Source organism: Candidatus Microbacterium colombiense (assembly GCA_029203165.1).
GTDB classification, from domain to species: domain Bacteria; phylum Actinomycetota; class Actinomycetes; order Actinomycetales; family Microbacteriaceae; genus Microbacterium; species Microbacterium colombiense.
The window spans coordinates 1,134,019-1,364,704 of sequence record CP119308.1 but is presented as its reverse complement, the minus strand read 5'-3'; the positions used below and the strand labels follow the sequence as shown (position 1 = coordinate 1,364,704).

At 68.2% G+C, this 230,686-nt stretch carries 201 protein-coding genes, 3 tRNA genes and 7 pseudogenes (2 of these 211 running past the window's edge); 61 read left to right on the top strand and 150 right to left on the bottom strand.

Annotated features, from left to right (window positions below):
* From P0Y60_06600 to P0Y60_06590, 3 genes are all read right to left on the bottom strand, one after another.
* Positions 1-591, bottom strand: the 5' portion of a protein-coding gene (locus P0Y60_06600) for an iron ABC transporter permease (GenBank protein WEK62415.1). It extends 450 nt beyond the left edge of the window; only the first 591 of its 1,041 coding nucleotides appear in the window; the start codon lies at positions 589-591; its stop codon lies beyond the left edge, outside the window.
* Positions 588-1,577, bottom strand: a complete 990-nt coding sequence (locus P0Y60_06595; GenBank protein ID WEK62414.1) for an ABC transporter substrate-binding protein — start codon at positions 1,575-1,577, stop codon at positions 588-590. Before P0Y60_06595 ends, P0Y60_06600 begins: the two co-directional genes overlap by 4 nt.
* An 85-nt stretch (positions 1,578-1,662) precedes the next feature.
* Positions 1,663-2,427 carry an AraC family transcriptional regulator gene (locus P0Y60_06590; protein WEK62413.1) on the bottom strand — a complete coding sequence of 255 codons (765 nt, stop codon included), beginning with the start codon at positions 2,425-2,427 and terminating at the stop codon, positions 1,663-1,665.
* Positions 2,428-2,539: 112 nt separating this feature from the next.
* On the opposite strand from P0Y60_06590, the gene P0Y60_06585 reads away from it, so the two are divergent.
* Positions 2,540-3,109: a hypothetical protein gene (locus tag P0Y60_06585; protein WEK62412.1), complete on the top strand. Its 570-nt coding sequence runs from the start codon at positions 2,540-2,542 to the stop codon at positions 3,107-3,109.
* Positions 3,110-3,149: 40 nt separating this feature from the next.
* On the opposite strand, the gene P0Y60_06580 is transcribed toward P0Y60_06585, so the two are convergent.
* Positions 3,150-4,028, bottom strand: a complete 879-nt coding sequence (locus P0Y60_06580) for a bifunctional methylenetetrahydrofolate dehydrogenase/methenyltetrahydrofolate cyclohydrolase (protein WEK62411.1) — start codon at positions 4,026-4,028, stop codon at positions 3,150-3,152.
* A gap of 139 nt (positions 4,029-4,167) precedes the next feature.
* Positions 4,168-5,444, bottom strand: a pseudogene (locus P0Y60_06575) (serine hydroxymethyltransferase).
* A gap of 226 nt (positions 5,445-5,670) precedes the next feature.
* Between P0Y60_06575 and P0Y60_06570 the strand changes: the two are divergent.
* From P0Y60_06570 to P0Y60_06545, 6 genes are all read left to right on the top strand, one after another.
* A complete protein-coding gene (locus P0Y60_06570; protein WEK62410.1) occupies positions 5,671-7,185 on the top strand; it encodes a beta-N-acetylhexosaminidase in 1,515 nt (504 codons plus the stop codon).
* Positions 7,182-8,354, top strand: coding sequence for an amidohydrolase family protein (locus P0Y60_06565; GenBank protein WEK62409.1), 1,173 nt, complete (start codon positions 7,182-7,184; stop codon positions 8,352-8,354). Before P0Y60_06570 ends, P0Y60_06565 begins: the two co-directional genes overlap by 4 nt.
* A 465-nt stretch (positions 8,355-8,819) precedes the next feature.
* Positions 8,820-10,937 carry a sigma-70 family RNA polymerase sigma factor gene (locus P0Y60_06560; GenBank protein WEK62408.1) on the top strand — a complete coding sequence of 706 codons (2,118 nt, stop codon included), beginning with the start codon at positions 8,820-8,822 and terminating at the stop codon, positions 10,935-10,937.
* A 9-nt stretch (positions 10,938-10,946) separates the two neighbouring features.
* Positions 10,947-11,318 carry a YrdB family protein gene (locus P0Y60_06555; protein WEK62407.1) on the top strand — a complete coding sequence of 124 codons (372 nt, stop codon included), beginning with the start codon at positions 10,947-10,949 and terminating at the stop codon, positions 11,316-11,318.
* Entirely contained in the window at positions 11,315-12,679 is a 1,365-nt protein-coding gene (locus P0Y60_06550; protein ID WEK62406.1) for an FAD-linked oxidase C-terminal domain-containing protein, read from the top strand. The genes P0Y60_06555 and P0Y60_06550 overlap by 4 nt, the downstream gene beginning before the upstream one ends.
* Positions 12,672-13,073 (top strand): NUDIX domain-containing protein, encoded by a 402-nt coding sequence (locus tag P0Y60_06545; GenBank protein ID WEK62405.1) that lies wholly within the window; start codon positions 12,672-12,674, stop codon positions 13,071-13,073. Before P0Y60_06550 ends, P0Y60_06545 begins: the two co-directional genes overlap by 8 nt.
* Positions 13,074-13,095: 22 nt before the next feature.
* Here P0Y60_06545 and nagB read toward each other — a convergent pair whose 3' ends face one another.
* From nagB to P0Y60_06520, 5 genes are all read right to left on the bottom strand, one after another.
* The gene (gene nagB, locus P0Y60_06540) at positions 13,096-13,875 is read right to left on the bottom strand and encodes a glucosamine-6-phosphate deaminase (protein WEK62404.1); all 780 of its coding nucleotides are present in this window, start codon (positions 13,873-13,875) and stop codon (positions 13,096-13,098) included.
* A complete protein-coding gene (locus P0Y60_06535; protein WEK62403.1) occupies positions 13,868-14,833 on the bottom strand; it encodes an ROK family protein in 966 nt (321 codons plus the stop codon). The genes nagB and P0Y60_06535 overlap by 8 nt, the downstream gene beginning before the upstream one ends.
* 34 nt (positions 14,834-14,867) lie before the next feature.
* A complete protein-coding gene (locus P0Y60_06530; GenBank protein WEK62402.1) occupies positions 14,868-16,031 on the bottom strand; it encodes an ROK family transcriptional regulator in 1,164 nt (387 codons plus the stop codon).
* A 98-nt stretch (positions 16,032-16,129) separates the two neighbouring features.
* Positions 16,130-19,399, bottom strand: coding sequence for a family 20 glycosylhydrolase (locus P0Y60_06525; GenBank protein ID WEK62401.1), 3,270 nt, complete (start codon positions 19,397-19,399; stop codon positions 16,130-16,132).
* Positions 19,390-20,607: an amino acid deaminase gene (locus tag P0Y60_06520; protein WEK62400.1), complete on the bottom strand. Its 1,218-nt coding sequence runs from the start codon at positions 20,605-20,607 to the stop codon at positions 19,390-19,392. The genes P0Y60_06525 and P0Y60_06520 overlap by 10 nt, the downstream gene beginning before the upstream one ends.
* A 25-nt stretch (positions 20,608-20,632) precedes the next feature.
* On the opposite strand from P0Y60_06520, the gene P0Y60_06515 reads away from it, so the two are divergent.
* Positions 20,633-21,037 (top strand): RidA family protein, encoded by a 405-nt coding sequence (locus tag P0Y60_06515; GenBank protein ID WEK62399.1) that lies wholly within the window; start codon positions 20,633-20,635, stop codon positions 21,035-21,037.
* Positions 21,038-21,141: 104 nt separating this feature from the next.
* A complete protein-coding gene (locus P0Y60_06510) occupies positions 21,142-22,632 on the top strand; it encodes a L,D-transpeptidase family protein (protein ID WEK62398.1) in 1,491 nt (496 codons plus the stop codon).
* Positions 22,633-22,800: 168 nt separating this feature from the next.
* On the opposite strand, the gene P0Y60_06505 is transcribed toward P0Y60_06510, so the two are convergent.
* Positions 22,801-25,020 carry an NADP-dependent isocitrate dehydrogenase gene (locus P0Y60_06505; protein WEK62397.1) on the bottom strand — a complete coding sequence of 740 codons (2,220 nt, stop codon included), beginning with the start codon at positions 25,018-25,020 and terminating at the stop codon, positions 22,801-22,803.
* Positions 25,021-25,194: 174 nt separating this feature from the next.
* Between P0Y60_06505 and P0Y60_06500 the strand changes: the two genes are divergently transcribed.
* The 7 genes from P0Y60_06500 to P0Y60_06470 all read left to right on the top strand — a co-directional run bounded on the left by P0Y60_06500 (position 25,195) and on the right by P0Y60_06470 (position 33,912).
* Positions 25,195-25,653 carry a GNAT family N-acetyltransferase gene (locus P0Y60_06500; GenBank protein ID WEK62396.1) on the top strand — a complete coding sequence of 153 codons (459 nt, stop codon included), beginning with the start codon at positions 25,195-25,197 and terminating at the stop codon, positions 25,651-25,653.
* Positions 25,654-25,868: 215 nt separating this feature from the next.
* Positions 25,869-26,882 (top strand): LacI family DNA-binding transcriptional regulator, encoded by a 1,014-nt coding sequence (locus P0Y60_06495; GenBank protein WEK62395.1) that lies wholly within the window; start codon positions 25,869-25,871, stop codon positions 26,880-26,882.
* 140 nt (positions 26,883-27,022) lie between these two features.
* A complete protein-coding gene (locus tag P0Y60_06490; GenBank protein WEK62394.1) occupies positions 27,023-28,330 on the top strand; it encodes an extracellular solute-binding protein in 1,308 nt (435 codons plus the stop codon).
* Positions 28,331-28,392: 62 nt separating this feature from the next.
* Positions 28,393-29,355: a sugar ABC transporter permease gene (locus P0Y60_06485; GenBank protein WEK62393.1), complete on the top strand. Its 963-nt coding sequence runs from the start codon at positions 28,393-28,395 to the stop codon at positions 29,353-29,355.
* Complete coding sequence (locus tag P0Y60_06480; GenBank protein WEK62392.1) at positions 29,355-30,242, top strand: carbohydrate ABC transporter permease; 888 nt, start codon at positions 29,355-29,357, stop codon at positions 30,240-30,242. Before P0Y60_06485 ends, P0Y60_06480 begins: the two co-directional genes overlap by 1 nt.
* Positions 30,242-32,476, top strand: coding sequence for an alpha-xylosidase (gene yicI, locus P0Y60_06475; GenBank protein WEK62391.1), 2,235 nt, complete (start codon positions 30,242-30,244; stop codon positions 32,474-32,476). The genes P0Y60_06480 and yicI overlap by 1 nt, the downstream gene beginning before the upstream one ends.
* The gene (locus P0Y60_06470; protein WEK62390.1) at positions 32,473-33,912 is read left to right on the top strand and encodes a GH1 family beta-glucosidase; all 1,440 of its coding nucleotides are present in this window, start codon (positions 32,473-32,475) and stop codon (positions 33,910-33,912) included. Before yicI ends, P0Y60_06470 begins: the two co-directional genes overlap by 4 nt.
* Here P0Y60_06470 and P0Y60_06465 read toward each other — a convergent pair.
* From P0Y60_06465 to P0Y60_06430, 8 genes and pseudogenes are all read right to left on the bottom strand, one after another.
* Positions 33,909-34,718, bottom strand: a complete 810-nt coding sequence (locus tag P0Y60_06465) for a hypothetical protein (protein WEK62389.1) — start codon at positions 34,716-34,718, stop codon at positions 33,909-33,911. The genes P0Y60_06470 and P0Y60_06465 overlap by 4 nt on opposite strands.
* Positions 34,719-34,851: 133 nt before the next feature.
* Positions 34,852-36,666 carry an ABC transporter ATP-binding protein gene (locus P0Y60_06460; GenBank protein ID WEK62388.1) on the bottom strand — a complete coding sequence of 605 codons (1,815 nt, stop codon included), beginning with the start codon at positions 36,664-36,666 and terminating at the stop codon, positions 34,852-34,854.
* Positions 36,663-38,594, bottom strand: coding sequence for an ABC transporter ATP-binding protein (locus tag P0Y60_06455; GenBank protein WEK62387.1), 1,932 nt, complete (start codon positions 38,592-38,594; stop codon positions 36,663-36,665). The genes P0Y60_06460 and P0Y60_06455 overlap by 4 nt, the downstream gene beginning before the upstream one ends.
* Before the next feature lie 353 nt (positions 38,595-38,947).
* On the bottom strand, positions 38,948-39,445 hold the full coding sequence (locus P0Y60_06450; GenBank protein WEK62386.1) for a methylated-DNA--[protein]-cysteine S-methyltransferase: 498 nt from the start codon (positions 39,443-39,445) through the stop codon (positions 38,948-38,950).
* Positions 39,442-40,962 (bottom strand): Ada metal-binding domain-containing protein, encoded by a 1,521-nt coding sequence (locus tag P0Y60_06445; GenBank protein WEK62385.1) that lies wholly within the window; start codon positions 40,960-40,962, stop codon positions 39,442-39,444. Before P0Y60_06445 ends, P0Y60_06450 begins: the two co-directional genes overlap by 4 nt.
* A gap of 188 nt (positions 40,963-41,150) precedes the next feature.
* Positions 41,151-42,759, bottom strand: a pseudogene (purH, locus tag P0Y60_06440) (bifunctional phosphoribosylaminoimidazolecarboxamide formyltransferase/IMP cyclohydrolase).
* Positions 42,760-42,806: 47 nt separating this feature from the next.
* The gene (purN, locus tag P0Y60_06435; GenBank protein WEK62384.1) at positions 42,807-43,394 is read right to left on the bottom strand and encodes a phosphoribosylglycinamide formyltransferase; all 588 of its coding nucleotides are present in this window, start codon (positions 43,392-43,394) and stop codon (positions 42,807-42,809) included.
* Positions 43,395-43,464: 70 nt separating this feature from the next.
* Positions 43,465-44,856, bottom strand: a complete 1,392-nt coding sequence (locus tag P0Y60_06430; protein ID WEK62383.1) for a DUF6350 family protein — start codon at positions 44,854-44,856, stop codon at positions 43,465-43,467.
* Positions 44,857-44,949: 93 nt separating this feature from the next.
* Here P0Y60_06430 and P0Y60_06425 point away from each other — a divergent pair, with 93 nt between their 5' ends.
* Positions 44,950-46,422, top strand: a complete 1,473-nt coding sequence (locus P0Y60_06425) for an NCS2 family permease (protein WEK62382.1) — start codon at positions 44,950-44,952, stop codon at positions 46,420-46,422.
* Between the two features lie 127 nt (positions 46,423-46,549).
* On the opposite strand, the pseudogene sucD reads toward P0Y60_06425, so the two are convergent.
* Positions 46,550-47,455 (bottom strand): annotated as a pseudogene (gene sucD / locus P0Y60_06420) (succinate--CoA ligase subunit alpha).
* Positions 47,456-47,474: 19 nt separating this feature from the next.
* Positions 47,475-48,643: pseudogene (gene sucC, locus P0Y60_06415) on the bottom strand (ADP-forming succinate--CoA ligase subunit beta).
* A gap of 147 nt (positions 48,644-48,790) precedes the next feature.
* Here sucC and P0Y60_06410 point away from each other — a divergent pair.
* Both P0Y60_06410 and P0Y60_06405 read left to right on the top strand, forming a co-directional pair.
* A complete protein-coding gene (locus P0Y60_06410) occupies positions 48,791-49,462 on the top strand; it encodes a TetR family transcriptional regulator (GenBank protein ID WEK62381.1) in 672 nt (223 codons plus the stop codon).
* 117 nt (positions 49,463-49,579) lie between these two features.
* Positions 49,580-50,815: an acyl-CoA dehydrogenase family protein gene (locus tag P0Y60_06405; protein WEK62380.1), complete on the top strand. Its 1,236-nt coding sequence runs from the start codon at positions 49,580-49,582 to the stop codon at positions 50,813-50,815.
* Between the two features lie 28 nt (positions 50,816-50,843).
* Here the strand turns inward: P0Y60_06405 and P0Y60_06400 are convergent, their stop codons facing one another.
* Positions 50,844-52,118, bottom strand: a complete 1,275-nt coding sequence (locus P0Y60_06400; GenBank protein WEK62379.1) for an MFS transporter — start codon at positions 52,116-52,118, stop codon at positions 50,844-50,846.
* 51 nt (positions 52,119-52,169) lie between these two features.
* Here P0Y60_06400 and P0Y60_06395 point away from each other — a divergent pair, with 51 nt between their 5' ends.
* Entirely contained in the window at positions 52,170-52,973 is an 804-nt protein-coding gene (locus tag P0Y60_06395) for a helix-turn-helix transcriptional regulator (GenBank protein ID WEK62378.1), read from the top strand.
* 34 nt (positions 52,974-53,007) lie between these two features.
* Here the strand turns inward: P0Y60_06395 and P0Y60_06390 are convergent, their stop codons facing one another.
* The gene (locus P0Y60_06390) at positions 53,008-53,493 is read right to left on the bottom strand and encodes a hypothetical protein (GenBank protein WEK62377.1); all 486 of its coding nucleotides are present in this window, start codon (positions 53,491-53,493) and stop codon (positions 53,008-53,010) included.
* 72 nt (positions 53,494-53,565) lie between these two features.
* Here P0Y60_06390 and P0Y60_06385 point away from each other — a divergent pair, with 72 nt between their 5' ends.
* Positions 53,566-55,017 carry an NAD(P)/FAD-dependent oxidoreductase gene (locus tag P0Y60_06385; protein WEK62376.1) on the top strand — a complete coding sequence of 484 codons (1,452 nt, stop codon included), beginning with the start codon at positions 53,566-53,568 and terminating at the stop codon, positions 55,015-55,017.
* 53 nt (positions 55,018-55,070) lie between these two features.
* The gene (locus tag P0Y60_06380) at positions 55,071-56,114 is read left to right on the top strand and encodes an ATP-dependent DNA ligase (GenBank protein WEK62375.1); all 1,044 of its coding nucleotides are present in this window, start codon (positions 55,071-55,073) and stop codon (positions 56,112-56,114) included.
* Between the two features lie 9 nt (positions 56,115-56,123).
* Here the strand turns inward: P0Y60_06380 and ligD are convergent, their stop codons facing one another.
* From ligD to P0Y60_06350, 6 genes are all read right to left on the bottom strand, one after another.
* On the bottom strand, positions 56,124-57,185 hold the full coding sequence (ligD, locus tag P0Y60_06375) for a non-homologous end-joining DNA ligase (protein WEK62374.1): 1,062 nt from the start codon (positions 57,183-57,185) through the stop codon (positions 56,124-56,126).
* Positions 57,186-57,232: 47 nt separating this feature from the next.
* Positions 57,233-58,402, bottom strand: coding sequence for an SseB family protein (locus tag P0Y60_06370; GenBank protein WEK62373.1), 1,170 nt, complete (start codon positions 58,400-58,402; stop codon positions 57,233-57,235).
* A gap of 42 nt (positions 58,403-58,444) precedes the next feature.
* Positions 58,445-60,883, bottom strand: coding sequence for a 3'-5' exonuclease (locus P0Y60_06365; GenBank protein WEK62372.1), 2,439 nt, complete (start codon positions 60,881-60,883; stop codon positions 58,445-58,447).
* Positions 60,884-60,976: 93 nt separating this feature from the next.
* Positions 60,977-64,450: a lamin tail domain-containing protein gene (locus P0Y60_06360; protein ID WEK62371.1), complete on the bottom strand. Its 3,474-nt coding sequence runs from the start codon at positions 64,448-64,450 to the stop codon at positions 60,977-60,979.
* 124 nt (positions 64,451-64,574) lie between these two features.
* The gene (locus P0Y60_06355; protein ID WEK62370.1) at positions 64,575-65,591 is read right to left on the bottom strand and encodes an ABC transporter permease; all 1,017 of its coding nucleotides are present in this window, start codon (positions 65,589-65,591) and stop codon (positions 64,575-64,577) included.
* The gene (locus P0Y60_06350) at positions 65,588-66,517 is read right to left on the bottom strand and encodes an ABC transporter ATP-binding protein (protein WEK62369.1); all 930 of its coding nucleotides are present in this window, start codon (positions 66,515-66,517) and stop codon (positions 65,588-65,590) included. The genes P0Y60_06355 and P0Y60_06350 overlap by 4 nt, the downstream gene beginning before the upstream one ends.
* Positions 66,518-66,606: 89 nt before the next feature.
* Here P0Y60_06350 and P0Y60_06345 point away from each other — a divergent pair, with 89 nt between their 5' ends.
* Together P0Y60_06345 and P0Y60_06340 are read left to right on the top strand one after the other, a co-directional pair.
* Complete coding sequence (locus tag P0Y60_06345; GenBank protein ID WEK62368.1) at positions 66,607-67,005, top strand: YccF domain-containing protein; 399 nt, start codon at positions 66,607-66,609, stop codon at positions 67,003-67,005.
* Positions 67,006-67,033: 28 nt separating this feature from the next.
* Positions 67,034-67,495 carry a hemerythrin domain-containing protein gene (locus P0Y60_06340; protein WEK62367.1) on the top strand — a complete coding sequence of 154 codons (462 nt, stop codon included), beginning with the start codon at positions 67,034-67,036 and terminating at the stop codon, positions 67,493-67,495.
* A 7-nt stretch (positions 67,496-67,502) separates the two neighbouring features.
* Here P0Y60_06340 and P0Y60_06335 read toward each other — a convergent pair whose 3' ends face one another.
* The gene (locus P0Y60_06335) at positions 67,503-68,489 is read right to left on the bottom strand and encodes a glycerophosphodiester phosphodiesterase family protein (protein WEK62366.1); all 987 of its coding nucleotides are present in this window, start codon (positions 68,487-68,489) and stop codon (positions 67,503-67,505) included.
* Positions 68,490-68,579: 90 nt separating this feature from the next.
* Here P0Y60_06335 and P0Y60_06330 point away from each other — a divergent pair, with 90 nt between their 5' ends.
* Positions 68,580-69,500, top strand: coding sequence for a Bax inhibitor-1/YccA family protein (locus tag P0Y60_06330; GenBank protein ID WEK62365.1), 921 nt, complete (start codon positions 68,580-68,582; stop codon positions 69,498-69,500).
* Positions 69,501-69,583: 83 nt separating this feature from the next.
* Here the strand turns inward: P0Y60_06330 and P0Y60_06325 are convergent, their stop codons facing one another.
* Positions 69,584-70,870: an RNA polymerase sigma factor gene (locus tag P0Y60_06325; protein ID WEK62364.1), complete on the bottom strand. Its 1,287-nt coding sequence runs from the start codon at positions 70,868-70,870 to the stop codon at positions 69,584-69,586.
* A 1-nt stretch (position 70,871) separates the two neighbouring features.
* Positions 70,872-71,297, bottom strand: coding sequence for a YciI family protein (locus P0Y60_06320; protein ID WEK62363.1), 426 nt, complete (start codon positions 71,295-71,297; stop codon positions 70,872-70,874).
* Between the two features lie 130 nt (positions 71,298-71,427).
* Here P0Y60_06320 and P0Y60_06315 point away from each other — a divergent pair, with 130 nt between their 5' ends.
* A complete protein-coding gene (locus P0Y60_06315) occupies positions 71,428-72,099 on the top strand; it encodes a DNA alkylation repair protein (protein ID WEK62362.1) in 672 nt (223 codons plus the stop codon).
* 6 nt (positions 72,100-72,105) lie between these two features.
* Here the strand turns inward: P0Y60_06315 and P0Y60_06310 are convergent, their stop codons facing one another.
* The 9 genes from P0Y60_06310 to P0Y60_06270 form a co-directional block, all read right to left on the bottom strand.
* Positions 72,106-73,494, bottom strand: coding sequence for a glycosyltransferase (locus P0Y60_06310; GenBank protein ID WEK62361.1), 1,389 nt, complete (start codon positions 73,492-73,494; stop codon positions 72,106-72,108).
* An 8-nt stretch (positions 73,495-73,502) separates the two neighbouring features.
* Complete coding sequence (gene guaA / locus P0Y60_06305) at positions 73,503-75,089, bottom strand: glutamine-hydrolyzing GMP synthase (protein ID WEK62360.1); 1,587 nt, start codon at positions 75,087-75,089, stop codon at positions 73,503-73,505.
* Positions 75,086-75,556 (bottom strand): DUF3817 domain-containing protein, encoded by a 471-nt coding sequence (locus tag P0Y60_06300; protein ID WEK62359.1) that lies wholly within the window; start codon positions 75,554-75,556, stop codon positions 75,086-75,088. The genes guaA and P0Y60_06300 overlap by 4 nt, the downstream gene beginning before the upstream one ends.
* 40 nt (positions 75,557-75,596) lie before the next feature.
* Positions 75,597-76,574: a carbohydrate kinase gene (locus P0Y60_06295; GenBank protein WEK62358.1), complete on the bottom strand. Its 978-nt coding sequence runs from the start codon at positions 76,572-76,574 to the stop codon at positions 75,597-75,599.
* Entirely contained in the window at positions 76,571-77,779 is a 1,209-nt protein-coding gene (locus tag P0Y60_06290) for an ADP-dependent glucokinase/phosphofructokinase (protein ID WEK62357.1), read from the bottom strand. The genes P0Y60_06295 and P0Y60_06290 overlap by 4 nt, the downstream gene beginning before the upstream one ends.
* 34 nt (positions 77,780-77,813) lie before the next feature.
* The gene (locus P0Y60_06285; protein WEK62356.1) at positions 77,814-78,677 is read right to left on the bottom strand and encodes a ketose-bisphosphate aldolase; all 864 of its coding nucleotides are present in this window, start codon (positions 78,675-78,677) and stop codon (positions 77,814-77,816) included.
* A 49-nt stretch (positions 78,678-78,726) separates the two neighbouring features.
* Positions 78,727-79,572 (bottom strand): carbohydrate ABC transporter permease, encoded by an 846-nt coding sequence (locus tag P0Y60_06280; GenBank protein ID WEK62355.1) that lies wholly within the window; start codon positions 79,570-79,572, stop codon positions 78,727-78,729.
* A 2-nt stretch (positions 79,573-79,574) separates the two neighbouring features.
* A complete protein-coding gene (locus P0Y60_06275; GenBank protein WEK62354.1) occupies positions 79,575-80,498 on the bottom strand; it encodes a sugar ABC transporter permease in 924 nt (307 codons plus the stop codon).
* Positions 80,499-80,577: 79 nt separating this feature from the next.
* Positions 80,578-81,873, bottom strand: coding sequence for a sugar ABC transporter substrate-binding protein (locus P0Y60_06270; GenBank protein ID WEK62353.1), 1,296 nt, complete (start codon positions 81,871-81,873; stop codon positions 80,578-80,580).
* A gap of 233 nt (positions 81,874-82,106) precedes the next feature.
* On the opposite strand from P0Y60_06270, the gene P0Y60_06265 reads away from it, so the two are divergent.
* Positions 82,107-82,913 (top strand): DeoR/GlpR family DNA-binding transcription regulator, encoded by an 807-nt coding sequence (locus P0Y60_06265; protein ID WEK62352.1) that lies wholly within the window; start codon positions 82,107-82,109, stop codon positions 82,911-82,913.
* Between the two features lie 192 nt (positions 82,914-83,105).
* Here the strand turns inward: P0Y60_06265 and P0Y60_06260 are convergent, their stop codons facing one another.
* From P0Y60_06260 to P0Y60_06250, 3 genes are all read right to left on the bottom strand, one after another.
* On the bottom strand, positions 83,106-87,737 hold the full coding sequence (locus tag P0Y60_06260; GenBank protein ID WEK62351.1) for an ExeM/NucH family extracellular endonuclease: 4,632 nt from the start codon (positions 87,735-87,737) through the stop codon (positions 83,106-83,108).
* A 206-nt stretch (positions 87,738-87,943) separates the two neighbouring features.
* Entirely contained in the window at positions 87,944-88,699 is a 756-nt protein-coding gene (locus P0Y60_06255) for an SURF1 family protein (GenBank protein ID WEK62865.1), read from the bottom strand.
* Between the two features lie 58 nt (positions 88,700-88,757).
* Entirely contained in the window at positions 88,758-89,873 is a 1,116-nt protein-coding gene (locus tag P0Y60_06250) for a GuaB3 family IMP dehydrogenase-related protein (GenBank protein WEK62864.1), read from the bottom strand.
* 73 nt (positions 89,874-89,946) lie between these two features.
* Between P0Y60_06250 and P0Y60_06245 the strand changes: the two genes are divergently transcribed.
* Positions 89,947-91,035, top strand: coding sequence for an FAD-dependent oxidoreductase (locus P0Y60_06245; GenBank protein ID WEK62350.1), 1,089 nt, complete (start codon positions 89,947-89,949; stop codon positions 91,033-91,035).
* 15 nt (positions 91,036-91,050) lie between these two features.
* Here P0Y60_06245 and P0Y60_06240 read toward each other — a convergent pair whose 3' ends face one another.
* The 10 genes from P0Y60_06240 to guaB all read right to left on the bottom strand — a co-directional run bounded on the left by P0Y60_06240 (position 91,051) and on the right by guaB (position 101,437).
* On the bottom strand, positions 91,051-92,739 hold the full coding sequence (locus P0Y60_06240; GenBank protein ID WEK62349.1) for an ATP-binding cassette domain-containing protein: 1,689 nt from the start codon (positions 92,737-92,739) through the stop codon (positions 91,051-91,053).
* Between the two features lie 93 nt (positions 92,740-92,832).
* The gene (locus P0Y60_06235; protein ID WEK62348.1) at positions 92,833-94,626 is read right to left on the bottom strand and encodes an ATP-binding protein; all 1,794 of its coding nucleotides are present in this window, start codon (positions 94,624-94,626) and stop codon (positions 92,833-92,835) included.
* The gene (locus P0Y60_06230) at positions 94,623-94,970 is read right to left on the bottom strand and encodes a response regulator (protein WEK62347.1); all 348 of its coding nucleotides are present in this window, start codon (positions 94,968-94,970) and stop codon (positions 94,623-94,625) included. The genes P0Y60_06235 and P0Y60_06230 overlap by 4 nt, the downstream gene beginning before the upstream one ends.
* Positions 94,967-95,110 carry a hypothetical protein gene (locus tag P0Y60_06225; protein WEK62346.1) on the bottom strand — a complete coding sequence of 48 codons (144 nt, stop codon included), beginning with the start codon at positions 95,108-95,110 and terminating at the stop codon, positions 94,967-94,969. The genes P0Y60_06230 and P0Y60_06225 overlap by 4 nt, the downstream gene beginning before the upstream one ends.
* Entirely contained in the window at positions 95,107-96,594 is a 1,488-nt protein-coding gene (locus tag P0Y60_06220) for a glycosyltransferase (GenBank protein ID WEK62345.1), read from the bottom strand. Before P0Y60_06220 ends, P0Y60_06225 begins: the two co-directional genes overlap by 4 nt.
* Positions 96,594-97,307: a PHP domain-containing protein gene (locus tag P0Y60_06215; GenBank protein ID WEK62863.1), complete on the bottom strand. Its 714-nt coding sequence runs from the start codon at positions 97,305-97,307 to the stop codon at positions 96,594-96,596. The genes P0Y60_06220 and P0Y60_06215 overlap by 1 nt, the downstream gene beginning before the upstream one ends.
* Entirely contained in the window at positions 97,307-98,293 is a 987-nt protein-coding gene (locus tag P0Y60_06210) for an ATP-grasp domain-containing protein (GenBank protein ID WEK62344.1), read from the bottom strand. The genes P0Y60_06215 and P0Y60_06210 overlap by 1 nt, the downstream gene beginning before the upstream one ends.
* On the bottom strand, positions 98,293-99,336 hold the full coding sequence (locus P0Y60_06205; GenBank protein WEK62343.1) for a response regulator: 1,044 nt from the start codon (positions 99,334-99,336) through the stop codon (positions 98,293-98,295). The genes P0Y60_06210 and P0Y60_06205 overlap by 1 nt, the downstream gene beginning before the upstream one ends.
* 219 nt (positions 99,337-99,555) lie before the next feature.
* Positions 99,556-99,870 carry a DUF2277 domain-containing protein gene (locus tag P0Y60_06200; GenBank protein WEK62342.1) on the bottom strand — a complete coding sequence of 105 codons (315 nt, stop codon included), beginning with the start codon at positions 99,868-99,870 and terminating at the stop codon, positions 99,556-99,558.
* 64 nt (positions 99,871-99,934) lie between these two features.
* Complete coding sequence (gene guaB, locus P0Y60_06195) at positions 99,935-101,437, bottom strand: IMP dehydrogenase (GenBank protein ID WEK62341.1); 1,503 nt, start codon at positions 101,435-101,437, stop codon at positions 99,935-99,937.
* A gap of 251 nt (positions 101,438-101,688) precedes the next feature.
* On the opposite strand from guaB, the gene P0Y60_06190 reads away from it, so the two are divergent.
* The 4 genes from P0Y60_06190 to P0Y60_06175 are packed head-to-tail and all read left to right on the top strand — an operon-like array spanning position 101,689 to position 105,771.
* Positions 101,689-103,044, top strand: a complete 1,356-nt coding sequence (locus tag P0Y60_06190; protein WEK62340.1) for a branched-chain amino acid ABC transporter permease — start codon at positions 101,689-101,691, stop codon at positions 103,042-103,044.
* A 3-nt stretch (positions 103,045-103,047) separates the two neighbouring features.
* The gene (locus P0Y60_06185) at positions 103,048-104,025 is read left to right on the top strand and encodes a branched-chain amino acid ABC transporter permease (protein WEK62339.1); all 978 of its coding nucleotides are present in this window, start codon (positions 103,048-103,050) and stop codon (positions 104,023-104,025) included.
* The gene (locus tag P0Y60_06180; protein WEK62338.1) at positions 104,015-105,007 is read left to right on the top strand and encodes an ABC transporter ATP-binding protein; all 993 of its coding nucleotides are present in this window, start codon (positions 104,015-104,017) and stop codon (positions 105,005-105,007) included. The genes P0Y60_06185 and P0Y60_06180 overlap by 11 nt, the downstream gene beginning before the upstream one ends.
* On the top strand, positions 105,004-105,771 hold the full coding sequence (locus tag P0Y60_06175; GenBank protein ID WEK62337.1) for an ABC transporter ATP-binding protein: 768 nt from the start codon (positions 105,004-105,006) through the stop codon (positions 105,769-105,771). Before P0Y60_06180 ends, P0Y60_06175 begins: the two co-directional genes overlap by 4 nt.
* A gap of 294 nt (positions 105,772-106,065) precedes the next feature.
* Here P0Y60_06175 and P0Y60_06170 read toward each other — a convergent pair whose 3' ends face one another.
* The 3 genes and pseudogenes from P0Y60_06170 to groES all read right to left on the bottom strand — a co-directional run bounded on the left by P0Y60_06170 (position 106,066) and on the right by groES (position 108,870).
* A complete protein-coding gene (locus P0Y60_06170) occupies positions 106,066-107,319 on the bottom strand; it encodes an ABC transporter substrate-binding protein (protein WEK62336.1) in 1,254 nt (417 codons plus the stop codon).
* Between the two features lie 145 nt (positions 107,320-107,464).
* Positions 107,465-108,402: pseudogene (rarD, locus tag P0Y60_06165) on the bottom strand (EamA family transporter RarD).
* 172 nt (positions 108,403-108,574) lie between these two features.
* A pseudogene (gene groES / locus P0Y60_06160) lies at positions 108,575-108,870 on the bottom strand (co-chaperone GroES).
* 162 nt (positions 108,871-109,032) lie between these two features.
* Here groES and P0Y60_06155 point away from each other — a divergent pair.
* Positions 109,033-110,249 (top strand): annotated as a pseudogene (locus P0Y60_06155) (class I SAM-dependent methyltransferase).
* Between the two features lie 18 nt (positions 110,250-110,267).
* Here P0Y60_06155 and P0Y60_06150 read toward each other — a convergent pair.
* The 10 genes from P0Y60_06150 to coaA form a co-directional block, all read right to left on the bottom strand.
* Positions 110,268-111,362, bottom strand: a complete 1,095-nt coding sequence (locus tag P0Y60_06150; protein WEK62335.1) for a hypothetical protein — start codon at positions 111,360-111,362, stop codon at positions 110,268-110,270.
* A gap of 4 nt (positions 111,363-111,366) precedes the next feature.
* Positions 111,367-111,873, bottom strand: coding sequence for a hypothetical protein (locus P0Y60_06145; GenBank protein ID WEK62334.1), 507 nt, complete (start codon positions 111,871-111,873; stop codon positions 111,367-111,369).
* Entirely contained in the window at positions 111,870-112,937 is a 1,068-nt protein-coding gene (gene tsaD / locus P0Y60_06140; protein WEK62333.1) for a tRNA (adenosine(37)-N6)-threonylcarbamoyltransferase complex transferase subunit TsaD, read from the bottom strand. Before tsaD ends, P0Y60_06145 begins: the two co-directional genes overlap by 4 nt.
* Positions 112,934-113,425, bottom strand: a complete 492-nt coding sequence (gene rimI / locus P0Y60_06135) for a ribosomal protein S18-alanine N-acetyltransferase (protein WEK62332.1) — start codon at positions 113,423-113,425, stop codon at positions 112,934-112,936. The genes tsaD and rimI overlap by 4 nt, the downstream gene beginning before the upstream one ends.
* Positions 113,422-114,045: a tRNA (adenosine(37)-N6)-threonylcarbamoyltransferase complex dimerization subunit type 1 TsaB gene (gene tsaB / locus P0Y60_06130; GenBank protein WEK62331.1), complete on the bottom strand. Its 624-nt coding sequence runs from the start codon at positions 114,043-114,045 to the stop codon at positions 113,422-113,424. Before tsaB ends, rimI begins: the two co-directional genes overlap by 4 nt.
* Positions 114,046-114,065: 20 nt before the next feature.
* A complete protein-coding gene (tsaE, locus tag P0Y60_06125) occupies positions 114,066-114,551 on the bottom strand; it encodes a tRNA (adenosine(37)-N6)-threonylcarbamoyltransferase complex ATPase subunit type 1 TsaE (protein ID WEK62330.1) in 486 nt (161 codons plus the stop codon).
* Positions 114,548-115,654: an alanine racemase gene (gene alr, locus P0Y60_06120; protein WEK62329.1), complete on the bottom strand. Its 1,107-nt coding sequence runs from the start codon at positions 115,652-115,654 to the stop codon at positions 114,548-114,550. Before alr ends, tsaE begins: the two co-directional genes overlap by 4 nt.
* A complete protein-coding gene (locus P0Y60_06115; GenBank protein WEK62328.1) occupies positions 115,651-116,010 on the bottom strand; it encodes a holo-ACP synthase in 360 nt (119 codons plus the stop codon). Before P0Y60_06115 ends, alr begins: the two co-directional genes overlap by 4 nt.
* Before the next feature lie 131 nt (positions 116,011-116,141).
* The gene (gene glmS, locus P0Y60_06110; protein WEK62327.1) at positions 116,142-117,989 is read right to left on the bottom strand and encodes a glutamine--fructose-6-phosphate transaminase (isomerizing); all 1,848 of its coding nucleotides are present in this window, start codon (positions 117,987-117,989) and stop codon (positions 116,142-116,144) included.
* A 63-nt stretch (positions 117,990-118,052) separates the two neighbouring features.
* The gene (gene coaA / locus P0Y60_06105) at positions 118,053-118,997 is read right to left on the bottom strand and encodes a type I pantothenate kinase (protein ID WEK62326.1); all 945 of its coding nucleotides are present in this window, start codon (positions 118,995-118,997) and stop codon (positions 118,053-118,055) included.
* A gap of 36 nt (positions 118,998-119,033) precedes the next feature.
* On the opposite strand from coaA, the gene P0Y60_06100 reads away from it, so the two are divergent.
* From P0Y60_06100 to P0Y60_06085, 4 genes are all read left to right on the top strand, one after another.
* A complete protein-coding gene (locus P0Y60_06100) occupies positions 119,034-119,978 on the top strand; it encodes a Ppx/GppA family phosphatase (protein WEK62325.1) in 945 nt (314 codons plus the stop codon).
* Positions 119,979-120,031: 53 nt separating this feature from the next.
* The gene (locus P0Y60_06095; protein WEK62324.1) at positions 120,032-120,496 is read left to right on the top strand and encodes a VanZ family protein; all 465 of its coding nucleotides are present in this window, start codon (positions 120,032-120,034) and stop codon (positions 120,494-120,496) included.
* Positions 120,493-121,221 (top strand): low molecular weight phosphatase family protein, encoded by a 729-nt coding sequence (locus P0Y60_06090; GenBank protein ID WEK62323.1) that lies wholly within the window; start codon positions 120,493-120,495, stop codon positions 121,219-121,221. Before P0Y60_06095 ends, P0Y60_06090 begins: the two co-directional genes overlap by 4 nt.
* A gap of 106 nt (positions 121,222-121,327) precedes the next feature.
* Positions 121,328-122,782 carry a polysaccharide biosynthesis tyrosine autokinase gene (locus P0Y60_06085; protein ID WEK62322.1) on the top strand — a complete coding sequence of 485 codons (1,455 nt, stop codon included), beginning with the start codon at positions 121,328-121,330 and terminating at the stop codon, positions 122,780-122,782.
* On the opposite strand, the gene P0Y60_06080 is transcribed toward P0Y60_06085, so the two are convergent.
* Positions 122,773-123,867, bottom strand: a complete 1,095-nt coding sequence (locus tag P0Y60_06080) for a hypothetical protein (protein ID WEK62321.1) — start codon at positions 123,865-123,867, stop codon at positions 122,773-122,775. The two genes, P0Y60_06085 and P0Y60_06080, sit on opposite strands and share 10 nt — an antisense overlap.
* A gap of 552 nt (positions 123,868-124,419) precedes the next feature.
* On the opposite strand from P0Y60_06080, the gene P0Y60_06075 reads away from it, so the two are divergent.
* The 3 genes from P0Y60_06075 to P0Y60_06065 all read left to right on the top strand — a co-directional run bounded on the left by P0Y60_06075 (position 124,420) and on the right by P0Y60_06065 (position 127,110).
* Positions 124,420-125,316 carry a helix-turn-helix domain-containing protein gene (locus tag P0Y60_06075; protein WEK62320.1) on the top strand — a complete coding sequence of 299 codons (897 nt, stop codon included), beginning with the start codon at positions 124,420-124,422 and terminating at the stop codon, positions 125,314-125,316.
* A 207-nt stretch (positions 125,317-125,523) separates the two neighbouring features.
* Positions 125,524-126,024 carry a hypothetical protein gene (locus P0Y60_06070; protein ID WEK62319.1) on the top strand — a complete coding sequence of 167 codons (501 nt, stop codon included), beginning with the start codon at positions 125,524-125,526 and terminating at the stop codon, positions 126,022-126,024.
* 90 nt (positions 126,025-126,114) lie between these two features.
* A complete protein-coding gene (locus P0Y60_06065; protein ID WEK62318.1) occupies positions 126,115-127,110 on the top strand; it encodes a hypothetical protein in 996 nt (331 codons plus the stop codon).
* A 5-nt stretch (positions 127,111-127,115) separates the two neighbouring features.
* Here P0Y60_06065 and P0Y60_06060 read toward each other — a convergent pair whose 3' ends face one another.
* Complete coding sequence (locus P0Y60_06060) at positions 127,116-128,186, bottom strand: DUF418 domain-containing protein (GenBank protein ID WEK62317.1); 1,071 nt, start codon at positions 128,184-128,186, stop codon at positions 127,116-127,118.
* A gap of 18 nt (positions 128,187-128,204) precedes the next feature.
* Between P0Y60_06060 and lepB the strand changes: the two genes are divergently transcribed.
* Positions 128,205-128,915, top strand: coding sequence for a signal peptidase I (gene lepB / locus P0Y60_06055; protein WEK62316.1), 711 nt, complete (start codon positions 128,205-128,207; stop codon positions 128,913-128,915).
* Positions 128,916-128,925: 10 nt separating this feature from the next.
* Here lepB and P0Y60_06050 read toward each other — a convergent pair whose 3' ends face one another.
* The 3 genes from P0Y60_06050 to P0Y60_06040 are packed head-to-tail and all read right to left on the bottom strand — an operon-like array spanning position 128,926 to position 133,260.
* Positions 128,926-130,785, bottom strand: a complete 1,860-nt coding sequence (locus P0Y60_06050) for a DUF4012 domain-containing protein (GenBank protein ID WEK62315.1) — start codon at positions 130,783-130,785, stop codon at positions 128,926-128,928.
* 58 nt (positions 130,786-130,843) lie between these two features.
* Complete coding sequence (locus tag P0Y60_06045) at positions 130,844-132,079, bottom strand: oligosaccharide flippase family protein (GenBank protein WEK62314.1); 1,236 nt, start codon at positions 132,077-132,079, stop codon at positions 130,844-130,846.
* Positions 132,080-132,129: 50 nt separating this feature from the next.
* A complete protein-coding gene (locus P0Y60_06040) occupies positions 132,130-133,260 on the bottom strand; it encodes a hypothetical protein (protein ID WEK62313.1) in 1,131 nt (376 codons plus the stop codon).
* Between the two features lie 101 nt (positions 133,261-133,361).
* Between P0Y60_06040 and P0Y60_06035 the strand changes: the two genes are divergently transcribed.
* A complete protein-coding gene (locus P0Y60_06035) occupies positions 133,362-134,705 on the top strand; it encodes a hypothetical protein (protein ID WEK62312.1) in 1,344 nt (447 codons plus the stop codon).
* 6 nt (positions 134,706-134,711) lie between these two features.
* Here the strand turns inward: P0Y60_06035 and P0Y60_06030 are convergent, their stop codons facing one another.
* The 10 genes from P0Y60_06030 to P0Y60_05985 form a co-directional block, all read right to left on the bottom strand.
* Positions 134,712-135,620 (bottom strand): glycosyltransferase family 2 protein, encoded by a 909-nt coding sequence (locus P0Y60_06030; GenBank protein ID WEK62311.1) that lies wholly within the window; start codon positions 135,618-135,620, stop codon positions 134,712-134,714.
* Positions 135,613-136,719, bottom strand: a complete 1,107-nt coding sequence (gene wecB, locus P0Y60_06025) for a UDP-N-acetylglucosamine 2-epimerase (non-hydrolyzing) (protein WEK62310.1) — start codon at positions 136,717-136,719, stop codon at positions 135,613-135,615. The genes P0Y60_06030 and wecB overlap by 8 nt, the downstream gene beginning before the upstream one ends.
* A gap of 23 nt (positions 136,720-136,742) precedes the next feature.
* Positions 136,743-137,837, bottom strand: a complete 1,095-nt coding sequence (locus P0Y60_06020; GenBank protein ID WEK62309.1) for an NAD-dependent epimerase/dehydratase family protein — start codon at positions 137,835-137,837, stop codon at positions 136,743-136,745.
* Positions 137,834-138,883, bottom strand: a complete 1,050-nt coding sequence (locus P0Y60_06015) for a polysaccharide biosynthesis protein (GenBank protein WEK62308.1) — start codon at positions 138,881-138,883, stop codon at positions 137,834-137,836. The genes P0Y60_06020 and P0Y60_06015 overlap by 4 nt, the downstream gene beginning before the upstream one ends.
* The gene (locus P0Y60_06010; protein WEK62307.1) at positions 138,880-140,103 is read right to left on the bottom strand and encodes a glycosyltransferase family 4 protein; all 1,224 of its coding nucleotides are present in this window, start codon (positions 140,101-140,103) and stop codon (positions 138,880-138,882) included. Before P0Y60_06010 ends, P0Y60_06015 begins: the two co-directional genes overlap by 4 nt.
* Positions 140,100-140,765, bottom strand: coding sequence for a NeuD/PglB/VioB family sugar acetyltransferase (locus tag P0Y60_06005; GenBank protein ID WEK62306.1), 666 nt, complete (start codon positions 140,763-140,765; stop codon positions 140,100-140,102). Before P0Y60_06005 ends, P0Y60_06010 begins: the two co-directional genes overlap by 4 nt.
* On the bottom strand, positions 140,758-141,393 hold the full coding sequence (locus tag P0Y60_06000; protein WEK62305.1) for a sugar transferase: 636 nt from the start codon (positions 141,391-141,393) through the stop codon (positions 140,758-140,760). The genes P0Y60_06005 and P0Y60_06000 overlap by 8 nt, the downstream gene beginning before the upstream one ends.
* Positions 141,383-142,516, bottom strand: coding sequence for an aminotransferase class I/II-fold pyridoxal phosphate-dependent enzyme (locus P0Y60_05995; protein WEK62304.1), 1,134 nt, complete (start codon positions 142,514-142,516; stop codon positions 141,383-141,385). Before P0Y60_05995 ends, P0Y60_06000 begins: the two co-directional genes overlap by 11 nt.
* Entirely contained in the window at positions 142,513-144,321 is a 1,809-nt protein-coding gene (locus P0Y60_05990) for a nucleoside-diphosphate sugar epimerase/dehydratase (protein WEK62303.1), read from the bottom strand. The genes P0Y60_05995 and P0Y60_05990 overlap by 4 nt, the downstream gene beginning before the upstream one ends.
* Before the next feature lie 253 nt (positions 144,322-144,574).
* On the bottom strand, positions 144,575-145,027 hold the full coding sequence (locus tag P0Y60_05985; GenBank protein ID WEK62302.1) for a GtrA family protein: 453 nt from the start codon (positions 145,025-145,027) through the stop codon (positions 144,575-144,577).
* A 60-nt stretch (positions 145,028-145,087) separates the two neighbouring features.
* Here P0Y60_05985 and P0Y60_05980 point away from each other — a divergent pair, with 60 nt between their 5' ends.
* Positions 145,088-145,873 carry a glycosyltransferase family 2 protein gene (locus tag P0Y60_05980; protein WEK62301.1) on the top strand — a complete coding sequence of 262 codons (786 nt, stop codon included), beginning with the start codon at positions 145,088-145,090 and terminating at the stop codon, positions 145,871-145,873.
* Entirely contained in the window at positions 145,870-147,312 is a 1,443-nt protein-coding gene (locus tag P0Y60_05975) for a hypothetical protein (protein WEK62300.1), read from the top strand. Before P0Y60_05980 ends, P0Y60_05975 begins: the two co-directional genes overlap by 4 nt.
* A 103-nt stretch (positions 147,313-147,415) precedes the next feature.
* Here P0Y60_05975 and glmM read toward each other — a convergent pair whose 3' ends face one another.
* From glmM to rplM, 3 genes are read right to left on the bottom strand one after another with little or no spacing between them, the layout of a single operon-like run.
* A complete protein-coding gene (glmM, locus tag P0Y60_05970; protein WEK62299.1) occupies positions 147,416-148,774 on the bottom strand; it encodes a phosphoglucosamine mutase in 1,359 nt (452 codons plus the stop codon).
* 14 nt (positions 148,775-148,788) lie between these two features.
* Entirely contained in the window at positions 148,789-149,274 is a 486-nt protein-coding gene (gene rpsI / locus P0Y60_05965) for a 30S ribosomal protein S9 (protein WEK62298.1), read from the bottom strand.
* Between the two features lie 27 nt (positions 149,275-149,301).
* Positions 149,302-149,748, bottom strand: coding sequence for a 50S ribosomal protein L13 (rplM, locus tag P0Y60_05960; GenBank protein WEK62297.1), 447 nt, complete (start codon positions 149,746-149,748; stop codon positions 149,302-149,304).
* Between the two features lie 720 nt (positions 149,749-150,468).
* Here rplM and P0Y60_05955 point away from each other — a divergent pair.
* A complete protein-coding gene (locus P0Y60_05955) occupies positions 150,469-151,224 on the top strand; it encodes a hypothetical protein (protein WEK62296.1) in 756 nt (251 codons plus the stop codon).
* Between the two features lie 113 nt (positions 151,225-151,337).
* Here the strand turns inward: P0Y60_05955 and P0Y60_05950 are convergent, their stop codons facing one another.
* From P0Y60_05950 to P0Y60_05915, 8 genes are all read right to left on the bottom strand, one after another.
* A complete protein-coding gene (locus P0Y60_05950) occupies positions 151,338-152,006 on the bottom strand; it encodes an endonuclease/exonuclease/phosphatase family protein (GenBank protein ID WEK62295.1) in 669 nt (222 codons plus the stop codon).
* A 74-nt stretch (positions 152,007-152,080) separates the two neighbouring features.
* Positions 152,081-152,680, bottom strand: coding sequence for an ABC transporter permease subunit (locus P0Y60_05945; GenBank protein WEK62862.1), 600 nt, complete (start codon positions 152,678-152,680; stop codon positions 152,081-152,083).
* Positions 152,681-152,754: 74 nt separating this feature from the next.
* Complete coding sequence (locus P0Y60_05940; protein ID WEK62294.1) at positions 152,755-153,813, bottom strand: methionine ABC transporter ATP-binding protein; 1,059 nt, start codon at positions 153,811-153,813, stop codon at positions 152,755-152,757.
* 20 nt (positions 153,814-153,833) lie between these two features.
* Complete coding sequence (locus tag P0Y60_05935; protein WEK62293.1) at positions 153,834-154,760, bottom strand: MetQ/NlpA family ABC transporter substrate-binding protein; 927 nt, start codon at positions 154,758-154,760, stop codon at positions 153,834-153,836.
* A 124-nt stretch (positions 154,761-154,884) separates the two neighbouring features.
* A complete protein-coding gene (locus P0Y60_05930; protein WEK62292.1) occupies positions 154,885-155,778 on the bottom strand; it encodes a hypothetical protein in 894 nt (297 codons plus the stop codon).
* Positions 155,779-155,956: 178 nt separating this feature from the next.
* Positions 155,957-156,805: a tRNA pseudouridine(38-40) synthase TruA gene (gene truA / locus P0Y60_05925; protein WEK62291.1), complete on the bottom strand. Its 849-nt coding sequence runs from the start codon at positions 156,803-156,805 to the stop codon at positions 155,957-155,959.
* 29 nt (positions 156,806-156,834) lie between these two features.
* Complete coding sequence (locus P0Y60_05920) at positions 156,835-158,373, bottom strand: APC family permease (protein ID WEK62290.1); 1,539 nt, start codon at positions 158,371-158,373, stop codon at positions 156,835-156,837.
* Positions 158,374-158,413: 40 nt separating this feature from the next.
* Complete coding sequence (locus P0Y60_05915; protein WEK62289.1) at positions 158,414-158,782, bottom strand: helix-turn-helix domain-containing protein; 369 nt, start codon at positions 158,780-158,782, stop codon at positions 158,414-158,416.
* Positions 158,783-158,874: 92 nt separating this feature from the next.
* Here P0Y60_05915 and P0Y60_05910 point away from each other — a divergent pair, with 92 nt between their 5' ends.
* Positions 158,875-159,729, top strand: a complete 855-nt coding sequence (locus P0Y60_05910) for an SDR family oxidoreductase (GenBank protein WEK62288.1) — start codon at positions 158,875-158,877, stop codon at positions 159,727-159,729.
* A gap of 80 nt (positions 159,730-159,809) precedes the next feature.
* Here the strand turns inward: P0Y60_05910 and P0Y60_05905 are convergent, their stop codons facing one another.
* From P0Y60_05905 to P0Y60_05880, 6 genes are all read right to left on the bottom strand, one after another.
* Positions 159,810-160,151 carry a hypothetical protein gene (locus tag P0Y60_05905; protein ID WEK62287.1) on the bottom strand — a complete coding sequence of 114 codons (342 nt, stop codon included), beginning with the start codon at positions 160,149-160,151 and terminating at the stop codon, positions 159,810-159,812.
* A complete protein-coding gene (locus P0Y60_05900; GenBank protein ID WEK62286.1) occupies positions 160,151-160,774 on the bottom strand; it encodes a hypothetical protein in 624 nt (207 codons plus the stop codon). Before P0Y60_05900 ends, P0Y60_05905 begins: the two co-directional genes overlap by 1 nt.
* The gene (locus P0Y60_05895) at positions 160,771-161,337 is read right to left on the bottom strand and encodes a sigma-70 family RNA polymerase sigma factor (protein WEK62285.1); all 567 of its coding nucleotides are present in this window, start codon (positions 161,335-161,337) and stop codon (positions 160,771-160,773) included. The genes P0Y60_05900 and P0Y60_05895 overlap by 4 nt, the downstream gene beginning before the upstream one ends.
* Positions 161,338-161,445: 108 nt before the next feature.
* Positions 161,446-161,712, bottom strand: a complete 267-nt coding sequence (locus P0Y60_05890; GenBank protein ID WEK62284.1) for a GlsB/YeaQ/YmgE family stress response membrane protein — start codon at positions 161,710-161,712, stop codon at positions 161,446-161,448.
* A gap of 60 nt (positions 161,713-161,772) precedes the next feature.
* Positions 161,773-161,946 (bottom strand): CsbD family protein, encoded by a 174-nt coding sequence (locus P0Y60_05885; GenBank protein ID WEK62283.1) that lies wholly within the window; start codon positions 161,944-161,946, stop codon positions 161,773-161,775.
* 93 nt (positions 161,947-162,039) lie between these two features.
* Positions 162,040-162,471, bottom strand: coding sequence for an Asp23/Gls24 family envelope stress response protein (locus P0Y60_05880; protein WEK62282.1), 432 nt, complete (start codon positions 162,469-162,471; stop codon positions 162,040-162,042).
* A gap of 184 nt (positions 162,472-162,655) precedes the next feature.
* Between P0Y60_05880 and P0Y60_05875 the strand changes: the two genes are divergently transcribed.
* Positions 162,656-163,267, top strand: a complete 612-nt coding sequence (locus P0Y60_05875) for a TetR/AcrR family transcriptional regulator (GenBank protein ID WEK62281.1) — start codon at positions 162,656-162,658, stop codon at positions 163,265-163,267.
* Positions 163,268-164,956, top strand: a complete 1,689-nt coding sequence (locus P0Y60_05870) for an MDR family MFS transporter (GenBank protein WEK62280.1) — start codon at positions 163,268-163,270, stop codon at positions 164,954-164,956. It begins immediately after the preceding gene.
* Between the two features lie 171 nt (positions 164,957-165,127).
* Here the strand turns inward: P0Y60_05870 and P0Y60_05865 are convergent, their stop codons facing one another.
* From P0Y60_05865 to P0Y60_05800, 14 genes are all read right to left on the bottom strand, one after another.
* Positions 165,128-165,742, bottom strand: coding sequence for a hypothetical protein (locus tag P0Y60_05865; protein WEK62279.1), 615 nt, complete (start codon positions 165,740-165,742; stop codon positions 165,128-165,130).
* Positions 165,739-166,323, bottom strand: coding sequence for a DUF6286 domain-containing protein (locus P0Y60_05860; protein ID WEK62278.1), 585 nt, complete (start codon positions 166,321-166,323; stop codon positions 165,739-165,741). The genes P0Y60_05865 and P0Y60_05860 overlap by 4 nt, the downstream gene beginning before the upstream one ends.
* Complete coding sequence (locus P0Y60_05855; GenBank protein WEK62277.1) at positions 166,320-166,715, bottom strand: hypothetical protein; 396 nt, start codon at positions 166,713-166,715, stop codon at positions 166,320-166,322. The genes P0Y60_05860 and P0Y60_05855 overlap by 4 nt, the downstream gene beginning before the upstream one ends.
* A complete protein-coding gene (locus P0Y60_05850; protein WEK62276.1) occupies positions 166,715-166,903 on the bottom strand; it encodes a DUF2273 domain-containing protein in 189 nt (62 codons plus the stop codon). Before P0Y60_05850 ends, P0Y60_05855 begins: the two co-directional genes overlap by 1 nt.
* Positions 166,900-167,430, bottom strand: coding sequence for an Asp23/Gls24 family envelope stress response protein (locus P0Y60_05845; protein WEK62275.1), 531 nt, complete (start codon positions 167,428-167,430; stop codon positions 166,900-166,902). The genes P0Y60_05850 and P0Y60_05845 overlap by 4 nt, the downstream gene beginning before the upstream one ends.
* A gap of 131 nt (positions 167,431-167,561) precedes the next feature.
* Positions 167,562-168,035, bottom strand: a complete 474-nt coding sequence (locus P0Y60_05840) for a hypothetical protein (protein ID WEK62274.1) — start codon at positions 168,033-168,035, stop codon at positions 167,562-167,564.
* A gap of 102 nt (positions 168,036-168,137) precedes the next feature.
* Positions 168,138-168,211: transfer RNA gene (locus P0Y60_05835), tRNA-Met, on the bottom strand.
* A 34-nt stretch (positions 168,212-168,245) separates the two neighbouring features.
* Positions 168,246-168,317 (bottom strand) — tRNA-Thr (locus P0Y60_05830).
* A 67-nt stretch (positions 168,318-168,384) separates the two neighbouring features.
* A complete protein-coding gene (locus tag P0Y60_05825; protein WEK62273.1) occupies positions 168,385-169,602 on the bottom strand; it encodes a peptidoglycan DD-metalloendopeptidase family protein in 1,218 nt (405 codons plus the stop codon).
* Positions 169,603-169,723: 121 nt separating this feature from the next.
* Positions 169,724-170,536 carry an inositol monophosphatase family protein gene (locus P0Y60_05820; protein WEK62272.1) on the bottom strand — a complete coding sequence of 271 codons (813 nt, stop codon included), beginning with the start codon at positions 170,534-170,536 and terminating at the stop codon, positions 169,724-169,726.
* Positions 170,533-171,507: a hypothetical protein gene (locus P0Y60_05815; GenBank protein ID WEK62271.1), complete on the bottom strand. Its 975-nt coding sequence runs from the start codon at positions 171,505-171,507 to the stop codon at positions 170,533-170,535. The genes P0Y60_05820 and P0Y60_05815 overlap by 4 nt, the downstream gene beginning before the upstream one ends.
* 117 nt (positions 171,508-171,624) lie before the next feature.
* Entirely contained in the window at positions 171,625-172,422 is a 798-nt protein-coding gene (locus P0Y60_05810; protein ID WEK62270.1) for an enoyl-CoA hydratase/isomerase family protein, read from the bottom strand.
* A gap of 44 nt (positions 172,423-172,466) precedes the next feature.
* Complete coding sequence (locus tag P0Y60_05805) at positions 172,467-172,958, bottom strand: FBP domain-containing protein (protein ID WEK62269.1); 492 nt, start codon at positions 172,956-172,958, stop codon at positions 172,467-172,469.
* A gap of 9 nt (positions 172,959-172,967) precedes the next feature.
* Entirely contained in the window at positions 172,968-173,843 is an 876-nt protein-coding gene (locus tag P0Y60_05800) for a bile acid:sodium symporter family protein (GenBank protein WEK62268.1), read from the bottom strand.
* Between the two features lie 144 nt (positions 173,844-173,987).
* Here P0Y60_05800 and P0Y60_05795 point away from each other — a divergent pair, with 144 nt between their 5' ends.
* A complete protein-coding gene (locus P0Y60_05795) occupies positions 173,988-174,401 on the top strand; it encodes a hypothetical protein (GenBank protein WEK62267.1) in 414 nt (137 codons plus the stop codon).
* Positions 174,402-174,422: 21 nt separating this feature from the next.
* Here the strand turns inward: P0Y60_05795 and P0Y60_05790 are convergent, their stop codons facing one another.
* Positions 174,423-175,319 carry a LysR family transcriptional regulator gene (locus P0Y60_05790; protein ID WEK62266.1) on the bottom strand — a complete coding sequence of 299 codons (897 nt, stop codon included), beginning with the start codon at positions 175,317-175,319 and terminating at the stop codon, positions 174,423-174,425.
* Positions 175,320-175,390: 71 nt separating this feature from the next.
* On the opposite strand from P0Y60_05790, the gene P0Y60_05785 reads away from it, so the two are divergent.
* A complete protein-coding gene (locus P0Y60_05785) occupies positions 175,391-176,350 on the top strand; it encodes a DMT family transporter (GenBank protein ID WEK62265.1) in 960 nt (319 codons plus the stop codon).
* A gap of 80 nt (positions 176,351-176,430) precedes the next feature.
* On the opposite strand, the gene P0Y60_05780 is transcribed toward P0Y60_05785, so the two are convergent.
* Both P0Y60_05780 and P0Y60_05775 read right to left on the bottom strand, forming a co-directional pair.
* Positions 176,431-176,515 (bottom strand) — tRNA-Tyr (locus tag P0Y60_05780).
* 86 nt (positions 176,516-176,601) lie between these two features.
* Positions 176,602-177,531, bottom strand: coding sequence for a PfkB family carbohydrate kinase (locus P0Y60_05775; protein WEK62264.1), 930 nt, complete (start codon positions 177,529-177,531; stop codon positions 176,602-176,604).
* An 85-nt stretch (positions 177,532-177,616) separates the two neighbouring features.
* Here P0Y60_05775 and P0Y60_05770 point away from each other — a divergent pair, with 85 nt between their 5' ends.
* Complete coding sequence (locus P0Y60_05770) at positions 177,617-178,213, top strand: hypothetical protein (protein WEK62263.1); 597 nt, start codon at positions 177,617-177,619, stop codon at positions 178,211-178,213.
* A gap of 160 nt (positions 178,214-178,373) precedes the next feature.
* On the opposite strand, the gene rpoC is transcribed toward P0Y60_05770, so the two are convergent.
* From rpoC to P0Y60_05740, 6 genes are all read right to left on the bottom strand, one after another.
* The gene (gene rpoC, locus P0Y60_05765) at positions 178,374-182,249 is read right to left on the bottom strand and encodes a DNA-directed RNA polymerase subunit beta' (GenBank protein ID WEK62262.1); all 3,876 of its coding nucleotides are present in this window, start codon (positions 182,247-182,249) and stop codon (positions 178,374-178,376) included.
* 86 nt (positions 182,250-182,335) lie between these two features.
* Positions 182,336-185,839: a DNA-directed RNA polymerase subunit beta gene (locus tag P0Y60_05760; protein WEK62261.1), complete on the bottom strand. Its 3,504-nt coding sequence runs from the start codon at positions 185,837-185,839 to the stop codon at positions 182,336-182,338.
* 284 nt (positions 185,840-186,123) lie between these two features.
* Positions 186,124-187,788, bottom strand: coding sequence for an ABC transporter ATP-binding protein (locus tag P0Y60_05755; protein ID WEK62260.1), 1,665 nt, complete (start codon positions 187,786-187,788; stop codon positions 186,124-186,126).
* Between the two features lie 20 nt (positions 187,789-187,808).
* Complete coding sequence (locus P0Y60_05750) at positions 187,809-188,759, bottom strand: ABC transporter permease (protein ID WEK62259.1); 951 nt, start codon at positions 188,757-188,759, stop codon at positions 187,809-187,811.
* A 49-nt stretch (positions 188,760-188,808) separates the two neighbouring features.
* Positions 188,809-189,813: an ABC transporter permease gene (locus P0Y60_05745; protein ID WEK62258.1), complete on the bottom strand. Its 1,005-nt coding sequence runs from the start codon at positions 189,811-189,813 to the stop codon at positions 188,809-188,811.
* A gap of 87 nt (positions 189,814-189,900) precedes the next feature.
* The gene (locus P0Y60_05740; GenBank protein WEK62257.1) at positions 189,901-191,574 is read right to left on the bottom strand and encodes an ABC transporter substrate-binding protein; all 1,674 of its coding nucleotides are present in this window, start codon (positions 191,572-191,574) and stop codon (positions 189,901-189,903) included.
* Positions 191,575-191,745: 171 nt separating this feature from the next.
* On the opposite strand from P0Y60_05740, the gene P0Y60_05735 reads away from it, so the two are divergent.
* Positions 191,746-192,666 carry a sugar kinase gene (locus tag P0Y60_05735; protein ID WEK62256.1) on the top strand — a complete coding sequence of 307 codons (921 nt, stop codon included), beginning with the start codon at positions 191,746-191,748 and terminating at the stop codon, positions 192,664-192,666.
* A gap of 25 nt (positions 192,667-192,691) precedes the next feature.
* On the opposite strand, the gene P0Y60_05730 is transcribed toward P0Y60_05735, so the two are convergent.
* From P0Y60_05730 to P0Y60_05710, 5 genes are read right to left on the bottom strand one after another with little or no spacing between them, the layout of a single operon-like run.
* A complete protein-coding gene (locus tag P0Y60_05730) occupies positions 192,692-193,576 on the bottom strand; it encodes a MurR/RpiR family transcriptional regulator (protein ID WEK62255.1) in 885 nt (294 codons plus the stop codon).
* A gap of 14 nt (positions 193,577-193,590) precedes the next feature.
* Positions 193,591-195,102 (bottom strand): glycoside hydrolase family 3 N-terminal domain-containing protein, encoded by a 1,512-nt coding sequence (locus P0Y60_05725; protein WEK62254.1) that lies wholly within the window; start codon positions 195,100-195,102, stop codon positions 193,591-193,593.
* Complete coding sequence (locus P0Y60_05720; protein WEK62253.1) at positions 195,099-195,932, bottom strand: carbohydrate ABC transporter permease; 834 nt, start codon at positions 195,930-195,932, stop codon at positions 195,099-195,101. The genes P0Y60_05725 and P0Y60_05720 overlap by 4 nt, the downstream gene beginning before the upstream one ends.
* Entirely contained in the window at positions 195,929-196,906 is a 978-nt protein-coding gene (locus P0Y60_05715; protein ID WEK62252.1) for a sugar ABC transporter permease, read from the bottom strand. Before P0Y60_05715 ends, P0Y60_05720 begins: the two co-directional genes overlap by 4 nt.
* Positions 196,907-196,921: 15 nt before the next feature.
* Entirely contained in the window at positions 196,922-198,208 is a 1,287-nt protein-coding gene (locus P0Y60_05710) for a sugar ABC transporter substrate-binding protein (GenBank protein WEK62251.1), read from the bottom strand.
* A 146-nt stretch (positions 198,209-198,354) separates the two neighbouring features.
* On the opposite strand from P0Y60_05710, the gene P0Y60_05705 reads away from it, so the two are divergent.
* From P0Y60_05705 to P0Y60_05690, 4 genes are all read left to right on the top strand, one after another.
* The gene (locus tag P0Y60_05705; protein ID WEK62250.1) at positions 198,355-199,602 is read left to right on the top strand and encodes an LCP family protein; all 1,248 of its coding nucleotides are present in this window, start codon (positions 198,355-198,357) and stop codon (positions 199,600-199,602) included.
* Between the two features lie 30 nt (positions 199,603-199,632).
* A complete protein-coding gene (locus P0Y60_05700; protein ID WEK62249.1) occupies positions 199,633-200,499 on the top strand; it encodes a fused MFS/spermidine synthase in 867 nt (288 codons plus the stop codon).
* A 120-nt stretch (positions 200,500-200,619) separates the two neighbouring features.
* Positions 200,620-201,147 (top strand): hypothetical protein, encoded by a 528-nt coding sequence (locus P0Y60_05695; protein ID WEK62248.1) that lies wholly within the window; start codon positions 200,620-200,622, stop codon positions 201,145-201,147.
* A 65-nt stretch (positions 201,148-201,212) separates the two neighbouring features.
* Entirely contained in the window at positions 201,213-201,701 is a 489-nt protein-coding gene (locus P0Y60_05690; GenBank protein WEK62247.1) for a SprT-like domain-containing protein, read from the top strand.
* A gap of 18 nt (positions 201,702-201,719) precedes the next feature.
* Here the strand turns inward: P0Y60_05690 and P0Y60_05685 are convergent, their stop codons facing one another.
* The 11 genes from P0Y60_05685 to P0Y60_05635 all read right to left on the bottom strand — a co-directional run bounded on the left by P0Y60_05685 (position 201,720) and on the right by P0Y60_05635 (position 211,484).
* Positions 201,720-202,196 carry a DUF3054 domain-containing protein gene (locus P0Y60_05685; GenBank protein ID WEK62246.1) on the bottom strand — a complete coding sequence of 159 codons (477 nt, stop codon included), beginning with the start codon at positions 202,194-202,196 and terminating at the stop codon, positions 201,720-201,722.
* A gap of 72 nt (positions 202,197-202,268) precedes the next feature.
* Positions 202,269-202,889 (bottom strand): 2-phosphosulfolactate phosphatase, encoded by a 621-nt coding sequence (locus P0Y60_05680; GenBank protein ID WEK62245.1) that lies wholly within the window; start codon positions 202,887-202,889, stop codon positions 202,269-202,271.
* A 106-nt stretch (positions 202,890-202,995) separates the two neighbouring features.
* A complete protein-coding gene (locus P0Y60_05675; protein ID WEK62244.1) occupies positions 202,996-204,453 on the bottom strand; it encodes an ABC transporter permease in 1,458 nt (485 codons plus the stop codon).
* Positions 204,450-205,211 (bottom strand): ABC transporter ATP-binding protein, encoded by a 762-nt coding sequence (locus tag P0Y60_05670; protein WEK62243.1) that lies wholly within the window; start codon positions 205,209-205,211, stop codon positions 204,450-204,452. Before P0Y60_05670 ends, P0Y60_05675 begins: the two co-directional genes overlap by 4 nt.
* A 152-nt stretch (positions 205,212-205,363) precedes the next feature.
* Entirely contained in the window at positions 205,364-205,999 is a 636-nt protein-coding gene (locus P0Y60_05665) for a response regulator transcription factor (protein WEK62242.1), read from the bottom strand.
* On the bottom strand, positions 205,996-207,183 hold the full coding sequence (locus P0Y60_05660) for a histidine kinase (GenBank protein WEK62241.1): 1,188 nt from the start codon (positions 207,181-207,183) through the stop codon (positions 205,996-205,998). The genes P0Y60_05665 and P0Y60_05660 overlap by 4 nt, the downstream gene beginning before the upstream one ends.
* A 66-nt stretch (positions 207,184-207,249) precedes the next feature.
* Entirely contained in the window at positions 207,250-208,041 is a 792-nt protein-coding gene (locus P0Y60_05655) for a class I SAM-dependent methyltransferase (GenBank protein WEK62240.1), read from the bottom strand.
* A gap of 51 nt (positions 208,042-208,092) precedes the next feature.
* Positions 208,093-209,250, bottom strand: a complete 1,158-nt coding sequence (locus P0Y60_05650; protein WEK62239.1) for an AMP-binding protein — start codon at positions 209,248-209,250, stop codon at positions 208,093-208,095.
* A gap of 9 nt (positions 209,251-209,259) precedes the next feature.
* A complete protein-coding gene (locus P0Y60_05645; protein WEK62238.1) occupies positions 209,260-210,171 on the bottom strand; it encodes a 1,4-dihydroxy-2-naphthoyl-CoA synthase in 912 nt (303 codons plus the stop codon).
* A gap of 10 nt (positions 210,172-210,181) precedes the next feature.
* The gene (locus P0Y60_05640) at positions 210,182-211,150 is read right to left on the bottom strand and encodes a permease prefix domain 1-containing protein (GenBank protein ID WEK62237.1); all 969 of its coding nucleotides are present in this window, start codon (positions 211,148-211,150) and stop codon (positions 210,182-210,184) included.
* 1 nt (position 211,151) lies between these two features.
* Positions 211,152-211,484: a helix-turn-helix transcriptional regulator gene (locus tag P0Y60_05635; protein ID WEK62861.1), complete on the bottom strand. Its 333-nt coding sequence runs from the start codon at positions 211,482-211,484 to the stop codon at positions 211,152-211,154.
* Between the two features lie 78 nt (positions 211,485-211,562).
* Here P0Y60_05635 and P0Y60_05630 point away from each other — a divergent pair, with 78 nt between their 5' ends.
* Entirely contained in the window at positions 211,563-212,543 is a 981-nt protein-coding gene (locus P0Y60_05630; GenBank protein ID WEK62236.1) for an o-succinylbenzoate synthase, read from the top strand.
* A 3-nt stretch (positions 212,544-212,546) separates the two neighbouring features.
* Here P0Y60_05630 and P0Y60_05625 read toward each other — a convergent pair whose 3' ends face one another.
* The 3 genes from P0Y60_05625 to P0Y60_05615 are packed head-to-tail and all read right to left on the bottom strand — an operon-like array spanning position 212,547 to position 215,193.
* Positions 212,547-213,797, bottom strand: a complete 1,251-nt coding sequence (locus tag P0Y60_05625; GenBank protein ID WEK62235.1) for an MFS transporter — start codon at positions 213,795-213,797, stop codon at positions 212,547-212,549.
* Between the two features lie 25 nt (positions 213,798-213,822).
* A complete protein-coding gene (locus P0Y60_05620; protein ID WEK62234.1) occupies positions 213,823-214,530 on the bottom strand; it encodes a helix-turn-helix domain containing protein in 708 nt (235 codons plus the stop codon).
* Between the two features lie 27 nt (positions 214,531-214,557).
* A complete protein-coding gene (locus P0Y60_05615) occupies positions 214,558-215,193 on the bottom strand; it encodes an XRE family transcriptional regulator (GenBank protein WEK62233.1) in 636 nt (211 codons plus the stop codon).
* A gap of 78 nt (positions 215,194-215,271) precedes the next feature.
* Between P0Y60_05615 and P0Y60_05610 the strand changes: the two genes are divergently transcribed.
* Complete coding sequence (locus P0Y60_05610) at positions 215,272-216,555, top strand: MFS transporter (GenBank protein ID WEK62232.1); 1,284 nt, start codon at positions 215,272-215,274, stop codon at positions 216,553-216,555.
* Here P0Y60_05610 and P0Y60_05605 read toward each other — a convergent pair.
* Positions 216,552-217,175 carry a helix-turn-helix domain containing protein gene (locus P0Y60_05605; protein WEK62231.1) on the bottom strand — a complete coding sequence of 208 codons (624 nt, stop codon included), beginning with the start codon at positions 217,173-217,175 and terminating at the stop codon, positions 216,552-216,554. The two genes, P0Y60_05610 and P0Y60_05605, sit on opposite strands and share 4 nt — an antisense overlap.
* A gap of 131 nt (positions 217,176-217,306) precedes the next feature.
* Between P0Y60_05605 and P0Y60_05600 the strand changes: the two genes are divergently transcribed.
* Positions 217,307-220,090 (top strand): MMPL family transporter, encoded by a 2,784-nt coding sequence (locus P0Y60_05600; protein WEK62230.1) that lies wholly within the window; start codon positions 217,307-217,309, stop codon positions 220,088-220,090.
* Complete coding sequence (locus tag P0Y60_05595) at positions 220,087-222,051, top strand: YhgE/Pip family protein (GenBank protein ID WEK62229.1); 1,965 nt, start codon at positions 220,087-220,089, stop codon at positions 222,049-222,051. Before P0Y60_05600 ends, P0Y60_05595 begins: the two co-directional genes overlap by 4 nt.
* A gap of 129 nt (positions 222,052-222,180) precedes the next feature.
* On the opposite strand, the gene P0Y60_05590 is transcribed toward P0Y60_05595, so the two are convergent.
* The 7 genes from P0Y60_05590 to P0Y60_05560 form a co-directional block, all read right to left on the bottom strand.
* Positions 222,181-223,857, bottom strand: a complete 1,677-nt coding sequence (locus P0Y60_05590) for an alpha/beta-hydrolase family protein (GenBank protein ID WEK62228.1) — start codon at positions 223,855-223,857, stop codon at positions 222,181-222,183.
* A 7-nt stretch (positions 223,858-223,864) separates the two neighbouring features.
* A complete protein-coding gene (locus P0Y60_05585; protein ID WEK62227.1) occupies positions 223,865-224,431 on the bottom strand; it encodes a hypothetical protein in 567 nt (188 codons plus the stop codon).
* Positions 224,432-224,456: 25 nt separating this feature from the next.
* Positions 224,457-224,861, bottom strand: a complete 405-nt coding sequence (locus tag P0Y60_05580) for a PLDc N-terminal domain-containing protein (GenBank protein ID WEK62226.1) — start codon at positions 224,859-224,861, stop codon at positions 224,457-224,459.
* A gap of 68 nt (positions 224,862-224,929) precedes the next feature.
* Positions 224,930-225,199 (bottom strand): SHOCT domain-containing protein, encoded by a 270-nt coding sequence (locus P0Y60_05575; protein ID WEK62225.1) that lies wholly within the window; start codon positions 225,197-225,199, stop codon positions 224,930-224,932.
* Positions 225,196-225,612, bottom strand: a complete 417-nt coding sequence (locus P0Y60_05570; protein ID WEK62224.1) for a hypothetical protein — start codon at positions 225,610-225,612, stop codon at positions 225,196-225,198. Before P0Y60_05570 ends, P0Y60_05575 begins: the two co-directional genes overlap by 4 nt.
* 25 nt (positions 225,613-225,637) lie before the next feature.
* Positions 225,638-227,161, bottom strand: coding sequence for a leucyl aminopeptidase (locus P0Y60_05565; protein ID WEK62223.1), 1,524 nt, complete (start codon positions 227,159-227,161; stop codon positions 225,638-225,640).
* A gap of 68 nt (positions 227,162-227,229) precedes the next feature.
* Positions 227,230-228,891 carry an AbgT family transporter gene (locus P0Y60_05560; protein WEK62222.1) on the bottom strand — a complete coding sequence of 554 codons (1,662 nt, stop codon included), beginning with the start codon at positions 228,889-228,891 and terminating at the stop codon, positions 227,230-227,232.
* Positions 228,892-228,978: 87 nt separating this feature from the next.
* On the opposite strand from P0Y60_05560, the gene P0Y60_05555 reads away from it, so the two are divergent.
* Positions 228,979-230,547, top strand: coding sequence for an SLC13 family permease (locus P0Y60_05555; GenBank protein WEK62221.1), 1,569 nt, complete (start codon positions 228,979-228,981; stop codon positions 230,545-230,547).
* A 71-nt stretch (positions 230,548-230,618) separates the two neighbouring features.
* Here P0Y60_05555 and P0Y60_05550 read toward each other — a convergent pair whose 3' ends face one another.
* Positions 230,619-230,686, bottom strand: partial view of a response regulator transcription factor gene (locus tag P0Y60_05550; GenBank protein WEK62220.1) — the final stretch only. It continues 568 nt past the right edge of the window; only the last 68 of its 636 coding nucleotides appear in the window; its start codon lies off the right edge, out of view; it ends in the stop codon at positions 230,619-230,621.

Below are 230,686 nucleotides of genomic sequence, written 5' to 3'. Positions count from 1 at the left end.
GCCGCCCAGCGCCCCGGCACTCCAGAGGCGCATGGCCTGATAGGAGGCGGGGTCGATCAGGCTCAACGCGGAGGTCGCCGCCGACAGCACCGCGGCGACCGCGACGCCGGTGAGCGCCAGGCGCCCGATCGAGGCTCCACGGCCCACCCCGCCGATGAGCGCGACGACCGCGCTCGCGACGGCGGCGCCGACGAAGGCGAACCACATCGTCGAGGCGAAGTCGCCGATCCCGAACACGACGATCGCGACGGCCACGGCGAGTGACGCCCCCGCGTTCACACCGAGGAGCCCGGGTTCGGCAAGCGGGTTGCGGGTCAGCGTCTGCATGATCACGCCGGCCACCGCGAGGGCGCTCCCCGCCGCTATGCCGATGAAAGTGCGCGGCAGGCGCACGTCGCGCACGATCAGATCGGCCTCGGTGCCGGTCGGGGCGGTGAGCGCCCCCACGAGCTCGTCGAGGCTCAGCGTGTGCGGTCCCACCGCGATGCTCACCGCCACGGTCACGAGGAGCAGCAGGATGACGATCGGCAGCACGATCGCGTCGGACGGACGACGGGTGCGCCGTCGTCCGTCCGCGGCGATGACTGTCACTTCGAGAGCGGCTCGAGCACCTTGGCGGTGAGCTCGTCGATCCAGTCCTGCGCGCTGCGGTAATCGGTCACGTTCGAGGACAGTCCGTACACATGATCGTTCTTCGCGATGTCCAGCTGCTGGAACAGGCTGCTGTCGATCACATCCTGGATTGCGGGCATCGTGGTGCCGTCCGGGTTCGAGAAGGTGAGGCCGACCGTGACGCCGTCGAGCACGGTGCCGATCTGCTCCAGCGGGAAGGAGACGTAGCCGAAGCCGCCCTCATCCTCGAGCGGGATGCCGTCACCGTAGGCGAGACCCATCTCGTTCACGATCAGGTTGCCGGTCGAACCGCTCGGCAGCTGGATCGAGAACTGTCCGGCCTCGTCGCCGAGCGAGAAGTTCGCCCAGGTGTTGTCGGCGATGACGTCGGCGTACTGCTCCTTCACTTCGTCGCGACGCGCCTCGTAGGAGGCTTTCGCCTCTGCCCAGGTGTCGTGCGCGCCGAGCGCGGACGAGAGATCCTCGGTGAGCGACTGCCAGTCACCGCGCTCGTCACCGCCGACGATGACCGTCGGTGCGATCTCGCTGAGACGTTCGAAGGTGGCCTCATCGACCTCATAGGCATCGCCGACGATGACATCGGGGGTCGCCCCGGCGAGCCCTTCGAAGTTGATCTCGCCGTAGGTGCCGACCTTGGCCGCATCCGCGATGTAGGCCTGCTGGTCTGCGGTGTAGCCGTCGATCCACTGCGTGTAGTCGATGGCCGCCACGATCGGGAGGTCGAGGGACATGACCTGCCACGGGGTGTCGTACGAGATCGCCGCGACGCGCTGAGGATCGGCCGGCACCGTCACCTTCCCGTAGACCGAGTCGATGACGATGGTGTCCGCGCCGGCCGACTCGTCGGATGTGGCGGACTCCGACGCGCACGCGGTGGCGGTGAGGGCGAGCGGGACGAGGGCGGCAGATGCGAGCACGATTCGCAGGCGCGGGGAAAGACGCATTGGATTCTCCAATTAGGCAAGGGTTACCTAATTATGTCGCCTGGAATGTGCCGGTTCGATGCCCGAACTTGCGCGGATCGGTCGACTATGCGCGCGAATCGGTCACAGAACCATGACTACGCGCGAACGCGCGAGGCGACACCCCGGCGCGACGCCGGAACGCCGCGGAGAACGCGGCGAGGGATTCGAACCCGACGGCCCGCGCCGTGCGTCCGACCTCGACCCCGTTGGCGAGCATCGACATCGCGAGTCGAAGCCGCAGCTCGGCGCGCCACCGGGAGAAGGGCATGCCGGTCTCGGTCGCGAACTGCCGGGTGAAGGTGCGCACGCTCACCGAGGACTGAGCCGCCCACGCGTCGAGTGTGCGCCTGTCGCCCGGCTCGGCGACCAGCGCGTCGGTCACCACACGCAGCCACGGCGTCGTCGGGGTCGGCAGCCCCACCTCCGTGCTGCCGGAGTCGCCCAGCAGATCGAGTGCGAACGCCTCGGCACGCGCCCGCCGCAGCGGATCCGTGTAGCGCGAGAGCTGTGCGAGCACGTCGTCGAGCAGCGGAGGCACCGTCGTCACCACGACGCGCGTGCTCAGCTCCGCCCCGGCATCCGGCTCGAACCAGGTGCAGCGCATGCTGTTGCCCGGCGCCGCAGTGACCTCGTGCACGACCCCCGCCGGGATCCAGATGCTCGTACCACGCGGGGCGATGTACACGGCGTCTGGTGTGACGACCGTCACCGTGTGCGTGATGGCGGAGAGCAACTCGTGGTCGTCATGCGAGTGCGCAGGCCACCGCGCCCCGTCTGACGTCGTGAGGATGTCGACGGAGTCGAGGAGCGGATCGAGATCGATCGGCATCGCGGCTCCCGAGCGGCGGATGAGGGGTGGACCGGGCGGCTGGCGGCTCGGCGCCCTCAGTGTACGGCCTGCCCCCTCGCGGAGACGATGAGCGGTGTGGGATTCTGTTCGCATGAAGAACGGAATCGTCCGATTCGCCGCGTTGTACGTGTTCAACGTGGCCGTCCTGCTGCTCATCGGTCTGCTGTTCCCCGGCGTATCGGTCGGATGGAACGTGATCTGGGCCGCCGTGATCCTCACCCTCGCCGCGCTGTTCGTGAAGCCGACGGTCGGCGCCGCCTTCCGACGCTCTGCCGCCAAGTCGGCCGCAGAGCGCACGAAGATCGGTGAGAAGCTGCTGCAGTACGTGCTGGTCTACCTCGTCGAGCTCATCGTCTGGGTGCTCACCGTCTGGCTGAGCGGAGTGCGCGCATCCGGATTCTGGGCGTTCGTGCTGCCCCCGCTGTTCCTGCTCTTCGGCTGGATGATCTACGACCAGATCGACGATCGGCTCCGCGCCAAGGCATCGGAACTGTACGACGTCGTGCAGGGCAAGGTGCAGTCGCGCCGCACGTCCGGTCCGGCGCGGGCCGATGCCCCCGCGTCCCCCACGGCGGAAGCACCTGAGACCGCTGCCGCCCGCGCAGAGCTTCAGGACGGCCTGACTCCCGAGCAGCGTCGCATGCTCGACGAGCTCGGCTGACGCCGCCCCGGATCCGCTCCCCGCGGAGTCCTCGCTCGGATCAGGCGAGGCGCTCGGCCGCCTCCACGACGTTCGTCATGAGCAGCGCGACAGTCATCGGACCCACGCCGCCGGGGTTGGGCGAGAGGAATCCGGCGACGGCAGCCACATCCGGATGCACGTCACCGAAGACGACGCTCTTGCCGGTCTCCGGGTCGGACTCGCGCGTCACTCCGACATCGAGCACGGCGGCGCCCGGCTTCACGTCTTCGGCGCGGATCAGGTGCTTCACACCCGCCGCCGCGACGATGACATCGGCCTCACGCAGGTAGCGGGGCATGTCGACCGTGCCGGTGTGCGTGAGGGTGACCGTGGCGTTCAGGTCACGACGGGTGAGCAGCAGTCCGATGGAACGACCGATCGTCACGCCGCGCCCCACCACGACGACGTGCTTGCCCTTGAGGTCGTAGTCATTGCGCAGCAACAGCTCGATCACACCGCGCGGCGTGCATGGCAGCGGCGTGTGGATCGGGCTGTTGACGTTCAGCACGAGGCGACCGAGGTTCGTCGGGTGCAGCCCGTCGGCATCCTTCGCCGGATCGATCCGCTCGAGGATCGCGTCGGTGTCGATGTGCTTCGGCAGCGGCAACTGCACGATGTACCCGTGGCACGCCGGATCGGCGTTGAGCTCGTCGATCAGCGCCTCGACGTCGGCCTGAGTGGCATCGGCCGGCAGTTCGCGCTGGATCGAGTTCATGCCGATCGCCTCGGACTGCCGATGCTTCATGCCCACGTAGAGCTGTGACGCGGGATCAGCTCCGACGAGCACGGTGGCGATGCCCGGGGTGATTCCCTGGGCCTTCAGCGCGGCGACGCGCTCGGTCAGCTCGGCCCGGATCGCCGCCGATGCCGCCTTCCCATCGAGGATCTTCGCGGTCATGTGTTCGTCCTTCTGTCTTCTTCGCCGAGTGCACGGCCTCTGCGCGAGTGCACGGCTTCGTCACGTCGACGAGCCGTGCACCCGGCAGGATCCCGTGCACTCGCGGGGAGGATGGAGTGCGGGAGGAGGGCGGGTGTGCCTACTGCTGCAGGTCGGGGTACAGCGGGAACGCCGTGGCGAGCGCGTCGACGCGAGCGCGCAGCGCCTCGACGTCGGCGCCCGGGAGCAGCGCGAGCGCGATGATGTCGGCGACCTCGGTGAACTCGGCGTCGCCGAAGCCGCGGGTGGCGAGCGCCGGGGTGCCGATGCGCAGGCCCGAGGTGACCATCGGCGGACGCGGGTCGTTGGGCACCGCGTTGCGGTTCACCGTGATGTGGATGTCGTGCAGCAGGTCTTCGGCCTGCTTGCCGTCGATCTCCGCGTCGCGCAGGTCGACGAGCACGAGGTGCACGTCGGTGCCGCCTGAACGCACGGCGATGCCGGCGTCCTTCACGTCCTGCTGCGAGAGGCGGTCGGCGATGAGCGCCGCACCGCGCAGCACGCGCTCCTGGCGCTCCGCGAACTCCGGCGTCGACGCGAGCTTGAACGCGGTCGCCTTGGCGGCGATCACGTGCATGAGCGGGCCGCCCTGCTGACCCGGGAAGACAGCGGTGTTGATCTTCTTCGCGAGCTCGGGGTCGTTGGTGAGGATGAAGCCCGAGCGCGGGCCGCCGATCGTCTTGTGCACCGTGGAGGAGACGACGTGCGCGTGGGGCACCGGGTTCGGGTGCATGCCCGCGGCGACGAGTCCGGCGAAGTGCGCCATGTCGACCCAGAGGAGCGCACCGACCTCGTCGGCGATCGCGCGGAACGCGGCGAAGTCGAGCGTGCGAGGGTACGCCGACCAGCCCGGCGATGATGACCTTGGGCTTGTGCTCGATGGCGAGGCGACGCACCTCGTCCATGTCGATGATCGAGGTCTCGGGGTCGACGCCGTAGGCGACGATGTTGTAGAGCCGGCCGGAGAAGTTGATCTTCATGCCGTGTGTGAGGTGGCCGCCCTGGTCGAGCGAGAGACCGAGCAGCGTGTCGCCGGGGCGCGCGATGGCGTGGAGGACGGCGGCGTTCGCCGATGCGCCGGAGTGGGGCTGGACGTTCGCGAACTCGGCGCCGAAGAGGCTCTTCGCGCGCGAGATGGCGAGCTCTTCGGCGACGTCGACCTCTTCGCAGCCACCGTAGTAGCGACGGCCGGGGTAGCCCTCGGCGTACTTGTTGGTGAGCACCGAGCCCTGCGACTGCAGCACCGAGACGGGCACGAAGTTCTCGGAGGCGATCATCTCGAGGAACGTCTGCTGGCGCTTCAGCTCGCGATCGAGAACCTGCGGCGATCTCGGGATCGACCTCGGAGAGCGGGGCGTTGAAGTAACGGTCGGTCATGGACGTGCTCCTCTGACGACGGATTCGGAAGGGTTACCATCGGCCCAGGCGCGCGGTCGAATTCCGTGGTCAGTCGCTCCCCGGTGGTAGTCCACCCAGACGCCAGTCGCGACGCCTACGAGCATAGCCGATGCGTGCGGGACGCGCGGCCGGATCCCGAGCTCCCCCGCACTCTTGCAGGACTTCTGCCATTCCGCTGAGCCACGCTGACGGGTAGGTTTTGTTCATGGTCTTTGCACATCTCCTCCCTCTCGTCCCCGCCCCCGTGTCAGCCATCGCACGAGAGGGACGGATGCCGATCACCGCGACGACGCGCGTGCTCGGCTCGTCCCCCGCGGTAGATGCGTTGATCGACGCGGTCGAACGGCGCACCGGCATCCGTCTCACCGCCGCCACGGGTGAGGCACCCAGCGAGATCGAACTGCGCATCGAGAAGGACGCCTCGGGCCCGGAGGGCTATACGCTCCGTATCGGAGACCGTGCGACCATCATCGGCGCCGACGAGGCCGGCCTGTTCTACGGCGTGCAGACGCTGCTGCAGCTGCTGCGACAGGACGAAGAGGGTTGGTCGCTGCTCGGCGCCGAGATCGCCGACTCACCCCGCTTCGTGCACCGCGGTGTGATGCTCGACGTGGCGCGTCACTTCTTCGGTGTGGACGAGGTCAAGCGATTCATCGACAGCGCGAGCGCGCTCAAGCTCAACCGCCTGCACCTGCACCTCAGCGACGACCAGGGCTGGCGTGTGCACATCGACTCCTGGCCGCTGCTGACCGAGCTGTCCTCGTCGACGTCTGCGGGAGGGGATCCCGGCGGCTTCTACTCGAAGGACGACTACCGGGAGATCGTCGCCCATGCCGCGCAGCACCACATGGTCGTCATCCCCGAGATCGATCTGCCGGGGCACACGCACGCGATCGGCGTCGCCTACCCCGAGCTGGTCGAGGCCCCGGTCATGAACGACGGCCTCGTCGCCGAGTCCGCTCGTCTGGGGCAGCCGCTCCCGGTCGCCGGCGAGAGCTACCTCGGCTGGGGCGTCGGCCACTCCAGCGTGCGCATCGGCGAAGAGGCGACCTACGACTTCGTGCGCGACGTCGTGCGCGAGCTGGCCGAGATCACGCCCGGCCCGTACATCCACATCGGCGGCGACGAGTCTCTCGGAACCTCGCAGGCCGACTTCGATCACTTCGTCGAGCGCGCGACGCGGATCGTGGTCGAGGAGGGCAAGATCCCCGTCGCCTGGCATGAGGTGGGCGCAGCGGAGGACATCGCCGAAGGCACGGTCGGTCAGTACTGGGGCAAGACGGTTCCCGAGGGCACGCACGCCGAGGAGGCGGAACACTTCGTGACCCGTGGCGGGACGCTCATCATGTCGGCGGCCGACGTCACCTACCTCGACATGAAGTACTCCCCGGACTTCCCCCTCGGGCTGACCTGGGCCGCGATCATCGATGTGCGCTCGGCGTACGAATGGGAGCCGACGTCCGTTCTCGATGTGCCGGAGTCGGCCATCCTGGGCGTCGAGGCACCGCTGTGGTCGGAGACCACCCGCACGTACGGCGACGTGGAGCAGCTCGTCTTCCCCCGCGCCGCGGCGCAGGCCGAGGTCGCCTGGTCGCCGAAGGACGCTCCCGAACGCGCCTGGGATTCCTTCCGCGTCCGACTGGGGTCTCTCGCGCCGCTGTGGAAGGCTGAGGGGGTCAATTTCCACGCCGCAGACGACGTCCCCTGGAGCGATCGATGAGTGTGCTGTCCTCCGCGAGCGGATCACTGCTCATCCATTCCACGCGACTCGTCGATCGAGGTGCGGTCGTCGAGGATGCCTGGGTTCGGATCGACGACGGACGGGTGACCGCGGTGGGCACCGGGAGCGACTGGTCGCCGGCCGACGAGATCGTGGATGCCGCGGGCGTCGCGGGGCCGGGCGCGCTCCTCACCCCCGGCCTGATCGACATCCATGGCCACGGCGGCGCGGGAGCGTCGTTCGATGACGGTGCGGATGCCATCCGCACCGCTCGTCGGCTGCACCGCGCGCACGGCACCACCCGCGCAGTGGTCTCGTTGGTGACGGCGCCGCTCGACGATCTCGCCCGCACCACGGCCCTCGTCGCCGATCTGGTGGATTCCGACGAGGGCATCCTCGGATCGCACCTGGAGGGCCCGTTCCTCGATTCGGCGCACCACGGGGCCCACGAACCCTCTCTATTGAGGGCTCCCGTGGCAGCCGATGTGGCGCGTCTGCTGGATGCCGGACGCGGTACCGTCCGCCAGATCACGATCGCCCCCGAGTTGCCGGGCGGGCTCGATGCCATCCGCCAGATCGTCGATGCCGGTGCTGCCGCGGCCGTCGGCCACACGAGCGCGGATGCCGCCATCGCCGTCGCAGCGTTCGAGGCGGGGGCGTCCATCCTCACCCACGCCTTCAATGCGATGCCCGGCATCCACCACCGCGCACCCGGCCCCGTGCTCGCTGCTGCTGCCGACCACCGCGTGGTCCTCGAGGCGATCGCCGATGACGTGCACCTCGACCCTCACGTGGTCAGGCTCCTGTTCGACACCGCGCCCGGCCGGGTGGCGCTGATCACCGATGCCATGGCCGCAGCCGGCAGCGTCGACGGGCACTACGACCTCGGCGCTGTGAGCGTCACGGTGATGAACGGCATCGCTCGGGCGGATGCCACCGGCTCGATCGCCGGGTCGACCCTGACGCAGGACGTCGCACTGCAACGCGCGGTGCGCGCCGGCGTGGGATTGCCCGCAGCGATCACCGCACTGACCGAGACACCCGCGCGAGCGATCGGCGCCGATGAGGTATGCGGCACCCTGGAACCCGGGCGCATCGGCGATGCCGTGCTGTGGGATGCCGAACTGCGCGTGGTCCGCGTCTGGGTGGGAGACCGCCTCACCGAGTGAGGCGCACGCGACGCGCGACCACGCGCAACTCTGCGTTCTCCGGTCTTCTTTGGCGGGGTGGGAGGCCACCGTTCCCCAGATCGGTGGCCTCATTCCCGCTTGTGAGAGCGGGGGGCCGGGAACTCCTCCCCCGAGGCTCCCGACCCGCCCAGCTGATGCGTTTTGCCCCCGCATCAGCGCCAGAACTCCGCCCCCCGGTGGAGTTCGTATGGCTGTCTCTATGGAATGAGACGACGTCGGAGCCGGTTCATTACGCGACTTGCAGATCTTTTTCCGAGATTCTTCTCGACTCGGATCGGATCATGCTTCCGAACAGGGATTCTTCACCTGAGGCGATCGACAGGAAAATCTGACAGGGGGTGGCCTTGCTGGGAGATTCGGGTGAGAATGAGAAAGACGCGTGATGAAGGCCGCCCTCGCGCGTCTCTCTTGTGAGGGCACACCCGCGTGCCCCGAGACAGATGGATGACAGTGCACGAAGAAGAGAACCTTCCGAACGACGAGCCGATCGCTGACGCCGACCTGATTCTGCGCACCCGATCCGGTGACACCGAGGCGTTCGGCGAACTCTGGCGACGCCACTACCCGTCAGGTATGGCCGTCGCCCGCTCGGTGACCTCCTCCATCGACCCGGACGACCTCGTGCAGGAGTCCTACACACGCATCTATCAGGCCATCGTCAAGGGCGGCGGTCCCAACGGTTCCTTCCGCGCCTATCTGTTCACCAGCATCCGCAACACCGCCGCCGCATGGGGCCGATCCCGACGCGAATCGACCATCGACGAACTCGACTCCGTCGCCGATCCGGACAGCACCGACCAGGCTGCGAGCGAAGCGCTCGATCGCAGCCTGACCGCGCAGGCCTTCCGTAGCCTGCCCTCGCGGTGGCAGGAAGTGCTCTGGTACACCGAGATCGAGCAGATGAAGCCGCAGGACGTCGCTCCCCTGCTCGGCATGAAGTCCGGCGCCGTGTCCCAACTCGCGTTCCGCGCCAGGGAGGGTCTCCGCGAAGCGTGGATCCAGGCCCACCTGCGCAGCGCCGCTCCCGGCTCCGACTGCCAGTGGACGATCGAGCATCTCGGCGCCTATTCGCGCGGCAACCTGAGTGCGCGCGACTACAAGCGCCTCGAGTTGCACCTCGACGAATGCGCGCGCTGCATGATCGTCGCCGCCGAGGCGAAGGATGTCTCCAAGCGCCTCGCTCTGGTGCTGCTGCCTCTCGTGCTCGGCATCACCGGGTCCGCCGGCTACCTCGCCACACTCCAGGGCGGCGGCGCACCGATCGTCGCTCTCGCCGCGGCCCCCTCGGCGATCCCCGGCGTCGTGTTCGCCGGTGACCCCGGCACGGCGGCGGCGTCCGGCGCGGCGCACAGCGGTTTCGCGAGCGGCGGCTCCACGGCCGGCAGCTCGACGGCCGGCACCTCCGCACCCCTCGGCGGCGCTGCCGGCGGCGCTGCCGGAGGAAATTCGACGTCGGGTGCGGCAGGTTCCTCGGGAGCCGGTGCCGCAGGCGGTGCCGGAGCCACCGGCGGCCTGCTGACCGGCATGGGCGCACTCGTCGGTGTGGGTTCCGCGGCGCTCGTGGTCGCCGGTGTCGTGGCCGCAGCGACGATCATCCCCGGCCTCGCCGGGGGCGAACCGGCCGCGTCACAGCCGAGCGCCGGTGACGCCGATTCCTCGGCCATCGCCGCAGATATCGGCCCCGACTCATCGATGGCGCTCGACGCGCCGGTCGTGCTCGACGAGCCGGCCCACGAACCGAAGGACGAGCCGGCACCTCCCGTCGACGACTCCTCCGCGGAAGAGCCGTCCGGTCCCGTCGTCGCGCCGCCGACGACGCCGGTCACGCCGACGAAGCCGGTCGCCCCGGTCGACCCTGTGGACCCGGTCGACCCGGTTGATCCGACAGTTCCCGCCGGAGCTCCCGCCATCGGTGGTGCTGAGATGTGGTTCGACGACGAGACCCTCGTCACGCACTACACCGTGCAGGTCACAGGCACCGCGGCCGCGACCGTTCGCGGACAGATCGATGGGGGCGGCGGCGGTTCGGCCACGCTGGCCGCATCCACGGAGCCCGGAGCCGACCCCACCGTCGGATCCGGAACCATCGACCTCCGCCCCACGTTCGAGCAGCTGTGCGGAGACGCGGCCGTGAACTTCGCCTACGTCGCGGGCGACAAGACGGGTCAGGCCACCTCGACCACCCTGTGGGCCCTCTCGCCTCTCCCGGGGTGGATGCAGCTCGCATGCCTGTTGTTCGAAGACGGTGGCGATCCGACCGTCGTCGAGGTCTCGCTGATCGAGAATGCGGCGGATCCGCAGGCGCTCGCTTCGGAGAGCCTCGCCGATGATTCGAGCACGACCCCGGTCGAGCCCGCCGCTCCGGCCGAGCCCACAGACACGACGGAACCCGCGACGCCCGCGGAGCCGGTACCTGTCGAGCCGACGCCCGCTGCTCCGGTGACACCGCCCGCACCTCCGACCGATGACACGACGCCCGCTGAGCAGCCCGCGCCGGCCGCCGTCGCGCCCGCGACCGTCGATGCCGCGCTTCCGGCGGAGGACGCCTCGAGCGCCGAATAGACTGGATCCATGCCCCAGGATTCCGTTCCCGTACCCGGCGTCGAGCGCCCGGTCATCACGATTCTCGACGTCGTCCGCGCCATCATCCTGGTCCTCGCCATCACGTCGCTCGCCCTGTGGGGTTTCTTCACGTGGTCGCTTCCGTGGAACGTGATCCTCGGCATCGGCGCACCCGTCGTCGTGCTGCTGGTGTGGGCGCTCTTCCTCTCGCCCCGTCCGGTGCTGCACGTGCACCCGTTCCTGCGGGCCGTCGTGGAGCTGCTCATCTACGTCGGCGTCACGATCGCCTGGTGGTCGATGGGCCAGGCTCTGATCGGATCCGCCTTCGGACTGGTGGCCATCGTCGCCGGTGTGCTCAGCGGACGCCGCGCGCTCTCATGACCGTCGTGGCTCAGCTGCAGGCAGCGCTGGGTCATCTCGTCGACGTCGATGACGGCGCGCGGGAAGCTGCTCGAGCCGACCACTCCGGCCATGCCGCCGTCGGCCGCCCGCTCGCCATCGTGCACGCCGAGACGGTCGAGCACGTGCAGCAGACCCTGCGAATCGCCACCGCCACGCACACGCCTGTCGTCGTCCGCGGCGCCGGGACCGGACTCGCCGGAGCGGCCAATGCGGGCCAGGGTGAGATCGTCCTCTCGACGCGTCGCCTGAACCGGGTGCTCGAGATCCGCCCCGACGATCTGCTCGCCGTCGTCGAGCCGGGCATCCTCAACGCCGACCTCAACCGGGTGCTCGCCGAGCACGGCGTCTGGTGGGCACCCGATCCTGCGAGTCGCGAGATCTCGACGGTCGGCGGCAACATCGCCACCGGTGCCGGGGGTCTGCTCTGCGCGAAGTACGGCGTCGTGCGCGATGCCGTACTGGGCGTCGACGTCGTCCTGGCGGACGGCCGGCTCCTGCACCTCGGCCATCGCAGCGTCAAGGGAGTCACCGGTCTGGATCTGACGTCGCTGATGATCGGGTCGGAGGGCACCCTCGGCGTGATCGTGGGAGCGACGCTGAAACTGCGCCGACTCGTCGAGGGGACGGTCTGCACGATCGCCGCCACCTTCCCCGATGTGCGCCACGCCGCAGCAGCCTCGGCCGCCGTCACGGCGACCGGCGTGCAGCCCGCGATCATGGAGCTGATGGATGCCGCGAGCCTCGCCGCCGTGCACGCACTCCTCGCGCTGCCCGCACCGCCCGCCGCGGCCGCGCAGCTGACGATCCAGACCGACGGACCGTCGGCCGCGGCGGAGGCCGAGCGCATCGCCGCCGTGCTTCGCGCCCACGACGGCGTCGCCACGGTGTCGCACGATCAGGAGGAGGGTGAACGGCTGCTCGCGATCCGGCGCTCGATGCACCCCGCGATGGCGGCCCTCGGGACGACCCTGATCGAAGACGTGTCGGTGCCGCGCAGCGCGATGCCGCAGATGTTCGAGGAGATCGCGCGCATCGAGCGCGACTTCGGTCTGACGATCCCCACCGTGGCTCACGCCGGGGACGGCAACCTGCATCCGAACTTCATCTTCGAGGGTCCCGACACTCCCCCGCACATCTGGGAGGCCGCCGGCGAGCTCTTCCGCGCCGCGATCCGCCTCGGAGGCACGCTCACCGGCGAGCACGGCATCGGAGTTCTCAAGCGCCGCTGGTTGGTCGACGAGCTCGGCGAGGATCAGTGGGAGCTGCAGCGGCAGATCGTGCGGGTGTTCGACCCGCTCGGCATCCTCAACCCCGGAAAGGTCTTCTCCTCCGATGCCTGACATCCACGTGAGTGCGGCGGTGATCCTCGACGACGACGCGCGCGTGCTCGTCGTGCGCAAGGAGGGCACCACCCGGTTCATGCAGCCCGGAGGCAAGCCCGAGCCGGGCGAGACCGCGGTGGAGACGTTGATCCGCGAATTGCAGGAGGAACTCGGCCTGCTGTTGACCGCCGACGATCTGCGGCCTCTCGGCACCTTCATCTCGGCGGCCGCGAACGAGTCGGGTCACCGCGTGATCGCCGATGCCTTCGCCGCGTCGATCGATCCTCAGAGCGTCACGGTGAACGCCGAGCTGGCCGAGCTCCGCTGGATCACGCCGGCGGATGTGCCGACGCTCCCGCTCGCACCCCTGAGCCTCGAACACCTTCTTCCGCTGGCGTGGCCCGGCCGGTGACGGCGCGGGCGCTCGGCACCCCTCAGATGCCCTGCCAGGCCGGCTTGTTGGCGAAGGTGTAGCGGTAGTAGTCCGCCAGTCTCAGGCGCGAAGCCGCTGCCTCGTCGACCACGATCGTCGCGTGCGGGTGAAGCTGGATCGCAGAGCCGGGCAGGAACGCGGTGAGCGGACCCTCCACGGCGTCGGCGACCGCCTGCGCCTTGCCCCCGCCGAAAGCGAGCAGGACAAGGTGACGTGCCTTGAGGATCGTGCCGAGTCCCTGCGTGATGCAGTGGCGGGGGACGTCGTCGATCGAGTCGAAGAAGCGGGCGTTGTCCTCACGGGTCTGCTCGGTCAGGGTCTTCACCCGCGTGCGCGAGGCGAAGGACGAACCGGGTTCGTTGAATCCGATGTGGCCGTCGGTGCCGATGCCGAGGATCTGCAGATCGACGCCGCCGGCGGCCTCGATCGCGGTCTCGTAGTCGTCTCCCGCGTGCTGGATGGTCGCGTGGGCGCCGTTGGGCACGTGGATGCGCTGCGGGTCGAGTCCCAGCGGTTCGATCACCTCGCGGGTGATGACCGACCGATAGCTCTCGGGGTGCGCGGGGTCGAGGCCCACGTACTCGTCGAGAGCGAAACCACGCACCTTCGAGAGGTCGCGACCGGCGAGCTGGGCGCGCAGCGCCTGGTAGACCGGGAGCGGAGTCGACCCGGTGGCCAGGCCCAGCACCGCGTCGGCTCGCTGCGCGATGAGCTCGACGATCTCGGTGGCGACCAGCGCGCCGGCGGCCTCCGCATTCTCGACGATGACGACCTCAGCCATGGGAAACGCTCTCCTCCTGGGATACGGATGCGCCGACGAGTGCGGCGCCGAATGCGGCGGCGGGAGACCCCGCGGGAAGCATCTCGATTCTTTCATCGAGCTGCAGGGAACGCATGAAGGGCGAGGCCTCGGCGTCGAGCAGCAGCGCTCGGCGGATGCCGTTCTCGAGCCGCTCGCCGAGCGCGGTCAGACCGCCACCGATGATGACGGACTCGACGTCGGCCGACAGCACGAGCACGCGCACGGCGGCGGCAGCCCCGCGGTAGAGATCGTCGCGCAGCGCGAGGGCCTGCGCGTCGCCGGCGTCGGCCGCGTCGATGATGTCTCGCACCGGCAGGGCTCCGGGGCGGCCCCACGCCTTCGCCAGTGCGCCACCGCCGCAGAAGGTCTCCACGCAACCGCGCTGTCCGCACCCGCACAGGCGGCCGTTCGGATCGACGGAGATGTGCCCCACCTCGCCGGCCGTGCCGCGGGATCCGCGCCAGATACGCCCGTCCATCACGATGCCGGCGGCGACGCCTGTGCCGAGGTTCAGGTAGGCCATCGAGCCGGTCGCACCGCGCAGGGCTGCGGCGCCGAGGGCTGCGGCCTTGACGTCGTTCTCGACGCGGAAGGGCACCCCGATCGTCTGCTCCGCCCGGACGGCGAGATCCAGCGCGTCCACCCCGAGGTTCACGGCGTGCAGCACACGGCCGGAGTCCGCATCCACCAGACCGGGGATCCCCACGCCGACGGAGCGGATGTCGTCGATGCCGAGTCCGGACTCCTCCGCGAGCGTCGTGACGGCGAGCGCGATGCTCTGCAGCACGGCGTCCTCGCCCCAGCCGGTGGGGCGACGGATCCGCCCGACGATATCGCCCGATGGCGCGACGGCCACTGCGTCGATCTTGGTGCCCCCGACGTCCAGGCCCACACGAATCTGCCGACCCTCGAGGTCGGCGAAGTCGACACCCTTCATCGGATGCCGCTCCCGGATGCCGTCGCCGAACCGCTCACGAGACGCCCAGCTGCCCCGAGAGCACCATGACAGCGGCGCCACGCAGCACGATGTCATCCTGGTGCGTGAGGCGGATGAGGGCGTCCTCGAAGACACCCTCCAGTGTGCGCGCGTGCAGCGTCTCGATCGCGGCGTCGATGAGGATTCCGTCGAGCAGGTCGGCCGGGCCGGAGAGCACCACCTCGGAGAGATCGAGGGCGGCGACGATCGGAGCGATGGCGATGGCCATGCGTGTGCCGGAGTCGCGGAGGATCTCGTCACGGGCCGACGGATCTGCGGCGAGCGCCTCGCGGAGCCGGCTCACGCTGAGCCAGGCCTCCAGGCATCCGTCCTTGCCGCACGCGCACCGGGGTCCGCCGTCGGTTCCGACCACGACGTGCCCGATCTCGCCTGCGGCGAATCGGCTGCCCAGCAACGGCTGACTGCCGGTGATCAGGCCGGCGCCGACGCCGCGCCCGATCTTGATGAGCATGAAGTCCGCCTTGGCGTCGCCGAAGGTGTACTCGGCCAGCACCGCGGCGTTCGCGTCGTTACGGGCGAGCACGGGAAGGTCGAGATCGGCTCCGAGCTTGGCCTCGAGGGGGAAGTTCGTCCAGCCGAGGTTCGGCGAGCTCAGCACGAGTCCGTCGGGGCGCACGACACCCGGGGTGCCGATCCCGACGCCGAGCAGCGGCTGTGTGGATGCCGCGACCAGCAACCGGGCGAGTTCGAGCAGGGCGGCGTACGCGGCGTCACCGTCGGCTGCCTCGGGACGCACGACCTCGCGGCGCTCGAGCACGTCGCCGTCCAGGCTCAGGACCGCTCCGACGAACGCGCTCGGGCCCGAGAGGTCGAGTCCGATGATCTGATGGCCCACGCGGTCGATGTCGATGAGGATCGGGGGCTTGCCCGGACCGACGGTCTCCCGCACGCCCATCTCGATCACGATGCCGTCGGCGATGAACTCGGCGACCAGGTCGGAGATCGTGACCCTGGTCAGTCCGGTCTCGCGGGAGAGGTCGGCTCGACTCATCGCTCCGGCGTGGTAGAGCGTCTGCAGGACGAGCGCCCGGTTGTGCCCGCGTGCGTGCTCGGGAAGCACTTTCGAACGGGAGCGCAGGTGCCGTCCGGGGCCGAAGGCATGCGTGTTGCCACCGGCGTACTCTGACGACGGTGGCATACGCGGTTCATCCGAAACGGACATGTTTGTTAGTAGACCTTACGAACAAAAATTGTGCAAGCTTTGCCGCGTGGCGTGCGGCGAGGGTTACCGAAACGTTACATTGATTCCGGCGCCGTGTCCGGTGCCGATCCCGCTCGTTCGAGGAGCCGCGTCACGAGGCCGGCGACGATGTCCTCACGCGCCTCGATCGTGAGCGGCTTTCCCGGTACTCCCGGACGACGCTGATCGGGCGTCGGGCCATCGAGTGGACGATACCGCACCCCGGCCGCCGCCAGGCGATTCAGATGTGTGGGCAGGCGTCGCGCGAAGTCGGCGTAGTCCCCCTGCATGCCGCCCTCCCACAATCGCTCGGCGATCGCAGCCAGGCGTGGGAACGCGGCGAAGTCGAGTCGATCCCTGGTCGGCAGGTGCTCGCTCCAGATGTTCGCCTGCCCGCCGACCGCCCCCTCCTCCACGCGGAAGGAGTAGGCCCGCTCGATCGTGAGCGGCGGACCGACGCGGATCGGCTCCTCCGCCGACTCCGACTGCGGGTAGTCGAGATACACCTCGAGGTCGGGGCACGCGATCACGGGGATGCCACGGCGCAGCGCCTCCCGCATCGCTGCCGGGCCCCGCCAGGCGAGCACGCTGACCCCGTCGGGAACATCACCCTCGAGCACCTCGTCCCAGGCGAGAGCGACCCGGCCGCGACTGCGCACATGCTCCACGAAATGCGCAGTGAACCACGGCTGCACATCGTGCGGCGTCGAGAGACCCAGCTCTTGCATCCGCTCGGCCGCGGCGGGGCTCGCGGCCCACTCCGTGACCGGCACCTCGTCACCGCCGATCCCGATCCACGGCGAATCGAAGACGTCGCAGAGCGCGTCGATCGCCGCGCGCCCGAAGGCGAGCGACGCCTCGGTGGGAGCGAGCGTGCGCGGGTTCACGCCGAAGCGCTCCCACGGCCCGCTCGGGGGCTCGCTGGCATCGAGGTTGCCGAACTCCGGGTAGGCGGCGAGACCGGCCTGGATGTGTCCGGGGAGTTCGACTTCGGGCACCAGGGTGACGAACCGCTCGGCGGCGTATGCCACCAGTCCGCGCAGCTCCTCGGCCGTGTAATGACCCTCGTGGACGCCCGGTTCGACCGTCGCGAGCGGACCGTGCCCGCGCTGCGTGGCGGTGCGGTGCGCACCCACCTCGGTGAGCCGCGGATAGCCGGGCACCTCGAAGCGCCAGCCCTGATCGTCCGTGAGGTGCAGGTGCAGGATGTTCAGGTGGTGATCGGCGAGCAGGTCGATCAGTCGACGGATGTCGCCTGCGGGGCGGAAATGCCGCGCCACATCGAGCATCACGCCCCGCCACCCATACGCGGGTGTTCCCTCCCAGACCCCTGCGGGCACGACGACCTCGTCGCCCTCAGCGCCGCGGAGCTGGCGGAGCGTGGTCGCGCCGCGGAAGACCCCGGCGGCCGATGCACCCCTGACCTCGACCCGATCGGCGGTGACCTCCACGCGGAACGCCTCCGCGCTCAGCGGATCGTTCGGCGCTCCCAGTCGCTCATCGAGCACCAGATGAATGCCGGGACGCCCCGCGTCGCTGCGCACATCGGCAGAGAGACGGGCGATCGCGGGCGCGAGATCTGCCGTCGCGATGATCGGCGTCGACGGACGCCAGACGAAGCCCGGGGCGCTCGGATCGATCCGCGCGTCGGCCTTCGGGACGGTCGCACGGTGCGGCGGCGGCGGCATCCGCAGCGCCCTCCCCGGGGTCTCCCCGGTGATAGCGCCGTTCTCGAGCACCGGAACACCCGCGACCAGCACCTCGACGATGCCCGTCGGCGGCTCCAACGGGTGGTCGAACGTCGCGCCGGCGGCGATCGTCAGCGGGTCGAACAGCACCAGATCGGCGGCCGCCCCCGCGCGGATCACGCCGCGTGGCGCATCGCCGCGATCGAGCGCGAGCCGCGCGGCCGGCGTCCCGCTGAGGTGGCGGACGGCCTCCTCCAGCGTGAGTATGCCGAGCTCGCGCACGTAGTGGCCGAGATACCGCGGGAACGTTCCGCGACCGCGCGGGTGGGGACGCGAGCCGATGAGGATGCCGTCGCTGCCGGCCGTGTGACGGGCATGCCGCATGATCGCGCGCACATTGTCCTCGTCGCCGATGTGCATCAGGATGCCCGTCGCCCCGGCATCCGCGATCACGGTGTCGACCACCACGTCGACCGCGCGGCGCCCCGCGCTCGACGCGATCTCGGCGATGGTCCGACCGATCAGATGCTCGAGGGCGGGGTTCGCGGTTCCCGAGATCTGGATGGCCGTCCAGTCCGCGCGCTCACCGTGGAAGCCGTCGCATCCGATCTCCTCGAGCTCGACGCGCAGCTGTTCACGCTCGCCGTCGGTCAAGGCGGCGAGCGCGGCGACCGGGTCCCCGCCCTCGGAGAGCCTGCTCGGCAGCAGAGCGGCGAGGGTGGTGGCACCGGGCAGGTAGGGGTACGTGTCGAGCGTGACGTCCACGCCGTCGTCGATCGCCTGATCGATCACGGCGAGCAGTTCCGCCGCTCGCCCCCGATTGGGCGCGAAGTTCATGGTGGCGTGTGTCAGGTGGATCGGGCATCCCGTGCGCCGACCGATGTCGAGCGCTTCACGATAGGCGTCGAGCGCGGCAGCGCCGTAGCTGCGGGTGTGCGGGGCCCAGTATCCCCCGCGCTCGGCGACGACGCGGCACAGAGCCTCGAGCTCATCCGTGGCGGCGTACATTCCGGGCGTGTAGGTGAGTCCGCTGGACATGCCGAAGGCCCCGGCATCCATCGCAGACCCGAGCAGATCGCACATCGCGGTGATCTCGACAGAGCTCGCCGGACGATTCTCGTGACCGACGACCATCATGCGGAGGTTGCCCTGGGGCACCAGCATCGCCACATTCCCGACCGTCGCCGCATCGATCACGTCGAGCAGATCGTCCAGGGTGCGCCACGGAGCCGTGTCCGGCAGGCCGTTCCAGCCCGCGATCTGCGCCGGGATCACGGCCGCCGTCGCGTCGTCGAGAGGGGCGTACCCCAGACCGTCCTGGCCGAGCACCTCGGTGGTCACGCCCTGGAGGATCTTGGCGTCATGCGCACTGCCGCGGAGCACCGCGAGGTCGCTGTGCGCATGCATGTCGATGAAGCCGGGGGCGAGCACCAGGCCTCGCGCGTCGATCTCCACCGCGCCCTCGGGGAGCTCCAGCACGAGCAGCTCGGCAGCCGCCTGCGCGATCACGGCGACGATGCGCGCCCCTTCCACCGCCACGTCGCCGACGTATCGCTTGCCGCCTGTGCCGTCGACCACGGTCGCCGAGCGATACACGCGCACCTGGCCGATGGCCGCCTTCTCCGCGCTCAGAAGCATGTCGCCACCGCCCCGATCACGCGCGGGTCCGCGGCATCCGGATCATCGATCACGGCGACCACGCGCCACTTGTCGAAGGCGGTGCACGGATGCGAGAGCCCGAGGCGCACGACATCGCCGACCGCGACGGTGGCCTGGGGCGCCAGCTGCAGGAACGCGTGCTGGTCGTTGAGGGCCGTGATCGCTCCCGGCACCGACTGCGGGGTGGGCAGATCGAGGTCGAACGGCACATCGCGGCGTCCGGCATCCAACAGGGCCAGACCGGGCTCCGGCTGGGAGACGACGCGCGACCACGCGTGCATGGCCGACCGCAGCGGATCGGTCGCCGTCAGCGGACCGAACGGTGACATGCGCGCGTAGAAACCGTCGTCGTGGATCTGGAAGGCACCCGAGCGCAGCACCACGTCGGCGGATCCGTTCCGCCGCCCCAGCACCGCGGCTGCTCGGTCCGGGAACGCGCTGCCGCCGGCGCTGAGCACAGGGCGCAGTCCCTCGGGGTACTCCAGCAGATCGTGGAGTGCGATGAGCGTCTCGAGGTAGGCGTCCACCGCGGCGACCGACGCGTCGCTGCGATCCGGCCCGAACGGCCCTTCGTATCCCGCGACGCCGGCGAGACGCAGTCCGGAGGCATCCGTGACGGCTCGGGCGATCTGTGCGCCTTCGTCCACGGTACGCGCGCCCGTGCGCCCGTGCGCGCCGCCGAGCTCGATGAGCACATCGAGTGGTCGCGCGGCTCCCGCCATCCCCGCTGCGAGGATGCCGACCGTCGCGACCGAGTCGGCCCAGCACAGGATCCGCAGGCCAGGATCCGCCGCGAGCATGTCCCGGAAGCGCAGCGCTGCGGCCCCATCGGTGACGGCGTTCGCGATGAGGACGGTGCGTACTCCCGCGTCCACGGCCACTTCGGCCTGCCACGGCGTCGCCACCGAGATGCCCCACGCTCCGGCGTCGATGAGTCTCTGCCACAGCGCGGGGGCCATCGTGGTCTTGCCGTGGGGGGCGAGCAGCACGCCCTGGTCACGCGCCCAGTCGAGGACGGTCGACTCGTTGTGGGTCAACGCCGAGGCGTGCACGGTCAGGACCGGGGTCACCAGGTCCGAGAGGTGGAGACCGGCATCCGCGATCTCGGACAGCCGACGACCGTGCACCCGGGCCGGGAAGCCTTTCGTCCATGCGCCGACGACAGGATCCGGAATTTGTAGAGGCATCTAACAAGGCTACTAGGCTGGCCGTATGACTGCGAAGATCCGCGTTTCGACCGACGCCGCCCCCGCCCCCGCCCACACGTTCTCCCAGGGCATCCGCAAGGGCCCGATCGTCCAGGTCTCCGGCCAGGGACCGGTCGACCCCGTGACGAACGAGTATCTCTTCCCCGGCGATGTTGCCGCACAGACCACCCGCACGCTGGAGAACGTCAAGGCGATCGTCGAGGCCTCGGGCGCGACGTTCGACGACGTCGTGATGCTGCGCGTGTACCTGACCAAGCGCGAGGACTTCCCGATCATGAACGAGGCGTACGGCGCCTTCGTGACCGCTCACACGACCACCGGAGTGCTCCCCTCCCGCACGACCGTGTTCACCGGTCTCCCCCGCGAGGAGATGCTGGTCGAGATCGACGGACTCGCTGTCGTCGACTGACCCCTGTGGGGGCGTTTCGCGCCCCCACGACCGTTGCCTCCTCGTTACCTCCCATCACGTACCATTGATCGACAGGACACGTGTTATTACCGGGGGGTGAGTTCGTGACCGATCTGATCTCAGCGCCGGGCGCTGCAGCTGGAGCGCGAGGCGACGACCAGACGCCGACGTCGGTGCTGACGCCCGCCGACGCACCCACCGACTCGATGCCGCCGACCACTGGCGAGACGCCGGTGGCCTGGGCCCCGATCGAACCGAAGCCGAAGAAGCGTCGGCTCGGACTCTGGATCGGCCTCGGACTCGGCGTCGTCGCTCTCGGTGCCGGCGCGGCATCGATGATCCTCATCGCGCCCGGCACCACCGTGGCCGGCATCCCCGTGGGATGGATGACTCCTGGTGCGGCCTCGGAGGCCATCAGCTCCCACCTCGCTCAGACCGAGGTGACCCTCACCGGCGCAGGCGACGGCGTCGTGCTCAGCGGCGCAGACCTCGGCGCGTCCATCGCCGCCACCGAACTCGCCGATCAGGCGTTCGCCGCGCACCCGATGTGGAACCTGAGCACCTGGATGGGCGACCCGATCCCCGGCGAGATCACCCTCGATGCAGAGAAGGCGACCAGCGCCCTGCGCGGCGCCGTGCCCTCCAGCTATCAGGACCCGACCGATGCCGGCCTCACGTTCGATGCGGCATCCGGCAACTACGTCGTGACTCCGTCCGCCGCGGGCACGGGGATCGACGTCGGCGAGGTCACGTCGGCGTTCGCAGCAGCCGTCGCCGACGGCGCGAAGTCGCTGGAGTTCTCCGGCGCCCCGACCGAGGCTCTGCCGGCGATCTCCGACGACGACGCCGCTGCGAAAGCGGCATCCCTCAACACGATGCTCGGAACCGTCGGGTTCTACGTCGGCGACGAGCGCACCGTTCCCGTGTCCCGAGCGGGAGCCGCGAGCTGGCTGACGATCATCGACGACGACGGCACGCTCCGTGTCCAGGCCGATGCGCAGTTGATCCAGGCGACGGTCGACAATCTCGCTCCCCGCGTGGATCGCGCCCCGGTGAATGCGACCAACATCGTCGATTCCGCCGGCACCGTGCTGCGCGCCGAGCAGGCGGGAGCGAACGGTCGGGCGCTGGCCGACACCTCCGGCGTCGCCGAGCAGTTCGCCCAGCAGCTCGAGGCCGGCGACGGCGTCTTCGCGCTCGAGGTCACCCAGACCCCGTTCAAGACGGTCAACCTGTTCCGGCGCATCGAGATCAACCTGAGCTCGCAGCACGCCTACCTGTTCGAGAACGACAAGGTCGTGCGGTCCTGGGCCGTCTCCACCGGCCTTCCGGGTACCCCCACGCCGACCGGCAACTTCAAGGTCTTCGCTCACACCGCCATGCAGGACATGGGCTGCTACGAGGGCGCTCCGTACTGCACCGAGAACGTTCCGTGGATCACCTGGTTCACCACGAACATCGGCTTCCACGGCACCTACTGGCACAACAACTACGGCAACCGCATGAGCCACGGCTGCGTCAACCTGCCGATCGATCTCGCCAAGTTCGTCTACGACTGGTCGCCCGTCGGCGTCGAGGTCTCGGTCTACAACTGACCTGACCCCGCGTCCGGCATGAGTCGAGCGCAGGAGAACTCACCGGCGTCGGCCAATTCCGGCGCGATCGGCCTACGCCCGCGCGATCGCCTGCTTCCAGTACCGGCATGAGACGGCGCAGGGCAGCGAAAAGGGGGCGGATGCCGCAGCATCCGCCCCTTCTCATGTTCAGCGCAGCGCGTCGACGATCCCGTTCAGGGTCGCGGAGGGGCGCATGACGGCCTCCACCAGAGCGGCGTCCGGACGGTAGTAGCCGCCGATCTCCACCGGCTTGCCCTGCACGGCATTGAGCTCGGAGACGATCTTCTCCTCGTTCTCCGCGAGCGTGGCGGCGATGGGGGCGAAGGCCGCGGCGAGGTCGGCGTCGGCCGTCTGCGTCGCGAGCTCCTGCGCCCAGTACAGGCCCAGGTAGAAGTGGCTGCCGCGGTTGTCGATCGTGCCCAGGGCGCGACCGGGTGAGCGATCATCTTCGAGGAAGGTGCCGGTCGCCGCGTCGAGCGTCTGCGCGAGCACACGGGCCTTCTCGTTGCCCGTGCGGTCGGCGAAGTGCTCGAGGGATGCCGCCAGCGCGAAGAACTCGCCGAGCGAGTCCCAGCGCAGGTAGTTCTCCTCGACGAGCTGCTGCACGTGCTTCGGCGCAGATCCGCCGGCACCGGTCTCGAACAGTCCACCACCGGCGAGCAGCGGCACGATCGAGAGCATCTTGGCGCTCGTGCCGACCTCGAGGATCGGGAACAGGTCGGTGAGGTAGTCGCGCAGCACGTTACCCGTCACCGAGATCGTGTCGAGCCCGTGGCGCATGCGTGCCAGCGTGTAGCGCGTGGCCTCCTCGGGGGCGAGGATCGTGAGGGTGAGTCCGTGCGTGTCGAGCAGAGCGAGGCCCTGATGCACCTTGGCGATGATCTGCGCGTCGTGCGAGCGGTTCGCGTCGAGCCAGAACACGGCGGGATCGCCGGTCGCGCGCGCGCGGGTGACCGCGAGCTTGACCCAGTCCATGACCGCGATGTGCTTGGTCTGCGTCGCGCGCCAGATGTCTCCGGCACCGACCTCGTGCTCGATGAGCGCGGTGCCGTCGCTGTCGAGCACCTGCACGACACCCGCCGCGGCGATCTCGAACGTCTTGTCGTGGCTGCCGTACTCCTCGGCCGCCTGCGCCATGAGGCCGACGTTGGGCACGGTACCGATCGTGGCGGGGTCCAGCGGACCGTTCGCGATCACGTCGTCCAGCACCACCTGGTACACGCCGGCGTAGGACGAGTCGGGGATGACGGCGATCGTGTCGTCCTCTCCGCCGTCCTTGCCCCAGAGCTTGCCTCCGTTGCGGATGAGCGCAGGCATCGAGGCGTCGACGATCACGTCGCTCGGCACGTGCAGGTTGGTGATGCCCTTGTCGGAGTTGACGTAGGAGAGGCGCGGGCCCTCAGCGACGGCCTTGTCGAAGGCGGCGGCGATCTGGGCACCGTCGGCGAGTTCGCCGAGGCCGGCGAGGATCGAGCCGAGGCCGTCGTTCGGCTTCAGCCCTGCGGCCGCCAGCTGCTCGCCATACTGGGCGAACACGTCGGAGAAGAACGCCTTCACGACGTGTCCGAAGATGATCGGGTCGCTGACCTTCATCATCGTCGCCTTGAGGTGCACCGAGTAGAGCACGTCGTCGGCCTTGGCCTGTTGCAGCGTCTCGGCGAGGAACGCGTCGAGCGCGGATGCCGAGAGGAAGGTCGCGTCGATGATCTCGCGCGGAAGGACCTTGAGTCCCTCCTTCAGCACGGTGACCGTGCCGTCGGCAGCCGTGTGACGGATGCTGAGCACGTCGTCGTGGGCCGCGACCCACGACTTCTCGTTCGACTTGAAGTCATCGTGACCGAGCGTCGCGACGCGGGTCTTCGATCCCTCGGCGAACGCCTTGTTGCGATGTGGGTGCTTCTTGGCGTAGTTCTTCACCGCGAGCGGGGCGCGGCGGTCGCTGTTGCCCTCGCGCAGCACCGGGTTGACGGCGGAGCCCTTGATGCGGTCGTAGCGCGCGCGCACGTCCTTCTCGTCGAGCGAGGACGGGTCGTCGGGGAAGTTCGGGATGTCGTAGCCCTGCTGCTGGAGCTCGGCGATCGCCGCCTTCAGCTGAGGGATGGATGCCGAGATGTTCGGCAGCTTGATGATGTTCGCCTCGGGCAGCGTCGCCAGGCCGCCGAGCTCGGCGAGCGCGTCGCCGACCTGCTGTTCGGGCGTGAGCTTCTGCGGGAATGCGGCGAGGATGCGGCCGGCCAGCGAGATGTCGCGGGTCTCGAATCCGATGCCCGCCTGGCCGCTGTAGGCCTGGATGATCGGCAGGAACGAGGCGGTGGCGAGCGCCGGTGCCTCGTCTGTGTAGGTGTAGATGATGGCGTCGTCGGTCACCGGGAGGTTCTCCGCTCTTGAGGTCGATTTGTCTCGATACCAAGATACCTGAGCGGCTCTCCCCCCGCGTTCCGAGGGGAGTTCGGCGCCTCGGAACACGACTTCGAGATGTCGTGCGGGGGAATGTTCGACCGGATGCGTGTGCGTCCGCGCGCGAGGGGTTAGCCTGGGGGCATGTCCGAACTGCGCATGGTCGAACTCTCCGCTGCGACGATCGTCGCCGTGAACAACCTGTCGCTCAAGCCCGGGCAGGAGCAGTTCCTCGCTCCGGTCTCGTACGGCATCGCGGCCACCGTCATCAACCCGCAGACCTCCTGGCAACGCGTCGTCCTCGATGGCGACCAGGTCGTGGGGTTCGTCAGTGCGAACTTCGACGACGACGCACCGGAGGAGCATTTCCGCTCGGTGCTGTGGCGCATCAACGTCGACGCCGAGGGCCAGGGCCGCGGCGTCGGCCGCTTCGCTGTGGAGAGCCTCCTCGATGAGGCGCGCGAGCGCGGCATGGATCACGTCAACGTCATCTACGAGGCCGGCGACGACGGCCCAGAGGCCTTCTTCCTGCGCGTGGGCTTCACGCCCGTGGGTGAGACGGAGTACTCCGAGGTCATCGCACAGATCAGAGTCGCCTCCTAGGACCGGCGGCGGGGTCTCGAATCCCCTCCCCCATCGAGGCCTCGTCGCCCTCTTACGGCGCCTCGCGCGCCCGCGCTCCCGAGGCACGTCCCTGCCGCGCGGAGATCAATTTGTTGCGAAAGACCACAAACCTCTTGCATGGAGCGTGCCGGTCTGTCTATCATCGCTCTGAGGGCGCTGGCGAAGCGCTTCGACGAATTGACGATGGAGTCACGATGACGACGATCCACGAGGTGGCACAGGCCGCCGGCGTATCGATCAGCACCGTGTCGTACGCGCTCAGCGGCAAGCGCCCCGTCTCGGAGAAGACCCGCCGCCGCATCGAGGACGCCGCTCACTCGCTCGGCTACCAGCCGGATGCGGGAGCGCGGATGCTCGCCGGACGCCGGACGAACATCTTCGCCCTCACCGAGCCGCTGCGCGCAGACACGCACGCCCCGACCCACATGGCCTTCGTGCTCGCGACGGCCGTCGCCGCCCGCCGACGCGGGTACGACATCCTGCTCCTGACCGACGAGCAGACCTCCGAGGGCATGAACCGTGTGGCCGCGAGCAACCTCGTCGACGCCATCCTCGTGCTCGACGTCGCCCCCGACGACGAGCGGGTCGCCATTTCGCGTGCCGTGCGCACGCCGACCGTGTTCATCGGTCTCCCGGACGACCGCGACGGCCTCACCTGCGTCGACCTCGACTTCGAGGCAGCGGGGCATCTGGCCATCGACGCCCTGGCCGACGCCGGTCATGAGCGAGTCCTGCTCCTCGGGCAGACCGAGGTCTCGTATCGCAAGTCCAACTTTCCGCGCCGACTTCTCAGCGGTGTGCAGGAGCGCGCCGGGGCCCGCGGGGTGCAGCTGTCCTGGACGCCCACCGGTTCCGTCACGACCGATGCGGCGGCGGTTCGGGCCTCGATCGAGGCCGGGCTGGACGACGGGATCCGGGCCTATGTCATCCACGCCGTGAACGACGTGCACGAGATCCTGCTGACGGTGCTCGCCGAACGGCGCCTGCGGGTGGGCATCGATGTCTCGATCGTCTCGGCCGCGGCATCCTTCGACACCACCCTTCTCCCCACCCCCGTCGACACGATCCCCCTGGTCCCCCAGGACTCGTGCGAGCTCGCCGTCGAGATCGCCGTGCAGCGACTCGAGGATCCGCGGCTCACCCCGCAGATCCATCTCATCCCTCCGACCTATCACGACGCCGGTTCCGTCGCCCGCCTGCGCCGCTGACCACCCGCGTCGATCCCCTCGATCCATGCCCGTTGTCGAAACGCTTCGACGAAGACGCGCGACGCAACCTCACAACTGAACACACCCCGACCCAGTGCAGTGTCCGGCCCTTCGGGGCCACCGAGAAAGGAGTGCCGACGATGGCACGGAACATCCGCAGGACGAAGACCTTGGCCATGCTGGCCGCCCTCACCGCGACCGGAGTGATCCTGAGCGGTTGCACCTCCGGTGGCGACAGCGGAGGTGGAGACGGCGACACCCTCAAGCTCTGGCACTACGAGGGGGCGGACAGCGCGATGGGCAAGGCGTGGGCAGAAGCCATCAAGATCTTCGAGGAGGAGACCGGCGCCACGGTCGAGTTCGAGGAGAAGTCCTTCGAGCAGATCCAGAAGACGGCGAGCCAGGTGCTCGACACCGACGCGGCTCCCGACCTGATGGAGTTCAACAAGGGCAACGCGACGGCCGGATTCCTCGCATCCACCGGACTCATCAGTGACATCTCGGATGCCGTCGACGAGTACGGATGGGACGACAAGCTCGCGCCGTCGCTGCAGACGACCGCGAAGTACACCGACGACGGCGTCATGGGCGGCGACACCTGGTTCGGCATCCCGAACTACGGCGAGTTCGTCGGCGTGTACTACAACGAAGATGCCTTCGCCGCCGCGGGGCTCGAGATCCCCACCACGTATGACGAGTTCGTCGACGTGCTCGACGCCTTCGTCGCGCAGGGCGTCACCCCGCTCGCCGAGGCGGGCGCGGAATACCCGCTCGGACAGCTCTGGTACCAGCTCGCGCTGCTCGAGGGCGATCGCGGCTTCGTGGACGACTACCAGCTCTACAAGAACCCGGTCGACTGGCAGGGACCCGAGGTCACCTCGGCGACCGAGACGCTCAAGGAGTACGTCGACAAGGGCTACATCGCCTCCGACGTCTCGTCGGTCAAGGCCGAAGACGCCGGCGTCTCGTTCATCAACGGCACCTCGCCGATCTTCGTGTCGGGCTCCTGGTGGTTCGGACGCTTCGTCTCCGAGGCGACCGGATTCGACTGGACCATGACCGCGTTCCCCGGCGCCGACCTCTCGCTCGGCTCCTCCGGCAACCTCTGGGTCGTTCCGGAGAACGCCGCGAACAAGGACCTCGCCTACCAGTTCATCGACATCACGATGCGCCCCGAGATCCAGGCGATCATCGGCAACAACGGCGGGCTCCCCGTCGCCGCGGACTCCGCCGACATCACCGACGAGAAGAGCGCCGAACTCATCGCGACCTTCAACGGCGTGCTCGACGCCGACGGCCTGTCGTTCTACCCGGACTGGCCCGCCCCCGGCTTCTACGACGTGATCGTGCAGGAGCTGCAGGGACTGGTCACCGGCGTGCAGGACGCTTCGACCACCAACGCCAACCTCGGCGAACAGTACGACGAAGGCACCGCGGAATTCCGTTGATCCGTCGGCGTGGGGCGGCAGCCGACGCGCCGCCGCCCCACGCATCCTCTCTGGAGTTGAACATGTCTCTCGCCACTCGTCCGCGCCGTACGGCGCTCCCTCCGGAAGAACCGTCGATCCCACAGCGCAGCGGTGGCACCGGCGGATACTGGCTCTACCTCCTCCCCGGCTTCGCGCTGCTGCTGATCATCGTGATCGTGCCGCTCGTCTGGAATCTCCTCCTCACCTTCACGAAGTGGAAGGGCGTGCGCACCCCCGAGTTCATCGGGCTCGGGAACTGGCAGAAGATCCTCACCGACAGCGACTTCTGGACGTCGTTCACGAACTCCGTCTGGATGATCCTGGCGATGGTCGTGGTGCCCACGATCGTCGGACTCATCGTCGCCGCGCTGCTGTTCGACGTCGTCGGTCGCAAGTTCGGCGGCAAGGTCGGCGCCTTCCTGCGCGCGACGTACTACCTGCCGCAGATCCTGCCGATCGCCGTCGCGGGCATCGTGATCGGGTGGATCGTTCGCCCCGGCGGGGACGGCGCGCTCAATCAGATCCTCGGCGCGTTCGGCATCCCGGCCTACGACTGGCTGGGGCAGATGCCGTCCGCGCTGATCGTGCTGATGCTCGTCATGGTGTGGGTGCAGCTGGGCTATCCGGTCGTCGTCTTCATGGCGGCGCTCCAGCGTGTCGACCCCGAGCTCTACGAAGCGGCCGAACTCGACGGCGCCAACTGGCTCCAGCGCTTCACCGCCATCACGATGAGCATCATCCGTCCCGAGATCTTCGTGGTCACCCTCACCTGCACGATCGCCGCGCTCAAGGTGTTCGGCCCGGTCTACATCATCACCCGCGGCGGCCCCGCCGGCGCCACCCTGGTGCCCGCGTACTACGCCTACCAGGAGTTCTTCACCAAGCGGAACGTCGGCTACGGCGCGACCATCGCCACCGTGCTCACGATCGTCGTGGTCATCGTGTCGATCATCTTCATCCGCGTACAGAACTCCCTCGAACGCAAGGAAAGGGCGGGTCTGTGATGCACGCCACCACCGCCATCGTGACCGGAAAGCCGGTCAAGGCACGCCCCCGCGGAGGCATGACCAAGAAGCGTCCCGTCGACTGGCTGCTCCTCGCGCTCGTGGTCGTCGGTGCGCTCCTGGTGATCGCCCCCTTCTACCTCGTGCTCGTGAACTCCTTCAAGTCGCCCGTCGATTATGCGACCTCCGGGCCGCTCGCCTTCCCCGAGACGCTCGACTTCGGCGGCATCATCAAGTTCTGGGAACGCGTCAACTTCCCCGAGAAGGTCTGGAACTCGATCTTCATCTCCGGCATCGTCGCCGTGCTCGCGGTCGTCATCTCGATGCTCAACGCGTTCGCGATCGGCATCGGACGCGTCCGCGGTCGCTCGTGGATCGTGTTGCTGTTCCTGCTCGCCAACCTGCTGCCGCAGGAGGCCCTGCTCTACCCGCTGTACTACATGTTCAAATCCGTCGGGCTCTACGACAACGTGTGGGCGGTGATCATCGTTTTCACGGTGATCCAGGCGGCCTTCGGCACCTATCTGCTCTCCTCCGTGTACGGCACGTTCCCCAAGGAGATCCTGGAGGCTGCGTCGCTGGACGGTGCGAGCCGCTGGCAGATCCTCTGGCGCGTGATCTTCCCGATCAGCCGCCCGACGCTGTCGGTGCTGCTCATCTTCTTCTTCATCTGGACGTGGAACGAGTTCCTGATCCCGCTGACCTTCCTCGCCTCGAACGCGAATCAGACGGTTCCCGTCGCGATCAGCGTGTTGCAGGGCGACCGGCTCATGGACGTCACGACCACCAGCGCGTCCGCGCTGCTGGGCATCATCCCCACGCTCATCTTCTTCCTCATCTTCCAGCGCACGCTCACGCGTGGCATCACGGCAGGAGCAGTCAAGTAATGAAGTTCACCGACGGGTTCTGGCAGCTGCGTCCCGGCGTCACGGCGTTGTACGCGCAGGAGGCCTACGACATCGCCCAGACCTCCGACACCCCGGACGGCCCCGGCATCGTCATCACCGCCCCGACTCTGGCGATCGCCAAACGCGGAGACGTGCTCAACCGCCCCGTGCTGACGACCACGCTCTCCTCCCCTGCCGAAGGTGTCATCCGCGTGCGCATCGCCCATCACACCGGCGGGCATTGGCACGGCGGGTTCGGGCTGCCCGGCGCAGGTTCCGCCGCGGCATCCGTGTCGGTCTCCTCGGGCGGCGGCGTGCTCGACGCCGGCAGCCTCGTGGCGAAGGTCTCCCCCGGGGCACCGTGGGATCTCTCCTTCGAGGTCGACGGGCTACGGGTCACCGGCAGCGGCAGCAAGGCGCAGGGCTACGTGCAGCTCGCCGCGGATGCGCAGGTGGATGCGGGAATCGTGAGCAACGCACGGCAGGGCGGCGGCACTCCCGCCGCATCCACGTTCGTGCATGAGCAGCTCGACCTCGGCGTCGGCGAACTGATCTACGGCCTCGGCGAGCGCTTCGGCCCCCTGGTCAAGAACGGCCAGTCGGTCGAGGTGTGGAACGCCGACGGCGGCACCTCCTCGGAACAGGCGTACAAGAACGTGCCCTTCCACCTGTCGAACCGCGGCTACGGCGTGCTGGTGAACGATTCGGGGCACGTCTCGTACGAGATCGGCTCCGAGGCCGTCGAGCGCGTGCAGTTCTCGGTGTCGGGTGAGCAGCTCGAGTACTTCGTGATCGCCGGGCCCACCCCGAAGGACGTGCTCGGCCGTTACACCGCGCTCACCGGGCGCCCGCCGGCGGTGCCGGCCTGGTCGTACGGACTGTGGTTGTCGACGAGTTTCACGACCGACTACGACGAGCAGACCGTGAACTCCTTCATCGATGAGATGGCGGCGCGCGAGTTGCCGGTGTCGGTGTTCCACTTCGACTGCTTCTGGATGCGCGAGTTCAACTGGTGCGATTTCGAGTGGGATCCGCGGGTCTTCCCCGATCCCGACGGGATGCTGTCGCGTCTGCACGAGAAGGATCTGCGGGTCTGCGTCTGGATCAACCCGTACATCGCGCAGCGCTCCCCGCTGTTCCGGGAGGCCGCGGATCAGGGCTTCCTCGTGCGTCGTGCCGACGGCTCGGTGTGGCAGTGGGACCTGTGGCAGGCGGGCATGGGCCTGGTCGACTTCACCAACCCGGAGGCGATCGCCTGGTACCAGAGCCATCTGCGGCGCCTCGTCGCGCAGGGCGTGGACTGCTTCAAGACGGACTTCGGCGAGCGCATCCCCACCGATGTCGTCTGGGCCGACGGCGCGGATCCCGAGCGCATGCACAACCGCTACACCGACCTGTACAACCGCGCGGTGTTCGATGTGCTCACGGATGCCCGCGGAGAGGGCGAGGCTGTGCTGTTCGCACGATCGGCCACCGCCGGCGGACAGTGCATGCCGGTGCACTGGGGCGGCGACTCGACCTCGACGTACACGTCGATGGCGGAGACTCTGCGCGGCGGGCTCTCGCTCGCCCTGAGCGGCTTCGCGTTCTGGAGCCACGACATCGGCGGCTTCGAGGGCACACCCGATGCGGGAGTGTTCAAGCGCTGGACCGCCTTCGGGTTGCTCGGCTCGCACTCGAGGTTCCACGGCTCGAGCTCGTACCGCGTGCCGTGGGCCTTCGACGATGAGGCCGTCGACGTCACCCGGCGTTTCACGCATCTGAAGATGCGACTGATGCCGTACCTCTACCAGCACGGGCTCGACGCGACGCGCACGGGCGTTCCGCTGATGCGGCCGATGGCGTTGGAGTTCCCCGACGACCCCGCGGCCGGGTATCTGGATCGGCAGTACATGCTCGGCTCCAGCCTTCTGGTGGCGCCGGTGTTCTCGGCCGACGGCACGGTGGAGTTCTACCTCCCCTCCGGCGAATGGACCTCGCTGCTGACCGGCGAGCGCGTGACCGGGGGCGGGTGGCGGCGCGAGACCCACGGCTTCGACTCGCTCCCGCTCTACGTGCGCCCCGGCGCGGTTCTGCCCTGGGGCGCCCGTGTGGACGGACCGGAGTACGACTACCATGACGGACTGGAGCTGCGCGTCTTCGCGGGCGGCACGGGTACCGCCTCGGTGACCGTGACCGATCCGTCCGGCCGCGCCGAGATCTACACCGTCGACCTGGAGGAGATCACCGGATGACCACCCCGCTCACCCCGCGCGACGACTACCGCGGCTCCGGCCTCGTGTTCCCCGAGGGCTTCACGTTCGGCTCCGCGACCGCGTCGTACCAGATCGAGGGCGCGGCGACCGAAGACGGGCGCACGCCGTCGATCTGGGACACCTTCAGCCGCACGCCGGGCAAGGTCTGGAACAGCGACACGGGCGATGTGGCGTGCGACCACTACCACCGCGTCGACGAGGACCTCGATCTGATGGCGGACCTCGGGCTGCAGGCCTATCGCTTCTCGATCGCCTGGCCCCGCATCGTGCCCACCGCCTCGGGCGAGGTCAACCGGGCCGGCATCGACTTCTACTCGCGCCTGGTCGACGGGCTGCTCGAACGGGACATCCGCCCGGTCGCGACGCTGTACCACTGGGACCTGCCCCAGTACCTCGAGGATGCCGGGGGCTGGACGTCGCGCGCCACCACCGACGCCTTCGAGCGGTACGCCGAGATCATGGGCACGGCGCTGGGCGACCGCGTGCACACCTGGACGACGCTCAACGAGCCCTGGTGCTCGGCCTACCTCGGCTACGGCCAGGGTGGCCATGCTCCTGGGCGGCACGAACCGGCATCCGCGCTGTCAGCCGTGCACCATCTGAACCTCGCGCACGGTCGTGCGGTGCAGGCACTGCGCGCGACCTCGGCAGGCGATCCCGACTACTCCGTGACGCTGAACTTCCACGTGCTGCGCGGGCAGGGCGAGGGTTCGGCGGAGGCCGTGCGACGCATCGATGCCCTCGCGAACCGCGCATTCACGGGTCCCATGCTGCGCGGCGAGTATCCGGCCGACCTCCTCGCCGACACCGCGGAGGTCACCGACTGGGGATTCGTGGAGGACGGCGACCTCGCGACGATCCATCAGCCGATCGACGTGCTGGGCGTGAACTACTACTCCACCGCGACCGTCCGACTGTGGGACGGCGTTTCGGCGCAGCAGCAGAATGACGGGCACAAGGGCACAACCGGCGGCACCGCCTGGCCGGGGAGCGACCGGGTCGTGGAGTTCGTCGAGCAGCCGGGGCCGTACACGGCGATGGGCTGGAACATCGCGCCGGAGGGTCTGGAGGAGCTCCTGATCTCTCTGTCGGAGCAGTTCCCGATGCAGCCGCTCATGGTCACCGAGAACGGTGCCGCGTTCGATGACGAGGTCGCGGAGGACGGCTCGGTTCCGGATCCGGAACGCACGGACTATCTCCGGCGACACTTCACCGCGGCGCACCGGGCGCTCGAACAGGGCGTCGACCTGCGCGGCTACTTCGTGTGGTCGCTGCTGGACAACTTCGAGTGGGGCTACGGCTACGCCAAGCGCTTCGGCATCGTGCGCGTCGACTTCGACACCCTCGAGCGCACCGTGAAGGGCTCCGGGCACTGGTACCGGAACCTCGTGCGGACGCGGACCGTGGAGGGCTAGCGCGGATCCTCCGGCCGCTTGCGCCCGCGCGTCGTCCACGCGGTGAAGGCGGAAGCGGCTGCGCCCGCGGCACGGTCGAGCGCTTCGGCCGAACGTGCGAGTGCATCCTGCGCGGCATCCTGCCATGCGGCCCCGGCGGGGAGCTCTCCCGCCTTCACGCGCGCAGCGTGTTCGGCGACATCGAGGGCTCGCGCGAGCTGGGCCACCGCGTCGCGGTAGGCGGAGAAGTCTGCCGGAGACGGGTGGTCACCCGCCTCGCGCCGACGGTCGGTCGCCTGCCCGGCCGCCCGCAGATAGGCGGCGGTCGCCGGCTGCTTCACGTCGGTCATCGCGGGGTAGGAGATCTGACGCGCGGGGTCGGTCTCGTACTGCATCCACCGCACCACGATCGCATCGTGCTGCTCGCGCAGTCGATCCAGCGGGCGCGGAGCGGATGCCGGGGGGATCGCGGCGCGGGCTGCCTGAAGCCGCGCCTGGCGGGCGCGCACGTCCGCCGCGGCGACCTTCGCGTCGCGCTCGCCCTCGCGCAGCATCCGCTTCGCGCTGGCGAGCTGATCGGGAGTCGCCCGGCCCGCGGCACGCTCAGCCGAGGCATGCGCCACGTCGGCCCGTGCGACCTTCACCGCGACGCGTTTCTCGACGACCACGGTCTGCGCGATCTTCAGGTCATGACGGGCCGCGTCGACCGCGAGCCGACGCCCACTCGATCGTGCGCGGCGGCGTACCCCGAACGCTCCTGCCGCGATTCCTCCGGCCGCGACGGGCGCGATCCACCACCACTCGCCGACGAGCAACCAGGGATCCATGCTTCGATGCTACCCAGCCCATCGCGTCGTCGGCACGGACAGAGACCGCTCCGGTCGCGATATGGCAGCTCAACCGATGGTTTCTGCTGACATATCGCGACCGGAGCGGTGCGAGTGCGAGTGCGAGTGCGAGCTAGACGAGCGTCTCCTGCCACGCCGCGTGCAACTGTGCGAACTTGCCCGTGCCGCCGATCAGAGTGGCGGGCGTGTCATCTTCGATGATGCGACCGTGCTCCATCACCAGCACCCGATCGGCGATCGCCACCGTCGACAGCCGGTGCGCGATGATGATCGCGGTGCGGTCGGCCAGCAGCGTCTGCAGCGCGTCCTGGATCAGACGCTCCGAGGGGATGTCGAGCGATGCCGTCGCCTCGTCGAGGATCAGGACCGCGGGGTCGGCGAGGAACGCCCGAGCGAACGAGATCAGCTGACGCTGTCCCGCCGACACACGGCCGCCGCGCTTGTTGACGTCGCTGTTGTACCCGTCCGGCAGGGCGGAGATGAACCCGTCAGCGCCCACCGCTCGTGCCGCCGCGCGGATCTCGTCGAGCGTCGCATCCGGCTTGCCGAGGGCGATGTTGTCGGCGACCGTGCCGCTGAACAGATAGGCCTCCTGCGTGACCATGACGATCGCGCGACGGAGATCCTTCGGGTGCAGCGAGCGCAGATCGATGCCGTCCAGCTTCACGCTGCCGAGAGTCGGGTCGTAGAAGCGCGAGATCAGCTTCGCCAGCGTCGACTTGCCTGCACCGGTCGTGCCGACCAGTGCGATGGTCTGCCCCGCCGGGATGTCGAGCGAGAAATTCGGCAGGATCGTCTTCTCGCCGGTGTACCCGAAGGTCACCTCGTCGAACTCGATGTGCCCGCGCGACTCCCACAGGTCGACCGGCTTCTCGGGGTCCGGAACAGTGGGGACCTCTTCGAGCACGCCCGACACCTTCTCCAGCGCGGCGGTCGCCGACTGGTAGGAGTTCAGGAACATCGCGATCTCCTGCATGGGCGCGAAGAAGTTGCGCACGTACAGCACGGCCGACAGCAGCACACCCACGGTGAGCGCCCCGGTCGACACGCGGATGCCGCCCCACAGCACCACGGCGCCGAGCACGACGGCGGCCACGCTCATCAGCCCCGGCTCGAAGGTGCCGAACAGCAGCATCGAGCGACGGTTCACGTCGCGGTAGTCGCCGGCGATCTTCTGGAACGAGACGTCGTTGCGCGGCTCCTTGCGGAACGCCTTGACGGCACGGATGCCGGTCATCGTCTCGACGAACTGCACGATCACCTGGGCGCTGATCACGCGCGACTCGCGGTACACGAGCTGCGAACGCGAGTAGAACCAGCGCATCAGGAAGAACAGCGGCACCCCGCCGAGCGCGAGGATCACGCCTGACTGCCAGTCCCACACCATCAACGCGATGAACGTGAACAGCCCGAAGAGCACGCCGGACACCAGCTCGTTGAGCCCCCCGTCGAGAAGCTCCTTGATCGAGTCGAGGTCGCTCGTCTGGCGCGAGATGATGCGGCCCGAGGTGTACGACTCGTGGAACTCCAGGCTCAGCTTCTGCGTGTGCAGGAAGATGCGCTTGCGGAGGTCCAGCAGCACCGCCTGCGTCAGACGAGCCGCGATCATCACGTACCACGCGATCAGCGCCGCCGCCATGATGCCGGCGAACAGGTAGATGCCACCGATCATGAACGTCGGCATCCAGTCGGAGTGCTCGAGCACGGCGGGCAGCGCGCGGTCCAGCCCGATGCTGATGAGGATGGGGCCGGCCACCTGCAGGGCGGTCGACACCACCAGCACGACGGCGGCCAGCACGATCTGCGGGCGCAACGGCACGACGAGCGACCCGAGCAGCCGGAGGGATCGACGACGGATCGCCTTGCTCTCCTCGCGGGTGTACTCGGAACGGTCCTCGTTCTGGGTTCCGGTGATGGCGGAGCTCATCGCTGCACCTCCTGCACGGTGATCTTGTCGGTATCGGGGCGGTTCGACTCGAGGTCGTCACCGGTGTCGTCATCGGTGTCGCCATCCGTGTCGCGGATGACCGGGATCGCCCCGGTGCGCGCGGCTTCCTCGGCCTCGAGGCTCGAGATCACATGACGGTAGTGCTGGCTCGACCTGAGCAGCTCGGCATGGGTACCGACGGCGGTGATGCGTCCCGCTTCGAGCAGGGCCACACGGTCGGCGAGTGCGACCGTGGACGGTCGGTGCGCGACGATCATGGCGGTGGTGTCTGCCAGGACTCGGCGCAGCGCCGCTTCGACGAGGGCCTCGGTATCGACATCGAGCGCCGACAGAGGGTCGTCGAGGACGAGCACCTTGGGCTTCGCCGCCACGGCACGGGCCAGCGCCAGACGCTGACGTTGTCCGCCCGAGAGGCTGAGTCCCTCTTCACCGATGACCGTCTCGACGCCGTCGGGCAGCGCGTCGACGAACGACGCCTGCGCCACATCGAGCGCCTCGCGCAGTTCGCGCTCTGCCTGCTCGCTGTGAACGTCGAGCTCGGCACGTCCGAGCAGCACGTTCTCCCGCACGGTCGCCGAGAACAGGGTCGCGTCTTCGAAGGCCATCGCGATGTGCTGACGCAGTTCCGCGAGCGGGAGGTCGCGCACGTCGACCCCGTCGAGCGTGACGCGGCCGCCGGTGACGTCGTACAGACGCGTCGGAAGGGTCGTGAGCGTGGTCTTGCCGCTGCCGGTCAGACCGACGAGTGCCATGGTCTCCCCCGGCCGCAGGACGAGATCGATGCCGTCGAGCAGATCGCGCTCGTCGGTCCCCGCGTCCTGGTAGCGGAAGTGGGCGCCCTCGAAGGCGAGCTCACCGCGCGGCTCAGCGATGTGCACGGGGTTCTCCGGGTCGGTGATCGAGTTCGTCTCCGAGAAGATGTCGAAGACACGGTCGGTCGCCGTGCGGGCGTCGAGCATGAACGAGAAGAGGAAGCCGATCGACTCGATCGGCCAGCGCAACACCACGGCCATCGCGAAGAACGCGAACAGCTGTGCCTCGTCGATCTGACCCTGGGAGATCAACCAGATGCCGCTCATCAGGCTGAGCCCGAAGGCGATCTGCGGCATGAGGTCGAGCCAGAACCAGATCGAGGCGATCGCGCTGGCCTTGCTCATCTCGGTCTCACGCAGCGTCTCGGCCTGGCGGCTGAAGCGGCTGAGCGCGTGCTTCCCGCGCCCGAACGCCTTGAGCACGCGGATGCCGTGCACGCTCTCCTCCACGCTCGTGGCGAGGTCGCCGGCCTGGTCCTGGCTACGGCGGGTGAGCGCGCCGTAGCGCTTCTCGAAGAGGTACCCGCGGATCCACAGCGGGAGCGCGGTGACCAGGAAGATCGCACCGAGCAGCCAGTGCCAGCGGAAGAGCAGGACCGATCCGATGACGATCGTGAGGAGGTTCACCACGAGCAGCACCAGACCGAACGCCAACCAGCGGCGGATGAGTCCGATGTCCTGCATCATGCGGCTCAGCAGCTGGCCGGACTGCCAGCGGTCGTGGAACGACACCGGCAGGGTCTGCAGGCGCGAGTAGAGGTCGGTACGCATGCGGTACTCGACCTCGGTCGCGGGGTTGAGGACGAACTGGCGGCGGAGCCAGACCATGAGCGCCTCACCGAACGCGAGCACGAGCACGGCGACGGCGCCCCAGGCGATCGCTCCGATCTCGCCCGACTGGACGGGACCGCGGATGACCTGCTCGAGCACGATCGGGATCATCAACGCGATGATCGCGGCGACGAGCGCACTGGCAGCGCCACCGGCGAGACGCCAGATGACGGGACGGACGAAGGGCTTGAGTCGCCACAGCGCGGCCGGAGTGGACAGCGAGGACGACGGGGACTGATTCTGCGAGGAAGGCGAGGAAGACATGTCTCTCAGATGAGGTTCGTACGGAAAGCGGTTTCAGAAGAAGGGCGGAGGCAAGAGGGGACTCTCGGAGTCCTGCATCCGATGCAGCGGGGGCGCGGTGTTCGGCGCGGGTGCGGCTCTAATCGAGCGAGCGCACCGGGGCCGAGCTGAGATCTGCGATCTGCGTGACCAGGATGGCGGTCATGGTGTCCTCCTCAGGGGCTCGGCGGTGTCGTCCGGTTGGTGCGACAGCCCACCAGCCTATTGCTGTGAACCAGCTGAACGCAAGAGTCATTCCCGATTCGTGGACGCCGCCCCTCACGCACGCCGCAGGGCGGCGACCGGAAGACCGATCGCCGCCCCGTTCTCGTCACTCACGCCGTGCGGGATTCCCGAGCCAACAAGCGCTGCTTGACGTCGACTCCCCAGGCGAACCCGCCCAACGTGCCGTCGGTACGCAGCACCCGGTGACAGGGCACGAACAGCGCCGGGGCATTGCGGGCGCAGATGGATGCCGCCGCCCGCACTGCGCGCGGGTTGTCGAGCCGAGCCGCGAAGCCCGTGTACGTCACGGGCTCCCCCGGTTCGATCGCTCGCAGCATCGACCACCCGGCGAGTTGCAGCGCCGTGCCGGACTGCTTCACGGCCACGGCGTCGATCGCGGTGAGGTCGCCCGCGTAGTAGGCCAGGGCGGCGGCGGCGGCATCCGTCTCCGCCTCCCGCACCGTGAGCGGACGCGCTGCGGCGGGCAGTCGGTCGAGGATCGCCTCGACGTTGTCGGTCCATCCCGAGGAGAGCACCCGCTGGTGGTCGTCCGCGAGGATGGTGAAGGCGCCGTCCGGGGTGTCGAACGTCTGGATGAGGGCGGTCATGAGGTCTCCTTCGAGGTCGTAGCGGTGCGTGCGTCGACGGGCACGGCGGGTGCCGCCCGTCGGGTGCCGGAAGTGCGCACGGGCGCAGAGCGCCAGAGGTGCGCGCTGAGATAGCTGCGCCAGGGCGCGGTGCGCTCGGCCCAGGCGGTGAGAGGTCGGGGTTCGCCCGGGAGGCCGGCCGCGGCTGCCCCCGCCCGCAGGGCGACATCGCCAGGCAACAGCACGTCGGGGTCACCGAGCACGCGCATGCGCACGTAGTCGGCGGTCCAGGGGCCGATCCCCGGCATCGCCAGCAGTGCCTCTCGCTGCCGGACCCCATCGTCGCCGACGGTGAGGGTGAGCGAGCCGTCGGCCAACGCCGCTGCCGCGCCGGTGATCGCACGGATGCGCGCAGCGGGGCCGCGCAGCACCTCGGCGCCGCGCTCGGCGATCGCCGCCATGGTCGGGAACAGGATGCCGTTCTCGACACGCTCCCCCAGCGCTTCGGCCAGCGCGGTGAGCGCCGTACGTGCGGCCACGACCGTGATCTGCTGGCCCACCATCGCGCGGATCAGCATCTCGTGGGGGTCGGCGGACCCGGGAACACGGATCCCGGGCGTGCGCTCCACGAGCGGAGCGAGTTCGGGATGTGCGGAGAGCGCGTGGTCGATCGCGAGCGGGTCGGCGTCGAGGTCGAAGATGCGGCGCGCGGTCGACACCAGCGGCGCGAGATCACCCAGCCGGGCGACCCGGGCTCGGAGGTGCAACCGTTGCTTCTCGTCTTGACTGACCTCGAACCAGGCCGGCCCGCCGGACATGCGCAGATGGCGCGAGAACGACGTCTCTGTCGCCTCCTCCACGCCGGGCAGTGCACGAGCCGACATCCACGCGAAGATGCCGCTCGCATCGAAAGGCCCCCGATACGGCAGCACGAGATCGATCGCGCCAGGAACCGCCGACGCCGACATGCGGCGACGGGCACGGAGCTCGCCGGGCGTGAGACCGAACACCTCACGGATCGTGTCATTGCACTGTCGGATGCTCGCGAACCCCGCGGAGAAGGCGACGTCGGAGACAGGCATGTCCGTCCCGACGAGCAACATGCGAGCCGTGTGCGCTCGGTGTGCCCTGGCGAGCGCGAGGGGGCCTGCGCCGAGTTCGGCGGTGAGCAGTCGCGTGAGGTGGCGGTCCGAATAGCCCAGCCGCGCCGCGAGCCCTGGCACTCCCTCGCGCTCGACGACCCCGGCGGAGATCAACCGCATGGCACGCGCCGCCGTATCACCGCGGATGTCCCACGCCGGCGACCCCGGCGCCGCCTCGGGGAGGCAGCGTTTGCACGCCCGGTAACCCGCCTCATGCGCGGCGGCGCTGGTCGGATAGAACGTCACGTTCTGCGGCTTGGGCGTGCGCGCGGGGCAGCTCGGACGGCAGTAGATGCCGGTCGTGCGGACGGCCGTGACGAACTGGCCGTCGAAGCGGGTGTCCCGCGCACTGATGGCACGGTACCGCTCGTCGAAGTCGATCACGGGGAAGCTCATGGCTCAACTCTGCCACGCACCCCCGACATCCACTGGCGGAAATCGGACACGACTGTGCCCGCCCTCGCCCTCTCGCCGCCCCCTCGGCGCCGAGGCCCCCTCCTGACGCCGAGACCCCCGCCTGCAGTCGTGTGCAGACGGGGGTCTCGGTGATGAGCGGGGGTCTCGGCGCTGCCGGAGGCCGCGACTCAGTGGAAGAAGTGGCGCTCCCCGGTGAAGAACATCGTCACACCGGCCTTGCGGGCGGCATCGACGACCTCGGCATCGCGCACCGATCCACCGGGCTGCACGATCGCCGTGACGCCGGCGTCGATCAGCACCTGGGCGCCGTCGGCGAACGGGAAGAACGCGTCGGATGCCGCGAACGACCCGGCGGCGCGATCACCGGCGCGCTCGACCGCGAGGCGGCACGAGTCGACGCGGTTGACCTGGCCCATGCCGACGCCGACCGTGGCGTTGTCCTTCGCGAGCACGATCGCGTTCGACTTGACCGCGCGGCATGCCTTCCACGCGAAGATGAGGTTCTCCATCTCGGCCGTCGCTCGGCTGCTCGCCCGAGACGAGCTCCCAGTTCTTGGCGACCGACACGATGTCGTCGGGGAAGCGGTCGGCATCCTGCAGCAGCAGTCCGCCGGAGACCAGACGCACGTCCATGCGCTCCTGCTGCCAGTCCTCGGGCAGCTGCAGCAGACGCAGGTTCTTCTTCGCCTTGAAGACCTCGAGGGCCGCGGGCTCGAACGAGGGAGCAACGATGACCTCGGTGAAGATGTCCTTGAGGTTCTCGGCCATCTTCAGCGTGACGGTGCCGTTGGCTGCGATCACTCCCCCGTAGGCCGAGACCGGGTCACACTCGTGCGCGCGGATGTGAGCGCTGGCGATCGGGTCGAGCGCGTTCGGTGCCGTGGTGGCGATGCCGCACGGGTTCGCGTGCTTGATGATCGCCACGGCCGGCTTGACCATGTCATACGCGGCCCGGAGCGCGGCATCCGCATCGACGTAGTTGTTGTACGACATCTCCTTGCCCTGGAGCTGCGTGGCCTGGGCGATGCCGTGACCACCGGAGCGCGTGTAGATCGCGCCGCGCTGGTGCGAGTTCTCGCCGTAGCGCAGCGTGGCCAGGCGCTCCGCCTGGATCGTGAGGTGCGCAGGCAGGTCGCCGTCGGCGTTCAGCGTGCCCTCGGCGAACCAGGAGGCGACGGCCGTGTCATACGCGGCCGTGTGTGCGAAGGCACGGGCCGCGAGTTCACGGCGCTGAGACAGCGTCGTTCCGCCGTCCACGATCGCGCTGACGATGGCGGGGTAGGACTGCGGCGAGACGACGATGGCGACGTTCGCGTGGTTCTTCGCGGCGGCACGCACCATCGCGGGGCCGCCGATGTCGATCTGCTCGACCACGTCATCGCCGAGCGCGCCGGAGGCGACGGTCTCGACGAACGGGTAGAGGTTCACGACGACGAGGTCGAAGGGGCTGATCTCGAGCTCAGCGAGCTGCCGCTCGTGGTCCTCGAGTCGGAGGTCGGCGAGCAGGCCGCCGTGGATCTTGGGGTGGAGCGTCTTCACGCGCCCGTCGAGCATCTCGGCGACACCGGTGACAGCGGCCACATCGGTGACTGCGAAGCCGGCCTCACGGATGGTCGATGCCGTCGAACCGGTCGAGACGATCTCGGCTCCGACCTCGGCGAGCGCGGCCGCCAGCGTCAGCAGATCGGTCTTGTCGCTCACCGAGACGAGCGCGCGCCGGATCGGCACCGTGTCGCGTTCGCGGTACATCGAGGGGTCGTGGCGGGGGCCGGCCATGATGGGCTCCTTCGTGCGTGAGGACGTGCGTCGGTGGGAGGGGGAAGTCAGGATGCGGCGGTCAGCGACAGCTCGCCGGTGGCGATGCCGCGCACGACGTCGATCAGCAGCCGGCGTTCGACCGGCTTGATGCGTTCGTGCAGGCTGTGTTCGGTGTCACCCGGGAGGATCGACACGCGCTCCTGCGCCAGGATGGGGCCGGTGTCGACGCCGTCATCGACCACGATCACGCTCGCACCGGTCTGCGTGCCGCCCGCCGCCAACGCGTCGCGCACGCCGTGCGCTCCGGGGAACTCGGGCAGGAACGCGGGGTGCGTGTTGATCAGGCGCGGGGCGAACTCGGCGACGAGCGAGGGCGGGAGCAGGCGCATGAGTCCGCTCAACACGACCAGGTCGGGCGTCCAGACCCGCAACTGGCGGGCGAGCTCCTCGCCCCAGGCCTCGCGGCTCTCGTGCTCGTGCCAGGGGACCGTGAAGCTCGGGATGCCGAACTCCTCGGCGTGCGCCAGACCTTCCGCCTCGCGATCAGCGCCGACCACGACGACTCGCGCCGGGAAGTCGGGATGACGAGCAGCCTCGAGGAGGGCGCGAAGATTCGAGCCGGTGCCCGAGATGAGAACGGCGACCGTGAACACGCGCCCAGTCTACCGGGGCGCGTGAGCCCCTCCCGTCCCGAAGACGACGTCGCCGACGGGGATCGCGCGATCAGGTGCGGAGATCGGGCCTGTGGTCGCCGGGCACGCCGAAACGACCGAGGTCGTCGAGCGGCGCTGTGTCGTCCGGCGAGGCGTTCTGCCCCTCCGGGATCCACGGCGCGGCCGGCGCCGACGCCGATTCACTCGACCGGGAGTCTCCCATCTCCGCTGCCCAGCGGTCGGTGCGTTCCTCCGCGAGCTCGTCACGATGGCGCGGAGAGAGCAGAAGGATCGCCGCTCCGATGACCACCTCGCCGCCCAGCGCGAGAGCGAACGGTACGGGAGCCGGTCCGATCTCGATCAACCGCCCCGGGCCGATCGAGCCGTGCGCGAGAGCACCGGCGATCGCGGCGACTCCTGCGGTCACGACTCCGATGCCGAACGCGATCGTCGCGCGAGGCAGCAGCGCGAGAGGGGTCCCCTCCCACACCAGACGCGAGCGTACGGCCCATCCGGCGACCGCTCCGGCCGCGATCGGCACGAGCACGACGATGAGCATCCAGATCGAACTGTTCTCGGGCAACAGGCCCAGGATCGGGATGCCGGGAACGACGCCGAGCTGTGTGCCGGCGGGTGACACGGCGGTGCCGACGCCGACGGCGAACCCCGGGCCGGCCAACCACGACGCCGCCCACACGAGCAGCGTCGGCAGATAGGCGAACTGCGCAAGGGCCATCACGGTCGCGCCGAGCGCATCCACGCGCGCGGACTGGAACAGCGCGACGACCTCACCCCCGCGCAGGAGGGTCATGAGAGCGACGGTGAGCGCCGCAGCCGCCGTGACTCCGACCACCGCGAAGACGGTGCCACGCACGATGGCCGCGGGAACAGGTGCCCAGTCGCTCCAGCTGTCGACGATGTCGTGAACGCGGTCGACGATGCCGCCGTCGCCGTCCTCCCACGCGATCCGCACCGCCCCGCACAGCGCTCCCACGAGGTAGACCGCAGCTGGCGCGATGATCGCGAGCGGCAAGGAGGTCTGCGCCGCGTCGAGCCGAGAGGACAGCGCGACTCCGGCTGAGATCGCGGCGAACACCGACACCCCGGAGAGGACGCCCGACAGCCAGGCGCCCGCTCTGGCGGCCCGGGCTCCCGAGCGGGCGGCGAACAGCAGCGTGAACAGGAGGAATGCGAGAGGAGGGACCGAGACGATGAAACTCGCTGCGGCGGGCGGGATCGCGAGGGCGACCAGCAGCTCGGCGGGGATGGTGACATCGATCCCGACGCCGTGCCCGAACTGCCACAGCGTACCCGTCAGCGGCCAGAGCGCTCCCCAGTCCGCCGTGGCACCGAAGGCGACGGTCCACAACAGGGTGAGCGGGGCGAGCAGCACGGCGAGGCCCACGGCGGCCGAGATGGCGGCGTCGAAGGCGGCGAGGAGCACGACGAGGAGGCGTTGCATAGCGATTCGAGACTACGACGAGAATCCCGCCGCCTCCTGTGGGCGCGCGCGGGTGCGGGCGACACGATATCGTCTCCAGCGGAGGTTCCCCCGATGACAACTGCCCCGTCCCCCGCTCCTGCGACCACCGAACCCAAGAACGCGCTCGATCGCTTCTTCGAGATCAGCAAACGCGGATCCACTGTCGGCACCGAGATCCGAGGTGGCCTGGTCACGTTCGTGACGATGGCCTACATCGTGATCCTGAACCCGATCATCCTCACCGGTGCCGCCGATGTGGATGGCACGACGCTGAACTTCAGCGCCGTCGGAGCCGCGACCGCGCTCACCGCCGGCGTCATGACGATCCTGTTCGGCCTCGTGACGCGACTGCCGTTCGGCTTCGCGGCCGGGCTCGGGATCAACGCCTTCGTCGCCTTCTCGGTCGTCGGGCAGGTCACCTGGGCCGAAGCCATGGCGCTGGTGATGATCAACGGCATCGTGATCGTGCTGCTCGCCGCGACCGGCCTGCGCAAGCTGATCTTCGACGCCGTCCCCTTCCAGCTCAAGATCGCGATCACGGTCGGTATCGGCTTCTTCATCGCGTTCATCGGCTTCGTGAACTCGGGCTTCGTCACGGCGACCGGCGCCGCGTCGCCGCCCGTCGGCCTCGGCATCGGAGGATCGATCGCCACCGTGCCGACCGTGCTGTTCGTCGCGACGCTCGTGCTCACCGGCATCCTCGTGGCCCGCAAGGTCAAGGGCGGCCTCCTCATCGGTCTGGTCTCCGGCACCGTGCTGGCCGTCATCGTCGAGGCGATCTGGCACCTCGGACCGCAGGTCGCCGCAGACGGCCAGGGCAACCCCGGCGGGTGGAGCCTCACGGTTCCCGCCCTCACCGGCTCGCCCGTCAGCCTGCCCGATCTGAGCCTGATCGGCGCGGTCGACTTCGGCTTCGACTTCAACAAGGTCAGCCTCGTCGCCCTCGTGATGATCGTCTTCACCCTCGTCTTCTCGAACTTCTTCGACGCCATGGGCACCATGACCGGACTCGCGAAGGAGGCGGGACTCGCCGATGAGAAGGGCGACTTCCCCCGCATCAAGTCGGCTCTGATCGTCGAGGGCGTCGGCGCGATCGCCGGTGGCGCCACGTCGTCGTCGTCGAGCACGGTGTTCATCGAGTCCGGCGCCGGCATCGGCGAAGGCGCGCGCACCGGACTCGCCAACGTGGTCACCGGTGGCATCTTCCTCGTCGCGATGTTCCTCACCCCGCTCACCTCGATCGTCCCGACCGAGATCGCCGCCGCCGCGCTGATCATCGTGGGCGCGATGATGATGGCGCAGATCAAGTACATCGACCTCGGCGACTTCGCCGTGCTGCTCCCGGTCTTCCTCACGGTGACCGTGATGCCGCTGACGTACTCGATCGCGAACGGCATCGGCGCGGGCTTCGTGAGCTGGGTGCTCGTGCAGTCGCTGTCGGGCAAGGCGAAGAAGATCAGTCCCCTGCTGTGGGCGGTCGCCGCCGGATTCGTGCTGTTCTTCGCACGCGGACCGATCGAGGCCCTCTTCGGCGTCGCGATCTGACACGCAGTCGTACGAGAGGGGCGGGTGCTGCGGCATCCGCCCCTCTTCCGTGTCCGCTGATGTTCTGCGGGCATGAAAGAAGGCCCCAGAGTGGAGTCCGGGGCCTTCAGATCAAGCGTACCTCAGATCAGAGCGACTCGATGATCGCGCGCATCAGGTCGGCGGTCTCGGACGGCGTCTTGCCGACCTTGACCCCGGCGGCCTCGAGGGCCTCCTTCTTCGCCTGCGCGGTGCCCGCCGAGCCGGAGACGATCGCGCCGGCGTGGCCCATCGTCTTGCCCTCGGGAGCGGTGAAGCCCGCGACGTAGCCGACGACCGGCTTCGTGACGTTCGCCTTGATGTAGTCGGCGGCGCGCTCCTCGGCGTCGCCGCCGATCTCGCCGATCATCACGATCGCCTTGGTCTCGGGGTCGGCCTCGAACGCGGCGAGCGCGTCGATGTGCGTGGTGCCGATGACCGGGTCGCCGCCGATGCCGATGGCGGTCGAGAAGCCCAGGTCGCGCAGCTCGAACATCATCTGGTAGGTCAGGGTGCCCGACTTCGACACGAGGCCGATCGGGCCCTTGCCGGTGATGTTCGCGGGCGTGATGCCGACGAGCGCCTCGCCCGGCGTGATGATGCCGGGGCAGTTCGGGCCGATGATGCGGGTCTTGTTGCCCTTGCTCTGCGCGTAGGCCCAGGCCTCGGCGGAGTCGCCGCACGGGCACGCCCTCGGTGATGACGACGAGCAGCGGGATCTCGGCGTCGATGGCCTCGATCATCGCGTCCTTCGTGAAGGCGCCGGCGGCACGAAGGCGATCGACACGTCGGCGCCGGTCTCCTCGATGGCCTCGGCGACCGAGGCGAAGACGGGGAGCTCGACGGCGTTGCCGTCCTTGTCGGTGTGCGAGACCGTGGTGCCGGCCTTGCGGGCGTTGACGCCGCCGACGACCTGGGTGCCGGCCTTCAGCATGAGCGCGGTGTGCTTGGTGCCCTCGCCGCCGGTGATGCCCTGGACGATGACCTTGGAGTCCTTGTTGAGGTAGATCGACATTCTGTCTAGTCCTTCAGTCTCAGGCGTTGGCGAGCTCGGCGGCCTTGTCGGCGCCCTCGTCCATCGTGGCGGCCAGGGTCACGAGCGGGTGCGCGTGCTCGGCGAGGATCGCGCGACCCTCGTCGACGCGGTTGCCGTCGAGACGCACGACGAGCGGCTTGGAGGCCGTCGTCGCCCAGCGTCTCGAGCGCGCCTTACGATGCCGTTGGCGACGGCGTCGCACGCGGTGATGCCGCCGAAGACGTTGACGAAGACGCTCTTGACCTGCGGGTCGCCGAGGATGACGTCGAGGCCGGCGGCCATGACCTCGCCGAGGCTCCGCCGCCGATGTCGAGGAAGTTGGCGGGCTTCACGCCGTTGTGGTTCTCGCCCGCGTAGGCGACCACGTCGAGCGTCGACATGACGAGCCCTGCGCCGTTGCCGATGATGCCGACCTCGCCGTCGAGCTTCACGTAGTTGAGGCCGGACGCCTTGGCCTTGGCCTCGAGCGGGTCGGCGGCATCCTTGTCCTCGAGCGCTTCGTGCTCGGGGTGGCGGAACTCGGAGCGTTGTCGTCGAGCGTGACCTTGCCGTCGAGGGCGACGATGTCGCCCTCCTCGGTGAGGACGAGCGGGTTGACCTCGACCAGCGTCGCGTCCTCGCCCTTGTAGACGTCGAAGAGCTTGACGAAGACGTCGGAGACCTTCTCGACGAGGTCTTCGGGGAAGTTCGCGGCGCGAGCGATCTCGACGGCCTTCGCCTTGTCGATGCCCGTGAGCGGGTTGACCTCGACGCGGGCGAGCGCCTCGGGGCGCTCGACGGCGAGCTCCTCGATCTCCATGCCGCCCTCGACCGAGCAGAGGCGACAGGTAGGAGCGGTTGGCGCGGTCCAGCAGCACCGAGAAGTAGAACTCCTCGGCGATGCGGGCGCCCTGCGGCGACCATGACGCGCTTGACGACGTGGCCCTTGATGTCGAGGCCGAGGATGGCCTTCGCTGCTTCGTACGCCTCGTCGGGGGTCTTGGCGACCTTGACGCCGCCGGCCTTTCCACGACCGCCGGTCTTCACCTGAGCCTTGACGACGACGACTCCACCGATCTTCTCGGCAGCCGCCCTCACCTCCTCAGGGGTGTCCGCGACGATGCCGGCGAGAACCGGCACTCCGTACTTCTCGAAAACGTCTCGTGCCTGGTACTCGTACAGATCCACTGTGGTTCCTTCACTGGGCTGCTGTCTGGTAATTCTCTCGATGTCGAGACATCGACCAGTCCCCCAGCCTACTACCTCGGTCTGGACGTCCCCCGCGCCGGACGACGCCGATCCCCGCAGCCGAGGGCCGTGACCTAGCATCAGAGGATGAGCGAATCCTCCTCCGCCGCAGCGAGCGCCACCCGCGTCGTCGCGGCCGCACTCGACCTGTTCGCGGAACACGGTTTCGACCAGACGTCGGTCGAGCAGATCGCGAAGGCCGCCGGCGTCTCCCGCTCCACCTTCTTCCGACAGTTCGGCGGCAAGGACGACGTCGTCTTCGCCGACCATGAGCTGCTGCTCGACGTGCTGCGCGAGCATTTCGCCGAGTCGGAAGACGATCCGTGGTCCACGGTCGCCGACGGTGCGATGCTCGTCTTCCGCCACTTCGCCGCCGAGCCCGACGTCGCACGGCGTCGTTACGAGCTGGTGCGGCAGATCCCGGCGCTACGCGAACGGGAGATCGTCGCGGTGTTCCGCTACGAGCGACTGTTCGACGAGTACCTGCGGGAATCGCTGCCCGACCTCGATCCGCTCGACGCCGTGAGCTACGCCGCGGTGATCACAGCCGTGCACAATCACGTGCTGCGCCAGATGCTGCGCGGCAAGCGCGTGCCGGCATCCACCCTCCGTCAGGCGCTCGATGTCGCGATGCGCCGCTTCGGCGTGCAGCAGGATGCCGCGGCCGAACCGTCGGACGATGACGTGGTCGTCGCGGTCTTCCCGCGTTCGATGCCCATCGCCGAGGTCACTCGTCGCGTTCGCGCCGAGCTCGGCTGATCTCGACGCCCGAGGCCCGCTCACCCCACCTCGACGGCACCAGCCTGCCCTCTCAACACACCTGTCGTGAAACCGAGTTTCGGCGAGTACGATACTTGGTGCCACGAAGGAGAGATCATGAGCACTGAGGCTTCCCCGTTCCCCGGCGAGCGCGTCTCGTCGTACGACATCACCGGGCGCCAGGACAGCGACTACTACGCCGTGTTCGCCGACATCCCCGCAGCGGATCTCGAGGCCTGGAACCGGGCCAAGACGTACATCGACGAGGTCGCCGGCCAGATGGCCGATGCCTGGGACCGCGCCGAGTATCCCCTCGATGCCGCCCGCCGCATGGGCGAGATGGACCTCGTCGTCGACGGGATCGAGCATCCCTCGCTCACCCGCCTCTCCCCCCTGGCCGCCGGTCTGGTGAACATGGAGATCTCGCGCGGCGACGGCTCGCTCGGCACGATCCTCGCGGTGCAGGGCGGGCTGGCACTGCGCACGCTCGCGCTCTTCGGCTCCGACGCCCAGCAGGACCGCTGGTTGACCGCTCTCGCGGACGGATCGGTGCTCGGCTCCTTCGCCCTCACCGAGCCGGACCACGGTTCCGATTCGGTGTCGCTGGAGACATCCGCCCGGCGCGAGGGAGACGAGTGGGTACTGCGCGGTACGAAGAAGTGGATCGGCAACGGCGCCTCCGGCGGCATCACGTTCGTGTGGGCACGCGTCGATGACGAGACAGCCGACGAGCACGGGGCCGTGCGCTGCTTCCTCGTGGAGCAGGACGTCGCCGGGTACACGGGGAGCGTGATCCGCGGCAAGGCATCGCTGCGGGCGATCCACCAGGCGCACATCGAGCTCGACGACGTGCGGGTGCCGCTCGACGCAGTACTCCCCGGCACCCACAGCTTCAAGGATGCCTCCGTCGTGCTGTACGCGACACGCTCCGGCGTCGCGTGGTCGGCCCTCGGGCACGCCACGGCCTGCTACGAGGCCGCGCTGGCGTACGCGAGCATGCGCGTGCAGTTCGGGCGTCCTCTCGCGAAGTTCCAGATGGTGCAGGAACGCCTGACGCACATGTTGGAGGACCTGACCGCGATGCAGCTGTACTGCCGCCGGCTGGCAGACCTCGAGACGGCGGGAGAGTTGCGTCCGACGCAGGCGTCGCTCGCGAAGTTCCACAACACGCGCGCGGCGCGACGGGTCGCCGCGATCGCCCGCGACCTGCTCGGAGGCAACGGCATCCTGCTCGAGAACGGCGTGATGCAGCACATGGCCGACATCGAGGCGATCCACACCTACGAGGGCACCGAGAGCGTGCAGGCCCTGCTGCTCGGCCGCGACATCACCGGGATGAGCGCCTTCGTCTGAGCCACGATCCGGGCCGGTCGTCACCGGTTCAGGCGCGCACGTGACGGTCGCGGCTCGCCGCAGCGCCCGCCAGGGCCTGCACCGCCAGCAGAAGAACCAGCGCCGCGATCGGAGCGGTCCATCCGCCGACTGCGGCATGCAGGACGCCGAGGCCGATCGGTCCGAGACCGGCGATCAGGTAGCCGATGCCCTGCGCCATGGTCGACAGGTGGGCGGTGTGCGCGGCGTCGGGCGCGCGGAGCACGATGTAGGTCAAAGACAGCGCGATGGAGGCGCCCTGACCGAATCCGAGCAGGGTCATCCACAGCCATGCCGCGCCTCCGCCCGGCGCGAGCAGCAGGCCGGCGAGCCCCGCCGCACAGAGCAGCGAAGACACCAGAACGGGCACCCAGGTCGGTCGGATGCGGCGCAGCATCGTCGGCACCAGCAGCGCCGCCGCGATCCCGGGAAGACTCGAGAAGGACAGCAACAGCCCGGCCTCGGAGACGGGGATCCCGGCATCCTGCAGCATCGTCGGGATCCAGGTCAGGGCCGCGTAGTAGCTCAGACTCTGCAAGCCCATGAACCCGGTGACCGCCCATGCGATCGGATCACGCAGCAGCATCGACATGCGCGGCTCGTCCCGCAGCTCGGTCATCGCGTCGACGGGCACGCGCGTCGGCGCACGAGAGATGCCGGCGGGCCGGATCGCCCGTGGAGTCCAGATCAACAGGGCGAGGACAGCCGGAATCGCCCAGAGCCCCAGGGCGCCCCGCCATGACCCGTCGAGCGCGGTCATGAAGGGCACAGTGAGGGCGGCCGCCGCCGCAGCGCCGAGGAACAGCGCGGTGGAGTACAGGCCCATCATCAGTCCGAGGCGGTGCGCGAAGTCCTGTTTGATCACCGCCGGCATGCAGACGTTCGCCACCGCGATACCCGCACCGACCAGTACCGTACCGCCGAAGAGCGCCACCGGGGAGGGGAGGAGGCGGATGGCGATGCCGACGGCCACGACCACCATCGTGAGCGCGAGCAGCCGGTGCAGCCCGATCCACCGTGTCAGCGACGGGGTGAGGAAGGCGAAGGCCCCGAAGGCGAACACCGGGATCGTGGTCAGCAGCCCGGCCGCCGCCGAGGGGATGCCGAGATCGTGCTCGATCGCGGGGAGCACCGGACCGACCGATGCGACGCCCATGCGGAGGTTCAGCGCGATCATGAGCAGCCCCCCGCCCACGGCCATCCCGGTGAAAACGACGCCACGACGGGCGGATGGCGTGGACACCGGGGTCGGTGCGGTCTCGAAGGGCTCCTGCATCGTGGTCATGCATCGAGTCCAGCACGCGGGTGGCGGGTCGGGAAACACGTAAACTGCAGAATGATGTCGAATTCTCGCCAACCCTCGCGGCTCGTCGATCTGCACCTCGTCGACTTCGATTCGCTCACCGCGCTGCCGATGGAGGGCGCCTACCGGTTCGCGCACGCCGAGACGTCACCCCGTCACGCCCATCCACTCGGGCATCTCGTGCACGCCGCGTCGGGGGTGCTGTCACTGCTCACCGACGACGGCGCCTGGATCGCCCCCTCGACCCGGATGGCGTGGGTGCCCGCCGGCGCCGAGCACCGGCACCGGGCGCACGGACGCACCGATATGCGCATCGTCCACCTCGCCGATGAGCTGGCCGCACTGCTGCCGGCCACCCCTGCCGTGCTCGTCGCCACGCCGCTCGCGCGTGAGGCCGCGCTGGCGATGACATCCGACCGGTCGCGCAGCCCTCAGGCACTGGAGCACCTTCGTCGCGTCATCGTCGATGAGGTGGTCACCGCGCCGGAGCAGCCGCTGCACCTTCCGGAACCGCGTGATCCGCGTCTGCGCCAGGCCGCCGACATCGTCGCGGACGACCTCGCCGCACCCGTGTCACTCGGCGCACTCAGCGTGCGCACCGGCACCACCGAGCGAACCCTGAGTCGTCTGTTCCAGCAGGAGACCGGCATGGGATACCGGCAATGGCGCCTCCAGCTGCGCGTGCATCGTGCCCTCGTGCTGCTGGCCGACGGGGTCTCCGTGACCGACACGGCAGCCGCCTGCGGCTGGGCGACCACCAGCCAGTGCATCGACCAGTTCACCCCGCTCGTCGGAATGACCCCTGGCAGGTACCGCCTGTCTCACCTCGCAGGATGAGCCGGCGTCCACAGCCCGTGGCCGATGACGACGATCAGTTGCAGCCGCAGCCGCCCGACGGTGTCTTCACCATGAAGCACACATCGCAGACGCCGTAGTCGCGCTCTTCGACCGGCTTGGATCCGCGCTCGGCGCGCGGGGCGGAGGTGCGTGGAGTGGTCGTCCGCTTCGCCGGACGCGGCGGCGTCAGCGGGATGAACTCGCTCGGGTGGCTGACGTAGAAGTACGGCGCGCGCCCCTCGCTCGGCTGCAGGCGCAGCGGAGCGGAACCGACGACGAGCCGCTCGTCCTCCGTGAAGCCGTTCGTGTAGGTGCGGCCGATGTGCAGCGGCGCACCGTCGCGGCGGATCGCCTCGATGTAGCGTCCGCGATCGATGAACGAGCTCACATCGACGGCGTCGACGATCGCCGTGATGAACGCGTGGTTCGCGGGGTCGATGCGATGCGCGCGCAGCGCTTCGGCGAGAGAACGATACGGACGGGAGGTGCCTGCGGGGGTGGGACCCTGTACTTCTTTCATCTCCTCCAGGATCGCACGTCCTGGAGGGCCCGCAGACCGCAATCCGCGGATGCGGCGTGAGAGACTGGCGCCATGGCACGCGCGACGATCATCGGATCAGGGCCGAGCGGACTCACTGCGGCCGCGGTCCTCGCCCGCAGCGGGTACGAGACCCGCATCCTCGAGGCCGGGGACACGATCGGCGGAGGGGTGCGGACGCTCGCGTCAACGCTCCCCGGGTTCCGACACGATGTGTGCTCCGCCGTGCATCCCGCGGCGCTCGCGTCGCCGATCTTCCGCGCCCTCGGCCTGCCGCAGTCGGTCGAGTGGATCCGCCCGGACGTCTCCTATGCGCATCCGCTCGACGAGGGGCGCGCGGCGATCGCGTGGCGCGACATCGAGCGCACTGCCGCAGGACTGGGCAGTGACGGGGCTGCCTGGCTCGCCCGACTGCGACCGCTCAGCACGCACATCGACGGCGTCGTGGACTTCACCGGCAACGCCCTGCTCCGGTGGCCGCGCGACCCGATCACGGCAGCGCGTTTCGCACTGCGGATGCTGGATCAGAGCGCACCGTTCGCGCGACACGCCTTCCGCACCGAGGAGGCCGCGGCATTGATGGCCGGCGTGGTCGCCCACGCCAACTCGAGGCTCCCCTCACTGGCGAGTGCCGCGGCGGGCCTGCTCCTCGGGGCTCACGCGCACGCCGGTGGATGGGCATATCCGCGGGGCGGGGCGCAGCGCATCGCCGATGCGCTGCTCGCCGACGTGGAGGCCCACGGCGGAGGCGCCGAGACCGGGCAGCGCATCGACGATCTCAGCACGCTCGACTGGGGCGACCCGGCACGAGGTGACCTGCTGATCCTCAACACCTCGCCGCGGCTGGCGCTCACCCACCCCGCGGTCCCCTCCCGCTATGCGGCTGCGATCGCCTCCTACCGCTACGGTCCCGGAGTGGCGAAGGTCGACTTCGCCCTCGACGGTCCCGTCCCCTGGGCCCATGCGGATGTCGCGCAGTCCCCCACCGTGCACATCGGCGGATCCGCATCCGAGGTCCGGGCGAGCGAGGATGCGGTCGCGCGAGGTCGCGTGAGCGATCACCCCTACGTGCTCGCCGTGCAGCCCTCCGTCTTCGACCCGTCGCGCGCGCCCGAGGGCAAGGCCGTGTTCTGGGCGTACATCCACGTGCCGGCCGACTCCGATCTCGACGCCACGGAACTCATCACGCGACAGGTCGAACGCTTCGCCCCGGGCTTCCGCGACCGCATCCTCGCGCATCATTCGGTGCCGGCATCCTCACGCGATGCGATCAATCCCGCCGAGATCGGCGGGGACATCTCCGGCGGCGTCTTCAGCATCGACCAGGCGATCCGCCGACCGGTCGTGTCACCGACCCCGTGGCGCACGCCCATGCCCGGGGTCTACCTCGCCTCCGCCTCCACACCCCCTGGCCCTGGCGTGCACGGCATGGCGGGATGGCATGCCGCTCGCACCGCCCTGCGCGACGCCGGCACCCCGGTGACCCTGGACGACCTCTTCGGTTGAACCGGCGCGTATCCGGCCTTCCCCTCGGCGCAGGCCGGGGCCAGGATGGTGCCATGCGCTACGAGATCCCCGCGCCGATGCTCGCGAAGGCCGCGGCGACGGTCCCCCACCCCGCGAAGACCGCTGGAGGCCTGCTCTACGAGCCGAAGTGGGACGGTTTCCGCGGGCTCATCGCCTGGGACGGCGAGACCGTCGAGATCGGCTCCCGAGCAGCGAAACCACTCACCCGCTATTTCCCCGAACTCGTCGAGGTGATCCCCCAGCTGCTCCCCCGCCCGTGCCTGCTCGACGGCGAGATCGTCGTCGCGACCGGCCCCGACGGCGCCCAGCGGCTGGACTGGGAGGCGCTCAGCCAGCGCATCCACCCCGCCGCATCGCGGGTCGCACGGCTCGCCGCTGAGACTCCGGCCATGTTCGTCGCCTTCGACCTGCTCGCCGACGGCGAGGATGACCTGCTGACCACGCCGTTCGCGCAGCGCCGTTCCCGACTGGAGGCGCTGATGGCAGATGTCGGGCACCCCCTGCACATCACGCGGACCACGCGAGATCACGACGCAGCGGTGGGGTGGCTGGCCGAGTTCGAAGGAGCGGGCCTCGACGGAGTGGTGGCCAAGCCGCTCGACCAGCCGTATGCGCCGGGTAAACGCACGCTGATCAAGATCAAGCACGCCCGCACCGCCGATGTCGTGGCGTTGGGCTACCGCATCCACAAGTCCGGCTCGGGCGTCGGCTCACTGCTGGTGGGGCTGTATGACTCCGACGGCTCGCTGCGTCAGGTCGGCGGGGTGGCGGCGTGGAGCGATGTCCGACGGCAAGAGCTCGTGGAGGAACTCGCACCGCTGGTCGAGCGCGACGCATCGGGCGATGCGGTGACCGGCGAGGGCGAGCGATCCCGCTTCAGCGGCTCGAAGGATGTCTCGTTCGTGCGTCTGCGTCCGGAACGCGTGCTGGAGGTGCGCTACGACCAGCTCGAGGGCGCCCGGTTCCGCCATACCGTGCAGTTCGCGCGGTGGCGCCCCGACCGTGACGCGACGTCGTGCACCTACGACCAGCTCGACACCGTGGCCGGCTACGACCTCGCCGACGTCCTGAGCTGAGGAGGGCGGTCAGCTCTTGTCGGCCGGGGTACCGTCTTCGTCCCAGTTCGCCGCGACTTTCTTGCTCGGCTGCACACGGGGCGGTTCGCCCGGCATCTTGGGGAACTCGGGCGGGAAGGACAGTTCGCCCAGACCGTTCGACACGTCACGCTCCCACCACTGCAGGAGCGTGTCGATCCGACCGGGCGCATCCTGCATCGCCGCCCACGGGTCGCCCACATCGGCGAGCCGCTGCGGGATCGTGCGCACCGTGAAGCGCGTCGGATCGAGATCGTCGAGCTCCTCCCAGTGCACGGGGGTCGAGACGGTGGCGGCAGGGAGCGCACGCGGACTGTAGGCGCCCGCCATGGTGCGATCCCGGTTGGCCTGGTTGAAGTCGATGAAGATGCGCTCTCCGCGCTCCTCCTTCCACCAGTTCATCGTGACCTGTTCCGGCATTCGCCGCTCCAGCTCCCGGCCGGCCGCGATCACGGCATGGCGCACGTCGAGGAACTCATGTGTGGGCTCGATCGGCGCGAAGACGTGCAGCCCTCGGTTCCCGCTCGTCTTCGCGAACGCCTCCAGGCCCGCTTCCTTCAGCACCTCGCGCAGCTCGTGAGCGGCGCGCACCGCGTCGGAGAAGTCGGTGCCCGGCTGCGGGTCGAGGTCGATGCGCAGTTCGACCGGATCGTCGGCGTCGGAGGCCAAGGACGCCCAGGGATGGAACACGATCGTGTTCATCTGCACCGCCCACACGATGGCGCTCGCCCGGTTCAGCACGATCTGCGGATGCGAGCGGCCGCTGTTGTAGGTCACGGTGACCGCGTCGACGTAGTCCGGCGTGCCCTTCGGCGGGTTCTTGGAGAAGAACCCGCCACTGCCGATCCCATCACGGAAGCGCTCCAACGACACGGGCCTGCCGCCGTTCGCCGACAGGAAGGGCACCGAGACGAGCTGCACATACTCGGCGAGCTCGGACTTGGTGATGCCGACGTCCGGCCACACCACGCGGTTCGGGCTGGAGAGCACGACATCTCGCTCCCCGTCATCGTCATCGTCGGCGACGGTCACGGTCACACGTTCGGAGGCCATGCTCCGACCCTAGAGCGCGCGCCTGCGCGGGGGAACCCCCGGAAGGATCAGTCTCCGAGGTCGACGGCGAGCACGAGCACGGGCGCCAGGGCGTCCCGTTCGATGAGCATCGACGGGCCTGCGGAATCGACGATCACACCTGCCATGTCGGTGTGGCTGGACAGCACCTTGGCGAGCTGTTCCGGCGAGAACGGCAGCGGGCGGTCGCCGCGGCCGAGCGCGATGACCTCGAGCGGATGTGTGAAGAGCTGCAGGTAGCGCTTGCCGTCGGCGGTCTGGGCTTCGGCGATGCCGACCTCGCCGGTACCGGACCCGTCGTTCACCGCGACCCACATGCGCTTCTCGGCGAGAGCCTCCCCGACCTTGCTCCCCGAGTCCTGCGAACGCGGCGAGGCGAGGATGGTCTTCACCGTCATGTCGACGTCGGCCTGCTCGAGGGTCTTCTCCAGCAGCTCGGTCGGGAACACCACGCGGTGCGGGGCCGAGGCGTTGTCGACGATCAGACCGGCGAAGTCGCCGGCGATGACCTGCTGCAGCACCGAGGTGACGGGCTGGGCGACGGCAGACGTCGCTGCGGGGTCCGGCTCGAGCTTCACCGACTCCCGCACGGCGGCGGCCGAGCTGAACGCGAGCATGAACTGGCGCTCCTCATCGCGCACGACGGCGACCGCGAGCGGCTTGCCCTCGGCGATCTGCGCCCTCGCATCGCCGTTCACGCGGATGTACAGATGCCCCTGCAGCGCCTGGCGCATGACGCCGAGCAGTTGCTCGTTGGTCGCCCCGGCCTCGATCTCCTGCAGAGCCTCGCGCAGGAGCACGTTGTCCTTCATGCCGGGGACGGTCTCGGTCTGCTCGGGCGGCAGAGCCGCGGCGAGCGGAAGGCGACGCTCGGCCGGGGGCACCGGCTGGGTCGGTGCGGACGGAGCCGCCGGCTGCGGCAGACGGGGCAGCGACACCGTGGGCTCGGCGGCATCCGCGACGTCGTTCGCGTCGGGCAGGCTCACGGCCGGCCCTGCCGTCGCTCCCACACCGCGGAAGGCCTGCACCGAGATGCCGATGCTCGGCGCTGCGGCCTCCGCCTCGGCGGCCGGCGCGTCCGGCGTAGCCGTATCGGCCTCGGCCGCGTCGTCCGGCGTGGCCGTGTCGGCCTCGGTCGCATCGGAGGCGGAGGAGATGACATCGTCGCCGGACTTCTTGCGGCGGGAGAACAGGGCCATATCAGTCAGCCTAACCCGCCACCGCCGCGCTGTGACGCGTCGTCAGATCTTCTCGATCGGCGCGACCTTGATGAGGAGCTTCTTCTGGCCCGCCGTGTCGAACCGCACGTGGGCGATGCGTTTGGCGCCCTCCCCCGTCACCGCGTCGACCCTGCCTTCGCCGAAGTCGGTGTGCCGGATGCGGTCGCCCGCGGCGAGCTCGAGGTCGCCGTTGTCGCGCACCTTCGCCGTCACGCGGTTCGGGAAGCGATCCATCGCGGTCGACAGGGGCTTGAGCGAGTCGCGCCCCGGCAGGGCCTTCACACCGAAGCGGTCACCGGAGCCCGAGGAACCGAAGCCGCCGGGACGGCGGGCGTTGAGCGCCCGCGACTGCATACCGCCGCGCGAGTTCACGTCACCGGGCGACTGACGCCAGTCGATCAGCGCCGCGGGGATCTCCTGCAGGAAGCGGCTCGGCATCGCGACCGTCACCTCGCCGAACTGGGCGCGGGTCATCGCGAGCGACAGGTGGAGTCTCTTGCGCGCACGCGTGATGCCCACGTAGAACAGCCGACGCTCCTCCTGCGGACCGCCCGGCTCGCCCGCCGAGATGCGGTGCGGGATCAGGTCTTCCTCGACACCCGTCACGAAGACCGCGTCGTACTCGAGACCCTTCGCCGTGTGCATCGTCATGAGCGACACCGTGCCGGATTCGTCTTCGAGATCGTCGGCGTCGGACACCAGTGCCACCTCGGTGAGGAAGTCGACGATCGTGCCCTCGGGGTTGTTCCTCGCGAAGTCGCGAGCGACCGCGACGAACTCGTCGAGATTCTCGACCCGTGCCTCGTCCTGAGGGTCGCGGCTCGCGCGCAGAGCGTCGAGGTAGCCGCTCTTCGACAGCAGCAGGCTGAGGCCTTCCGCCACGCTCGTGGGAGGAGGCAGCTCCCCCGAGGCAGGAAGCAGGATCTCGGTCGCCTCGACCAGCACGGCGTCGAGCTGTGCGATGGCCGCCTGCATCTTCGGGCCGAACCCGAGCTGGGCAGGCACCGACAGGGCGTCGCGGAAGCTGACCCCGTGGTCTTCGGCGAAGCGGGAGATCGCCGTCGCGGTGACGTCGCCGATGCCTCGGCGGGGCTTGTTCAGGATACGGCGGACCGCCATCTCGTCGACGGGGTTGGCGACGGCCACGAGGTAGGCGAGCGCGTCCTTGATCTCGGCGCGGTCGTAGAACTTCGTTCCGCCCATGATCTTGTAGGGCACGGCGGAGCGGATGAAGATCTCCTCCAGCGCACGGGACTGCGAGTTGGTGCGGTAGAACACGGCCATCTCGGAGTACGGCATGCCGGCGCGGCGGAGCGATTCGACCTCGTCGGCGACGAACTGCGCCTCGTCGTGCTGCGAGTACCCGGTGAAACCGATGATCGCGTCGCCGTCGCCCTTGTCGCTCCAGAGCTTCTTGTCCTTGCGATCGAAGTTGTTGCCGATGACCGCGTTGGCCGCCGAGAGGATGTTCTGCGTCGAGCGGTAGTTCTGCTCGAGCAGCACCACGCGGGCACCGGGGAAATCGCGCTCGAATTCGCTGATGTTCCGGATGTCGGCACCGCGGAAGGCGTAGATCGACTGATCCGAATCACCGACGACCGTGAGGGATGCGCCCGCGATCTCGGGCGTCGTCTCGGGTTCGAAGATCATCATGCCGTTGGAGGCATACGGGTCGGGGGCGTCACCTGCGACCGGACGCGTGAGCTCGTGGATCAGCGCGTACTGCGCGTGGTTGGTGTCCTGGTACTCATCGACGAGGATGTGGCGGAAGCGCCGGCGGTACGTGTCGGCGACCTGCGGGAAGGCGCGGAACAGGTAGACCGTCTGCCCGATCAGGTCGTCGAAGTCGAAGGCGTTGGCCTTGCGCAGCTGGCGCTGGTAGTCGGCGAACAACTCGACGAAGATGCGCTCAGCGGGGTCGGACGTGTTGGCCTGACGCGCATAGGACTCGGCGTCGGCGAGTTCGTTCTTGAGCTTCGAGATGCGCGACTGCACCGAGGCCGGGGTCAGACCGTAGGCATCCGCCTCGTGCTCCTTGACGAGCCGCTTGATGAGCGCGCGCGAGTCGCCGGAGTCGTAGATCGTGAAGGTCTTGGTGAACCCGAAGTGCTCGGCCTCTCGGCGCAGGATGCGCACGCACGCGGAGTGGAAGGTCGAGATCCACATGCCGCGGGAGGCATCGCCGACGAGCGCACCGACACGCTCGCGCATCTCTCCGGCCGCCTTGTTCGTGAAGGTGATGGCGAGGATCTGACTGGGCCAGGCCTCGCGGTTGCGCAGCAGTGAGGCGATGCGCCTGGTCAGCACACTCGTCTTTCCCGAGCCTGCTCCGGCCACGATGAGCAGCGCGGGACCGCGATAGGTCACCGCCTCGAGCTGCTGAGGGTTGAGGCCGGCGAGGAGGTCGTCCTGGCCCTGAGGGCCGGCGGTTCCGGGAACGATGAGGGGAGCTTCGGTCATGGCCTTATGAGTCTAGGCGGCGGCACCGACAGGCAGACACGGTCGCCTGCCGAACGGGACGGAGGAGAGACTCCCCCGCCCCGTTCGACGGACTCAGACCGTGCTCTTGCGGCGGCGGACGATGAGCCCACCGGCCACCAGCAGAGACAGCGCCAGCGCGATCGCGGCCACCGGCAGCGCGCCACCGGTGGCGGCGAGGCCGCCGTCGACGGCTCCCCCGTCCGCCTCGGCGATGCGCAGGTCGCCCCAACCGAGCAGGTCACCGGCCGCGGAGTACACCGCGATCCGGTGCGCGCCGATCGGAGCATCCGCCGGAACGGTCACCGCCAGGCGTCCCGCCGCGTCGAGAGTTCCCGTGGCGAGGCGCTGCGGGTCGGAGTACATCCAGACCGCGACGTCTTCTCCGGCCTGCGATGCGCCGACGGTGACCGTCACCCGCTGACCCGGTGCGGCGATGGCGGGGTCGATCGTGACGCCGTTGCGATTGCCGTCGACCAGCGCCGAGCCGGGCAGCGGCGGCTGGCCGGTGCCCGGGTTCTCGTCGACGACGCCCGGAAGCGTGCCGACGCGCAGCGACTGCGAGGCGAATCCGTCGGCGAACCACCAGACCGGACGCTGACCGTCGACCGACAGCGAAGCCGGCGCCGTGGCGAAGCCCTCGTTGTTGATGTCGGGCATCCCCGCCGGGCGCGCGTGGTGCACGATCCCCGGCTTCGCCGTACCATTCAGGGTGATCTCCGCGGAACGGCCCTGGCAGCCGTCGTCGCACACGGCCCACAGCACGCCGCGCACGCTGTCGTAGTCCAGTGCCATCACTCCGGCGAGGCCGGGCGCGGTCTCCGACACGAGGGTCGCCGTGCCGTCCGCGGCGAGCGCGAATCCGTACACGTGCCCGTTGTCCTCGACTGCGACGAAGAACAGCCCCGAGCCGTGTCCCGCGTAGTCCGCGGGGTCGTAGGCGGCTGCGGTGTTGTCATCGAACAGCTTTCCGGTGAGCGCCGAATCGGGCACCCACTGCACCGCCTCCATGCCGAGGTTCGCGCCCACCGCCGGCAGCAGAGCCGTGAGATCCCACTGCTGCTGTGCAACGAGGTCACCGGCGGCCGCGTCAGGGTCGACCTTGAGCACGATGTTCTGGTTCACTCCCTTGGCGCTGTTGTCGCGCTCCGATGCGACGTAGACGAAGCCGTCTCCGTCGACGGTGATGCCTTCGGTGTCGGGACCCGCGGCAGAGGGGTTCGCGGCGTCCTTCTGGAACCGCACCCGCTTGCCGTCCTTCCAGCCGTCGAGCATCGTGACCGAGCCGTCGGCGTGAGCCTCGAGCTTCCAGATACGTCCCTCACCGTTGTCGACGGCCCAGAGGAACGCGCCGTCGGCGGTCTCCTGCACGTCCAGACCCGAGCTGTCCTCGAGGAAGGTCGGCACCTCGTCGAGCACCCGCACGTCGGCCGAGCCCGGCCACGGCGTCACGGCGATCTCGCCGGCGCACACGTTCGTCGCGCCCTTGGTGGATCGCTCGGTCACCCCGAACGCTCCGGTGGTGTCGGGGCAGCGACCCCACGTGGTGGCGGCGTGTCCCTCGCCCCAGCTGGTCTCGTCGACGACCAGGTCGCCGTCGAACAGGCGCACCTTGTCGCCGCCGCCGAGCCCGAAGCCGAGGGCGTCGCGCTCGATCACCAGGTATCCGCCCGCGGCGATCGTGGTGCCGGAGGGGATCGTGTAGGCGTGCGCGTCATCGTCGTCCTTCACGACGATGCCCGACACGTCGAGTGCGGCACCGGTCGGATTGACCAGCTCCACCCAGTCGTCGGGCGATCCGCCGTCGGACTCGACCTCGTTGATGCGCACCGGGTTCCCGCACGCGTTGCGCAGCCCCTTGGTCGAGACGGCGACGTCGACGAAGTCTCCCGTCCCGTCGGCGCATCGGGCGAGCACACCGGCGGCATGCGCGGTGTAGACGTGCTCGTCGACGGTGTTGCCGTTCGCGTCGCGCAGCGTGACGGTGTCGCCGTTGCCGAGCCCGAACACGAAGTTCGCGGGCTGGTCGAACACGAAGTACGCCCCCGGCGCCAGCACGGTGCCGGTCGGCAGCGGGGTGACCTGGTTCGCGTGCCCGATCGGGTCGTTGTCCATGACGGTCCACCCGGAGAGATCGACGGCGGTGGCTCCCGTGTTCACGACCTCGACCCAGTCGGTGGCGTCGGCGTTCGACTCGATCTCGTTGATGACCACCGACGGCAGCACGCAGGAGTTGCTCGCACCCGGTGTGGGGTGCGCGAGAACGAACTCGCCGACTCCGTCGGGGCAGCGAGCGAGCGTGGCGGCGGCGAAGTCGCCGTCGATCGCGGCATGGCCGGTCCACGGCTTCGTGTCATCGATCATCGTTCCGGCCGCGTCGAACAGACGGATGCGGTCGGCACTGCCGATGCCGATCGGGTCCCGGAACGGTGTCTCGACGCCGTCGACAAGCCCGATCGTGCCCTCCTCGACCACGAGGAACGCGCCGGCGGCGATGGTCGTTCCCGGGAGGAAGCTCCAGCGGTGATCGTCGGAGTTGTCTCGGATCTCGTAACCCGAGATGTCGAACGCCGCGCCACCGGGGTTGTAGAACTCGACCCAGTCGGCGGGCTGCGAGTCGACCTCGTTGATCACGATCGATCCGGCTACGGGTGCCACCGAGCAGTCGTTCGCAGATCCGGGGGTGGCAGCGGTCGCCGGCGCCCAGTCCCCTGTTCCGTCGGGGCAGCGCGCCCAGACCGAGAGCGGAGCGGTGTTCGCGTAGGCATAGCTGTCGGCCTCCGCGCCGCTCGGATCGTAGAGCACCACCTCATCGCCCTTGCCGAGCCCGAAGGTGAAGTCCACGTCCTTCACCAGCACGAGGAAGCCGCCGGGAGCCAGGGTGGTACCCGCCGGGGCAGCGCCGAAGGTGTCGCGCTTGTCGTCCGAGATCTTCCACCCGTCGAGGGAGACGGTCTCGGTGCCCGCGTTGAAGATCTCGACCTGGTCGGCGAGCCCGGTCTGGGCGTCGTCGTAGACGATCTCGTTGAGCACGAGTTCGGCCGTCTCGGTCGGCTCCTCGGTCGTGAAGGTGTTCACCGCGCCCTTGGTCGCCGTCGAGGTCTCGGCCCATTCGCGGGTGCCGCTCACGTCGCGCGCACCCCAGGTGATCGCCGCGTGGGCGGTCCATGCCGTCTCGTCGACGATCGTTCCGGACGCGTCGAAGAGGCGCACCTCGTCGTTGGCGCCGAGCCCGTACTCGAACTGGCCGGCACCGTCGATGAGCTCGTCGATCACGAGGAAGGCGCCGGGCGCGACGATCGTGCCGCTCGGGAACGTGTACGGGGTCTTCTCCGCGCTGTCCTTGACGACGAAGCCGCTCAGGTCGACCGGGGAGTCGGAGGTGTTGACGAACTCGATCCAGTCGCCGGGCGTACCGCCGCTGGACTCGACCTCGTTGATGCGGATGCCGGAGGTGGCTCCGATGGCGGCGGCAGGGGCAGCGAGCAGGGCGGCGGCGCTGAGAGCGCCGACCACCGTGAGCGAGACCCCGCGAAGCAGGCGGGACATGGGACTCCTGTGTCGGGTACGCGGACGGGTACCCGACCAGACCACCGATGTCGGATGACCGTGCCACGACCGTGCGGTGTCCGCACCGTGAACGCAGGGTTGCCGTTCGGCGGCCCCGCCTCGATCAGGCGATGCGCGTTCCCGGGGGCAGCCGCTTCGCCGGGGTGCGCGTGCGCGCCCAGGCCCCCGCGAACAGGCCTCCGGCGATGACGACCTGCACGCCGAGCCCGACGAACCAGCTCGGCACGGTGGAGTCGATCACCTCGCGCGGAGTCTGCGAGGTCTGGCTCATGTCGCAGTCGTCCCAGCGCTGTTCGAGCGGCGACTGCTGCGCATAGCGCACGCCGAGCTTGATCTGACCGAACAGGTCGACCGGGTAGCCGTCCTTGGTGAACTCGGTCGGGGTGGCGTCGGCGAGCACCACGAACGGGTTGGCGGCGAGCGCCCACCAGACGAGGTCGAATCGGGGAACCTCGTACGTCGACGTGTCCCAGCTGTCGCAGTCCGGGTTGCCCTGGGAGTCATAGGGCCGGCTGTACGTGGTCGCTTCGCTGCGCACGGCGAGACCCCCGAGGGTGAACGCGATGAGCGTGCCGATCACGAGACCCGCCACCACGAGGTACGTGGTGGCGACGGAGAACAGGGGACGAGCGATCAGCCCGCTGAGGCCCACGCCGATCGCGGCCACGATGATGATCTCGACGGCGAGCACGAGCAGCGAGACGAGCAGCACGAGCGCGTCGGCACCGCCCCCGAGCAGCGAGATAGCGAGGAAGGGCAGCGCAACGACCAGGAAGGCGCCACCGGTCGCGACCGCGGCCAGCAGCTTCCCGATCATGATGTCGCCCGTCGAGGCTGCAGTCACCTGGATCGCGGCGAGCGTGGCGGCCTCCCGGTCGCCGTTGATCGCATTACCGCTCAGTGTGGGCGACACGAGCACGACGAGCAGCAGCACCATGTTGACGACGATCGAGTAGACGCCCGCACCGGCGAAGTCATCCCAGGAGTACACCGCGAACGCGAGAACGGTGACGCCGATCAGGACGACGGCGAACACGCCGAGCAGCACGTACCAGCTGATGCTCCGCAGGCGCTGCGTGAGTTCGAGTCGGGCGATCGTGGTGATGTGCGAGATGCTCATGCGTCGGCCTCCGGCTGCAGGTTCAGGAACGTGTGTTCGAGGTCGCTCTGCGCGGGCGCGAACTCCGCGATCGGCAGTCCTGCCTCGACGAGTCGGCGCAGCGCCTGGGCCGCAGCCTCGTCGCCGTCGAGTCCGAGCAGCACGGCACCGCGGTCCGCGCCGAGCGATTCGGCCGGCACGCCGAGGGTGGACGCGACCTGCCAGGAATCGGCGTTCACCCGTTCGGGGGTCGCACCGACGAGTCGCACACGCCACGCGCGCGAGGTCGCCTGCGCAGGAGACGCATCGACGACCGATCCGGCGACCAGGAACACCGCATCGTCGACCACCTCTTCGAGCTCGGACAGGATGTGACTCGAGATCAGCACCGTCCGCCCTTCGGCAGCGAGGCGACGCAGCAACACCCGCAGTTGCACACGCGCCTCCGGATCGAGTCCGGAAGCCGGTTCGTCCAGAAGCAGCACCTGCGGATCGTGCACGAGCGCGCGCGCCAGTCCCAGCTTCTGCTTCTGTCCGCGCGAGAGCACCTTGGCCGGGGAGTCGGCGAGAGCGGCGAGACCCACGAGTTCGAGCAGTTGCGCGGCACGCTGTGCGGCATCGGGCGTCGCGATCCCGTAGAGCCGGGCGGTGGTGACGAGGGTCTCGCGAGCAGTGAGAGAGGGCCAGGCGCCGAGGGCGTCGGGCATCCACCCGAGCAGCCGCCGGGCGGCCAACGGGTCGGCCGAGGGGTCGATTCCCCCGATCCGGATCGTTCCCTCGTCCGGCGCGAGCAGCGATGCCAGCATCAGGAGCAGGGTGGTCTTACCGGCGCCGTTCGGACCGACGAGTCCGGTGACGCGCCCCTCCGCGGCGTGCAGCGTCGCGCCTCGCACCGCATGGACTGACCCGAACGATCGGCTGACGGCGTCGACGACGATTCCACTCATGCGGTCAGTCTGGCATCCGGAAGCATCGAATCCCGGGACCTCGGGGCGGATGCTCAGCCGGCCGCGGCGACCGGTGACACAATCGATGCATGCGCACGATCCTCAACATCATCTGGGTCATCCTGGCCGGCTGGGCCCTGTTCCTCGGCTACGTGCTGGCGGGAATCCTGTTGTGCATCCCGATCGTCACGATCCCCTGGGCGATCGCCTCGTTCCGCATCGCCCGGTACGCGATCTGGCCATTCGGCCGCGAGGTCGTGAGCCGCCCCACCGCCGGCGTCGGCTCGTTCCTCGGCAACGTGCTCTGGGTGATCCTCGCCGGCTGGTGGCTCGCCATCGGTCACATCGTGTCGGGGATCGCGTTGTGCATCACGATCATCGGCATCCCGATGGGCATCGCCGACTTCAAGTTGGTTCCCATCTCACTCATGCCGCTCGGCAAGGAGATCGTCTCCACGCGCCGCGGCGCCTTCGACCGCACCCTCTGAGCCCTTCCCCCACGCCTACACTGGGCGGATGGATGCCGCCCGTCTGCACGCCTGGGATCAGGAGCTGCGCGCGGCCCACACCCGTCTGCGCGCAGCCCTCGCCGCGACCCGAGACGCGCTCGACGGTGGAGAGCGAGCCCCGGACGCGGCATCCGAACTCGTCCTCTTCTGCATCGGATTCTGCAGCGCGCTCGACGGCCACCACCGCAGCGAGGATCGTGCGCTGTTCCCGGCGCTGCGCGTCGAGCACCCCGAACTCGGTGACGTGATCGACAAGCTCATGCAGGATCACGCGATGCTCTCGCACCTGCTCGGCGCGCTGCGCGCCGCGGCGGAACGCGATGAGGACGCGGTGTCGATCGGGCGCCACCTCGACGGGATCGGCGCGATCATGGAGTCGCATTTCCGCTTCGAGGAGCGTGAGATCCTCGCCCCGCTGCGCTCCCTCGCCCTGGACCGACCGGTGACCGACGTCCTCGGCCCGTTCTGAGGCTCGGTCAGCTCCGGAAGAAACTCACGCCGAGGTCGGGGTGGTCGACGAAGACCCCGTCCACGCCGGTGCGTGCGATCGCGCCCCACTCGGCCTCGTAGTCGCCGTACGCGCCCCGCCCGCCCGGACCGCGGTACTCCGCCGCCAGGAACGCGTTCTCGGGGCGGCACGTCCAGGTGAACACCTTCAGTCCGCGCGCGTGGGCGTCGTCGACGATCGTGTTGCCGGCCGCCAGCAGCATCTTCTTGTTCACGCTGATGCCGTCGACCCGTCCGACGAGGTCGTCGAGTCCCTGCGGCGTCACGGTCGCCTTGTAGCTTCTGGCCTGCTTGCCCTGCGCGGTCAGCAGATCGAACGGTCGTCCGGAGGCCTCGATCAGATAGACGTAGGAGGCGGCGATGCCGCGCCCGCGCAGCTGGCCGAGCACCGTCGATTCGAACGACTCGATGATGAGCGGCAGCTCGCCGTCGGCCCACCCCGCCGCGCGCAGATCGCGTTCGATCAACGGAGCGAGGTCCAGGCCGATACCTGCGAAGTAGGTGGCGTGCTTGACCTCCAGCACCACGCCGATCTCACGCCCGTGCTCCACGGACCCGGCACGCACCAGATCGAGCAGGTCGCTCAGGCGCAGGATCATCTGCGAGCCGTCGAAGGTGGCGCTCGAAAGCCGCACCTCGGGCAGACGTTCACGACTGCGCAGCGTCGACAGCTCCGCCCAGGTGAAGTCCTCGGTGAACCACCCGGTGAGGGCCTCGCCGTCGACGCGCTTGGTGGTCTTGCGCTCGGCGAACTCCGGATGGGCGGCGACATCGGTCGTGCCGGAGATCTCGTTCTCGTGCCGCACGACCAGCACGCCGTCCTTCGTGGCGACGATGTCCGGTTCGACGGCGTCGACTCCCATCGCGAGCGCGAGCTCGTACGAGGAGCGACTGTGCTCCGGGCGATAGCCGGGCGCACCGCGGTGCCCGATGACGAGGGGTGATTTCCTGGGCACGCTCTCAGCGTAGAACACCCCGACGCCCGCACCTCGCGGGTATCGTAGAGGAAAGCGACCTACGACCCCCTTTTGGAGTGAGGCCCACCAATGAGCAATTTCGCTTTCAACAACCCGGCGTTCCAGCAGCAGGATCCGCGCAACGTCGCGACCTACCCGGGCTCGCCCCAGGCTGCTCAGGGCGCACAGAACGCATCGTTCCAGCACGCCGCTATGGATGCTGCCGCCAACGCGCAGCTCGAAGGCATGTACGCGGCCCCGCCTGCCGGTGCGATCGAGACCGACCGCATGTCGGTCGAGGACACGGTGTGGAAGACCGCCGGTCTCTTCGCCATCCTGCTCGTCACCGCGGCCATCGGCTGGGTGCTGACCCTCGGCGGTGTCGCAGCCCCGGCCTACAACCCGTACAACCCCGCGGCCGTCAACCTGCTCCCGTGGATCGTCGGCGCACTCGGCGGCTTCGTGCTCGCCATGGTGATCAGCTTCACGTCCCGTAAGAAGGTGCGCCCCGCGCTGATCTTCGCCTACGCGGCGTTCGAGGGCCTCTTCATCGGTGGCATCTCGGCGTTCTTCGAGGTGCGCTGGCCCGGCATCGTCACGCAGGCCACTCTCGCGACCGTGGCGGTCGTCGGTGTGACCCTGGCCCTCTTCGCGAGCGGCAAGATCCGCGCTTCCAAGAAGGCCACGAAGGTCTTCATGATCGCCATGGGCGGCTACCTGGTCTTCTCGCTGCTGAACCTCGTCCTCATGTGGACGGGCATCAACACCAACGCGTTCGGTCTGTTCAGCCAGGAGGTCTTCGGCATCCCGCTCGGACTGATCATCGGTGTGCTCGTCGTGATCATGGCGGCGTACTCGCTGGTGCTCGACTTCGATCAGATCCAGCAGGGCGTGCGCAACGGCGCTCCCCGCAAGTACGGCTGGCTCGGTGCCTTCGGCATCATGGTGACCGTCGTCTGGCTCTACGTCGAGATCCTGCGCATCATCGCGATCGCCCGCGGCAGCAACTGACGCTGACACACGAAGAGGCCCGTCTCCGTTCGGAGGCGGGCCTCTTGTCATGTCTCACTGCGTGCGGCCTCTCGCGTCACAACTCAGCGTTCGCGCGCCTTCTGCTCGAGGAGCGCGCGCTCGCGATCGTTGCCCGCGAGCCCTGCTGCCACGGCGAATTCGCTCCTGGCCTCATCGTCGCGACCCAGTCGGAGCAGCAGTTCGGCCCGGGTGGCCGGCAGCAGGTGATAGCCGCGCAGCGCGCCGGATGCCGACAGCGCGTCGATGATGCGCAGTGCGGACGCAGGCCCGGTGGCCATGGCGACCGCGGCAGCCCGATTGAGCTCGACGACCGGCGACGGTGCGATACGGCCGAGTGCTTCATAGAGCAACACGATCCGATCCCAGTCGGTCTCGTCGACCGATGCGGCGACCGCGTGACATTCCGCGATGGCTGCCTGCAGCCCGTAGGGACTGCGCCCACCGCCCAGATCGTCGGCGCGTGCCAGGGCCGCGCGTCCCCGGGCGATGCGGCTCCTGTCCCACCGTCGCCGGTCCTGATCGGCGAGGAGCACCGGATCGCCGGCCGCATCGACGCGTGCGGGGAACCGGGCCGCGGTCAGCTCCATCAGCGCGAGCAGACTGTGCACATCGCGCTCCTTCGGCATCAGCGCAGCGAGCACGCGGGCAAGTCGGATGGCCTCATCGCTGAGCTCGGGCCGCATCCAGTCCGCCCCGCTGCTGGCGGCATGACCCTCGTTGAAGATCAGGTAGAGCACTCCGAGGATGCCGGCCAGCCGCTGCGACTGCTCCTCCCGCGGTGGCAGCTCGAACGGCACGCTCGCCGCTGCCAGGGTCTTCTTGGCCCGCACGATCCTCTGCTGCACGGTCGCGGTCGGCACCAGGAAGGCCCGCGCGATCTCCTCGCTCGAGAGTCCGCCGACCACACGCAACGTGAGCGCGACCTGAGCCTCGCGCGACAGCACCGGGTGGCAGGAGATGAAGATCAGACGCAGCACGTCGTCGTCGACGGCATCCGGATCCCACGGCGCATCCGGCGCCTCCGCCTGCTCGCGCTCGAGGTCGTGGGCGATGACGGCGACCCGCGCATCCAGGCGCTCCTGTCGGCGCCAGCCGTCGATCGCCTTGCGCTTGGCCACTGCGGTGAGCCATGCGGCCGCATTTCGCGGAACGCCGTCGGACGGCCACTGCCGCAACGCGTCGAGAAGCGCCTCCTGAGCCAGGTCTTCCGCGAGTCCGAAGTCACCGACCAGCCTCGCCAGGGTGCCGACGATCCGCGCCGATTCGATACGCCACACCGCGGTGACGGCACGCTCCGCATCCCTGTCGGGAGCCGAGGGCACCGTCGCCGCGGCGGAGGGATCGGTCATGTCACTGCTGAGCGCGCTGGGCGGCCTCGTCGCGCCAGCCCGCCTGCTTCTCGATCCACTCGTTGTCGGCGGGGAAGTCCGACATGTCGGTCACGCGGCGCACCTCGAGGAAGGACCCGGGTCCGAGGGGTGCGCGGCTCGCCCACTCCGCCGCCTCTTCACGGCTGGAGACCTCGAGGATCCAGAAGCCGTTGAACAGTTCCTTGGTCTCACCGTAGGGGCCGTCGGTGATCAGGGGCGTCTCGGCACTGAAATCGACGACGAAACCCTCGGCCGCATCGGTCAGGCCTTCGCCCGCCGCCAGCACGCCGGCCTTGATCATGGACTCGTTGTACTTGCCCATGGCCTCGATGACCTGCTCGAACGGCACGTCCTTGTAGGCCTCGACGGCTTCGTCGGTCGCGCGCATGATCAGCATGTACTTCATGATGTTCTCCTTGATCGGTGGGCCGTTCTTCGACCCTCTCACTAATGACGTCGAACGGAAACGACCGAGATCGACAACCCCCGGAGCTTTCTCTGAAGATTCTCCCGCGCAGCCTTCTAGACTCGCCCTCGTGCCTTCTCACGAGCTCGCGCGGCGTATCCGTCTCGCCCTCATCGATGCCGCCGATCCCGCCCTCGCACCCGCGCAGCAGTCGTACATGAAGTCCGCGATGCCGTTCCACGGGGTTCGGGTGCCGATCGTGCGACGGCTGGTCTCGACGCAGACGAAGGGCGTGACCGATCCCACGCTGCTCCGTGACGCCGCGCTTCTCCTCTGGCGCGATGCCACCCACCGCGAGGAACGCTATGCCGCGACCGCACTCACCGCACTGCGTCCCCTGCGCGCACGTCTCGACATGCTCCCTGTCCACGAGGAGATGATCCGCACCGGGGCGTGGTGGGATCACGTCGACGAGATCGCGCACCGGCTCGCGGAGACGCTCGATGCTCACCCGGGCGAGATGACTCCCCTGTTGCGCGGCTGGTCTCGCGATGACGACATGTGGATCCGCCGCGCCAGCATCATCTCGCAGCTCGGCCGGCGGGGGGCGACCGACCGCGACCTGCTCACCGTCGTGATCGACGCGAACGCGGCGGAGCGCGAGTTCTTCATCCGCAAGGCCATCGGCTGGGCACTGCGCGAGCTGGCACGGATCGACCCCGGGTGGGTACGCACCTTCGTGGACGCCCGCGACCTGTCACCGCTCTCCCGCCGGGAGGCGCTGAAGCACCTCGGATCCTGAGCGCGGTCAGGCGCGACGCGACGGGTGCGCCATGACGTCGGTGATCACCGCGGTGAGTGCGGCCAGCGAACGCTCCGGGCTCCAGGCGGCCGCCGCAGCGGGTCCTTCCTCGCTCAGCCGGGTGCGCAGCTCGCCATCGACGAGCACGCGTCGCAGCGCCGCGCCCAGCGCCTCGACGTCGCCGCCGGGCACGAGCACTCCCCCGCCCTGCTCCAGCACGTCACGGATGCCGTAGCGCGCGTCGTAGGCCACGACGGGGGCTCCGTGCAGGAGCGCCTCGACGATCGACAGCGGTTGCCCCTCGAACGCGGTCGCCGTCACCACGACGCCCGCACGATCGAGCACGCGTCCGGGGTCATCGGTGTACCCGGCGAGTACGACGCGGTTCTCCGCATCCAGCTCCCGGATCACCGTGGCCAGGCGTTCCTGCTCTGGACCACCGCCCCAGATCTCCATCCGCGTGCTTGGTACGTCTGCGGCGACGAAGGCACGGATCGCCTGCTCCACCCGCTTGCCCGGCGCGAGCCGCCCGAGCACGACGACGAGCCCGTGTTCCCGCAGGTCGTCACGTCGCGTGACGGCGGGGATCGGGTTGGGTACGACGGCATGGTGAACACCCGCGCCGAAACGCGCGACGACGTCGGCGCGCTGGGTCGCCGTCGGCCACACCACCGCGTCGAAGCGACCGGCGAGGCCCAGCCAACGGGTCCAGAGGGCGTTCATGGGCGCGTCGGCGGTGTACGGCGCTTCCAGATGGATCGTGTGGATCGTGTGGATGATGCGCACCCGCGGGTCGGCCCAGGAGGCGATGAGCTCGCCGAGCTGGCGCGACTCGCAGATCACGACGATCGGGCGCTCACCGAGACCGGACGCGACATGTTCCAGCCACGCGAGGTAGAGCCCACCGAAGCCGGCCACTCCCCCGACCACCACACCCTCGACGTCGTAGACCTGCACGGCCTCACGGCTCAGGTGCCAATCGGGGTCGCCGGAGATGACCGGAAGCGCGACGAACGGCCGCCCGGCCGCATCGGCGATCGTGCGGTACTCGATACCGTCACGCGCGGCGAGGTCCGGGTCTGCGGCCGCGAGCAGCCACTCGGCTGCCCCGCCCCCGTCGGCTCGCGCCTCATCGAACAGATTGCGCATCCGCGCGGGATCGGCCACGGCACCGCGCTGCCGGAAGGTCTCGCGGTGCTCGGCATGAGCCTCGATCGTTCCAGGGTCGAAGGTCAGCAGCTGGGGACCTGCCCCTTCGGCGACACCGGCCCCGGCGAGCTGCCTGGCGCGCGCGAGCGTCGCGATCGTGTACCCGCCGTCGAGACCCGGGATCAACCGGCTCGACAGGACGAGGTACTCGGCGTCGGGAAGACCAGACGCCGCATCGGGGAGCATCGTGCTCCCTACTCCCACTCGATCGTTCCCGGCGGCTTCGACGTGACGTCGAGCACGACGCGGTTGACGTCGCGGACACCGTTGGTGATGCGGTTCGAGATCTTCGACAGCACGTCGTACGGCAGACGCGTCCAGTCCGCCGTCATGGCGTCTTCACTCGACACCGGACGCAGCACGATCGGGTGGCCGTAGGTGCGGCCGTCGCCCTGCACGCCCACCGAGCGCACGTCGGCGAGCAGCACGACCGGGCACTGCCAGATCTCCTGGTCGAGCCCCGCCTTCGTCAGCTCTTCGCGGGCGATGGCGTCGGCCTCACGCAGAATCTCGAGACGGTCAGCGGTGACCTCACCGATGATCCGGATGCCGAGACCGGGCCCCGGAAACGGCTGCCGTCCGACGATCGCCTCGGGGATGCCGAGCTCGCGACCGATCGCACGGACCTCGTCCTTGAACAGAGCGCGCAGCGGCTCGATCAACTCGAAGTCGAGGTCGTCGGGAAGGCCACCCACGTTGTGGTGCGACTTGATGTTCGCGGTTCCCGCGCCTCCGCCGGATTCGACGACGTCGGGGTACAGCGTGCCCTGCACGAGGAACTTCACCGGCGCTCCGCCCGAGGCCTTGGCCTCGGCGACGAGGTCGAGCTGCACCTTCTCGAATGCGCGGATGAACTCACGGCCGATGATCTTGCGCTTCTCCTCGGGGTCGGTCACACCCTGGAGGTGGCCGAGGAACGTGTCGGCCGCGTCGACCGTGATGAGCCGCACACCGGTGGATTCGACGTAGTCCTGCTCGACCTGCTCGCGCTCGCCCTTTCGGAGGAGCCCGTGGTCGACGAAGACCGCCGTGAGCTGGTCGCCGATCGCCTTGTGCACCAGAGCGGTGGACACGGCGGAGTCGACGCCGCCGGAGAGAGCGGAGATGACCCGTGCGTCGCCGACCTGCTCGCGGATGCGCTCGATCTGCTCGGAGATCACGTTGCCGCTGTTCCAGTCGGAGGCGAGGCCCGCACCCTTGTGCAGGAAGTTCTCGATCACACGCTGACCGTGGTCGGAGTGCTTGACCTCGGGGTGCCACTGCACGCCGTAGAAGCCGCGCTCCGCGTTCGCGAAGGCTGCGACCTTGGTGGCGTCGGTCGTGGCGAGCACGTCGAAGCCCTCCGGCGCCTTGGCGACCTGGTCGCCATGGCTCATCCACACGTTCTGCTCCGCGGGCTGTCCGCCCAGCAGGGTTCCGCCGTCGCCGGTGATCACGGCATCCGTCGCGCCGTATTCGCGCAGGCCGGTGTTCGCGACCTCGCCGCCGAGCGTCTGGGCCATGTACTGGAAGCCGTAGCAGATGCCGAGCGTGGGGACGCCGAGATCGAAGACCGCGGGATCCAGGCGCGGGGCGCCCTCCTCGTAGACCGACGACGGACCGCCGGACAGGATGATCGCGACGGGGTTCTTGGCCGCGATCTCTGCGGCGGTCGCGGTGTGCGGCACGATCTCGCTGTACACACCCGCCTCGCGGACACGACGGGCGATCAGCTGCGCGTACTGTGCGCCGAAGTCGACGACGAGCGCGGGGCGCTGCTGGGTCTCGGACTGTTCGGTCAACGGACACCTTCCGGGGCGGGGGTGGAGGCCTCGGCGGCCTCTCTGGTGGCGAGGTAGGCCTTGACGTCGCGGGCGACGATGGCCTCCATGATGAAGGACAGCAGCGGGATGACGCCGCCGAGTGCGAGCAGGATGAAGCGCACGAACGGCCAGCGCATCAGGCTCCACATGCGGAAGCACGCGAAGAGGTACACGACGTAGAACCAGCCGTGGGCGACGAGGATCGAGAGCGACACGTTGAGGCCGTCGCCCGTCGATTCGAGCCCCTCCGGGCCCTCGACGACCGGGGCGAACCAGAGCGCTCCGCCGGAACCTCCCACGAAGAGCTCGAGGTGGATCGGCGTGTACTTCAGCACCATCTCGGCGACCAGCAGGAGCAGCATGACTCCGGTGATGATCGACGCGATCTGGTAGAACTTCAGCGCACCGCGGATCGCCGGAAAGCTGGCGACTTTCGGTTCGGGCATGGGTCCAGTCTAGTCGGCGCGCGCGATACCTCGACGCCCCTCACGCGGCGGGCGGGCGGGCGATCAGCAACTCGGCGCGGCCGCTCGCGGTGAGCGTCCCCGCGCTCGCAGGAACGAGGAGAGTCGCCCCGGATCCCAGGCGATCGTCGCCGACCTCGACGGACCCGCTGGCCACGACCACGACGGCGAATCCCTCCTCGATCGTGACTGCTCCGTCGACGGGAACGCGGTCGAGACGGAAGTACTCGTCTGCCGCGCTCGGGAACGCGGAGCCCGATGCCGGAGCGGGCAGCACGAGACCACGCATCTCCTCGGCCGTGCGGCCGCCGGTGTTCACTGCGGTGAGGGCGAGCTCGAACCCCAGCCCGAGGTGCCCCTCGGCGGCACCGTCGATCGCGAAGCCCTCCCACTCGAGCAGGATCGACAGATCCTCCGGCTGCTGCAGCTCGAGCAGCAGCACCCCGGCGCCGATCGCATGCAACTCGCCCGGCGGCACCCACACGACGTCACCGGGGACCACCTCGATCGTGTGGAGCAGACCCAGAAGCGCATCGACGTCCTGCCGCTCGACGAGCTCGGCAAGTGCCTCCGCCTGCACATCATCACGCAGTCCGACGTGCACCGTGCCGCCCTCGAGGATGTACCAGGCCTCGGCTTTGCCGTGCGCGCGACCGAGGTGCGAGGCGGCGAAGTCGTCGTGCGGATGCGCGTGCACGGGCAGTCGCTGCCCGGCGTCGAGGATCTTCACCAGCAGCCGCACATCGGCACCCCAGCGATGCGCGTGAGCCGCGCCCAGCCAGGCCACCGGATCGGCAGCCACCGCATCCCGCAGCAGCCGGCCGTCGGGCAGCACACTCAGTCCGAGGGATTCCTCCCCGCGCACCGTCGTCGTCGATCCGACCCAGTCCTCGGGCTCACGCGGGGCCGAGGACGGCTCCGAACGGAACGCGCTGATGCGTGCTCCCCCGCGATAGAAGCGCTCAGCAGGTCGATTGGATGTCAGCACGATCGGGTTCACAGTTCTTCTCCAATCTGAGCGTGCGCGGCGAGGAATCCGCCGACGAAGGTGTCCCCGAGGCCGATCGTGGTGGGAGCGGTGACGTCGAGCGAGAACGCCGCGACGCCGACGGCATCCGATGCGAGGCTCTCCACGGCCGCGACCAGTGCCGCTCCCCTGCGGTGCCGGCCCATCGTCGCGGTCGCTTCGGCATCGGCCGCCGTGAAACCGTCGCCCAGCCGGTAGCGGGTGGCCGCCACCCGCACCGCGCTCTCGAGCGCCGCGCGGTGCCGGGCGCTCTCGGCACCGACCGCGAGGGCCCAGTAGCGGGTGTGGATCACGAGCGCCGGAACCGGGATGAGCGCCCGGATCTCCCCGAGCGCCCGCAGAACGTCGTCCGGGTCGAGCAGGTCCACCGAGCGCGCGAGGTACTCCTGGAGTTCATCCTCGTTCAGGCTGTACACGTCGATGCGCGCCAACAGCCGCCGCCGCACGGTCTCGGCGAACGCCCGTGTGTAGAAGCCGGCATCCTCGTAGAACACCAGTGCGCCGGCCGGCAGACGATCCATCGCCCGCACCAACTCATCCAGACGCTGCTCGAGCAGCGCATGATCCTGCATCGTGTTGAAGCCCGACACGAGGAAGACCCCGGCCGTGCTCAGTGCGTCACCGAGATCCGCGGCAAGACGCATCTCACGGTTGGGAGGATCGTTCGCGAAGATCAAGCGGTTCGCGCTCGACGAGACGATGTCACCGTCCAGCAACCGCACGCGCGCCCCCACCGGATACTGCACGATGAGATGCGGATCCAACGTGTCGTGCTCCGCCGACGAGACGACGGTGATCCCCGCCGGCAGCAGGCGCCGTACGTTGTCGTCGATGCTGACGAGGTGCTGCACGCTCGGGATGCCGAGGCTGTCGAGCACGAGACCGGCCCGCACGCCGGTCCCGCCGAGGGTCACCTCGCGGTCGAAATGAGCCGCGAAGCGTTCGACGATGTCCGACGACGCGACGAACCGCTCCGCTCCGACGCCCGCGGCGACGAAGGTGAGGACGGTGAGCAGCAGGGTCCGCTCATCCACGATGGGCGCCGTCGCGGTCAGCTCGTGCCGCCGCACGCGGTGCTCGAAGGCGAGCCGGTCGAGCACCGCGGAATCCCACCGCAGTTCGTAGTCGACCGTTCCTCCGAGCCCGAGCACGAGCTTCCTGCGCGCGTCGTCGATCATCCGTCGATCGCCCTCACCCTCGATTCGTCGTCGGTCAGTACAGATCGGCCTTGCCGTCTGCGCCGAACAGTCTGATCTTCTCAGCCGCGGTGACCTTCATGGCGGCGATCGGCTCCGGCTGGATCGCGTTCGGCTCGCGCAGACGCTCGTCGGTGCCGAGGATCTCGCGCATGCGGTTGTGGTAGGAGACCTTGATGTCGCTGGAGATGTTGATCTTGTTCACACCGAGCTCGACCGCACGACGCAGCTCGGCGTCGGGGTTCGACGATCCGCCGTGCAGGACGAGCGGGATGCCGACGGCCGCCTTGATCTGCTCGAGCAGGTCATGGCGCAGCTCCGGGTTCTTCTCGGCCGGGTACAGGCCGTGCGAGGTGCCGATCGCGATCGCCAGGCTGTCGACCCCGGTCTCCTGCACGAAGCGCACGGCGTCATCCGGGTTCGTGTAGATGATCTCGGCCGCCCCGGACTCGCCATAGCTGTCGTTCGCGCCGATCGTTCCGAGCTCGCCCTCGACCTGGATGCCCACGGCGTGCGCCGCCTCGACGACCTTGCGGGTGAGCGCGACGTTCTCGTCGAACGGCAGCAGCGAGGCATCGATCATCACCGAGGTGAACCCGGCCTTGATCGCCGTGATCATCTGCTCGTAGGTGCCGCCGTGGTCCCAGTGGATCGCGACGGGCACCGTGGCACGGTGCGCCCGGGAGTGCATCGCGGCGATCAGATCGGTCGTGATGTGCGAGACCTCGTCAGGGTGGATCGCGACGATGACCGGCGCGGAGAGCTCCTCGCTGATGTCGATGATGCCGTTGAACATCGCCCAGTCGCTGATGTTGAACGCCGGGATGGCGAAGTTGTTCTCGTTCGCGACGTCGAGGATGGATTTGCCGGTGTAAAGCACGTGATTTCTCCTGTTTTCGTGGTGGTCGGAGCCCCGGGGCGGGACGTTGTCAGCTCTTCACGGACCCGGCGGTGAGGCCGCTGATGAAGTACCGCTGGAAGAAGAGGAAGAGGATGAGCACGGGGATCGAGCCGAGCACGCTCATGGCCATGATCTGGTTCCACTCGTAGGAGTGCTGGCCCATGAGCAGTTGGATGCCGATCGGCACCGTGCGCATGTCGATCGTGCGCGTCAGCGTCAGCGCGAACAGGTACTCGTTCCACGCGATCATGAACGTGTAGATGCCGACCGAGACGATGCCGGGCACCGAGATCGGCACGAGGATCCGCCACAGCGCGGTCATGGAACCGGCGCCATCGACGCGGACCGCCTCGTCGAGCTCCTTCGGCAGGGTGTTGAAGTACCCGGTCATCATGATGATCGCGTAGGGCAGCGTGAACACCATGTAGGTGAGGATCAGCCCGAGATACGAGTTGTAGAGCCCCAGGGCCACCATGAGTCCGAAGTACGGGATGAGCAGCGTGATCGGCGGTACGGCCTGCACGCTCACGATCACGACGTTCAGGATGCGCTTGCCGCGGAAATCGAACCGGCTGAACGCGTACGCCGCCTGGATCGCCACGATCAACGTCAGGATCGTCACCGAACCCGCCACGACGTAGCTGTTGAGGAAGAACCTCATGGTCTCGGGGTTCGTGAAGATCGCGACGTAGGCGTCGAACGAGAACGTGTCGGTGATCAGGCGCGGCGGCAGCTCGAAGATCTGCGTGTTCGACTTGAACGAGCTCGACAGCATCCACAGCACGGGCCCTGCGGCGAAGACGGCACCGATGAGCAGGCCGATCGTGAGGCCCGTCTTGGCCACGCGCTGCTGATTCCTGGCGGTGAGAGCCATGGTCAGTCCCTCGCTTTCTGGTGACGGACGTAGAACACGGCGAGCACCATCGACATCAGCAGCACCAGCACGGCAGACGTGGCAGCGAGTGAGAAGTCGTACTTGGCGAAGGCCAGCTTGTAGGTGAAGGTGCTGAGCACCTCGGTCACATCGATCGGGCCGCCACCGGTCGTCATCCAGATGAGGGCGAACTGCTGGGACGTCCAGATCAGGTCGAGCAGCACGAGGCTCACGATGATGGGGCGCAGCTGCGGGATCGTGACGTTCCAGAAGCGCTGCACGCTGTTGGCACCGTCGACCGTCGCGGCTTCCTGCAGCTCGGTCGGCACACCCTGGAGCCCGGCGAGCAGGCTGACCATGAAGAACGGGTAGCCGGCCCAGATGTTGATGAAGATGATGGTCCCGAGGGCGAGTTGCGGCGAGGCCAGCCACTCGATGTCGGTGTTGAGCAGGAAGTTGATCACGCCGTTCGGGGCGAGCAGCATGCGCCACAACACCGCGATGACCGCGACGGTGAAGAGCCACGGGAGGATGTACAACGCCCGGAAGATCGAGCGTGAGAATCGGCCGAGCAGCGGGCTGTTGAGCATCATCGCGAACGTGAGCCCGAGCACCAAATGCGCGACCACGCTCGCCACCGTGAAGAGGACCGTGTTGCCGGTCGCCTTCCAGAAGCGCGGGTCTCCCAGGATCTCGACGTAGTTGGCGATGCCGACGAACTCGGGCGACTTGTTCAGGATCACGTTGTCCTGGAACGAGTAGCCGATCACCATCACGATCGGGACGATCATCAGCACGAACAGCAGGATGATCGTGGGCGACAGGAAGGCGTACGACTCGGTGGTCTTGCGCAGCTGCCGGCGGCGCCGTGAGTGCGGCACTCCGGTGACGATCACCTCGGTGTCGTCGGACGTTCTCAAGCTCATGGAACTCGGGCTCCTCGGTTGGTCGGGTGCCGCACCGCATCGACGATGCGGCACCCCGTTCATGCGGGACGGCGGGAGCTCAGAACTCCGCCACCCAGGATTCCTGCGCCTTCTTGAGAGCGTCGTCGATCGACTGCTGACCGTCGAACGCGGACTGCAGCTGCTCTCCGAGCTGACGCATCAGCTCCTCCGCGACAGGCAGACCGGTGAACTCGTTCGCCGGATATCCCGCCTGATAGATGTCGAACGCCGTCTTGAACAGCTCGTCGTCGTTCACGAAGTCCGGCACCGACTTCGAGTTGCCCGGGAAGGCCTTCGCCATCGTCGAGAGCTCGGAGTTCGTCTGCTCGCTCATCAGGAACGACACCAGTTTGAAGGCGGCCTCCTTGTGCTCGGAGTTCTCGGCGACGCCGATGCCCCACGAGGCGTAGGGGATGCCGCGTTCGCCGTCGTAGCCGTCCTCAGCCGGGATGGCCGAGATCGAGAACTTCAGGTCGGGGTTCGTCTCGCGGATCAGGTTGATGTGCGCGAGCGAGTCGATCATCATTCCGGCGCGGCCGTTGGTGAACTCCTCGACCTTGTCCTGCTCCTTCATCGTGAACGAGCCGGACGCGATGACGCCGTCATCCCACAGGTCGCCGATGTACTTGACCGCCGACGTGACGTCGTCGTTCGTGAGGTCGGGCTGGCCGTCCTTGAGCATCGAACCGCCCGAGGCCCAGACCCACGACATGACGTCGTTCTGCACGCCGTTCGGCGCCTCGAGCGACAGCGGCAGGACCCAGCCGGAGACGTCGCCGCCGAGAGCGGAGACCTTCGCCGCGGCATCCGCGAACTCACTGCGCGTCGACGGAGGTGCATCGACACCGGCCTGCGCGAGCAGGTCGTCATTGGTGAACATCGGGTAGACGAAGTTCACCACCGGGATCATGTACGTGCTGCCATCGACCTGGATCTGGCTGGCCAGCTCGCTGTCGTCGTAGTCGTACTCCTTCATGAGCGCGCTCAGGTCCGCGATCGTGCCCTGCGACGCGAAATCGTTCACCCACGCACCGTCGAGACCGACGACGTCAGGCATGGTGCCCGATGCCGCGCCCGCGAAGAGCTGCTCCTTGGTCGACGCATACGGTCCGCTCACGAGCTTGACGGTGATGCCGGGATTCGCATCCTCGAATTCATCGATGAGCGCCCGGAACTCGCCGTCCGGCAGCTCCGGTTCCCACCACTGCGCGAACTCGATGGTGACGTCTCCGCCATCGGATCCATCGGTTCCGCTGCCACCGGCCGAGCATCCCGCCACCGCCAGGACCGTCACGGCTGCTGTTGCTGCGCCGGCGAGCTTCAGAATGCGTCGCCCTCGCCCCACTGTGATCATCACTTCTCCTCTTCGAGATCGTGCCGCATCACGCGCTTCAATGCTTGTTCATGCGGTTTTGAGCCATGTTATGCCGAGATCTGCGGAAACGTCAAGCACGACATCGGATCATTTCGGCGACGACTTCTGCGGAACGGCGGGCGATCGAGGCGATCCAGGATGATCTGAGCGTGTTTGCGGCTTTCTGCGCATGTATGCGGCGATGGGCGTATTCGTGTGCTAAAGATGACTGCATGGATGCTTCAGCCACGGCACAACGACGTCGCCTCCCTGCAGGCAGGAAGGCCGACCTCGCCTCGTACGTCGAGCAGACGGGTCAGGTCACCGTGAGTGACCTCGCCGAACATTTCGGCGTCTCCATCGACACCATCCGACGAGATCTCGACCAGCTGGACCGCGAGGGTGTGCTCGTACGCACCCACGGCGGTGCGGTGAGCGCGGCGAGTGGACCCCTCAAGGACCGCGCTCTCGACGTGCGCATGCGCGTGCAGACCGAGGAGAAGGAGCGCATCGCCCGCCTCGCCGCCGGACTCGTGGAAGACGGCTCGGTCGTGATGCTCAACGCCGGAACGACGACGCTGGCCGTCGCCCGTGCGCTGCGCAATCATCAGGAACTGACGATCGCGACGAACAACCTGCGCATCCCGGCAGAGCTCGCCCCCTCGGCCTTCCGCGATCTGTACGTCTTCGGCGGCGCGGTGCGATCGATCACGCAGGCCACCACCGGACCCGTGACCTTCACCATGACGCCGGGAGGACCCGAGGTCGACATCCGTTGCGACCTCGCCCTGATCGGTGTCGGAGCCGTGGACGAAGGCGGGTATTCGGCATCCAACCTCGGCGACGCCGCCATGATGTCGGAGATGATGCAGCGCGCGGAACGCACCGCGATCCTCGCGGACTCGTCGAAGCTCGGGCGCCGCTTCTTCGCCCAGATCGCGCATCTCGACCGCGCCGACTACCTCATCACCGACGCTCCCCCGCCTCCGCGGATCGCTGCCGCGCTGGCGCAGGCCGACGTGCAGGTGCTCACGCCGTAGCATCGCCTGCGGTACGTCGGAGATCTGCGCATTCTCGGACGGAATGGCGCCGTGCGTCCGAGGTAGCGCCGTTCTCCGACCGAGCGCAGGAACCCGCGTCGCCCGCGTCGCACTCGGGCACCGGCGTCACGCACAGCGGAGGCCGCCGGGATCGCTCCCGACGGCCTCCGTCTCTGTCACCCGACTACGGGATCAGAACCATCTGCTCAGCAGCTCCCAGAGCCAGTCGAGGATGGCTCCCAGGATGCCGCCGGGGCGGTTCACGGTGACCGTGGCGGTCGCCGCATCCCCATCGGCCTGAACCGCGGACACGGTGTACTTGCCCGAAGGGGCGCTCTTCGGCACGGTGACCGTGGTCGAGAACGTGCCGTCCGCGCGCACCGTGACGGTGCCGACCTCGACCGGCTTACCCTTCTTGGCCTGGAGCTCGATCGTCACGGTCTCGCCCGCCACGTAGCCCTTTCCGGTGACCTTCAGGGTCTTGCCCGCCGTCACCTTCGAGGAGCCGAGCTCGATCGTGCCCGCGAACGCCTCTTCGCCGGCGAAGGTGATCGGAACCTGCACCGAGGTGCCCGTCCCTGCCACGGCGACCGTGAGCTGCTGATCCCCGAAGACACCGGACGGAACCGTGAAGGTGAGGCTCGCGCGCCCACCTTCGTCGGTGGTGTCCACGACCGCCGGATCGACCGCTCCCGCCGCGAGCTGTGTGCCGCCCAGCGAGAGCGTCACCTGACCCGGGGCAGGCTCGCCGGCACTGAACGCCAGCGAGGAGAGCGTGACCGTCACCTGGTCGCCGGCGCGGTAGCCGTCGGCGTCCGCGGCGCTGACCGAGACGCCGACGGCACGCTGCGCGTAGTCCGGCTCTGCGGTCTTGTTCGCGTCGAACCAGTCCACCATCGACTGCAGGTCGATCTTTCCGGTGTCACGCTTGCCCGTGCCGTCCTTGAAGGTGAAGAAGTTGTCTCCACCGGCGGCGAGGAACGAGTTGGCTGCGACCGTGTAATTTGCCGCCGGATCGATGGCCACTCCGTCGAGAGTGATCGACGTGATGTGAGAGCCCGCTGCCGCGGCCGGGTCGTAGGTGTACACCAGACCCTCCGAGACGCCGAGCTTGAGGAACGGACGCGCCGAACCGGCCGGCTGCCACTGCTCTTCGAGCACACCCTTCAGCTGAGCGCCGGTGAGCGTCAGCGTCACGAGAGTGTTGGCGAACGGTTGCACCGTCGCCGCCTCGCGGTAGGTGACGTTGCCGTCGGGGTCGGAGGCGTTCGACGACGCGTACGTCAGGTTCGCGCGGATCCCGCCCGGGTTCATCAGTGCGATGTCGGCATCCGTCGACCACTTCTGCACGTCGGCCACGAAGTTGCCGATCGTGGACTCGCCACCGCGGTTCTCCGTCTTGCCGTCGCTCTGGCGAGCACGGTTGAAGTCGGCCGTGATGTCTCCGACCTTGATCGCACCGAGCACGTCGGCCTCGGCCTTCGCCTTGGCGACGATCTCCGCGACCTCCGGCACCGCCGGGTACAGCGGCTTGCCTGCGGCCGTGAGGGGCTTGATCTCGTTGGTGATCGAGATCAGGTCCTTCGTCTTCGGGTCGACCTGCAGGTTCATCAGACCCAGGTTCTCGCCGTACTGGCCGGCCGAGACGACCGGACGTCCGTCGATCACGTGGTTGTAGGCGAGGTGGGTGTGTGCGGAGACGATCGCATCCACATCGTCGTCGACACCGTAGACGATCTCACCCAGGGGCGAGTCCTTCGTGATGCTCGACAGCTCGACACTCGCGGCACCCTCGTGGACCAGCAGGATGATGACGTCGGCCTCACCGTTGGAGGCGTCGCCGTCGCGCAGGTCGTCGGCCACCGCGTTCACGGAGTCGACGATGCTGCGCACCTCGAGATCCTTGATGCCCTCCGGAGAGACGAGCGAATCGAGATCTTCGGTGACCGCACCGATGAAGCCGACCTTCACGCCGTCGAGCTCCTTGACCCAGGCCGGCGCGAGCGCAGGCTCGCCCGTCTCGGTGAGGAACACGTTCGAGGAGATGTACTCCCAGTCCGCGCGCTCCTGCACACGGTCCCGAAGGTCTTCCCAGCCCTGATCGAACTCGTGGTTGCCGGCGGCGCTCACATCGAGCCCTGCGGCGTTCAGCGCGTCGATCGTCGGGTTGTCATCGTTGATGAACGAGGTGAACGTCGAGGCACCGATCAGGTCGCCGGCGCCGGCGAAGATCGTGTTCGGGTTCTCGTCACGGAACTGCTTCACGGCACCGGCCAGAACGGCTGCTCCTGCGGCTGCCCCGTCGGCTTCGATCCGGCCGTGGAAGTCGTTCACGGTGACCACGTCGATGCTCACCGGAGGGATCTCCGACGAGACGCCGACGATGATCGGGTCGTGGTCACTGGAGCGGAAGGGCGTTCCCGACTCGGTCGCGCCGAACGCGTAGCCGCGGTCGCTCCACTCCGGGGAGTTGATCCCCCAGACGCCGGCACCCGTGATCGACGTCGCCAGCGACGGCGAGGCGATCACGTGATCGAGCGAACCGAGCTCTCCGTCGAACGTGTAGGTGTACTGACCGTCGGTCTTGTCTGCGACGAGATCGCTCCACCCGTTCGAGGTGAACACGTCGATCGGGTCTTCCTTGCCGTAGGCGTTGAAGTCGCCGATGAGCAGCATGTCGCTGCTGCCGCTGGCGTCTTCGAGCTCGTCGGTGAAGGCCAGGATCGCGTTCGCCTGTGCCACGCGGTCCGCGTTGAAGAACCCCTGCCCGTCAGCCGGCTCCGCACCCGCGTTCGCGGGCGGCGACTTCGACTTCAGGTGGTTCGCCACGACCGTGACGATGCGGCCGTCGATGTCGAACGCCTGGGCGATCGGCTCGCGGGCGTTGCCCCAGACCGTCTCATCCGTGACGGTCGCGCTGTCACCGACCGGCGACACCGCATCCTTCTTGTAGATGATCGCGTTCGTGATGTAGTCGGTCGTCGCCGCGTCGTTCAGCGCATCGGGTGTGGGCACGTACGCCCACACGTCGCTCCCGGCGTCGTCGTTGAGCCCGTCGACCAGGTCGGCGAGAGCGGTGTCGATCGGCTTGCCGAGCTTCACCGAGTTCTCGATCTCCATGAGCGAGACGATCTCGGCATCCAGGCCGTTGATCGCCGCGACGATCTTGGACTTCTGGATCGCGAACTGCGCGGCATTCGCCGCGCCGCGGGCATCGGCGTTCTCGGACTTCAACGTCGTGAAGTAGTTGTAGACGTTGAACGACGCGACCTGCGCGTCGCCGCCGACCTCGGGGGCGGACGACGAGCGGGGGTTGTCGGCGGTGAATCCGACCTTGAGGTCTGCCGGCGACGCATCGTCGATGGGCACGGTCGGCTGCAGACGCCAGTCGTCGAAGCCCCACTGCAGGATGTAGCCGCTGTCACTGAACTCGACCGTGTCACCGTTGCGCACGACGGCGTCCTCGGTGAAGTACGGCTGCTCACCCGTGTGGGTGGAGTTGTTGATCTGCACGGACCACCCGTCGTCGAGCAGGATGCGGTCGGCGCGGTTGGCCGCTGCGATCGCTGCCGCATCGGCGCCGGGGCGAGTGGTCTCGGTGCTCTTGACGTTGAGGTCGCCCGGGTTCAACCACAGCGTTCCGAAGTTGAACAGCTGGTGGCTGGAGGCGAGCGTGTAGGTGCCGGAGGGCGCGACGAGCATGTTCTCGTACTGCTCGCGGTCGCCGCCCACGACGGTGTCGGGGAGAGGGGTGACCTCGGGAACACCGACGCCGGCCGTCACCACGGTGACGCCGCTGAGGGTGGCGGGGTTGATCTGCGTCTGGCCGAAGTACTCGCTCACGGTGCCGGTGACGGAGACGAGGTCTCCGATCGCCAGAGTCGGGGCGAGAGCGTTCAGGTAGACGAAGACGCCGTCGGATGCACCGGGAGTCGCATCGGTCGCGCCACCCGAACCCTGGGTCTGGATCGCGATTCCCTTGTAGCCGCCGGTGCGGTAGTCACCGGTGACGACGCCCTGCACGGTGACGGTCTTGCCGTTGAGCGGAGAGACATCGGTCGTGCCCTGCACCTCGGCGATCGTCGCGAGCGTGGGCTCGGTACCCGGGTCGGTGCCCGGGTCGGTGCCGGGGTCCGTGCCGCCGGAGTTCTGCGGGGTGATCGTGGCCGACAGCGAGAAGTCCGCCTTGTTGTTGTCGGTGTCAGCACCGTTCGCGCGGTTCAGCGACTTGACGTCGGTGTTGCCGGCCGGAGCCGTGGCCGCCGCGCCCTCGAACGTGTTCGAGGTGCCGTAGCCGAGGAGGTCGATCACGCCGTCGGCGCCGACCACCGAGCCGGGGGTCAGAGCGACTGCCGCAGTGCCCTCGACGAGGGCGAGTGTGCCCGTCGTGCCACTGGGGGTGAGCGTGGTCACGGCATCCGGAGTCGGCAATGCCGCTCCGTTGGTGCCGTTGCTGTTGCCCTGCACCAGATAGTGTCCACCGGCCGGTACGACGCCGGTGAGGGCGGCGACGCCGTTGAAGTTGCCGGTGCCGGCCGCCGAACGGTACTGCAGCGACATGCCGTCGAGCGTGATCGGGGCCGTCGTCGGGTTGTAGAGCTCGACGAACTTGTTCGTGAACGCGGCGCCGGCGCTGCCTCCCGACAGGTATGCCTCATTGATCACGAGGCCCGAGCCCGAAGGATCGGCGAAGGCGGGCACGGCCGTCAGCGAGCCGAAGCTCAAGGCTGCGACGCAGGTCACGGCGAGGGCGCCGATGCGCCCCCTGTTCATGCGGTGCGAGACGGGAACCTGGGGGTTCTCATCGAGTGGGGCGGACATCATCGGTGCTGTCTCCTCGATCGGTTGTGTGACTTCTCTGGGGAATCTGTCACGACGCACAGGGGGGTCTCCCAGCGCGCGCACATGTTGCGAGCATACGGAGGGGATCCGACATCCTCAATGGTGTTTGCCGATTGGTCACCGAGTGCTCACCGATGCGGCTGGCGCGAACAGCCGAATAAATCACCGCAGATCAGCGGGCAAATCCGTCAGACGGCTGCGGCCTCTGCGTCTTCGAACTCCTCGACCTCGCGCTCCCAGGCATCCTTCGCGAGGCGGTACCAGAGGTAGAACGCGAACCCGGCGAAGATGGCCCACTCGACCGCATAGAACACGTTCAGCCAGTTGACCGGCGAGAGCTCTGCCGGCGCCGGGGAGTCGATGTCGTCGAGGCCCGCGAGCGCGGTCGACGACGCGAGATACGGGCGGTACACGTCGAGCTCGGCGACGTCATGCCAGCGGCTCAGGAGGGCAGCAGTCGACATTCGATCCATGCGCTGCGGATCGGTGGCAGGAGGCACGCCGGGCCCCTCGTCGGAGATCAGCCGCCCGCTGATCTCCACAGCCTCGGCATCGGTCTCCGCATTCAACCGCTCGGCAGCGGCATCCGCGCTCTCCCGGTCCGGCGCCCAGCCGATCGCGACGGCGATCGACGTTCGTTCGGCCACCCGGAGCTGGCCGGTGACCCAGAATCCCTCGATGCCGCCGTTGAACCGATGCGACACCACCAGGAAGTCGTCGGCGACCCAGGTGCCGGTCGCTTCGACCCGCTGGCCGACGAGCGGCTCGGCGAGATACTCCCCCGGCTGCAGCACCTCATCGAGCGGCGAGACCTGCTCGGTGATACCCGGCGGCGGGGGATCGGTCTCGATCGCCCGCTCCAGCTGCCACTGCCCCAACCACGCGAACACGCCGGCGACGATCAGGCACAGCAGCAGCACGCCCATCCACTTGCGCCGCAGCATCACCTCACGGAGAGTCGGCGGGAAGAGCGAAGGAGTGGTCACGGTGATGCGGGCGCGTTCAGGCCTCGTAGGGGGCCAGCACGACCTCGACCCGCTGGAACTCCTTGAGGTCGGAGTAGCCGGTGGTCGCCATCGACTTGCGCAGGGCACCGATCAGGTTCGCGGTGCCGTCGGCGACGGGAGCAGGCCCGTAGAGGATCTCCTCGAGCGTGCCGATGCCGCCGACCTTGACCCGACGGCCGCGGGGCAGCTTCGGGTGGTGCGCCTCGGGACCCCAGTGGAACCCGCGTCCGGGCGCATCGGTCGCCCGCGCGAGCGCGACTCCGAGCATCACGGCGTCGGCCCCCATCGCGAGCGCCTTCACGACGTCACCGGACGTGCCGACCCCACCGTCGGCGATCACGTGCACGTAGCGCCCGCCCGACTCGTCGAGGTAGTCGCGACGCGCAGCTGCGACGTCCGACACGGCCGTCGCCATCGGCGCGTGGATGCCGAGAGTGGCGCGTGTGGTCGAGGCCGCTCCGCCGCCGAAGCCGACGAGCACGCCCGCTGCGCCCGTGCGCATCAGGTGCAGAGCGGCGGTGTAGGTCGCCGCACCACCGACGATGACGGGCACGTCGAGGTCGTAGATGAACTTCTTGAGGTTGAGGGGCTCGGCCACGCTCGACACGTGCTCGGCCGACACCGTGGTGCCGCGGATCACGAAGAGATCGACTCCGGCGGCGGCCACCGTGTCGTAGAACTCCTGGGTGCGCTGCGGAGTCAGGGAACCGGCGACGGTGACACCGGCCTCGCGGATCTCGGCGAGGCGCTGCGTGATGAGCTCGGCCTTGATCGGCTCCGAGTACAGCTCCTGCATGCGCACGGTCGCACGGTCGTCGTCGAGTCCGGCGATCTCCGCCAGCAGCGGCTCCGGGTTGTCGTAGCGCGTCCACAGCCCCTCGAGGTCGAGCACGCCCAGGCCTCCGAGCTGCCCCAGCATGATCGCCGTCTGCGGGCTGACGACCGAGTCCATCGGGGCGCCCAGCACGGGGATTCCGAAGCCGAAGGCGTCGATCGTCCATGCGGTCGACACGTCCTCCGGGTTGCGGGTGCGCCGCGAGGGCACCACCGCGATGTCGTCGAACGTGTACGCACGTCGTGCGCGCTTTCCTCGGCCGAGCTCGATGTCCATGGTCACCCGTCCAGCCTACCCGGCAGCTGAGGCGGCCGATGGCTGGGAGACTGGACCCGACCCGGGAGGATCCATGAAGGCGGATGCGGTGGAGGTCGCCGTCGTCGGCGGCGGCGCGATGGGGTTGGCGACGGCATGGGAGCTGACCCGCCGGGGCCTGCGTCCCGTCGTGCTGGAACGTTTCGAGCGGGGGCATCACCACGGCGCCTCGCACGGCGCGACGCGCAACTTCAACAATGCCTATACCGAGGAGCACTACCTCGACCTCCTCGTCCGAGCGCGCGAGGGTTGGAACACCCTGGGCTCGGTCGACGGCGCACCGCTGCTGCGCCTGCACGGTCTGGTCACGCACGGCTCAGGCACCCTGACGAGCGTGCGCGACGGTCTCACAGCCCGCGGGATCCCGGCGGAGATGCTCTCCCCGGCCGACGCGACGCGGCGCTGGCCCGGTATGCGATTCGACGACGATGTGCTGTGGTCGTCGGATGCGGGAGTCGTGCGAGCCGCCGACGCCCTGCGCGAACTGGAGCGGCGGATCGCCTCGGGTGGCGGCGAGGTGCGCTGGAACACGCCGGTCGCGCACATCGGTGAGGACTCCGACGGCGCTGTGCTCGCCCTCACCGACGGCTCGCGCCTGAAGGCGGACACGGTCGTCGTGACGGCGGGCGCGTGGACGGGCGCGCTCCTCAGCCGGTTCGGACTGCCGATGCTCACCGTGACCGAGGAGACGCCCGCGCATTTTCAGCCGCGCTCCGATGCCGCGTGGCCGTCGTTCAACCACTACGTCGACCCCGGCGCGTATCCGGCCGCGGTGTACGGGATGCCGACGCCGGGCGAAGGCGTGAAAGTCGGCTTCCACGGGGTCGGCGACCCGGTGGATCCTGACGCCCGCCCTCATCTGCCGACGCGGCAGAGCGAGCTCGCCGACTACGTACGCGAGTGGATGCCGGGGCTCGACGCCACCACGGCCGCCCCGATCAGCTGCACCTACACCTCGACGTCCGACGGCACGTTCGTACTCGACCGACGGGGGCACATCGTCGTCGGCGCCGGGTTCTCCGGCCACGGTTTCAAGTTCGCGACCGGGATCGGCGCCGAGCTGGCCGACCTCGCCGTCGACCCCTCGGCCCGCGCCGCCGCACCCTTTCGCCTGGCCCTCTGAATCCTCACTCCTCGATCAGCGGGCGCGGGTCACCCGTCGCTCGTCCCAGACGGGCTCATCGGACTCGTACACCTCGCCATCCGAACCGAACACGAGGAAGCGGTCGAAGGAGCGCGCGAACCACCGATCGTGCGTGACCGCGAGCACGGTGCCCTCGAACCGCTCGAGCGCCTGCTCCAACGCCTCGGCGGACTCCAGGTCGAGGTTGTCGGTCGGCTCGTCGAGCAGCAGCAGCGTCGCACCGGAGAGTTCGAGCAGGAGCACCTGCAACCGGGCCTGCTGGCCCCCCGAGAGCGACTCGAACGTCTGCTGCGCCTGGCGCACGAGCCCGTAACGGTCCAGGGCCGAGCTCGCGGCGTCGCGTGGCATCCCGACGCGACGGTCGTCTCCTCGGTGCAGGATCTCGAGCAGCGTGCGCCCGAGGAACTCCGGGTGAGCGTGGGTCTGCGCGAACAGCCCCGGAACCACGCGGGCACCCAGCACCGCACGCCCCGAGTGGACCACCTCGTGCAACTGCTCGCCGGTCGAGGTGACATGCCCGAGCGTGGGGTCCGGATCGCTCCCGCCCCGCGCGAGCAGGCGCAGGAAGTGCGACTTGCCCGATCCGTTCGACCCGAGCACCGCGACCCGGTCGCCGTACCAGACCTCGGCGTCGAACGGGCGCATCAAGCCGCTGAGCTCGAGGCGCTGTGCGACGACCGCGCGCTTGCCCGTGCGCGCACCGCGCAGGCGCATGTCGAAGTCCTGCCCGGGCGGACGCTCCTCCGGCGGGCCGGCCTCCTCGAACTTGCGCAGCCGCGTCTGCGCCGCCTGGTAGCGCGAGGCGAAGCCGTCATTGGCCGAGGCCTTCACCTTCAGATTCGCGACCAGGGTCAGCAGCTTCTCGTGCTGCTCGTCCCACCGACGCCGCAGCTCGTCGAGGCGATCCATCCGGTCGGTCCGCGCCTGATGATAGGTCGAGAAGCCGCCTCCGTGCACCCAGGCTGTCGATCCCGCGCCGCCCGGCTCCAGGGTGATCAGCCGGTCAGCGGCACGCGCGAGCAGCTCGCGATCGTGCGAGACCAGCAGCACGGTCTTGGGCGTCTGGCGCAGCTGCTTCTCGAGCCAGCGTTTCGCCGGAACATCGAGGTAGTTGTCCGGTTCGTCGAGCAGCAGCACCTCGTCGGGGCCGCGCAGCAACGCCTCCAGCGCCAGCCTCTTCTGCTCCCCGCCGGAGAGGCTGGTGAGCTCTCGGTATCTGGCGCGCTCGAAGGGCACCCCGAGCGCGGACACCGTGCACTGGTCCCAGACCGTCTCGTGCTCGTAGCCGCCGGCGTCCGCGTATTCGGCGATGGCCGAGGCGTAGGCCATCTGCGTGTCGTGCTCGTCCCTGTCGATCAGCGCGTTCTCTGCCGCCTCCAGGGCCTCAGCGGCCGTGCGGATACGCCGCGGGGCGACGCGCACGAGCAGCTCGTGCACGGTCTGGCCCGGTTCGCCGTGCCCGACGAACTGGTCCATGACGCCCAACCCACCGTCGATCGTGACGACGCCATCATCAGCGGGCTGATCGCCGCGGATGATCCGCAACAGCGTGGTCTTGCCCGCGCCGTTCGGCCCGATCAACGCGCTCGTCGAGCCCTGCCCGACGCGGAACGTCGCGTCGTCGAGCAGAGGTCTGCCGTCGGGCAGCGTCAGTGAAATGCCTGAGACATCGATGTAGCCCACCGTGCGTGGCCGTCCTTCCGCCCGCGAACGGCGAGCCGACCAGGCTATCAGGTGGCCGGGGTCTCAGGTGATCGGTGTCTCAGACCACCTCGCTCACTCGGGCAGGCTGAGCGTGGTCAACACCTCCGTGCGCGGCGCGGAGGGAAGCGTGAAGCGGAACTCTGTGCCGACGCCCTCCTCGCTCGTCAGATCCATGACGCCCCCGTGCGCGATGACGATGGCGCGCGTGATCGTGAGCCCCAATCCGACTCCGGGCACCGCGTTCTGCGTCGCCGTGGATGCCCGGAAGAAGCGGGTGAACAGCATCCCCTGCTCATCCTCCGGGATGCCGACGCCGGTGTCGCGCACCCGCAGCTCCACTCCCCCGTCGACGAGTCGTACCCCGGCGGTGACGCTGCCGCCGGCCGGCGTGAACTTGATGGCGTTGGAGAGCAGGTTGTCGACGGCCTGACCGATGCGCCCCGCGTCGATCATCAGCGGCACCGCCGCGTCCGGGAGGTCCGCCGTCAGTGTGATCCCCTCGCGCTGCGCATGCGGACCGGCCGACGTCACCGCCGATCGCACGATGTCGATCACGTCGGCCTCTGCCCGATCGAGCGGGAATCGACCGGACTCAACCTGCGCGGTGAACAACAGGTCGCCGACGAGATTGAGCAGACGCTGGGCATTGCGCTCGATGATCCCGACGAACTCCTGCTGGTCCTCCGTGAGCGGCTGCCCCGGATCGTTCTGCAGCAGATCGAGGAAACCGATGATCGCGCTCAGCGGGGTTCTCAGCTCGTGCGAGATCATCCCCACGAACTCGTCCTTCATACGAGCGACCTCGACAGCCCGGCTCTCGTCCGTCACCACGAGCAGGTATCCCTGATGAGCGCCTGCGCCGTCCTGATACGGACTGACCGTCACCCGGGCGGGCACGACGGTGCCACCCGCGGTCGCTATCGCCAGGTCTCCATCGACGATCTGCTCGGCGTCGACCCGCGCGAACAGCGCCTGGATGCCCTGGGCCAGATCGGGCGATGCGAGCGGATGCGCAGGTCCTGGGTTGTCCTGCGCCAACATCGTCAGCACGGCATCCGGGAAGAATCGGTCGATGGGCACATCGTCCATGGCCTCGGCGTAGGTGAGACCGAGCAGCCGTTCCGCGCCGGGGTTCCATGCCGTGATGCGTCCGGAGTAGTCGGTGCCGATCACGGCTTGAGCGGTGATCGACGACCACAGACTTTCGTACGACTCCACGAGCGCGCGGTACTGCATCTCCTTCTCGCGCAATTGCACGAGCACGGCCACGTTGCCCTTCAGCGCCGCCGTGCGCTCGGCGACGAGCTCTTCAGCCTGTTCGGCGCGCACGCGCTGCTGCCGAGAGAGTTCGTTGACGACCGCGGCCATGGCCGAGAACACGAGAGGGCCGACGACACCGCGCAGCCACTCGATGGCCGTGTCCGGCGGGCTGGCGAAGTACGGCATGAGCAGGGCGATCGACGTCAGCCCTCCCACGACGAACACCCAGCGGATGCCGGGAGCTGCGGCGATCCAGACCACCGGCAGGAGGACGAGCGAACCGAAGATCGACGACGCCCCACCGGTCCCCGCACGGAAGAGCCCCAGACCGAGGATGTCGATCATGGGGATGATGAGCACGACCCAGCCCTCGTACACTCGTAGCCCGCTGAGGACGGCCGAATGAGCTGTCGCCAGCAGCACCAGGAAGATGCCGGCGAGCGCTGCGAGACCCTGCGTGAAGGCGAGGTCGGGATTGAGCCAGGCGACGAGCGCGGCGACCACGATCGCGATCGCCGTCGGCGACTGCTTGAGCAGCGGACTGGGGTTGTCGAACAGCTGGTACCAGCGGTTCTCGGCGCGATCCAGCGGCGTCGCGGCGTTCACCGCGGGACTCCCGCGAGGATGCGGTGCACGTCCGCGCCGGTGAGGGGCTTGGGCAGCGCCGCATCCGCCGGCGGATAGTCGGTCGTGTCGAGCACCGAGCTGATCACGAGGAAGCAGTCCGGGAATCGCTCGCGGATCAGACGCGCGCATTCCGCGCCCGAGACTCCGGGCAGGAGGAGGTCGACGACGGCGACAGCAGGATCGATGTCCGAGAACGCGGCGATCGCGGCCTCCGCATCGATGGCGATGTGCACCTCGAACCCCTCCCTGTCGAGGTAGCGGCGCAGCAGGGCGGTCTGATCGGCACTGTCCTCGACCACGAGGGCGAGCGGCCGTCCGGTCATCGGAGGAACAGCTCTCGCACGATGACGATCACCAAGACGATCGCGAAGGCGAGCAGCCCCTGCCAGACGAGGCGATGCTCCTTGCGGGCGTCGGTGGCGATCTCATCCACCTCAGCCTGGTGCGAAGGTGTCTCGGTCATGAGTCGACCCGTCCGATCTTCTCAGTCTTGATCCATGAGGCATCGGCCCGACGCCATTCCTTGATGTAGGAGTCCACCGTGATCGCGCAGAGCAGCGATCCGTATCCGCAGATGTAGAGCAGAAGACCTGCGAAGAACCGCCCACCCGGCAGCTTCTCCACCGCTCGGGCGAGCCAGATGCCGAGCATCGAGATCGGGCCCCAGAGGTAGAAGATCACCGCCCAGGTGAAGCGGGTCTGATCGGTCAGCCCCCATCCGATCTCGGCGAGTCCTCGCTCGAAGAGCCAGGGGAACAGCGCGATGGCCATCAGGATCAACGCGCCGAGCCCGGGGAACATCAACGCCTCACGCCAGGATTGCCGCCCGATGCGGGTGTCGAGCTGTACTGCGAAGAGGATGGAGAACAGGTAGATGCACGCGGCCGCGATCCACATGAAGCGGAACACGAACTCCGCGATATCGCTGTGGAGGATGAGCAGCGTCAGGAGTGCCCCCGCGGCGAGCAGCATGAATGCCGGCAGCAGCAGGATGGTGAACCAGGCGAGGCCGAAGGGGAAGCTGCCGAGGTTGTGCACACGGCTCGGACGGAACCACAGCTTGCGGTAGATCGAGGTGAGTTGCACATTGCCGCGCCCCCATCGCAGGCGCTGCTTCCAGAGCGCATCGATCGTGCGGGGTTCCTCGGCGAACACGACGGCGTGCGGCTCGAACACCATCCGGCGGCCCTTCAGCTGCCCCTCGAAGGTGGTCATGGTGTCTTCGGCCAGGGTTCCGGTCGGGATCCGCCCGCCGATCGCCTCCAGGTTGGCGCGCGAGTGCAATTGCGCCCCGCCCGCCAGGCAGGCGATCGCTCCCCCGACGTTCTGCGTGCGCCGCGCCGCGAGCTGACCGATCACGTACTCGATCGCGATGAAGCGGGTGAGGTAGTTGCGGTCGCGGCTGCCCTCGGCGATGTAGGCGGTGACGGCACCGACCTTCTCATCCGAGAGGTGCCTGCTGAGCTTGCGCAACGAGTCCTTCGCGAAGATGACGTCGGCGTCCATGATCAGGACCGCCTCGGTCCACTCGTCGGCGAGCACGATGTCGAGACCGTGATTGAGCGTGTGCGCCTTGCCCTCGCCTCCGACCTCGCGTCGCAGGTGGACCACGCGCCCGGGGTAGGTCGCGGCCTTCGCCGTGACGATGTCGGGGGTGTCGTCCGTCGAGGCGTCATCGACCACGAAGACGCGCAGCCGCTCGGCCGGGTACTCCAGCTGCAGCAGGCGCTCGATCGCCGGGCCGATGACGAGGCCTTCATTCCACGCCGGGATGATCACGGCGATGCGCGGGTGATACGGCGCCGCCTTGGCGTAGTGGTTGCGGAAGGCGTGCAGCGGAAGGGTGAGGAACTGCAGTCCCGTGTTGATCACGGGCAGAGTGCCCACGAAAACGCAGATCAGCAGGAAGATCACGAACGCGGTCTCGAGCCAGGTGAGCTCGGCCATCAGAGTAGCCCCGCGTCATCCAGCAGAGTCTTGACCCTGTCGTATCGACCGACGTCGGTGGCGACGTGGCTGTCCGTCGATGCGACGAGCTCCGCCCCCGCCGTGCGCAGCGCACGCAACGTCGAGGGTTCGGGGCATCCCCACTTCTCGTTCACCTCGACGAGCGTGTTCGTCGAGGCTGCTGCCTCGGCCCACGCCTGGAGGCGCTCGGAGCCCAGCTGCCGTTCGGCGAGGCCGATCTTGGGCAGGATCGAGAAGCAGTGCGCCAGCTGGTTGCCCGGATACCGGGTCATCGAGCTGATCAGAGCCGACACGAACTGGTCCAGGACGTCATCCGGCGCCCATCCGGCCGCGATCCGCTCGCGCACCGCCGTCGGACCGAGAGGTCCGTCGACGCCGGGGAACTGATGGTCGGCGATGAGGATCCGATCGATCCCGCCCGGCAATGCGGGGATGTCGAGATCCCCCGCGGCGTTGAGCACCTTCGCCTCGACACCACTGAGCACGGTGAGTCCGTCGGGCACGTCGAGCGCCCGCACGGCGGCGAGGTACTCGGGCACCCACGTCGTGCTCCGGCGCACATGGTCGACCAGGCGTAGACGAGTGAGCCCGCGGGCCGCCGCGGCCTCGACGTTCTCGGCAAGCGTCGAGACCGCATCGTCGGAGAACGTCGAGTGCACGTGATGGTCGCCGCGCAGCACCTCGTGGGCCATCATTCCTCCTGATGCCCCGCGTGCGCGGAGACCAGGACGTCTTCGACCTCGACGATCACATCCTCCAGGAAGCGCACGGAGGCGACCTCGCGGAACGGCACGCGCGCGGGAAGCTCCTTGCCCAGGAACAGATCGACGACGAGCGACGGGATGTCGACGCCGGCCGCGATCGTGAGCGGCAGGGCGCCGGGGAAACGCGGATTGATCTCGAGCAGCACGGCCCGTCCGGACCGATCACGCCGCAACTGCACATTGGCGACACCGACGAGTCCGATCGCCCGCGCGAGTGCGGCGGCGGTCTCCTCGAGTTCCGGATCGCGGACGGTGCGTCCGGCGATGGCCACTCCCGAATCCACCCGCGCGCGCGTGCGCGGCACCGCAGCGATCACGGTGCCCTGCGCATCGGCGATCACGTCGACGGAGTACTCCTCGCCCGGGAGGAAGTCCTGCACGATGAGGCCCTCATCGGTGGGCAGCGCCTCGAGGGCGGCCCGATCGGGGACCAGACGGATGCCGCGGCTGCCCGCTCCCTGCCGCGGCTTGGCGAAGACCGGGTATTCCCAGTCGACGCTCTCCGCATCGGGTCCTGCGAGCACCGTGCGCGGAGCGAAGCCGGTGGGCGCGCAGCGTTCAGCGAGGATGAGCTTGTCGAGCGCCGCGTTCAGCGTGTCTGCCGAGGGCGCGGCGAGCACAGCGGGAGCGAGCTCCTCGCGGCGCCCGGCGACGGCGACGAGCTCGACGTCGACGGTCGAGATCACGAGGTCGAGCGAGTCGTCGGCCACGAGCTTCGCGATCGCGGGCACGAAGTCGTCGTCGCGCCCCGGCGGGATGAGGCGCCGCTGCTCCGCCGGCACCAGATACAGCCCACTCGCCCAGCCGTCCATGTCGGCGGCGAACACCGTCAGATCCGACCGGCGCAGAAGCGACCGGATGACCGCCACTCCGGCAGGTCCGCCGGCTCCCGTGACCAGAACGCGCGTCGTCATCAGCTCTCCCGTCTCGAGAGCTCGTGCGCACCGACGAACTCCGCTGTCTCCCGAACGACCTCCAACGGCTCGACCGCCAGGCCGCCGCCGAAGCGGGACCAATACCGTGCGGTGGCGCTGACGAAGTCGGGGTTGAGGTAGTCCCGGCTCGCGGTCTGTGACTGGAAGCACTCCAGGAGACGCAGCTTCTGCTCGAGGTACTGGTCGATGCGGACGAAGCGCGTCGGCCGGAAGTCGATGGTCGACGAGGGGCTCTGGTAGCACGCGACCGTCCCCACGCGACGGGTGGCGACGATCGTCGCCTCGCTCACCGCGCGGTGGTCCTGATGCCGATCATTCTGCGAGTGCGTGTAGACGATCGTCGGCTGGATCTCGCGGACGACCTCTTCGATGAGGCGAACAGTCGCACCGCCGCCGGAGATCTCCGTGTCGACGAGGTCTTTCAGGAACAGCCGTGCACCGAGGATCTCGGCCGACGCGAGGGACTCGTTCTGCCGACTGTCAGCGTCACCCCCACGCGCGCCACGCGAGAGCGTGAGAATCGTCACGTCGTCACCGGCCTGGGAGTGCGCGGACAGCAGCCCACCGACGCCGATCTCGACGTCATCCGGATGCGCCCCGATCGCGAGCACGACGTTCTTCGGACGGCTCTCGGCCTGACGGCGGCGTCCTTCTTCGACGAGACGGGTGATCGTCTCGACCAGGCGAGCGTTGTCGAGCGGCTTGGTGAGGAACTCGTCTGCCTGGGCGCGCAACGCCGACACCGCATAGTCGACCGACACATGGGCGGTCATCACGATGACGGGAACCCCCGGGATCAGCCGTCGCAGTTCGGCGAGCAGCTCGATGCCGCTCAGTCCCGGCATCTCGATGTCGGTGACCACGACGTCGGGGCGCACCTCGGCGACCTTCTCCAGCGCGGAGCGTCCATCGCCGGCGACGTCGACGGTGCAGCCGGCTCGTCGCTCGAGCACCGTCTTCACGAGCAGTGCGACGTCCGGGTCGTCATCGACGACGAGTACGCGGGGTGCGTCCAGTGTCATGTGTGCAGCTCTCCTTGGGGAAATTCCCTGACGGCCGTGAGGCCGACGTCGAACTCACGGTGGCCTTCAACACCGGGAGCTCACAGGGAAAGTCGAGCGGGGTTTTCTTGATGATTCTGGCACACCGGCGACGCGCTGGATCGCGCATCGCATCTGCGCACGGCGTGGCGTCCTCGGCGCTCGGCATCGATGGCGACGGCGTGCAGGATTCACCCGCTCTCAGGATGCCGCGCGAGCCGCACGTTTCTCCTGTTGGTAGAGCCGGATCGCCTCATACCGTTCCGCCGATCGCGCCTGCCTCTTGGCGGCTTCGTCTTCGCGCCGTTTGGGAGGGGCGGTCGTCACGAGGCCGTCCAGCAGTAGCCGGGCGGCCCGCGCGATCTCCTCGACAGCCTCGTCGAACACGGCCTGGTTGACCCGAGACGGCTTCGTCGTCCCGGCGATCTTCCGCACGAACTGCAGAGCAGCGTCGTGGCACTCCTGGTCGGTCGCTGCGGGCTCGAGGTTGTTCAGCGGGAGGATGTTGCGGCACATGCCTGCCAGGGTAGGCCGATACGCCGATGCGGCCAAGGGCCGTCCGTGCGCCTCTGCGGAGCCGTTACTTCTTGTAGTTGGGCGCCTCGACGACGATCTGCACGTCGTGCGGGTGCGACTCCTTGAGTCCGGCCGAGGTGATGCGCACGAACTTGCCGCGCAGCTTGAGCTCCTCGATCGTGCGAGCGCCCACATAGAACATGGACTGACGCAGTCCCCCGACCAGCTGGTAGGCCACCGCCGAGACCGGTCCCCTGTAGGGCACCTGCCCCTCGATGCCCTCGGGGATGAGCTTGTCGTCGCTGGGCACGTCGGCCTGGAAGTAGCGGTCCTTCGAGTACGAGGTCTGCTTGCCGCGGGTCTGCATGGCCCCGAGGGAGCCCATGCCGCGGTACTGCTTGAACTGCTTGCCCGACTGGAAGACGATCTCACCCGGCGACTCGTCGGTACCGGCGAGCAGCGAGCCCAACATCACGGCATCCGCTCCGGCGACCAGCGCCTTGGCGATGTCGCCCGAATACTGCAGACCGCCGTCGGCGATCACGGGAATTCCTGCGGGGCGCGCAGCGAGAGAGGCCTCATAGACCGCCGTGACCTGCGGCACTCCGACGCCCGCGACGACGCGGGTGGTGCAGATCGAACCGGGTCCGACGCCGACCTTGACGGCATCCACACCAGCGTCGATGAGCGCCTGCGCGCCCTCGCGCGTGGCCACGTTGCCGCCGATGATGTCGATGTGTGCGAACGATTCGTCTGCCTTGAGGCGACGGACCAGATCGATCACGCCCTGCGACTGACCGTTCGCGGTGTCGACGACGAGCACGTCCACGCCGGCGTCGCGCAGTGCCTCCGCGCGCTCCCAGGCGTCGCCGAAGAAGCCGATGGCCGCGCCGACGCGCAGGCGCCCCTGGTCGTCCTTCGTCGCGAGGGGGTACTTCTCGCTCTTGTCGAAGTCCTTGATCGTGATGAGCCCGGCGAGCGTGCCGTCGGCATCGATCAGCGGCAGCTTCTCGACGCGGTGCTTCGCGAACAGCGCGATCACCTCACCGGCTGCCACACCGACCGGCGCGGTGACGAGGCCCTCCGAGGTCATGACGTCCTTGACGAAGGTGGTCTGGCGCTCGAAGCCGGAGACGAAGCGCATGTCGCGGTTGGTGATGATGCCCACCAGTCGACCGTCCGGGTCGACCACGGGAAGGCCCGAGATGCGGTACTGCGCGCACAGCGCGTCGACCTCTTCGACCGTCGCGTCGGGCGTGGTTGTGATCGGGTCGGTGATCATGCCGGACTCGCTGCGCTTGACGCGGTCGACCTGCGACGCCTGGTCGGCGATCGACAGGTTGCGGTGCAGGATGCCGATCCCCCCCTCGCGCGCCATCGCGATGGCCATTCGCGACTCGGTGACGGTGTCCATGGCGCTCGAGAGCAGAGGCGTGGCGACGGAGATGCGCCGCGTGACGCGGGACGAGGTGTCGGCCTCGCTGGGGATCACATCTGTGTGCCCCGGAAGCAACAGCACGTCGTCGTACGTCAGTCCGACGAAACCGAAGGGGTCGTGCTGTTCCATGGGGGCTCCTCCTGCGCTGGCCGCGCGATTGCGAGTGAGAGTGAGTCGGTCGCCGTCGTCCGATACGGGCCGTCACCCGTATAGAGATTCTAAGCGAGACGCGCCCGAGAACATTCCCGTTATCGGACCGTCACCCTAGCCATAGGGGGATGTGTAGGAGATTCGCTGGCCGCGCACTACGCTCAAACACACCGTCCAGCTCTGCGGTTCACACCCGACGCCGTAGAGACAGCACTCACAGTGGAGGTTGCGTGGGACCCACAGCACTCGCCGTGCACCGAAAGCGTCGCCCCTGGGTGGTCGCCTTCCTCGGCATCCTGATCGCTCTATCGGCATTCCTGTTGCAACCCGGTGTCTCGGCGTCCGCCGAGACGACGGACGACGGCCAGGATGTCACCGACTTCTACTTCGCGGGCGTGGTCACCAACGCCGATGAGCCCGTCGAGGGCGTCGTCATGTCGATCGACGGAAACGGCTTCGAGGCCGAGACCGAGACCGACGCCGAAGGCAAGTGGCGTCTGTACGTGCCCGAGAAGGAGACGTACACGCTCACGGTCGATGAATCGACGCTGCCGGACGGGGTCATCGTCGACGCCTCCCAGCTGCCCGAGGGGATCCAACCCGTGTCGGGCACGACCGCGTCGTTCGAACTGGAGTTCGGTCTCACCGGCACGAAGATCGTGAACTTCTTCCTCGGTGCCGGTGAGCGAGTCACCGTGTCGTTCGTCGATCAGCTGCTGTCGCGTCTCGTCGGAGGACTGAACTTCGGCCTCCTGCTGGGCCTTGCCTCGATGGGCGCCGCGCTCATCTACGGGACCACGCGTCTGTCGAACTTCGCCCACGGCGAGATGGTCACCTGGGGCGCGGTCGTCGCTCTGCTGTTCACCACGTTCTGGCAGCTGCCGCTCTGGCTCGGCATCATCGCCGCCGTGATCGGCGGTGCCGCCCTCGGGTGGGCGTTGGATGCCGGGCTCTGGAAGCCGCTCCGACGGCGTGGCCTCGGTGTCGTGCAGCTCATGATCGTGAGCATCGGTCTCTCGCTCGCCCTCCGTTACGGACTGCAGTACATCATCGGCGGCAACACCTACCAGCTGCCCGGTGCGAGCCCGACGCCGATCCGTCTCGGTCCGATCTCGCTGTCGTATATCGACATGATCGGCATGGGCACCAGCATCATCGTGATCCTGGGTGTCGCCTTCTTCCTGACCCGGACGCGAACCGGCAAGGCGACCAGGGCGATCTCGGACAACCCGTCGCTCGCGGCCGCATCCGGCATCGATGTCGACAAGGTGATCCGCACGGTGTGGATCCTGGCCGGCGCGCTGGCCGCGATCTCCGGCATCCTGTGGGCGTACTTCCGCCCCGGCGTCAAGTGGGACATGGGCATGCAGATGCTGCTGCTGATGTTCTGCGCGATCACGCTCGGCGGTCTCGGTTCCGCGATCGGCGCGCTGATCGGCTCGATCATCGTCGGACTCGCGGTCGAGGTGTCGACGCTCTTCGGAGTCCCTTCCGACCTCAAGTACGCCACCGCTCTCGTCGCACTGATCGTGATCCTGCTCGTACGACCGCAGGGCATCCTCGGACGCAAGGAAAGGTTGGGCTGACGCATGGACTTCGGAAGCATCTTCGGCAACACAGCCTCCTATCTGTTCAGCCCGACGACGATCGCGTACGCGTTGGCGGCGACGGGTCTAGCGGTGCACTTCGGCTACACCGGTCTGCTGAACTTCGGCATGGCCGCCTTCATGGCGGTCGGCGCCTACGGCTACGCGATCTCGATCCTCACCTTCGGCTTCCCGTGGTGGGCCGGCGTTCTCGTCGGTGTGCTCGCCGGCGCCGCGTTCGCCCTGGTGCTCGGCATCCCGACGCTGCGCCTGCGCGCGGACTACCTCGCCATCGCCACCATCGCCACGGCGGAGGTCGTGCGTCTGCTGTTCGTGACCGAGCTGTTCAAGGACTGGACGAACTCGGCCGGTGGGCTCTCGGGCTACCACCAGAGCTTCCGCGACGCGAACCCGTTCCCTCCGGGAACGTACGGCTTCGGTCCGTGGACGTACAACGAGAACGACCTGTGGGTGCGCGTCGTCGGACTTTTCGCTCTCGCGCTCGCGGTGCTCGTCGTCTGGGCGCTCATGCGCAGCCCCTGGGGCCGCGTGCTCAAGGGCATCCGTGAAGACGAAGACGCCGTGCGCTCGCTGGGCAAGAACGTCTTCGCCTACAAGATGCAGGCGCTCGTCGTCGGTGGCGTGATCGGCGCCCTCGGAGGCATCGTCTTCGTGCTGCCGTCGGCCGTGATCCCCGGCAGCTACTCGACGTCGCTGACGTTCTTCCTGTGGACCATCCTCCTCCTGGGCGGCGCGGCCACGGTCTTCGGACCCACATTGGGCGCCGTCCTGTTCTGGGTCGTGTTCGCCTTCCTCGGCGCACTCCTCCCCGCCATGGCGAACGCCGGCTACCTGCCCATGTCGGGCGCGCAGGCCGACGTGGTGCGCTACATCGTGATCGGCATCGTGCTGATGCTGATCGTCATTTTCCGCCCCCAGGGGATCCTCGGAAACAAGAGGGAGATGACCTTTGTCAAGTGACGACAACGCGGTCGCACCCGCGAAGAGCGCACCCCGCGCCAAGACCACCGGTCTCGCCATCGGCCCTGCGGCACCCGGCGTCCCGAAGGTCGATCCCATCCTCACCGTCGACGCCGTGCAACGGCGCTTCGGTGGCCTGACCGCGGTGGATGTCGACCACGTCGAGATCCCCCGCGGCGCGATCACCGCACTCATCGGCCCCAACGGAGCCGGCAAGACGACCCTGTTCAACCTCCTGTGCGGCTTCGACAAGCCCAACAGCGGCACCTGGTCGTTCGACGGCAAGAACCTCTCCGGTATCCCCTCCTTCAAGGTCGCGCGCATGGGTCAGGTGCGCACCTTCCAGCTGACGAAATCGCTGTCGTTGCTCACCGTGCTCGAGAACATGAAGCTCGGCGCCAAGGGGCAGCGCGGCGAGGGTTTCTGGGCAGGACTCTTCCCCTTCCTCTGGCGCAAGCAGGATGCCGAGATCGAAGCGCGGGCTCACGAACTGCTCACCCGTTTCAAGCTCGACGCCAAGGAACAGGACTTCGCGGCGTCGCTCTCGGGCGGACAGCGGAAGCTGCTGGAGATGGCTCGCGCCCTCATGAGCGATCCGACGCTCGTCATGCTCGACGAGCCCATGGCCGGGGTCAACCCCGCTCTCACGCAGTCGCTGCTCGATCACATCCTCGACCTCAAGGATCTCGGCATGACCGTGCTCTTCGTCGAGCATGACATGCACATGGTGCGCCACATCGCCGACTGGGTCGTCGTGATGGCCGAAGGCCGTGTCGTCGCCGAGGGACCGCCGGAGACGGTGATGGAGGACCCCGCAGTGGTCGATGCCTACCTGGGCGCGCATCAGGACGTGGACCTCGGTGCCGTCACCGGCCGCATCCCCGTGATCGCCGACATCGACGCGGCGAAGTTCCGCGAGCAGGTCGAGGCCGAGGTGGAAGCCGAAGAGGCCACCGAAGACGCCGAGGAGGAGAAGGCATGACCGACGTATCCCCCGTCCGCAACGAGATCAAGAACGACGACGTGATCGTCGAGCTGAAGGACGTGCACGCCGGATATCTGCCGGGCGTGAACATCCTCAACGGGGCGAACCTCGTCGCGCGCAAGGGCGAGCTGATCGGCATCATCGGTCCGAACGGCGCCGGCAAGTCCACGCTGCTCAAGTCGATCTTCGGCATGGTCAACGTGCGCGACGGCGACATCACCGTCAACGGCGAGAGCATCGTCGGCCTCAAGGCTGACAAGCTCGTCCGCCGCGGCGTGGCCTTCGTGCCGCAGACGAACAACGTGTTCCCCTCGCTGACGATCCAGGAGAACCTGGAGATGGGGCTCTACCAGAACCCCAAGATCTTCGCCGAGCGGCTGGAGTTCGTGAGCAGCATCTTCGCGGAGCTGGGCAAGCGCCTGAAGCAGCGGGCCGGCTCGCTGTCGGGCGGCGAGCGGCAGATGGTCGCGATGTCGCGGGCGCTCATGATGGACCCGTCCGTGCTGCTGCTCGACGAGCCGTCGGCCGGCCTCTCCCCCGTGCGTCAGGACGACGCGTTCATCCGCGTCTCCGACATCAACAAGGCCGGGGTCACCACGATCATGGTCGAGCAGAACGCGCGGCGCTGCCTGCAGATCTGCGACCGCGGCTACGTGCTCGACCAGGGCCGCGACGCGTACGAGGGCACCGGACGCGACCTCCTGAACGACCCCAAGGTCATCGGCCTGTACCTGGGCACGCTCGGCACCGACGCCGCCTGAGGCGACAGACACGAAGAGGGGGATGCCGGCCGGCATCCCCCTCTTTCATGTGTGCTGCACGCCCTTGCTTCCCCACCCCACTCCCCCACCCCAGCCTCCCCACCCCAGCCCCGCCGCACGAAGTTGACACCTCTTGTCGCCACCGGCGCCCCATAACGACAACAGGTGCCAACTCCGCGGGGGCATGCGGCCGGCGAGCGTGAGGGCGTGCGCACATAGGGCGTGCGCCGTGGGGCGGCCCAGACAGCACGAAGGCCCCGGATGCGAACATCCGGGGCCTTCGTGATTCAGGAATTACTTGATGCGCGACGTGACGTTGTCGGCGTCGAACTCGTAGACGCCGATGGCAGCGCCCTTCGGGTCGTTGTTCTCGTCGAACGTGATGTCGCCGGACAGACCGTTGTAGTCCGCCGTGCCACCGCCGTTGATGATCTCGGCGCAGTCAGCGAACGTGGTGCACTTCTCGCCATCACCATCGCCACCCGAGACCGTGCGCATCTGGTCGGCCATGTCAGCGCCCTCGACCGAACCGGCAGCGAGTGCCGACAGCGCGATGAGGATCACGGCGTCGTAGGCCTCAGCAGAGTAGGTCACGGCGTCGATGGGGTCGTTGCCGTCGGCGGTCCAGACCTCGTTGAGCTGGTCCAGGAAGTCCTGCGGCAGCTCGGCGCCGGCGCGGGTTCCCTTCGATCCCTCGAGGCTGACCGGGATGTCGGTTCCCCAGTCCTTCAGGTTGCCGTCGACCAGGTACAGCGAACCGGTGTCGATGCCGGCGTTGCCGAGCAGCGGAGCGATCGTCGCGAACTGGTCGTACGAGACCACGGCGACAGCGTCGGGCTTCGCAGCCGCGACGGCGGACACCTGGGCGTTGAACTGACCGTCACCCTGGTTGTAGGACTGCTCGGCCACGACCTCGCCGCCGGTGCCCTCGAACGTCGCCTTGATGGCTTCGAAGAGGCCCGTGCCGTAGGGGTCGTTCTGGTAGATGATGCCGAGGGTCTTGTGACCGTCCTCGGCGATCTGGTTGCCGAGCACCTCACCCTGCAGGTTGTCGCTCGGCGCCGTGCGGAAGTACAGCGGGTTGATGCCCGTGAAGTCCGGCGACGTGTTCGACGGCGAGACGGTGAGGATGCCCGCACCGGCGTTTCCGTCGAGGATCAGCTTCGTGACGCTCGACGACGCGGCGCCGATCATCGCGGTGATGCCCGCGTTCTGCAGGTTCGTGATCGAGGTCTCGTAGGCCTTGTTGTCGAGGTCACCCTCGTCAGCCGTCGTGAGGTCGATCGTGACTCCGGCGTCGGCGTCGTTGATCTGCTGCACCGCGAGCTGCACGCCGGCTTCCATCGGCGCACCGAGGAATGCGAGCGAACCCGTGGCGGGAAGCAGCGAACCGAGCTTGAGCGTCAGGTCGACGGCGGGCTTGTCCCCACCCTCGGACGGCTCGGCGTTCGGCGTGCTGCTGCAGCCTGCGACGACGATGGCGGATGCGCTGAGCAGCGCGATCCCGGCGAAGACCTTCGCGCGGCGCGAACCCTTCAATGCGTTCATTGGTGCTCCCTTGCGTAACTGAACGTGGATCGAGACCACGGTCGGGTGCTCTAACCCTAGGGCGTGCGACACGCGCAGAGGGGTCGCAAGTATTTCGGTGCGTTAACGATCCGACACCGGGTTCCGCGGCTGCCGCGTCGGCGGATCAGACGCGCTCGGCCGGGGCGTTCCTGCGACCTCGTCGGGCGGCCAGCAGCAGGTCGATCACGAAGACGATGATCGCGATCCAGACGATGATGAAGCCGGCCCAGCGTTCCGCCGGCATGGGCTCGTGCAACACCACCACACCGATCACGAACTGCATGACCGGGGTGATGAACTGGATCATGCCGATCACGGTCAGGTTCACGCGACGCGTTCCCGCCGCGAACAGCAGCAGCGGGAACAGCGGTCGCCACACCCGCGAACGCCAGCAGCACCGCGTGCCATCCCCCGTGTGTGCCCATGGTCAGTCCGTCGGCGGTCTGCGCCACCAGGATCAGCTGCACGATCGCGATCGGGATCAGCCAGAACGACTCGAGGGTCAGACCGCTGACGGCGTCGACGGCCGGACCGATCTTCTTCTTGATGAGCCCGTAGACGCCGAAGGACGCGGTGAGCGAGAGTGCGATCCACGGGAAGGATCCGTAGCGCGACGATGATCACCGCGACCGCGACCGCCGGCGATCCCGATGGCGGCCCACTGCAGACGGCGGATGCGCTCCTTCAGCACGAGCACACCGAGCAGCACGGTGGTGATCGGGTTGATGAAGTAGCCCAGGCTGGTCTCGACGACGTTGCCGTCAGAGTCCCGATGAGGAAGACCTGCCAGTTGATGTAGATCAGGAGTCCGGCGAGCGCGGTCCACGCGAGGAGTTTCGGCTGTCGGAGGATCGCGCGGAACGCCGCCCACCCGCGCATGACGGTGAGCAGGACGAGGCAGAACACGAAGGACAGCAGCACGCGCCAGGCGACGACCTCCCACGGGCCGGTGGGCACGAGCAGGATGAAGTAGAGGGGAAGCACGCCCCACAGGAGGTACGCGGCACCGGCGTATGCGACTCCGGCGGTCTGCGTCGCGCGGCTCGTCGTATCGGGGGTCACCGACTACCCTATGCCCGGCGAACCGCGCTGCCAGCACGGCGAGGGTCCGGCCGCGAGATTGGCAGGAACCGATGCCGGGTGGCGCCGATCACCTCCGCCGGCGCTCCACGGCCGCCTCGGGACGCAGAAGGGGCCCGGATGCCGTAGCATCCGGCCCCTTCGAAGACGTTGCTCAGCGGACGACGACTGCGAGCACGTCGCGAGCCGACAGGACGAGGAACTCGTCGCGCCGAACTTCACCTCGGTGCCGCCGTACTTGCTGTAGAGCACGCGGTCGCCGACGGCGACGTCGAGCGGAACGCGGTTGCCGTTGTCGTCGATGCGGCCGGGGCCCACGGCCACGACCTCGCCCTCCTGGGGCTTCTCCTTGGCGGTGTCGGGGATGACCAGGCCACTCGCGGTGGTCTGCTCGGCCTCGACCTGCTTGATGACGATGCGGTCCTCGAGCGGCTTGATGGAAACCGACACGGTCTACCTCTTCTTTCTTGACGCTGACACGAAAGACTAGTTCGCACTCTCAACCCGAGAGTGCTAACGCCAGTCTAGGCGGTCGGCTGGCACTCATGCAACGCGAGTGCCAGCCGCGGGTCGCGATCCGAGCTCACCCCTCGCGGCTCTAGGCTGAGATGCGTGGAGATGTCCGAGCTGCAAGCCCTGCTGACCCCCGCGGGACTGGACCTGCTCGACGGGATCGGACCCCGTGACCACGCGCCGAGGTCGCGCGCGCCGTCTCCCGGCTGCGCGCCGCCGGCCACTCCCCCGACCTCGTCTCGGCCGTCGTCGGCCAGGCGCATCTGCGCGCCAAGGCGACGCGAAGTTCGGGCCGTTCGCCCGACGGATGCTGTTCACCCGAGCCGGGCTCGAGCAGGCGACGCGGCTGCCGGTGGCCGCTCGTCATGCGCAGCGCATCCGCCGAGCGGGCATCACGCGCGTCGCGGACCTCGGCTGCGGCATCGGCGGCGATGCGCTCGCCTTCGCCGGCGCAGGACTCGACTGTGCTGGCCGTCGACGCCGACGAGGTCACCGCTGCGATCGCGGCGTACAACCTCGCGCCTTTCGGCGCGATAGGCGACGACTCGGCCGGCACGGTCGTGCGGCACGGCACCGCAGAGGATGCCGACATCAGCGGCTACGAGGCGGTCTGGATGGACCCGCGCGTCGCACCGCCGGCCACAGCGAGACCCGCCGCGTCTCGGCCGACGACTACTCCCCGTCTCTGGACTGGGCGTTCGCCCTCGCCGCACGTCTGCCGACCGGCATCAAGCTCGGTCCGGCGCATGACCGCGACGCGCTCCCCGCGGACGCCGAGGCCCAGTGGGTGAGCGCCGACGGCAGCGTGGTCGAGCTGGTGGTGTGGACCGGTGCGCTCGCGCGTGAGGGCGTTCGTCGTGCGGCCCTCGTGATGCGCGGCGAGCGGTCGCACGAGATGACCGCGGGCGCGGACGCCGAGGATGCGCCGGTGCGCGGGCTCGGGGCATTCGTGCACGAACCGGACGGTGCGGTGATCCGCGCGCGACTCATCGGAGACGTGGCGCGCGAGCCTGGACGCGGGCATGGTCGACCCGAAGATCGCCTACCTGACCTCCGACACCCCCCTCACGAGCCCGTTCGTGCAGACGTTCCGGGTGCGGGAGACCATGGCCGCGAACCCCAAGGCGATCAGCGCTGTGCTCCAGGCCGAGGGCATCGGCACGCTCGAGATCAAGAAGCGCGGTGTCGACATCGACCCGGCCGCATTCCGGAAGAGGCTGCGGCTGAAGGGCGACGGATCGGCCACGCTCATCATGACGCGGATCGGCGATCAGCACCGCGCGATCCTCGCCGATCGGGTCGCGTCCCCGGCCTAGAGGTCGCGCTCCGCGCGCTCACTCCGGCGTGACATCGCCGTCATCGTTCTCGCGCGTGATCGTGAGCGTCGGACCGTAGTTGGTCGTCCACGACCAGTCGACCCTCGTCTTCTGTCGCGTCTTGTCGTCCACGTGCTCGACCCACAGCCCGCCGCTGTCCAACGAGCTCTCGCAGCGCATGTCCAGCACCTCCGAGGTCGATCCGTAGATCAGGCACTGCGTTCCCTCGTCTGGACGCGCCCCCGTCCAGATCGGGTTGTCGCCATCGCGCCCCACGGGCCAGACCGAGTTCTGATCGAAGCCCTGATCGACCAGGAGCGCCGCGAAACGCTCATCGTCGTCGGTGTCGTAGGTCGGCACGTTGCCGAGCGGCCCGTTCTCGTAGCTGCTCACGATCACCGCCGGTTCCCCGCCCCGGGTGAGGATCAGCTGTCCGCTCACCTCGGTCTGCCCTTCCGCGTGCTCGACGACCATCGTGCCGTACAGCCCGCTCTCGCGCACGATCTCGTCGCGATCGCACGTGGCGTTGTTCCGAGTGCCGTTGCCCATCACCAGACAGAGCCGCTTGCCGTCGGACTGCGTGGCGAACCACAGCACGACCCCGGCCTCCACGGCGATCGGACGCACAGAGCCGTGGTCGTAGTCGTCGTCCGCGACGAGCTCCGCCTGCCACTCCTGCTGAGCCGGCGTGAGCACCACGGCCTCGGCGCCCGCAGGCGCGAACAGCATCCATCCCAGACCGATCCCGAGCACAAGCGTCACGACGACGCCCAGCAGCAACGTCCGCCAGCGCCGCAGCAGAACGTGCCGGAACCGGGTCGGCTCAGCGACCTCCGCAGTGGGCACGTCGACCGAGACGTCGGTCGCGACATCGTCGCTCCCGCGGAGATCTGCGCTCGATCGGACCGTATCCGGAGCAGACCCTCCGATATTCGGCAGATCTCCGGCGCTGCGAGGCACGGTCGGCGCCGCCGGTTCCGGGCGAACGGGCCGAGCGGCCCGTCGCATGAGGTCCCGCAGACGCGACGCCTCCGCGGCATCCAACCCGCCATCGCGCCCATAGGCACGCGCCTGCAATGCGCGCATCTCGGCAAGGTCGGCGGCATCCAGCATCGGGCTATCCCAACCGCTCGAACTGCATGCCCGCCCAGACCAACCACCCGAGGCTGAAGACCGTCGCACACAGGCTGAGCACGAGAGCCCACCGGGCGATCGCCCGACTCTCCACCGGGCGGCGCAACGACATGATCGAGGCGATCACGGCGACGATCGCGACCGGGATTCCCCACCCGACGAAGAAGGACGTGGCGAGTGCGACGATGGCTGCGAGCAGCGCCCAGGGCGCCAGACGGGCATCATCGACGGTCGTGGTTCCGGTGTCGGGTTCCCACTCGGTGTCTGCGGCGGCGTCGATCTCGGGCCCGGTCACCACGACCGGCTCGATCCCGACGGGACCTGTCGGGAGCTTCGAGTAGCCCTCTCGGCGCGCACCGGGGAGCCGTGCCGCGCCTGCCGGGCGCTCGACCTCTCCGCTCGGACGATCGATGCTCGTCGGCGTGGCTCTGGCCTCGTCGGAGGAGGATGCCGGGCGCTCGTCCGGGCCGTCCGTCTGCGATCCGCTCATGTCAGGACCGCTTCGCCGACCTGGATCTCCGTGACCGGCAAGGTGGAGTCCGCGCCGAAGGCGAGCGTCGACGGCTGCCGCCCCGCCGAGATCAGCTCCGCGGCGAGCGCCGCGATCATCGCCCCGTTGTCGGTGCACAGCGAGAGCGGCGGGATTCGCACGGTGACCCCTGCGGCTGCGGCCCGTTCCAGGGCGACGTCGCGCAGACGACGGTTGGCGATGACGCCACCGCCCAGCAGCAGCCGGGGAACGCCGAGGTCAGCACAGGCGGCGAGCGCCTTCGTCACGAGAACGTCGACGACCGCTTCACGGAAGCTGGCGGCGACATCGGCGACGGGCACCTCGACGCCGTCTGCCTCGCAGCGCTCGACCCAGCGCGCGACGGCCGTCTTGAGTCCGGAGAAGGAGAAGTCATAGCGGTGCTTCGCCAGGTCGGAGGCGCGGGAGAGTCCGCGGGGGAACCGGATGGCGTTCGGGTCGCCCTTCAGCGCGGCACGGTCGATCTCCGGCCCGCCCGGATAGGGAAGCGAGAGCAGCCGCGCGACCTTGTCGAACGCCTCGCCGGCCGCGTCGTCCATGGTCTCGCCGAGCAACTCGACATCGGCGGTGAGGTCGCGCACGTGCAGCAGGGAGGTGTGTCCGCCCGACACCAGCAGCGCGACCGTCGGGTACTCGAGAGGTTCGGAGTCGGCCGTGAGGATGTCGGCAGCGATATGACCCACCAGATGGTTCACGGCGTACAGAGGCTTGCCGAGCGATACGGCGAGTCCCTTGGCTGCTCCGACCCCGACCATGAGCGCTCCGGCGAGACCGGGCCCGCTGGTCACGGCCACGGCGTCGAGTTCGTCGAGCGTGACACCGGCCTCGGCGAGCGCCGCCTCGATCGAGGGCTGCAGCGCCTCCAGGTGCGCGCGCGCCGCGACCTCGGGCACGACACCGCCATAGCGGGCGTGCTCGTCCATGCTCGAGGCGATCGTGTTCGACAGCAGAGTGCGTCCGCGGACGATGCCGATACCGGTCTCGTCGCAGCTCGTCTCGATGCCCAGCACCAATGGCGCACTCATGCGGTCGCCTCCTCTGCGGGATCGTGTCGGGCCACGGGACGTCGGTTCAGGACCACCCGCATCACGATCGCGTCGACGTCATCGGGCTGATAGTAGTGCGCGCGGCGGCCGATCTCCTCGAACCCCTCGGAGCGGTACAGCCCTTCCGCGCTCGGGTTGTCGGCGCGAACCTCGAGGAACACCTCTCGTGCTCCACGCGCGGCGGCGGCACCCAGCAGGGCGTTCAGCAACGCACGTCCTCGGCCCGCGCCCCGGTGCTCCGCATCCAGCGCGATCGTCTGGATGTCGGCATCCGCGCTCCCCTGCAGCGCGCGTACCCCGCCATAGCCGATGATGTCGCCGTCGACCTCGTCGACGAGGTAGCGTCCGTGCGGGCTCGCGAGCTCCGCCGCCATGCTCTCGGCGCTCCAGGCGTCGGACGGGAAGGAGCGGTTCTCGATCAGCATGATCGCGTCGAGATCTGCCGGTGTGGCATCACGCAGGCTCATGACCCGACCTTCTTCGGGATCCCTGGCACGCGGACGTCGGGCTGACGCAGATACAGGGGCTCCTCGCCGCTCAGCGTGCGCGAGGCGGCGACGGCCCGCGCACCGACCCGCGCGAGATCGAGGCCGGAGAGCGCGGCGACATCGATGCGACGGATGCCGTCGAGATGCGCGTCCGCATCGGCCTGAGGCACGAGCACGGTGTCGGCGATGATCTGCGGGAGGCCATCGGCATCCACCCCGTCGAAGATCGAGATCGCGACCTCGCGGCGTCGTGCATCCGTGACGATGGCGAAGACTCCTGCGATTCCGTCCGTCTCGATCGCCGTGAGCGCGGCGGCGAAGTGGCTGGGGACGGCGACGACGGGCACCCGGCGCCCGAGGGCGAACGCACGCGCGGCCGCGATGCCGATCCGCAGACCGGTGAAGGGTCCCGGGCCCATGCCGGCCACGACATGGCTGACGGGCGTCACGCCGGCCTCGGCGATCACCCGAGCGAGGAGGTCGCCGATCACCTCGGCATGACCGAGCGGGTCCGTCGCGGCGGCATCCGCGCGGCGAGAACCGTCGGCATCGATGACAGCGACGGCTGTCCCCAGGGAGGTGTCGACGGCGAGGATCACGTTCCCAGGGTAGTCGGCGATCAGCTCCGGAGCTGTGCGATCGTCACGATACGGGGGGCATCGGCGTCGAGTTCCGACGGATCGATGTCGTCTCCGGCGAGGCCGACCGGACGCTCGAACTCGATGTCCCACCAGGAGTCCGCAAGGTCCTCGGCCATGCCCCGCCCCCACTCGATCACGACCACCGCGTGCGAGAGGTCGAGATCGAGATCGTCCAGCTCCGCCCCGGAGCCGAGGCGGTAGGCGTCGACGTGGACGAGCGGAGCGCGCCCGACCAGCGACGGATGGGTCCGCGCGATCACGAACGTCGGGCTCTGCACGGGACCCCGCACTCCCAGCCCCTCGGCAAGGCCACGGGTGAAGGTCGTCTTGCCCGCGCCGAGCGGCCCCGTGAGCACGAGCAGGTCACCGGCCTCGAGCTGTTCTCCGATGCGCAGACCGAGGCGCTCCATCGCGTCAGCGGTGTCGACCTCGATCCGACCGAGGAACGCCGGATCGATGCTCATGACGATCTCCGGGGAACCCTCGCACCGATGCGCGTGACGATCTCGTAGTTGATGGTGCCGGCGGCGTCCGCCCAGTCGGCGGCCGAAGGCACGCCGAGCGTGGGGTCGCCGAACAGCACGACCTCGTCGCCGATCGAGATGGGCGTGTCGCCCACGTCCACCACGAACTGGTCCATCGCGATGCGCCCGGCGTTGGTGAAGCGGTGTCCGCCGATGCTGACCGGCAGCCGGCCCGACGCGTGACGAGGCACACCGTCGGCGTAGCCCAGCGGCACGAGCGCGAGCGTGGTGTCGCGCTCGGTGCGGTGGTCATAGCCGTACGAGACACCCGAGCCCGCGGGAACGCGACGCACCGCCGCGATGGCACCGCGCAGCGTCATCGCGGGGCGCAGGCCGAGTTCGGCCGACGAGCGGTCGTCGAACGGCGAGAGTCCGTACAGCCCGATGCCGATGCGCACGGCGTCGAGCCGCATCTCCGGGTGATCGATGGCGGCAGCGGTGGCGGCGATGTGACGGATCTGCGGGCGGATGCCGAGCGCAGCCGCCGCAGCGACCCCCTCGTCGAACTTGGCGAGCGCGGCACGGTCGTCCTCGACAGACGTGTTCGAGAGGTGGCTGAACAACCCCACGATCCGCAGCCTCCCGATCCGTTCCAGGCGTGCGGCTTCGGCGAGCACACGCCCCCAGTCGGCCGGGGCGATGCCGTTGCGCGACAGACCGGTCTCGAACTTCAGGTGCACGCTGACCGGATGATCGACGGTGGCCACGAGAGCTGCGGCTTCGAGCTGATCGAAGGAGGAGATGCCCAGTTCGATGTTCTCGGCCGCCGCCTGCGCGAACCGCTCACCCGGCGCGTGCAGCCAGGCCATGATCGGCGCGTGGATGCCCTGTCGCCGCAGCTCGAGCGCTTCCGGGATCTCGGCCACACCGAGTCGCGTCGCTCCTGCCGACAGCGCGGCGACAGCGACGGCGGCGGCGCCATGCCCGTAGGCGTTGGCCTTCACGACCGCGATGACCTCCACTCCCGTGAGTCGTCGGAAGTGCCGCACGTTGTCGGCGATCGCGTCGAGCTCGATCGTGGCCTCGCGGAACGGGACGGTCACAGCGGCTCTCCTTCGGCGACGACGAATGCGGTGGCGAACCCCGCGTCATGGGACATGGTGAGATGCAAGTGTGCGATGCCGCGTTCTTCGATGACCGCCGCGGTGGTGCCCGAGAGCACGAAGTACGGGCGCCCCGACGGTTCGGATGCGATCTCGATCTCGGTCCAGTGCACGCCGTCCGAGCCGCCCAGCGCCTTGATGAGCGCCTCTTTCGCGGCGTACCTGGCGGCGAGCGACGCCAGCCGCAGCGTGCGCTCCGTCGGGGCGAAGAGGCGCTCCAGAAGGCGTGGCGTGCGCTCGAGTGTCCGCTCGAATCGCGGGATGTCCACGAGGTCGATGCCGGTCCCGATGATCACGTTCCCAGCCTACTCGCGCCGCACTTCCCCTCCGTCGAGTGCACGGGGAAACGCCGAGTGCACGGGATCTTCGCGTGAAGATCCCGTGCACTCGGCAATAGGCCGTGCAGTGGGCGCGTGTGCCCGCGCGCTTACTCGACTGTGACGGACTTCGCGAGGTTGCGCGGCTGGTCGACGTCGAGGCCCTTGGCGGTGGCCAGAGCCATCGCGAAGATCTGCAGCGGGACGACCGCGAGCAGCGGCTCGAACATCGCACCCGCGAGCGGGATGTGGATGACCTCATCGGCGAACGGCAACACGGCGGCGTCGCCCTCCTCGGCGATCACGATCACCCGGGCACCGCGTGCGCGGATCTCCTGGATGTTCGAGACGACCTTCGAGTGGACCAGCGCGGAGTGACGCGGCGACGGCACGAGCACGAACACCGGCTGGCCGGGCTCGATCAGTGCGATCGGGCCGTGCTTGAGCTCGCCGGCGGCGAATCCCTCGGCGTGGATATAGGAGATCTCCTTGAGCTTGAGCGCACCCTCGAGCGCGATCGGGTAGCCCACGTGACGTCCCAGGAACAGCACCGAACGCGTGTCGGCCATCCACCCGGCCAGCTGCGTGACGTGCTCCTGCTCGCTGGCGAGCACCTTGGCGATCTTCTCCGGAAGCGCGGCGAGCTCGGCGACGTCGACCGAGGCATCCGCGACGGCCCCGCGCACGCGCCCCATGTGCAGACCGAGCAGCAGCAGTGCGGTGATCTGCGCGGAGAAGGCCTTGGTCGAGGCCACGGCGACCTCTGGTCCGGCGTGCGTGTAGACGACCGCGTCGGACTCGCGAGGGATGGTCGCACCCTGTGTGTTGCAGACCGAGAGGGTGCGGGCACCGCGCTCACGGGCGTACTTGACCGCCATGAGGGTGTCCATCGTCTCACCGGACTGGCTGATCGAGACGACGAGGGTGTCGGCGCCGATCACCGGGTCGCGGTAGCGGAACTCGTGGGCGAGCTCGACATCGACGGCGACGCGGGCCCACTGCTCGATCGCGTACTTGCCGACGAGCGCGGCGTACGACGCCGTGCCGCACGCGGTGATGATGACGCGGTTGATGCCCACGAAGAGCTCGTCCAGGCCGTCGAGCTCGGGGATCACGACCTGACCGTCGTGGATGCGACCGCGGATCGTGTTCGCGACGGCCTCGGGCTGCTCGGCGACTTCCTTCGCCATGAAGCTGGACCATCCGCCCTTCTCCGCGGCGGCGGCATCCCACGACACGTCGAAGGGCTCGGCCTCGACCGGAGTACCGGCGAAGTCGATGACGGTGACGGCATCCGGGGTGATCGAGACGATCTGGTCCTGACCGATCGCCAGCGCCTTGCGGGTGTGCTCGATGAAGGCGGCGACGTCGGAGCCGAGGAAGTTCTCGCCCTCGCCCAGACCGATCACGAGCGGGGAGTTGCGGCGAGCGCCGACGACGAGCCCCGGGTGGTCCTGGTGCATGGCCAGCAGGGTGAAAGCGCCCTCGAGGCGGTTGACCACGCCTCGGAATGCCAGTTCCAGGTCGCCCCCGTTGCCCGCGTACTCCCGACCAAGGAGGGCTGCGGCCACTTCGGTGTCGGTCTCGCTGCGGAACACGACGCCGTCGGCGAGCAGTTCCTCACGCAGGGCGGAGAAGTTCTCGATGATGCCGTTGTGGATGACGGCGAGCTTGTCGTCATCGGCGAGGTGCGGATGCGCGTTCAGGTCGGTCGGCCCGCCGTGCGTCGCCCAGCGGGTGTGACCGATTCCCGTCGTGCCGTCCGGCAGCGGAGCATCGGTCAACGAATCGCGCAGCTTGGCGAGCTTGCCCGCCTTCTTACGCATGCCCAGCGCACCGTCGCCATCGATCACGGCGACGCCGGCAGAGTCATAGCCGCGGTACTCGAGGCGGGCGAGCCCGGCGAGAAGGATGTCCTGGCTGGGGCGCGGGCCCACGTATCCGACGATTCCACACATGGGATCAAGAGTAAGGCGGGATTTTTGCGAGCCGTCCGAACAATATCCGACGCGTCGCCTCGGTCAGAGTTTGCGCAGCAGCACGCTCTCGACGTCGTGATCGATACCCTTGCGCAGCACCAGTCGCGCACGATGCTTGGTCGGCATCACGTTCTCGACCAGGTTGGGCATGTTGATCTCGTTCCAGTAGCCGAGCGCCGTCGTGATCGCCTCTTCGTCGGTGAGATGGGCGAAGACGTTGAAGTACGACGACGGGTTGCTGAACGCCCCCTGCCGCAGAGCGAGGAACCGGTCGACGTACCACTTCTCGATGTGCGAGGTATCGGCGTCGACGAAGATCGAGAAGTCGAACAGGTCGCTCACCGCCACATCGTTCGGGGCGGGCGGAGGCTGGAGCACGTTCAGGCCCTCGACGATGACGACGTCGGGGCGGCGCACGACCACGTGCGCGTCGGGCACGATGTCGTAGCGCATGTGCGAATAGAAGGGTGCGCGCACCTCGGCGGCCCCGCTCTTCACCTCGGTGAGGAACTCGAGCAGCGCGCGACGGTCGTAGGACTCCGGGAATCCCTTGCGTTCCATGAGACCGCGGCGCTCGAGCTCCGCGTTGGGATAGAGGAAGCCATCCGTCGTCACCAGCTCCACCCGCGGAGTCCCCGGCCACCGGCTCATGAGTTCGCGCAGCAGTCGGGCGATCGTCGATTTACCCACCGCGACGGAGCCGGCCACGCCGACCACGAATGGCGTCGTCGTGTCGTCTTCCTGCAGGAACGAACTCGTCGCGGCGCCGAGCCGCTTGGTCGACGTGGCGTAGAGGCTGAGAAGTCGACTCAGCGGCAGGTAGACCTCGCGCACCTCGGTCATGCTCAGCCGGTCGCCGATGCCGCGGACCTCGACGACCTCGGTCTCACTCAGCGGTTGATCGAGATCGGCGGCGAGATGCGCCCATTCAGCGCGGCCGATCTCCCGGTAGGGAGACAGCGGCAGCGCGGGGTCGACGGTGGTCACGCATACATCGTATCGATGTGGCAGTAGTGTCGATCCGTGCGCCTGGGAGTCCTCGACATCGGATCGAACACCGTCCATATGCTCGCCGCCGACGTCCGCCCCGGCGGCCGACCGCTCGCGACGACGAGTGATCGGACGGTGCTGCGCCTCATGCGTTACCTCACGCCCGACGGCGCGATCTCGGAAGAAGGCGTGCAGGCGCTCGAGGCGGCGGTCGCTCAGGCGCGTCGCGTCGCCGATGCCGAGCGGGTCGATGCGCTGCTCGCGACGGCGACGAGTGCGGTGCGCGATGCACGTAATGGCGCCGACGTGATCGCTCGCATCGAGGCAGCGCTCGGGCAGCCGCTCCAAGTGCTCGACGGCGAGACCGAGGCCGAACTGACCTTTCTCGCGGTACGCCGCTGGTTCGGCTGGTCGGCAGGCCGACTCCTGCTGTTCGACATCGGTGGCGGCTCGTTGGAGATCGCCGCGGGCGGGGAGGAGATGCCCGACGCCGCGGCATCCGTTCCTCTGGGTGCCGGACGCATGACGGTGCAGTTCCTGCCTCACGACCCGCCGGGCGAAGAGGACGTGGAGCGCCTCCGGGCGTACGCCACGCACACGCTCGCCGGAATTCTGCCGCAGTTCTCGAAACTCGGCCGCCCCGACCACGTCGTTGGCTCGTCGAAAGCCATCCGCTCGCTGGCACGCCTGGTCGGCTACCCGGCACCCGGGTGGTCGGGATCGGAGCGGATGCTGCTCCCGCGCGCATCGCTCGGCTCGTGGATCCCCCGTCTCGCCCGGCTTCCCGCCTCCGCACGCCAGGAGTTGCCCGGCATCACCCCGGATCGGACCTTCCAGATCGTCGCCGCCGCCGTGGCGTTGCATGCGGCGATGACCGCTTTGGAGGTCGATGAGCTCGAGGTCTCACCCTGGGCGCTGCGAGAGGGCGTGCTGTTGCGTTACATCGAGCAGCTCAGCTGGAGTGGCACACGTGCGTGAGACGGATGCGGACACCTGATTGAACGCACAGGCGCGACCTCTAGGCTCGTGCCATGCCCGAGTCCCGCACCCCGACCGTCGCGATGCTCGCCCGGGCGCTACTGGTTCCGTACGTGCTCGGTCTGGCGCTGATCGTGTGGCTGCCGGCGTCCATCGCCGGCCGCGTCACCGGACTCGCGTTCCGTCTCGCGGAGTTCGTGTCCGCACATTTCGGCATCGCACTCTCGACCAGCTACACGCTGTTCGAGTTCCTCGCCAACATCGCCCTCTTCGTACCCTTCGGCCTGTTGGTGGCGGCGGCCTGGCCGCGCACCAGCCCCTGGCTCATCATCCTCTTCGGTTACGCGACGAGCGCCACCATCGAACTCGTGCAGTCGCTGCTCCCGAGTCGATTCCCGACGATCTCCGACGTCATCGCGAACACGATCGGCACGGTGATCGGCTGCCTCGCCCTCCATGCCGTCCTGCAGATGAGTCATGCCGGCAGGCGGATCAGAGCCTCTAGCCTGAGGGCATGAGCTTCCCCTTCAGCGATGCACCTCCTGGCGGCCGCAGCCGGCGCGAGTTGCGCGAGCAGAACCGACCGCAGAAGGACAAGCCGGTTCCGCTCGCCGACCTGCTCGGCGAGCCCTCCACCGCAGGCTCGAACACGGGCGCTCCCACGATCCTGACGGTCTGCACCGGCAACATCTGCCGCTCGCCGCAGGCGGAAGTCCTGCTGCGCCGACGACTCGAAGGCGTGGGCGTGCGCGTTCACAGCGCGGGGACGCATGCCCTGGTCGGGCATGGGATGACCGATCAGGCGCAGCAGATCGCCGTGCGCTCCGGAGCACGAGTCGACGCCGCCGCCGCACACGCAGCCCGCTATCTGGTCGAGCCCCTCCTGATCGAATCCGACCTGATCCTGACGATGGCGGGAGAGCACCGCTCTCACGTCGTGAAGATGATGCCGAGCAGGCTTCGCCAGACATTCACCGTGCGCGAGTTCGCCCGGCTGGCCGCAACGGTCACGGACGAGGCCATCCGCACAGCGGCGGACACCGCCGGAGATGCGCCGCCCGCCCGCCTCCGTGCCGCCATCCGGATGCTCAGCGGTCAGCGGGGCCTGTCCCTCTCCACAGAGGAGGACGACGACGTGATCGATCCCTATCGCCGGTCGTGGGAGACGTACGAGATGTCCGCGGCGCAACTCCTGCCGGCCATCGACGAGGTCGAGCGCGTCGTTCGCGCGGCGCTGAGCTGACGACGCACCGACATATCGGTCACTGGCTGAGCCCGCAAAGCCCCGTATGCTCGTTCTGAATGCCTTCCCGTGTGTGAGTCCTCGGGAGATGTGAGGGGAATCACAGGTGGAACTGAGCGACTACTTCCGGATACTTCGCGCGCACTGGATCGTGATCCTCGTGGCGACCGTGCTCGGCGCGGGAGCGGCGTTCGGGTGGAGTGCGATACAGCCCCGCGTGTACGCGGCCGACACCACCGGAATCGTCACGTCCGTCGGCGGAGACGGAACGTCCGGCGCCGCCCTCGTGGGCAACCAGCTCGCCCAGAGCCGCGTCAAGTCCTATCTGAATCTCGGGTCATGGCGTGCTGTCGCCGAACACGCGATCGACGACCTGGGCCTGGACGCGACTCCGGAGGCGCTGGTCTCCCGGGTGTCCGTGACCAACCCCACCGATACGACGGCCCTCAAGGTCACGGCGACCGGTGCGACGCCCGAGACCGCGCAAGCCCTGGCTGAAGCCTGGATGCGCGGCATGGCGATCGAGATCGAGAAGCTCGAAGGCGGCACCGAGGCGACCCCGGCCGCCGTCAGCCTCATCGTGGGAGACTCCGCCCGCCTCCCCACCAGCCCGTCCTCGCCGAACACGCGCCTGAATCTGATCATCGGCGCCCTGGTGGGACTCGCGCTCGGCCTCCTCTACGCCTTCGTCCGCCATACGGTCGACCGTCGCATCCGCCACCCGCGCGACATCGAGCGCGAGACCGGCATCTCGGTCATCGGCACGCTGCCACTCGAGAAGACGATGGACGGCGAACGGCAAGTGATCGACTTCTCACTCGACACGCAGCACGGGGTCTCGCATCACACGATCGAGTCGATGCGCGAGCTGCGCACGAACCTGCAGTTCATCGACGTCGACAACCCCCCGCGCGTCATCGTGGTCACGAGTTCCGTTCCCGGCGACGGCAAGTCGACGGTCGCCGTGAACCTGGCGTCGAGCCTGGCCGCGGCAGGCCAGTGGGCGATCCTCATCGATTGCGACCTGCGCCGCCCTGTGATCGCCGACATCTTCGGCATCTCCAAGGACGTGGGACTCACCGACATCCTCGCCGGACGCGCCGAGCTGCAGGACGTCGCCCACCGCCCGAACGCCGACGTGCCGCTCGCGGTGCTCGGTGCCGGTCGGATCCCGCCGAACCCGAGCGAGCTTCTCGGGTCGCACAGGATGCGAGACTTCCTGGCCGACATCAGCAAGTCCGCCATCGTGATCCTCGACTCTCCTCCCGTACTCCCGGTCACCGACGCCGCGGTGCTCGCGGCAGGCGCCGACGGCGTGCTGCTGGTCGCATCGTCGGGCAAGACCACGTTCGACATGCTGCAGCGCGCGATCGACAACATCTCCCGCACCACGGGCCGAGTGCTCGGGGTCGTGCTCAACAAGGTTCCGCGCAAGGGCGCGGAGTCGGCCTACTACGGCCGCGAGTACTACGGGGCGTACGAGCGCTACGGTCGCGATCCCGAAGAAACGGCCGGCGCGGAGCCGGAGCCCGGCGTACGGCGCCGCGGCGCTCAGACCTGAGGCGACCTCTCGACGAGGACGCCGTCGTCGACGAGCCGATCAACGGCAGCCTGCACCATCGACGTGGCGTCCATTCCTTCCGGCGCACCGTGGACCTCGACGACAGACACCGTGATCTCGTCGAGCGAGGCGCCCATCGCGGCTGCCCATATCGCCGGGCCGATACCGTCTAGCACTCGGACCTGACTGCCCACGTCCGAACGCTGAAGCACGGCCAGGCGCCCATCATGCAGTTCAAGTACGTCGACGACGTGTGCCCGTGCATAGCCGGCGCGGCCGACGTCGACCGCGCTCCGCGCCTCTGACGATCCGGCCGTCGCGGGAGAGACGACCGTCACCTCGGTGCGCAGCAGCTCGGCGATCACACCGTCGATCGTGTCGACCTCGCGATAGCGCAACCGCACGGCGCCCCCGGTGGCTCGAAGCAGTCCGTCGATCAGGTGCAGGGGTGCCTGTGCGTCGCTGAGGTAGCTCGTCTGCGGGGCGAGGAGTTCGAGCGCGGTGGAGAGGTCCAGCACGTCGAGCTCCGGCACCCATGGGCCGTCCTCACTCCGATCGAGAACCACGATCTTCGCCACGCGCAGCGATGCGGGCAGCACGCGCCCGCCGTCGAAGCTCGACAGGGCGACCTGCGCCTTGTGGGGCTGAGCGCGATCGATGATCGACAGCGGCTTGCGGTACGGAACCACGACGCCGGTGCGATCGATGCCCACGGTCTCGTCGCTCACGTAGGCGTAGTGCTGCGAGAGGTGCCGGGCCGCAGTGGTCTTCCCCGTGCCCGAAGGCGCGCTCAGCACGACGACGCGCCCCTCCTCATCGGCGAGGCCCGCCGCATGCAGCATCCACAGCGCATCACCGCGGCGCTGAGCGAGGGCGGCGAGGGTCACGTCGGTCGACAGCGAGGCGAGTGCGGCCAGGTCGTCGAGTTCGGCACGATCGGTCACCACCGCAGTGGGCGCGTCCGGCCCCTCGTACATCGCATCGGACCATGCCCGCCGTGCCCGTGAGGAGAAGGCGGGGTCGCGGCGCGAGAGGTCGATATCGATGACGGCACCGACCGCGCTGACGAGGAAGCGATCAGACATGGCTGTAAGCCTATCCAGCAATATTCCGGGTTACGTACGGGATCGAAAACGCACAACGCGCGCAGATATAACGCGCAGCGCGCGCTTCTTCTCCATTCGTCGCGCGCGTCTCCTGGCCCCGATTTAGCGTGTGTCGCAACGGTGAGGCTCCTGGGGGACGCAGACGGATTTCGTGTCGTTTTCACCGCGTCCACACGAACACGCATCCGCTCATTCAGGAGAACTCCCATGAACGACGACGTCACGACGATCGCCGGACTCGCACGCCGCTGGGCCGCAGGAGACGACCGATCCCCGGCGACCGACGTCACCGCTCCCGCAGCCGGCCTCAGCCGCTGATCACCGCCCGATCGGCGCGCAGAAACATGGTCGCCATCGGACCCGATCCTGCGCCATCGTCACATAACTGAATCTTCATTCAATCCACTCCCACGACGACCCCTCGGGACTGTAACGTTGCCCTCAGTGAGGACGCGGGGCCTGGGGAGCCGCAATCCGAATTCCGAACCGCGGCCGTTCGCCGCACGCTGACATCCTGAGGGAGGACGTCTCGTGATCAGTACCGTCGCACATCTGATCGATGACCGCGAGCTGTCCCAACACGGCATCCGCCGGATCGGCGACAGACCAGGCCTCGGATCCCGCGAGCGCGTCGTCGGCGGCGTGCTTCTGCTCGGCATGAGCGGCGGCACGTCGGAGCTCGCACTCGACACGGTCGCCGCGTACCCCGACCACGCGGTGTTCGGATTCGTCGAGACGCAGGGCATGTGGTCACGACTCGATGGGGAACCGTGGGTCGAGACCGACGGCGGCCTGGTGATCGCCCCGCAGGGAATCACGCGCCGTCTTCGCTGGTCCGGTCCCTGGCGCGTCGTCGCCGCACTCGTACCCCGGGCCGCCGTCGCGTCCTTCGTACCCGCGCTGCCGCAGGACGCCGCCGTGTACACCGAACGGCGACTCCTCGATTCGTCGGTTCAGCGCTTCATCGGCAGCCTCTTGGACGCCGATGCCGAGGCATCGGCCATCGAGCAGTACGCGATCGAGCAGCTGGTCATGGAGATGACCGGTGCGCTCCTGCTGGACCGCGTCGGCGGAGTGTCCGGACAGGGCTCCCCCCACGCCGTGCTGCGAGAACGCGCGATCGCGGTGATCGCGCAGCAGTGCGGCGATCCGAGCCTGAATCCGTCGCGTGTGGCGCGGGAGGTGCAGTCCTCGCTCCGCCAGCTCCAGCTCGTCTTCTCAGAGTCCGACAACAGCGTCGCCGGTGAGATCCGACGCCAGCGGGCACGTCTCGCGCACTCCCTCCTCGTCGACAGCCGCTACGACGTGCTGAGCATCGACCAGATCGCGCATCGAGCCGGATTCAACTCTCCGATGAGCCTCCGTCGCGCCCTCGACGAGGCGTACGAGACGACGCCGCGCGCACTCCGCGCCGCCCGCCGCGCGTAGCTCGAACCGGCCCCTCCCCCACCCCCGAACGCACAGTTCGCGCAGGTTGTGCGCACACTGCGCGGACTTCTCGAGAACCCTCTTCTCGCCTGTCTTCGTCGACCTAATTTGAGGTCACGGAGAGGCTCCTGGGGGATGCAGACGAACGTGTCGCCTCTTCGCGACACAGCGGGAAACCGCATCTGCATCTAGAGGGAGAACACTCGAATGACCGAAGAAATCCAGAAGGAAAAGGGCTTCTCACGCCGCACCGTGGTCAAGGGAGCGGCCTGGTCCATCCCCGTCATCGCCGCCGCCGTCGCCACGCCGCTCGCCGCCGCCTCGAACGTCGACGTGGGAGCCTTCGCCCTCCAGGGAACCTGTGGCATCCTCGGTGTCCTCGGCCCCGGCTTCACGCTGGAGGCCGGCGCAGTGCCCATCCCTGCCGGCACGACCATCGCTGTCACCGGTTCGGGTGTCGCAAACATCGGTGTGTTCAGCGTCACCGGCGGTACGGCCACCGTGGGCGTGCTCTCGGGTACCAGCCGCCTCGTCACGCTGACCGCAGCGGTCCCGGCCGGCGCCACTGTCGCCTTCCGCACCACGCTGTCGATCTCGGTCGCCTTCAACCTCAGCGCGGCGGCAACGTTGCCCGCTGGATACACGGGCACGGGCGCGAAGACCGCAGGCACGGTCAGCTCCACGCTGATCCTCTGCTCCGCGACCTGATCAGCCACGACACGATCTGAGCACACACGCTCGCAGAGCGGTCGGACCTTCGCGGGTTCGGCCGCTCTCGTGATCCAGGATGATGTTGACATGAACGCGTTCCTCGTCACCCTCGCGGTGTTCCTCGCCGCAGTCTTCGCGGTGAGTGCCGTCGGCAAGTTCCGCGCGCCTGATCGCGGCAAGGCTGCGTTCGGCGCTCTGAGAATCCCGGTGCGTCACTCCGGCGTCGCGGCCATCGTGCTCATCGTGGTGGAGGCCGTCGTCGCGGCGGCCCTCGTCGCCACCACCGGGTGGTTCTTCATCGCCGCGTGCGTGAGCGCCGCGGCTCTGACGATCGGGTTGCTGGTCGCTGTGAGCCGGGCACATCGCCTGGGCGCCACCGAGGACTGCGGATGCTTCGGCGAGTGGCTCCCGGCGGCGATCGGACCGCGCCTGATCACCCGGAACATCGTGCTGACGATCATCGCGATCGTGCTGCTCGTCGGCGCACTGGTCATGCAGGTGCTCCTCCTGCGTTCGGTCGGCGTGCCGTTCCTGCTCACCTCGACGACGGTCGCGCGGGCCGCGGCGGGGGCGTTGCTCGCCGCCCTGCTCATCGCCATCGCGATCTGGTCGATCGTCCGCACGACCATGGACACCCTGGCGGATGCGGTGTCGATCACGTCGGGTGCCGGCGCCGTGGTCCTCCCTGAGTCATCCGAGATCGTCGATCTGCTGGCCGTCGGGTCCCGCGCACGTCTCCTCGTCTTCGTGTCGTCCGGGTGTCATGCGTGCGCGGTCGCGCTGGCAGAGGTGGAGGCCGCAGGAGAGCTCCTGGGCTCCCTGGTCGACGTCTACGTCGTGCAGCGGGCCTCCAGCGGTTCCGCATCGCTGGAGAGCACGCACTCGCTGCCGTCGACCGCACGATTCGCGCTGGACGTGGGCGGCTCACTCGGCACATCTCTCGGCGTGGGAATCCCCCGCCCGGTCGCCGCGCTCATCGGCACGGATGGACAACAGGCTGGACCGTTGGCCATCGGCAGCCGTGAGATCGCTCTGCTCGTCAGCAGCATCGCAGGGCTCGCGGCAGCCACCCCGTCGGAGTGACCTATTCAGCGGCGACGCAGTCGCTTCCGGCGGCCGGTGATCCAGCCCATGACCCATTCCACGGGGCCGGTGCCGACGAAGCGCCACCAGAGCCAGCCGATGACGATCATGCCCGGGACGATCACGAGCCACCCGAGGTAGACGTTGTCGATCGGACGCCCGTTCGCGGTGTTCCACACGGCGATCAAGCCCACGTGCAGCACGTACAGCGACAAGGCGACCTGTCCACAGGCGCGCAGAGGGACGAAGACGGCGTCCCAGAAGCGACGCGCGCCATCTCGTCGCGCTGTGGCGGCGAACACTACGAGGGCGTACACGGTGAAGACGAGACCGATGTCGCGGAGCGTATCGATGTAGTTGCCGGAGACGGTCGTCGCGATATCCAGATACACGGCCGCCGCCCACCCCAGGTAGGACAGCACACCGATCGCTCCGAGCGCCCACAGGAGCGTGTCTCGACGCAGCCCGTGCCGGATGAGCAGGCCACCGACGAGGAAGAAGGGCAGGAGGTTGATGAGCCGGTAGTGCGGGCTCATCAGCGTCCACTCCAGCACGTCGCGCACGGGCGACGGTGCCGTATAGGCCCACGCCCAGCCTCGACCGAGCGCCACCAGGGGCTCGCTGAGCACGAGGACTCCCGCCGCGATGCCGATGACCCAGGGCGTGCGGGCGAGCAGGATCGGCACCCCCACGATGAGAAGCACTCCGAGATGGGCCAGGATGATCGCGACCCACGACCCCCACGTCGCCATCCACACGCCGAGCACGATCAGGAACAGTCCGCGCACGACCTGCTGCACGAGCGTGCGACGGACAGACGGACGGCGGCTCCACACGAGCTGCGCCGACATGCCCATGACCAGCGCGAACAGGGGCGACGCCATCTCGCTGAACATGGCCGTGATGAAGTCGAGCGCGCCCGGCTTGCTCGGCACGAAGGCCGAGGCGTGCGCGATCAGCATCGCCACGATGGCGACGCCGCGCAGCACATCGGGGATCACGAGCCGAGCAGCCATGGGCACCGGGGCCGCGGACGAACTCGTGCGCTCAGCGTCGACCTCGGCTTCTCGGCTCATTCTTTGACACTATTGGGTGTGACCTCGACAGCGCGACCGGAGAACACGACCGCCGACGCGGAACAGCCTCGTCGCGGGCGCCCGTTCCGCAGCGTCTGGTTCCACGTCGCGTTGGCTCTCGTGCTGACGCTGCTGGTGGTGGCCTTCATCGGCCAGCCGTCATCGAGCTCCATGTCGCCCACGCTGCAGCCGGGCGACCGCTTGATCGTGAATCGTCTCGCCTACATCGCCGCCGATCCCGCCCCCGGGGACGTCGTCGTCTTCCGCCCGGATGAGGCGTGGGGCGACCGACCCGCTCCGAGCATCAATTGGATCTCGGCCGGCCTCGGCTGGGTCGGGGAGACGACGGGCATCAGGCCCTACGTGCTCGTGAAACGCGTGATCGCAGGCCCAGGACAGACGGTCGAGTGCTGCGACGCCCAGGGGGCGGTGCTGGTCGACGGCAAGGCGCTGGACGAGCCGTATGTCGTCGACGATCTGCCGTTCGTCGCCGGTTCTCTGGATTGCGATTCGACGCCGATCTCCGTTCGCTGCTTCCCCGCCGTCACCGTGCCGGAAATTGCTTACCTCGTGCTCGGCGACAACCGCGCGAACTCCGCCGATTCGGCGTTCCCCTGCCGGGGCGTTCCCGACGTGGATGCCGGATGCTTCCGCTGGATGACCCGCGACGATGTGTTCGGCGAGGCCGGGCCGATCCTGTGGCCGGTCAGCCGCTGGGGCGGGCCGTAGCGGTACGGGCCTAACCCCCGCAGCCGGGAGCGTCGATCGTGACGGGCGTCGCCCGCACCATCGGGGTCGTCCAGATGTCGTAAGGGCCGTAGTCCGCTCCCGTCGTCCCCTCAGCGCCCTTCATGGTCACCGTGATGGTCGCGGCCGTCTGCGGCGTCGTGAGCACGCTGATGCGCACCGCATCTCTACCGAGGTGGCCGCCCTCGGAAATCAGACCGGATCTCTCCGCCCCATCGACCTTCCACGATTCGATCGTCGCACCGACCGGGGTGTACACGACCACATCGGTGGCGATGTCACCGGGGCGATAGTGCGGGCCGGTGATGAAGTATGGCAGCCCGGCCGCCTCCTCCGGCGTGATGTTGTTGGCGAACGTGATCGTCTGCGTGAACGTCGGAACGCCGGATGCCGTGCACTGATCCGTCGTCGAGGTCACCGTCGCATCGGCGTAGTAGTCGGTCTTGGCACCCGTGGTGTCGTTGAAGAAGACTCCGGCGACGGTGCGGTCGTCATTCGTTTCCGGAAGTGTGCCCGACAGCTCCGTTCCGGAGACCATCGCTTCGATATCCGGGTTCGACGACCAGATCCTCATGCGTCCCTCGTCGGACGACTGGCGAAGCGCGTCGAGCAGTGCCACCGGATTCGTCACGCCGGAGGTCAGAGCGTCGAAGATCTTGGCCGCGGCGCCGGCGAAGAACAGATCCTGCGCGGTCCCGTCGGCACCGACGCCGTCGACGATCTCGCCGTAGTTGAAGTACACCTCGTTCAGGAGCAACGAGACGGCGTTCTCGCTCGTGAGCGTCTCCCCCGTGTCCAGCGGTACCGGCCCCGTGGCAGTGAGGATGTGGCTGAGGGCGACCGGGTCGGTGACGATCACGTCATCGAACGGCGGCAGACCTTCATCGGCCCACCATGCCTTCAGGATGTCGACCGTCGTCGGCAGGTCCGGCGTAGCGGTCATGTTGGGCACCCACCGACCGATGATGTCGGAGTACAGGTGCTCCGTCTCCGCGTCGAGTGGAGCGATGCTCTCTGCGCGCGCGTTGCCGAACTGCACGCTCGTGGCCTGTGTCGTGAGTTCGATGCGACCGTCGGTCGCGGTGACGAGGGCCAGCGCGGCGGGGTTGCCGCCTGACGCGCGCAGCTCGGAGTTGCCCTGGAACATGAGCAGGTAGGTTCGCGGCTCACCCTCACCGAGGGCGGCCGGCAGCACTTTGAGGATCGGCGCGAGTGTGCCGAGAGTCTCGTCGACGCCGTTGACGGCTCCGTCGAGCGAATCGAGCGCATCGCTGACCTGGGGAAGCAGGAAGGCGCGGTCTGCCCCATCGATCCGCGCATTGATCGCCGAGAAGGTCGTCGCCCCCTGGGACGCGACACCCTCGAGGTTGCGGACGGCAGCAAGATCCACCGCACCGTCGACGGGTCGGAACGCCGCGAGATCCAGATTCGGCAGCGCCTCCACGGCGAAGTCGGCGATCTCGTCCACGCTCTCGGCCGCCGCACGGATGGCCGAGAGGTTCGGCCCCAGGAACGGGATCCACTCCGCGATGCGCCAGTCCGCACCTTCGGTCTGTCCGACCGCCCGCACAGCGAGGTCCTTGATGGTCGCCGCATCGGCCGCTGCGCCTTCGGCATCACCGGAGACGACCTTGGCCGGCAGTCCGCCGGCCACAGGAACGGCAGGAGAGAGAGCGTCCCGCACGCTGAGCGCTTTCGAGGCGGCGACAGCACCGAGCACGACCACGCCCGCGAGAATCAGAGCGATGAGACCGACGATGATCCAGACGATTCGCCTGCGGCGGGAACGCCGCGACTCCTGTCGGTCGGCGGCGGCGCGCCTGCTGGCACGGGTCTGGTGTGTGGAGGACATCGCTTCCTATTCAAGCGCAGTTCGCTGGGCGATACGTGAGGCCGCCCAGGCGGGGGCGTCAGAGGGCCCGCGCGCGCTCAAGGCCCGGTCCGCGGCGGACCGCCACCCACGCGATCACCCATGTGACGAGGTAGACGATGCTGAGGCTCACGGAGAACAGCCATGCGGTGAGGATCAGGTCCAGCGAAAGACCGATGGCCGCCAGCACCACCGCGCCGACGAGAACCACTCGGAGGATATCCAGCCCGAGCGTCCATCCACCGCGCTGAAGAACGACCAGGACCTTGCTCATCGGGCTCACGATCAACCGGGTGGCCGCGATCGGGGACATCGCGATCATCAGTTGCGCAGCCGTGCCCCACCCCGGTCCGAGCAGGATCGGGAGGAACGGCGGAGCGCAGAGCACGACGACGAAGACCACGATCCCTGCGATCACCGCGAGCACCGCAGAGACCGAGAGGAAGTACCGCGTCAGACTTCCTTTGCCCTCTCTCACCACCTCGGAGACGTGCGCCTCCACGACCTGCCCCACGGCGGTGGCCACCAGCACGAGAGGAGCTGCGAGGATTCGATCTGCCAGCGCCCATTGTCCCGCGTCGCCGACAGAGAACCAGAGGCCGACGAAGAGCACCGGGATCACCAATCCGGCGGAGTTGAGTATCGCCGAGGGTGTGAACAGCGCCGGAAATCGCCAGTACTTCGTGATCAGTCGACGCACGTCCATCGAGGAGAACCGCTCCAGCTGAGTCCGCAAGGCGAGGACGAGCGGCACGATACCGGCCGCGCGACCGATCGCGTAGCCGCCGATGAGGCCGGTCGCGCTCGGCGCGGCCAGCCCCCAACCGAGCTGCGACGCCGCAGCGAGCACGGATTGATAGACGCTGCGACGTGCGACCGCTCCGTAGCGATGACCACGCAACGCATACTGCCCCAGCAGAGTGAACGCGGCGGTCAGGAACGTGATGAGAGCGACCCAGAGCGAGAACCACGGAAGTGCCGCCATGTTCGACAGCAGGCCGCACGCGAACACGATCTGAAGGACACCCGCGGATGCTGCGCTCACGACCACGGCGCTGATCATGCCCACCCCGAAAAGCGCCGAGGCGTCGCGGTTGTCCTTGGGCAGCATCAGAGCCGAGTCCAGGCGCAGCGCCGCGGCGGGTGCCGCGATGGACACGACGGAGATCACGAGGGAGAGGAACCCGAAGTCCTCATCGGAGTAGATCCGCGCGAGAAAGGGAGTCACCGCGAGTGTGAGCAACTGCCCGATCGCAGTGCCCAACACGAGAGACATCGCGCCCTTCGCGCCGCGCGATCGCACACGGGACCAGAACGATCCCCCGTTCATGCGCGCGACTTCGCGCGATGGAGCAACCGCCAGCCCTGCATCGCGCGTCGTATCCGGATCACCGAGGTCGACGTCGTGTCGTCGCCGTATGGCCCCGACCGAAGGCTTTCGGCCGTCGGCCAGAGAACACGGAAGAAGACTCGAAGCCGTTGACGTGGCGGCACCAACTTGATCGCCTCGAAGTAGACGTGCAACGGGCTGTCGGCGAGGCGCCAGGCCCAGTCCTTGGGCACTGCGGCGTTGTCGAGATCCAACCGGAATTCGGGGAATGCTCGCCGCAGCGCTGCCGCAAGGGCGTACTCGGCGCCGGCGTCACGCACCAGGGACGGGACAGTTCTGCCGCCTCTGCGAAGCACATCTCCGGCTTTGCCCACCTGCTGCGCGGTGGGCATGCGCCCCTGGAGAGGACGAACATCATGCAACGCGCTGATGATGGCGTGCATGTCCGTGGTGGGCGTTCTGGCGTCGTACCCGGCGAACACCCGCACGTCGGATTTCTCGCTCACCAATGCGAATGCATCGTCGGCGTCCATGGCGATGCCGGGGAACCACGTGTGCACATCGATCGCGCTCCCCCAATCGCCGACCCGGAGGGTGAGCGAGTGCAACACTCGCGTCCCCGTGAACGCCGAGAAAGCTGGTTTCCATCCCCATTCCTGCATCGCCCGGGCCAACCGGATCTCATCGGCGGGACGCACCCAGCAGTCGACGTCGCCGGAGTGCTCACGATCTCGCAACCCCTGCGCGTGAAGCGTCGGGCCCTTGATGAAGAGGATGTCGATCTCCTCGGCCGCCGCAACCCACCCGAGCAGCGAGTAGACGAGCTCATGCATCGGCGAGGAGAGCCACGGGCCCCGGATCTCCTGCACCCTCGCGGAGTGCCCGACGTCGCGCGAGACGATGCCCATCTGCTCCATGTCGGTGAGGATCTGCCGTTCGGACTCGTCGAACACAGACTCGTCGAGCGCAGCGTCCACGAGCCGTAACCACAGGAGGGCGCCCTCGCCGTAGAGGAAAAGAGGTGACCCCGGTCTCACCGGGACGACGAGGAGCTCATGTCGGTCACCGCCGAAGGAGTGGTCGCGCACATCGAGCGCTCCATAGCTGACCGCGACCAAATCCGACACAGGGCCATTCTGTCAGCACCGCTCGCCCCGCCGGACGCATCGCTGCGCGAGCCGACTCCTGTAATCTGAGGATGAGGGGGAGTTGATCATGAGGGACAGCTGTGCCTGAACTGCTGCTTTTCGTGTTCCTGCTCACGGGAATATTCGCGATCACGGCCGGTCATCGATTCGGCCATCTTTCCGCGATCAGCCTGTTCACCTATGCGCAGGCGACGATGGCCGCGGGAACCCTGCCTGCGCTCGACACGACGATCGCAGCGGACCAGACGCACGGCTCCCTGATCATGCTGACCTTCGGCACGCTGGTCGTCGTCTCGATCGTCGCATCCTTCACGAACCGACGCGACGCGTCGACCCGCGCCGCCTACGCACCCGAGATCGATTTCGAGGTGCCCCGACGCAGCGTCACCTTCTGGATCGTCGTCTCCATCGCCATCTGCATCGGCTACTTCGCGAGCATCGGTTACATCGCCTTCTTCGAATCGCTCGAGTCACTCGCCGGCAACACCGGCGAGGATCTGGCCGGCTTGCGACTCGAGTCCTATGCGGGGAGTCGCTACTTCTTCCCGGGGTACGTCAACCAGTTCAAGAATGCGCTGTTGCCCGCCTTGACGATCGCCGCGTTGGTGTCCGCATATCACTTCCACCGGCGAGGACGCACTCTCCTCGCTCTGACACTTGTACCCGCGACGCTGGTCTTCCTCCTGGGCACGGGCCAACGCGCCGCCTTCGTCCTCGCTCTCGCCCTTGCAACCGTGGCCGCGTACTTCATCACGCCGCGCAGCTTCAAGAAGTACGCCATGCGGGTCGCGGTCGTCGGACTCGGGCTCTTCTTCCTCACCACTGTCGCGAGTGGACGTGTGGCAGCGGACCTTCGTGCCGCGTCCGGACTCGGGCAGCAGATCGGCATCCTGTTCGAGCAGCTCGCCTTCCGTGTGCTCGGCAGCAACCAGACGAGCTCCGTCACCGGGTTCCGTTACGTGTACGAGCTCGACATCCCGTTCGCGAGTGAGTGGTGGCAGGGTCTCGTGGGGCTGCTACCTGGCCAGACAGGGAGCGACCTGTCCAATCGCATCTTCCAGGTTCTGTATGGCTCCACACGCGGAACGTCGCCGCTGTCGCTGTGGGGAGCGGCGTATCACAACCTCGGCCTGCCCGGTTCGATCGTTCTCGCTGCTGTGCTCGCGATGATCCTGTGCGCCATCTCGACGACCGTCAACAAGCGGAAGCAGACCAACCTGATCCAACTCGTCGGAATGGCAGGAGTCACCGTCACGCTGGGAACCTGGATCGCCGATGGTCCGACCTCCGTTCTGAACAGCGGTCTCGCGATGTACGTCATCGTCTGGTGGTGGGGCTCGCGGATCGAGGTCCGGAAGGCGCGGGCCCTCGATCGCGCGACGTCATCCTCGGCATCGACGAATCGGTATCGTCCGCGGAGATGAGACGCCTCACCAGCCCGAGAACAGTTTGAACAGGCGGGTTCGCACAGCGAAGAGCGAGGACGTCGCCATCGACGCCGCACGGAGCTTCGTGCCCCAGGATGCGCCACGGTGGGTGAGCACACCCCAGAGATCGCCCGCGTAGCGCTTGTCCTCGACATCTGCCAGCACGCGGAAGCGTCGACGATCCTCTTCCGGCACCGGAACTCTTCCCGTCTCGGCGAGGTGTCGATACGCGACCATCCGCGCGTGCATCGATTCGGTCATCCGCGGAAAGCTCTGCCCGCGCGGGTTCGAGTTGCCCGGATGTATGCGATAGCGCAGCACGATGTCCGGGATGTCGCGGTGGGCATCAGCCATCGCACCGGCGATGCCCCCGATCCAGAGATCCTCGGAGACCAACATCGACGGGATGGGGAACGCGGCTTCGGCCAGGGGCCGAGACAACGCGATCGTCCCGCCCGATCTGGCTCCGCGGCGCGGATCCCGCGGGATCACCTGCCCGTCGAATCGGGGATCGTCGGAGAACGTCATCAATCGCGCGAAAGCGGCGACGCGGGGCGAAGTCGATGTGGTGGCCGCGCGCACCGCATCAGCTCGTGCGGCGACCGACCCGGCCGGTAGGACGTCGTCTCCTCCCAGGAGGAGGATCACATCTCCCCGCGACTCCGCGAAAGCGCGGTTGAACGCGCCGACCTTGCCCTGCTTCCCTTCGCTGATCACGCGCACCCGCGGATCGCCTTCGGCCATCGACCGTGCCTTCGCGACGGTGTCATCCGTCGATCCGTCGTCGACGAGGATCAGCTCGAGCGCGCTGTGCGACTGCGAGAGCACGCTCTCGATCATCTCCTCCACGTGCTCGGATTCGTTGAAGAGCGGCGAGAGGATCGACACCAGCGAAGACTGCTCGTCAGTCATGCAGCCCCAGTCGCGCGCGGTGGGAGTGCGCGGTCGACAGGATGAAGGCCGTCGCGCGCCACGCCGTGTTGTCGATCTCGTATCCTGCGGGCAGCGACGCCAGGTCTGCGGGGATACTCAAGCGGGCCTCGACCGCGCGCAGCACGCCGTCCGCTGTCAAGCCTGTCGTGATGATGGCGCCGGCATCCAACGCCTCCGGACGTTCGATGAAGTCGCGCACCGTCACGGCGGGAAAACCGAGGATGCTCGACTCCTCGCTGATCGTGCCGCTGTCGGAGAGCACCAGCTTCGCCTTCTGCTGCAACCGGATGTAGTCGTGGAACCCGAACGGCGGGTGGAAGGTGATGCCCTCGATCGCCGCCTCGTCATCGAGCGCTTCGATGCGCTTGCGGGTCCTCGGGTGCGTCGACACGAGGATCGGCAGGCCGTACTCGGAGCGCAGCGCCTGCAGTGCCGCGATCGCGGAGCGGAGGCGCCGCGGGTTGTCGACGTTCTCCTCACGGTGCAGGCTCACGAGGAAGTACTCCCCGGCGGTCAGACCGGCCTTCTCTACGGCGTCGCTCGCATCGATCTGCTCCCGGTTCTGTTCGAGCACCTCGCGCATGGGCGAACCGGTCAGCACGATCTTCGACGGGTGCAGGCCCTCGCCGAGAAGGTTGCGCCGTGCGTGCTCGGTGTACACGAGGTTGTAGTCGGCGACGTGGTCGACCAGACGGCGGTTCGTCTCCTCGGGCACGTTCTCGTCGAAGGAGCGGTTGCCCGCCTCCATGTGGAACACCGGGATCTTCATCCGCTTGGCGATCACGGCCGAGATGCAACTGTTCGTGTCTCCGAGCACCAGGAAGGCATCCGGCTGTTCGGCGCGAAGCACCTCCTCGGTCTTGACGAGGATCGAGCCGAGTGCCGCGCCCAACGACGAGGTGTCCGCCTCCAGGAAGTGGTCCGGACGCCGCAGCCCGAGGTCTTCGAAGAACACCTCGTTGAGCTCGTAGTCGTAGTTCTGGCCCGTGTGCACGAGCACCTGATCGGTGTGCTCGTCGAGCAGCTTGATGGTCGCGGACAACCGGATGATCTCGGGCCGTGTTCCGACCACTGTCATCACTTTGAGCTTGTCGGCCATGGTCACACTGCCTCGGCAATCGTGTCGGGGTTCGCGGGATCGAAGATGTCGTTCGTCCAGAACGAGGTGTACAGCACATCGTCGCCGATGTTCGTGATGTTGTGCGCCCACATCGTCGGCATGTCGACGGCACCGGGGGCATCGCCGGACACCTCGAACGAGATCACCTCGTCGGTGAAGAGTCGCCTGAGTGAGATGCGCGCCCGCCCCTGGAGCACGGTGAAACGCTCGATCTTCCGGCGGTGGTAATGGTCGCCCCGCGTCACTCCCGGCACCGTCGTCGAGAACGATGACTGGCCGGGGCCGCCGTGCGAGCGGATGATCTCGAAGAACGATCCGCGGGCGTCTGCGTGCCGGGTGAGGTCGATGGGCGCTTGCGCGGGGAACGTGTACGAGCGATAGGTGTTGAAGAGGTCGCGATCGAAGGAGTCCGCGACGCTGGGGATCTCGCCCCGTTCGTAGAGCGCCGCGTAGCCCTGAAGACGAGCCAGCACGCCGGAGACCGTCTCTGTCCGCTGCAGTCGGTCGAGGTCGCCGACCGGCACCGCACCGGTGAGGAGATCGACGGCATTCTGCGCATGCAGGAGAGTGAGTTCCTTGTCGTTGTCGACCGTGGGGGTCTCGCCGGTGGCGATGAGGTGGCTGAAGGTCGCCGTCACCGCGTTGTAGAACGGACGCCCATGCTCGCCGAAGAGATTCGGGAGCCGCACGTCGACGAAGTCGGCACCGATGTCGGATGCCGCGGCGGCGAGAACGGATGCCGCCCGCGCCTTCGCCTCGCCGTAGACGGACCCGTTCGTGGATTGCGTGGAGTTCGCGTAGACGACCACACGAGGCGGAGTCGCAGCAGCGCGCACTGCTGACGCGAGTTGTTCGGCGAAGCGGATGTTGCCGGCAGTCACCTCTTCATCGCTCGCCCTGTTGACGCCCGCGATGTGGATGACGTGCGGGCTGCCGTCGACGGCATCCGTCGCCTGAGCGAGGTCGAACGCCTCGCCGACCGGAACGGACGTGACCCCCGTGCCGGACTCCTGGAGCGCCGAACGCAGGTGCCATCCGAGGAATCCTCGTGCGCCCGTGACAGCGAGTCCGCTCATCTGCCCGACACCGCCTCGGGAAGACCGGCCTCCCGCAGCTCGGCGCGCACCTCCGGCAACGTGAGCAGGAGCGCCTCCACCTCGGACACCGACATCTGCTGCACGGTGTGGGAGTCGTAGTCCTCGAACCGATTCTGTGTGACGTCGCCCTCTTCGAAATAGACGCTGTAGTTGAGGTCCCGCTTGTCGGCCACGACGCGGAAGTACTCCCCCATGTCCCTCGCGCGCGCCAGTTCCTCACGGGTGGCGAGCGCCTCCGAGAGCTTCTCCGCGTGGCGGGTGCCGATCACCTCGACCTGTGCATCGGAGCGGAACAGGTTCAGGGTCGCCTGCGCCAGAGTGCCGATCGAGGTCGCCTTCGCCTTGCGCACGAACAGGTCGCCCTGCTCGGCGTTGCGGAAAGCGAACTCGACGAGATCGACCGAGTGCGCCAGCGACATCATGAAACGCGTCATCTCGGGATTGGTCACCGTGATGTTCTTACCCGCCTTGATCTGGCGGATGAACAGGGGGATCACCGAACCGCGCGAGTACATCACGTTGCCGTACCGCACGCACGAGACGGTGGTGTCGGTGTTCGGATTGTTCAGGCCGTGCGACTGCGCGACCTTCTCCATCAGCGCTTTCGACATCCCCATCGCGTTGACCGGGTACACGGCCTTGTCCGTGCTCAGGGCGACGACGGACTTCACGCCGTTTCGGTCGGCTGCGCGCACCACGTTCTCGCTGCCGTGCACATTGGTGCGCACCGCCTCCATCGGGAAGAACTCGCACGACGGCACCTGCTTGAGCGCCGCCGCATGGAAGACGAAGTCGACGTCGCGTGTCGCCCGCTCGACGCTGTCGTAGTCACGGACGTCTCCCACGTAGAACCGCACGCGGGAGTCGGGGATCTCATGACGCATGAGGTCCTGCTTCGCCTCGTCCCGGCTGAAGATGCGGATCTCCGACACATCACGGTCGAGCAGTTTCTTCGCGACCGTGTGCCCGAAGGAGCCGGTGCCACCGGTGACCAGCACTCGTGCTCCGCCGTATGACTCGCTCATCGTCGCCTACTCGTTTCCTTCGCGGCTGCCGAGAGCAGCTCTTCGATCCTGGAGATTCCCGATTCGCGGGAGAAGTTCGTGTCGTACAGCGCTCTTCCACGCTCCGCCATCCGGGTGCGTTCCCCGGTCGAACGTGCGGCCGCCGCACGGAAGGCCGCTTCGAGTGAGCCTATGCTCTCGGCATCCGCCGTCAGCCCCACTCCTTCGCTGTCGACCAGATCTCGCACGTCGCCCTGCACGGTGCTCACGACGGGGATTCCGGCGGACAGCACCGCCTGGAACTTCGAGGGGATCGTGCCCCGGAACACCGGCATATCCTTCAGGGAGACGAGCGCGTAGTCGGCGCGGGCGTAGACCTCCGGCATGCGCTCACGCGGCACCGGGTCCTCGAAGCGCACGTTGACGGCCCCGATCTCGTCGACGAGTCGGCGCAGCCCTGCGCGGGCGACACCGTCGCCGACGATCGTGAGACGCACGCCGTCGTCGACGGCGGCATGAGCGGCCTGCACGGCCGTGGCCAGGTCCTGCATGTCGCCGACGTTGCCGGCATAGACGATCTCGGCACGCGGAGTGTCGGTCTCGGGAAGCGCGGACTCCACGACCTCGCCGGCATCCGCCCAGTTGTAGACCAGATGAGTGCTCGAGGCCGGAGCTCCCCGCTCGACGAGCGTCTCGACCATCGTCGGGGCGATGCCGATCACCCCGGCCGCCCGACGGTACATGCTGCGCAGCCAGGGTCCGAGGACCGAGGAGATCACGCGTTCCTTCGTGCCTCCGGCGATCATCGACGACCCGGTGATCGAATCCGGCCAGAGGTCCTGGACATGCAGCACGAAGGGGCGTCCGCCGGTGGCGTGCCACAGCCACGGGCCGAATCCGGCGGTCATCTGGGTCGCGTAGACGTAGATCACATCGGCGTCTCGGGAGAGGCCGCGCGCGGTCGACGAGCTGAGGGCGAACGAGAAGTAGTTCAGCATGCGCTTGAGGGCACTCTGGGAGTGATCGGCGAAGAGCGGCACCCGTCGAACCTCGATGCCCTGCTGATGCTCGGCGCCCCGCCAGCGCTGGCGGTAGCCCGGGAACACCCGCCCACCCGGGTAGTTCGGGTAGCCGGTGAGTACGGCGACCTGATGTCCGCGCGCGGCGAGGCCCTGCGCGAGGTCGGAGGGCAGGGGCACCGCTTCCGGCGGATAGTACTGGGTGACGATCAGCACCTTCACGAGGGATCGACTCCCCCGAGAACGCGCGCCGGGACTCCGACGACCGTCGTCTGCGAGGCCACATCCTTCGTGACGCACGCAGCGGCTCCGACGGTCGCCCCCGCGCCGACTGTCAGCCCCTGCAGCACGACGGATCCGGCGCCCAGCAGGACTCCGGTCTCGACCACCACATTGCCGGAGACGACCGCACCGGGATTGACCGAGACGAAATCGGCGAGCTCGGCATCGTGACCCACGATGCTCCCCGGGTTCAGATGGACGTGGTCGCCGATGCCGACGTTGGTGGAGACCTGCGCGCCCGAGGCGATCACGACGCCCGCGCCGATACGCGCCCGGGAGCCGACCACAGCGCAGGGATGCACGAGGGTCGCCGCATCCAACCCGGCCGCCGCGAAACGCGCGGAGACCGCCCGGCGGACGGCGGGAGAGCCGATGGCCACGACGTACCGTTCGTCTCCGTCGGCCAGGGGCAGCCAGGTCTCCTCGGTGCCGAGATAGGTGATTCCTCGATCCCGCAGACGACCGAGATCGAGCTCGCGCGGGCCGGAGTCCACGATACCGACCAGTTCGCGGTCTGCGCCGTCGGCGATGCTCGCCTCGAGGACGTCGAGGGTCTCGCGTCCGAAGCCGCCCGCACCGATGATGACGATCCGCTCAGTCATCCTCTTCTCCGAACTTCCTCATCGTGGCGTGGCCCTCGGCGCTGATACCCTCGCGCACGACGACCGAACGGACTGTACCCACCAGTATCCGTGCATCGAGGGCGAGGCTGCGGGTGTCGACGTAGGTGACGTCGAGCGCGAAGCGCTGCTCCCAGTCCACCGTATTGCGTCCGTTGATCTGCGCGAGTCCGGTGATCCCCGGCCGTACCTCGTGCCGGCGGGCCTGTTCCGCCGTGTAGCGCGGGAGATACTCGACGAGCAGTGGGCGCGGACCGACCACGCTCATGTCGCCCCGCAGCACGTTCCACAGCGACGGGAGCTCATCCAGGCTCGTCGAACGCAGGATCCGACCGAAGCGCGTCAATCGCTGCTCGTCACTGATCCATCCACGGCTCGCATCGGCGTTGCGCATCGAACGGAACTTGTACAGCCGGAACACCCTTCCGCCGCGCCCGGGCCGCGGCTGGGTGAACAGCACGGGGCTTCCGAGGTTCACCCGCACGGCGACGGCGGTGACGGCGATGATCGGGCTCAGGACGATCAGTCCGACGACGGCGGTGACGAGGTCGAGGGCCCGCTTGGCGACGTCGTACGGCCGCCGGGTGCGCGTCGACACGTCAGCGGCCATCGAGGAAGGTGAGGATCCCGGAGCGCACGCGCTCTCGCTGCTCCCCTGTCAACGCCGAGCCGCTGGGCAGGGTCAGCCCCCGCTCGAACAGCGACTCCGAGACACCGTTCACGATGCCTCGGGCACCGGCGAAGACCGGCTGCAGGTGCATCGGCTTCCACAGCGGCCGGCTCTCGATGTCGTCGGTCGCCAATGCCGCAGCGAGCTCGTCCGGGCGCCACCCCGTGACGGTGTCATCGACGAGGATCGACGTCAGCCAGACGTTGTCCTCGTGATCTCCGGCGGCACCGAACACCTCGACGCCCGCGACCTCGGCGAAGAGCTCCTTGTACAGCTGACGCATCTCTCGTCGGCGCGCGATCATCGTGTCGAGTCTTCGCAGCTGTGCGCGCCCGAGGGCCGCGAGGAGGTTGCTCATGCGGTAGTTGTAACCGATGTCGGTGTGCTCGTAGTGCACGACCGGCTGGCGCGCCTGGGTCGCCAGATAGCGCACGCGCTGAGCGATCTCGGGCTCGTCGGTGAGCAGCATCCCTCCGCCCGACGTCGTCATGATCTTGTTGCCGTTGAACGACACGATCGAGGCGCGGCCGAAGCTGCCGGCGGCGCGACCACGGTGGGTCGCCCCGAGCGATTCGGCGGCATCCGACAACACCGGCACGTCGTACTCGGCGGCGATGTCGAGGATCGCGGTGTAGTCGACCGCCTTGCCCAGGAGATCGACCGGCACGATCGCCGTCACGTGCTCGCCCGCGGCGTTCAGCTGCTGCAGGGCCTGACGCAGCAGCTGCGGGTCCATGTTCCCGGTGGCCGGATCGGCGTCGATGAAGAACGGTTCCGCGCCGGTGTAGACGATCGCGTTCGTCGTGGCCGCGAACGTCATCGTCGATGTCAGTACGACGTCGCCTGGCTGGACGCCGAGCGTGAGAAGACCGAGGTGCAGCGCTGCGGTGCCGGAGCTCAACGCCACCGCGTGAGCCACTCCCACTCGTGCAGCGAGGTCGCCTTCGAAGCCGTCGACGTCAGGACCGAGCGGAGCGATCCAGCCGGACCGCATCGCCGCGACCACGGCATCCTCCTCGAGCTGACCGACATCCGGCGAGGACATGTAGATGCGTTCGGTCACTTCTTGAACTCCGAGATGTCGATCCGGATCGGGTCGATGATGGCGGTGTCGTTGTCGCGCGGCACGGAGAGCATGCGCGCTTCCCATCCCGCCTTGTCGAGACGCTCGGGCGAGATCGTGTCCGCTCGGGTGTGGGAGATCTTTGGATGGAAGGGACGCTCGAGGTTCTCCTGCGAGCCGACGAGCACCTCATGCAGCTTCTCGCCATGACGGAGCCCCGTGAACACGATCTCGATCGTCTTCCCCGACATCGAGATCATGCGCTTGGCCACCTCGAGGATCGACACCGGCTGGCCCATGTCGAGGATCAGCACCTCGCCGGGTCGCCCGATACCACCGGCCTGGATGACCAGTTGGCAGGCCTCGGGGATGGTCATGAAGTAGCGCGTGACCTCGGGGTGGGTCACGGTGATCGGGCCACCGGCCTCGATCAGCGTCTGGAATGTCGGCAGCATGGAGCCGCGGCTTCCGATGACGTTTCCGAAACGCACGGAAAGATACCGCATACCCGTCTCGGCGCCCGCCCACGCGGTGAGCTTCTCCGCCACCCGCTTCGAATGCCCGAGCACGCTCGTCGGGTTCGCCGCCTTGTCGGTGGAGATGTTGACGAAGGTGTCGACGCCGACCGCCCGTGCGGCGGTGATCACGTTCAGCGTGCCGAGAACGTTCGTCTTCCACGCCTCGTCCGGATACTGCTCGAGCATGGGGAGATGCTTCAGCGCAGCGGCGTGGAACACGACGTCAGGACGACGGTCGATGAAGATGTCGAGGAGGGTCTGCTCCTCGCGGATGTCGGCGAGCACCACATCCCGTGAATCGAGCAGTCCATGACCCGAGGTGCCCAGCTGCGCGACCTGCAGACCGGTCTCGTCGCGGTCGAGCATGATGAGTTCGCTCGGCCCGAACTTCGCCAGCTGACGGCAGAGCTCGGAACCGATGGACCCGCCCGCGCCCGTGACGAGAACACGTCGTCCGGCGATGAAGCCCGCGATCAACTCGACGTTGGTGTCGACGGGATGACGACCGATGAGGTCTTCGATGCTGATGTCGCGGAGGTCGACGGGCGATTCCTCGCCCGACATCATGCTCGACAGGGTCGGCGTGATCGTGACACGGAGTCCGGCGCTCTCGGCGTCGTCGGCGAGCCTCCGAAGCAGCATGCTGTCGGCCTGCCCGATCGCGATGACGAGGGTGGTCGCCCCCGTGTCCTTCGCAGCGGCGATGATCTCGGTCGTGCGGCCGATGACGGGCACACCGCGCAGCCGGAGATTCTTCTTCGCAGGATCGTCGTCGAGGATGCCCACCGGCCGCAGGGGTGAAGTGGGATCCGTCATCATCTGGTGCAGCAGCATGTCGCCGACGTATCCCGCGCCGGCGATCAGTGCGGGCTCCGCGGTGGCTCCCGGCTTGCGACGCCGCTCGATGACGAGACGGGCGCTGTACCGGACACCGAACATGAGGAGGAGGACGAAGGGGAAAGCGAGGATCACCGTGCCGCGGGGAAGACCGACGACCGGTCCGAGGATCATGACCACGGCGGACAGGATCGATGCCTGCACGAGCACGGCAAGGCCGAGCGCGCGCACCTCGTCGAACGAGCCGTAGGTGAAGCGGCCCCGATAGAGCACCAGGTAATAGCCGACGACGACCTGGCCGGCAGCGGCGACGACCGCGAGCACCACCATCGAGATCCATCCGCGCACACTCGGCTCGAATTCGAAGCGGAGAACGACGGCGATCACGATCCCGACGATCCAGGCAGCGCTGTCGACGATCGCCGCTGCGAGCCTTCGCCGTTTCTGCATGACGGAGACCACTGGTTCCCGTTCCGGATCCGCTGACACTTCATCCCCCCGTGTGCGCGCTCTGAACACCATTCCACTCCGGGGTCTGGGGCCCTGAGGAGCGGCGACTGTCTCGGCCCTTCAACCGATGTATTGGTTACATCGTGTCACACCCCAGAACGGGGGATGCGCGCGAGCGCGCGTCGTCGTACTATCCGCCGAGAATGGCCTCAGAATCGCTCAGAAAGCGAAACACGACGTCACAACCCGCGCGCTATGGCGCTTGTCGCGTCTCCGGCGACCGGAAGACGATCGAGTGGTAGAGCACGAAACGGATGGCCACGACGATCACGATGCTGACGAGGTTCACGGCGTTGACCGCGATGGCTCCCGGGGCGCGACCGAGCATGCCCGCGGCGATCTCGACACCGAGCCAGAGCAGGCCTGCTCCGATCGCGGTGCAGGCGGCGTTCGTGAGGATGAACAGCACCAGTTCGGAGACACGACCCCGGCGCTCGCGGTGTCGGAAGGTCCATTCACGATTGCCGAAGTAGGCGTTGACGAGTGCGACCAGCGATGCGACGATCTTCGCCGCCACCACGTCCCACCCCCACGCATAGACGAGCAGGTTGAAGACACCGATCTCGATCAGCGTGCTGAGTCCCCCGACGACGAGGAATCGGCTGCCCAGGCTGGCGAGTCGCCGCAATCGGGAGGTGGGTTTCATGTCTCGACTAGGCTACTGGCAACGCACGCGCACTCCGAACGCGGCACATTCGGAGGTCCCATGCCCATCAGTCATCTCGCCATCGTGATGCCCGCCTATAACGAGCACGAAGGCATCGGTGGCTTCATCGACGAGATCAGGGATGCTGTCGATCCCCTCGCTGAGCGCATCACATTCCACATCGCCGATGACCGGTCGACGGATGCCACCGCATCCGTGTTCGATGGCGTCGCCGATGTGACCGTCGAAGTGCAGCCGACGAATCGAGGGCACGGCCCCACGGCTCTCGCCGCCTACCGCGCCGGTCTCGCGGCCGGGCCGGAGGTGCTGGTGCACGTCGACGGTGACGGGCAGTTCTACGGCTCCGACTTCGCCCGGCTGCTGTCTGCGCTTCGTCGAGAGGATGCGGATGTCGTCCACGGTGTGCGCGACGGCCGCTCCGACCCCTGGTATCGCAAGGTTCTGACGGCCGCCGTCGGTGTGCTCGTCGCCGGGGCTGCGGGACGACGGATCCCCGACGTCAACACTCCGCTGCGGGCCTACCGCCCCGAGGCGCTCCGGCTGCTCGTCGATGCTGTGCCGGCGGACGCGTCCGTGCCTCACGTGCATTTCTCCCTGGCCGAAGCGCGCGCGGGATTCGTGGTGCGCTACATCCGCGTGGCCAGCATCCCCCGCCGCGGCTCGTCGTCGACCGGCACGATGTGGGGCCGGGGCGCAGGCGTGACGCTCCCGCCCAAGCGACTTCGCCAGTTCGCCCGCGCAGCACTGCGTGAAGCCTGGGATCTCTCGTTGCGCCCGTCGGCGCCGCTGCGCAGCATCCGACTTCCGGAGCCGGCCCGACGATGAGCAGGGCACGCACGGTCGCCTTCTGGGTGCTTGCTGCGGCTCTCGTGCTCGGTCATGCGATCGTCGCGTGGCACAGCCTGTTCGTCTGGCGCTTCTGGGAAGACGAAGCGTTCAACCTCACCGTGCCGCGCAATCTGCTCGCCGGACTCGGCTACTCCAGCGATGGCGCTCTCTCGGGGTCGGTCATCACGCCCTTCGACCCGCGCATCTCCACCGGGCCGGTCGTCCTGCTCCCGGTCGCGGCCGTGCTCGCGACCGGCGCCGACATGGTGATCGGGGCTCGGCTGATCCCACTCGCGTTCTGGATTCTGCTGCTGGCCGGTCTCGCCGTTCTCGGTCACCGCATGGGCGGCCGCTGGGCCGCCCTGCTCACCATCGCCGTGCCCCTCGCCTTCACGGCATCCGGCGGGTACTCGCCCATCCAGGGACCTGCCGATCTGCTCGGTGAGATCCCCGCCGCCGCACTTCTCGTCTGGGCATTGGTCGTTCTGCCGCGCCGCGCGTGGCTCGCGGGGCTCCTGGTCGGACTGGCCGTCCAGGCGAAGCTGATCGCCTTGCTCGCGCTACCCGCATTCGCGATCGCGTTGTGGGTACTGGCGGACGGCAGTGGCTGGCAGCGTCTGCGAAACACGCTGCGCCGCTCCTGGTTGCCTCTCGGGATGCTCGCCGTTCCCACTCTGCTCTTCGAATTCGCCGCGCTGCTCTCGCTGGGCCCCTCGGGATTCGCGACGCACGTTCGCGCACTCGTCGGCTTCCTCCGCAGCGGCGGACAGGGGGCATCGACGTCTGTCACAGAGAAACTCGCCACTCTCGCCCAATCATGGTCGCTGCCCAGCATGATCGTCCTCATCGCGGGAATCCTGCTCGCCGCCCTCGTCGTCGCGGGGATGGTCACCGCCGTTCGCGCACCCTCTTCCGATGACCGTCCTGTGCTCGCCTACGCGTCTGCGGCCACGGTGGGAGCGATCGCCTTCCTCGCCTGGTGGGCCACAGCCTCGCACCTGCCACTGTGGATTCGGCATCCCTCCGTCGGCATCTACGCGTTCGTGCCCGTCTTGTTCGCCGCCGCCGTGTGGTCTGTCCGCCGGCTCCCCTCCGGCTATGCGAATCGCGCAGCCACCGCCGCTGTCGCTGCTCTCGCCATCGTCGTCGGAGCCGGAGCCACGGCCCACGCCGGGTCGAGCTACATCCCACGCTCACAGACTCTGGCGGAACAGCGTGCTGCCGTCGCGCCTCTCGCCGCGTGGGTCTCGGAGACTGACACGCGGTGGCTGGCCGCAGAACCCTGGGGGGATGCTGTGCCCGCGATCGTGCTCACCGGCGCACACGTCGGTCTGTTCGACGCCCCCTCGATGTCGGACACGCCACGCCTCACCGGCCAGGAGTGCACCACCGAGACCCTCGCTGAGGGCGGCTACCGCATCTGCGCTCCACGCTGACACGGTGCCTCTCCTTCGGCCTGTCACTCATCCCGGAGACGACGAACCGGCCGGCAGCTGAAGCGTCAGCTGCCGGCCGGCATGTCGTCATCCGTACGAGCGGTCAGAGCGCGAGGCGCTCCCGCACCACGTCGGCCAGTCGTTCGGCGTAGGTCGTGACCGATTCGGCATCCGCCGCTTCCACCATCACCCGCACGAGCGGCTCGGTGCCGGACTTGCGCAGCAGCACACGGCCCGTATCACCGAGCTCGAGCTCGACCTGACGCACGGCGTCCTGCACAGCGCCGTCGTCGGCGACCCGATCCTTGTCGACATCGCGCACGTTGATGAGCACCTGCGGGTACACCGTCATGACGGCCGCGAGCTCCGCGATCGACTTCTTCTGGCGGGCCATCTCCGCGACCAGGTGGAGACCGGTCAGCAGGCCGTCACCGGTGGTGGCGTACTCGCTCATGATGACGTGACCGGACTGCTCGCCACCGAGCGCGTAACCTCCCGCATTCATGTCTTCGAGCACATAGCGGTCCCCGACGCCGGTCTGGCGAACCGTGATGCCGTGCTCACGCATCGCGACGTGCAGGCCGAGATTGCTCATGACCGTGGCGACGAGCGTGTCGTCGGTGAGATGTCCACGTTCCTTCATCGACACCGCGAGGATCGCCATGATCTGGTCGCCGTCGATGTGCGCACCGGTCGCGTCGACCGCGAGGCAGCGGTCCGCGTCGCCGTCGTGAGCGATGCCGATGTCGGCGCCGAGCCGCACGACGGCCTCTGCGAGATTGTCGAGATGGGTCGAGCCGACGCCGTCGTTGATGTTCAACCCGTCGGGATCCGCCCCGATGACCGTGACCTCGGCACCCGCATCGCGGAAGGTCTCGGGCGACACGCCGGACGCCGCACCGTGGGCGCAGTCGAGGACGACGTGGATGCCGTCGAGACGGTTCGGAAGCGAGCCGAGCAGGTGCACGACATAGCGATCTTCGGCGTCGGAGAAGCGGTCGATCCGCCCCACCCCTGCGCCGGTCGGACGCAGCATCTCGCCGGCCATGGCCTCTTCGATGCGCTGTTCGACGACGTCGGGGAGCTTGACCCCACCGCGTGCGAAGATCTTGATCCCGTTGTCGGGCGCCGCGTTGTGCGACGCCGAGATCATCACGCCGAAGTCGGCGTCACGATCGGCGACGAGGAACGCGAGGGCTGGCGTCGGGATGACCCCGGCCTCGAGCACGTCGACACCCGAGGATGCGAGCCCCGCCGACACCGCGGCGGTGAGGAAGTGTCCGGAGACCCTGGGGTCCCGGGCGACCACTGCGGTGAGTCGCTTGCCTTCGGCCTTGCGAGCCTCCGCAGTACGGCCCTGGCCCAGGACGACAGCAGTCGCCTGGGCCAGGGTGAGCGCCAGGTCGGCGGTGAGGACGCCATTGGCAAGTCCTCGCACACCGTCCGTGCCAAAGATCGGCATCGGAGCAGTTGACCTTAACGCTTCGAGTACTGAGGCGCCTTGCGGGCCTTCTTGAGTCCAGCCTTCTTGCGCTCCTTGACGCGAGCGTCGCGCGAGAGGAAGCCGGCCTTCTTCAGGGTCGGACGGTTGTTCTCCTCGTCGATACCGTTCAGCGAACGGGCGATGCCGAGCCGCAGCGCACCGGCCTGGCCCGAGGGGCCACCACCGGAGATACGAGCGATGACGTCGTATGCGCCGGCGAGGTTCAGCACCGTGAACGGGTCGTTGATCAGCTGCTGGTGCAGCTTGTTCGGGAAGTAGTCCTCGATCGTGCGGCCGTTGACCGTGATCGTTCCGGAGCCGGGGACGATGCGCACGCGGGCGATGGCCTGCTTGCGACGACCGACTGCGGCACCCGGGACGCTGAGCACGGGGCGGGGAGCCGCCTCGACTGCGTCGGTCTCGGGAGTCGAGGTCGAGAAGCTCTGGGGGTTTTCGGTGGTGTCCTGGATGTCAGCCACGAGTATGTCCTTAAGTCTTTACGGCGCTTACTGGGCGACCTGGTCGAGGGTGTACGTCTGCGGCTGCTGAGCGGCGTGCGGGTGCTCGGCGCCCACGTAGACCTTCAGCTTCGACAGCTGCTGGCGGCCGAGGCTGTTCTTGGGGAGCATGCCACGGATGGCCTTCTCCACAGCGCGGACCGGGTTCTTCTCGAGGAGCTCGGCGTAGGTGACCGACTTCAGGCCGCCCGGGTAACCCGAGTGACGGTAAGCCAGCTTCTTCTGGAGCTTCTGACCGGTGAGCGCGACCTTCTCGGCGTTCACGATGATGACGAAGTCACCCGAGTCGATGTGGTTGGCGAAGGTCGGCTTGTGCTTGCCACGCAGGAGCGTAGCGGCGTGCGAAGCCAGACGGCCGAGAACGACGTCGGTGGCGTCGATGACGACCCAGTCGCGCTGGACTTCGCCAGCCTTGGGGGTATAAGTGCGCGTCACGATAGTGCTGCTTTCTTGTGTCGAACGGAGAAGTTCGTGAATCCCACTCCGGGGTGGTTCTTCCTCGCGATCTCATCGAGAGGGGAACACGCCAGTGGAGGGCTCACGTTCGGACGGCGACCGCTCCCCGCGAACGGGGAATGGCACCAAAGAGTCAGCATACGCCACCCGGGCGTGTTCCCCCAAACCGAGAACCTGTGCTGTGCGCGGCATCCACTCGGCTCGCCCTTCCCGCATCCGCTTGAAGTCGCACAGTGTCGCAACTCGCCCCGGTCAGCGGCGAATCGCGCCGCCACCCGTTTGGCATCGGGCGCGTTCCGCCGCATCCAGCCCTTCGACGCGACACGATGCGACTTACCGGGGCATGGCCGTCGGCATCCCCTTCCTCCTGCCCGATCGTCCCGATTCAGGAGTTGTCCACATCCGCCGAAACTCTCTGCATCCGCGCGTCCGAGGTCGGCCGACTTCCGTGAGGGTGGACGGATGCCACGCCCTCCCGCTCCCCTGCCGCATGGTCTCGGCCGCCATTTCTCCGTCCGGCAGTCCGCCGAACTCGGGGTGTCGAAACGTCGTGTCCGCGCGCGCGACTTGGAGGCCCCTTTCCACGGCGCGCGACGACTCGTCGAGCAAGAGGAAACCGAACAGATCGCCGGACCGCTGGAGATCGATCGAGCACACCGACGACGCGTCCGGCGCGACGCCCGCACTTACGCGCAGGTGATGACGCCGCACAGCTTCTTCTGCGGTCGCACCGCAGCGGTGCTGTTCGGGGCCCCGGTGACGCCGCACGACGAGTTGGACGTCGCCGTGCTCGCGCCCCTCCGCGCGCCGCGTGGCGCCGGCATTCGAGGGCGCATCGTGTCGCCGCATCTCGTGGAAGTCGAGGTCAGGGACGGACTCGCCCTCACGAGTCCCGCCGCGACCTGGGCGATGTTGGCGCGCGAGCTGACCGAACGAGATCTGGTCGTGCTGGGCGACGCCTTCGTGCGGATCCCGCGCGACGATCTCGGGCGGCGACAGCCCACGCAGGCCCTCGCGACTCTCGCGCAACTGTGCGCAGCGGTCGATGCCGGTCGCAGGCGGCCGAAGGTCATCCGGCTGTCTGCCGCGCTCGAACGCATCCGGGTCGGCAGCGCATCGCCCCTGGAGACGGAGTTCCGACTCGATGCGTCGACCGACGGACTCCCTGAGGCGGTTCTCGACGCAGAGATCCGCGGAGAGAGCGGACGGTTGCTCGGGATCTCGGAGTTCGCCTATCCGCGGTTCCGCACGGTCGTGGAGATCGAGGGCGACCATCACCGAACGTCGAACCGGCAATGGAACCGCGACCTCGCCAAGTATCGCGACTACGCGGATGCCGGATGGGAGGTGGTGCGTCTGACGTCACGGAACATCCGAGGTCACGCACCCCCGGATGCCACGACCATCGTGCGGCGCGTGCTCCTTCGGCACGGGTGGGACGGGCGGCGGCGCTGATCCCGCACAGGTCAGCCTCGCTCCGCACCTGGGGCAGGGCGCATGTTGCCGCATCCCCCGCACCATATGCGACGCACCCCGCACCTGGGCACCCACAGGAGGGGCCCGCGGAGTCAGCTCGGCGAGACGGTCACCAGGATCGGTCGGTGATCGCTGGATCCCTGGGGCAGCGTCGTGATCGTCTCGATGTCGAACCCGACGGAGGTGGCGAAGTCGTAGTGACCGCGGAACACGCGGTAGCGCGTGTACGTGTGATCGTCGCTCAGCGTGAGGGCGTAGCCGTGATTGCGCACCGCCTGCCCGAGGTTCTCCTTGAACACCGGGTAGTTGTAGTCGCCGACCATGAGCTGGGGCAGTCCCTCACCGAGTTCGGCGAGCGCGGTGAGCGCCGCACGGATCTGGTGGCGACGCAACGAATTGAGCGCGGTGAGCGGCGCGGCGTGGAACGAGGCGACGATGAGTTCTCGCCCGTTGTCGATGTCGCGCAGCCGTGCGCCGAGCACACGCTCGTGAGCGGGCTTGAGCATGCGGTCGTGCAGCGACTTCTTCAGCTCGATCGTGCGGATCTGTTGCAGGTGGAAGGTGTTGGAGCGGTAGTACAACGCCAGTCCCAGGCGATTGCCCTGTGTGGCGTCGGCGAGCACGAGGTCCCCGATCCGTTCGGGAAGTCCCTGCACGTCGCATTCCTGCAGGCACAGGATGTCGGGCGCGTGCTCGCCCACCAGGGTCACGAGTTCCGTGGCGGCCCGGTGCTTGCGCAGGTTGTAGGAGATGACCTTCATCCATTCCACGCTAGCCCTTCCCCCTTGGAGTCGGGTGGCAGACGCGCATCCGCCCGGTGAACGGATGCCGTCGCCTACCGGCGGAGGATGCGCTGCGCGAGCCAGTTGCCGAAGATCTGCCCGACCTGAACTATCACGATGATGATCGCCACGGTGACCCAGGTGGCCTCCTGGTTGAACTGCTGGTAGCCGTAGATGATGGCGAAGTTGCCGAGGCCTCCACCACCGATGTAGCCGGCCATCGCCGACATGTCGACCACGGCGATGAACATGAACGTGTAGCCGAGGATCAGCGGTGCGAGCGCCTCGGGGATGACGAGCCCGAACAGGATCGCGAACCGCTTGGCGCCGATCGCGAGCGCGGCCTCGACGATGCCCGGGTCGACCGCGACGAGGTTCTGCTCGACCACCCTCCCGATCACGACCGCGGCCATGATCGTCATCGGCACGATCGCCGCCTGCGTGCCCAGGGTGGTTCCCGCGACGGCCTTGGTGACGGGTCCGACTGCGGTGAGGAAGATGATGAACGGGATGGGCCGGATCACATTGATCGCGAGGTTCATGACGTTGAACACGACACGGTTCGCGAACAGGTTGCCCGGTCGGGTGGCGTAAAGCGCGGCGCCGATCAGCAGTCCCGCGATGCCGCCGATCAGCAGCGTCACGACGACCATGTAGACGGTCTCCTGGATGGACTGCAGGAGCACGGGCGTGAGGCTGCCCCAGTCGGTGGCGGTGTGCACGTGGTTCACGAGGTCACCTCCGATCCCTCGACGGATGCCGCATCCGGGGCGCGAAGGATCTGCGCTCTCGTGTGCGATGCGAGTTCGGCGACGACGGGCTCGAGGGTCTCGGCATCGGCGTGCGCGCGGTAGGTGAGCGTTCCCAGCTGGCGCCCGCGGATGTCGGTGACGCCACCGAAGACCACGGTGTGCCGCACGCCGTGGCGCTCGAAGACCTCGGCGATGTGCTCACTCGTGAACTCGTTGACGTCGGCGCTGATCAGCGTTCCGCCGCCGACCAGTAGTGCGTCCAGGGTCTCCCCCGAGGGCACGCCCTGAGTCACGGCGGCGACGAATCGTTCGGTGAGCGCTGCGCGGGGGTGGGCGAAGACACGATACGTGTCGCCGCTGTCGACGACCTTTCCCCCGTCCATCACGATCACCTGGTCGCACAGCTCGTGCACGACGGAGATCTGGTGGGTGATGACGACGATCGTGATGCCCAGCTTGCGGTTGATCTCTTTCAGCAGAGCGAGCACCTCGCCGGTCGTCTGCGGGTCGAGTGCGCTCGTGGCCTCATCGGCGAGCAGCAGCTCGGGGTTGGCCGCGATGGCCCGTGCGATGCCGACGCGCTGCTTCTGCCCGCCCGACAACGCTCGCGGATAGCTGTTCGCCTTGTCTCCGATGCCGACGAAGTCGAGCAGTTCGGTGACGCGGGGGCCGATGTCCTGCTTCTTCCAGCCGGCGACCTTGAGCGGATAGGCGACGTTTCCCCGCACGGTGCGTGAGTTGAAGAGATTGAACTGCTGGAAGATCATCCCGATCCGTCCGCGCAGTCCCCTCAACTCCGTCTCGGAGGCGGATCCCACGTCGACGCCGAGCACGTCGACGGTTCCGCCTGTGGGCTTCTCCAACCCGTTGACCAGGCGGACCAGTGTCGACTTACCGGCTCCGGAGTATCCGATCACTCCGACGATAGAGCCGCGCTCGACCTGCAGGTCGACGTCTTCGAGTGCGGCGACGGCAGACCCACGACGGGTCGCGGGAAACCCCTTGGAAACCCGGTTGAAGCTGATGATTGTCATGGGTCCGCCGTCGTGCGAGGTCACTGCGTGGCGCGCAGCTGCTCTTCGAGATCGGCCAGCTCGGCCTGGAGGTCTTCTGCACTCCAGTCGGCCTTGAACTGCAGGTTGCCCTGGTTCAGCTCGGTGACAGCAGCCTCGACCTCGGGGCTGTGGTACGCCGCGATCAGCTTCGCCCAGCGCGGGTCGTCCTTCTGGTCATCGCGCACCACGAAGGCGTTGATGTACGGAGCGAGCTCCGGATCGTCGAGGTCTTCCTTGAAGATGATCAGGTCGTCGCCGAGCCCGCCCTTCTGGGCCTGCGTGTTGTTGACGATCGCCGCCTGCGCACTGCCGTCCTTGAGAGCGGCGACGGTCTGGTTCGCGTCGACCGGGAGCACCTTCACCTTGCTCGAGACGATGTCATCGGGCGTGGACAGGCTGTTGCCGCCGTCCTTCAGCTCGACGAGTCCCGCGCGCTGCAGGTTCAGCAGGCCGCGGGCGAGGTTCGTCGGGTTGTTCGGCAGCGCGACGGTCGCGCCCTCGGGCAACTCGTCGACGTCGCCGTACTTCTCGGAGTAGATCGCGAGCGGGTACACGGCGGTCGCGCCGACGGGAACGAGCGTGCCGCCGTTGTTCACGTTGAACTGCGACAGGAAGATGAGGTGCTGGAACAGGTTCACGTCCAGCTCGCCGTCCTGCACGCCCTGGTTGAGCTGCACGCCGTCGTTGATGGTGCGCACCTCGAGTTCGATGCCCTCTTCCGCCAGCTTGTCCTTGAGGATCGTCCAGTGCGCCTCGGTTCCGTCATCCGCGCCGAGCACGATCTTGCTGCTCGCGGTGTCGTCACCGGCGGCGGCGTCAGCGGTGTCTCCCCCCGTCGAGCAGGCCGCCATCGACAGCGTCAACGCGCCGGCGGCGAGCAGGCCGAGAGCGGACAGGATCTTCTTCTTCACACGGGAATCAGTCACAGACGAGAGTGAATCACGGCTGCGGGCGGGCACCGGGGGCAGCGGTAATCCCGCGTAATGACGGTCATCCTGCGTAACGCGAATGCCCGATTCCGATGACCTTCACTACGGTGGCGCGGCGACGTCAGCTGTCGTAGCCCCACCGCAATCCGAGGACGCCGGGCCCGAAGCCGTGTCTCACGAGATGCACGGAGTCCCCTCGCAGCGCACGCATCGTTGCGACATACTCGTCGTCGGCCTCGATGTACTCCTCGCACCAGCTGGGCAGCGCCTCGGGTGAGAAGTGCACCCAGATCAGCGTCTCGCGTGCCGGTCTCGAGGTCGCATGCCACGCCGACTGGCGCGCCGGGTAGTCGAGCGGGAAGGTCTCGGTGAACTCGATGAGCGCCGTGGAGCCCATGGTGATCGGCTCGTCGAGTGCGATGACCACACCCGACAGCAGTCGTCCGGGATGCAGGTACTCGCGATCGATGCGTCCGCCCACGACCTCGGAGATCACCGACATGATCTCGGTCTCCTCCGGCGCCACATCGATCAACGGGATCTCGGTGATCACGCCTTTGACCGACTGCACGAGTGATCGCATCACGATCTTCTCGACCGCCCCGTGCGGGCCGACGTGGACCGTGACGTGGGTCGAGAGGTCGCGCAAGGCGTCCTGCGGTGCGGAGCCCAGCGCGGCGAACGTCTCCGCCGTCTCCCGCTGCTCCCGCGCCTCGTCGAACGGCAGCCGAGGAGGAGGGATGGGGCCGAGCCGGGTCGACGGCCTCAGCAGGCGGGTGAGGTGCCCCCGTGCGAGTCCGAGCCGGTCCTCGATGCCCTCGATCGCCGCCAGCGATTGTGCACCTTCGGGCTGCCTGGCACCCGAGCGCCAATAGCTCAGCGTCGCCATCGACACGCGGTTGCCGTCGTCGGCGAGCATCGCCTGCAGACGGGCGAGAGTGACGCCGCGATCCGAGATCGCCGCACGCAACCCTGCGGCGAACGCACCGCGGTGATCGCCGTCCGCATCCGTCACAGTTCCCCCGGCATCCCGTGAAGGCCGTTCACGTAGATTCAGCATACGGTTCCGGTCCGAGTCTCCCTCGACTCGCCGAACCGTCGCCACCGTGGACGAGTCTGGGACCCCGCGGTGGCGTTCCTGCCGCTGCGGTCGCCTTGTGGGGAGGCGGCCGCAGAGCGGATCCCACCCTCGCTCAGTCGCCCGCGCTGTCGCGGCGAGCGCGGGTCTGCTCCGCGCGCGCGGAGAGCAGGTCATCGGCGGGGTATCCGACCTCCATCAGGGTCAGTCCCCGCGCGGCCAGCACCTTGAACTCGCTCGTTCGGGTGAGTGCGTCTCGCAGCACCACGAGGTCGGTGACGTCGAGGCGCTGCTCCCCCACGGCAACGCAGGCGCCGACGAGCGCGCGCACCATGCTGTGGCAGAACGCGTCAGCCTTGACCTCGGCGATGAGCACGCCCTCGGCATCGCGGGTCCACCGGTAGTCGAGTAGCGTGCGGATCGTCGTCGCCTCGTCGCGCGGCTTGCAGTACGCCGCGAAGTCGTGGAGTCCGATCAGGCTCTGCGCTGCGGCATCCATCGCCGTCTCGTCGAGATGCCCACGCACGGCTGTCGTGTCGTGTCGGCGCAACGGATCGTAACCGGCGGACTGATCGGCGAGCCGGTAGCGGTACCGGCGCCACACGGCCGAGAACCGCGCGTCGAAGCCGTCGGGAGCGATCGAGGAGCGGATCACCGAGGCGTCGGCGTACGCGCCGAGAACACCCCGCATCCGGGCGGCGATCGATGCCGCCGGATCCTGCGGGGCTCTCCCCTGCCGGGAGGCGATGCGCGCCCACTGCGCGTCGTCGAGGTCGACATGGGCCACCTGGCCGAGCGCATGCACTCCGGCATCCGTGCGTCCGGCGACGACGAAGCGCACCTCGGAGCCGACGATGCGTGCCAATGCAGCTTCCAGAGTCCCCTGCACCGTGCGCAACGTCGGCTGTCGTGCCCACCCCCGGAAGTGGGTGCCGTCATAAGCGATATCGAGCCGGATGCGCACGAAGCAAGCTTAGGTCGACGGCACCCCGATCAGACTCCGCCGTCGATGGAGCGGATGAAGTCGCCCGGTTCGTCGGGCACCATGACCTCGGTGTCGCGGTTCAGGCTCTCGCCGCGGAAGAACCGCTTCGACCGTGGGAACAGGTACCAGAGGAACATCAGCACCAGGCCGAAGGCCAGGGAGCCGATACCGATCACGAACGTGCCGCCGATGCCGAGCAACTCGGTGTACCCGTAATCGACCTGCCACATGTCGATCGCCGACTGCACGAATGCGGCGGTCAGCATGAGCCCGCCCAACAGGGGGAACAACCCCTTGAAGAAGAACTCGCGCGGGGACCGCAGGATGTCGGCGCGGAAGTACCAGACGCACGCGAAGCCGGTGATGGCGTAGTAGAACGCGATGGCGAGGCCCAGCGACAGGATCGAGTCCTGCAGGATGTTGTCACTGATCAGGGTCATGCCGACGTAGTACACCGAAGCCACGACGCCCATCACGATCGTCGAGAACGACGGGGTCTTGTAGGTGGGGTGGACGTCCTTGAACTTCGCGGGGAGCGCACGGTAGACCCCCATCGCGAGGGTGCCCCGCGCCGTCGGCAGGATCGTGGTCTGGGTCGACGAGATCGCCGAGATGATCACCGCGACCACCAGCACCCAGCCGAAGGGCCCGAGCAGGCCGTCCTTGATCGCGAGGAAGAAGTCGTCGGCGTTGGCCTCGTTGCCCAGGCCCGTTCCGGTCTCACCGAGACCCGCATACATCATCGCCGCGATCGTGACCGTGACGTACGTGAAGAGGAGGATGACGGTGGTCAGCAGCGCTGCGCGACCGGGGATGCGCTTCGGATCCTTGGTCTCCTCGTTCAGCGCCAAGCAGGTGTCCCAGCCCCAGTAGATGAAGAGGGCCAGCAGGATCGCCTCGGTGAAGCCCGACCAGTCGGTGAAGGCGAACGGGTTCATCCACTCCCAGTCGAACGCGGTCGCGCCGGGCGCGGAGCCTGCGAAGAACTGCCAGAGCGCGGTCACCACGAAGATCGCCAGGGCGAGGTACTGGATGCCGAGCAGGATGTTCTGGATGCGCTCGCCGATCTCCACCCCGCGCCAGCTGACCCACGTCATGGCGGCGATGAAGGCGACGGCGAGCACGACGACGCGCCAGTCGTTGTTCTCGAGATCCTGACCGATCAGTGACCAGAAGTAGACCGAGGCGATCTGCGCGAGGTTCGCAAGCACGACCATTCCGGCGACGGCGACACCCCACCCGCCCATCCAGCCGACCCAGGGGCCGAAAGCCTTGGTGCCCCAGGTGAAGGTGGTACCGCAGTCCGGCACCGCGTTGTTGAGCTCTCGGTAGGCGAAGGCGATGAGCAGCATCGGCACGAAGGCGATGACGAACGCGATCGGCGCCTGCGCGCCGACGGCGATGACCACGAACCCGAGCGAGGCGACCAGCGAGTACACGGGAGCCGTGGATGCCAGTCCGATGACGGTGGATCCCCAGAGCCCCAGTGTGCCGGTGGCCAGTCCTTTGCCTTCGGGTCGTTCCAGGCGGATTGGCGTTGTCGACATGGTGTGAACATAGGGCCGCGAGCGAGGCGCGGTCAAGGGGTCAGGGCGTGCGGCGGAGCATCCCGTCGGCATTGTCGGCGACCCACTCGACGAGCGGGAGCATCCGCTCCATCAGGTCTCGACCGAGCGGAGTCAGGCTGTACTCCACGTGCGGGGGCACGCTCGGGAAGGACTCCCGATGCACCAGTCCGTCGTCGGTCAGTGTGCGCAGCGTGGAGGCCAGCATCTTCTCGCTGATGCCGTCGACCTCTCGGCGCAGAGCGCCCCAACGGCGGGTGCCGTCGGACAGCGAGGACAGCACGAGCACGCCCCACTTGCTCATGATGTGGTCGAGGATCACCCGAGTGCCGCAGCCCTGTTCGAAGAGCATCGGCGCGGTTTCCTTTATCTGCGCAAAACTCACTGTCATGTAGGTACCTTACTTCAAAGTGGGTACCCTCGGATCGGAAGGTTTGCCGAGCGACGCGGGTTGTGGGAGATGTCACTTACGAAAGGACTCCCATGACCATCCTCGTCACCGGCGCCACGGGCAACCTCGGCCGCCTCATCATCGCCAGCCTGCTCGAGCGCGGCGCGGCTCCGCAGTCGATCGTCGCGGGAGTCCGCGACGTCGCGAAGGCCGCAGACCTCAGCGCCCTCGGCGTGCGCGTCGCCGTCGTCGACTACGACCAGCCTGCGACCATCACCGCCGCTCTCGATGGCGTCGACGCCGTCGCGCTCGTCTCGGGCTCCGAGGTCGGCCGCCGCGTCGCACAGCACGAGGCGGTCATCAACGCCGCCAAGGCCGCCGGCATCACGAAGTTCGTCTACACCAGCGCACCGAAGGCACCGACGAGCGACCTCGTGCTCGCTCCGGAGCACAAGGCGACGGAGGAGCTCATCGCAGCTGCAGGACTCCCCGCCGTGATCCTGCGCAACAACTGGTACACCGAGAACTACGCCGCCGACCTCGCCCGCGCTGCGGAGACGGGCGTGCTCGCGGCGGGTGTCGGAGACGGACGTGTCGCATCGGCCAGCCGCAAGGACTTCGCCGAGGCCGTCGCGGTCGTGCTGCTCGAGGACGGCCACCTCGGCCAGGCCTACGAACTCGGCGGTGATGTCGCCTGGAACTACAGCGACCTGGCGTCGGCCATCGCGGAGGTCACCGGTCGCCCGGTCGAGTACCACCCGCTCACCGCCGAAGAGCAGACCGCAGCACTCACCGCCGCGGGACTCGATGCGGGGACCGTCGGGTTCGTCGTCGCGCTGGATGCCGGCATCCGCGGTGGCGCCCTCGGAGACACCGACGGCACGCTCGCACGTCTGATCGGACGCCCGACCACTCCCCTGGTCGAGGGACTGCGCGCAATCGCCTGATCGGCACGCGCAGATGTCGAGAAGCGCCGCTCACGGAGGGGGGGAGCGGCGCTTCTCCTACGACCGGGGCCGGCCGTAGCTCAAGACGCCTCGCGCGAATGCACGTAGACGATGGTGAGTGTGATTCCGGCGGCACGCAGTCCGCGATCGGCGAGTACCGCCGCGATCGCGGCGCGGGCCGCCGTGAGAGTGTCCAGAGCACTGGCGGCGAAGTCCACGCCGACGGATGCCTCGATCCGCAGGCCGTCATCCCCGTCGACCACGGAGACGAGCGGTTCATCCTGGCCGGTGACGCCGAGCGCTGCCGCCCCTGCTCCCACCAGATTCGAGATCAACGATCCGGAGCGGTAGATGCTGCTCACGCCCGGCGTCGCCCGCACGGCCGCGTCGATCTCGGTGGCGAGTCCCGCCTGTTCGGCCATCATCGGCTCCTCTCCGCCCACGCGGACACGTCATAGACGTCTCGGATCGTCACGTCGATGGCAACGATGTTGAGCTCGGTGTGCGTGCGCAACCGTTGCTCGGTCTCAGACCGCAGTCGATCCACCATGCGAGGAATCGACTCGCCGAATCGCGCGCTGGCCTCGATGTCGATGCGGATCGGCGCACCGGGCTGCGTCACGTCGCCCTCCAGGCGGCAGCGACCGACGAGCACGCCGGGAACCGCATTCTCCGCCGAGCGGATCAGCCCACGCACGGCCCCCTCGGTGATTCCGAGGTCGACCGAAGGATCCGGCACGTCGAAGGGAATCCGGCGTCCCGCGCGCGCGTCCAGGGCGATGCCGCTGAGGATGCGGTCGACCCAGCTCGCGTCGACATCCGGAGACTCCGCAGCATCGGCGTCGATCAGCTGCCCGCCGAGCCCCTGCAGTCTCTCGAGAGCGTCCAGCGCCAACTGGCATCCAGGGGACTCGTCGATCGACGGATCGGCCGGCTGTCGTGCCGCGTCCAGATAGTCGGACAGCTCTTCGAGGGTGTGGCCGTCGAGGTCGGTCGGCTCCAGGCCGAGTCGACGCAGCTCAGGGTTGTCGTGGTCGTCGGTCATCGCCACTCCTCCATCCGTACGATCATGTATTTCCGCGCACGGGCCAGGAGGCCGCGCGCGGTACTCGCGGAGATGCCGAGCTCGTCCGAGATCTCGTCGTAGGAGTAGCCGCCGATCTCACGCAGCACCCAGCACTCCCGCTGCGCATCGGGCAGCTCGCGGAGCGCGGCGCCGAGTTCGGCGACACCTGCTCGGGCTTCTGCCACGCGCGGAGGCGAGGCGTGCGATGGAGCCTCCTGATCGACGTCGTCGACATCGACGATCGGACGCAGGCTCCGGATGCGATCCACGGCCTTCCGACTCACGATCCGCATCAGCCAGCTTTTGACCTTCGACGGATCCTCGAGCTCGGAGAATCGTTGCCAGGCGGTCACGAAGGCCTCCTGCACGATGTCGTCGACGTCAGCCGAGGCATTCAGCATCCGCTGCGTGTAGGCGCGCATCATCGGCGTGTACCGACGGACGAGTACGGCGAAGGCGGCGACGTCACCGTCGATGGCGCGGCCGGCGATGATTCCGTCGTTCGCCTCCTCCAACGCGCTGTGAAAGCGTTCCCCAACCATCTACTCACTCCCTCGTTCTGATCCCTGAGGAGATTCGGAGCGGCGGTGATTTCGGATCGAGTCCTCGACCCGAAATCACCTGGATGCCGCTCCATTGCGTGCGCTTTCTCACGCTCGAGAGCGACGGCCGGTGATCACACCGTAGACGAGCAGTACCACGAGTGAGCCGCCGATGGCCAGGACCCAGGTGGTCAGGGAGAAGAAGGAGTCGAGGCCGACGTTGAACAGAAGTCCGCCGAGCCAGCCTCCGAGCATCGCTCCCACAACGCCGAGGAGAAGGGTGACGAACCAGCCGCCACGCTGTTTGCCGGGGAGGATCAGTTTCGCGATCGCGCCGGCGAGGAGTCCGAGAATGAGGAAGGCGAAGAAGCCCATGGCTGTGTCCTTTCGAGGGTGGATGGGGAGGGGTGCACAGTTCCCCTCCCCAGAGGTCCGCTACTTCTTGAACGCGTCCTTCACGTTCTCGGCAGCATCACGGACGTTGCCCTTGGCCTGCTCGGCCTTGCCCTCGGCGACGAGCTTGTCGTCGTTGGTGACGTTGCCGACGACCTCCTTGGCCTTTCCGGAGATCTTCTCTGCAGCGGCCTTGATCTTGTCTTCAGCGCTCATGGTTTCTTCCTTCCTCCGTTCGAGACCCGGATCTCGGGCCCGAATACTTCCCCGCGGTCGTGCCGCGGGAAGACTGTTGTCGGCGCCCGCGGGTCAGACGCGTGTGGCCGGCGCGGCGTCTGCGTCGTCCGCCGGGATGTGGACGTCGTTGATGGTCACGTTGATCTCGACGACATCCATCCCGACGAGCTCCACCATCACGCGGTGGATGGCCGCTCGCACATCGTCGGCGACCTTCTGCAGCGACACGGGGTACTCGGCCACGATCGTCACATCGACGGCAACCTGAGTCTCGCCGACCTCGACGGTGATGCCCTGCGAGAGATCCGTGGTGTTCAGCGCGTCTCGGATGGCGCCCACCACGCGGGCCGCTCCTCCGCCGAGCGCGTACACGCCGGCGACCTCGCGAGCAGCGATGCCGGCGATCTTGGCGACGACGCCGTCTTCGATCGTCGTCTTCCCCGTCGCGGGAACCTGTGCGGGCGCCGCTGCCGCTACCTGAGTACTGTTCGCCGTGGTGGCCATCCTGAGCTCCTTGATCCATGTCCCGCCCCCGACTCGGAGTGCGGTGTGTTCTTCATCGACACCACTAAGACGGATGCGGATGCGAGAACGTCACAAATCAGTTCGACTTTTTCTCGATGCCTGTCAGATTCGGGACGATCGACTCACAGTGCACTCAGAGGTTGAGAGTGCATAATTGCACTCCATGAGCGACAGTGCAGATTCCTTGCGTGAGCAGCGCAAGCGAGAGACGTCCCGATCCCTCACCGACATCGCGCGCCGGATGACTTCGGAGAACGGCTTCGCCGGGTTCACGATCGAGGAGTTGTGCGCCGAGGTCGGTGTATCCCGCCGCACCTTCTTCAACTACTTCGAGAGCAAGGAGAACGCGGTCTTCGGGTTCGCCGTGATCGACTCTCGTCAGGAGCAGCTCGAAGCGGCGTTCTGCGCGCAGGGCGGAGACCTGCTCGACGATTTCATCGAACTCACGATCGGTCGGTTCGACCTCTTCAATCCACTGGACGACGCCCCCGCCCTCTTCGCGGTGATCGAGCAGGAACCACGCCTCCTCAAGGCCGTCTTCGACCAGATCGCCAAGAATGAGCGGCGCGACATGGCCTTGATCGTCGATCGGGAAGGCGCCACCCCCGATGTGCCGCTGCGGGCCGAGGTCGTCGTGCACACCGTCGGCGCCCTTGTCCGTCTCTGTATGGACCAGCTCCTGCACCACCAGTCCTCCGAGCCCTTCGGGAACCTCCTCGCCCGGCGACTCGAGGTCGCCCGCTCCGCCTACGCACCGTCACAGAAAGACCACTGAATGTCCGCCACAGCCACGAAGGATGCTCCCTTCCTGCTCACCAAGCGCCGCATCTGGATCATCTTCAGCGCCCTGATCGCCGGCATGCTGCTCTCGAGTCTCGACCAGACCATCGTGTCGACCGCGATGCCGACCATCGTCGGTCAGCTCGGCGGGGTCGACCACCAGGTGTGGATCACCACCGCCTACCTGCTCGCCACCACGATCGTGATGCCCATCTACGGCAAGTTCGGCGATGTGCTCGGTCGCCGGAACCTCTTCCTGATCGCGATCGCGCTGTTCACCCTGGCATCGGTCGGTTGCGCGTTCGCGACCGACTTCTGGATGTTCGTCGTCTTCCGCGCACTGCAGGGCCTCGGCGGCGGCGGTCTGATGATCCTGTCCCAGGCGATCATCGCCGACATCGTCCCGGCCAACGAGCGCGGCAAGTACATGGGTCCCCTCGGCGCTGTCTTCGGCCTCTCCGCCGTCGCCGGTCCGCTGCTCGGCGGCTTCTTCGTCGACCATCTGACATGGCAGTGGGCGTTCTACATCAACATCCCGGTCGGCATCGCCGCGTTCATCATCGCGATGGTCGCGTTGAAGCTGCCGAGCAAGAAGGCCCAGAAGCCGATCGACATCTTCGGCGTGATCTTCCTGTCGATCGCCACGACCTGCCTCATCTTCTTCACCGACTTCGGTGGCGACAAGGAGTTCGGTTGGGATTCGCTCGCCACCTGGGCATGGGGCGCCGGACTTGTCGTCGCCGCGACCGCCTTCATCATCACGGAGTCGCGTGTGCAGGATCCGATCATTCCGCTCAGCCTGTTCCGGAACCCGATCTTCATCAACGCCACGGCCATCGGACTCGTGCTCGGCATCGGCATGTTCGCGGCGATCGGGTTCGTGCCGACCTTCCTACAGATGTCGTCCGGCACCTCGGCCGCCGCATCCGGTCTGCTGATGATCCCGATGATGGTGGGCCTGATCGGCACCTCGATCTTCTCGGGGATCGCGATCTCGAAGACCGGGAAGTACAAGATCTACCCGATCGTCGGCACGATCCTCACCGGCATCGCGATGGTCTGCATGACCACGCTCTCTGCGGCGACCCCGATCTGGCTGATCTGCGTCTTCCTGTTCGTGTTCGGTTCGGGACTCGGCCTGATCATGCAGGTCGTGGTGCTGGTCGTGCAGAACGCGGTTCCATCCGACGAGATCGGCACCGCGACCAGCACGAACAACTACTTCCGCGAGGTGGGCGCCTCGCTCGGCACCGCTGTGTTCGGCACGATCTTCACGACGCGACTGACCGAGAATCTGCTCGGCGTGTTCGCGGGTGCCGGAGCCTCGCCGGATGCCGCGTCTCAGGCCGCCTCGACGATCGACCCCTCGACTCTCAGCTCGCTTCCCGAGGAGGTGCGCGAGGGCATCGTGACCGCCTACGCCGACGCACTGGCACCAGTGTTCTGGTACCTCGTGCCGTTCATCGTGCTGGCCTTCGTGCTGTCGCTGTTCCTCAAGCAGATCCCGTTGTCGGACCAGGCAGGACTCGTCGCCCGAGGCGAGGCCATCAGCGGCGAGGAGGCGGAGCGCCTGGAGGCGGAGCAGCGAGGAGTCGCAGTCGCGTCCGCCGTCTCCACCGACCTAGGCGATGCCGGGGTGGACAGCGAGAAGCGGGACACCGGGAATATCCCGACGCCCCGCTGAACTCGCGCCCCGACCTTCGGGCCTGGGCTAGCTGCGAAGATCGCGTAGAGCCTTCTGCGCGCTCTTCGCCGCCTTCTTCACGGTCTTCTCACGCTGCTTCTTCGCCTTGGGGTCGTTCCACATCCGCACCAGCTGATGATCATGCTTTCCGATCTCGTGTCAGGTGTCCGATCAGGACAGCCGGCGCTGGTCGTGCGCGAGCCGTGCCCGCAACCCGGTGTGCACCGAGATGTAGGTCTCGGTGTCGCGGCCGGTCAGCGTGGCCAGATTCGTGAGCAGACGGTCCACGTGGTCGATGAGCACCCGCGGGTCGGTGTTCTGCCGCGGCGTGATCGAGACATGCAGCACCGGCTCGCGGCGGATGTCGTTCGCCGTTACCTGGGTAGAGAGGATCTCGTCACGGGTGTCGAGGGAGTTCTTCACAGCATCCGACACGAAGGACTCCGTGACGGTGACCCTGCCGAGAGGATTCTGCGCGCCAGAGGAGCGGAACACGGTGTGCGTGCGGCGCCGGGCGACGCTGGTGAGCGCAATGATCAGCAGCACGATGACCACCACGATCGCAGCGACACCGCCGACGGCGATCCAGGTGATCTGGCCTCCGGCGATCTGCGTCGCGGCGAAGGCCTGATCGAGCCACGACTGCGCATCCTTGCCGGCGGACTTCCAGGTGTCGGCGGCGGTCGGCCACGACATGATCGCGATGCCGATCGCACCGAGGCCGAGGAACAACAGCCCGATGATCAGCAACAGGACGCGGTTCAGCGCGCGGTTCGTGTTGTTCACAGCTCTTCTTCTCTCTCGGTGGGGCGTTCGATGCGGACGCGAGTGCGGACAGACCTGGACAGCCGGTAGGCGTTCAGTCGCGTTTCGGTGGCCGACTGCACGGTCTCCTTGTCGAGCGGGATGCCCGCTCCAGGACGGACGGTCACATCGACGCTGCGGTGACCGACGCCGACGGTGATGTTCTCCCGCGCGATCCCGGTCTCCTCGGAAAGGTGCTGGGCGAGCGCACTCGCGATGACGCCGTTGTCCACGACGACCGCGCGCCCGTCGGCCTCCAGGGTGTGCTTGGAGAGTCGGCCCGGCGTCACCGCCAACCCGATGAAGACCAGACCGATGAGGGCCAGGACGACACTTCCCGCGATCACGAGCCCCGCCGGTTGAACCGTCGGAAGACCGACCAGCCAGCCCCATCCGGCGACCGGGTCGGCGAGGAGGGCGGGTTGCGCAGCCAGGTACAGCACGATCTCCAGCCCGATGTAGGCGAGGGCGAGGATCAGCAGGATCACTGCGATGAAGACCGCGACGGTCCGCGGGGAGTGCGTCTCGCGCCGCACGACGCGGCGCAGAACGGGAGTACTCATTGCACTCGTCTCCTTACCGGGGTGGTGGCACCGGTGATCGTCAGGTTGATGCGTGTGACATCGCGACCGAGCAGAGTCGTCAGACGCTGCTGCAGTTGCTCTTGCAACTGGCGGGCCTGATCGAGCACCGGCATGATCTGCGCGATCGCAGCGGTGTCGTCGAGGTCGGGGATGGGGAGGGGGCTGGCGATGCGGACGGCGATGCCGCCCGGATGCTCGGCGACATCGACCTTCACGTCGCCGCGAGGCACACCGATCAACGTCGCTGACGCCTGTTCGGTGACCGTACGGTACACGCGCTCCTTCACGTCGATACGGCCGGGGACGGTGGCCCCGCCGGTGGCGACCCCGGCAGGGCCACCACCCGCGGCGAGGTGCTGGTCGGCGCGCATCAGGAGGTACGCCGCCCGGTGAAGGCATCGGCGATCCCGCGCACGTCGATCTTGCCGGACACGATGCGGCCGACGATCGCTCCGACTCCGGCGAACACTGCCATGAGCAGGAACCCCCAGAAGCCGAACAGCAGCGCGGCGAGGGCGAGGAGGGCGCCGATCAGTGCGCCGGTGGTGGTGGGGGTCATGAGACTCGCGACTCCTCTTCGGTCTCGTTCTCGTCGCCCGGGACGTGCACGTCGTTGACCTCGACGTTGACCTCGACGACCTCGAGGCCCACGAGGCGGCTGATCGCTCCCGCGACGGCTGCGCGCACGTTGCCGGCCACTTCCTGCACGGGGGCCGGGTAGGCGACCACGATGGTCAGATCAGCGGCGGCCTGGGTCTCGCCGACCTCGACCTTGACGCCCTGCGTGAGGTCGGTGGCGTTGATGACGTCGCGGATCGCGCCGAACGCGCGCGCTCCCCCTCCGCCGAGTGCGTAGACGCCGGGCACCTCGCGAGCGGCGATACCGGCGATCTTGGCGACCACTCCGTCGGCGATGACCGTCTTACCTGCGGCGTTCGCGTCGGCGGGAACCCGCGCCGTCGAGAACGAGCTCGAACGGTCGACGCGAGATGCGGCGCTCTGCGTGCCGGCGGCTGCCTTCGGCGTGGCCTGTGCGAGCTCCGATGCGGCGGGAGTGGTGGGGGTGTTCTGGTCCTGGGTTGCCATGACGAGTCCTGTCTCGAACGCTGTCCGGCTGCACCCTGCTGGCTGCCGCCGGGAGCGAGATGTTCGCTCACATGTAGGACGTACGTCGCGGGGGTTTCGTCACAGACTGGTCGAGACCCGACAGATTCTCGTCAGTCGCTCGGATCCGCCGGCCACTCCGCGGGAAGCTCACCGTCGGTCGTGGCGGGAATCACACCCTGATAGCCGGTGATCGTCTGGAACGCGCCGTCGACATCGCGCACGAAGATCATGACATCGCCCGCCGCGTCCAACGGATCACCGTCGGGGTAGGGGCTTCCCTCCTCACAGGTGCGGGGAGACGACGCGACGTCGATCTCGGATGCTCCGTCGCCGCGCACCCAGGAGTCGACCGCCACACGCCACACGTTCATGTCCTGGTCGTAGAGGCGGGTCGTGCCGGCCTCACCGACCACGCGCCCGATCACGACACCGTCAGCATCCGCCGCTGCATCCTCGGGCGTGTCGAACACGACCCAGTCGACGCAGGACGACGATTGTCCGAGCGACATCGACGAGCATCCGGTCAGCAGGCCGGCGGCGAGGACGACTGCGGCGACCACGCCGGTCCTTGGAAACGCATCCATGCTTCCGAGGATGACGGAGCCGCGCAGGCGGCGTCAATCAGTCGAAGCATCGAACAGCATGCGAAAACAGAAAAACCCCGGCTGACCGGGGTTTCACATCTGTAGCAGGAGCGGGGCTTGAACCCGCGACCTCACGATTATGAGTCGTGCGCTCTAACCAGCTGAGCTACCCTGCCGCGAGGCATCCGTCCGCGTGAGAAGAATGCTGCGAGCCCCGAGTCAGGATTGAACTGACGACCCCTTCCTTACCATGGAAGTGCTCTGCCACTGAGCTATCGGGGCGTTGTACCCCTCGCGGGGCAACCGTACGAGAATACCATCACTGTGGCATGCTCATGAAATCGAGCCGTCAGTACGAGTACCGACCTGCGTTCTCGCGCAGCCACGGCAGCGGATCGATGGTCGATCCGTTGACGATGAGTTCGAAGTGCATGTGGGCCCCGTAGGACCGACCGGTGTTGCCGGTCTTGCCGACCACGGTGCCGACGGTGACGGTGTCGCCGGCCTTAACCTGCAGCGAGTCGTACTGCATGTGCGAGTAGTGGCTCGTGATGACCTTGCCGTCGATGACGTGGTCGATGTAGACGGTCACGCCGTACGCGCCGCCCTGCTCGGTTGCGATACGAACCGTGCCGTCGGCGATGGCCTGGACGGGAGCGCCGTTGCCGGGCACGAAGTCGATGCCCTCGTGCAGACGTCCGCTTCGCATGCCGTAGCCGTAGCTCATGCCGACGCCGACCATGAACGGCCACTGGATCGCGGCATCGGGGTCGTTCGTGAAGATCTCGTTGGAGTAGTTGATGCCCTGCTCCGCGGCGACATCGATCAGCGAGACGGTGCTGAAGTCGTCGTCGCGGGCGATCGCTTCGCTCTGCACATCGGAGGAGGCGATGAATGCCTGGATCTCCGGGGTGGATGCTGCGTCACCCTTGGCGGCAGCGGAGCCGGCGACGAGCGAGGTCGCGGCCACCGAGGTTCCCTGAGTGGCAGCGACGGCTTCGGCGGGAAGCGTCATCGATACGGCGAGGAGACCGGCGAGGCTCATCACACCGACGGTGGCGCCGACGGCGAGAAGTTTGCGGGCCGAGCGCGGGCGACGGGCGGCCAGATGAGGGGCCGTCGCCGCGTGTTCTGCGCTGTCGTCGTGCGCGGTCTCTGACGGCGCGATGACGATGGGGCCGGTCACGGTGCGGAATGCACGCGACGCCTGCTCGAATGCATCAGCGGCGACCCCGTGGCCATCGGAGGATGCCGAGGGAGCAGTCACGTGCGGCAGCGCGGGGGCTTCGGTGCTCTCGTCGAGCAGTTCGGCCGGCGTGGGGATGCGGGGCGCATCTCCCTCGGAGAGCAGAGCCTCGGCAGTCGTGGCGTCGACGACAGGCGTCTCAGCAGTCAGACGTGCACGGACGGCACGTCGAGAGAGCGGGGTGGCAGTTGCACGAGCCACAGCGGAGTCGATGGAAGCAGAGTCCGTCGTTCCCGCCGCGGGGGCCGCGAAGGCCTCGGTGCGGAGTCGGCTGGAGCGGCGCGTGGGCGCGGCATCAGCCTGGGGATTCTCGAGGGGCAAAGTGATTCTCTCGGGTCGTGCGGGAAGCTTCGGGAGGCCTGGCTCGACTCTCACCTTCGGGGGGCGAAAGTAACGATCGGATAAACCCTACCCTGCAGAGGCTGGGAAAGCCATGTGCCGTTCACTGTTCGTCGCTCACGATCGGCTCGTCCTGCACGATCGAGACGAGGCGGTCATGCACGTCGGCGCCGCCCGCGACCAGCATCGGGCGGGGCGAGTCGATATCGATCCGTGACACGGATCCTCCGGCCTCCGTGACCAGCAGCGCGCCCGCAGCGAAGTCCCAGGGCTTGAGCCCGCGCTCGAAGTAACCATCGAGCCGTCCGGCAGCGACGTAGGCGAGATCGAGTGCCGCTGAACCCATACGACGCAGATCACGGGCGATCGGCATCACCCGGCGCACCAGGGCGAGATCGCCGTCGTGCGTCGCGGGGTCGTAACCGAAGCCGGTGCCGAGGAGCGCTCCCGCCGGAGTGCTCGACGTCACCGCGAGGGTCGCGCCGTTCAGGGTCGCGCCCTCCCCTCGCGCCGCGAGGAAGAGTTCACCGAACACCGGGGCGTTCACCGCGCCGGCGAGCGACTCCCAAGACTCGGGAAGGGGCCCGCCTCGCACCGCGGCGATGCTCACGTTGTAGGCCGGGATGCCGTAGGCGTAATTCACGGTGCCGTCGATCGGGTCGACGACCCAGGTGATCCCGCTCTCTCCCGTGTCGGCGCCGGACTCCTCGCCGAGGAAGCCGTCGCCGGGCCGTGCAGACTTCAGCCGGGCACGGATCAGGTCTTCGACCTCGCGATCAGCCTCGGTCACGATGTCTGCCAGTGTCGACTTCGTTGCGGCGAGATGAACGCCCTCATCTCGGCGACGCCGGGCGAGCGCCCCCGCCTCGCGGGCGATTTCTGCGGCGAGCTCCCTGAGCTCGAGTTCGAGACTCACTGCGGGGGAAGCGGAGGTGCGGGCGGAGCCGGCGGGAAGCCCGCGGGAGGCTGCGGCTGCGCGCTCGGCGCGCCGGACACGGGCGGAGCCGGGGGCGCGGGCGGGGCGGGAACGCCGACGTGTCCTCCGTCGAACGCCGTAGGTGCGGGAGCAGGAGCAGGAGACTCCGGCACGACGGGGAACGCCACTGCGGGCGCAAGTGCCTGCGGGGCTTGCGGGGAGAACGTCGGATACCCGGTGTAGTACGCGTTCCAGTCGGGCGACCCGTCCGGGAGCGCCGGCAGAGGCGTCACGCCGTCGGCGTAGGTCGGCCAGGACGGAGCCGCCGCGGCGGCGGCGGGCGCCGGCCGCTTCGGTGCGAACAGGGCGTTCAACAACGGGATCAGCGTGGTTCCGACGGCAGCGAGGATCGTCAGGGCGACCACGATGCGCCAGTACAGCTCGCTGTAGTCGAAGGTGTGGGGGAACGTCAGGAAGAAGATCAGCAGTCCGACCAGGGCGCCCAGGAAGACGACGGTCAGGATGAAGATGACGCGGGTGAAGGTCGTGACGTGCCGCTGCGCCGCCGGGGTGAAGAGTCGCACGTGGAGAAGCGCGAGCTGCAGGATTCCCACCACCAGGATCAGCTGGAAGAAGCGCTCGGCGCCACCGAAGTACTGATCATCAGGCAGCCAGATCTTGACGGCTCCGACGAGCAGCGCGACGATCCACGTGACCATGCTTGCCAGCGCGAGCCAGTCCGGCCGATTCGGCGCAAGACTCGCCTCGAGGATCGCGATGCCCGCGAATCCGGCCAGCAACAGGATCGTGAGGAAGGCACGACCGATGAGACCGTCCTGGTCTCCGATCAGCACCCAGACGACGCACACGAGCGCCGCAGCGATCAGGGCACCGATGGCGATCCAGATCGCCCCCCTGATCAGCAGGGATGTATTGGTCTTTCCGGTGTGCGCGAGCTCCGGCTGCGACATGGCGATCCTCTCGTTGAGCGGCGGTGCCTTCATCCTGCCACGCGGGTGCGACGACACCCCCGGCGAATGACCGCACTGTGGACATCTGGCGCCACAGAGCGTTCGGTGCAGATGCAGTCAGCCCGCGCTCTTCGCGGCCCGCGCGGCGAAGGCGGCGACCCGGGCCTGCGCGTCCGGAGTGTCCATCGCGGCGCCGATCGAACGCGCTTCCTCGCTGAGCTGTTCGGCGAAGGTGCGCTCCGGCTGCGACCGCACGAGTCGCTTGGCCTGACCGTAGGCACCGACGGCGCCGGCCAGCCAGAAGCGTGCGACCTCTTCACCCCTGGCGCGCACAGCGTCGGCCTCTGCCGCAGCATCCTCGCCGGCCACCTGCTCCGCGACCAACCCCCAGTCCTGCGCCTCCTGCGCACTGAGCAGTCTGTCCTGAAGCACGAGCTGAAGGGCTCGGCGCTGACCCACCGCGCGAGCCAGCTGCGCCGAGACGGAGAGATCGGGGGTGAGCCCGATGTTGGCGTACAGGCTGCCCAGCCGCGAACGCGAACCCACCACCGCGTAGTCGCTCGCCAGCAGGATCCCGAGGCCTCCACCCGCCGTCGTCCCATGGGCGGCGGCGACCACCGGCACGGCCGACTCGGTGAGCGAGCGGATCCCGGCATTGATCACCTCGGCGAGCGCGGTGATCTCAGCGCCGGACTCCATCGACGTCGCCATGTCGATCACATCACCGCCGGCACAGAACGCGGGCCCCGCAGCGTCGATCAGGATCGCCTTCACGTCGCCCCGCGACGTGGCTTCGGCCGTGGCATCCCGCCAGGCGTGCGCCAGGTCGGCGTTGAACGCGTTGAGTCGCGCGGGGCGGTTCAGCGTGAGCCGAGCCAACCCCTCGTCGACCGACAACAGGATGGGATCGCTCATGGCATCTCCTTCGAGCACGGACGTTGCGTCCAGCGTAACCGCGATCAGTCCTGCGCCCAGACGCGGGCGGCGAACGACTCCATCCGTCGCCGGGTGCCGTCGAGACGGAAGTCGATCTGCCCTGGCGCCCTGACCTCATTGGGGGCCAACGGGTGCGCGAGCCTCACATTCTCATGGCACGAGAGGTCTGCGCAGAGATAGGTGCCGACCGAGTCGCCGCGCTCCCCGGAGTCACCCGCTCGTCTGGCAGAGAACAGGGCCACCTGGTTGCCCGGCTGCATGGTGTGGCAGATATTGCACATGCCCGACCGCACCCGCCCCGCCCCGGAGGTGCGCAGGACGATCCCGCTCACGCGTCCCTCGTGCTGTACGAGCACGTATCCCCGAGAGCCCGCACCCGGATCGCGCCAGGCGAAGAAATCGAGGTAGTCCCAGTCGACCAGCACGAAGTCATGGGGCATCTCCATCACCCGCAACTCATCCGCGTCGGCGTTGATGAACGAAGCCCGCACTTCGGTCTCGGTGAGCGCTCGCATCCGACCAGTCTATGAACCCACGCGCCCGGCGGGCGCGGAGCGGTCACGGATCAGGAAGCCGAATCCGAACGCGATGAAGAACATCAGCACCCCGTACACCGCTGCGGGAAGGCTCAGCTCGGTCGAGCCGAGCACGGACTGCGCGATGACGATCGCGAGCGTGGCGTTGTGGATGCCGATCTCGAACGAGGTGGCGATCGCCTGGCGTCGTCCCACGCGCAGTGCGCGAGGCACCAGGAACCCGACCGTAAGGCTGATCAGGCAGAACAGCACGGTGATGAGCGCGAGCTGCGCGATGTTGTCGACGAGCAGGGCCCAGTTCGATGCCACCGCTCCCCCGATCACGACGATCAGGATGATCACCGACGCTATGCGCACCGGCTTATCCATGCGGTCGGCAAATCCCGGCCGGAGGCGCCGGATGAGCATCCCCAGCGCGACGGGGAGCAGAACGATCGCGAACACCTCGAGCGTCTTCGACCATTGCAGACCGAGTCGGTCGTCGAACGGCTGGAAATACCCGATCGCGAAGTTCGTGATGATCGGCAGCGTGATGACCGCGATCACCGAGTTCACGGCAGTCAGCGAGATGTTCAGCGCGATGTCGCCGCGGAACAGGTGGCTGTAGAGGTTCGCCGTGGTGCCGCCGGGCGATGCGGCGAGCATCATCATGCCGACCGCGAGGATCGGCGGCAGGTGGAAGGCGAGCACAAGGCCGAAGCAGATCGCCGGCAGGAGGACGAGCTGGCAGAGCAGGGCGATGATCACCGCCTTCGGCTGCTTCAGAACGCGCGCGAAGTCTGCGAGCGTGAGGCTGAGTCCGAGCCCCAGCATGATGATGCCGAGGGCGACGGGCAGTCCGATGGTGGTCAACGCTGATCCCATGACACTCAGTGTGGCGGATGCAGGGTCTCGGTGTCACTCCAGGAACAGGGGTTCTGTATACGAATGAGGTCACTTCGGGCCTCGGATGCCCTACCATCGGCTCACATCCACCGATCTACGTCTCACGTGGGGAAAAGGACCGACATGTATCGACACCTTCGGATCACCTCCGCATCCTCGAAGGTCGGCGTCCTGATCGTCGCCGCCATCGCGATCGTGATGGCGGGTATCGGCCTGTCGCTGATCGACGTCCGATTGGGCTATCTCGTCGCGACCGCTCTGACGGTGGCAACAGTGCTCTTCGCCGCCCGCACCTTCCGGGGGCCTTCCGAGTCTCATCTGTCCAGGCCATGGTGGCGCATGACTGCCACTCCTGCGGGCGGATACACGCTCGGAGTCCTGTTGCTCCTTCAGGCCGCCGGAACCGCGTTCGGGCTCGTGTCAGGAACGGCTCCCACCGTCGCCTGGGTCGGTGTCACGATCGGAGCGATCATCGCCGCCGGATACCTGCACTCCGCGAGACGGCTGTCCGTATCGAGCGCCGCCCCGAGAAGCTGATCGCAGGTCGCCGCGGCGGCTTCACCTCAGCTCGGCCGCGACATCTCGAAGCACGTCGCGAACCAGCCGCACGGACGGGAGCCCGAGGGCGTCCGGCCTCGCGAGGACGTCCACATGTCGCACGACGGGTTCTCCCGCGAGCGGCCGGAGCACCATGCCGTCTGTCGCGAGCGCTGCCGCGGTGAGCCTGGGCATCACCGCGATCGCTGCGCCCGTGCGTATGACCTGCGCGGCGAGGAAGAACTCGTTGATCCGATGCTCGATCCGCGGCGCTCTACCCGCGAGACCTCCGAGATGCTGCAGCACACCAGCGAGGGGGAAACCCTCGTGTGTGGAGATCCATCGCTCGTCCCTGAGCTGCTCGGGGTGGATGGCTGACTGGGATGCGAGCGGGTGATGTTCGTTCATCGCGATGTCGAGAGGTTCGACGAAGAGCGGAGTCACGACATGACGCTCACGAGGCCACTCCCGATGGTGTGCGAGCCGGTGCGCGATGACGAGGTCGTAGTCGGCGGTGAGTCCCGGGAACTCATCCTCTGCGACGTCGGCGTCCGCCAGTTCCAGCCGGACTCGTCCGTCGATTCTCGAGATCAACGGACCGAACAGCGCGAAGCCCGCACTGTGGAACGCCGAGACGGTGACCGCACGCTCCGGACGCTCGAGAAAGGTCTCGATGGAGCCCCGCGCCAACGCCAGCGCCTCTTCGACACGTGTTGCGGCGACCGCGAGCGCCTCCCCCGCTTCGGTGAGTACCAGTCGACGGCCGCGACGGATAGTCAGCGGCACCGGTATGCCTGCCTGCAAAGTCGCCAGTTGCTGGGACACGGCGGAAGGAGTCACATTCCACGCGCTCGCCACGGCAGCCACGCTGCCGCGGTCAGCGAGCTCGCGCAGAACAGCGAGGCGGGTCGGATCCATAAGGCTCAGCTTATGTTCACGTCAAGCAGATCGGCATTGTTCTTACCCATCGCGGCTTGAAGACTGGCCAGATGTCCCCCTCCTTTCCTGCTGAGCGCGCCGTCGATCCCCTCCTCCTGGGTGTTGCCGCGGTATGGGGCGCGAGCTTCCTCGCGTCGAAAGATCTCGCGGCGGAGACCGGCGTGCCCTCGGCGGTCGCTCTGCGCTTCGTCGTGGCTGCGGCCGCGACTGCACTGATCTGCCTCATCGGGAGGGTGACGCTGCCGAGAGGGCGCGGCCTCGCGGTCGCGGTCATGCTGGGCGCCTCTCAGGCCGCGGTCATCGGGTTGGAGACCTGGGGGGTGCACTTCACGTCCGCCACCAACGCCGGCCTGCTCATCAGCCTCGCCCTCGTCATGACACCAGCGCTCGAGGGGCTCGCATCTCGCTCCTGGTTGCCGCGGTCGTACTTCGTCGCAGCCGTGACCGCGGTCGTCGGCGTCGCGCTCCTCGTATCCGAGGGCGGACTGCGCGCCCCCGCCATCGGGGATGCGCTCATCATTCTCGCTGCCGCCATCCGCGCGATACACGTGACGGCGAGCGCACGTCTGACACGTGGACGCAATGACAGTTCGCTCGGCGTCGTGCTCGTGCAGATGCTCGTGTGCGCCTCGGTCTTCTCCGCACTCGCCGGCGCCGAGTTGCCCGCCGCCGCGCTGCGTCTGAGCACTCGCGGATGGTTCGATGTGCTCTTCCTCGGGCTGATGTGCTCCGTGTTCGCGTTCGTCGTGCAACTGTGGGCGGTTCGGCGAACCTCGGCGTCTCGCGCCAGCATCCTCATGGGAACCGAACCGGTCTGGGCGTTGCTCGTCGGAATCCTGCTCGCCGGCGACAGGATCGGCGTCGTCGGAATCGCGGGCGCGGTGTTGATCGTCGCCGCAAGCTACGCCGGCCAGGCGATCGAACGACGTCACCGACGGTCCGCGGGGCGGCCGTCGACCGGCTCTCGCGGCGACACCGGCGAGCTTGCCGGCCGCGAGGCCCGACGCTGAGGTTCCCCTCGTGCGATCCGCAGCAGGAACGAGAAAGGCCCGGATGCTGAGAGCTCTCAGTGTCCGGGCCTTCTTCGAAGTGGTGGCGAGTGAGGGATTCGAACCCCCGAATGCTGAGCAGTCTGATTTACAGTCAGATCCCTTTGGCCGCTTGGGTAACTCGCCAGAGCGCACCCGTCCAACTTGGACAGCCAACCGGGGGCACGAGAGATAAGCATACCCGCCCGGAGCGGGTGCAAGAAATCGAAACGTCAGCTGCCGGTCACGCCGCGCCCGGCATCGGCCAGCGACTCCGGCGTGCGGAGCAATCCGCCCTCTGCACGACACGTCGCCGCGGCGATGTCCATGGCCCTCTCCAGCAGCGCATGCCACTCCCCGAGCTCGGTGACGGCCCCCGTGACGAGCCCTTCGGCGACGGCGGCCAGGGTCGCATCGCCGGCGCCCACCGTGTCGATCACGGCCCCAGGAAGCTGCGAGATCGGGGCACTCGCGATGCCGGCATCCGTGTCGATCGTGGCGCCGTCGGCCCCGGCCGTGGCGAGCACAGCGGCGGCCCCGAGCTCGCGCAGGCGTAGGCGCAGCGCGTCCAGATCACCGTCGTAGAGGATCGCGGCGTCGTCGGCGCCGACCTTCACGATCGTCGCGCCGTCGACAAGCCGCTCGAACCCGCGCACGAACTCGTCTCGATCGCTCAGCATCCCCGTCCGTGGATTGGGATCGACGGCGACACGAGCACCCGCCAATGCCGCGACGAGCGCGTCGACTTCGGCCTCGCGGTCGAACGGGAAGCAGCTGATCGCCACGAGTCCCGCTTCGGCGATCGCCCGACGGGCATCGTCGGAATAGCGGATGCTGCGCTTCTGCGCCGCCTCGTTGAACACGTACTGCGGCTCACCATTCGGCGCGCGCTGCACGATCGCCCGCGAGGAGCCATGCGGGGCCTCGCTGGCGATCACGCGCACGCCGTGGTCGCTCAGATACTCGCGGATGTGGGATCCGGCCTCATCGTCGCCGACCATCGCGATGAGGGTCGTCTCGACGCCGAGGCGCCGCAGCCCGACGGCGACATTGAGTGCCGCGCCACCGACCAGCTCGCGCACGCCGGAATCGTCGCGAATCTCATCGATCAGCGCATCACCGATCACGACGACGGAATCGGCGGAAGAAGTCTCGTTGCTCACCCGCCGAGACTATCGCGGGCTGCCGCTCGCCGGCACGCCTGTGTCGCCCTATCGCCCGACCCGCGCGGGGCAGTAGCGTGTGGCCATGAGAGCCGGACTCACCAGTGCTGCCGCCATCGTGCTCGTCGCCCTGCTCAGCGGATGCTCCCCGCAATCGGGCGGCACGGGCGCCCCCAGCGGCTCACCCTCGTCGGATGCCGGTTCACCAACCTCGTCGACTGATCCGACCGAGACTCCGGCATCGACGCCCACACCGACGATCGCCCCGGTGGCACTTCCGACCGACTGCCGCGCGATCCTCTCCGCCGACGTGCTGGCACAGCTCGACGGCATCCCCCTCAACGATGCCGCCTTCGGGCCGTCAGGCGTCGGCACAGACGGCACGCTCACCTGCATCTGGGCCGACCCTGGCGCCGACACCACGGGCCTCACCACGACGATCTCGAAGATGAACCGCGGCCCCGCGCTGGACATGCTGAACGCCCTCGCCGACGACGAGGGGTTCTCGTGCTTCACGCCCGACGGTGGCACCCGCTGCGAGAAGACCTGGCCCAACACGCAGTACCCGGTGACAGACGGCCGAACGCTCTTCTGGCGCCAGGACGTACTGATCGACACCCGCTACTCGAATCTCGCCCCGACGGGCTACACGTCCGCGATCGTGGCGAGCCTGTTCGGCTGATCAGAGCGACCGTTGCGGAGGAGTTCTCACGAACGGGAGGACGGATTCCGGAAATCTCTCCTCCGGAACGGGAGAACTCCTCCACAGCCGGCGATTCAGGCCCCCACGAACGAAGAAGGCCCCAGGCGAATCGCCTGGGGCCCTCTCAGTCACTCAGTACTCAGTTATAGGTACCGGGGGTGATGTCGTCCGTCGAGAACGCGTCGAAGTCGACGTAACCGAAGTCACCGTCGGCGTACGCACCGTCGGATGCGAAGATCCGGTTCGGGTAGCGCTCGCTCTTGGCTTCCTCCGTCGCCTCGACCGTGACGTCGCGGTACTTCGAGAGACCGGTTCCGGCGGGGATGAGCTTTCCGATGATGACGTTCTCCTTGAGACCGACCAGCGGGTCGCGCTTGCCCTCCATGGCGGCCTGCGTGAGCACGCGGGTCGTCTCCTGGAAGGATGCAGCGGACAGCCACGACTCCGTCGCGAGCGACGCCTTCGTGATACCCATCAGCTCCGGACGGCCGGACGCGGGGCGCTTGCCCTCTGCCACGGTCTCGCGGTTGATCGCCTGGTAGCGCTTGAGGTCGACCATCTCACCCGGCAGCAGGTTCGTGTCGGCGTGATCGACGACCGTGACCTTGCGGAGCATCTGGCGGACGATGACCTCGATGTGCTTGTCGTGGATCGGCACACCCTGCGAGCGGTACACGCCCTGGACGCCACCGACGAGGTAACGCTGCACCTCGCGGGCGCCCATGACGCGCATGATCTCCTTGGGGTCCAGCGTGCCCACCAGGATCGGCTGACCGACCGTGACGTGCTGGCCGTCCTCGACGAGAAGCGTCGCACGCTTCAGCACCGGGTAGATGACGGGCTCGTCGCCGCTGTCGGGCGTGAGGATGACCTTCTTGCCCTTCTCGTTCTCGTCGATCGTGATGCGGCCATCGGCCTCAGCGATCGGCGAAGCACCCTTGGGGGTACGCGCCTCGAAGAGCTCCTGCACACGGGGAAGACCCTGCGTGATGTCATCCGCCGATGCCGAACCACCCGTGTGGAAGGTACGCATCGTCAGCTGGGTACCGGGCTCACCGATCGACTGAGCCGCGATGATGCCGACGGCCTCGCCGATGTCGACGGTCTTACCCGTCGCCAGCGAACGGCCGTAGCACTGCGCGCAGACACCGACGGCGGAGTCGCAGGTGAGGACGGAGCGGACCTTGATGGTCTCGACACCGGCCGCGACCAGCTTGTCGATCAGCACGTCACCGACGTCTTCACCAGCAGCGGCGAGAACCTCGCCCTTGCTGTCGACGACCTCGGAGGAGAGCGTACGAGCGAACACCGAGTTCTCGACGTTGGCGTCGCGGATCAGCGTGCCGGTCGAGTCGACCGCGGCGATCGGGAGCTCGAGGCCCTTCGACGTTCCACAGTTGTCCTCGCGGATGATGACGTCCTGCGAGACATCCACCAGACGACGGGTCAGGTAACCCGAGTCGGCGGTACGCAGAGCGGTGTCGGCCAGACCCTTACGGGTACCGTGCGTCGCGATGAAGTACTCCGCAACCGACAGACCCTCGCGGTACGAGGAGATGATCGGACGCGGGATGATCTCACCCTTGGGGTTGTTCACCAGACCGCGCATACCGGCGATGTTCCGGATCTGCAGCCAGTTACCACGAGCACCCGAAGACACCATGCGGTTGATGGTGTTGTCCTCCGGGAAGTGGGCCTTCATCGCGGCCTGGACCTCGTCGGTCGCCTCGGTCCAGATCTTGATGAGTTCCTGGCGACGCTCGGAGTCGGTCGTCAGACCCTTCTCGTACTGCGACTGGACCTTCGCGGCCTGCTTCTCGTAGCCGGCGACGATCTCGGCCTTGTTCGGCGGGGTCAGGATGTCGCTCAGGGCGACGGTCACACCGGAGCGCGTTGCCCAGTAGAAACCGGCATCCTTGATGCGGTCCAGCGACGCCGCCGTCTCGACCTTGGGGTACTCCTCGGCCAGCTTGTTGACGATCTGCGACAGCTTGTTCTTGTCTGCCTGCTCGCGGACGAACGGGTAGCCCTTGGGCAGCGTGTCGTTGAAGATGGCCTGACCCAGCGAGGCGTCGACGAGACCGTGACGGTCGTAGTCCTCGGGAGCTTCGCCCTCGAGGAACGTCAGACCGGGGATGCGGATGCGGATCTTCGCCTGCAGGTCGAGGGAACCCTCGTCCTTGGCCAGGATCGCCTCGCCCACGGAACCGAATGCACGTCCCTCACCGGCAGCGCCCGCCTTGACCGTGGTCAGGTGGTGCAGACCGATGATCATGTCCTGCGAAGGCAGGGTGACCGGACGGCCGTCAGACGGCTTCAGGATGTTGTTCGACGCGAGCATCAACACGCGGGCCTCGGCCTGAGCCTCGACCGACAGCGGCAGGTGAACAGCCATCTGGTCACCGTCGAAGTCGGCGTTGAACGCCGCGCAGACGAGCGGGTGCAGCTGGATGGCCTTACCCTCGACGAGCTGAGGCTCGAAGGCCTGGATGCCGAGACGGTGCAGCGTGGGCGCACGGTTGAGCAGCACGGGACGCTCGCGGATGATCTCCTCGAGCACGTCCCAGACCTCGGGACGCGTGCGCTCGACGGCGCGCTTGGCCGCCTTGATGTTCTGCGAGTGACCGAGGTCGATCAGGCGCTTGATCACGAACGGCTTGAAGAGCTCCAGAGCCATCTGCTTGGGCAGACCGCACTGGTGCAGCTTGAGCTGCGGTCCGACGATGATGACCGAACGGCCCGAGTAGTCGACGCGCTTTCCGAGCAGGTTCTGACGGAAGCGACCCTGCTTACCCTTGAGCATGTCGCTCAGGGACTTGAGGGCGCGGTTGCCGGTTCCGGTGACGGGACGACCACGGCGACCGTTGTCGAACAGTGCGTCGACGGCCTCCTGCAGCATGCGCTTCTCGTTGTTGACGATGATCTCGGGGGCACCGAGGTCGATCAGACGACGAAGACGGTTGTTTCGGTTGATCACACGACGGTAGAGGTCGTTCAGGTCGGAGGTCGCGAAGCGGCCACCGTCGAGCTGCACCATCGGGCGCAGCTCCGGCGGGATCACCGGAACGACATCGAGGACCATCGCGGCCGGGCTCATGCCGGTCTCGAGGAACGAGCTGACGACCTTGAGGCGCTTGATCGCACGGATCTTGCGCTGGCCCTTGCCCTCGGAGATCTGCAGACGCAGGTTCTCCGCCTCGGCTGCGAGGTCGAACGCGGCGAGACGACGCTGGATCGACTCGGCACCCATGTAGGCCTCGAAGTACTGACCGAAACGGTCCTGCAGCTCGTGGAACACGTCGTCTTCCGGACGCAGCGCGCCGACCTCGAGCGTGCGGAAGTCTTCCCACACGCGCTCGAGCTTGGCGATCGCCTCGTCGGCACCCTTGCGGATGAGCGACATCTCCTTCTCGGCGGCGTCCTTGACCTTCTTCTTGACGTCGGCCTTGGCACCCTCGGCCTCGAGGGCAGCGAGCTCCTCCTCCAGGCGTCCGAGGCGCTCCGAGATCTTCGAGTCGCGGCGGTCGCCGAGAGTCTTGAGCTCGAGGCGGATGTTGTTCTCCTGCGTGCCCAGGTCGCGGTGACGAGCATCCTCGTCGACCGAGATCACCATGTACGCGGCGAAGTAGATGACCTTCTCGAGGTCCTTCGGCGCCATGTCGAGCAGGTAGCCCAGACGCGAGGGCACGCCCTTGAAGTACCAGATGTGGGTGACGGGAGCGGCGAGCTCGATGTGACCCATGCGCTCACGACGGACGGAGCTCTTGGTGACCTCCACGCCGCAGCGCTCGCAGACGATGCCCTTGAAGCGGACGCGCTTGTACTTTCCGCAGGCGCACTCCCAGTCGCGGGACGGGCCGAAGATCTGCTCTCCGAAGAGACCGTCCTTCTCCGGCTTCAGGGTGCGGTAATTGATGGTTTCGGGCTTCTTGACCTCACCAAAGGACCACGCGCGAATGTGGTCTGCAGTGGCCAGGCCGATGCGAAGCTCATCGAAAGTGTTTGACTCGAGCACAAATTCTCCTGTGTAGGAATTCTTCTGAAGAAATCGGGGAGGATGGGCCGCCGCCGTGGCGATCGCGACGGGCGGCGGCCCAGACCTTAGATCTCGTCGATCGAGGCGGCCTCGAAGCGGCTGGAGATGTTGATTCCGAGCTCTTCCGCAGCACGGAAGGCCTCATCGTCGGTGTCACGCAGGTTGACCAGCGTGCCGTCGGCCGAGAGCACCTCGACGTTCAGGCAGAGCGACTGCATCTCCTTCATGAGCACCTTGAAGGACTCGGGGATGCCGGGCTCCTGGATGTTCTCGCCCTTGACGATCGCCTCGTACACCTTGACGCGGCCGAGGATGTCGTCGGACTTGATCGTGAGGAGCTCCTGGAGCGCGTATGCGGCGCCGTAGGCCTCGAGGGCCCACACCTCCATCTCACCGAAGCGCTGTCCACCGAACTGCGCCTTACCACCGAGCGGCTGCTGGGTGATCATCGAGTACGGACCCGTGGAACGTGCGTGGATCTTGTCGTCGACCAGGTGGTGCAGCTTCAGGATGTACATGTAGCCGACCGAGATCGGAGCCGGGAAGGGCTCACCCGAACGACCGTCGAAGAGCTGCGTCTTGCCCGTCGAGTCGATCAGGCGCACACCGTCGCGCGTCGGGGTGGTCACGTCGAGGAGACCGGCGATCTCCTCCTCGCTCGCACCGTCGAACACCGGGGTGGCGACCTTCGTGCCGGGAGCGGCCTCGAAAGCCTGCTCCGGCAGACGCGCTGCCCACTCCGGCTTGCCTTCGACCTTCCAGCCCTGCTTGGCGATCCACCCGAGGTGGGTCTCCAGCACCTGGCCGAAGTTCATTCGACCCGGGATGCCGAGCGGGTTCAGCACGATGTCGACCGGAGTTCCGTCCGCGAGGAACGGCATGTCCTCGATCGGGAGGATCTTCGCGATGACACCCTTGTTGCCGTGACGGCCGGCGAGCTTGTCACCCTCGGTGATCTTGCGCTTCTGGGCGATGTAGACCACGACGCGGCGGTTGACGCCGGAGCCGAGCTCGTCGTCGCCGTCCTCGGCGTTGAACTCCTTGACGGCGATGATCGTGCCCTGCTCGCCGTGGGGCACCTTCAGCGAGGTGTCACGGACTTCGCGGCTCTTCTCGTTGAAGATCGCGCGGAGCAGACGCTCCTCGGCCGACAGCTCGGTCTCACCCTTCGGCGTGACCTTGCCGACGAGGATGTCGCCGGGGCGAACCTCGGCGCCGATGCGGATGATGCCGCGCTCGTCGAGGTCCTTCAGCAGCTCAGGGCTGACGTTGGGGAGGTCACGGGTGATCTCCTCCTTGCCGAGCTTGGTGTCGCGCGCGTCGACCTCGTACTCCTCGATGTGGATCGAGGAGAGGGTGTCGTCCTTCACCAGGTCCTGGCTGAGGATGATCGCGTCCTCGAAGTTGTAGCCTTCCCACGTCATGAACGCGACGAGGAGGTTCTTTCCGAGGGCCAGCTCGCCGTTTTCGGTGGCGGGGCCATCGGCGATGACCTCTCCGACCTCGACGCGCTCACCGGCGTTGACGACGACCTTCTGGTTGTACGACGTGCCCTGGTTCGAGCGGTCGAACTTGCGCAGGTGGTATTCCTGCGTCCCACCCTCGTCGAGCATGACGACGACGCGGTCTGCGGAGACCTCGGAGACGACACCCGGCTTCTCAGCCGTGAGCACGTCGCCGGCGTCGATGGCCGTGTAGCCCTCCATACCGGTTCCAACGAGCGGCGAGTCGCTGCGCAGCAGCGGCACAGCCTGACGCTGCATGTTGGCACCCATGAGGGCGCGCTGTGCGTCGTCGTGCTCGAGGAACGGCACGAGCGAGGTCGCGACCGACACCATCTGGCGCGGGGAGACGTCGATGTAGCCGATGTCCTCCGGGAGGAACATGTCGACCTCGCCGCTGCCGCCCTTGGGGCGGGCCAGCACGTGGCTCTCGAGGAAGCGACCCTTGGCATCGAGCGGGGCGTTGGCCTGCGCGATGTTGAAGTCGACCTCTTCGGAAGCCGTGAGGTAGTCGATGTGCTCGGTGACGGCGCCGCCTTCGACCTTGCGGTACGGGGTCTCGATGAAGCCGAACGAGTTGATGCGCGCGAACGTCGCGAGAGCACCGATCAGACCGATGTTCGGGCCTTCCGGGGTCTCGATCGGGCACATGCGGCCGTAGTGCGAGGGGTGGACGTCACGGACCTCGACACCGGCGCGGTCACGCGAGAGACCACCGGGGCCGAGCGCGGACAGACGACGCTTGTTCGTCAGACCGGCGAGCGGGTTGTTCTGGTCCATGAACTGCGACAGCTGCGAGGTTCCGAAGAACTCCTTGATCGCGGCGACGACGGGGCGCACGTTGATCAGGGTCTGCGGCGTGATGGCCTCGATGTCCTGCGTGGTCATGCGCTCGCGGACGACGCGCTCCATGCGGGACAGACCGGTGCGGACCTGGTTCTGGATGAGCTCGCCCACCGCGCGGATACGACGGTTGCCGAAGTTGTCGATGTCGTCGGTCGCGAGACGGATCTCGGCCTTCTTGCCCGAGCGGATGCCCGAGAACGTCTCTTCGGTACCGGCGTGCAGACGCACGAGGTACTTGATCGTCGCGACGATGTCCTCGACGGTCAGCACCGACGAGTTCAGCGGCTGGTCGAGACCGAGCTTGTGGTTGATCTTGTATCGACCCACCTTCGCCAGGTCGTAGCGCTTCGGGTTGAAGTAGAAGTTGTCCAGCAGCGCACGGGCGGCCTCGGCGGCGACCTGCTCGCCCGGACGCAGCTTGCGGTAGATGTCGCGGAGCGCATCTTCCTTCGTGACGATGGTGTCCTTCGCGAGCGTCTCCTCGATCGAGGTGTAGCCGGCGAACTCCGCGAGGATCTCCTCGCTGGTCATGCCCAGCGCCTTGAGGAACACGGTGACGGACTGCTTGCGCTTGCGGTCGACGCGCACGCCGACCTGGTCGCGCTTGTCGATCTCGAACTCGAGCCATGCACCACGGCTCGGGATGACGCGCGCCGACACGATGTCCTTGTCGGACGTCTTGTCGGGGGTCTTGTCGAAGTAGACACCGGGCGAGCGCACGAGCTGCGACACGACGACGCGCTCGGAGCCGTTGATGATGAACGTGCCCTTGCCGGTCTGGAGCGGGAAGTCGCCCATGAAGACCGTCTGCGTCTTGATCTCACCCGTGAGGTGGTTCATGAACTCGGCCTCGACGTACAGCGGAGCGGCGTAGGTCTTGCCACGCTCCTTGCACTCCTCGATCGAGTACTTCTCCGGCTCGAGGTACGGGTTCGTGAACGACAGCTGCATCGTCTCGCCGAGGTCCTCGATCGGGGAGATCTCCTCGAAGATCTCGCCGAGGCCGCTGTTCTCGTTCACGTCGGTGCGGCCGGCCTTCTTGGCCTCGGCAACGCGCGCCTTCCAGGCGTCGTTACCGACGAGCCAACCGAAGGACTCGGTCTGCAGTGCGAGAAGGTCAGGGACCGTCAGCGTGTCGGAGATCTTGGCGAACGAAAGACGGGAAGCTCCGCGTCCGTTCTTGGTGGTGGTGGATGTGGATGCGTTGCGAGCAGCAGCCAAGGGAATAACCTCCGTGAGCCCCGCAGGGCTTCTCGATTCCTTTGTCGTCAGGTGGAGTGTGCGCTCAAAGACTCAACAGATGCCGACCACCATATGAGGGCAGGGAGAAACGAGCGCAACTACCAACTATACGCACGATTCTGCGACATGGCAAGCTCAGTCCTTGACCAATGTCGGATGCTGCGGTATTGGCATCCTCGATCGTCGACACACCACGCCCGCGTCGAGAAACCACGTGTGGCGCGATGTCTCGCGGCATACGTGGTTCCTCGACGGGCGGGGCCTCAGGAGGCGATGTTCAGCTCGTTCCCGGGGATCGAGGCGAGCAGACGCCGCGTGTACGGGTCGCGCGCATTCGTGAAGATCTCCTCCGACGAGGCGGCCTCCACGAGCGCGCCGTCCTTCATCACGCACACGTAGTCGCTGATCAGTCGGACCACCGCGAGGTCGTGCGAGATGAACAGGTAGCTCAGCCCGTACTCGCGCTGCAGGTCGCCGAGCAGCGTCAGGATCTGGTCCTGCACCAGCACGTCGAGCGCCGACACCGGCTCATCGCACACGATCAGGTCGGGCGAGAGCGCCAGCGCCCGGGCGATCGCGACGCGCTGCCGCTGCCCGCCCGAGAGCTCCGAGGGGTAGCGCCGCAGCATCGACTGCGGCAGCGCCACGTCGTCGAGCAGCTGCCGCACGCGGGCACGGCGTTCGGTACTGCTCCCCCGCCGATAGAAGTCGAGCGGCTCGGATATGAGTCGTTCGATCGTGAACATCGGGTTGAGGCTCGAGTATGGGTCCTGGAAGATCGGCTGCACGCGCTGACGGAAGTCCTTCGTGTCCGCTTTGCTGAGCGACGACACGTCCTTCCCCTCGAACCGGATCAGCCCGCTGGTCGGCTCGATCACCTTGAGCAGCATGCGCGCCGTGGTCGTCTTCCCGGAACCCGACTCCCCCACGATCGCCACCGTCTCGCCGCGTGGGATCGCGAGCGAGACGTCGTTCACGGCGACGAAGTCCTCCTTCTGCCCGCGCACGGGGTAGACCTTCGTGAGGTTCTCGATCTCGACGATGTTGTCGGCGGGCGCCGCCGGGGCATCATCCGGCGCGGCATCCGCCGCAGGCCGATCCTCGACGCGGAACGCCTCCGGGCGCAGTCGCGCAGCGGCGACCGATGGGGCCGCCTTCACGAGCGACTGCGTGTACGGATGCTGCGGGGACTCGAGGATCTGTCGCGCATCCCCCTGCTCCACCACCTTGCCCCGGTGCATCACGATCACGCGCTCCGCACGCTCGGCCGCGAGGCCGAGGTCGTGCGTGATCAGCAGCACCGCCGTCCCGAGGTCGCGGGTCATGGCTCCGATCTGGTCGAGGATCGTCTGCTGCACCGTCACGTCGAGCGCGCTGGTCGGCTCGTCGGCGATCAGCAGCCGGGGCTTGCACGCCAGGCCGATCGCGATGAGCGCACGCTGTCGCATGCCACCGGAGAACTCGTGCGGGTACTGCTTCGCCCGGCGCTCCGGATCCGGCAGGCCGGCCGCGGTGAGAGCCTCGACGACCTTCTGCTGCACGTTCTGGCGCGTGGCCAGCCCGTGCGCGAGCAGCGTCTCGGCGACCTGGGTGCCGATCTTGGCCACCGGGTTCAGGTTCGACATCGGATCCTGCGGGACCAGACCGATGTCGCGCCCGCGGATCGACCGCAGCTCGTGCTCCGGCGCGTGCGCGATCTCCTTCCCGTCGAGGCGGATGCTCCCGGCGGCCACACGCCCGCCGCCCGCGAGCAGTCCGATGATCGCCATCGCCGTGGTGGATTTGCCCGATCCGGACTCCCCCACGATCGCGACGGTCTGACCGGCCGCGATCTCGAGGTCGACGCCCTCGACGGCGTGAACGACGCCGTCCATCGTGGTGAAGTCCACCGCGAGGTTCTGCACCGACAGCAGGCGTGCATTCGACATCTGATTCTCCTTCGCGGCGGTCATCGCGCCCTCGTCCTCGGGTCCATGGCTTCGCGCAGCGCTTCACCGAACAGGGTGAAGCCGAGCGCGGTGACCGCGATGCAGATACCGGGGAGGAACGCCAACCACGGAGCGATCGCCAGTTCGGCCTGCGCGTAGGTGAGCATGCGCCCCCATTCCGCCGTCTCCGGTCGCCCTCCGCCGAGGCCGAGGAACGAGAGTGCCGCGGCGTCGATGACGGCCGTGGCGAGCGTGAGGGTTCCCTGCACGATCACCGGTCCGATCGCGTTCGGGAGCACGTGCGACATCGTGATCGAGCCTCGTCCCAGACCCAGGGTCTGCGCCGAGAGCACGTAGTCGCTGGAGCGTTGCTGCAGCATGGATGCGCGCAGCAGACGGGCGAAGATCGGCACCTGCGAGGCACCGATCGCGATCATGACCGCGAAGGGCGTCTGCCCCAGGATCGCCGCGATCGACACCGCCAGCAGCAGGTTCGGCACCGAGAGGATGATGTCGACGACGCGCATGATGAGCGTGTCGACCCAGCCCCCGAAGGTGCCGGCGAGCAGGCCGAGCAGCATGCCGCCGACGAGGCCGAGCGCGGTCGAGATCACACCGATGAGCAGAGAGGCCTGCGCACCCCAGATGAGTTTCGACAGCACGTCTCCGCCGAAGCGGTCGAGTCCGAGCGGGAACTCGGGCAGCTCACCGGGTCCGGGGATGTGCGTCGGGGTGATGAATTTCGCCCCCGGCAGCGCGGTCTCCGGATACGGGGCGATCAGGGGCGCCAGCCCCGCCACGAGGATGAAGAGCAGGACGATGCCCGCCCCGACCCATGCGGTCGGATTGCGACGCAGGCGGCGGAACACATCGCGCCAGAAGCCGCCGGGGCCGTCCTTCAGATCGGCCTGGGCGATGGCGACGGTGTCGATGATCCCGCCACCCTGGGCAGGAGGAAGTGCGACGCTCATGACGCGACCTCCTTTCGAGCTGTGCGCTGTCGAGCGGTGCGGAGAGTCATCACTGCACCCTCACTCTCGGATCGATGAAGCTGTACGACACGTCGACGGCCAGGTTGATCAGGGCGTAGGCGATCGCGATGAAGATGATGAATCCCTGCAGCACAGGGAAGTCACGCGTGAAGATCGCCCGGGCGAGGAACGATCCGATGCCCGGGAAGGCGAACACCGTCTCGGTGAGCACCGCCCCCGAGATGAGAAGACCGGTCTGCAGGCCGATCGTCGTGATCACGGGCAGCATGGCGTTGCGCAGGATGAAGTGGTTGCGCAGCGTCGACGATCCGACGCCCTTCGCGCGACCCGTTCGCACGTAATCCGCGTTCTGCACCTCGAGGACGCTCGCCCTCGTGATGCGCACGATGATCGCGAGCGGGATCGTGCCGAGTGCGAGCGCGGGCAGCACGAGATGCAGGAGCGCATCCCAGGAGGCGTCGAACTCGCCCGTGATGATGCCGTCCCACACGTAGAAGCCCGTGGGATGGGTGGCATCGATCCGTGGATTCTGTCGTCCGTCCGACGGCAACCAGCCCAACTGGACCGCGAAGACGTACTTGAGGATGAACGCCAGGAAGAACACCGGGATGGTGATGCCGACCAGGCTCAGCACCACGGACGCGTGGTCGCTGAACTTGCCGTGCCGGCGGGCGGCCCAGTACCCGAGGGGGACGCCGACGCCGATCGCGAAGATCAGCGCGACGACGCTCAGCTCGAGGGTCGCGGGGAACCGTCGCAGGAACTCGTCGACGACGGGGCGGTTGGTCTGGATCGAGGTTCCGAAGTCTCCCTGCAGGAGACGTCCGATCCAGATGAAGTACTGCTCGATGAGCGGCTTGTTGAAGCCGTAGAGCTCGTTGACTCGGGCGATGGCCTCCGGAGTCGCCTTCTCGCCGAGAAGAGCGACGGCCGGGCCGCCGGGAAGGGCCCTGACCCAGGCGAACAGCAGGATGCTGAGGCCGAGCAGGGTGGGGATGAGGAACAGCAGTCGCCTGCCGATGGTGCGCAACAAGAAGATCTCCGTTGATCAGAGGGGACGCGTCGCCCGGCCCCCGCGCGTCGCGCGGGGGCCGGGTTCGGGCATCTCAGTCGGTCGGACCTACTTGGTGAGGACGATGTCGGTGAAGACCTCGTCGTTCACGGGGCTGGCCGGGTAGCTCTTCACGCGCGGGTCGAACGCCAGGGTCGGCGCCGGGTGCGCGAGCGGGACACCGGGGATGAAGGTCGCGACATCCTCGTTGATCTCCTCGTACAGCGCGCTCTGCTCGTCGAGGTTGGAGACGCCGCGGGCGTCAGCCAGCTTCTGGAACAGCTCGGGGTTGTCGAAGCCCCACTCGGAGCTCTTCTGACCGAAGAAGACGCCGACGAAGTTGTCGGTGTCGTTGTAGTCGCCGGTCCAGCCGAGCAGGTGGATGCCGTGATCCGAGGTGCCCGTGGTGCGGTCGAGGTATTCGACCCACTCCTCGGAGACCGGGGTGGTCTCGACGCCCACATCGGCGAGCTGCGTGGAGAGCACGGTGAAGATCTGCTCGGGGTCCGGCATGTAGGGACGCGAGACGTTGACCGGGTAGTTGAAGTCCAGCTTCAGCGGGTTCGCCTCGTCGTAGCCGGCCTCGGCGAGCAGCGACTTGGCCTTCTCGGGGTCGTAGTCATAGGTCGTGACATCCGGGTTGTAGCCGTTGACGACCTCGGGCAGGAACTCGATCGCCTTCTGCGTACCCTCCGGGAGCACCTGGGTGATCAGCGCATCCTTGTCGATCGCGTACGACAGCGCCTCACGGACCTTGGGGTCCTGCAGGGCGGGAACCGCCTGGTTGAACGCCAGGTAGAGGATCGTGAACGGAGGACGCGACACCATCGTGAACCCGTCGTCCTCGAGCGCCTTGGTGTCGGCCGGACCGACCAGGTCGTAGCCGTCGATCGAGCCGGACTCCAACGCCTGGCGGCGAGCGGTCGGGTCGTCGATCGTGCGGAAGATGATCTGGTCGATCTGTCCCTTGTCGCCCCAGTAGTCGGCGTAGGACTTCAGGGTGACCTGCTCGCCCGGTGCCCATTCCTCGAACTGGTACGGGCCGGTGCCGACCGGGTGCGCTGTCGCGTATTCCGACAGCACGGGGGCCTCAGCGGAACCACTCACGTCGTCCGCTCCGAACTCCTGCATGGCCGAAGGACTCTGCATCCCGAAGGAGGGCAGCGACAGGGAGGCCACGAAACCGGCGAACGGCTTGTTGAGCTCGATCGTGACCGAGTAGTCGCCGTCCGGCGTGCACGACTTGTAGACGGCGTCGGCGGCGTTCGACGCGTAGCCCTTGAAGAGCTTGTTGTAGTAGTAGCCGAATGCCTCGGACGCGGCGAGACCGGTCCAGTTGAACCAGCGGTCGAAGTTCACGCACACGGCCTCGGCGTTGAACGGGGTGCCGTCCTGGAACGTCACGTCCTCCTTCAGAGCGAACGTGTGGGACATGCCGTCATCGGACGACTTCCAGCTCTCGGCGAGGAGCGGGGCGGGGTCTGCGGTGCCGGGCTCGGTGCCGACGAGACCTTCGAAGATCTGACGGGAGACGCGGAAGCTCTCGCCGTCCTGCGCGAACGCGGGGTCGAGGCTGGCCGGATCGGAGGATGCGGCGAAGACGAACGTGCCGTCGACATCGCCTGATCCCTCCCCCGCGTCGTCGCCACGATCGCTGGCGACGCAACCCGCGAGCACGAGTGCTGCGAGCGTCGCTCCGGTGACGGCGATGAGTCCTCGCCGACGCATGACTGAGTGGTGCATGGTGTGAACCTTCCCTGTGGGGCGCTTCTTTGCGCGTTCCGGTGGCCTCTTCGCCTCCGGACACGGTGATCCCTCGACGCTACCCAGCCGATCCTCAGATGCCAAATGGTTCGAGGTTGCAATCCGGTATCGGCGCCGGGGGTGCTTCGACCATCCGGTAGTGTCCAGAATGTGACCGAATCCGCCCCTCTCGCCGTGTGCGTCGGAGAGGGTCTGATCTCTCTGGTCGCTGCGACAGCCGCCCCGCTGGAGGAGTGCCGCACGTTCCATCGATCGCTGGCCGGCTCCGAGTGGAACACCGCCATCGCCCTCGCATCGGCCGGCGTCCGCACCGCCGTCGTGTCCCGCGTCGGCGACGACGGGTTCGGCCGCTTCCTCACCGCCGAGCTCCGCCGCCACGGGGTCGACGATTCCGCCGTCGAGGTCGATGACACCGCCCCCACCGGGCTCTACGTCAAGGAACTCGCTCCCCGCTCCGATGGCGCGGTCGACGGCACCATGCACTACTACCGCACGGGATCCGCCGCATCCGCCATGTCGCCGCGCACGCTCAGCGCACCGGCCGCCGCCGCTCTGCTCGAGGCCGCGGCTCTGGTACACACCTCGGGCATCACCCCGGCGATCTCCGCGTCGGCGCGATCCGCGCAGGAGGTGCTCTTCTCGGAGCGACGTGGTGAGCGTGTGATCAGCTTCGACGTGAACTGGCGTCCGGCGCTCTGGCGCGGCCGCGAAGAGGAAGGCCGCGCGCTGCTGACCGACCTCGCCCATCGGGCCGACATCGTGTTCTGCACGGCTCCGGATGCCGCGGCCGTCTTCGGCACGGATGATGCGGACGCACTGCGCGCCCTCATCCCCGAGCCCCGCTACCTGATCGTGACGGATGCCCGCGGCGCCATCGCCTTCGACGGTGCGGAGTCCGCACCGAGCGCGGCGATCGACGTGCCTGTGGTCGAGACGATCGGCGCGGGCGACGCGTTCGCCGCCGGCTTCCTGGCCGGAGTGCTCACCGGGCTCTCAGTGACGGGCAGTCTCGCCCGAGCGCACCGCATCGCGACCCGCGTGCTGGCGACCACACGCGATCACGTCGACTGAGGCAGCCACCGGCCCAACCGGCCGCTCAGCCCTCGACGCGCGGGCGCGACCGCACCCTCGACACCGCGGCGTCGTGCGTGCGCTGCAACGGAATCACGACGGGTTCGCCGCGATGCTGTACGACACGGACGAACAGCACATCGACGAGGGCGAGCTGCGCGATGCGGCTCGACATCGCCGCCATACGGAACGGCGACTCATGCGCGTGCGTGAGCAGCACGACGTCGGCCGCGAGAGCGAGAGCGGATTCGGCCGCGCTCGTCACGGCGACCGAGAGCGCGCCGGCATCGCGTGCGACCTCGAGCGCCCGCACGGTCTCGAACGTCGACCCGCTGTGCGAGAACGCGATCGCGACGTCGTCACCGCTGCGCAGTGCGGCTGTCGTGACGGCCAGGTGAGGATCAGCCGAGTGCGACACGGAGCAGCCGATGCGCGAGAGCTTGAGGAGCAGATCCTGCGCTGTCAGCGATGATGCCGCCTGCCCGAACAGGTCGATGTGCCGCGCGGCCACGACAGCACGGGCCACGCGGTCGAGAGCGGCGGCATCGAGACCGAGTGCGGTCCTCTCGATCGCATCGATCTCCTGCGCCGCGAGTTTCGCCGCGATCGCGGCGGGCTCGTCGTCCGGATCGATCGCCGTCGTGTCGAGGCTGAAGCGCGCCTGCTGGGCCTGTTCGAGGGTCACCGTGCGGGCGACGGCGACCCGCAGCTCCCGATAGCCGGTATACCCCAACGACTGGGCGAACCGGGCGACCGTCGACAGCGACGTGCGGCAGAGCTTTGCCAGGTCGTTGATCGCGAGGTCGACGACCAGGGTCGGATCCGCGAGGATCGTCTCCGCGACGCGCGCTTCAGCGGCACTCAGTCGTGAGACCGAGCGTCGCACCAGCGCGAGAACGTCTGCGTCCACCGGGAGAGCCCGCCTCAGCCCGTCCTGCCGAGCAGTCTCTCGCGGGCGACCTGTGCCCCGATCCGGCTGGCGGCTGCGACCTCGACGGTCGGCAACGGCAGCGGCACGCGCGCGGGCAGACCCACGTTGACGACCACGGCATGCGGGTCGCGCTCGGCCGCACGTTCCACGAGGGAGCGCTGGGCGGCATCCGCGTCCGGACGATCGATCAGGATCACCGTCATCCCGGCGGCAGCCGTCATCTCATCGAGCACCCGATCCTGCTCGCTGATCGCGGCGCTGGCGACGTCGATTCGAACGCGGGGGTCGCCTGCGGCGAGGGAACCCGCCACGTACCCGGCGGCACTGTCGACCGCGAGCGTGGAGCGGCGACGCGCATCGACCACGGTCAGTGCGGCCGCTGCGGCCGGCTCGTCGCCGGTCACCGTGATGATCCGGCGCATGATCTCGGCGGCGTCGAAACCACCGGTGTCCGGGGCATCACTGTCCGAGGCCTCGATGTCGACGGCGGTGTCGGCGGCTGAGCGCAGCTTGGCGGCCAGGGCCGCGACGCGGCGGGCCGCTTCCTCGACCCTCTCTCGCGAGAGCGATCCGTCGCGCAGCGCGGCGACGATGCCCTCACGCGCGGCGAGGAAGTCCTGCAGATCCTGATCGGGCAGGGCGGCATCGCCGGGGTTCGTCGGGTTGCCGATGCAGAGCAGGTCGGCGCCGGCGGCGAGAGCCAGTGCCGCTCCTCCCCCGATGCCGACGGTCTCGCGGATCGCGGCCATGTCGAGCGCGTCGGTGATGATGACGCCCTCGAAACCCCAGTCGCGGAGGATGCCGAGGATGCGGGGATTCAGGGTGGCCGGAGCCTCACCCCACGCCGGCACCACGATGTGGGCGGTCATGATCGAGTCGACCCCGGCTTCGACGGCCGCACGGAAGGGCTCGAGGTGCACGCGCTCGAACTCGGCGATGTCGAGCGCGATCTCTGGCAGCGCGTGGTGCGAGTCGAGATGGGTGTCACCGTGGCCGGGGAAGTGCTTGACGCACGCCGCGACACCGCCGTCCTGGATGCCGTCGATCGCCGCGACCGCATGGCGAGACACGAGGCTCTCATCGGATCCGAACGAGCGCACACCGATCACAGGGTTGCGCGGGTCGGTGTTCACATCCGCGACCGGGCCCAACACCACGTTGGCGCCCACCGCGGCGACACGGCGCGCGAGCTCGGCGCCCGTGCGCTCTGTGGCGACCAGGTCGTCGAGCAGACCGAGCTGAGCGGCGCCGGGGATCGTCGATCCCTCGGCCGACTCGAGTCGGGTGACGCTGCCACCCTCCTCGTCGACACCGATCAGCGCCGCGGGGTTCGCCGCGAGGATCGATGCGCTCAGGGCCGGCAGCTCGGGGCCGATGTTCTGGCCGAAGTACACGACGCCCGCGAGCCCGTCCTGCAGCTCATCGAGCAACCACGACGGGGCCGAGGTGCCGAAGAAGCCCGGCCACAGCACGCCGTTCGCCAAGCGGGTGAGGTCGTCGCTCATCCCTTCACCGCCCCCGCCACCATTCCGGCGGACAGACGGCGCTGCACGATGATGAAGAAGACCATGACGGGGAGGGTGATGATGGTCGACGCCGCCATGATGCTGCCCCAGTCGTTCGCGAAGAGACCGAAGAACGACTTCAGGCCGATCGACACAGTGTACTGGTCGGTCTGAGCGCCGAGGATCGTCATCGCGAAGATGAACTCGTTCCACGCCGTGATGAAGCTGAAGATGCTCGTCGCGACGAGACCGGGCATCACCAACGGCAGCAGGATCGAGCGGAACATGCGCCACCAGCTGGCTCCGTCGATGTACGCGGCCTCCTCCAGCTCGACCGGGACGGCTGCGACGAATCCGCGCAGCATCCAGATGCCGAAGGCGAGCGAGAGCGCGATGTACACGACCATCAGGCCGAGGATGCTGTTGAGCAGGCCGAGTGTCTTGACCTGCAGGAACAGCGGGATCACGAGGGCCTCGAGCGGCACCATCTGCACCACGAGGATCATCATCAGCACGGTCGTGCGGAACTTGAACTTGAAGCGGGCCACCGCGACAGCGGCGAGGAGGCACACCAGAGCGCTGACGACGACCGTGACGACCGCCACGATCGCGGAGTTGCGCAGGAACGTCCCGAACCCGCCCTCCGTGAGCACGAACGCGAAGTTGTCGAAGGTGAACTCCTGCGGCAGGAGGGACTGCCCGCCGCTGGACGCCTTCTTGTCGAAGGCGCTGGAGACCATCCAGTACACCGGGAACAGCGTGAAGATCAGGACGGCCGCGACCGCGATCCCGAGGCCGATGCGGGAGCGGAGAGATGCGCGGGGGTTCACAGCTCGTCCTCCTTCATGAGGGATCGGATGTACACGATGGTGATTCCGATCAGCACGAGAGTGAGCAGCACCGCGAGCGCGGCGCCGAAGCCGTAGCGGTTCTGACCGAACGACTCCACGTACGACCAGACACCGAGGTTGAGCACGGAGCGGTTGCCACCGCCACCGCCGGGCATCAGGTACACCTGCGCGAAGACCTTGAAGTCCCAGATCGTCGACAGGATGATGACGACGGAGAACACGGGCTTCAGCGTCGGGAAGACGATCTTCCAGAAGCGCGTCCAGGCGTTCGCACCATCGAGGGCCGCGGCTTCCAGCATCTCCTTCGAGACGCCGAGGAGACCGGCGAGCACCGTGATCGCGACGAACGGGAATCCGTGGTGCACGACGTTGAGGAGCACGATCGCGTAGAACGACCACTGGTTGGTGAACCAGTTGACCGAGCCGTCCATCAGACCCAGATCCTGCAGGACGGAGTTGAAGATGCCGCGGTCGGCATCGAAGATGAAGGTCCAGACGTAGGTGCCGGTCACCGCGGGCATCGCCCAGGCCACCATGATGCAGCTGGAGACGATGGTGCGCCACACGGTGCCCAGTCGGGCGAGGAGCAGCGCGACCAGGGTGCCGACGGCGACCGTGACGAACACGGCCACCGCGGCGAACCCGACGGTGTTGGGGAGGACGACCGTCCAGAGTGTCGGATTGGTGAGCGCCTCGATGTAGTTCCCGAAGCCGATCCAGTTGTTCTCACCCGTGTTGATCTCGCGCAGACCGTAGTCCTGCAGCGAGAAGATGAACACCTGGACGAGCGGCCAGAGCATGAGCACCGCGAGGATGATCAGCCCGGGAGCGAGAAGGAGCCAGGGGCGAGCCATCAGGAGCGAGAATCCGCGCTTCTTCGGCTGGCCGCCGGCCACGGAGGCGGAGGTGGACTCCGTCTTCGTGGCCGGCAGAGGCGCTTGCACCATCGACATGGAGGGGGTTGTTCCTTACTGGTTGAGCAGTTCGGTCATCTCGGCGGCAGCGTCCTTCGCCGCGGTGGCGACGTCCTTCTGTCCGCTGAGGATCGCCTGCATCATGGCGTTGGTCGTCTTCTTCGCCTGCACGGCGCCGAAGTTCGGGGTGACCGGGACGGATGCTCCGCCGTCGACCATCTGCTCGGCGAACGGAGCGACGAGCGGGTCGGTCGAGGCGAGTGCCTCCTCCATCGCGGACTGGACGCCCGGGAAGTATCCGGTCTGGTTCGACCACTTCTCGGCGAACTCACCCGTGGTCATGAGCTTCACGAACTCCCATGCCAGGTCTGCGTTCTTCGTGGTGTTGAAGACCGAGAGGTGCGATCCGCCGAGGACGGACGGAGCGATGCCGCCGTCCTTGCCCGGGATCACGGCGGCGCCGATCTTGCCCTCGAGGTCGGGGTTGGCCTCGATCAGCGTCTTCGGCGTCCAGGAGCCGGAGAGCATCATGCCGACGTTGCCCTGCGTGAACGCGTCGCGCAGGTCGGTCTCCTTCCAGGTGGTCGCACCGGCCGACGAGAAGCCGTGCTCGGTCGCGAGACCCGTGTAGAACTCGATGCCCGCCTGCGACTCGTCGCTGTCGAGCTCGCTGGTCCAGGTGTCGCCCTTCTTCGTGGCGATCTCGCCACCGGCACCCCAGACCCAGGGGTAGACCTGGAACTCGGCGTCACCGGCGACAGGGAACGGCATCATGTCGGGGTACTCGGCCTTGATGGCCTCGCCCGCGGCGACGATGTCATCCCACGTCTTCGGCGCTTCGAGGCCCAGGGCCTCGAAGACGTCGGTGCGGTAGACGATGGAGCGCACACCGGCGTACCAGGGCATGCCGTAGAGCTCGTCCTCGTAGGTACCGGCGACGGCGAGGCCCTCGACCAGGTCGTCGCGCAGACCGTCTTCGGCGTCGACGTAGGAGTCGAGCGGCTCGAGTGCGCCGGCGTCGGCGAACTCGGCGGTCCAGGTGGTGCCCGTCTCGGCGATGTCAGGGGTCGTGCCGCCGGCGATCGACGTGACGAAGCGATCGTGAGCGTCAGCCCACTGGATCTCCTCGATCTTGACCGTGGCCCCGGTCTCCTCTTCGAAGGCCGAGGACACCTCGTCGTAGAACGCGGAGGCGTCGGGGTTCGTGCCCTTCATGATCCAGACGGTGAGCTCCTGGCCCTCTCCGTCCGCGCTACCGCCGGCGTTGCCGCCGGTGCAGGCAGCGAGACCGAGCGTAGCCACGGCGCCGAGCGCCACGACCGGAAGAATGCGCTTGTGCATCGGGAAGATCTCCTCTTTGAAATGACTCGGCGGCAATCGAGTGCTCGCCCGTAGGAAAAGTATTTACGACTAACTAATTATCTGCAAGTTGTTTCCGGAATCGTCACACCGCCGTAACAATTTTTTCCAAAGGTAGGCTCGCGGTCATGGCTCGCCGTCACACGCAGGATGCTCGTCCGACGATCGCCCGACATGCACCGCTCCCCCGCCGGAGCGCACTGTCCTCTTTCCTCCGCTTCCTGGGCGTCGGACTCGCCGTCGTTCTCGTGTCTGCGATCGCCGTCGGGGCGTTCATCGTGGTCGACCTGCTGAACAGGGTCGGCGACGAGGCGGTCGCCCTGGAGGATGCGCCCGAGGTCGATCCACCCACGATCGGCGCCTACCCGGGCGACAAGGCGTTCAGCATCCTCGTGGTGGGCACCGACGAGTGCAGCGAGGCGACCACCGCGCTGCTCGCCGAGCGCTGCACCGAGGCCGATGGCATGAGCCGCAACGACGTGAACCTGCTCGTGCATGTGTCGGCGGAGCCGCGCAACGTCACCGTCATCTCCCTTCCGCGCGACCTCGGCATCGCGGTGCCGGAATGCACTCGCCAAGACGGCTCCGTCGCCTCGTCGATGTCGAAGCAGTCGATCAACGCGGTCTACGAGCACGCCGGCCTCTCGTGCGTCGTGAAGACGGTCAGCGAACTCGGCGACATCCCGATCGAGTTCGCCGCCAAGATCAGCTTCGACGGCGTGATGGCCGTGACCGATGCGGTCGGCGGCGTCGAGGTCTGCATCGCCGGCGACGGCATCCGCGATCGTCACACCGACATCGACTGGCCGGCGGGTCCTCGCACCATCTCGGGGTACGAGGCGCTGCAGTTCATCCGTACCCGTCACGGCGTCGGCGATGAGAGCGACCTCGCGCGCATCTCGAATCAGCAGCAGTACATGTCGCGGCTCGCCAAGAAGATCCTGAGCGGGGAGACGCTCACCGACCTGCCCAAGGTGCTCGCTCTGGCCGGCGCCGTCGCCGACAACATCGTCCCGAGCGAATCGCTGAAGGATCCGCTCCGACTCGCACAGATCGCGCTCGCCCTGAAGGACGTGCGCTTCAGCGACTTCGTATTCGTGCAGTACCCGAACTTCGTCGACCCGGATGACAAGGACAAGGTCGTGCCCAACGAGGGTGCCGCTGAGGCGCTGTGGGCCGCGATCAAGTCGGGAGAGCCCCTGCAGCTCACCGGCGACGTCTCGACGCGCCGCGGGGTCGAGCTGGTGACGCCTGCTCCCACGAAGACCCCCGATCCGACTTCCACCGAGGCGCCGGAGGTGCGGGTCACGCTGCCTCCCGACATCTCCGGGCAGACGCTCGAGCAGGAGACCTGCGCGGTCGGCAACCAGCGCTGAGCGCGTCGGCCCTGCGCGTAGGCTCGACGCATGGGCCGGAATCGCACACGTGACGCGGAGCATCCGCAGACCCGCCTCGATCATGGGGGCCTGGCGCGCATCGTGCCGTCGGAGTTCACGAGCGGGTTCGAGCTCATCGTCGATGACACTCCGCAGTCGCACGTGGATCTCGACGACCCGACCCACCTGCACTTCGAGTACATCGTGCGCATGGGCGCCGTCATCGACCAGCTCACCTCTGCCGGGGCGGCCCTCACGGCGGTGCACCTGGGCGCCGGCGCACTGACGATCCCGCGCTACATCGACGCCACGCGGCCCGGCTCACGTCAGCAGGTCATCGAGCTCGAGGCTCCGCTCGCGCAGCTCGTGCGGGAGCACCTGCCTCTGCCGAAGGGAGCGGCGATCCGCATCCGCATCGGCGATGCACGCGAGGGCGTCGCGCGGCTCCCGGCCGCACTGACGGGCAGCTGCGATCTCGTCGTCTCCGACGTCTACTCCGGGGCGCAGACCCCGGCCCATCTGACCAGCATCGAGTTCTACCGCGAGCTCTCGGGCATCCTCGCCCCGACCGGCGTGCTGCTCGTGAACGTCGCCGACGGCCCGGGACTCGCGTTCGCGCGTCGGCAGATCGCGACGATCGCCGAGGTGCTTCCGGAAGTCGCGCTCCTCGCCGACACGCAGGTGCTGAAGGGGCGCCGGTTCGGCAACCTCGTGATCGCCGCATCTGCCACCGCTTTGCCCACCGAGTGGCTCCCCCGCATGCTCGCCGCCGGTCCCCACCCGGCGAAGATCGCCCAGGGCGCCGAGGTGCAGGCGTTCATTCAGGGGGCGCGGATCGTGACCGACGCGGATGCCGTGGCATCCCCCCGCCCGGATGCCTCTCTCTTCCTCCGCTGATCTCTTCCTGGGCTGATCTCTTCCTGGCTGAGATATCCGGGATGGGCGACCGCGGGCGCGCCGCCTGGGCGACCCTGCCCCCGCCAGGCACACTGGAGGGGACGCTGCGGAAGGAGAGCAATGAGTTTCATCCGGGGTTACGACCAGGAGAACCTTCGCGAGCTGGTCGACCTCGACGAGTGCGCGGCGCGTCTCGACGAGATCGAAGGGCAGCGCAGTCTGCCCGCTCTGCTGGAGCGCGTCTGGCTGCTGAAGGTGCTCGGCCGTCTGGACGAAGCCCTCTCGCTCGCCGATGAGGCGGTGCGCCAGGCGCGCATGGCCGGCACCCGCAAGGATGTGCTCCGGGCCCGCGTGCTGCACGCGACGATCCAGCAGTACCGCGGCCAGCATGCCGCAGCCGAGCAGGAACTGGTGATGTGCGCCGACGAGGCCGAGGGACAGCGGTGGCTCTCGATCGCCGCGTTCGCCCATCAGCACCACGGCAAGAACGCCTACGACGCCGAGGACTACGACACCGCCAGGGAGAGCTTCAAGCGCTCCCTGTTCCTCCGCCGCGAGGCCGGCGCGGAGGACCGCGATCTCGAGACCGCACTCCTCGCGATCGACGCCGCCGAGCGCCGGCGCAGCTCGCAGCTCGTCGCGGGCTGATCTCCTCTCGCAGAATTCATCTCCGCCTGGCGTCGACTGTCTGCGGCATGGCTTAGCCTGAGCGCATGGCCGATCTTGACCGTGTGCGCATCTGGGGCGAGGCGCTCATCAGGATGCATCTCGACGACACCTGGTCCTTCGGCTTCGACCATGCCAAGCGGCGAGCGGGTCAATGCGATTACACCAAGAAACGCATCACGGTCTCGCGCTACCTGGCCGCCCGATTCGACGACGACGAGATCCATCAGGTACTCCTGCACGAGGTCGCCCACGCTCTCGCCGGCCATGCCGCAGCCCATGGCGCCTCGTGGAAGCGCACGGCCCGCCAGCTGGGCTACGTGGGCGGCACCACGCACCGCGGCGAGACCGCGCAGGAACTCGCGCCCTGGGTCGGTCGCTGCCCGGCAGGTCACGTCACCTACCGCCATCGGCGTCCCACCCGGCCCACCTCGTGCGCGCGCTGCTCGCGCAGCTTCAATGCCGAGTTCCTCTTCGACTGGACGCGTCGCGAGATCACGAGCGACGCACGTCTGGCCGCGCAGATGCCGCGCTGATCGGATCAGCGCGGCTGCTCAGGGTGTCGAGTCGCCGTCCTCCGCGTCGCCGTCCTCCGCGTCGCCGTCCTCCGCGTCGCTGTTGGATACCTCGTCACTGTCGGACGTCTCGGGGTCGGCATCGCTCCTCGACGCCGCTCCTCGGCGCCGCCGGAGAAGTGCGGCGATGCCCCGCCAGCCCACCAGGAACACCCCCAGCGTGACGGTCGCGACGATGATGAACGCGACCTGAGCGGTATCGCCGCTGACGATGCGCAGCAGCATCCCTCCGGCGACCGTGACGATCCACACGACAGCTCCCCAGGCGAGCGACCACGGACGGCGCGGGCGCCCGGGCAGGAGCGCGGCGAGCAGATGCCCGATCAGGAGCGCGACGAGGAAAGGCCATGCGGTGATCAGAAACCCTGCGGGGTTCTCATCGTGCGACGCACGGCCGATCACGGCGAACACGAGCACGAGCACGGCATCGACGAAGAATGCGGGGACGAACCTCATGCCACGACCCTACGCGTGAGCTTCTCCGCCCGGGCGCTGCACTCGGGCGTGGCGGGTCAGGAGGGGGCGGGGTCAGGAGAAGGAGCTGAACACCCGGCCCTGCAGCACGGGAACCGACGAGGCGGCATCGAGCTCGGATGCCGCGGCGACGGATCCGGCATCCGACGCGTCACGCCCCGAACCGCTCGCCGAGACCAGATGTCCGAGCGCACGTCGCAGGGCGCGGAAGCCCTCGGCGGCCACCGCCGCGTCCGGAGCCGTGTGGTCGATCCCGAGGTCGGTCAGGGCGGCGATGATCGCCCCGGCGCCGAGATGATCCTCGACCGCGAAGCGCAGATCGCTGGAGGCGTCGCGCTCCCCCGCCGCGATGAGCGCGACCGAGGTGCGGGCCCGGCGCTGCTCCTGCACGGACTGCACCGCGCGCGCCACGGCAGAGGCGTTGCGGAGCCCTCCGACCAGTACCGTGGCTCCACTCGCGGCGGCGGTCACCGCGAGCGCCGGGGCGACCGCGTCGTCTGACCACGCCGCCGCCTCGGCCAGGTCGACGTCGGCGGCGCCCACGGCATCGGCGAGCCGCGAGGAGAAGAACAGCACGTCGACGATCACGACGACGTCCGCGTCGGCGAGCCGCTCGAGACCCGCGAGACCCCAGTCGAGGCGGACCTGGTACGTAGACTGATCGAACGGCGGCATCCGTCCAGCCTAGGCGGCCGTGAGGAGTCGCGACACGCCGCGAGCGATCACTCTCACGCGGCGTGTTGCGACTCCCCACCGGGGGAAGGGGAGGTGGATCCGGGACTCAGTCCGCGGCGAGCGCCTCGACCGGAGCCACCCGTGTCGCCAGTCGTGTGGGCGTGGCCGCGGCGACGAGCGTGAGTACGGCGGTCGCGGCGACGATGATCGCCACAGGCACCCACGGGATCTGCGGGGCGACGAGCCCTGCGGGGGTGAAGTCGGGCAGCACCGGCACCGACCCCAGCAGCGACTGCGCGGCGATCCACCCGTATGCCACACCGAGCACGAGCCCGGTGAGGGTCGCGGCCACCGTGATGTGCGTCGCCTCGAGCAGCACCATCCGCCGCACCTGACGGTTCGAGAGTCCGATCGAGCGCAGCAGACCGAGTTCACGCCGTCGTTGCACGACACCGATCGTGAGCAGATTCACGAGCCCGACGGCCGCGATGACGGCGGAGACGGCGACCAGCACCATCATGATCGCCGCGAAGGCGTCGAACGGGGCGAAGAACTCGGGCGGGGTGTCGCCGGACTGGCTCATCATCAGCCGCTTGGCCGACTCGAGTGCCACGGCGAACATCGTCACCAGCGTGACGCCCATGACCACACCGATCGCCATCCGCGAGGAGCGCTCGGGGTAGCGCAGGGCGTTCTCCGCCGCGAGTCGCGCCGTCGCGCTCGAGCCGAACATGCGCCCGACCAGGCGGAGCACCGGCGGCATGAACAGCACCGATCCGAGCGCGAGCCCGGTGAACGAGAGGAGCCCGCCGAGGAACGCCACCACGACGCCGAGCGGGGTGATGAGACCGATGACCACACCGGCGGCGAGCAACGCGGCACCGGCGAGCAGCAGCACCCACGCGCCGACATGCCGACCCTGACGGCCCGAGGCCTCTTCGTGCGTGCGTTCCACCGACCCGCCGAGCGCCTGCAGCGGCGTCACGGTGAGCACGCGGCGGGAACCCGCCCAGGCCGCGGCCCACGTGGTGAGCGCGACGCCGATCACGGGCAGCGCGATGAGCGGCTGCGCGAGGGAGAAGCCGGAGGGATCGTTGTCGAGCAGCATCGCCCCGATCTGCACCCCGGCGACCGTGACGAGCAGCCCGGCGACCAGACCGGCGACCGCGCCGATGACGCCGACCATGAGCCCCTGGCGCCCGACCTCGGCCCGCTGCGACCGCGCCGTCGCGCCGATCAGACGCATCAGGGCGATCTGGCGGGTCCGTCCCGCGATGATCGTGGAGAACGTGTTGGCGGTGACGATCGCTGCGACATACATCGCGACGGCGGTCAGCAGCACCGACAGCAGGGCGACGACGAACGCGAGCGTCTCGCTGTCGCCGATGAACGGATCGGCCTGCAGCACCGCGCCGATGTAGGCGGTCACCTCGACGAGCAGCACACCGAACGCGGCGGACAGCGCGGCGACGAGGATACTCGCGCCCATGCCCCGGTCGCGCAGCCAGGCCCATCGCGGACCGGTCGCCGCGGTCTCCGGCACGAGGGTGGCGACGGCGCTCATGCCGACACCTCGGCGGCGAGCATGTACGCGGAGATCTCTTCGGCGGTCTGGCGCGGGTGATCGGCGACGATGCGACCATCGCCCAGGTAGAGCACTCGGTCCGCGTGGCTGGCGGCGATCGCATCGTGGGTCACCATCGCGATCGACTGCCCGTGCTCGCGGCTGGCGCGGGCGAGCAACTGCAGCACCTCGCGGCCGGTCTTCGAGTCGAGGTTGCCGGTGGGTTCGTCGGCGAACACCAGATCGGGCGCGGTGGCCAGTGCGCGGGCGATCGCCACGCGCTGCTGCTGACCGCCAGACAGCTGATGCGGGCGATGGTTCAGCCGCGAGCCCAGGCCCAGCGTCTCGATGAGGCCGTCGATCCGCCCACGCTCGATCGCGCTGGGACGACGGCCGTCGAGCTCGAACGGCAGCATGATGTTGCCGAGCGCGTCCAGCGTGGGAACGAGGTTGAAGGCCTGGAAGATGAAGCCCACGCGCCGGCGACGCAGGATGGTGAGATCGAGGTCGCCCAGCCCGGTGATCTCGGTGTCGCCGATCCATGCGCGTCCCTCGGTGGGGGTGTCGAGCCCGGCCATGATGTGCATGAGCGTGGACTTGCCCGATCCGGACGGGCCCATGATGGCGGTGAACTGCCCGCGGCGGATGCCGACGCTGACATCGTCGAGCGCACGGACCGTGCTCTCCCCCGTGCCGTAGGTCTTGTCGAGGTGCTGGACGCGGGCGGCGAGCCCGAGGTCGCTGGTCGTGATCTCCATGCCTTCACGCTATTTTTCGAGCGCCCCGCGCCGCGTCGCCCGCCCGGCGCATCCGTCTACACCGCTGGGATGATTCACCGCTGCATCTCACGGATGCCGCAGACGAAGCGGAGCGGTCAGGTGAGGCGGAGCAGTCAGGCGAGGCGGAGCAGTCAGGCGAGCCCGTGCTCGAAGGCGAAGACGACCAGCTGCACGCGGTCGCGCAGTGCGAGCTTGGTGAGGATGCGGCTGATGTGCGTCTTCACGGTCGCCTCGCTGAGGTACTCGCGCGCCGCGATCTCGGAGTTCGACAGTCCACGCGCGGCGAGCGCGAAGATCTCCCGCTCGCGCTCGGTGAGGGTCTCGTACTGCGCGGGCACGGGCTTGGGCGCCTCGGCGAAGTGCGCGAACAGATCTCGAGTCGCCGAAGCGGCGATCACGCTCGAGCCCGCGTGCACGGTGCGGATGGCCGCGAGCAGGAACTCCGGGTCGGCGTCTTTGAGCAGGAAGCCGCTGGCCCCCTGACGGATCGCCCTGGCCGCCGCCTCATCGAGGTCGAACGTCGTGAGCATGACGATCCGCGGCGGATTCGGTTGCGCGAGGATCTCGGCCGTGGCGGTCAGCCCGTCCATGACCGGCATCCGGATGTCCATGAGCACCACGTCGGGCCGTGTGGTGCGCACGACGTCGAGTGCTTCGCGGCCGTCGCCGGCCTCGCCCACCACGTCGAGGTCGGGCTGCGAGGCGACGAGCATGCGGATGCCGGCGCGGAACAGCGACTGGTCATCGACGAGGACGACTCTGATCACGCGGCGACTCCGATCGGAAGCGATGCGCTCACGACGAACTGCTCGCCGTGCCGCTCCGCCTGCAGGTTACCGCCCACGAGCTGCGCGCGCTCCCTCATGCCGATCAGGCCGTGGCCACCGGACCCCGGCGTGCCCGCAGACCCGACGATGTTGCGCACCTGTACGTCGACGCGATCGGGGAGCCAGGCCAGATGCACCTCGACGGCGCCGTCACCGTGGCGGATCGCGTTCGTGAGCGCCTCCTGCAGGATGCGGTACACCGCGAGCTGGATGGCCCCTGGCGGCTCTCCCGGCGGCATCGGGTCGACCGTGATGCGCGGCTCGACACCCGCCTGGCGTACCTGGCCGAACAGGGTCTCGAGGTCGGCGAGCGTCGGCTGCGGCCCGTCGCCCTGCCGATGACGGAGTTGGGTGAGCAGCATCCGCACGTCGGAGAGCGCGCCTCGCGCGGTCTGGGCGATCGTGCCGAGCGCCTCCCCGGCGATCTCGGGCTGCGCGGCGGCGGCGTATCGTGCGCCGTCGGCCTGGGCGATCACGACGGCGAGAGAGTGGGCGACGATGTCGTGCATGTCGCGGGCGATCCGCACCCGCTCCTGCTCCTCGGCGGCCAGCGTCTCGGCCTGCGCCCGCGCCACCTGGGTCACGCGCCCGCTCTGGATCACCCGCCAGAGCAGGCCGGCACCCCACGACATCACCATCGCGAGCACGAAGACCGAGGCGAGCAGGGCGGCGATCATGGCGGCGCGCATCGCGCTCGCGGCATCCGTCAGAAGTTCGCCCGACCACACCACCCCGAAGTAGAGGCCTCCGATCACCCCGCCGACGAGCGCCGAGACGCCACCGGCCCACAGCAGCCGTCTGCTGCCCCACGCCGCGGTCGAGAAGAGCACGACGAGGATGCCGAGGTCGTACACGGCCGGGGGCAAGCCCAGGCTCATCTGGACGACCGCGCCGAACCATGCCACGCACAGCGCGAGGACGGGTGAGAGCCGCGCGATCGCGGCCGCGCCCCACAGGATGATGCCGACCGTGACGTACGCGACGCCGGCAGGTACGCCCTCCGGCACCCACGCGCTGAGCGCGGAGCTCCCGAAGACGAAGGTCAGGGGCGTCGTGATGGCGAAGCCGAGCACGGCGCCGACGATGTCGACGACGAGCCAGGTGCGGGAGATCGGGCGGAACACCCCCTCACGCTACGCGAGCGCACCGCCCGGCACGTCAGCCTGCGGATGTATCCGCCTGCGGTGCTGTCAGGCGCGGCAGAGGATCTCGCCGTGCGGCACCAGGTACCAGCCGTCGCCGTCGTCGGCCCAGCGCTTCCACGCGTCACTGATCTCGCGCAGCTCACCCGGCGTCGCCATGCCCGTGTCGGTCAACTGACGCGCGAGCGCGGATTCGAGGATGCGATCCGCCCACATGCCGCCCCACCACGCGCGCTCCTCCGGGTTCGCGTAGCACCAGGTCGAGGCCGTCGCGGTGATGTCGTCGAAGCCGGCGGCCCGCGCCCACGAGAGCAGGCGGCGTCCGGCATCAGGTTCGCCGCCGTTGGCGCGCGCGGCGTCGCGGTAGAGCGCGAGCCAGCGATCGAGTTCGGGCAGGATCGGGAACCAGTGGAAACCCGCGTAGTCGGCGTCTCGGGCAGCCACGATGCCACCCGGAACCGTGACGCGCCGCATCTCGCGCAGCGCCTGCACGGGATCGCCGACGTGCTGCAGCACCTGGTGCGTGTGCACGATGTCGAAGCTGTCGTCGGCGAAGCTCAGGGCATGGACGTCCTCGATCGAGAAGTCGATGTTCGAGATGCCGCGCTCCGCTGCGAGCCCCCGCGACAAGGCGAGCGCGGCCTCGTCGATCTCGGTCGCGGTGACTCGGCCGACGACCCCTGCGAAGTCGACCGTGATGGACCCAGGCCCGGCGCCGACATCGAGGAGTCGGGTGGTGGCCTGGAGGTGCGGCCGGAGGTATTCCGCGGAGTTCGAGATGTCACGGATGCTGTGCGAGCGGAGGACGGACTCGTGATGTCCGTGCGTGTACGTGGCCATGCCTCAGTCTGGCAGGTGGTCGATGCGCCTCCGAACCACCCGCGATCGACGTCAGTGCAGCGCGGCCACCGCGCGACGGATCGCCTCGCGGTCGGGCTTGCCGGATGCCAGCAGGGCGAGTTCGTCGACCAGGATGAGCCGGTCCGGCCGCGCGTGCTTTCCGACCTCTTCGGCGACGGCGTCGCGCGCCTGCGCCAGTTGCTCGCCCTCGCTGCGGCGCAGGGCCTCCCCGCGCGCGGCGACGATCACCGAAGCCTCCCCCCACCGCGCGTCATCGACGCCGATGACGACGGCCTGATGCAGACCGGGCACCTGCCGCACGACGCGTTCGACGCGATCGAGCGAGACGTTGATGCCCCCGGAGACGATGACGTTGTCGGCCCGTCCGTGCACGCGCACGGAGCCGTCCTCCACGAGTCCGAGGTCGCCGGTTCGGTACCAGCGGATGCCGTGCTCGTCCCGGACGAAGGCGCGGGCGGTCAGCGCCCCGTCGTCGAGGTAGCCGTCGGCCAGCATGGGGCCGGCGAGGCGCAGCTCCCCCTCGACGACACGCACCGCGACGGTGTCGAGCGGCACGCCGTCGTACACGCAACCGCCGCTCGTCTCCGTCGACCCGTAGGTGCGCACGAGTCGCACGCCGAGGTCGGCCGCCCGATCCCGCAAGGGCTGCGGGAGGGCCTGACCACCCACCAGGATCGCCCGATACGCCTGGAGTGCGGCACGGACCGCTGTGTCACCGGCCGCGTCGAGCAGCGTCGACACCTGGGCGGGGACGAGCGAGGTGTAGAGCTCGGGGATACCGGGCGCCCCCTTCGCCGGACGCAGCATGGAGAGCGTCGACTCGGCGAAGCCCACCGGGGAGAAGCGCCCGGGCAGCACGACCGGATCGGTCCCGGCGAGGTGCGAACGCACCAGCACCTGCAGCCCGGCCACGTACCCCGCCGGCAGAGCGAGAAGCCAGCGGCCGTGGCCGATGCGCTGGGCCGTGGCCTCCGCGCTCGCGCGCAGCGCCTCACCGCTGAGCACCACGCGTTTGGGGATGCCGCTCGACCCGGAGGTCGCGATCACCGCGGCCGTGCCGTCAGCCACACGCGCCGGGGCCTCGTCGAGCATGCCGAACCCGAGTGCCGGCCCGCCGTCGAGCGCGCGCGCCAGGTCGTCCCGCAGCTGGGCCGGGTCTTCGGCATCCGTCGGGATCAGGGCGATCATGATCGGGCCTCAGTAGTGCCAGGGGAAGGACGACCAGTCGGCGTCGCGCTTCTCGAGGAACGAGTCGCGGCCCTCGACGGCTTCGTCGGTGCCGTAGGCGAGGCGAGTCGCCTCACCCGCGAAGACCTGCTGGCCGACCAGGCCGTCGTCGACCGCGTTGAAGGCGAACTTGAGCATGCGGATCGCCGTCGGCGACTTGGTGAGCACCGTCCGGGCCATCTTCAGCGCCTCGCGCTCGAGCTCCGCGTGCGGAACGACGCGATTCACCGCACCCATCTCGTACGCGCGCTGCGCGGAATACTCCTCGGCGAGGAAGAACACCTCTCGGGCGATCTTCTGCCCGGTCTGACGTGCCATGTAGGCGGAACCGTATCCGGCGTCGAAGCTGCCGACGTCGGCATCCGTCTGCTTGAAACGTCCGTGCTCGGCGCTCGCGATCGTGAGGTCGCACACCACGTGGAGCGAGTGCCCTCCGCCCGCCGCCCACCCGGGCACGACCGCGATGACGACCTTCGGCATGAAACGGATGAGGCGCTGCACCTCGAGGATGTGCAGGCGTCCGCCGCGGGCGGAGTCGTGCACGGTGGTCTCTGAATCCGAGTACTTGTAGCCGTCGCGTCCGCGGATGCGCTGATCCCCACCGGAGCAGAACGCCCAGCCGCCATCCTTCGCGCTCGGACCGTTGCCGGTGAGCAGCACGGCGCCGATCCGCGGGTCCTGTCGGGCCGTGTCGAGCGCCCGGTACAACTCGTCGACCGTGTGCGGGCGGAACGCGTTGCGCACCTCCGGCCGGTGGAACGCGATGCGCGCGACCCCGCCGTCGTGCGAGACGTGCGCCGTGATGTCGGTGTAGTCCTCGGCCCCGGGCGCGAGCACCCATTCGGCCGGGTCGAACAGGTCGGAGACGAATGCGGTGGTCACGTCATCCACCCTATTCCTGCACCCACCCGCGGCTCGCCCTGATCGTCTTGATCCACCCGTCGACGATGTCCCACAGCGGGAAGGCGACGAGGCAGGTGCCGGTGATCACGGTGAGAGTGCGCAGGGTGTCGGCATCCACACCGTTGTCCGAGAAGACGAACTCCAGGAATTCCGGGTTGACCAGCTCGCCGCGCACGAGGAGTGTGAGCGACCAGACGGCGAACGCGATCGCAAGCACCGTGTTGATCACGGCGAGCGTCGTGGTCCAGCGCCCGCGAGCGTATACGGCGACGGCCAGCAGCGACTCCGCCACGATCAGGGCGAAGAAGAGACTGATCCCCCACGGCCACAGTCCCGGGTGGAGGATCGGGATCGGGTCGCCTCCGGTGGGGAAGAATCCGCGCGATGCGTCCCAGAGCACCGCCCCGACGCCGAGCACGAGCATGACGAGCGAGGCGATGACGTCACTGCGGCCGACGCCGTCGTCGGTCGTGTCGGGGAGCTGGTCGACATCCCACTCCGGCAGACCCGTGGTGCTGCCGGAGCGTTCGAGGATGACGAAGACGAGCGTCACCCAGAAGGACACGTGGACGACGGCGCCGAGCCCGGCCACGACGGCCGAACCGATCACGCCGCTCACCGGGGCGTCGTCGAGGAGTTGCCCGAGAGCGACACCGCCCATCGCGCAGATCGGCACGATGATCAGCAGCAGTCGGAGCAGCCTCCACCATGTCAGGTAGAAGCGCGGTCCGATGAGGTGCAACGGCCGTTCCGCGTAGCCGGCGGCGAGCAGCCCGGGGTCACCCAGACCGGTGAGCACGGCCCGCTCGGCCGATTCGCGGTCCTCCCCCTGGTCGAGCCGCGCATCGATCGCATCCGTGATGGAGGCTTCGAGCTCGGCGCGCACATCGGTCTGTGCGTCGGGACGGAGGCTCCGGATGGTCGCGGCGACATAGCGCTCGGTGAGTGTGGCGTTCATGTCAGTTCTCCTCTGCGGTGAGGCCGGTGATCGCCGCGGTGAGCGATCGCCATTCGTCGGTGAGGGTGTCGGCGAGGCGGATGCCGGCATCCGAGGTGCGGTAGAACTTGCGGGGCCGCGCCTCGTCGGTGTTCCACTCGCTGGTGAGGTACTCCTGCTTCTCGAGTCGACGCAGCAGCGGGTACAACGTGTTCGCATCGGTCGCGAAGCCGCGGGCGGCGAGTTCTTCGAGCAGCCCGTAGCCGTATCCGGGCGTGCGCAGCAGCTGCAGGCACGCGAGCACGACGGTGCCACGCCGCAGCTCCTGCAGATGCGTGTCGAGGATCTCGTTCATGCGCATCACATTACTGTGCGTCACACACTATAGTCAATGGCACGGTCATATAGTCGGCACTAGAGCAGAATGGGCACCATGATTCCGCCGCTCGCAGACCTGCTCGACTCGGCAAGAGTCGTCGCCCTCCCGATGCACAGCCGCTTCCGCGGCGTGGAGACGCGCGAGGCCCTTCTCTTCGAAGGACCGGAGGGGTGGGCGGAGTTCTCGCCGTTCACCGAGTACGACGACGCGGAGGCCGCGACCTGGCTGGCCGCCGCCATCGACTTCGCCTGGCGTGTGCAGCCCGAGCCGCTGCGTGACCGCATCAGCGTGAATGCGACGGTCCCGGCGATCGACGCCGCGCGCGTGCCCGACCTGCTCTCACGCTTCGCCGGATGCCGCACCGCGAAGGTCAAGGTCGCCGAGGCCGGTCAGTCACTCGCCGACGACGTCGCCCGCATCCGCGCCGTGCGCGAGGTCATGGGACCGGAGGGTCGCATCCGGATCGACGCGAACGGGATGTGGAACGTCGATGAGGCCGAACGGGCCATCCATGCACTGAACGAGTTCGATCTGGAGTACGTCGAACAACCGTGCGCCACGGTGGACGAACTCGTCGAACTGCGTCAACGCATCAAGTACCTCGGCATCCCCGTCGCGGCCGACGAGAGCGTCCGCAAGTCGGAGGACCCCCTCGCCGTCGCGCGCGCGCACGCCGCCGACCTGCTCGTCATCAAGGCGCAGCCGTTGGGCGGCGTGACCCACGCGCTGCAGATCGTGACGGCCACCGGCCTTCCCGCGGTCGTCTCGAGTGCACTCGACACCGCCATCGGCCTGTCGCAGGGCGCGGCGCTGGCCGCCGCACTGCCCCGACTCGATTTCGACTGCGGCCTGGGCACCGCCTCGCTGTTCCTCGACGACGTCGCCGATCTGCGACCCGTCGACGGATCGATCCCGGTCGGGCGCGTGACTCCCGATGCCTCCGCGCTCACGCGTCTCGCGGCATCCGACGAGCGCCGCGAATGGTGGACAGCGCGGCTCGCACGATGCCACTACGAGCTGGCCGCCTCGCACTGACCGCTATCCCTCCGAGGACACGGCGGGAACCCTCCGGAAGCGCGGGTGCGCCCAGACGAAGACGGTGACCGCGGCCATGATCACGGCGCCGATGATGATCGGGAGTGCGGGCCAGACACCGTAGAGAGCGGTGCCCAGCGTCGGCGCCACCACGAACGTCAGCCCGGTCGTCGCCCCGATGAGTCCGGCGAGACCACCCTGTTCTTCGCGGCGCACGAGCAGGGTGGGCCCCGCCGTGTAGCCGGGCATCGCCGTTCCCAAGCCGAGCCCGATGATCAGGATCGCCGCGAACAGCGCCACCGCGCCCAGATCGACGATGAGCAGCGTGAAACCGACCAGAGCCGTCAGGCCGCCGACGCGAAGCAGCGTGGACGGCGTCCAGCCGCTGCGCGGAACGATCACGGCCTGAGCGCTGACCATGCCGACGCCGGCGGCGAGCAGTGCGCCTCCGGTGACCAGGCCGGTCTGCTCGGCGGCGAGGCCCAGTCGGTCCTGCACGATGAAGCCGGTGATGACCTGGATGAAGCCGAGAGCCGTGAACATCCCGAACCCGGCGACGAGGAACGGCCACACGCGCGGATCGAACGGGCGCACCCGGGCGGGCTGCGCGATCAGCTCGGTGCGCGTCTCGCGGCGCAACCGGAAGGCCACGACCGCGAACCCTGCGAGAAGCAGGAAGGGCACCACGATGAGCGGGGTGATGAGACCGAACGCGGAGAGCACGCCTCCGACCACGGAACCCGCGATCATGGCGATCCCCTGCACGGCTCCGACCCCGGCCATGCCCTTCACGCGCGCCTTCTCGTCGACCGTCACGTCGGCGATGTACGCCTGCGCGGTCGGCGGCACCGCGGCGAGCGCCGCGCCGAAGCCGATTCCGCGCAGCAGCACGAAGAGCAGGAACAGGCCGGTGCCGCCGACGAGCCCGTTCATCCCCCAGTAGGCGGTGAGGGCGAACAAAGTCATGGTGATGACCGCGAGGCTGAAGGCGAACACCAGCACCGGCTTGCGCCCCCACGACTGGGAGCGTCGACCCCAGAACTGGCTGGTCAGCACGATCATCACCGCGGCGACGCTGATCGTGACGCCGATCTGCCATTCCGCGAGTCCGACCTCGCGCGACAGCGGCGCGATGATCGGGTTCAGCGTCATCTGGGCGAGGTAGGCGAGGAACACCGCCCCGAGCAGCAGTGGCACCTGCGAGCGGGGCGCCGTGTCGGCGAGCGGAAGGGATGCGGTGTCCGGCCCGGTCATGCGAGCTCTCCTGTCATTCGGTGTCTCATGTCGTGATGTCTTCCGGCTCGGGATGCTCACCCGAGAGTTCGTGCGCGATACCGGCCAGCACGACTCGGAGCTTGCCGTGGAACCACTCGAACGGCGCGGTGGTGATCGCGCGGAGCATCTCCTCGTGCACCTGCGCCGTGGCCCCGCCGGGCGACGGTGACCGCCACTGCTTCTCGATCAGCTCGCGCATCCCTCCCGCCGCCTCCGACACGGGCGCGTCCAACGTCTCGACCCCGCGCCTGCTGTCGGCGGTGAGGTCGAAGACGAGATCGACCGCGAGCACGGCGGCACGCGCCGTGAAGCCGCGTTCGACGAGGGCAGCGCCGACCCGATCGGAGATCGTCACGATCGACCAGGGCACGATGCCTCTCGCCACCTCGAGAACCGCTCCGGGATGCTGTTCCCAGGCGCGCCACGATGCGATGGCCCAGCGCTCGAGCAGCGGCCGCCATTCGCCGTCGAGGTCCGGCCATTCGGCGGTGCGCAACGCACGATCCAGGCCGAGCCGCACGAGCGCATCGCGGTTGCTCGCGTGCCGGTACAGCGTGGCCTGGGCGACGCCCAGACGCTCTGCGACGGCGGCGAAGGTCAGGTCGGGGAATCCGATCTCGATCACGGCTGCGGCGATCGCGTCCGTGTCGATGATGGGAGGGCGTCCTGGCCGGCGTCGAGGAGAGGGAGGACGAGACGAACTTAGGGTCACCTCACCAGGTTATGAGAGTCGACTCTCTTAATCAAGCATCGCGTCGCCGAGCGCCTCCGCGAGATGACGGGTCGCCAGTTCCTCGTGGTGATGACCGAGCCCGGCGGTGGCGCCGAAGATCGTGAGGATCTCGGCATCCTCGTCGCCGGTCGCGCCGAACCAGTGCGGTGTGCGCGTGTCGAATTCCGCGACTTCACCACTGGCGAGCACGACGTCACGGTCCCCGACGATGAGTCGGATGCGACCACTCAGCACGTACATCCACGACGAGCCGTCGTGGGAGGTGAGCCGCGGCGGCTGCGAGGAGCGCGGCACCACGATCTTCCAAGCATGGCGCTCACCGGGCTGCCGCGTGAGAGCGACGACGGTACGACCATTCACACGGCTAGGGCGCAACCGAACCCGCGGATCGCCCGTCTCCGGTGCCCCCACGAGCGCATCGAGCGACACCCGGTACTCCCGCGCCAGCGGCAGAAGCAGCTCGAGGCTGGCGCGCCGCTGGCCGGTCTCCAGGCGAGAGAGCGTGCTCGTCGATATCCCGGTGGCGGCAGACACCTCCGCCAGTGTCGCGCCCCGGCGGGCGCGTAAAGACTGAAGGCGCGGTCCGATGCGTTCCAGCGTCGGATCGAGCGTGGTGTTCTCTCGCAGTTTCCCGTCGTCCATCACGCCACTCCACCAGAAGCATCCCGGTTTCGGCAACATCAATTGCCGAAAAGACGACATCGGCGGCATTCTCGACGCATGGCCGACACCCCCTCCCCTCCCCTCCTCCGCTCCGGACTGAGCGGACTCGCGGTCAGCGTGCTGGTCGCCTCGCTCGGCACGAGCGCCGCGAACGTGGCGTTGCCGACGATCGCCGTCGAACTGGAGAGCACCTTCGCCCAGACGCAATGGGTCGCACTCGCCTACCTCCTGGGGATGACCGTGGCCAGCCTGACCGTCGGGCACCTCGGCGACCTGCTGGGCCGCCGGAAGGTCCTGCTGGCAGGCACGATCGTCTTCACCATCGCTGCGGCACTGTGCACCGTCGCCCCCACCCTGTGGATGCTCGTCCTCGCGCGTGCCGTCCAGGGCATCGGCGCCGCTGTCATGATGGCCCTGCCGCTCGCTCGCGCCCGCGACCTGATCGGGCCGGCGCGACTCGGCGCGGCGATGGGCCTGCTCGGCACGACGGCGGCCGTGGGAACCGCCGCCGGTCCGGCGCTCGGCGGCGTGTTGATCGCGATCTCCGGGTGGCCGACGATCTTCGCCCTCATGGCACTGCTCGGCATCCTCTCCACACTCCTGGTCGCGCGACAGGTCGAGACGCCACTCCCCCCACGATCGGGCCGCGGTCTCCTGGGGCAGCTGATGGCCCCGAGCGCCGTCGGCCCCCTGCTGAGGATCCGCGCCATCTCGGTGGGGGCGATCCTCAATCTGATCGTCGGGGCCGTCATGATGAGCACCCTCATCGTCGGACCGTTCTTCCTCGGCGGCGCTCTGCATCTGTCACCGGCCGCGATCGGCGCGGTCATGGCCGCCGGCCCCGTCGCGTCGATCATCACGGGCGTCATGGCGGGGCGGCTCGTGGACCGCTTCGGGGCGCGACGCATGACGACGTCGGGGCTCAGCGCGATGATCACCGGATCGCTCGTTCTCGCGCTCCTCCCCGCCTGGTGGGGGCTTCCCGGCTACATCGCCGGCACCGTGCTGCTGGCACCCGGCTACCAGCTCTTCCTCGCGGCGAACAGCACCGGCGTGCTCGGCGCGACACCGGCGGAGCGTCGCGGGGCGGCATCGGGGCTGCTCGGCCTCTCGCGCAACCTCGGGCTGCTGACGGGGGCGTCGCTGCTGGGAGCCCTCTTCGCCGTGGCATCCGGACCGACGACGATCGTCGCCGCATCCCCGGACGCGCTGCTCACGGGTCTGCGGGTCACGTTTCTCGCGACCGCCGCGGCGCTGGTGATCGCCACGGCGCTCTCCGCCCTCCCCGCACGGCAGGCGATACCCGTCGACGGTGCGCCGCACGGGCGCTCGAGAGGTTAGGGCTCGAGCAGCATCTGCACGAGGCGGCCCAGTTCCTCGCTGCCGGCTCGGCGCAGCTGGGCGTCGTCCTGGCCGGCCATCGCACCGCGGACCGTCATGCCTTCCCACACGATCATCAGGATGCGCGCCGCGACCTCGGCGGGCAGGCGCAGACGCAGCAGACCGGCATCGACGATGTCGGTGATGATCTGCGAGATGCTGGCGACCATCTCGCGCTCCTGCACCAGATAGGCCGCCCCGAACTGCTCGTCGCGAAGCGCCCGGATACGGATCTCGCTCATCAGCATCACGCCCAGGCGGTCGTCGCTGCCGGAGTCCATCACCTTCTGCAGCAGCTCGGTCGGGTCGCAGCCCTCGACGAGTCCGCCGTCGGCGGTGAGCTGGGCGACGCGCTCGCGCACCGCGGTGACCCGGGCATCGGCGACGCTCCCGGCGAGCATGAGGAAGAGCTCATCCTTGGATTCGAAGTTCGAGTAGAACGCGCCCCGCGTGAAGCCGGCACGTTCGCAGACCGCCTCGACCGAGGCTCCGTCGAGGCCGACCTCGGCGAACAACTGCGCGGCGGCCTCCAAGAGCCGCGCACGCGTGTTCTCGCGACTGCGGGTAGCGGGTGTCGTCATCGAAACCTCCTGGCCCTTCACTCTCGCATGATTCACACCCCGCACACAGATTCCGACGGGTGGGTCACTTTACGATACATCTATGTATTGGATACACCTGTGTATCCGCACGACATCCCCCGGAGGAACGCGTGTCCACACTCCTGTCTTCGCTCGGTCGCTGGTCGTACCGGCACCCGTGGCGAGTTCTCGTCTCCTGGCTCCTCGCGCTCGGCCTCGCCGGAGCGGGAGCGCTCGTGCTGGGCGCGGGCACCGACAACTCGTTCTCGATCCCGGGCACGGAATCGCAGGCCGGCCTCGAGCAGCTCTCGCGGTCATTCCCGCAGGTGAGTGGCACGAGCGCCCAGATCGTGATCGTCGCCGCTGACGGCGACTCGGTGACCGACGATCCCTACCGCGAAGACATCGAGCAGGCGGTCGACGACCTGGGCGACCTCGACGGCGTGCTCTCGGCGACCTCCCCGTTCGACGAGATGGTCAGCGGCATGATCAACGACGACGAGACCGCCGGGATCATCCGCCTGCAGTTCGACGGTGAATCGACCGATGTCTCGGATGAGACGAAGGACGCCCTCCGCTCCGTCTCCGACGACCTCGCGTCCGAACTCCCCGACGGCTCGCAGACGGCTCTCGGTGGCGATCTGTTCGCGACCTCCATCCCCGGCCTCACCCTCACCGAAGCGGTCGGCCTGCTGATCGCACTCCTCGTGCTGATCGTGACGTTCCGCTCCTTCGTGGTCGCCGGGCTCCCGCTGCTCACCGCCGTGCTCGGCGTCGGCATCTCGATGGCCGGCATCTTCGCGGCGACCGCGTTCGCCACGGTGTCGTCCACCACGCCGCTGCTCGCCCTCATGCTCGGCCTCGCGGTCGGCATCGACTACGCGCTGTTCATCATGGCTCGACATCAGGACCAGGTGCGAGACGGCGTCGACCCCGAGGAATCCGCCTCCCGCGCGGTCGGCACGGCCGGATCCGCGGTCGTATTCGCCGGCGTCACGGTGCTCATCGCGCTGATCGGCCTCGGTTTCGCCGGCATCCCGTTCCTCACGACGATGGGCATCGCGGCATCCGTGGCCGTGGCGATCGCCGTCGCGATCGCGATCACCCTCACACCCGCGCTGCTCGGATTCATGAAGGGCAGGGTCGTCGGCCGCCCCAAGAAGGCGCGCAAGCCCAAGAAGTCCGCCGAGGCGGATGACCCTCCGGCAGCCCCTCGTCGCGGATTCAGCGATGTGTGGGTGAGCGGGGTGACCAAGCGTCCGATCCTCGTCTCACTCGCGGTCGTCATCGGCCTCGGGATCGTGGCCGTGCCCGCCCTGAGCCTGAACCTCGCCCTCCCCAACGCGGGCGTGCTGCCGAAAGACTCCGAGGCGCGTCAGAGCTTCGACCTCGTGGGTCAGGAGTTCGGTCCCGGATTCAACGGCCCGCTGATCCTCACCGGGACGATCGTCACGTCCACCGATCCCCTCAAGCTGATGGAGGATCTGGGGGATGCCGTCGCCAAGATCGACGGCGTCAAGGAGGTCGCTCTCGCCACCCCGAACGAGACCGCAGACACCGGCATCGTGCAGATCATCCCCGAGACGGCGCCCGACGACCCAGCGACCGCCGACCTCGTGCGCGAACTGCGGGCGCACCACGACGAGTGGCTCGAGGAGTTCGGCATCGATCTGAAGGTCACCGGCTTCACGGCGGTCGGCATCGACATCTCCGACCAGCTCGGCAACGCGCTGCTGCCGTTCGGCCTCTTCGTGATCGGGCTGTCGCTGATCCTGTTGACGATCGTGTTCCGCTCGCTCTGGGTTCCTCTCACGGCCGCCGTCGGATATCTGCTCTCGATCGTCGCCGCGTTCGGCGTCGTCGGCGCCGTGTTCGAGTGGGGCTGGTTCGCCGACCTGCTGCACGTGGCGAAGGTCGGACCCATCATCAGCTTCATGCCGATCATCCTGATGGGCGTGCTGTTCGGGCTCGCCATGGACTACCAGGTGTTCCTCGTCTCGCGCATGCGGGAGGACTTCGTGCACGACGTGGCGTCGAAGTCGACATCACGTGCCGAGCGACGCAAGGCCGCGCTGCGCGCCGTGCGCAGCGGCTTCACCGGATCGGCGAAGGTCGTCACCGCGGCCGGTCTCATCATGTTCGCGGTCTTCGTGGCGTTCGTCCCCGAGGGCGACTCCTCACTGAAACCGATCGCGCTCGGCCTCGCGGCCGGCATCGCGATCGACGCCTTCCTCGTGCGCATGACACTGATCCCCGCACTCATGGCGATCCTCGGAGAGCGCGCATGGCAGATCCCCGCCTGGCTCGAGAAGATCCTTCCCCGCGTCGACATCGAGGGAGAGGCCGTGGAACGCGAACGTCATCTCTCGGCCTGGCCCGGCGATGACTCGGTGGTCGCCGCCGACGACCTCGCGATCAGCGCCGATGCGCCCGTGCTGGAGGGGCTCTCGATGCGTGTCCACGCGGCCGGTGCCCTGATCGCCACCGCAGGCGACCGCCGCGTGCACCGCGCCCTGGCGCTCACGATCGCCGGCCGCGTCCCCGCGGACGCCGGACGCCTCCGGGTCGCCGGTCACCTGCTGCCCGGACGCGCCGCCTGGGTGCGATCGCACGTCGGCTGCGTGCTGGTCGACGATGCGGATGCCGCACTCCTCGACCTCGCGGAAGCACTGCGCGGCAGATCCGAACTCGTCGTGGTCGACGGCCTCGACCGCCTCGCCGGCGGTCAGCGCGATCAGGCGACCGCGATGCTCCGGGATGCGGCGGCGGCACGCCCGCTGGCGATCTTCGCCACGGCGTCCGACACCGCCGTCGCGCGCACCATCCTCGCGGAGGCCGGCTGGCCCACCGCCGACATCATCGACACACGTGCGCCCCGCCGGGCGCCCGAGGAATCCACCGAGGTGACCGCATGACCCTCTCCATCGAGCGCGCACGCTCCCGCAAGCCCGTCACGTGGCTCACGATCCTCGGCGTGCTGCTGCTCCCCGCAGCCGTCGGGGGCATCCTCGTCGCGGCGCTGCAGAACCCGACCGAGCGCCTCGACTCGATGACGGCCGCGATCGTCAACCTCGACGACCCGGTGACCATCGACGGACAGATCACACCACTCGGCCGCCAGCTCGCCTCAGGGCTCGTCGAAGGGTCTGACGACCTCGACTCCAACCTCACCTGGGTGATCTCCAACGAGGAGGATGCCGCAGACGGCCTCGCCGACGGCTCGTACCAGGCGGTCATCACGATCCCCGAGGAGTTCTCGGCCGCAGCCACCTCCGCCGGCCAGGCCATCTCCGACGGGGGCGGGAAGGCCGAGCAGGCGACGATCAAGGTCACCACGCCCGACGACGGCCTCGTGGCCGACGACCTCATCACCGGCCAGATCGCGAACGTCGCGGCCTCCACCCTCGGCACCATGCTGACCGAGGCGACGACCGAGAACATCCTGGTCGGCTTCACCACGATCGGCGATCAGATCGGCGAGGCCGCCGACGGCGCGGTGAAGCTCGCCAGCGGTGCGCGCGACGCGGCCGACGGTGCCGCAGAGATCCCCGACGGCGCCACGAAGCTCGCCTCGGGGGCGAGCGAACTGGGATCGGGCGCCTCGGCGCTCGGGTCCGGACTCGACACGATCGCCGTCAACACGCGGAAGATCGCCACCGGCGCCGGTGGACTCGGCGCGGGGCTCACCGATGGTGGAGCACAACTGCAGAAGAACGGGCTCGTACCCGATGCGCTCTACGCGGGCGCCGATGGCACGAAACAGTTGACGGCAGGCGTCCAGCAAGGCGTGTCCGGACTCTCGTCGCAACTCGCGGCGTTGGTCGAGGACTGCGACCCGGTCGCAAACGCTGACCTGTGCAACGATCTCGCCGCAGCCGCGGCCACCGCACAAGGACTGACCGGACCGGCGACGCAGGCTGCCGGCGCCGCCGCCGGCACTGCCGCGGGGCTGAAGCAGTTCGATGTGGCAGCATCCAAGGAGATCGCGACCCAGCTCAGCACGGCCGGCGCCGGAGCGACCCAGCTCGCCGGCGGACTGAACCAGCTCGCGAGTGAAGGCATCGACCAGTCCGCCGCGGGAGCACGCGCTCTCGCCAGCGGCGCGACGCAGCTGTCGTCCGGCGCCACGGCGTTGGCAGACGGCACGACCGAGCTCGCCAGCGGTCTCGACACCCTCGCGACCGGCACCGGCGACCTCGCCGGCGGTCTGCGCACGGCATCCGACTCGCTCCCCTCGTTCAGCGACTCCGAGTCGACTTCGCTCGCCTCGGTGATCGCCGATCCGGTGTCGACCAACTCGTCGATGAGTACCATCTTCGGTCCGACGGCGATCCCGCTGCTCGCCGCCGTGGTGCTGTGGTTCGGCGGACTGGCGTCGTTCATCGTGATGCGGGCGCATACCGCGCGCACCCTCACCTCCCGTCGCTCATCGGCCTCGCTGACGCTGCGCGCGTTCGCCCCTGCCGCGCTGATCGGCGCCGGTCAGGGACTCCTCGTCGCGCTCATCGTGCAGTTCGTCGCGGCCTACGACGCCCCAGCCTGGTGGGCCTTCGCCGGTACCGCCGTGCTCGCCGGCATCGTGTTCGCCGCGGTGAACCAGGCACTCGTCGCGCTGTTCGGCGGCGTCGGCCGGTGGGTGAGCGCGCTCGTCGGCGTGCTCGCCGTCGCGACCGGACTGATCTCGACGGTGCCGGGCTGGCTCTCGAGTCTCGGGGCCGCACTCCCCACGGCTCCGGCATTCGCCGGTCTCATCGCGGGTAGCGGCTCCGCGGTCGCGGCCCTGGTCGTCTGGGGCGTGCTCGCCCTCGTGGCGACCACCCTCGTGGTCGCGGTCCGCCGCACGACCTCGACCAAGGCGGTACTCGCCACGGCCTGACCCGGATCTCCGCCCCGGCCGCCGGGCCCATCTTCGGAGAATCACCACCGACGTGCCGTCCGCCACTAGAGGCGGGCGGCATGTCGTGTCTCCGCTCCGAAGTCGTGCGCGCGGCGGACGACGAGCGGGCTACTCCTGGAACGGTGGGAGAGGCGCGTAGCTCTCGATCTCGGCCTGAATCGCCGCGATCGCGGCCTCATCGAGCGGCGAACCGGTCACCTCGAGCCATCCGGTGGTGACGACGTCTCCGAAGTTGTGACCGTGACGCGCGGGCACCGCCTCTCCCCCGAGCATGTCGATCCCCACCTGCACGGCGGTGACGACCGGGATCCAGCGCATCGACGGGCTCACGTCGGCGCCCCGCTGATCCGGCTCCAACCACTCCGGCGCGCGCCACAGCAGCTCGGGCGTCAACCACGTCACGGGATCCGTCGCGTGCTGCAGATACAGCACCCGCGGTGACGACCACGGACCGTCGAGCAGATCCTGATCGCCGTCGCGCGAGATCCACCGCACCTCGCGGCCGCCGTCGAGCACCGGACGCCATACGGGACTCCCGGGGTCGCGCGCGTGCTGCAACGCACCCCAGAGCCGCGAGCCGGCCGGACTGCCGACGAACATCGACCCGTCGGTCCGCGCGCGCAGATCGGCGAGGTCGTCGAACACCGCCTGGCTGCCGTGCGCACCGAGGCTGAGCCCATAGCTGATGAGCTGCGGCCGCTCACCCTCCGGAATCCGCAGCCACCGCTCCTCGACGGCGTCGAAGAGCACGCGGGCCGCCTCGACCGGCGCATCCGGATCGAACACGAACGACACCCAGCTCGGCGTGTAGGCATACTGCAGTGCGGCGATGGCCGTGTCACCGGCGTGCAGGTACTCGATCGCGTCGACCGTCTGCGACTCCAGCCAGCCCGAGCCGGTGGTCGTCGCCACGACGAGCACCTCGCGATCGAACGCGCCGGTGCGCTCCAGCTCTTCCACGACCAGCTCGGCGCGCTCCTGCATCGTGTCGGCCGACGCCAGGCCCGCGTACACCCGGATCGGCTCGACCGCCGGTGCCCCGGTGAGTGCCTCGATGTCGTCCGCGCGCGGGCCGCCTCCGACGAAAGCCGCCCCGTGTCTGCCGAGGTCGTCCCACTCGATCGCCGACTCCGGGCCGGCGGACCGATCCGTCGATGCGGGCTCGACGACGCCCGCTTCCGGAGCGGCGTTCACTCCGGCGTAGATCGTGTCGACGGAGATCATCGTCGCAAGCAGGAGCCCCGCTGCCCCCGCGGCCACGACGGTCGCGGTGCCGAGCGTCGCGACCGCGATCCCGACCAGTCGTCTCAGCGCGTGGAACAGGCGCCTGGTTCCCTTGCCGATCGCGAGCAGCACGATCGTGAGCGGTATGAACCCCGTCAGGAACGCGGCGAGGTCGCCGCCGTCGAGCGGTCGCATCTCCACGAGAGCGCGCACCTCGTTCTGCCACGTGAGCGAGAGCACCGACAACCCCGCGAGCGCACCGAGCCAGACCACGCCGTATCCGCCCCACAGCAGTCGTATTGCTGCGCGGCCGGGACGCACGCGGATCAGACCGCGTAACAGTCGCCAGGCGACGACACCGAGCACGTAGCCGACGGCGAAGGCGACCGCGGTCACCGCCCCCTGGAACAGCGCGGGCCGAGGGAGCAGCGACGGCGTGACCGACAGTGCGGCCAGGAGCAGACCGGCCAGCGCACCGCCGGGGTCGAGGTGCCACCAGCGACGCGACGGACGGACGTTCTCGGTCGGAGGATCGACCGCAGCAGATGATTCGATGTTCACGATCCGGTCAGTGATGGAGGAGGGCCTTGAGAGCGATCAGGATACCGCCGAAGGATGCCGTCACGAGCGCTCCGCCCAGACGCGACCAGATGCGCCGCGTCCGGGTGCCGGCGATGACCCACCCGACGATCGCGAGAAGCAGGACGTCTACCCCGAGTGCCATCCAGACGGCGAAGCCGTCATGCAGCAGTCCGGTGAAGCCGAGGAAGAGGATCACGACCGGCACCGCGGCGAGGCCGAGCAGGCCGACCGATTCGCTGAACCCATGACGGATCGCTGCCCCGATGCCGCCGTCGCGCTCGGGGTGCTCCGCCATCCACGACACCGCGGCCGCGTACACATGGGCGGCGAAGAAGACGAGCAGCGTCGCCACCACCGACAGCAGCGCCTCACCGGAACTCGCCGTCAGGTTGCGGCTGACCACGATCATGCCCGCCACGATGACGAGCCCGTAGACCCCCTCCGCCGAGGTGGCGAGGGTGCTGAAACGTGCGGCACCGGACGCCGCGATGCCCTCGCCCGAAGACAAGGGATCCGCACCGGCCGGCACCGCGTGGTCGGGATCGTGCGTCATCGGCGCGATCCGTCACCCGGTCGGTTCACGCCGCGGCGCGAGCCAGAGCGGCCTGCTTCAGCGACGCGAACTCGACCTCGGTGATCGTGCCCGCGTCGAGCAGACGCTTGGCGCGCTCGATCTCGTCGGTCGGCGTCGCCGACGAACCTGCGAGCGAACGCACGTAGTCTTCGGCCTGCGTCTGCGCAGACGCCGCCTGGCGGGCCGAACGCTCGCCCATGCCCTTGCCGCGCACGATCAGGTAGACCAGGGCGGTGACGAACGGCAGGAAGACCAGGAACAGCAACCACACCGCCTTGGCGAAGCCGTTGAGCGCACGGTCGCGGAAGAGATCGCTGATGATCGAGAACAGCGCCATCAGATAGGCGACGAAGACGAAGATCGTCAGGAACCACCAGATGGCGTCGAAGATGGTTGACCAGAAGGACATGCTGTTACTCCCCTTGCCGCGCGTGCGGCTTTCTCTGACGGATGCCGCGGGTGCGGCATCCGGATCTTTCACGCACCGAGCAGGCGCTGCTTCTGCGTCGCGAACTCGGCCTCGGTCAGCACGCCCGCATCACGCAGCTGTCCGAGCTGCTGGAGCTGACCGATCAGCTGCTGCATGTCCGGTGCGGCGGGTGCCGCCGGTGCTGCCGCGGCCGGTGGTGCCGGCGGCGTGGCTCGCGCCGCATCCTGCGCCGCCCACTGCTGCTGCTGTCGCCGCTGGACGTTGCCCACGACGCGCGTCGCCACGGACGCGCGGGCGGCGGTTCTCAACAGGCTCATGACGATGCCCCTCTTCCGGTCTCGGATTCCTCATCGAGATCGGCGGCGTCGATACCGCCCGACCACACGTTGCGTCCGCCGAGTCCGCCCACGAGTCCTGCGACCCCGGCGAGACTGCGGTCCTCGTAGACCACGACCAGCGCGCGCTCCCCGACAGCGAGCTCACGGCCGATCTCAGCGAGATCGTCGTCGTCGAGCAGATCGGTCTCGGCCGCGGCCGCGGAGACATCGTCGAACACCTCGCGGCGCACCCCTCCGTCATCCGTTCGGGCGATCAGTTCGATGTCGAGCACCTCCACCGTGTGCGCACGCTGCAGCACTTCGAGCTCTTTGATCACGACGGTGAGGTCGATCTCGGCGGGCACAGCGAACACCGCGAAACTGAGCGGTCCGACATACGTCCATGAAGCCATGGCACTCCTCGTTCTGTGATGGGTCTCAGGATGCCGGGACGAACCCGCGCGCGACGTCGAGGAGGATGCGGGCGCCGAACCCGGTCGCACCCGCCGTCCGCCACGAGTCGTCCTTCTCGGTCTGCATGGTTCCGGCGATGTCGAGGTGCGCCCAGGGCGTCTCCCCGACGAAGTGCTCGAGGAACAGTGCCGCGGTGGTGGCCCCGGCGAACGGTCCCCCGAGGTTCGCGATGTCGGCGATCTCGGAGTCGAGCTGCGGGCGGTACTTCCGCTCGAGCGGCAACTGCCAGACCTGCTCGCCGACCGCCTCCGACGCGGCGCGCACCAGGTCGACGGTCCCCTGATGGTTGCCGAACACCGGAGCCGTTGCGGATCCGAGCGAGACGAGTGCCGCACCGGTGAGCGTGGCGATGTCGATGATCGCATCGACGCCGTCCTCCGTGGCGAGCACGAGTGCGTCGCTCATCACCAGGCGGCCCTCCGCATCGGTGTTCTTCACCTCGATCGTCGTGCCACCCCGCGCGGTGAGCACGTCGCCGAGCTTGTACGAGGTGCCTGAGGGCATGTTGTCGGTGCACATCAGCCACCCGGTCACGGCGGCTGTCGCTCCGGCGTCCCGCAATCCGGTGAACGCACCGAGCACGGCGGCCGCACCCCCCATGTCCATCTTCATGAGCAGGTGCATCGGATCGCTCGGCTTGAGGCTGATGCCACCCGAGTCGTACATGATGCCCTTGCCCACCAGTCCCAGGTGGCCGCTGGGCTCCCCCGCGGGCGTGTACGTGAGCTTGATCATGCGGGGCTCCTCCGTGGAACCCTGGTTGACGCCGAGCAGTCCGCCGCAGCCGAGCGCGATCAGGGCGTCCTTGTCGAACAGTTCGACGCCGAATCCGAAGCGCTCCCCCAGCTGTTCGGCGATCTCGCCCATGTTGACGGCGGTGAGATGCCCCGGGGGCGTGTTGGCGAGATCTCGGGCGACCACTGCCGCGCGGGCCCCGACGTAGGCCACATCGATCGCAGCCTGCACCTCGCCATAACCGGGCAGATCGAGGACGAGGGAGGACAACGCGACGTGCGTCGTCGTGCCCTTGAGCACCACGTAGCGGTAGCGGGCGAGCAATGCGCCCTCGGCGAGCGCTCGCGTGGCCGCCTCCACATCGAGCGCAGTCTCCGCATCGCCGAGCTCGGCGATGCGCAGGCCCAGACGCTCGGCGCGCGCCGCACCCCGCACGAACGCCGCGGCAGCATCGCGCAGCACATGAGCGGTGAGATCGGCACGCACCCCCAGACCCACGACGACGAGGTCGGGCTTCCCCGCCCGAGGCACGGTCAGGATGCTGCCGGGCTTCGCCGTGAAGCCGGCGCTCTCGAGGGCGGCGCGATCGAAGCCGACGTCGCCGGGCACGTCACCGTCGGCGTAGACGCCGATCCCGAGTGCCTGCACATCGGCGGGGATCACCGCCACCTCGATGCGCGTGGCGTCGAGGGCGTCGAGCCCCGGCACGGTCGCCAGATCGGCGGGGATGATCTTGTTCGGTCTGCGGTCCACGGTTCTGTTCCTTCGGTGCGGGAGGTGTCGAGGAGTCCGGCTGCGGGAACAGCGCGGACGCGGGAGGATCAGCCGACCATGTCGACCGGGGAGCCGGGACCCCACGGGATGCCGAGCAGGAACCAGACCACGTAGAGCGCGACCCACGAGATCAGCATCCACATGGCGTAGGGGATCATCAGGGCGATGATCGTGCCGATACCGGCATCCTTCTTGTACCGCTGGGCGACCGTCACCATGAACGGCAGGTAGACCATCAGCGGGGTGAGCACGTTCACCGGCGAATCACCCACGCGATAGGCGGCCAGCAGGGTCTGCGGCGCGACATCGAGCGAGGCGAAGATCGGGATGAAGACCGGCGCGAAGATCACCCACTTGGGCACGAGTCCCGGGAGGATGAAGTCGAGGATCACGATCACCAGGATGAACGCGAGCAGCAGCACGATCGCCGGAACGTTCGCCTGCTGGAGCAGCTCCGCCGCCGAGACCGCCGCGACGGTGGGCAGGTTCGTCCAGTTGAACAGGGCGATGAACTGGGCGATCATCAGGAACATCACCAGCAGGCCGCCCAGGCTGGCGAAGGTCTTGGCGATCGCGGCGACCGCCGCCGAACCGCCCCGCAGCGTGCGCGCCCCGGCCCCGTAGGCGATGCCGCACACGAGGAAGGCCAGCGAGATGATGAACACCAGGCTCGCCATGAACGGCGTCGTGCCGATGATCGCTCCCGTCTCCGGGTCGCGCAGCGGGGCGCCGGGAGGGGCCGTGAGCAGAGCGATCAGCGCCACGAAACCGAGCAACGCCCAGAAGGAGAACTTCAATCCGCGGGCTTCGGCATCATGGTCGATCGACTCCGCCTCCTCGACGATCGTCATCTCACGGCGATCGTAGGTGCCCAGGCGCTTCTCGGTGATGAAGACGGTGACGAGCAAGGCCACGACCGCGAGCATGATCGACGACACGATGCCGAAGTAGAAGTTCTGCGTCACCTCGATCGGTTCCATGCCCGCCGAGGTCAACACCTCGTTCGTGATCTCGGTGAGCATGCTGTCGCTCGGTGTGATCAGCAGATTCGCCCCGAAGGCCGCCCCGACGCCCGCGAACGCGGCTGCGAGCCCCGCGAGCGGATTTCGACCGACGGTCAGGAACGCGGCCGCGGCGAGCGGAACGAGGATCAGATACCCGGCATCCGTGGCGACCGACGAGAGCACGCCGACGAAGATCAGGATGAACGCCAACCAGCGCCGCGGCGCCACCTTCACCACGCGACGGATGAGCGCACCCATGAGCCCCGCGTGCTCGGCGACGCCGACGCCGGCCATCGCGATGAGCACCACGGCGACGACGCCGAAGCCCGCGAAGTTGTCGACGAACGACGTGAAGAAGAACCGCACCCCGTCGACCGAGAGCAGGTTGCGCACCTCGAAGGTGCGCTCCTCGACGATGTAGTCGGGCACCTCTGCGGGCTGCCCGGTGACGGAGTCGTAGATGCTCCACGTGCCGCCGAGGTGCTCGTTGATCTGGGAGAACTCGTCGCGCGGTACCGGGGTGACCACGTCATCGGTCACCGACACCCCCACCCACGACAGGATCGCGGACAGCACCGCGATGATTCCGATCAGGTAGACGAACATGATCGTCGGGTCGGGCACCTTGTTGCCGACCTTCTCGATCCAGTTCAGGAACCCCTTGTTGTCGGCGCTCGAGGCGCTCAGTTCCTTCTCTGCAGGCATATCCCCATCCTGGCGTGAGACACGCGAACAGCACCCCCCCAGTATTGGGGGATGCCGCGTCGCGCACTGCCCTTTATGGTCAGGCCTATGGACCCCATCGCGACGACTCTCGTCATTCTGCTGTGCGCGGTCATCGCCTTCGTGTCCAATCGCATTCCCCTGGGTGTGGTGGCCGTCGGCGTATCGGTCGCGCTGTACCTCTTCGGCGTGCTCGACCTGCACAGCGCTCTCGCCGGCTTCGGGGACCCCACCGTGCTGTTCATCGCCGCCCTGTTCGTGGTGAGCGAAGCCCTCGAGTCGACGGGGATCGTCGCGTGGGCCGGCCAGGAGGTCGTCACGCGCACGGGCACGCACCGTGGGCGTCTGCTCCTCACGATCGGCCTGCTCACTGCCGTCTTGACCGCTGTGATCAGCGTGAACGGCGCCGTCGCCGCCTTGCTGCCGCTCGTGGTCGTCGTGGCCGCTCGGGCGGGGATCGCGCCCTCGCAGATGCTCATGCCCCTGGCGTTCTCCGCCCACGCCGGGTCGATGCTCGCCCTCACCGGAACTCCCGTGAACATCATCGTGTCCGAGATCTCGGCCGACAACGGCGGACGCCCCTTCGGCTTCTTCGAGTTCGCGCTCGCCGGGCTCCCCCTCGTCGTCGGCACGCTCGCGATCATCCTGCTCTTCGGCGCGCGCCTGCTTCCGTCGCGTGCGGCCGCGTCGGCACCGATCGATCTCGAGCAGCTGGCCGTGACGCTGCGCGCGGACTACGAGATCGCCCCCGACCGCACGCTGATGTCTGCGTCACGAGGCGTCGCCGAGGTCGTCGTGCCGCCGCGGTCCTCCCTCATCGGACTGCATGTCTTCCCCGGCATGTGCACGCCCAGCGGCGACCTCGTCGTGCTCGGCGTGCGCCGGGGCAGTGAGACGCTGGATGACGCCGGCGGTACCCTCCGCGCGGGCGATGCGCTGCTGCTCGACGGCCCCTGGGACGATCTGCACCGACACACGGCTCTGCGCGAGGAGGTGCTGGTCGTCGATGCGCCGCTCACACTCCGGCGCTCGGTCCCGCTCGGCGCCGGTGCGAAGCGCACCGGTGTGATCGTCGTCGCCATGATCGTGCTGCTGGCGACCGGGATCGTTCCGGCGGCCATCGCCGGCCTCCTGGCGGCGGGTGCCCTGATCCTCACCGGTGTCGTACCGATCGCCCGCGCGTACCGCTCGATCTCGTGGACCACCGTCATCCTCGTGGCCGGCATGATCCCGCTCTCGACCGCCTTCCAGCAGACGGGGGCGGCGGCGCTGATCGCCGACACGCTGCGCGATCTGCTGGGCGATACCGGCCCGCACGCGGCGATCGCGGTGATCGTGCTGATCACGCTCGTGCTCGGCCAGCTGATCAGCAATACGGCCACCGTGCTGATCGTCGCCCCCGTGGCGGTCGCGCTGGCGAGCGCGATGGACTCCTCGGTGCTGCCGTTCCTGATGGCGCTCACGATCGCCGGCGCCGCAGCGTTCCTCACGCCGGTGGCGACCCCGGCCAACCTGCTCGTGATGGAGCCCGGCGGCTATCGGTTCGGCGACTACGCCCGGCTCGGCCTGCCGCTCATGCTGCTGTTCTTCCTGGTCGCCGTGTTCTACGTGCCGCTGATCTGGCCGTTCACCGGCTGACGATCGGTGTCGGGGAGATCGGTGTCCGGCGCTCGGCGGCAGGGCTCAGCGTTCGGGCTCAGCGTTCGGGCTCAGCGTTCGGGCGCGACGAGCCCGTCTTCGACCGCGCGGCGGAACAGGTCGACCTTCGTCGGCGCCG

Excerpts from the sequence above, each read along its gene's own strand:
- P0Y60_06595 (WEK62414.1), bottom strand. The coding sequence starts at position 1,577 with ATGCGTCTTTCCCCGCGCCTGCGAATCGTGCTCGCATCTGCCGCCCTC.
- P0Y60_06590 (WEK62413.1), bottom strand. The coding sequence starts at position 2,427 with ATGCCGATCGATCTCGATCCGCTCCTCGACTCCGTCGACATCCTCACG.
- P0Y60_06585 (WEK62412.1), top strand. The coding sequence starts at position 2,540 with ATGAAGAACGGAATCGTCCGATTCGCCGCGTTGTACGTGTTCAACGTG.
- P0Y60_06580 (WEK62411.1), bottom strand. The coding sequence starts at position 4,028 with ATGACCGCGAAGATCCTCGATGGGAAGGCGGCATCGGCGGCGATCCGG.
- P0Y60_06570 (WEK62410.1), top strand. The coding sequence starts at position 5,671 with ATGGTCTTTGCACATCTCCTCCCTCTCGTCCCCGCCCCCGTGTCAGCC.
- P0Y60_06565 (WEK62409.1), top strand. The coding sequence starts at position 7,182 with ATGAGTGTGCTGTCCTCCGCGAGCGGATCACTGCTCATCCATTCCACG.
- P0Y60_06560 (WEK62408.1), top strand. The coding sequence starts at position 8,820 with ATGACAGTGCACGAAGAAGAGAACCTTCCGAACGACGAGCCGATCGCT.
- P0Y60_06555 (WEK62407.1), top strand. The coding sequence starts at position 10,947 with ATGCCCCAGGATTCCGTTCCCGTACCCGGCGTCGAGCGCCCGGTCATC.
- P0Y60_06550 (WEK62406.1), top strand. The coding sequence starts at position 11,315 with ATGACCGTCGTGGCTCAGCTGCAGGCAGCGCTGGGTCATCTCGTCGAC.
- P0Y60_06545 (WEK62405.1), top strand. The coding sequence starts at position 12,672 with ATGCCTGACATCCACGTGAGTGCGGCGGTGATCCTCGACGACGACGCG.
- nagB (WEK62404.1), bottom strand. The coding sequence starts at position 13,875 with ATGGCTGAGGTCGTCATCGTCGAGAATGCGGAGGCCGCCGGCGCGCTG.
- P0Y60_06535 (WEK62403.1), bottom strand. The coding sequence starts at position 14,833 with ATGAAGGGTGTCGACTTCGCCGACCTCGAGGGTCGGCAGATTCGTGTG.
- P0Y60_06530 (WEK62402.1), bottom strand. The coding sequence starts at position 16,031 with ATGCCACCGTCGTCAGAGTACGCCGGTGGCAACACGCATGCCTTCGGC.
- P0Y60_06525 (WEK62401.1), bottom strand. The coding sequence starts at position 19,399 with ATGCTTCTGAGCGCGGAGAAGGCGGCCATCGGCCAGGTGCGCGTGTAT.
- P0Y60_06520 (WEK62400.1), bottom strand. The coding sequence starts at position 20,607 with ATGCCTCTACAAATTCCGGATCCTGTCGTCGGCGCATGGACGAAAGGC.
- P0Y60_06515 (WEK62399.1), top strand. The coding sequence starts at position 20,633 with ATGACTGCGAAGATCCGCGTTTCGACCGACGCCGCCCCCGCCCCCGCC.
- P0Y60_06500 (WEK62396.1), top strand. The coding sequence starts at position 25,195 with ATGTCCGAACTGCGCATGGTCGAACTCTCCGCTGCGACGATCGTCGCC.
- P0Y60_06495 (WEK62395.1), top strand. The coding sequence starts at position 25,869 with ATGACGACGATCCACGAGGTGGCACAGGCCGCCGGCGTATCGATCAGC.
- P0Y60_06490 (WEK62394.1), top strand. The coding sequence starts at position 27,023 with ATGGCACGGAACATCCGCAGGACGAAGACCTTGGCCATGCTGGCCGCC.
- P0Y60_06485 (WEK62393.1), top strand. The coding sequence starts at position 28,393 with ATGTCTCTCGCCACTCGTCCGCGCCGTACGGCGCTCCCTCCGGAAGAA.
- P0Y60_06480 (WEK62392.1), top strand. The coding sequence starts at position 29,355 with ATGCACGCCACCACCGCCATCGTGACCGGAAAGCCGGTCAAGGCACGC.
- yicI (WEK62391.1), top strand. The coding sequence starts at position 30,242 with ATGAAGTTCACCGACGGGTTCTGGCAGCTGCGTCCCGGCGTCACGGCG.
- P0Y60_06470 (WEK62390.1), top strand. The coding sequence starts at position 32,473 with ATGACCACCCCGCTCACCCCGCGCGACGACTACCGCGGCTCCGGCCTC.
- P0Y60_06465 (WEK62389.1), bottom strand. The coding sequence starts at position 34,718 with ATGGATCCCTGGTTGCTCGTCGGCGAGTGGTGGTGGATCGCGCCCGTC.
- P0Y60_06460 (WEK62388.1), bottom strand. The coding sequence starts at position 36,666 with ATGAGCTCCGCCATCACCGGAACCCAGAACGAGGACCGTTCCGAGTAC.
- P0Y60_06455 (WEK62387.1), bottom strand. The coding sequence starts at position 38,594 with ATGTCTTCCTCGCCTTCCTCGCAGAATCAGTCCCCGTCGTCCTCGCTG.
- P0Y60_06450 (WEK62386.1), bottom strand. The coding sequence starts at position 39,445 with ATGACCGCCCTCATCCAGACGTTCGACACCCCGGACGGCGCCTTCACC.
- P0Y60_06445 (WEK62385.1), bottom strand. The coding sequence starts at position 40,962 with ATGAGCTTCCCCGTGATCGACTTCGACGAGCGGTACCGTGCCATCAGT.
- P0Y60_06430 (WEK62383.1), bottom strand. The coding sequence starts at position 44,856 with ATGCAACGCCTCCTCGTCGTGCTCCTCGCCGCCTTCGACGCCGCCATC.
- P0Y60_06425 (WEK62382.1), top strand. The coding sequence starts at position 44,950 with ATGACAACTGCCCCGTCCCCCGCTCCTGCGACCACCGAACCCAAGAAC.
- P0Y60_06410 (WEK62381.1), top strand. The coding sequence starts at position 48,791 with ATGAGCGAATCCTCCTCCGCCGCAGCGAGCGCCACCCGCGTCGTCGCG.
- P0Y60_06405 (WEK62380.1), top strand. The coding sequence starts at position 49,580 with ATGAGCACTGAGGCTTCCCCGTTCCCCGGCGAGCGCGTCTCGTCGTAC.
- P0Y60_06400 (WEK62379.1), bottom strand. The coding sequence starts at position 52,118 with ATGACCACGATGCAGGAGCCCTTCGAGACCGCACCGACCCCGGTGTCC.
- P0Y60_06395 (WEK62378.1), top strand. The coding sequence starts at position 52,170 with ATGATGTCGAATTCTCGCCAACCCTCGCGGCTCGTCGATCTGCACCTC.
- P0Y60_06390 (WEK62377.1), bottom strand. The coding sequence starts at position 53,493 with ATGAAAGAAGTACAGGGTCCCACCCCCGCAGGCACCTCCCGTCCGTAT.
- P0Y60_06385 (WEK62376.1), top strand. The coding sequence starts at position 53,566 with ATGGCACGCGCGACGATCATCGGATCAGGGCCGAGCGGACTCACTGCG.
- P0Y60_06380 (WEK62375.1), top strand. The coding sequence starts at position 55,071 with ATGCGCTACGAGATCCCCGCGCCGATGCTCGCGAAGGCCGCGGCGACG.
- ligD (WEK62374.1), bottom strand. The coding sequence starts at position 57,185 with ATGGCCTCCGAACGTGTGACCGTGACCGTCGCCGACGATGACGATGAC.
- P0Y60_06370 (WEK62373.1), bottom strand. The coding sequence starts at position 58,402 with ATGGCCCTGTTCTCCCGCCGCAAGAAGTCCGGCGACGATGTCATCTCC.
- P0Y60_06365 (WEK62372.1), bottom strand. The coding sequence starts at position 60,883 with ATGACCGAAGCTCCCCTCATCGTTCCCGGAACCGCCGGCCCTCAGGGC.
- P0Y60_06360 (WEK62371.1), bottom strand. The coding sequence starts at position 64,450 with ATGTCCCGCCTGCTTCGCGGGGTCTCGCTCACGGTGGTCGGCGCTCTC.
- P0Y60_06355 (WEK62370.1), bottom strand. The coding sequence starts at position 65,591 with ATGAGCATCTCGCACATCACCACGATCGCCCGACTCGAACTCACGCAG.
- P0Y60_06350 (WEK62369.1), bottom strand. The coding sequence starts at position 66,517 with ATGAGTGGAATCGTCGTCGACGCCGTCAGCCGATCGTTCGGGTCAGTC.
- P0Y60_06345 (WEK62368.1), top strand. The coding sequence starts at position 66,607 with ATGCGCACGATCCTCAACATCATCTGGGTCATCCTGGCCGGCTGGGCC.
- P0Y60_06340 (WEK62367.1), top strand. The coding sequence starts at position 67,034 with ATGGATGCCGCCCGTCTGCACGCCTGGGATCAGGAGCTGCGCGCGGCC.
- P0Y60_06330 (WEK62365.1), top strand. The coding sequence starts at position 68,580 with ATGAGCAATTTCGCTTTCAACAACCCGGCGTTCCAGCAGCAGGATCCG.
- P0Y60_06325 (WEK62364.1), bottom strand. The coding sequence starts at position 70,870 with ATGACCGATCCCTCCGCCGCGGCGACGGTGCCCTCGGCTCCCGACAGG.
- P0Y60_06320 (WEK62363.1), bottom strand. The coding sequence starts at position 71,297 with ATGAAGTACATGCTGATCATGCGCGCGACCGACGAAGCCGTCGAGGCC.
- P0Y60_06310 (WEK62361.1), bottom strand. The coding sequence starts at position 73,494 with ATGCTCCCCGATGCGGCGTCTGGTCTTCCCGACGCCGAGTACCTCGTC.
- P0Y60_06300 (WEK62359.1), bottom strand. The coding sequence starts at position 75,556 with ATGCCCGAACCGAAAGTCGCCAGCTTTCCGGCGATCCGCGGTGCGCTG.
- P0Y60_06290 (WEK62357.1), bottom strand. The coding sequence starts at position 77,779 with ATGATCGACGACGCGCGCAGGAAGCTCGTGCTCGGGCTCGGAGGAACG.
- P0Y60_06280 (WEK62355.1), bottom strand. The coding sequence starts at position 79,572 with ATGGCTCTCACCGCCAGGAATCAGCAGCGCGTGGCCAAGACGGGCCTC.
- P0Y60_06275 (WEK62354.1), bottom strand. The coding sequence starts at position 80,498 with ATGAGCTTGAGAACGTCCGACGACACCGAGGTGATCGTCACCGGAGTG.
- P0Y60_06270 (WEK62353.1), bottom strand. The coding sequence starts at position 81,873 with ATGATCACAGTGGGGCGAGGGCGACGCATTCTGAAGCTCGCCGGCGCA.
- P0Y60_06265 (WEK62352.1), top strand. The coding sequence starts at position 82,107 with ATGGATGCTTCAGCCACGGCACAACGACGTCGCCTCCCTGCAGGCAGG.
- P0Y60_06260 (WEK62351.1), bottom strand. The coding sequence starts at position 87,737 with ATGATGTCCGCCCCACTCGATGAGAACCCCCAGGTTCCCGTCTCGCAC.
- P0Y60_06255 (WEK62865.1), bottom strand. The coding sequence starts at position 88,699 with ATGCTGCGGCGCAAGTGGATGGGCGTGCTGCTGCTGTGCCTGATCGTC.
- P0Y60_06250 (WEK62864.1), bottom strand. The coding sequence starts at position 89,873 with ATGGACATCGAGCTCGGCCGAGGAAAGCGCGCACGACGTGCGTACACG.
- P0Y60_06245 (WEK62350.1), top strand. The coding sequence starts at position 89,947 with ATGAAGGCGGATGCGGTGGAGGTCGCCGTCGTCGGCGGCGGCGCGATG.
- P0Y60_06230 (WEK62347.1), bottom strand. The coding sequence starts at position 94,970 with ATGACCGGACGGCCGCTCGCCCTCGTGGTCGAGGACAGTGCCGATCAG.
- P0Y60_06225 (WEK62346.1), bottom strand. The coding sequence starts at position 95,110 with ATGACCGAGACACCTTCGCACCAGGCTGAGGTGGATGAGATCGCCACC.
- P0Y60_06220 (WEK62345.1), bottom strand. The coding sequence starts at position 96,594 with ATGGCCGAGCTCACCTGGCTCGAGACCGCGTTCGTGATCTTCCTGCTG.
- P0Y60_06215 (WEK62863.1), bottom strand. The coding sequence starts at position 97,307 with ATGGCCCACGAGGTGCTGCGCGGCGACCATCACGTGCACTCGACGTTC.
- P0Y60_06210 (WEK62344.1), bottom strand. The coding sequence starts at position 98,293 with ATGACGACGCGCGTTCTGGTCACGGGAGCCGGCGGACCTGCCGGAGTG.
- P0Y60_06205 (WEK62343.1), bottom strand. The coding sequence starts at position 99,336 with ATGACACTGGACGCACCCCGCGTACTCGTCGTCGATGACGACCCGGAC.
- P0Y60_06200 (WEK62342.1), bottom strand. The coding sequence starts at position 99,870 with ATGTGCCGCAACATCCTCCCGCTGAACAACCTCGAGCCCGCAGCGACC.
- guaB (WEK62341.1), bottom strand. The coding sequence starts at position 101,437 with ATGGAACAGCACGACCCCTTCGGTTTCGTCGGACTGACGTACGACGAC.
- P0Y60_06185 (WEK62339.1), top strand. The coding sequence starts at position 103,048 with ATGGACTTCGGAAGCATCTTCGGCAACACAGCCTCCTATCTGTTCAGC.
- P0Y60_06175 (WEK62337.1), top strand. The coding sequence starts at position 105,004 with ATGACCGACGTATCCCCCGTCCGCAACGAGATCAAGAACGACGACGTG.
- P0Y60_06170 (WEK62336.1), bottom strand. The coding sequence starts at position 107,319 with ATGAACGCATTGAAGGGTTCGCGCCGCGCGAAGGTCTTCGCCGGGATC.
- P0Y60_06150 (WEK62335.1), bottom strand. The coding sequence starts at position 111,362 with ATGCTGGATGCCGCCGACCTTGCCGAGATGCGCGCATTGCAGGCGCGT.
- P0Y60_06145 (WEK62334.1), bottom strand. The coding sequence starts at position 111,873 with ATGAGCGGATCGCAGACGGACGGCCCGGACGAGCGCCCGGCATCCTCC.
- tsaD (WEK62333.1), bottom strand. The coding sequence starts at position 112,937 with ATGAGTGCGCCATTGGTGCTGGGCATCGAGACGAGCTGCGACGAGACC.
- rimI (WEK62332.1), bottom strand. The coding sequence starts at position 113,425 with ATGAGCCTGCGTGATGCCACACCGGCAGATCTCGACGCGATCATGCTG.
- tsaE (WEK62330.1), bottom strand. The coding sequence starts at position 114,551 with ATGAGCATCGATCCGGCGTTCCTCGGTCGGATCGAGGTCGACACCGCT.
- glmS (WEK62327.1), bottom strand. The coding sequence starts at position 117,989 with ATGTGTGGAATCGTCGGATACGTGGGCCCGCGCCCCAGCCAGGACATC.
- P0Y60_06095 (WEK62324.1), top strand. The coding sequence starts at position 120,032 with ATGCCCGAGTCCCGCACCCCGACCGTCGCGATGCTCGCCCGGGCGCTA.
- P0Y60_06090 (WEK62323.1), top strand. The coding sequence starts at position 120,493 with ATGAGCTTCCCCTTCAGCGATGCACCTCCTGGCGGCCGCAGCCGGCGC.
- P0Y60_06080 (WEK62321.1), bottom strand. The coding sequence starts at position 123,867 with ATGTCTGATCGCTTCCTCGTCAGCGCGGTCGGTGCCGTCATCGATATC.
- P0Y60_06070 (WEK62319.1), top strand. The coding sequence starts at position 125,524 with ATGACCGAAGAAATCCAGAAGGAAAAGGGCTTCTCACGCCGCACCGTG.
- P0Y60_06065 (WEK62318.1), top strand. The coding sequence starts at position 126,115 with ATGAACGCGTTCCTCGTCACCCTCGCGGTGTTCCTCGCCGCAGTCTTC.
- P0Y60_06060 (WEK62317.1), bottom strand. The coding sequence starts at position 128,186 with ATGAGCCGAGAAGCCGAGGTCGACGCTGAGCGCACGAGTTCGTCCGCG.
- P0Y60_06050 (WEK62315.1), bottom strand. The coding sequence starts at position 130,785 with ATGTCCTCCACACACCAGACCCGTGCCAGCAGGCGCGCCGCCGCCGAC.
- P0Y60_06045 (WEK62314.1), bottom strand. The coding sequence starts at position 132,079 with ATGTCTCTCGTGTTGGGCACTGCGATCGGGCAGTTGCTCACACTCGCG.
- P0Y60_06030 (WEK62311.1), bottom strand. The coding sequence starts at position 135,620 with ATGACTGACGAGCAGTCTTCGCTGGTGTCGATCCTCTCGCCGCTCTTC.
- wecB (WEK62310.1), bottom strand. The coding sequence starts at position 136,719 with ATGACAGTGGTCGGAACACGGCCCGAGATCATCCGGTTGTCCGCGACC.
- P0Y60_06020 (WEK62309.1), bottom strand. The coding sequence starts at position 137,837 with ATGAGCGGACTCGCTGTCACGGGCGCACGAGGATTCCTCGGATGGCAC.
- P0Y60_06015 (WEK62308.1), bottom strand. The coding sequence starts at position 138,883 with ATGAGCGAGTCATACGGCGGAGCACGAGTGCTGGTCACCGGTGGCACC.
- P0Y60_06005 (WEK62306.1), bottom strand. The coding sequence starts at position 140,765 with ATGACTGAGCGGATCGTCATCATCGGTGCGGGCGGCTTCGGACGCGAG.
- P0Y60_06000 (WEK62305.1), bottom strand. The coding sequence starts at position 141,393 with ATGGCCGCTGACGTGTCGACGCGCACCCGGCGGCCGTACGACGTCGCC.
- P0Y60_05990 (WEK62303.1), bottom strand. The coding sequence starts at position 144,321 with ATGCAGAAACGGCGAAGGCTCGCAGCGGCGATCGTCGACAGCGCTGCC.
- P0Y60_05985 (WEK62302.1), bottom strand. The coding sequence starts at position 145,027 with ATGAAACCCACCTCCCGATTGCGGCGACTCGCCAGCCTGGGCAGCCGA.
- P0Y60_05980 (WEK62301.1), top strand. The coding sequence starts at position 145,088 with ATGCCCATCAGTCATCTCGCCATCGTGATGCCCGCCTATAACGAGCAC.
- P0Y60_05975 (WEK62300.1), top strand. The coding sequence starts at position 145,870 with ATGAGCAGGGCACGCACGGTCGCCTTCTGGGTGCTTGCTGCGGCTCTC.
- glmM (WEK62299.1), bottom strand. The coding sequence starts at position 148,774 with ATGCCGATCTTTGGCACGGACGGTGTGCGAGGACTTGCCAATGGCGTC.
- P0Y60_05955 (WEK62296.1), top strand. The coding sequence starts at position 150,469 with ATGACGCCGCACAGCTTCTTCTGCGGTCGCACCGCAGCGGTGCTGTTC.
- P0Y60_05950 (WEK62295.1), bottom strand. The coding sequence starts at position 152,006 with ATGAAGGTCATCTCCTACAACCTGCGCAAGCACCGGGCCGCCACGGAA.
- P0Y60_05945 (WEK62862.1), bottom strand. The coding sequence starts at position 152,680 with ATGGTCGTCGTGACGCTGCTGATCGGCGGCATCGCGGGACTGCTGATC.
- P0Y60_05940 (WEK62294.1), bottom strand. The coding sequence starts at position 153,813 with ATGACAATCATCAGCTTCAACCGGGTTTCCAAGGGGTTTCCCGCGACC.
- P0Y60_05920 (WEK62290.1), bottom strand. The coding sequence starts at position 158,373 with ATGTCGACAACGCCAATCCGCCTGGAACGACCCGAAGGCAAAGGACTG.
- P0Y60_05915 (WEK62289.1), bottom strand. The coding sequence starts at position 158,782 with ATGACAGTGAGTTTTGCGCAGATAAAGGAAACCGCGCCGATGCTCTTC.
- P0Y60_05910 (WEK62288.1), top strand. The coding sequence starts at position 158,875 with ATGACCATCCTCGTCACCGGCGCCACGGGCAACCTCGGCCGCCTCATC.
- P0Y60_05905 (WEK62287.1), bottom strand. The coding sequence starts at position 160,151 with ATGGCCGAACAGGCGGGACTCGCCACCGAGATCGACGCGGCCGTGCGG.
- P0Y60_05900 (WEK62286.1), bottom strand. The coding sequence starts at position 160,774 with ATGACCGACGACCACGACAACCCTGAGCTGCGTCGACTCGGCCTGGAG.
- P0Y60_05895 (WEK62285.1), bottom strand. The coding sequence starts at position 161,337 with ATGGTTGGGGAACGCTTTCACAGCGCGTTGGAGGAGGCGAACGACGGA.
- P0Y60_05890 (WEK62284.1), bottom strand. The coding sequence starts at position 161,712 with ATGGGCTTCTTCGCCTTCCTCATTCTCGGACTCCTCGCCGGCGCGATC.
- P0Y60_05885 (WEK62283.1), bottom strand. The coding sequence starts at position 161,946 with ATGAGCGCTGAAGACAAGATCAAGGCCGCTGCAGAGAAGATCTCCGGA.
- P0Y60_05880 (WEK62282.1), bottom strand. The coding sequence starts at position 162,471 with ATGGCCACCACGGCGAACAGTACTCAGGTAGCGGCAGCGGCGCCCGCA.
- P0Y60_05875 (WEK62281.1), top strand. The coding sequence starts at position 162,656 with ATGAGCGACAGTGCAGATTCCTTGCGTGAGCAGCGCAAGCGAGAGACG.
- P0Y60_05870 (WEK62280.1), top strand. The coding sequence starts at position 163,268 with ATGTCCGCCACAGCCACGAAGGATGCTCCCTTCCTGCTCACCAAGCGC.
- P0Y60_05860 (WEK62278.1), bottom strand. The coding sequence starts at position 166,323 with ATGAGTACTCCCGTTCTGCGCCGCGTCGTGCGGCGCGAGACGCACTCC.
- P0Y60_05855 (WEK62277.1), bottom strand. The coding sequence starts at position 166,715 with ATGCGCGCCGACCAGCACCTCGCCGCGGGTGGTGGCCCTGCCGGGGTC.
- P0Y60_05850 (WEK62276.1), bottom strand. The coding sequence starts at position 166,903 with ATGACCCCCACCACCACCGGCGCACTGATCGGCGCCCTCCTCGCCCTC.
- P0Y60_05845 (WEK62275.1), bottom strand. The coding sequence starts at position 167,430 with ATGGCAACCCAGGACCAGAACACCCCCACCACTCCCGCCGCATCGGAG.
- P0Y60_05840 (WEK62274.1), bottom strand. The coding sequence starts at position 168,035 with ATGGATGCGTTTCCAAGGACCGGCGTGGTCGCCGCAGTCGTCCTCGCC.
- P0Y60_05815 (WEK62271.1), bottom strand. The coding sequence starts at position 171,507 with ATGTCGCAGCCGGAGCTCGCGCACACCGGAAAGACCAATACATCCCTG.
- P0Y60_05810 (WEK62270.1), bottom strand. The coding sequence starts at position 172,422 with ATGAGCGATCCCATCCTGTTGTCGGTCGACGAGGGGTTGGCTCGGCTC.
- P0Y60_05805 (WEK62269.1), bottom strand. The coding sequence starts at position 172,958 with ATGCGAGCGCTCACCGAGACCGAAGTGCGGGCTTCGTTCATCAACGCC.
- P0Y60_05800 (WEK62268.1), bottom strand. The coding sequence starts at position 173,843 with ATGGGATCAGCGTTGACCACCATCGGACTGCCCGTCGCCCTCGGCATC.
- P0Y60_05795 (WEK62267.1), top strand. The coding sequence starts at position 173,988 with ATGTATCGACACCTTCGGATCACCTCCGCATCCTCGAAGGTCGGCGTC.
- P0Y60_05790 (WEK62266.1), bottom strand. The coding sequence starts at position 175,319 with ATGGATCCGACCCGCCTCGCTGTTCTGCGCGAGCTCGCTGACCGCGGC.
- P0Y60_05785 (WEK62265.1), top strand. The coding sequence starts at position 175,391 with ATGTCCCCCTCCTTTCCTGCTGAGCGCGCCGTCGATCCCCTCCTCCTG.
- P0Y60_05770 (WEK62263.1), top strand. The coding sequence starts at position 177,617 with ATGAGAGCCGGACTCACCAGTGCTGCCGCCATCGTGCTCGTCGCCCTG.
- P0Y60_05755 (WEK62260.1), bottom strand. The coding sequence starts at position 187,788 with ATGTCGAATGCACGCCTGCTGTCGGTGCAGAACCTCGCGGTGGACTTC.
- P0Y60_05750 (WEK62259.1), bottom strand. The coding sequence starts at position 188,759 with ATGAGCGTCGCACTTCCTCCTGCCCAGGGTGGCGGGATCATCGACACC.
- P0Y60_05740 (WEK62257.1), bottom strand. The coding sequence starts at position 191,574 with ATGCACCACTCAGTCATGCGTCGGCGAGGACTCATCGCCGTCACCGGA.
- P0Y60_05725 (WEK62254.1), bottom strand. The coding sequence starts at position 195,102 with ATGAGCGACGACCTCACCCGCTTGGCGAACGGCGTGCTGTGGCCGGGC.
- P0Y60_05715 (WEK62252.1), bottom strand. The coding sequence starts at position 196,906 with ATGTCGATGGTGCAAGCGCCTCTGCCGGCCACGAAGACGGAGTCCACC.
- P0Y60_05710 (WEK62251.1), bottom strand. The coding sequence starts at position 198,208 with ATGCACAAGCGCATTCTTCCGGTCGTGGCGCTCGGCGCCGTGGCTACG.
- P0Y60_05705 (WEK62250.1), top strand. The coding sequence starts at position 198,355 with ATGGCTCGCCGTCACACGCAGGATGCTCGTCCGACGATCGCCCGACAT.
- P0Y60_05700 (WEK62249.1), top strand. The coding sequence starts at position 199,633 with ATGGGCCGGAATCGCACACGTGACGCGGAGCATCCGCAGACCCGCCTC.
- P0Y60_05695 (WEK62248.1), top strand. The coding sequence starts at position 200,620 with ATGAGTTTCATCCGGGGTTACGACCAGGAGAACCTTCGCGAGCTGGTC.
- P0Y60_05690 (WEK62247.1), top strand. The coding sequence starts at position 201,213 with ATGGCCGATCTTGACCGTGTGCGCATCTGGGGCGAGGCGCTCATCAGG.
- P0Y60_05685 (WEK62246.1), bottom strand. The coding sequence starts at position 202,196 with ATGAGGTTCGTCCCCGCATTCTTCGTCGATGCCGTGCTCGTGCTCGTG.
- P0Y60_05680 (WEK62245.1), bottom strand. The coding sequence starts at position 202,889 with ATGCCGCCGTTCGATCAGTCTACGTACCAGGTCCGCCTCGACTGGGGT.
- P0Y60_05675 (WEK62244.1), bottom strand. The coding sequence starts at position 204,453 with ATGAGCGCCGTCGCCACCCTCGTGCCGGAGACCGCGGCGACCGGTCCG.
- P0Y60_05670 (WEK62243.1), bottom strand. The coding sequence starts at position 205,211 with ATGGAGATCACGACCAGCGACCTCGGGCTCGCCGCCCGCGTCCAGCAC.
- P0Y60_05655 (WEK62240.1), bottom strand. The coding sequence starts at position 208,041 with ATGGCCACGTACACGCACGGACATCACGAGTCCGTCCTCCGCTCGCAC.
- P0Y60_05650 (WEK62239.1), bottom strand. The coding sequence starts at position 209,250 with ATGATCGCCCTGATCCCGACGGATGCCGAAGACCCGGCCCAGCTGCGG.
- P0Y60_05640 (WEK62237.1), bottom strand. The coding sequence starts at position 211,150 with ATGAACGCCACACTCACCGAGCGCTATGTCGCCGCGACCATCCGGAGC.
- P0Y60_05635 (WEK62861.1), bottom strand. The coding sequence starts at position 211,484 with ATGAACGAGATCCTCGACACGCATCTGCAGGAGCTGCGGCGTGGCACC.
- P0Y60_05630 (WEK62236.1), top strand. The coding sequence starts at position 211,563 with ATGATTCCGCCGCTCGCAGACCTGCTCGACTCGGCAAGAGTCGTCGCC.
- P0Y60_05625 (WEK62235.1), bottom strand. The coding sequence starts at position 213,797 with ATGACCGGGCCGGACACCGCATCCCTTCCGCTCGCCGACACGGCGCCC.
- P0Y60_05615 (WEK62233.1), bottom strand. The coding sequence starts at position 215,193 with ATGGACGACGGGAAACTGCGAGAGAACACCACGCTCGATCCGACGCTG.
- P0Y60_05610 (WEK62232.1), top strand. The coding sequence starts at position 215,272 with ATGGCCGACACCCCCTCCCCTCCCCTCCTCCGCTCCGGACTGAGCGGA.
- P0Y60_05605 (WEK62231.1), bottom strand. The coding sequence starts at position 217,175 with ATGACGACACCCGCTACCCGCAGTCGCGAGAACACGCGTGCGCGGCTC.
- P0Y60_05595 (WEK62229.1), top strand. The coding sequence starts at position 220,087 with ATGACCCTCTCCATCGAGCGCGCACGCTCCCGCAAGCCCGTCACGTGG.
- P0Y60_05585 (WEK62227.1), bottom strand. The coding sequence starts at position 224,431 with ATGACGCACGATCCCGACCACGCGGTGCCGGCCGGTGCGGATCCCTTG.
- P0Y60_05580 (WEK62226.1), bottom strand. The coding sequence starts at position 224,861 with ATGTCCTTCTGGTCAACCATCTTCGACGCCATCTGGTGGTTCCTGACG.
- P0Y60_05575 (WEK62225.1), bottom strand. The coding sequence starts at position 225,199 with ATGAGCCTGTTGAGAACCGCCGCCCGCGCGTCCGTGGCGACGCGCGTC.
- P0Y60_05570 (WEK62224.1), bottom strand. The coding sequence starts at position 225,612 with ATGGCTTCATGGACGTATGTCGGACCGCTCAGTTTCGCGGTGTTCGCT.
- P0Y60_05560 (WEK62222.1), bottom strand. The coding sequence starts at position 228,891 with ATGCCTGCAGAGAAGGAACTGAGCGCCTCGAGCGCCGACAACAAGGGG.
- P0Y60_05555 (WEK62221.1), top strand. The coding sequence starts at position 228,979 with ATGGACCCCATCGCGACGACTCTCGTCATTCTGCTGTGCGCGGTCATC.